Source organism: Methylomonas sp. PHL2-19 (genome assembly GCF_059331595.1).
This window is the reverse complement of sequence record NZ_CP196839.1, coordinates 2,363,384-2,594,069: the sequence shown is the minus strand read 5'-3', so window position 1 is coordinate 2,594,069 and position 230,686 is coordinate 2,363,384. Positions and strand designations below refer to the sequence as shown.

General features: G+C 51.6%; 220 protein-coding genes and 2 tRNA genes (1 of these 222 only partly in view). 104 read left to right on the top strand and 118 right to left on the bottom strand.

The window, feature by feature from the left end; translation table 11 throughout:
• The 4 genes in view from ftsE to ACR02O_RS12080 are tightly spaced (at most 19 nt apart) and all read right to left on the bottom strand, a layout consistent with a single transcriptional unit that may run on beyond the window.
• Positions 1-248: the 5' end (the start) of a cell division ATP-binding protein FtsE gene (gene ftsE / locus ACR02O_RS12095; protein WP_445368926.1), read on the bottom strand. Its footprint begins 409 nt before the window's first position; the window shows 248 of its 657 coding nt (coding positions 1-248); it begins with the start codon at positions 246-248; its stop codon lies beyond the left edge, outside the window.
• A 19-nt stretch (positions 249-267) separates the two neighbouring features.
• The gene (ftsY, locus tag ACR02O_RS12090) at positions 268-2,235 is read right to left on the bottom strand and encodes a signal recognition particle-docking protein FtsY (RefSeq protein ID WP_458137272.1); all 1,968 of its coding nucleotides are present in this window, start codon (positions 2,233-2,235) and stop codon (positions 268-270) included.
• Positions 2,236-2,239: 4 nt separating this feature from the next.
• Positions 2,240-2,827, bottom strand: coding sequence for a redox-active disulfide-containing membrane protein (locus tag ACR02O_RS12085; protein WP_458137271.1), 588 nt, complete (start codon positions 2,825-2,827; stop codon positions 2,240-2,242).
• Positions 2,820-3,563: an SURF1 family protein gene (locus tag ACR02O_RS12080; protein ID WP_458137270.1), complete on the bottom strand. Its 744-nt coding sequence runs from the start codon at positions 3,561-3,563 to the stop codon at positions 2,820-2,822. Before ACR02O_RS12080 ends, ACR02O_RS12085 begins: the two co-directional genes overlap by 8 nt.
• An 84-nt stretch (positions 3,564-3,647) precedes the next feature.
• Here ACR02O_RS12080 and ACR02O_RS12075 point away from each other — a divergent pair, with 84 nt between their 5' ends.
• A complete protein-coding gene (locus tag ACR02O_RS12075) occupies positions 3,648-3,908 on the top strand; it encodes a twin transmembrane helix small protein (protein ID WP_033156739.1) in 261 nt (86 codons plus the stop codon).
• Between the two features lie 63 nt (positions 3,909-3,971).
• Here ACR02O_RS12075 and ACR02O_RS12070 read toward each other — a convergent pair whose 3' ends face one another.
• The 10 genes from ACR02O_RS12070 to bioB all read right to left on the bottom strand — a co-directional run bounded on the left by ACR02O_RS12070 (position 3,972) and on the right by bioB (position 13,445).
• A complete protein-coding gene (locus ACR02O_RS12070) occupies positions 3,972-4,847 on the bottom strand; it encodes a cytochrome c oxidase subunit 3 (protein WP_319962453.1) in 876 nt (291 codons plus the stop codon).
• 11 nt (positions 4,848-4,858) lie between these two features.
• Complete coding sequence (locus tag ACR02O_RS12065; protein ID WP_494521707.1) at positions 4,859-5,401, bottom strand: cytochrome c oxidase assembly protein; 543 nt, start codon at positions 5,399-5,401, stop codon at positions 4,859-4,861.
• A 155-nt stretch (positions 5,402-5,556) separates the two neighbouring features.
• The gene (ctaD, locus tag ACR02O_RS12060; protein WP_033156574.1) at positions 5,557-7,173 is read right to left on the bottom strand and encodes a cytochrome c oxidase subunit I; all 1,617 of its coding nucleotides are present in this window, start codon (positions 7,171-7,173) and stop codon (positions 5,557-5,559) included.
• Between the two features lie 53 nt (positions 7,174-7,226).
• A complete protein-coding gene (gene coxB, locus ACR02O_RS12055; RefSeq protein WP_033156575.1) occupies positions 7,227-8,357 on the bottom strand; it encodes a cytochrome c oxidase subunit II in 1,131 nt (376 codons plus the stop codon).
• A gap of 253 nt (positions 8,358-8,610) precedes the next feature.
• The gene (locus ACR02O_RS12050; RefSeq protein WP_033156576.1) at positions 8,611-9,006 is read right to left on the bottom strand and encodes a bacteriohemerythrin; all 396 of its coding nucleotides are present in this window, start codon (positions 9,004-9,006) and stop codon (positions 8,611-8,613) included.
• 54 nt (positions 9,007-9,060) lie between these two features.
• Positions 9,061-9,756 (bottom strand): dethiobiotin synthase, encoded by a 696-nt coding sequence (gene bioD / locus ACR02O_RS12045; RefSeq protein WP_494521706.1) that lies wholly within the window; start codon positions 9,754-9,756, stop codon positions 9,061-9,063.
• Positions 9,753-10,541: a malonyl-ACP O-methyltransferase BioC gene (bioC, locus tag ACR02O_RS12040; RefSeq protein ID WP_494521705.1), complete on the bottom strand. Its 789-nt coding sequence runs from the start codon at positions 10,539-10,541 to the stop codon at positions 9,753-9,755. Before bioC ends, bioD begins: the two co-directional genes overlap by 4 nt.
• Positions 10,538-11,299: a pimeloyl-ACP methyl ester esterase BioH gene (gene bioH / locus ACR02O_RS12035; RefSeq protein ID WP_319962450.1), complete on the bottom strand. Its 762-nt coding sequence runs from the start codon at positions 11,297-11,299 to the stop codon at positions 10,538-10,540. Before bioH ends, bioC begins: the two co-directional genes overlap by 4 nt.
• Entirely contained in the window at positions 11,296-12,456 is a 1,161-nt protein-coding gene (gene bioF, locus ACR02O_RS12030) for an 8-amino-7-oxononanoate synthase (RefSeq protein WP_458137267.1), read from the bottom strand. Before bioF ends, bioH begins: the two co-directional genes overlap by 4 nt.
• The gene (gene bioB / locus ACR02O_RS12025) at positions 12,456-13,445 is read right to left on the bottom strand and encodes a biotin synthase BioB (protein WP_458137266.1); all 990 of its coding nucleotides are present in this window, start codon (positions 13,443-13,445) and stop codon (positions 12,456-12,458) included. Before bioB ends, bioF begins: the two co-directional genes overlap by 1 nt.
• Before the next feature lie 70 nt (positions 13,446-13,515).
• On the opposite strand from bioB, the gene ACR02O_RS12020 reads away from it, so the two are divergent.
• Positions 13,516-14,217 carry a ComFC family protein gene (locus tag ACR02O_RS12020; RefSeq protein ID WP_458137265.1) on the top strand — a complete coding sequence of 234 codons (702 nt, stop codon included), beginning with the start codon at positions 13,516-13,518 and terminating at the stop codon, positions 14,215-14,217.
• Positions 14,218-14,226: 9 nt separating this feature from the next.
• Here the strand turns inward: ACR02O_RS12020 and ACR02O_RS12015 are convergent, their stop codons facing one another.
• Positions 14,227-15,828, bottom strand: a complete 1,602-nt coding sequence (locus ACR02O_RS12015; RefSeq protein ID WP_494521704.1) for a MinD/ParA family ATP-binding protein — start codon at positions 15,826-15,828, stop codon at positions 14,227-14,229.
• A gap of 225 nt (positions 15,829-16,053) precedes the next feature.
• Here ACR02O_RS12015 and ACR02O_RS12010 point away from each other — a divergent pair, with 225 nt between their 5' ends.
• The 4 genes from ACR02O_RS12010 (at position 16,054) to ACR02O_RS11995 (ending at position 18,868) form a co-directional block, all read left to right on the top strand.
• The gene (locus ACR02O_RS12010; RefSeq protein ID WP_494521703.1) at positions 16,054-16,590 is read left to right on the top strand and encodes a flavoprotein; all 537 of its coding nucleotides are present in this window, start codon (positions 16,054-16,056) and stop codon (positions 16,588-16,590) included.
• Positions 16,587-17,981 carry a DUF6513 domain-containing protein gene (locus ACR02O_RS12005; RefSeq protein ID WP_494521702.1) on the top strand — a complete coding sequence of 465 codons (1,395 nt, stop codon included), beginning with the start codon at positions 16,587-16,589 and terminating at the stop codon, positions 17,979-17,981. The genes ACR02O_RS12010 and ACR02O_RS12005 overlap by 4 nt, the downstream gene beginning before the upstream one ends.
• A gap of 156 nt (positions 17,982-18,137) precedes the next feature.
• Complete coding sequence (locus ACR02O_RS12000) at positions 18,138-18,500, top strand: NifB/NifX family molybdenum-iron cluster-binding protein (protein WP_458137262.1); 363 nt, start codon at positions 18,138-18,140, stop codon at positions 18,498-18,500.
• The gene (locus ACR02O_RS11995; RefSeq protein WP_494521701.1) at positions 18,497-18,868 is read left to right on the top strand and encodes a hypothetical protein; all 372 of its coding nucleotides are present in this window, start codon (positions 18,497-18,499) and stop codon (positions 18,866-18,868) included. Before ACR02O_RS12000 ends, ACR02O_RS11995 begins: the two co-directional genes overlap by 4 nt.
• A gap of 7 nt (positions 18,869-18,875) precedes the next feature.
• Here ACR02O_RS11995 and ACR02O_RS11990 read toward each other — a convergent pair whose 3' ends face one another.
• Both ACR02O_RS11990 and ACR02O_RS11985 read right to left on the bottom strand, forming a co-directional pair.
• A complete protein-coding gene (locus tag ACR02O_RS11990) occupies positions 18,876-19,952 on the bottom strand; it encodes a PA0069 family radical SAM protein (RefSeq protein ID WP_494521700.1) in 1,077 nt (358 codons plus the stop codon).
• A gap of 450 nt (positions 19,953-20,402) precedes the next feature.
• Positions 20,403-20,810 (bottom strand): flagellar basal body-associated FliL family protein, encoded by a 408-nt coding sequence (locus ACR02O_RS11985; protein WP_033156742.1) that lies wholly within the window; start codon positions 20,808-20,810, stop codon positions 20,403-20,405.
• Between the two features lie 62 nt (positions 20,811-20,872).
• Between ACR02O_RS11985 and nagZ the strand changes: the two genes are divergently transcribed.
• From nagZ to ACR02O_RS11970, 3 genes are read left to right on the top strand one after another with little or no spacing between them, the layout of a single operon-like run.
• Positions 20,873-21,889 carry a beta-N-acetylhexosaminidase gene (gene nagZ, locus ACR02O_RS11980; protein WP_319962439.1) on the top strand — a complete coding sequence of 339 codons (1,017 nt, stop codon included), beginning with the start codon at positions 20,873-20,875 and terminating at the stop codon, positions 21,887-21,889.
• Positions 21,882-22,427: a hypoxanthine-guanine phosphoribosyltransferase gene (locus ACR02O_RS11975; RefSeq protein ID WP_319962479.1), complete on the top strand. Its 546-nt coding sequence runs from the start codon at positions 21,882-21,884 to the stop codon at positions 22,425-22,427. Before nagZ ends, ACR02O_RS11975 begins: the two co-directional genes overlap by 8 nt.
• Complete coding sequence (locus ACR02O_RS11970; RefSeq protein ID WP_494521699.1) at positions 22,424-23,164, top strand: S-methyl-5'-thioinosine phosphorylase; 741 nt, start codon at positions 22,424-22,426, stop codon at positions 23,162-23,164. The genes ACR02O_RS11975 and ACR02O_RS11970 overlap by 4 nt, the downstream gene beginning before the upstream one ends.
• A 97-nt stretch (positions 23,165-23,261) precedes the next feature.
• Here the strand turns inward: ACR02O_RS11970 and ACR02O_RS11965 are convergent, their stop codons facing one another.
• On the bottom strand, positions 23,262-23,456 hold the full coding sequence (locus ACR02O_RS11965; protein ID WP_033156590.1) for a hypothetical protein: 195 nt from the start codon (positions 23,454-23,456) through the stop codon (positions 23,262-23,264).
• Positions 23,457-23,578: 122 nt separating this feature from the next.
• Here ACR02O_RS11965 and ACR02O_RS11960 point away from each other — a divergent pair, with 122 nt between their 5' ends.
• On the top strand, positions 23,579-24,037 hold the full coding sequence (locus tag ACR02O_RS11960; protein WP_129871379.1) for a thiosulfate oxidation carrier protein SoxY: 459 nt from the start codon (positions 23,579-23,581) through the stop codon (positions 24,035-24,037).
• Position 24,038: 1 nt separating this feature from the next.
• Positions 24,039-24,350: a thiosulfate oxidation carrier complex protein SoxZ gene (soxZ, locus tag ACR02O_RS11955; protein WP_033156591.1), complete on the top strand. Its 312-nt coding sequence runs from the start codon at positions 24,039-24,041 to the stop codon at positions 24,348-24,350.
• A gap of 8 nt (positions 24,351-24,358) precedes the next feature.
• On the opposite strand, the gene ACR02O_RS11950 is transcribed toward soxZ, so the two are convergent.
• The 4 genes from ACR02O_RS11950 to ACR02O_RS11935 are packed head-to-tail and all read right to left on the bottom strand — an operon-like array spanning position 24,359 to position 27,884.
• Positions 24,359-25,297 carry a beta-ribofuranosylaminobenzene 5'-phosphate synthase family protein gene (locus ACR02O_RS11950; protein WP_494521698.1) on the bottom strand — a complete coding sequence of 313 codons (939 nt, stop codon included), beginning with the start codon at positions 25,295-25,297 and terminating at the stop codon, positions 24,359-24,361.
• Positions 25,298-25,352: 55 nt separating this feature from the next.
• On the bottom strand, positions 25,353-26,030 hold the full coding sequence (locus ACR02O_RS11945; protein WP_494521697.1) for an HAD family hydrolase: 678 nt from the start codon (positions 26,028-26,030) through the stop codon (positions 25,353-25,355).
• The gene (locus ACR02O_RS11940; protein WP_033156594.1) at positions 26,027-26,953 is read right to left on the bottom strand and encodes a hypothetical protein; all 927 of its coding nucleotides are present in this window, start codon (positions 26,951-26,953) and stop codon (positions 26,027-26,029) included. Before ACR02O_RS11940 ends, ACR02O_RS11945 begins: the two co-directional genes overlap by 4 nt.
• Before the next feature lie 4 nt (positions 26,954-26,957).
• Positions 26,958-27,884: a GGDEF domain-containing response regulator gene (locus ACR02O_RS11935; RefSeq protein WP_033156595.1), complete on the bottom strand. Its 927-nt coding sequence runs from the start codon at positions 27,882-27,884 to the stop codon at positions 26,958-26,960.
• A gap of 158 nt (positions 27,885-28,042) precedes the next feature.
• Here ACR02O_RS11935 and ACR02O_RS11930 point away from each other — a divergent pair, with 158 nt between their 5' ends.
• Positions 28,043-29,599 carry a Re/Si-specific NAD(P)(+) transhydrogenase subunit alpha gene (locus ACR02O_RS11930; RefSeq protein WP_033156596.1) on the top strand — a complete coding sequence of 519 codons (1,557 nt, stop codon included), beginning with the start codon at positions 28,043-28,045 and terminating at the stop codon, positions 29,597-29,599.
• A gap of 10 nt (positions 29,600-29,609) precedes the next feature.
• Positions 29,610-30,998, top strand: a complete 1,389-nt coding sequence (pntB, locus tag ACR02O_RS11925; protein WP_033156597.1) for a Re/Si-specific NAD(P)(+) transhydrogenase subunit beta — start codon at positions 29,610-29,612, stop codon at positions 30,996-30,998.
• A gap of 81 nt (positions 30,999-31,079) precedes the next feature.
• On the opposite strand, the gene ACR02O_RS11920 is transcribed toward pntB, so the two are convergent.
• On the bottom strand, positions 31,080-31,703 hold the full coding sequence (locus ACR02O_RS11920) for a hypothetical protein (RefSeq protein WP_033156598.1): 624 nt from the start codon (positions 31,701-31,703) through the stop codon (positions 31,080-31,082).
• A 176-nt stretch (positions 31,704-31,879) separates the two neighbouring features.
• On the opposite strand from ACR02O_RS11920, the gene ACR02O_RS11915 reads away from it, so the two are divergent.
• Both ACR02O_RS11915 and ACR02O_RS11910 read left to right on the top strand, forming a co-directional pair.
• Positions 31,880-32,185: a hypothetical protein gene (locus ACR02O_RS11915; protein WP_033156744.1), complete on the top strand. Its 306-nt coding sequence runs from the start codon at positions 31,880-31,882 to the stop codon at positions 32,183-32,185.
• A gap of 9 nt (positions 32,186-32,194) precedes the next feature.
• Positions 32,195-32,617 carry a hypothetical protein gene (locus tag ACR02O_RS11910; protein WP_033156599.1) on the top strand — a complete coding sequence of 141 codons (423 nt, stop codon included), beginning with the start codon at positions 32,195-32,197 and terminating at the stop codon, positions 32,615-32,617.
• A gap of 223 nt (positions 32,618-32,840) precedes the next feature.
• Here the strand turns inward: ACR02O_RS11910 and ACR02O_RS11905 are convergent, their stop codons facing one another.
• The 11 genes from ACR02O_RS11905 to rpoE form a co-directional block, all read right to left on the bottom strand.
• Complete coding sequence (locus tag ACR02O_RS11905) at positions 32,841-34,493, bottom strand: ATP-binding protein (RefSeq protein WP_033156600.1); 1,653 nt, start codon at positions 34,491-34,493, stop codon at positions 32,841-32,843.
• A complete protein-coding gene (locus ACR02O_RS11900; protein ID WP_494521696.1) occupies positions 34,490-35,761 on the bottom strand; it encodes a cyclic di-GMP phosphodiesterase in 1,272 nt (423 codons plus the stop codon). Before ACR02O_RS11900 ends, ACR02O_RS11905 begins: the two co-directional genes overlap by 4 nt.
• A 360-nt stretch (positions 35,762-36,121) precedes the next feature.
• A complete protein-coding gene (locus ACR02O_RS11895; RefSeq protein ID WP_225893085.1) occupies positions 36,122-36,649 on the bottom strand; it encodes a hypothetical protein in 528 nt (175 codons plus the stop codon).
• 185 nt (positions 36,650-36,834) lie between these two features.
• On the bottom strand, positions 36,835-37,569 hold the full coding sequence (locus ACR02O_RS11890; protein ID WP_033156604.1) for a hypothetical protein: 735 nt from the start codon (positions 37,567-37,569) through the stop codon (positions 36,835-36,837).
• On the bottom strand, positions 37,556-38,620 hold the full coding sequence (locus tag ACR02O_RS11885) for a hypothetical protein (protein ID WP_033156605.1): 1,065 nt from the start codon (positions 38,618-38,620) through the stop codon (positions 37,556-37,558). The genes ACR02O_RS11890 and ACR02O_RS11885 overlap by 14 nt, the downstream gene beginning before the upstream one ends.
• The gene (locus ACR02O_RS11880; RefSeq protein WP_033156606.1) at positions 38,613-39,869 is read right to left on the bottom strand and encodes a hypothetical protein; all 1,257 of its coding nucleotides are present in this window, start codon (positions 39,867-39,869) and stop codon (positions 38,613-38,615) included. The genes ACR02O_RS11885 and ACR02O_RS11880 overlap by 8 nt, the downstream gene beginning before the upstream one ends.
• Before the next feature lie 315 nt (positions 39,870-40,184).
• On the bottom strand, positions 40,185-40,322 hold the full coding sequence (locus ACR02O_RS11875; protein ID WP_165385947.1) for a hypothetical protein: 138 nt from the start codon (positions 40,320-40,322) through the stop codon (positions 40,185-40,187).
• Between the two features lie 13 nt (positions 40,323-40,335).
• Complete coding sequence (locus ACR02O_RS11870; protein ID WP_494521695.1) at positions 40,336-41,742, bottom strand: DegQ family serine endoprotease; 1,407 nt, start codon at positions 41,740-41,742, stop codon at positions 40,336-40,338.
• 43 nt (positions 41,743-41,785) lie between these two features.
• Complete coding sequence (locus tag ACR02O_RS11865) at positions 41,786-42,730, bottom strand: MucB/RseB C-terminal domain-containing protein (protein ID WP_494521694.1); 945 nt, start codon at positions 42,728-42,730, stop codon at positions 41,786-41,788.
• A 4-nt stretch (positions 42,731-42,734) separates the two neighbouring features.
• Positions 42,735-43,241, bottom strand: a complete 507-nt coding sequence (locus tag ACR02O_RS11860; protein WP_458137247.1) for a sigma-E factor negative regulatory protein — start codon at positions 43,239-43,241, stop codon at positions 42,735-42,737.
• A gap of 10 nt (positions 43,242-43,251) precedes the next feature.
• A complete protein-coding gene (gene rpoE, locus ACR02O_RS11855) occupies positions 43,252-43,842 on the bottom strand; it encodes an RNA polymerase sigma factor RpoE (RefSeq protein WP_192395959.1) in 591 nt (196 codons plus the stop codon).
• A gap of 127 nt (positions 43,843-43,969) precedes the next feature.
• Between rpoE and nadB the strand changes: the two genes are divergently transcribed.
• The 4 genes from nadB (at position 43,970) to ACR02O_RS11835 (ending at position 49,337) form a co-directional block, all read left to right on the top strand.
• Entirely contained in the window at positions 43,970-45,625 is a 1,656-nt protein-coding gene (nadB, locus tag ACR02O_RS11850; protein WP_494521693.1) for an L-aspartate oxidase, read from the top strand.
• A gap of 190 nt (positions 45,626-45,815) precedes the next feature.
• The gene (olsF, locus tag ACR02O_RS11845) at positions 45,816-47,537 is read left to right on the top strand and encodes a bifunctional ornithine lipid synthase OlsF (RefSeq protein ID WP_494521692.1); all 1,722 of its coding nucleotides are present in this window, start codon (positions 45,816-45,818) and stop codon (positions 47,535-47,537) included.
• Positions 47,538-47,551: 14 nt separating this feature from the next.
• Positions 47,552-48,568: a M14 family zinc carboxypeptidase gene (locus tag ACR02O_RS11840; RefSeq protein WP_494521691.1), complete on the top strand. Its 1,017-nt coding sequence runs from the start codon at positions 47,552-47,554 to the stop codon at positions 48,566-48,568.
• Entirely contained in the window at positions 48,561-49,337 is a 777-nt protein-coding gene (locus ACR02O_RS11835) for an alpha/beta fold hydrolase (RefSeq protein WP_494521690.1), read from the top strand. The genes ACR02O_RS11840 and ACR02O_RS11835 overlap by 8 nt, the downstream gene beginning before the upstream one ends.
• A 9-nt stretch (positions 49,338-49,346) precedes the next feature.
• Here ACR02O_RS11835 and ACR02O_RS11830 read toward each other — a convergent pair whose 3' ends face one another.
• Both ACR02O_RS11830 and ACR02O_RS11825 read right to left on the bottom strand, forming a co-directional pair.
• The gene (locus tag ACR02O_RS11830; RefSeq protein ID WP_033156614.1) at positions 49,347-49,664 is read right to left on the bottom strand and encodes an H-NS histone family protein; all 318 of its coding nucleotides are present in this window, start codon (positions 49,662-49,664) and stop codon (positions 49,347-49,349) included.
• A 62-nt stretch (positions 49,665-49,726) separates the two neighbouring features.
• The gene (locus ACR02O_RS11825) at positions 49,727-50,422 is read right to left on the bottom strand and encodes a DUF2914 domain-containing protein (RefSeq protein WP_494521689.1); all 696 of its coding nucleotides are present in this window, start codon (positions 50,420-50,422) and stop codon (positions 49,727-49,729) included.
• 139 nt (positions 50,423-50,561) lie between these two features.
• On the opposite strand from ACR02O_RS11825, the gene ACR02O_RS11820 reads away from it, so the two are divergent.
• Genes ACR02O_RS11820 through ACR02O_RS11810 form a run of 3 tightly spaced genes read left to right on the top strand, consistent with a single transcriptional unit; the run spans position 50,562 to position 55,283 of the window.
• Positions 50,562-53,405, top strand: coding sequence for a 2-oxoglutarate dehydrogenase E1 component (locus ACR02O_RS11820; protein WP_205450461.1), 2,844 nt, complete (start codon positions 50,562-50,564; stop codon positions 53,403-53,405).
• The gene (odhB, locus tag ACR02O_RS11815) at positions 53,395-54,585 is read left to right on the top strand and encodes a 2-oxoglutarate dehydrogenase complex dihydrolipoyllysine-residue succinyltransferase (protein WP_494521688.1); all 1,191 of its coding nucleotides are present in this window, start codon (positions 53,395-53,397) and stop codon (positions 54,583-54,585) included. The genes ACR02O_RS11820 and odhB overlap by 11 nt, the downstream gene beginning before the upstream one ends.
• A 59-nt stretch (positions 54,586-54,644) precedes the next feature.
• Entirely contained in the window at positions 54,645-55,283 is a 639-nt protein-coding gene (locus ACR02O_RS11810; protein WP_494521687.1) for an MBL fold metallo-hydrolase, read from the top strand.
• A gap of 182 nt (positions 55,284-55,465) precedes the next feature.
• Here ACR02O_RS11810 and ACR02O_RS11805 read toward each other — a convergent pair whose 3' ends face one another.
• Positions 55,466-55,912: an Rrf2 family transcriptional regulator gene (locus ACR02O_RS11805; RefSeq protein ID WP_033156619.1), complete on the bottom strand. Its 447-nt coding sequence runs from the start codon at positions 55,910-55,912 to the stop codon at positions 55,466-55,468.
• A 111-nt stretch (positions 55,913-56,023) separates the two neighbouring features.
• Here ACR02O_RS11805 and ACR02O_RS11800 point away from each other — a divergent pair, with 111 nt between their 5' ends.
• From ACR02O_RS11800 to ACR02O_RS11790, 3 genes are read left to right on the top strand one after another with little or no spacing between them, the layout of a single operon-like run.
• Positions 56,024-56,362 (top strand): hypothetical protein, encoded by a 339-nt coding sequence (locus ACR02O_RS11800; RefSeq protein ID WP_458137240.1) that lies wholly within the window; start codon positions 56,024-56,026, stop codon positions 56,360-56,362.
• Entirely contained in the window at positions 56,355-56,960 is a 606-nt protein-coding gene (locus ACR02O_RS11795) for a c-type cytochrome (protein ID WP_171695739.1), read from the top strand. Before ACR02O_RS11800 ends, ACR02O_RS11795 begins: the two co-directional genes overlap by 8 nt.
• Positions 56,961-58,466: a cbb3-type cytochrome c oxidase subunit I gene (locus tag ACR02O_RS11790; RefSeq protein ID WP_458137239.1), complete on the top strand. Its 1,506-nt coding sequence runs from the start codon at positions 56,961-56,963 to the stop codon at positions 58,464-58,466. It begins immediately after the preceding gene.
• Positions 58,467-58,557: 91 nt separating this feature from the next.
• Here ACR02O_RS11790 and ACR02O_RS11785 read toward each other — a convergent pair whose 3' ends face one another.
• Positions 58,558-58,752: a hypothetical protein gene (locus ACR02O_RS11785; protein ID WP_458137238.1), complete on the bottom strand. Its 195-nt coding sequence runs from the start codon at positions 58,750-58,752 to the stop codon at positions 58,558-58,560.
• Between the two features lie 445 nt (positions 58,753-59,197).
• Here ACR02O_RS11785 and ACR02O_RS11780 point away from each other — a divergent pair, with 445 nt between their 5' ends.
• Positions 59,198-60,814: a methyl-accepting chemotaxis protein gene (locus tag ACR02O_RS11780; RefSeq protein WP_458137237.1), complete on the top strand. Its 1,617-nt coding sequence runs from the start codon at positions 59,198-59,200 to the stop codon at positions 60,812-60,814.
• A gap of 112 nt (positions 60,815-60,926) precedes the next feature.
• Here ACR02O_RS11780 and ACR02O_RS11775 read toward each other — a convergent pair whose 3' ends face one another.
• Positions 60,927-62,510, bottom strand: coding sequence for a GTPase (locus ACR02O_RS11775; RefSeq protein WP_494521686.1), 1,584 nt, complete (start codon positions 62,508-62,510; stop codon positions 60,927-60,929).
• The gene (locus tag ACR02O_RS11770; protein WP_494521685.1) at positions 62,491-64,230 is read right to left on the bottom strand and encodes a GTPase; all 1,740 of its coding nucleotides are present in this window, start codon (positions 64,228-64,230) and stop codon (positions 62,491-62,493) included. Before ACR02O_RS11770 ends, ACR02O_RS11775 begins: the two co-directional genes overlap by 20 nt.
• A gap of 115 nt (positions 64,231-64,345) precedes the next feature.
• Here ACR02O_RS11770 and ACR02O_RS11765 point away from each other — a divergent pair, with 115 nt between their 5' ends.
• The gene (locus tag ACR02O_RS11765) at positions 64,346-64,780 is read left to right on the top strand and encodes a DUF6694 family lipoprotein (RefSeq protein ID WP_033158119.1); all 435 of its coding nucleotides are present in this window, start codon (positions 64,346-64,348) and stop codon (positions 64,778-64,780) included.
• 1 nt (position 64,781) lies between these two features.
• On the opposite strand, the gene ACR02O_RS11760 is transcribed toward ACR02O_RS11765, so the two are convergent.
• The 5 genes from ACR02O_RS11760 to ACR02O_RS11740 form a co-directional block, all read right to left on the bottom strand.
• On the bottom strand, positions 64,782-65,441 hold the full coding sequence (locus ACR02O_RS11760) for a DUF2959 domain-containing protein (RefSeq protein ID WP_205450470.1): 660 nt from the start codon (positions 65,439-65,441) through the stop codon (positions 64,782-64,784).
• The gene (locus tag ACR02O_RS11755) at positions 65,434-66,000 is read right to left on the bottom strand and encodes an amino acid kinase family protein (protein ID WP_458137234.1); all 567 of its coding nucleotides are present in this window, start codon (positions 65,998-66,000) and stop codon (positions 65,434-65,436) included. Before ACR02O_RS11755 ends, ACR02O_RS11760 begins: the two co-directional genes overlap by 8 nt.
• Positions 65,997-67,370 (bottom strand): aminodeoxychorismate synthase component I, encoded by a 1,374-nt coding sequence (gene pabB / locus ACR02O_RS11750; RefSeq protein ID WP_458137233.1) that lies wholly within the window; start codon positions 67,368-67,370, stop codon positions 65,997-65,999. The genes ACR02O_RS11755 and pabB overlap by 4 nt, the downstream gene beginning before the upstream one ends.
• A 79-nt stretch (positions 67,371-67,449) precedes the next feature.
• Positions 67,450-68,496 (bottom strand): hydantoinase/oxoprolinase family protein, encoded by a 1,047-nt coding sequence (locus tag ACR02O_RS11745; RefSeq protein ID WP_458137232.1) that lies wholly within the window; start codon positions 68,494-68,496, stop codon positions 67,450-67,452.
• 9 nt (positions 68,497-68,505) lie between these two features.
• Positions 68,506-69,501 (bottom strand): ATP-grasp domain-containing protein, encoded by a 996-nt coding sequence (locus ACR02O_RS11740; protein ID WP_458137231.1) that lies wholly within the window; start codon positions 69,499-69,501, stop codon positions 68,506-68,508.
• 20 nt (positions 69,502-69,521) lie between these two features.
• Between ACR02O_RS11740 and ACR02O_RS11735 the strand changes: the two genes are divergently transcribed.
• Positions 69,522-70,205, top strand: a complete 684-nt coding sequence (locus tag ACR02O_RS11735) for a HisA/HisF-related TIM barrel protein (protein WP_458137230.1) — start codon at positions 69,522-69,524, stop codon at positions 70,203-70,205.
• A gap of 56 nt (positions 70,206-70,261) precedes the next feature.
• Here ACR02O_RS11735 and fae read toward each other — a convergent pair whose 3' ends face one another.
• From fae to ACR02O_RS11710, 5 genes are all read right to left on the bottom strand, one after another.
• Complete coding sequence (fae, locus tag ACR02O_RS11730) at positions 70,262-70,777, bottom strand: formaldehyde-activating enzyme (RefSeq protein WP_020482207.1); 516 nt, start codon at positions 70,775-70,777, stop codon at positions 70,262-70,264.
• Between the two features lie 85 nt (positions 70,778-70,862).
• On the bottom strand, positions 70,863-71,729 hold the full coding sequence (locus ACR02O_RS11725) for a triphosphoribosyl-dephospho-CoA synthase (protein WP_458137229.1): 867 nt from the start codon (positions 71,727-71,729) through the stop codon (positions 70,863-70,865).
• On the bottom strand, positions 71,723-72,625 hold the full coding sequence (locus ACR02O_RS11720; protein ID WP_319962412.1) for an ATP-grasp domain-containing protein: 903 nt from the start codon (positions 72,623-72,625) through the stop codon (positions 71,723-71,725). The genes ACR02O_RS11725 and ACR02O_RS11720 overlap by 7 nt, the downstream gene beginning before the upstream one ends.
• A gap of 87 nt (positions 72,626-72,712) precedes the next feature.
• Positions 72,713-73,696 (bottom strand): methenyltetrahydromethanopterin cyclohydrolase, encoded by a 984-nt coding sequence (gene mch / locus ACR02O_RS11715; protein ID WP_171695752.1) that lies wholly within the window; start codon positions 73,694-73,696, stop codon positions 72,713-72,715.
• A gap of 5 nt (positions 73,697-73,701) precedes the next feature.
• Positions 73,702-74,802, bottom strand: coding sequence for an ATP-grasp domain-containing protein (locus ACR02O_RS11710; RefSeq protein WP_458137228.1), 1,101 nt, complete (start codon positions 74,800-74,802; stop codon positions 73,702-73,704).
• Between the two features lie 75 nt (positions 74,803-74,877).
• Between ACR02O_RS11710 and ACR02O_RS11705 the strand changes: the two genes are divergently transcribed.
• From ACR02O_RS11705 to ACR02O_RS11685, 5 genes are all read left to right on the top strand, one after another.
• Positions 74,878-74,967 (top strand) — tRNA-Ser (locus ACR02O_RS11705).
• 305 nt (positions 74,968-75,272) lie between these two features.
• A complete protein-coding gene (locus tag ACR02O_RS11700) occupies positions 75,273-75,707 on the top strand; it encodes a hypothetical protein (RefSeq protein WP_081733880.1) in 435 nt (144 codons plus the stop codon).
• Between the two features lie 165 nt (positions 75,708-75,872).
• Positions 75,873-77,441 (top strand): recombinase family protein, encoded by a 1,569-nt coding sequence (locus ACR02O_RS11695; RefSeq protein ID WP_494521684.1) that lies wholly within the window; start codon positions 75,873-75,875, stop codon positions 77,439-77,441.
• Entirely contained in the window at positions 77,438-78,340 is a 903-nt protein-coding gene (locus ACR02O_RS11690) for a ParB/RepB/Spo0J family partition protein (RefSeq protein WP_494521683.1), read from the top strand. Before ACR02O_RS11695 ends, ACR02O_RS11690 begins: the two co-directional genes overlap by 4 nt.
• Entirely contained in the window at positions 78,337-79,218 is an 882-nt protein-coding gene (locus ACR02O_RS11685; protein ID WP_494521682.1) for a plasmid partitioning protein RepB C-terminal domain-containing protein, read from the top strand. Before ACR02O_RS11690 ends, ACR02O_RS11685 begins: the two co-directional genes overlap by 4 nt.
• 22 nt (positions 79,219-79,240) lie before the next feature.
• Here ACR02O_RS11685 and ACR02O_RS11680 read toward each other — a convergent pair whose 3' ends face one another.
• The 4 genes from ACR02O_RS11680 to ACR02O_RS11665 are packed head-to-tail and all read right to left on the bottom strand — an operon-like array spanning position 79,241 to position 82,303.
• Positions 79,241-79,759: a hypothetical protein gene (locus ACR02O_RS11680; protein ID WP_494521681.1), complete on the bottom strand. Its 519-nt coding sequence runs from the start codon at positions 79,757-79,759 to the stop codon at positions 79,241-79,243.
• Positions 79,749-81,635: a DUF927 domain-containing protein gene (locus ACR02O_RS11675; RefSeq protein ID WP_494521680.1), complete on the bottom strand. Its 1,887-nt coding sequence runs from the start codon at positions 81,633-81,635 to the stop codon at positions 79,749-79,751. Before ACR02O_RS11675 ends, ACR02O_RS11680 begins: the two co-directional genes overlap by 11 nt.
• Positions 81,628-82,068: a hypothetical protein gene (locus ACR02O_RS11670; protein WP_494521679.1), complete on the bottom strand. Its 441-nt coding sequence runs from the start codon at positions 82,066-82,068 to the stop codon at positions 81,628-81,630. The genes ACR02O_RS11675 and ACR02O_RS11670 overlap by 8 nt, the downstream gene beginning before the upstream one ends.
• Complete coding sequence (locus ACR02O_RS11665) at positions 82,061-82,303, bottom strand: helix-turn-helix transcriptional regulator (RefSeq protein WP_026604319.1); 243 nt, start codon at positions 82,301-82,303, stop codon at positions 82,061-82,063. The genes ACR02O_RS11670 and ACR02O_RS11665 overlap by 8 nt, the downstream gene beginning before the upstream one ends.
• Positions 82,304-83,269: 966 nt before the next feature.
• On the opposite strand from ACR02O_RS11665, the gene ACR02O_RS11660 reads away from it, so the two are divergent.
• The 7 genes from ACR02O_RS11660 (at position 83,270) to ACR02O_RS11630 (ending at position 93,329) form a co-directional block, all read left to right on the top strand.
• Positions 83,270-84,367 carry an IS5 family transposase gene (locus tag ACR02O_RS11660; protein WP_415878136.1) on the top strand — a complete coding sequence of 366 codons (1,098 nt, stop codon included), beginning with the start codon at positions 83,270-83,272 and terminating at the stop codon, positions 84,365-84,367.
• 124 nt (positions 84,368-84,491) lie between these two features.
• Positions 84,492-84,704, top strand: coding sequence for a helix-turn-helix domain-containing protein (locus ACR02O_RS11655; protein ID WP_494523444.1), 213 nt, complete (start codon positions 84,492-84,494; stop codon positions 84,702-84,704).
• Positions 84,697-87,057 (top strand): EcoAI/FtnUII family type I restriction enzme subunit R, encoded by a 2,361-nt coding sequence (gene hsdR / locus ACR02O_RS11650; protein ID WP_494523443.1) that lies wholly within the window; start codon positions 84,697-84,699, stop codon positions 87,055-87,057. Before ACR02O_RS11655 ends, hsdR begins: the two co-directional genes overlap by 8 nt.
• Positions 87,058-87,085: 28 nt before the next feature.
• Positions 87,086-88,552 carry a type I restriction-modification system subunit M gene (locus tag ACR02O_RS11645; RefSeq protein WP_494523442.1) on the top strand — a complete coding sequence of 489 codons (1,467 nt, stop codon included), beginning with the start codon at positions 87,086-87,088 and terminating at the stop codon, positions 88,550-88,552.
• Positions 88,549-89,661, top strand: a complete 1,113-nt coding sequence (locus ACR02O_RS11640) for a PDDEXK nuclease domain-containing protein (protein WP_494523441.1) — start codon at positions 88,549-88,551, stop codon at positions 89,659-89,661. The genes ACR02O_RS11645 and ACR02O_RS11640 overlap by 4 nt, the downstream gene beginning before the upstream one ends.
• Positions 89,654-91,453: a restriction endonuclease subunit S gene (locus ACR02O_RS11635; protein ID WP_494523440.1), complete on the top strand. Its 1,800-nt coding sequence runs from the start codon at positions 89,654-89,656 to the stop codon at positions 91,451-91,453. Before ACR02O_RS11640 ends, ACR02O_RS11635 begins: the two co-directional genes overlap by 8 nt.
• A gap of 10 nt (positions 91,454-91,463) precedes the next feature.
• Positions 91,464-93,329, top strand: a complete 1,866-nt coding sequence (locus ACR02O_RS11630; RefSeq protein ID WP_494523439.1) for an ATP-dependent nuclease — start codon at positions 91,464-91,466, stop codon at positions 93,327-93,329.
• 121 nt (positions 93,330-93,450) lie between these two features.
• On the opposite strand, the gene ACR02O_RS11625 is transcribed toward ACR02O_RS11630, so the two are convergent.
• Positions 93,451-93,846 carry a type II toxin-antitoxin system VapC family toxin gene (locus ACR02O_RS11625; protein WP_494523438.1) on the bottom strand — a complete coding sequence of 132 codons (396 nt, stop codon included), beginning with the start codon at positions 93,844-93,846 and terminating at the stop codon, positions 93,451-93,453.
• The gene (locus ACR02O_RS11620; RefSeq protein WP_494523437.1) at positions 93,843-94,109 is read right to left on the bottom strand and encodes an AbrB/MazE/SpoVT family DNA-binding domain-containing protein; all 267 of its coding nucleotides are present in this window, start codon (positions 94,107-94,109) and stop codon (positions 93,843-93,845) included. The genes ACR02O_RS11625 and ACR02O_RS11620 overlap by 4 nt, the downstream gene beginning before the upstream one ends.
• A 177-nt stretch (positions 94,110-94,286) precedes the next feature.
• Here ACR02O_RS11620 and ACR02O_RS11615 point away from each other — a divergent pair, with 177 nt between their 5' ends.
• From ACR02O_RS11615 to ACR02O_RS11575, 9 genes are all read left to right on the top strand, one after another.
• Entirely contained in the window at positions 94,287-95,567 is a 1,281-nt protein-coding gene (locus ACR02O_RS11615) for a type II restriction enzyme NmeDI-related protein (RefSeq protein WP_494523436.1), read from the top strand.
• Positions 95,548-95,739, top strand: coding sequence for a type II toxin-antitoxin system VapB family antitoxin (locus ACR02O_RS11610; protein ID WP_494523435.1), 192 nt, complete (start codon positions 95,548-95,550; stop codon positions 95,737-95,739). Before ACR02O_RS11615 ends, ACR02O_RS11610 begins: the two co-directional genes overlap by 20 nt.
• Before the next feature lie 427 nt (positions 95,740-96,166).
• Positions 96,167-96,844: a uracil-DNA glycosylase gene (ung, locus tag ACR02O_RS11605; protein ID WP_494523434.1), complete on the top strand. Its 678-nt coding sequence runs from the start codon at positions 96,167-96,169 to the stop codon at positions 96,842-96,844.
• Between the two features lie 39 nt (positions 96,845-96,883).
• Positions 96,884-97,753 (top strand): thymidylate synthase, encoded by an 870-nt coding sequence (thyA, locus tag ACR02O_RS11600; protein WP_494523433.1) that lies wholly within the window; start codon positions 96,884-96,886, stop codon positions 97,751-97,753.
• 79 nt (positions 97,754-97,832) lie between these two features.
• Entirely contained in the window at positions 97,833-98,345 is a 513-nt protein-coding gene (locus ACR02O_RS11595) for a hypothetical protein (RefSeq protein ID WP_494523432.1), read from the top strand.
• A 16-nt stretch (positions 98,346-98,361) separates the two neighbouring features.
• Entirely contained in the window at positions 98,362-98,559 is a 198-nt protein-coding gene (locus ACR02O_RS11590) for a hypothetical protein (protein ID WP_494523431.1), read from the top strand.
• 115 nt (positions 98,560-98,674) lie between these two features.
• Positions 98,675-99,301 carry a YfbR-like 5'-deoxynucleotidase gene (locus ACR02O_RS11585; RefSeq protein ID WP_494523430.1) on the top strand — a complete coding sequence of 209 codons (627 nt, stop codon included), beginning with the start codon at positions 98,675-98,677 and terminating at the stop codon, positions 99,299-99,301.
• A gap of 18 nt (positions 99,302-99,319) precedes the next feature.
• Positions 99,320-99,850, top strand: coding sequence for a deoxycytidylate deaminase (locus ACR02O_RS11580; protein WP_494523429.1), 531 nt, complete (start codon positions 99,320-99,322; stop codon positions 99,848-99,850).
• Between the two features lie 17 nt (positions 99,851-99,867).
• Positions 99,868-101,064 (top strand): hypothetical protein, encoded by a 1,197-nt coding sequence (locus ACR02O_RS11575; protein WP_494523428.1) that lies wholly within the window; start codon positions 99,868-99,870, stop codon positions 101,062-101,064.
• Positions 101,065-101,145: 81 nt separating this feature from the next.
• On the opposite strand, the gene ACR02O_RS11570 is transcribed toward ACR02O_RS11575, so the two are convergent.
• The 4 genes from ACR02O_RS11570 to ACR02O_RS11555 form a co-directional block, all read right to left on the bottom strand.
• Positions 101,146-102,021 carry a glycerol kinase gene (locus ACR02O_RS11570; protein ID WP_494523427.1) on the bottom strand — a complete coding sequence of 292 codons (876 nt, stop codon included), beginning with the start codon at positions 102,019-102,021 and terminating at the stop codon, positions 101,146-101,148.
• A gap of 56 nt (positions 102,022-102,077) precedes the next feature.
• Entirely contained in the window at positions 102,078-105,014 is a 2,937-nt protein-coding gene (locus ACR02O_RS11565; protein WP_494523426.1) for a UvrD-helicase domain-containing protein, read from the bottom strand.
• Positions 105,015-105,163: 149 nt separating this feature from the next.
• On the bottom strand, positions 105,164-105,484 hold the full coding sequence (locus ACR02O_RS11560) for a hypothetical protein (protein ID WP_494523425.1): 321 nt from the start codon (positions 105,482-105,484) through the stop codon (positions 105,164-105,166).
• Positions 105,468-106,514 carry an integrase domain-containing protein gene (locus ACR02O_RS11555; protein WP_494523424.1) on the bottom strand — a complete coding sequence of 349 codons (1,047 nt, stop codon included), beginning with the start codon at positions 106,512-106,514 and terminating at the stop codon, positions 105,468-105,470. Before ACR02O_RS11555 ends, ACR02O_RS11560 begins: the two co-directional genes overlap by 17 nt.
• Before the next feature lie 1,669 nt (positions 106,515-108,183).
• On the opposite strand from ACR02O_RS11555, the gene ACR02O_RS11550 reads away from it, so the two are divergent.
• Entirely contained in the window at positions 108,184-109,299 is a 1,116-nt protein-coding gene (locus ACR02O_RS11550) for a Fic family protein (protein ID WP_494523423.1), read from the top strand.
• A gap of 3 nt (positions 109,300-109,302) precedes the next feature.
• On the opposite strand, the gene ACR02O_RS11545 is transcribed toward ACR02O_RS11550, so the two are convergent.
• The 4 genes from ACR02O_RS11545 to ACR02O_RS11530 form a co-directional block, all read right to left on the bottom strand.
• Positions 109,303-110,481, bottom strand: coding sequence for a tyrosine-type recombinase/integrase (locus ACR02O_RS11545; protein ID WP_494523422.1), 1,179 nt, complete (start codon positions 110,479-110,481; stop codon positions 109,303-109,305).
• Between the two features lie 552 nt (positions 110,482-111,033).
• Positions 111,034-112,347: a YihY/virulence factor BrkB family protein gene (locus ACR02O_RS11540; protein WP_458137204.1), complete on the bottom strand. Its 1,314-nt coding sequence runs from the start codon at positions 112,345-112,347 to the stop codon at positions 111,034-111,036.
• A 137-nt stretch (positions 112,348-112,484) separates the two neighbouring features.
• Positions 112,485-114,284: an ABC transporter transmembrane domain-containing protein gene (locus tag ACR02O_RS11535; protein ID WP_494523421.1), complete on the bottom strand. Its 1,800-nt coding sequence runs from the start codon at positions 114,282-114,284 to the stop codon at positions 112,485-112,487.
• A 252-nt stretch (positions 114,285-114,536) separates the two neighbouring features.
• Positions 114,537-114,746, bottom strand: coding sequence for a cold-shock protein (locus ACR02O_RS11530; RefSeq protein ID WP_064010690.1), 210 nt, complete (start codon positions 114,744-114,746; stop codon positions 114,537-114,539).
• A gap of 74 nt (positions 114,747-114,820) precedes the next feature.
• Between ACR02O_RS11530 and ACR02O_RS11525 the strand changes: the two genes are divergently transcribed.
• Entirely contained in the window at positions 114,821-115,111 is a 291-nt protein-coding gene (locus tag ACR02O_RS11525; protein ID WP_171694916.1) for a helix-turn-helix domain-containing protein, read from the top strand.
• Positions 115,112-115,155: 44 nt separating this feature from the next.
• On the opposite strand, the gene ACR02O_RS11520 is transcribed toward ACR02O_RS11525, so the two are convergent.
• The 12 genes from ACR02O_RS11520 to rpoH form a co-directional block, all read right to left on the bottom strand.
• A complete protein-coding gene (locus tag ACR02O_RS11520; RefSeq protein WP_171694915.1) occupies positions 115,156-115,362 on the bottom strand; it encodes a DUF4224 domain-containing protein in 207 nt (68 codons plus the stop codon).
• A 33-nt stretch (positions 115,363-115,395) separates the two neighbouring features.
• Complete coding sequence (gene radC / locus ACR02O_RS11515; protein WP_253734401.1) at positions 115,396-115,920, bottom strand: RadC family protein; 525 nt, start codon at positions 115,918-115,920, stop codon at positions 115,396-115,398.
• Positions 115,917-116,141, bottom strand: coding sequence for a hypothetical protein (locus ACR02O_RS11510; RefSeq protein WP_171694913.1), 225 nt, complete (start codon positions 116,139-116,141; stop codon positions 115,917-115,919). The genes radC and ACR02O_RS11510 overlap by 4 nt, the downstream gene beginning before the upstream one ends.
• Positions 116,142-117,220: 1,079 nt before the next feature.
• Positions 117,221-117,679: a tail assembly protein gene (locus ACR02O_RS11505; protein WP_494523420.1), complete on the bottom strand. Its 459-nt coding sequence runs from the start codon at positions 117,677-117,679 to the stop codon at positions 117,221-117,223.
• A 202-nt stretch (positions 117,680-117,881) separates the two neighbouring features.
• Positions 117,882-119,882: a cell wall-binding protein gene (locus ACR02O_RS11500; RefSeq protein WP_494523419.1), complete on the bottom strand. Its 2,001-nt coding sequence runs from the start codon at positions 119,880-119,882 to the stop codon at positions 117,882-117,884.
• Positions 119,872-120,810 (bottom strand): toprim domain-containing protein, encoded by a 939-nt coding sequence (locus ACR02O_RS11495; protein ID WP_494523418.1) that lies wholly within the window; start codon positions 120,808-120,810, stop codon positions 119,872-119,874. The genes ACR02O_RS11500 and ACR02O_RS11495 overlap by 11 nt, the downstream gene beginning before the upstream one ends.
• Positions 120,807-121,073 carry a hypothetical protein gene (locus tag ACR02O_RS11490; RefSeq protein ID WP_171694909.1) on the bottom strand — a complete coding sequence of 89 codons (267 nt, stop codon included), beginning with the start codon at positions 121,071-121,073 and terminating at the stop codon, positions 120,807-120,809. Before ACR02O_RS11490 ends, ACR02O_RS11495 begins: the two co-directional genes overlap by 4 nt.
• Positions 121,073-121,342, bottom strand: a complete 270-nt coding sequence (locus ACR02O_RS11485; protein WP_171694908.1) for a helix-turn-helix transcriptional regulator — start codon at positions 121,340-121,342, stop codon at positions 121,073-121,075. The genes ACR02O_RS11490 and ACR02O_RS11485 overlap by 1 nt, the downstream gene beginning before the upstream one ends.
• Positions 121,343-121,500: 158 nt before the next feature.
• The gene (locus ACR02O_RS11480; protein ID WP_171694907.1) at positions 121,501-122,331 is read right to left on the bottom strand and encodes a hypothetical protein; all 831 of its coding nucleotides are present in this window, start codon (positions 122,329-122,331) and stop codon (positions 121,501-121,503) included.
• Positions 122,332-122,423: 92 nt separating this feature from the next.
• Complete coding sequence (locus ACR02O_RS11475; protein WP_171694906.1) at positions 122,424-123,677, bottom strand: tyrosine-type recombinase/integrase; 1,254 nt, start codon at positions 123,675-123,677, stop codon at positions 122,424-122,426.
• 186 nt (positions 123,678-123,863) lie between these two features.
• Positions 123,864-123,948: transfer RNA gene (locus tag ACR02O_RS11470), tRNA-Leu, on the bottom strand.
• A gap of 48 nt (positions 123,949-123,996) precedes the next feature.
• Positions 123,997-124,851: an RNA polymerase sigma factor RpoH gene (rpoH, locus tag ACR02O_RS11465; RefSeq protein WP_494523417.1), complete on the bottom strand. Its 855-nt coding sequence runs from the start codon at positions 124,849-124,851 to the stop codon at positions 123,997-123,999.
• 240 nt (positions 124,852-125,091) lie between these two features.
• On the opposite strand from rpoH, the gene ACR02O_RS11460 reads away from it, so the two are divergent.
• The 3 genes from ACR02O_RS11460 (at position 125,092) to ACR02O_RS11450 (ending at position 128,513) form a co-directional block, all read left to right on the top strand.
• Positions 125,092-126,753: a glutamine--tRNA ligase/YqeY domain fusion protein gene (locus ACR02O_RS11460; RefSeq protein WP_494523416.1), complete on the top strand. Its 1,662-nt coding sequence runs from the start codon at positions 125,092-125,094 to the stop codon at positions 126,751-126,753.
• Between the two features lie 14 nt (positions 126,754-126,767).
• Positions 126,768-127,652, top strand: coding sequence for a fructosamine kinase family protein (locus ACR02O_RS11455; RefSeq protein WP_494523415.1), 885 nt, complete (start codon positions 126,768-126,770; stop codon positions 127,650-127,652).
• A 216-nt stretch (positions 127,653-127,868) separates the two neighbouring features.
• Positions 127,869-128,513 (top strand): response regulator transcription factor, encoded by a 645-nt coding sequence (locus ACR02O_RS11450; protein WP_494523467.1) that lies wholly within the window; start codon positions 127,869-127,871, stop codon positions 128,511-128,513.
• Between the two features lie 18 nt (positions 128,514-128,531).
• Here ACR02O_RS11450 and ACR02O_RS11445 read toward each other — a convergent pair whose 3' ends face one another.
• The 13 genes from ACR02O_RS11445 to ilvA all read right to left on the bottom strand — a co-directional run bounded on the left by ACR02O_RS11445 (position 128,532) and on the right by ilvA (position 144,827).
• On the bottom strand, positions 128,532-128,981 hold the full coding sequence (locus tag ACR02O_RS11445) for a hypothetical protein (protein ID WP_026601048.1): 450 nt from the start codon (positions 128,979-128,981) through the stop codon (positions 128,532-128,534).
• Entirely contained in the window at positions 128,982-130,205 is a 1,224-nt protein-coding gene (locus ACR02O_RS11440; RefSeq protein ID WP_494523414.1) for a type II secretion system F family protein, read from the bottom strand.
• A gap of 1 nt (position 130,206) precedes the next feature.
• A complete protein-coding gene (locus tag ACR02O_RS11435) occupies positions 130,207-131,859 on the bottom strand; it encodes a GspE/PulE family protein (protein ID WP_033156644.1) in 1,653 nt (550 codons plus the stop codon).
• Positions 131,860-131,863: 4 nt separating this feature from the next.
• Positions 131,864-132,589, bottom strand: coding sequence for a hypothetical protein (locus ACR02O_RS11430; protein WP_205454007.1), 726 nt, complete (start codon positions 132,587-132,589; stop codon positions 131,864-131,866).
• Complete coding sequence (locus ACR02O_RS11425; protein WP_033156646.1) at positions 132,567-134,381, bottom strand: hypothetical protein; 1,815 nt, start codon at positions 134,379-134,381, stop codon at positions 132,567-132,569. The genes ACR02O_RS11430 and ACR02O_RS11425 overlap by 23 nt, the downstream gene beginning before the upstream one ends.
• Before the next feature lie 288 nt (positions 134,382-134,669).
• Positions 134,670-135,863, bottom strand: a complete 1,194-nt coding sequence (locus ACR02O_RS11420) for a type II secretion system protein (RefSeq protein ID WP_033156647.1) — start codon at positions 135,861-135,863, stop codon at positions 134,670-134,672.
• Positions 135,860-136,537 (bottom strand): prepilin-type N-terminal cleavage/methylation domain-containing protein, encoded by a 678-nt coding sequence (locus ACR02O_RS11415; protein WP_494523413.1) that lies wholly within the window; start codon positions 136,535-136,537, stop codon positions 135,860-135,862. Before ACR02O_RS11415 ends, ACR02O_RS11420 begins: the two co-directional genes overlap by 4 nt.
• Positions 136,538-136,669: 132 nt before the next feature.
• Positions 136,670-138,412, bottom strand: coding sequence for a PglL family O-oligosaccharyltransferase (locus ACR02O_RS11410; protein ID WP_494523412.1), 1,743 nt, complete (start codon positions 138,410-138,412; stop codon positions 136,670-136,672).
• Between the two features lie 455 nt (positions 138,413-138,867).
• Positions 138,868-139,794 carry a type II secretion system protein gene (locus ACR02O_RS11405; protein WP_101051906.1) on the bottom strand — a complete coding sequence of 309 codons (927 nt, stop codon included), beginning with the start codon at positions 139,792-139,794 and terminating at the stop codon, positions 138,868-138,870.
• Between the two features lie 260 nt (positions 139,795-140,054).
• Entirely contained in the window at positions 140,055-140,258 is a 204-nt protein-coding gene (locus tag ACR02O_RS11400; protein ID WP_201799028.1) for a hypothetical protein, read from the bottom strand.
• A 32-nt stretch (positions 140,259-140,290) separates the two neighbouring features.
• Positions 140,291-140,722 carry a tetratricopeptide repeat protein gene (locus ACR02O_RS11395; RefSeq protein ID WP_165385944.1) on the bottom strand — a complete coding sequence of 144 codons (432 nt, stop codon included), beginning with the start codon at positions 140,720-140,722 and terminating at the stop codon, positions 140,291-140,293.
• 116 nt (positions 140,723-140,838) lie between these two features.
• Positions 140,839-142,662: a secretin GspD/PilQ domain-containing protein gene (locus ACR02O_RS11390; RefSeq protein WP_494523411.1), complete on the bottom strand. Its 1,824-nt coding sequence runs from the start codon at positions 142,660-142,662 to the stop codon at positions 140,839-140,841.
• Between the two features lie 626 nt (positions 142,663-143,288).
• Positions 143,289-144,827, bottom strand: a complete 1,539-nt coding sequence (gene ilvA, locus ACR02O_RS11385; protein ID WP_458137191.1) for a threonine ammonia-lyase, biosynthetic — start codon at positions 144,825-144,827, stop codon at positions 143,289-143,291.
• A 190-nt stretch (positions 144,828-145,017) separates the two neighbouring features.
• Here ilvA and rpiA point away from each other — a divergent pair, with 190 nt between their 5' ends.
• The 5 genes from rpiA to ACR02O_RS11360 all read left to right on the top strand — a co-directional run bounded on the left by rpiA (position 145,018) and on the right by ACR02O_RS11360 (position 150,485).
• Positions 145,018-145,695, top strand: a complete 678-nt coding sequence (rpiA, locus tag ACR02O_RS11380) for a ribose-5-phosphate isomerase RpiA (protein ID WP_458137190.1) — start codon at positions 145,018-145,020, stop codon at positions 145,693-145,695.
• Between the two features lie 208 nt (positions 145,696-145,903).
• Entirely contained in the window at positions 145,904-147,577 is a 1,674-nt protein-coding gene (locus ACR02O_RS11375; RefSeq protein ID WP_101051902.1) for a formate--tetrahydrofolate ligase, read from the top strand.
• A gap of 134 nt (positions 147,578-147,711) precedes the next feature.
• Positions 147,712-149,589 carry a methyl-accepting chemotaxis protein gene (locus ACR02O_RS11370; RefSeq protein WP_458137189.1) on the top strand — a complete coding sequence of 626 codons (1,878 nt, stop codon included), beginning with the start codon at positions 147,712-147,714 and terminating at the stop codon, positions 149,587-149,589.
• 25 nt (positions 149,590-149,614) lie between these two features.
• Entirely contained in the window at positions 149,615-150,028 is a 414-nt protein-coding gene (locus tag ACR02O_RS11365) for a bacteriohemerythrin (RefSeq protein ID WP_026601064.1), read from the top strand.
• Positions 150,029-150,062: 34 nt separating this feature from the next.
• Complete coding sequence (locus tag ACR02O_RS11360; protein WP_494523466.1) at positions 150,063-150,485, top strand: bacteriohemerythrin; 423 nt, start codon at positions 150,063-150,065, stop codon at positions 150,483-150,485.
• 41 nt (positions 150,486-150,526) lie between these two features.
• On the opposite strand, the gene ACR02O_RS11355 is transcribed toward ACR02O_RS11360, so the two are convergent.
• From ACR02O_RS11355 to ACR02O_RS11330, 6 genes are all read right to left on the bottom strand, one after another.
• Positions 150,527-151,072 (bottom strand): chemotaxis protein CheW, encoded by a 546-nt coding sequence (locus ACR02O_RS11355; protein ID WP_458137187.1) that lies wholly within the window; start codon positions 151,070-151,072, stop codon positions 150,527-150,529.
• Between the two features lie 17 nt (positions 151,073-151,089).
• Positions 151,090-152,730, bottom strand: a complete 1,641-nt coding sequence (locus tag ACR02O_RS11350; protein WP_313734945.1) for a methyl-accepting chemotaxis protein — start codon at positions 152,728-152,730, stop codon at positions 151,090-151,092.
• A 120-nt stretch (positions 152,731-152,850) separates the two neighbouring features.
• On the bottom strand, positions 152,851-155,040 hold the full coding sequence (locus ACR02O_RS11345; RefSeq protein WP_494523410.1) for a chemotaxis protein CheA: 2,190 nt from the start codon (positions 155,038-155,040) through the stop codon (positions 152,851-152,853).
• Complete coding sequence (locus ACR02O_RS11340) at positions 155,037-155,369, bottom strand: STAS domain-containing protein (RefSeq protein WP_494523409.1); 333 nt, start codon at positions 155,367-155,369, stop codon at positions 155,037-155,039. The genes ACR02O_RS11345 and ACR02O_RS11340 overlap by 4 nt, the downstream gene beginning before the upstream one ends.
• 31 nt (positions 155,370-155,400) lie before the next feature.
• Positions 155,401-155,769, bottom strand: a complete 369-nt coding sequence (locus ACR02O_RS11335) for a response regulator (protein WP_033156659.1) — start codon at positions 155,767-155,769, stop codon at positions 155,401-155,403.
• Between the two features lie 20 nt (positions 155,770-155,789).
• Positions 155,790-156,614: a methyl-accepting chemotaxis protein gene (locus ACR02O_RS11330; RefSeq protein ID WP_373276521.1), complete on the bottom strand. Its 825-nt coding sequence runs from the start codon at positions 156,612-156,614 to the stop codon at positions 155,790-155,792.
• Positions 156,615-157,126: 512 nt separating this feature from the next.
• Here ACR02O_RS11330 and ACR02O_RS11325 point away from each other — a divergent pair.
• The 3 genes from ACR02O_RS11325 to ACR02O_RS11315 are packed head-to-tail and all read left to right on the top strand — an operon-like array spanning position 157,127 to position 159,689.
• Positions 157,127-157,972, top strand: a complete 846-nt coding sequence (locus ACR02O_RS11325; RefSeq protein ID WP_494523465.1) for a CheR family methyltransferase — start codon at positions 157,127-157,129, stop codon at positions 157,970-157,972.
• On the top strand, positions 157,969-158,565 hold the full coding sequence (locus ACR02O_RS11320; RefSeq protein ID WP_033156662.1) for a chemotaxis protein CheD: 597 nt from the start codon (positions 157,969-157,971) through the stop codon (positions 158,563-158,565). Before ACR02O_RS11325 ends, ACR02O_RS11320 begins: the two co-directional genes overlap by 4 nt.
• Before the next feature lie 29 nt (positions 158,566-158,594).
• Positions 158,595-159,689: a protein-glutamate methylesterase/protein-glutamine glutaminase gene (locus ACR02O_RS11315; protein ID WP_205453998.1), complete on the top strand. Its 1,095-nt coding sequence runs from the start codon at positions 158,595-158,597 to the stop codon at positions 159,687-159,689.
• A gap of 14 nt (positions 159,690-159,703) precedes the next feature.
• On the opposite strand, the gene fucP is transcribed toward ACR02O_RS11315, so the two are convergent.
• From fucP to nhaR, 3 genes are all read right to left on the bottom strand, one after another.
• On the bottom strand, positions 159,704-160,975 hold the full coding sequence (fucP, locus tag ACR02O_RS11310; RefSeq protein WP_494523408.1) for an L-fucose:H+ symporter permease: 1,272 nt from the start codon (positions 160,973-160,975) through the stop codon (positions 159,704-159,706).
• 6 nt (positions 160,976-160,981) lie between these two features.
• Entirely contained in the window at positions 160,982-163,174 is a 2,193-nt protein-coding gene (locus ACR02O_RS11305) for a glycoside hydrolase family 3 N-terminal domain-containing protein (protein ID WP_494523407.1), read from the bottom strand.
• 348 nt (positions 163,175-163,522) lie between these two features.
• Positions 163,523-164,425, bottom strand: coding sequence for a transcriptional activator NhaR (gene nhaR / locus ACR02O_RS11300; RefSeq protein ID WP_205453995.1), 903 nt, complete (start codon positions 164,423-164,425; stop codon positions 163,523-163,525).
• A 112-nt stretch (positions 164,426-164,537) separates the two neighbouring features.
• Between nhaR and ppc the strand changes: the two genes are divergently transcribed.
• The 5 genes from ppc (at position 164,538) to ACR02O_RS11275 (ending at position 173,246) form a co-directional block, all read left to right on the top strand.
• Positions 164,538-167,459, top strand: coding sequence for a phosphoenolpyruvate carboxylase (gene ppc / locus ACR02O_RS11295; protein WP_033156667.1), 2,922 nt, complete (start codon positions 164,538-164,540; stop codon positions 167,457-167,459).
• Positions 167,460-167,569: 110 nt separating this feature from the next.
• A complete protein-coding gene (locus ACR02O_RS11290) occupies positions 167,570-168,010 on the top strand; it encodes a hypothetical protein (protein ID WP_033156668.1) in 441 nt (146 codons plus the stop codon).
• Between the two features lie 21 nt (positions 168,011-168,031).
• On the top strand, positions 168,032-170,125 hold the full coding sequence (locus tag ACR02O_RS11285; protein ID WP_319961398.1) for a peptidase domain-containing ABC transporter: 2,094 nt from the start codon (positions 168,032-168,034) through the stop codon (positions 170,123-170,125).
• On the top strand, positions 170,118-171,428 hold the full coding sequence (locus tag ACR02O_RS11280) for an HlyD family secretion protein (RefSeq protein WP_319961399.1): 1,311 nt from the start codon (positions 170,118-170,120) through the stop codon (positions 171,426-171,428). The genes ACR02O_RS11285 and ACR02O_RS11280 overlap by 8 nt, the downstream gene beginning before the upstream one ends.
• Before the next feature lie 6 nt (positions 171,429-171,434).
• Positions 171,435-173,246 (top strand): TolC family protein, encoded by a 1,812-nt coding sequence (locus tag ACR02O_RS11275; protein ID WP_319961400.1) that lies wholly within the window; start codon positions 171,435-171,437, stop codon positions 173,244-173,246.
• Between the two features lie 75 nt (positions 173,247-173,321).
• Here ACR02O_RS11275 and ACR02O_RS11270 read toward each other — a convergent pair whose 3' ends face one another.
• Positions 173,322-173,798 (bottom strand): FKBP-type peptidyl-prolyl cis-trans isomerase, encoded by a 477-nt coding sequence (locus tag ACR02O_RS11270; RefSeq protein WP_171694881.1) that lies wholly within the window; start codon positions 173,796-173,798, stop codon positions 173,322-173,324.
• A 57-nt stretch (positions 173,799-173,855) separates the two neighbouring features.
• Between ACR02O_RS11270 and greB the strand changes: the two genes are divergently transcribed.
• The 6 genes from greB (at position 173,856) to ACR02O_RS11240 (ending at position 177,021) form a co-directional block, all read left to right on the top strand.
• A complete protein-coding gene (greB, locus tag ACR02O_RS11265; RefSeq protein ID WP_494523406.1) occupies positions 173,856-174,347 on the top strand; it encodes a transcription elongation factor GreB in 492 nt (163 codons plus the stop codon).
• 1 nt (position 174,348) lies between these two features.
• Entirely contained in the window at positions 174,349-174,513 is a 165-nt protein-coding gene (locus tag ACR02O_RS11260; RefSeq protein WP_205453983.1) for a hypothetical protein, read from the top strand.
• The gene (locus ACR02O_RS11255) at positions 174,510-174,920 is read left to right on the top strand and encodes a gamma-glutamylcyclotransferase family protein (RefSeq protein WP_205453982.1); all 411 of its coding nucleotides are present in this window, start codon (positions 174,510-174,512) and stop codon (positions 174,918-174,920) included. The genes ACR02O_RS11260 and ACR02O_RS11255 overlap by 4 nt, the downstream gene beginning before the upstream one ends.
• Positions 174,917-175,363 carry a D-aminoacyl-tRNA deacylase gene (dtd, locus tag ACR02O_RS11250; RefSeq protein WP_205453981.1) on the top strand — a complete coding sequence of 149 codons (447 nt, stop codon included), beginning with the start codon at positions 174,917-174,919 and terminating at the stop codon, positions 175,361-175,363. The genes ACR02O_RS11255 and dtd overlap by 4 nt, the downstream gene beginning before the upstream one ends.
• Before the next feature lie 312 nt (positions 175,364-175,675).
• Entirely contained in the window at positions 175,676-176,245 is a 570-nt protein-coding gene (locus ACR02O_RS11245; RefSeq protein WP_494523405.1) for a hypothetical protein, read from the top strand.
• A 263-nt stretch (positions 176,246-176,508) separates the two neighbouring features.
• On the top strand, positions 176,509-177,021 hold the full coding sequence (locus tag ACR02O_RS11240) for a hypothetical protein (RefSeq protein WP_494523404.1): 513 nt from the start codon (positions 176,509-176,511) through the stop codon (positions 177,019-177,021).
• A 56-nt stretch (positions 177,022-177,077) separates the two neighbouring features.
• Here ACR02O_RS11240 and ACR02O_RS11235 read toward each other — a convergent pair whose 3' ends face one another.
• On the bottom strand, positions 177,078-177,473 hold the full coding sequence (locus tag ACR02O_RS11235) for a CBS domain-containing protein (protein ID WP_033156676.1): 396 nt from the start codon (positions 177,471-177,473) through the stop codon (positions 177,078-177,080).
• Positions 177,474-177,884: 411 nt separating this feature from the next.
• On the opposite strand from ACR02O_RS11235, the gene ACR02O_RS11230 reads away from it, so the two are divergent.
• Entirely contained in the window at positions 177,885-179,915 is a 2,031-nt protein-coding gene (locus ACR02O_RS11230) for a methyl-accepting chemotaxis protein (protein WP_458137181.1), read from the top strand.
• A 30-nt stretch (positions 179,916-179,945) separates the two neighbouring features.
• On the opposite strand, the gene ACR02O_RS11225 is transcribed toward ACR02O_RS11230, so the two are convergent.
• Entirely contained in the window at positions 179,946-180,302 is a 357-nt protein-coding gene (locus ACR02O_RS11225; RefSeq protein ID WP_101051892.1) for a hypothetical protein, read from the bottom strand.
• Between the two features lie 208 nt (positions 180,303-180,510).
• Between ACR02O_RS11225 and ACR02O_RS11220 the strand changes: the two genes are divergently transcribed.
• On the top strand, positions 180,511-181,680 hold the full coding sequence (locus tag ACR02O_RS11220) for a right-handed parallel beta-helix repeat-containing protein (protein WP_494523403.1): 1,170 nt from the start codon (positions 180,511-180,513) through the stop codon (positions 181,678-181,680).
• A 3-nt stretch (positions 181,681-181,683) separates the two neighbouring features.
• Here the strand turns inward: ACR02O_RS11220 and ACR02O_RS11215 are convergent, their stop codons facing one another.
• Positions 181,684-181,812, bottom strand: a complete 129-nt coding sequence (locus ACR02O_RS11215; protein ID WP_256438971.1) for an MFS transporter small subunit — start codon at positions 181,810-181,812, stop codon at positions 181,684-181,686.
• A gap of 19 nt (positions 181,813-181,831) precedes the next feature.
• On the bottom strand, positions 181,832-183,226 hold the full coding sequence (locus ACR02O_RS11210; protein ID WP_033156678.1) for an L-lactate MFS transporter: 1,395 nt from the start codon (positions 183,224-183,226) through the stop codon (positions 181,832-181,834).
• Between the two features lie 298 nt (positions 183,227-183,524).
• Between ACR02O_RS11210 and ACR02O_RS11205 the strand changes: the two genes are divergently transcribed.
• The 12 genes from ACR02O_RS11205 (at position 183,525) to ACR02O_RS11150 (ending at position 197,121) form a co-directional block, all read left to right on the top strand.
• Entirely contained in the window at positions 183,525-185,876 is a 2,352-nt protein-coding gene (locus ACR02O_RS11205) for a TonB-dependent receptor (protein WP_494523402.1), read from the top strand.
• The gene (locus ACR02O_RS11200) at positions 185,876-187,372 is read left to right on the top strand and encodes a PepSY domain-containing protein (protein WP_494523401.1); all 1,497 of its coding nucleotides are present in this window, start codon (positions 185,876-185,878) and stop codon (positions 187,370-187,372) included. Before ACR02O_RS11205 ends, ACR02O_RS11200 begins: the two co-directional genes overlap by 1 nt.
• 192 nt (positions 187,373-187,564) lie before the next feature.
• Positions 187,565-188,089 carry a hypothetical protein gene (locus ACR02O_RS11195; protein WP_033156681.1) on the top strand — a complete coding sequence of 175 codons (525 nt, stop codon included), beginning with the start codon at positions 187,565-187,567 and terminating at the stop codon, positions 188,087-188,089.
• 358 nt (positions 188,090-188,447) lie between these two features.
• On the top strand, positions 188,448-188,930 hold the full coding sequence (locus tag ACR02O_RS11190) for an MSMEG_0572/Sll0783 family nitrogen starvation response protein (protein ID WP_033156682.1): 483 nt from the start codon (positions 188,448-188,450) through the stop codon (positions 188,928-188,930).
• 155 nt (positions 188,931-189,085) lie between these two features.
• Positions 189,086-190,081, top strand: coding sequence for a Nit6803 family nitrilase (locus ACR02O_RS11185; protein WP_494523400.1), 996 nt, complete (start codon positions 189,086-189,088; stop codon positions 190,079-190,081).
• Complete coding sequence (locus ACR02O_RS11180) at positions 190,059-191,171, top strand: MSMEG_0568 family radical SAM protein (RefSeq protein ID WP_174843450.1); 1,113 nt, start codon at positions 190,059-190,061, stop codon at positions 191,169-191,171. The genes ACR02O_RS11185 and ACR02O_RS11180 overlap by 23 nt, the downstream gene beginning before the upstream one ends.
• Position 191,172: 1 nt before the next feature.
• Positions 191,173-191,715: an MSMEG_0567/Sll0786 family nitrogen starvation N-acetyltransferase gene (locus tag ACR02O_RS11175; protein ID WP_494523399.1), complete on the top strand. Its 543-nt coding sequence runs from the start codon at positions 191,173-191,175 to the stop codon at positions 191,713-191,715.
• On the top strand, positions 191,712-192,785 hold the full coding sequence (locus ACR02O_RS11170) for a sll0787 family AIR synthase-like protein (RefSeq protein ID WP_494523398.1): 1,074 nt from the start codon (positions 191,712-191,714) through the stop codon (positions 192,783-192,785). The genes ACR02O_RS11175 and ACR02O_RS11170 overlap by 4 nt, the downstream gene beginning before the upstream one ends.
• Before the next feature lie 2 nt (positions 192,786-192,787).
• On the top strand, positions 192,788-194,032 hold the full coding sequence (locus ACR02O_RS11165) for an MSMEG_0565 family glycosyltransferase (protein WP_494523397.1): 1,245 nt from the start codon (positions 192,788-192,790) through the stop codon (positions 194,030-194,032).
• Entirely contained in the window at positions 193,956-194,243 is a 288-nt protein-coding gene (locus ACR02O_RS11160) for an MSMEG_0570 family nitrogen starvation response protein (RefSeq protein ID WP_494523396.1), read from the top strand. The genes ACR02O_RS11165 and ACR02O_RS11160 overlap by 77 nt, the downstream gene beginning before the upstream one ends.
• A gap of 55 nt (positions 194,244-194,298) precedes the next feature.
• Positions 194,299-195,570, top strand: coding sequence for an MSMEG_0569 family flavin-dependent oxidoreductase (locus ACR02O_RS11155; protein ID WP_494523395.1), 1,272 nt, complete (start codon positions 194,299-194,301; stop codon positions 195,568-195,570).
• 117 nt (positions 195,571-195,687) lie between these two features.
• Positions 195,688-197,121 carry an aminotransferase-like domain-containing protein gene (locus ACR02O_RS11150; protein WP_494523394.1) on the top strand — a complete coding sequence of 478 codons (1,434 nt, stop codon included), beginning with the start codon at positions 195,688-195,690 and terminating at the stop codon, positions 197,119-197,121.
• Positions 197,122-197,239: 118 nt separating this feature from the next.
• Here the strand turns inward: ACR02O_RS11150 and ACR02O_RS11145 are convergent, their stop codons facing one another.
• The 6 genes from ACR02O_RS11145 to ACR02O_RS11120 all read right to left on the bottom strand — a co-directional run bounded on the left by ACR02O_RS11145 (position 197,240) and on the right by ACR02O_RS11120 (position 202,605).
• On the bottom strand, positions 197,240-197,914 hold the full coding sequence (locus tag ACR02O_RS11145) for a hypothetical protein (protein WP_033156689.1): 675 nt from the start codon (positions 197,912-197,914) through the stop codon (positions 197,240-197,242).
• Between the two features lie 14 nt (positions 197,915-197,928).
• On the bottom strand, positions 197,929-198,483 hold the full coding sequence (locus ACR02O_RS11140) for a cyclin-dependent kinase inhibitor 3 family protein (RefSeq protein ID WP_033156690.1): 555 nt from the start codon (positions 198,481-198,483) through the stop codon (positions 197,929-197,931).
• 37 nt (positions 198,484-198,520) lie between these two features.
• Entirely contained in the window at positions 198,521-199,582 is a 1,062-nt protein-coding gene (rlmN, locus tag ACR02O_RS11135; protein ID WP_225893079.1) for a dual-specificity RNA methyltransferase RlmN, read from the bottom strand.
• Between the two features lie 66 nt (positions 199,583-199,648).
• Complete coding sequence (locus tag ACR02O_RS11130; protein ID WP_458137173.1) at positions 199,649-200,344, bottom strand: copper resistance protein B; 696 nt, start codon at positions 200,342-200,344, stop codon at positions 199,649-199,651.
• A complete protein-coding gene (locus ACR02O_RS11125; protein WP_458137172.1) occupies positions 200,331-202,016 on the bottom strand; it encodes a copper resistance system multicopper oxidase in 1,686 nt (561 codons plus the stop codon). The genes ACR02O_RS11130 and ACR02O_RS11125 overlap by 14 nt, the downstream gene beginning before the upstream one ends.
• Before the next feature lie 181 nt (positions 202,017-202,197).
• The gene (locus tag ACR02O_RS11120; RefSeq protein ID WP_240348278.1) at positions 202,198-202,605 is read right to left on the bottom strand and encodes a DUF2750 domain-containing protein; all 408 of its coding nucleotides are present in this window, start codon (positions 202,603-202,605) and stop codon (positions 202,198-202,200) included.
• 255 nt (positions 202,606-202,860) lie between these two features.
• Here ACR02O_RS11120 and ACR02O_RS11115 point away from each other — a divergent pair, with 255 nt between their 5' ends.
• The gene (locus tag ACR02O_RS11115) at positions 202,861-203,124 is read left to right on the top strand and encodes an RNA recognition motif domain-containing protein (protein WP_033156691.1); all 264 of its coding nucleotides are present in this window, start codon (positions 202,861-202,863) and stop codon (positions 203,122-203,124) included.
• Positions 203,117-203,350, top strand: a complete 234-nt coding sequence (locus ACR02O_RS11110) for a VF530 family protein (RefSeq protein WP_458137171.1) — start codon at positions 203,117-203,119, stop codon at positions 203,348-203,350. Before ACR02O_RS11115 ends, ACR02O_RS11110 begins: the two co-directional genes overlap by 8 nt.
• 134 nt (positions 203,351-203,484) lie before the next feature.
• Here the strand turns inward: ACR02O_RS11110 and ACR02O_RS11105 are convergent, their stop codons facing one another.
• Positions 203,485-204,294 (bottom strand): bestrophin-like domain, encoded by an 810-nt coding sequence (locus tag ACR02O_RS11105; protein ID WP_494523393.1) that lies wholly within the window; start codon positions 204,292-204,294, stop codon positions 203,485-203,487.
• A gap of 299 nt (positions 204,295-204,593) precedes the next feature.
• Positions 204,594-205,496: a MerR family transcriptional regulator gene (locus tag ACR02O_RS11100; protein ID WP_494523392.1), complete on the bottom strand. Its 903-nt coding sequence runs from the start codon at positions 205,494-205,496 to the stop codon at positions 204,594-204,596.
• A 91-nt stretch (positions 205,497-205,587) separates the two neighbouring features.
• On the opposite strand from ACR02O_RS11100, the gene ACR02O_RS11095 reads away from it, so the two are divergent.
• The 15 genes from ACR02O_RS11095 to ACR02O_RS11025 all read left to right on the top strand — a co-directional run bounded on the left by ACR02O_RS11095 (position 205,588) and on the right by ACR02O_RS11025 (position 219,357).
• Entirely contained in the window at positions 205,588-206,847 is a 1,260-nt protein-coding gene (locus ACR02O_RS11095; RefSeq protein WP_033156698.1) for a sigma-70 family RNA polymerase sigma factor, read from the top strand.
• Between the two features lie 50 nt (positions 206,848-206,897).
• Positions 206,898-208,061, top strand: coding sequence for an FtsH protease activity modulator HflK (gene hflK / locus ACR02O_RS11090; RefSeq protein WP_458137169.1), 1,164 nt, complete (start codon positions 206,898-206,900; stop codon positions 208,059-208,061).
• Complete coding sequence (gene hflC / locus ACR02O_RS11085; protein ID WP_033156700.1) at positions 208,058-208,924, top strand: protease modulator HflC; 867 nt, start codon at positions 208,058-208,060, stop codon at positions 208,922-208,924. Before hflK ends, hflC begins: the two co-directional genes overlap by 4 nt.
• A 17-nt stretch (positions 208,925-208,941) precedes the next feature.
• Positions 208,942-210,846, top strand: coding sequence for an ATP-dependent zinc metalloprotease FtsH (gene ftsH, locus ACR02O_RS11080; protein WP_494523391.1), 1,905 nt, complete (start codon positions 208,942-208,944; stop codon positions 210,844-210,846).
• Between the two features lie 68 nt (positions 210,847-210,914).
• Complete coding sequence (locus tag ACR02O_RS11075) at positions 210,915-211,334, top strand: hypothetical protein (RefSeq protein WP_240617960.1); 420 nt, start codon at positions 210,915-210,917, stop codon at positions 211,332-211,334.
• Between the two features lie 166 nt (positions 211,335-211,500).
• Positions 211,501-211,986, top strand: a complete 486-nt coding sequence (locus ACR02O_RS11070) for an SRPBCC family protein (protein ID WP_205453956.1) — start codon at positions 211,501-211,503, stop codon at positions 211,984-211,986.
• Positions 211,987-212,028: 42 nt separating this feature from the next.
• Positions 212,029-212,484: a PAS domain-containing protein gene (locus ACR02O_RS11065; protein ID WP_101051876.1), complete on the top strand. Its 456-nt coding sequence runs from the start codon at positions 212,029-212,031 to the stop codon at positions 212,482-212,484.
• Positions 212,485-212,521: 37 nt separating this feature from the next.
• Positions 212,522-213,352, top strand: coding sequence for a sterol desaturase family protein (locus tag ACR02O_RS11060; RefSeq protein WP_033156705.1), 831 nt, complete (start codon positions 212,522-212,524; stop codon positions 213,350-213,352).
• A gap of 35 nt (positions 213,353-213,387) precedes the next feature.
• Positions 213,388-214,344: a protein-methionine-sulfoxide reductase catalytic subunit MsrP gene (gene msrP, locus ACR02O_RS11055; RefSeq protein ID WP_494523390.1), complete on the top strand. Its 957-nt coding sequence runs from the start codon at positions 213,388-213,390 to the stop codon at positions 214,342-214,344.
• 5 nt (positions 214,345-214,349) lie between these two features.
• Positions 214,350-214,985, top strand: coding sequence for a protein-methionine-sulfoxide reductase heme-binding subunit MsrQ (msrQ, locus tag ACR02O_RS11050; RefSeq protein ID WP_253734397.1), 636 nt, complete (start codon positions 214,350-214,352; stop codon positions 214,983-214,985).
• 59 nt (positions 214,986-215,044) lie between these two features.
• Complete coding sequence (locus tag ACR02O_RS11045) at positions 215,045-215,956, top strand: TIGR01777 family oxidoreductase (RefSeq protein WP_494523389.1); 912 nt, start codon at positions 215,045-215,047, stop codon at positions 215,954-215,956.
• 20 nt (positions 215,957-215,976) lie between these two features.
• Positions 215,977-216,486: a hypothetical protein gene (locus ACR02O_RS11040; protein ID WP_171694852.1), complete on the top strand. Its 510-nt coding sequence runs from the start codon at positions 215,977-215,979 to the stop codon at positions 216,484-216,486.
• 4 nt (positions 216,487-216,490) lie between these two features.
• Positions 216,491-217,882 (top strand): cryptochrome/photolyase family protein, encoded by a 1,392-nt coding sequence (locus ACR02O_RS11035; protein WP_494523388.1) that lies wholly within the window; start codon positions 216,491-216,493, stop codon positions 217,880-217,882.
• Between the two features lie 3 nt (positions 217,883-217,885).
• Entirely contained in the window at positions 217,886-218,404 is a 519-nt protein-coding gene (locus ACR02O_RS11030; protein ID WP_101051869.1) for a lipocalin family protein, read from the top strand.
• An 11-nt stretch (positions 218,405-218,415) separates the two neighbouring features.
• Complete coding sequence (locus tag ACR02O_RS11025) at positions 218,416-219,357, top strand: YbgA family protein (RefSeq protein WP_101051868.1); 942 nt, start codon at positions 218,416-218,418, stop codon at positions 219,355-219,357.
• Positions 219,358-219,360: 3 nt separating this feature from the next.
• On the opposite strand, the gene ACR02O_RS11020 is transcribed toward ACR02O_RS11025, so the two are convergent.
• The 7 genes from ACR02O_RS11020 to ACR02O_RS10990 all read right to left on the bottom strand — a co-directional run bounded on the left by ACR02O_RS11020 (position 219,361) and on the right by ACR02O_RS10990 (position 230,650).
• Positions 219,361-219,561 (bottom strand): hypothetical protein, encoded by a 201-nt coding sequence (locus ACR02O_RS11020; RefSeq protein WP_101051867.1) that lies wholly within the window; start codon positions 219,559-219,561, stop codon positions 219,361-219,363.
• Positions 219,562-219,735: 174 nt separating this feature from the next.
• Positions 219,736-222,234: a GGDEF domain-containing response regulator gene (locus ACR02O_RS11015; protein WP_101051866.1), complete on the bottom strand. Its 2,499-nt coding sequence runs from the start codon at positions 222,232-222,234 to the stop codon at positions 219,736-219,738.
• A gap of 16 nt (positions 222,235-222,250) precedes the next feature.
• Positions 222,251-224,554, bottom strand: a complete 2,304-nt coding sequence (locus ACR02O_RS11010; RefSeq protein ID WP_494523387.1) for a PAS domain S-box protein — start codon at positions 224,552-224,554, stop codon at positions 222,251-222,253.
• A 243-nt stretch (positions 224,555-224,797) separates the two neighbouring features.
• Complete coding sequence (locus ACR02O_RS11005; RefSeq protein WP_494523386.1) at positions 224,798-226,978, bottom strand: EAL domain-containing response regulator; 2,181 nt, start codon at positions 226,976-226,978, stop codon at positions 224,798-224,800.
• 17 nt (positions 226,979-226,995) lie between these two features.
• A complete protein-coding gene (locus ACR02O_RS11000) occupies positions 226,996-228,849 on the bottom strand; it encodes an ATP-binding protein (protein WP_458137163.1) in 1,854 nt (617 codons plus the stop codon).
• Positions 228,850-228,862: 13 nt separating this feature from the next.
• Positions 228,863-229,675 carry an HDOD domain-containing protein gene (locus ACR02O_RS10995; RefSeq protein ID WP_494523385.1) on the bottom strand — a complete coding sequence of 271 codons (813 nt, stop codon included), beginning with the start codon at positions 229,673-229,675 and terminating at the stop codon, positions 228,863-228,865.
• A gap of 42 nt (positions 229,676-229,717) precedes the next feature.
• Entirely contained in the window at positions 229,718-230,650 is a 933-nt protein-coding gene (locus tag ACR02O_RS10990) for a response regulator (RefSeq protein ID WP_458137161.1), read from the bottom strand.
• Positions 230,651-230,686 lie beyond the last annotated feature (36 nt).

Sequence of the window (230,686 nt, the reverse complement as noted above, 5' to 3'; positions counted from 1 at the left end):
AGGCCCAGATTACGACGCATGTAGGGGATCTTCCGTTCGCCGATGCGCGTAATATCCTGGCCATCCAGCAACACGCTGCCGCGCGTGCATTGCTCCATCATCGCGATTAACTTCAGCAAGGTACTTTTACCGGCACCGGAACGGCCGGTTAAAAATGCCATTTCGCCGCGTTGCAAATGAAAGCTGACATCGGTCAAGGCTTCGCCGGCATCGGGATAACGTTTGCTTACGTGTTCGAATCTCAACATGGTATCTGGCTACTGCGCATCACTCTTGAACAAACAGGGCATCGACGAAAGTTTGCGCATTGAAATCCTGCAAATCGTCAATTTGCTCGCCCACACCGATAAAACGAATCGGAATATGCAGTTGATTAGCCAGCGCGAATATAATGCCACCCTTGGCGGTGCCGTCCAGCTTGGTCAAGGCAATGCCGGTCAGCTCTACCGCTTCGTTGAATAGTTTAGCTTGCGACAAGGCATTTTGCCCGGTGCCCGCATCCAGTATCAGCAATACCTCGTGCGGGGCTGACTCGTCCAGTTTGCCCATGATCCGTTTGATTTTTTTCAATTCGTCCATCAAGTTGGACTTGGTATGCAAACGTCCGGCGGTATCGGCGATCAATACATCAACGCCTTTGGCTTTGGCTGACTGTAAGGCATCGAAAATCACCGATGCGGAATCGGCGCCGGTATGCTGCGCCACGACTTGAATATCGTTGCGCTCGCCCCAGGTTTGCAATTGCTCGACTGCGGCGGCCCTGAAAGTATCGCCCGCCGCCAACATGACGCTATGGCCTTGTTGCTGCAAGCGTTTGGCCAGTTTACCGATCGAAGTTGTCTTGCCGGCACCGTTAACACCCACCACCAAAATTACGAACGGCCCATCTTGTTTGGGAATTTGCAACGGCAGGCTGCAAGGTTCCAGCATCGCTAACAAATTTTGCTTCAAAGTTTGGCTCAATAATTGGCCGTCACTGAGTTGATCGCGCTCCAAACTATCGGTCAGCTGTTTAATCAATTGCGTGGTGGTTTCGATGCCCAAGTCGGCCATCAATAATTGGGCTTCAATGTCGGCCAATAACTCCTTGGTCAGCGCCTTTTGCCCGAATGCCAAGCTGCTCAGTACCCCGCCCAGGCCGGTTCTGGTTTTTTTCAGCTGAGTGGTTAAACGCAAATATAAAGAATCTTCGCTGATTATCTGCGGTTCTTCCGCCGGGGCCGGTTCAGCCGGAACATGCTCCATGGCTTCGAAGGCTACACTTTCGTCCTCTGTTCCCGTGCTATAACGGCTGTAAAACAAAATCCCCAGCAAGGGCAACATCAGCAACGCAGCGACCGCATTATGCGCAACGGCCAACGCCAGAGGCAGCTGGTACTTGACGCTAAAAATCCCTAGTGCGATCTGCAGTAATAACAGTATACTGAGGATATTTCCCGCCAACCGCACCGGTTTTGGATGGCGTTCCGAAGTTGCGGACAACATCAAAGCGCTGAGCACCAGGAAAGTGAAAGCAGCCAAAACGCGATGCAATGCCTGTATCGCCATTTTCGCATCGGCGGAAAGACCGCTGTCCCTGAACAGATCCAAAATACTCAGATAATCGCCGCCCGGTAACCATTCGCCGTTACAACGCGGAAAATCGCTACACGCTAGGCCGGCATAGTTGCTACTGACCCAGCCGCCCAGCACAATCTGCGCGAGCAAGACCAGTATCGCCAAACCGGTAAATAGGATGGGGCCGGAACGAACCGGCCTTGCTTCGGCAGCCGGATTAAGCCGCAAATAGCTCCAACCTAAAGTCCAAAACGTAAAAAAACCCAACAACAGATGCGCTGTTACGACGCCGGGTCGCGTGCCGGATGTCACCGTCCACATGCCCAAACCGGCTTGCCCGGCTATCAACAGCAATACCAGAGTGGTCAGCATGACTGCAGGCGAACGCGGTTTTTCCCCCCACGCCAATCCAAACCAAACCAACGCTAATAGCGCCAAGCCGCCAGCCAAGTAGCGATGAGCCATTTCTTTCCAAGCTTTTGCGGTATCCAAGGCATACTGCGGAAATCCAGCAGCCGCATCGGCTTTAAATTCCGCGCTGTCACTGACGAAAGCCTTGCCGTAACAACCAGGCCAGTCCGGGCAACCCAAGCCGGCGTGGGTTAAGCGCACATACGCGCCGACGATGATGACTAGCAGCGCCAACAACGCGCAGCACAGGGTTAATTTTCTGAACATATTTCTAACCGATTTGTGAAATTCTGAGTAACTTGCTTAAGTCGCTTTTGACTTGGTAAGGATCGTAGCCCGGAGCGTATTGCATCATCAGATTTCCTAGTGGGTCCATAATGATCAGCATGCCTTCCGGCAAGGGCTGCGCGTTTAATTGGGTTAACTTTTCCTTTAAGGAGACGGCTGGCAAGGCTTTTAATAAGCGACCGTCATCGCGCCATTCCGCCGGCAGCTGATAAGTTTTTTCAAACAACACCGCCAAGCGGCGAATCCGGGCAATATCCTTACCCATCATCAATGTCAGTTGATGGGTTTTATACAAGGCATCGCGACAGGTTTCCCCGCAGTCCCTCGGCACAGGGTTGACCAGCACCCAATGGCCTTTCAACTCCTGCATATTTTGCGCAGAAAATGTGTCGTAACCGGAAAAGTCATCGGCCGAGGTTACTTGCGGTGGAGTGATCAGCACGCCATTGTTGGTGCCTAGCCTAACGATGTCCGGATTTTTCGCCAAAAACCACGCAAACCCAAAGGGCACGATGGACATGGCGAATATCACTACGATGGTGATGCGGTTTTTTTTATATTGATTATCCACGGTGTATTTTTCGACTACTAATCCAAATAAATAGGGCTGTTAAGGTCAGCGCTAAACCGAACCATTGTACTGCATAGGCCCTATGTTTTTCAGGTGGGATTGCCACAGCAATCTTCCATTGCCGTTGATAGCCATCGGGCTGCGCCGAGTCGAGTTCGATCTGATAATCGGCCAACGCATATCCCAACCTATCCGCCAAGAGTTGGCTATCTATTACTTGTACTCTGACCGGCCAAGTTTCCCCCGGAATTTCCGCGCCTTTTAATTTCAGACCTGGCTCAGGAAAACGGTTAATTCTGCCACGTACTTGCTGCGTCACAGTGCTGATACCAATGTCCGGCAAAACTTCGCGGGAAGCGCCTAACGGAATCCAACCACGGTTAACCAATATGCCAGGCTGACCGCTATCGGGCAAAAACGGCGTTAAAACCAGATAGCCGGGTTTGCCGTTTAGCGTTTGGTTATCGATCAAAACCTGATGGTTAATATCGTAGTGCCCTGTCACTAAAACCGGTCGATAGCGCAAAACATCCTTATCTATTCCGGTTTGAGGCGTTAAATCCAAGGCTTCCGCGTTGACAGCATCTTGCTGTTGCGCCAGTAAAACCGCCTTCTGTTCGCCGCGTCCCAATTGCCAAACCCCCAAACCGCACAACAAACCGAATAACAGCAGGTATCCGCTTAATGCGAGTAATGAACAACGGAATTCGATACCCCGCATACTAAATTTGATCATCGGGACTGCTCCTGTGTGGATATGTGCTATTGGCAAGCGTACCTGAATCGCCGAGAATGCAGGTTTTTATTTATTATTGCCGCCATGCTCATCAAAACGCTCACTATCGTCGCATTCCTGGCCATCGTCATCAGCCTCGGGTCCGCGCTGTTTCATATTGTCAAACACAAGGAAGACAGCGACTCGGCGAAGACCGCCAAGGCATTAACCATGCGTATCGGTCTCTCGCTGGCTTTGTTCGTCCTGCTGTTCATCGCCTACGCCACAGGCATGGTTCAACCCCACGGCATCGGTGCCCGCATGCATGCCAACCAAAATCCAGCAACTGCAACGTCAAACCCTTAAAAATCGACAAAAAAAAAGCGCGATCCGCAAAGACCGCGCTTTTTCCGGTTTGATTAACAGCTGTTACATCATGTAAACAAACACGAACAGACCCAACCAGACCACGTCGACAAAATGCCAGTACCAAGCGGCTGCTTCGAAGGCAAAGTGGTTTTCCGGCGTGAAATGACCTTTCCAGCTTCTGAACAACACGACCGATAAAATAATTGCACCGACGCAAACGTGGAAACCGTGAAAACCGGTCAACATAAAAAAGGTTGAACCGTAGATGCCGGAACCCAGAGTCAAACCCATTTCATGGTAGGCTTCGTAATACTCAGTTGCTTGAAATCCCACGAACAAAAAGCCCAAACCAACAGTAGCGATCAAACCTTTGATCAGTTGATCGCGATTTTTTGCTAACAAACCGTGATGCGCCCAAGTACAAGTTACACCGCTGGACAACAGCAACAAGGTATTCAGAAACGGCAAACCAAACGCACCCATCGGTTCGAAATCACCACCTACTTTACCGGGACCGTTGGTAGGCCAAACTGATTGAAAAGCCGGCCACAAAGTATCGTGTGTCGAACGGCCCGGCCCGCTTGGAAAGCCGGTTTCACCCAGCCAAGACACGGACAAATTACGTGTGTACCAAAGTGCACCGAAGAAAACGGCGAAGAACATGACTTCGGAAAAAATGAACCACATCATGCCCATACGATAAGAAATACCGACACCGTGGTTGTACATACCGGATTCGCTCTCGGTGGATTGCAAGGCAAACCACAACCCCAGCATCACCAAAAAAATTACGAAACCGGTCAACATCATGCCGGAACCAATCGACGAACCGTTCAGATGATTAGCAAACCCCGCCAGCGTCATCATCAAACCGCCGGTAGCCAAAACCGGCCATACGGCTTTATGCGGTATGTAATAACTATCGTGTGTAGACATATCCTTCCCCTCTATTTTTTACTGATGTTAGTGTTATCAAAAAAAGTGTATGCAAGCGTGACGGTCTTATAGCGTTCGGGTAACGCCGGCTCTACAACGAAACGGACCGGCATGGTTTTTTCTTCGTTTGCTGCAAAAGTTTGTTCAGAAAAGCAAAAGCACTGAGTCTTTTTAAAAAACTCTGCCGCCAAGCCGGGAGTAATACTAGGTATCGCTTGGGCAATCATCGGTTTGTTAGTGGTATTTTTGGCATAAAAATTAACGGTGTAGTATTCACCGGGATGCACTTTCATGCTTTTCACTTCTGAACGGAACAACATCGGAGTGGACTCGTTTAAGGACGTGAGAAACTCGACAGTCACCTCCCTATTTTTATCCACTTGATACGCCGCCTCCTGAACCGCTTGACCATCAACTTTACCGTTCAAACCGGTTAAATCGCAAAGCACATCGTAAAGTGGCACCAGAGCATAACCAAAACCAAACATAGCAATTGCGACAAGCGCCAGCTTACGGACCAACTTGATATTTTTTTGCCCAATATCGTCGCTCATTGCGAGATAGCCTTAATAACCGCAAATACGTATATCGTAAAGGCCACCGCAAACAACACCAAAGCCGTCAAAATGTTTTTCTTTTTTGTATCCATTTCATTACCCAATAAGCCATGTCAAATGACATGGCTTATTTCAGTCACTCATTTCAAGCCTTAAAAATGCTCGGTAGGGATTCTCGCCGGCGGTGTGCTGAAGGTGTGATAAGGCGCAGGCGAAGGCACGGTCCATTCCAGACTGTGTTTGCTGGCATCTTCCCAAACCTCGTCACTCACTTTTTCGCCGGTTCCACCGCGGATGGTGTCGATGACGATGTAAACAAACAACAGCTGGCTAAAACCGTAGATGAAAGCACCAATACTGGACACCATATTCCAATCAGCGAATTGAATCGCATAATCGGGGATACGACGCGGCATGCCAGCCAAACCCAGGAAATGTTGCGGGAAGAACAAGATGTTTACCGATACCGCTGACAACCAAAAATGCAGCTTGCCGATTTTCTCGTTGTACATATTGCCGGTCCATTTAGGCAACCAAAAATATCCGGCAGCCATCAGAATGAAAATAGACGCCGGCACCAAGGTGTAGTGGAAGTGGGCAACGATGAAATAGGTATCGTGGTATTGAAAATCCACCGGCGCTACCGACATCATCAAGCCAGTGAAACCACCCATCGTGAACAGCACCACAAACGCAATCGAAAACAGCATCGGCGTTTCGAAGGTCATAGAGCCCTTCCACATCGTAGCGGTCCAGTTGAACACTTTTACGCCGGTCGGAATCGCGATCAACATGGTGGCGTACATAAAGTACAACTCACCGGCCACTGGCATACCCACGGTAAACATGTGGTGGGCCCAAACGATGAAAGACAAGAAGGCAATCGCACCAGTCGCATACACCATAGAGGCATATCCAAACAGCGGTTTACGGGCAAATACCGGAATGATGGTAGACGCCACACCGAAGGTCGGCAGAATCATGACATACACTTCAGGGTGTCCGAAAAACCAGAAGATGTGTTGGTACAACACGGGGTCACCACCGCCGGCTGCATCGAAGAAGCTGGTGTCGAAGAATTTGTCGGTCAACAGCATAGTTACCGCACCGGCAAACACCGGCATGATAGCGATCAACAAAAACGCAGTGATCAACCAAGTCCAGACGAACAATGGCATTTTCATCAAGGTCATGCCAGGCGCGCGCATATTAAAAATGGTGGCGATCACATTGATAGCACCCATGATGGATGAGATACCCAACAAATGCACAGAGAAAATAGCGAACGGGAAGGATTTACCGTTTTGGAAAACCAAGGGCGGATAAAAAGTCCAACCACCCGATGGCGCGCCACCTTCCATGAACAAAGTGCTGGCCAACAACAATACGCCTGCCACCAACATCCAGAAGCTCATGTTGTTCATCCGTGGCAAGGCCATATCCGGCGCACCGATCATCATCGGAATCATCCAGTTTGCCAAGCCAACGAACGCCGGCATGACGGCGCCGAACACCATCACCAAAGCATGCATGGTGGTCATGGAGTTAAAGAAGTTTGGATCGACAAATTGCAGGCCTGGCTCGAATAATTCAGAGCGTATAACCAATGCCATGGCACCACCGACAAAAAACATTGCCAAGCCGAATACCAAATACAAGGTGCCTATATCTTTGTGGTTGGTGGTAAATATCCACCGTAAAACGCCCTTCTCAGGGCCGTGATCGTGGTGATCGTGATGATCATCATGTTCAGCTACGACAGCAGTCATACTTTATACCTCAGCAAAAATTAGAAAATGAGTTCATTGCGAAAATCAGTGAATTACTCATCATCGTCCCATTTAGGTGTGATTTTATTAGGCTGAATCTCATCACCCACGTTGTTACCCAATGCCGGCGCGTTTCTGATGTAAGTGATCAGTTCGGCCAATTCGTCATCCGGCAATTTTTTGAAGGCCGGCATTTTGCTCGTACCTGCCTGAATAAAACCAATCAGCTGATCCATATTGCCGGTGACTTTCGCGCTGCCTCGCAAAGCGGGGAACCAACCGGAGATGCCGTTACCATCGATCTGGTGGCAAGCCACGCAGTTTTTCAGATAAACAGATTCACCTTTTGCCATCAGCGTGTTGCGGGTTTGGTCGCTCAAATCAGGTGCTTGGTTCTGTTTCTCCAGAGTCGCTTTCACCCAGGCATCGTATTGATCCTGTTCCATCGCCACCACTACCACAGGCATAAAGCCATGGTCTCGACCGCATAGCTCGGTACATTGGCCGCGGTAAGTGCCTGGTTTATCCACTGAAGTCCAAGCTTCGTTGATAAAACCGGGGTTGGCGTCTTTTTTCCAGCCCAAATCAGGCACCCACCAGGAGTGAATCACGTCGCCAGCAGTAAACAGAAAGCGGATTTTCTTACCGACCGGCACCACCAGCGGCTTGTCCACATTCAACAAGTAATTGGGCACGTTACGCGGGTCCATGGAACTGACCCTATGAGTTTTTTCGCTGGCCTCGTCTAAATGGCTTTCGAAATGCACGCCGCTATCCAGGTATTCATACTCCCAATACCATTGTTTACCGGTGACTTTAATGCTCATCTCTGAGTCCTGCACCTTGTCCAAATCGATTACGGCTTTGGTGGCAGGAATCGCCATACCCACCAGAATCAGGGTAGGAATGATGGTCCAGATGATCTCAACAGTCGTATTCTCATGAAACTGCTCGGCTTTATGGCCCTTTGATTTACGATGATGATAAATCGAGTAAAACATAGTGCCGAACACCGCGATCCCAATAAACACGCAGATCCACAGAATCAGCATGTGCAAATCGTAGAGCTCGTTACTGAGTTGCGTCACGCCCTTCATCAGGTTGAGTGTATAGTCCGCATGCGCAGTCCCCAAGCCTAAAGCCATCAGGACTAAACAAGCGAGCAGTTGCTTTGTTTTCTTCACGGAGCAGCCTCCCCATTGGTAGTTATAAACTTGTATGCGTTATATCTTCGTAATATCGTCGCAAGACCCTTTAACCGGCGAACAATTCCATTTACTGATAATTATCATAAATTAACTGGGCAATTTTAACCCATGACTCACCCACAAACCAGAAGAGGTTTTCCCGTTTGTAAAAAATACACATAAAAAAGGCTTGGGAGCATCGCTGCTCGCAAGCCTTTTGTTGCGTAATAGAGACAGATTTATGCTGTCATTACTTCAATGCTTCAGAATACGCCATGTCGAATTTAGGAATATGGCTATCCAACCAGCTTTTGACCAATTGCCCCACGTCTTCGGTGACTTCGGCTTCGCCAGCATGAAATTTTTTCTGTAAATCCGCGCAGATACCGATCAACGCTTCGTGCTCGGCTTTGTGCCTATCATAACCAGCAAAGCCCTTTGCCACCATTTCCTTTTCTTCGTGAGCAAAGTGATCAACCACATAGGCAATCAGTGCATCCAGCGAAGCGCCAACGGTTGCGCGCGCGGCGCCGCCCGTGGCTTCATCGTACAGTTTATTCAGCAAACCGAACAAGGTTTGGTGCTCTTGGTCGGCAAATCCGACATTAGTGCCATATTGAGCCGCAGTCCAAGTAATTAAAGCCATATAACGTCTCCTGGTTGTTTTTGTAATGGAGTCGTCATTTTGAACATCTGGCCTTCATTTTTTTTGATTTACATCAACTTTTTGCCAGTTTGGCAAACTCAATTTAGCCGCCAACAACTCAAAATCGCCGGCAGCCGAAAACGGCAAAACCCCTAATAGAGGCGCATCCAGACGCTCAAGCAAATACGTTAGATTACCGTCAAAACCCGGCATAGCCTGATCAATTTGCACCGCCACCCAACCGGCACAAGACAAGCCGGCCTGGCGTATGGCCGACATAGTCAAGCGCGCGTGATTGATACAACCCAGCCTGACACCCACCACCAGAATCACCGGCAAACGCAAGGCTTGCGCCAGACCGGCATTGTCCAAAACCCCGCTCATTGGCGAATACCAACCGCCTGCGCCTTCTACCAGCACCACATCAGCCCGTTGTTCTAAGCGGGTAAATCCATCTGAAACAACATCCACTGAAACATCTACACCACCGCAAGCCAAATGCGGGGATATTGCCGCTTCAAAAGCGTACGGATTGATTTGCGAGTATTCTAGTGACACCGAAGCGTATTGCTGCATCAGTAGCGCATCGGAATTTTTCAGCATCCCGTCATGCCATTCACAGCCGGCGGCCACCGGCTTCATCCCCACCGTACTCAAACCTTGCATTTGCAGGTAGCGCATCAAGGCAATCGTCGTCCAGGTTTTGCCGACGTTCGTATCCGTACCGGTAATGAAGAACGCGGATTTCATAACCTTGCCCGCACGACAATAATTTCATAGCTGGCCACTACTTCACCGCCTACCATACTGTTCTCGTAGCGCCGAATCATGCGCTGCAATTGCGAACGGGTGGTGGGTCGCCGATTTCTGGCATCGCTAACATTATGCGCCCCCAGGTCTTTTAGCTCATGCATCAAGGCCAGTACCGTGGGGTAAGATAAACGATACATCACAGTATCCACATCAACCCGCCCAAAACCAGCAGCCCTTAAAAAACCGCCAATCTGCCCCGCACTATAAAAATCGTTAACATGAACAAAGTCGTCGACACCCGTCCAAGCGGCTTTCAGTTCTTTTAAGGTTTCCGGACCGAAGGTTGAAAATACCAGCTGCCCATCCTGACGCAATAATCGCCGTACATCAGCAAATACCGCCGGCAAGTCCTGACACCACTGCACGGCCAGATTCGAATAAACTTGTTGCAGACTGTTATCCGCAAAAGGTAGTTTTTCGGCATCGGCACAAACATATTCTACCGATACAGCACCGTTGTTCCGTCGCGACGCTTGCAGCATGGGCAATGCAATATCCAATGCCAAACAAGACTGATTCAGACCATCTAACGGCAAACATCGCGTCAAAAAACCGGTGCCGCACCCAATATCCAGCACCCAGCCCGTTGCGGATTGCAACGGATATTTTTGCAGCAGGGCTAATCCCACCTGACGTTGCAACATCGCCGCCGAATCATAACTCCCAGCCGCCGCCGCAAACGAATGCCTAATTTTGGCTTTATCCAACACCGCAAAACTCATTCAGCCGCAGCAACGATGTCGCATAACTGCTGGGCGTGCGATAAAAAAGGCACATGTCCGGCATTTGCGAGGAGATGTAGTTTGACGCGCGTATTTAAAGTTTTTACAGCTTGCCCGGTTTGTACCGGAATCAAAGTATCTTTATCGCCTTGCATGACCGTGGTCGGACAGTGCAAGCCCACCACGGACTTGCGCAAATCGCTATTTTTCAGAATTTGCAAACCACCCTGCAACGCATCGCGCGCTGGCGCATCGCACTCATGTACTGCCAAGCGCAATTGCTGCAATAACTGCCGACTCTCAGGCAAGCCCTGCACTTGCAAACTCAAAAAGCGCTGCAAGGTCAATTTCGTGTCATCGCTAAGCTGGGCGACAAAACCATCCAACACCTCCGGCCTCACTCCCGGCCAATCGGCAGTCTTAACAAACTTCGGATTGCCTGATAACAAGAACAGCGACTGCACTCGGTCCGGACAGCGCGCCGCCATATCCAAAGCCACCGTCGCGCCCAGCGACCAACCTAACACGCTAAAGCGATTGACCGGAATCGCATCGAATAAAGCGGACGTAATAGCCGACAGGTCATATGCATCCAAACCGGCACTGCGGCCGTGACCGGGCAAATCCAGGCAAATCACCTGGCGATGCCGAGCCAGCTGCCTGGCAAATTCGCGCCAAATGCCGCTATGCATCGCCCAACCGTGCAGCATGACCAGCGGTCTGCCCCGGCCGTATATTTCTCTATGAATACCGGTCATGGCAAAGCCTTGGCCAATGCATACAGTAACGCATCGACCTGCTGTTCTGTGTGATTGGCGGAAAAAGTGATCCGCAAGCGCGCACTGCCGGCCGGCACGGTCGGCGGCCGGATCGCACTGACCCAAAATCCTTGCTCCAGCAAACGCTGACTAGCCGCCACGGTTTGCCCGCTGTCGCCAATTAGAACAGGTTGAATCGCGGTAAAAGAATCCATCAGTTGCAGGCCTTGTTGCTGCGCACCTTTTCGGAAACGCCCGATTAAGTTTTGCAGCTGTTCGCGGCGCCACGACTCACTTTGCAACACCCGCAAACTGGCGCGAGTCGCCTCGGCCACAGCCGCCGGCAAGGCGGTGGTGAAGACATAACTCCGAGCTTTTTGAATCAGCATCTCGATCAAATCCTCGGAACCGGCCACGAAGGCGCCGAAGGTCCCAAATGCCTTGCCCAAAGTCCCAATCAAAATGGGTAGGTCATCCTGACTCAAACCAAAATGCTCGACAACGCCGCCGCCGTTTTTACCGAGCACACCAAAACCATGGGCATCATCGATCAGTAAGCCGGCATGATGCTGTTTGACTAACTCAACCATGGCGGGCAATGGCGGCAAATCGCCGTCCATGCTGAATACACCGTCGCTGACCACCAGAGCCTTGCCGGAAGCAGCAGCGAGCTTAGTCTGCAAATCTTCACAATCGGCATGCCGATAGCGCTGAAAACGCGCCCGTGACAACAAACCGCCGTCCAACAAAGAAGCGTGATTCAAACGGTCCTCCAGCACTGTATCGCCGCGACCCAACAATGCCGAAATCACGCCGAGATTGGCCATATAACCGGTCGAAAATAGCAAGGCTCGCTCCCGACCGGTAAAGGACGCCAATTCTTCTTCCAAACCATGATGCGCGCTACTGTGACCGCAAATCAGATGCGCAGAACCGCTGCCAACTCCGAAGCGATCAACACCAGCTTTAAACGCTGTAGCAACCTCAGGATGATTAGCCAGCCCCAGATAGTCGTTACTGCAAAAATTGATTAGCTGCCGGCCATCGACATTCAGCGTAATGCCTTGCGGACCATCGACTACCCTGCGGCGCCGATATAGGTTATCGCGCTCCAGCTGCCGCAGCTGGCCGGCAAAGTCGTAGAAATTATTGGCCATTAGGCGTAGCTGGAACCGCCCATTTTAACGCCCAAACGTTCGAACAATTGCTGGTCGTGGTTAGTCATCGGGTTATCGGTGGTCAGCAGTTTATCACCATAGAAAATCGAGTTGGCGCCGGCCAGGAAACACAAAGCCTGCATCTCGTCGCTCATTGCTTTGCGGCCAGCCGACAGGCGTACCCGCGACTGCGGCATTAGAATTCTGGCCACGGCGATGGTACGCACAAACACGATAGGATCCAGCGCTTCGGTGCCGTGCAATGGCGTACCTTCCACCTGCACCAACATATTGATAGGCACGCTTTCCGGGTGCTTGGGCATATTCGCCAGTTGCAACAACAATTTGGCGCGGTCAGTTTGCGATTCGCCCATTCCAACTATCCCTCCGCAGCATACATTGATGCCGGCATCACGTACCCTTTCCAGCGTATCCAAACGGTCCTGATAAGTACGGGTCGTGATGATTTCGGAATAGTAATCTTCGGAGGTGTCCAGATTGTGGTTGTAATAATCCAGGCCGCCGTCCCTCAAGGCTTGGGTCTGCTTATCGCTGAGCATACCTAGCGTTACGCAAGTTTCCATACCCAGCGCTTTCACGCCCTGCACCATTTCCACGACTCTTTCGATGTCTCTGTCCTTCGGACTACGCCAAGCCGCACCCATGCAAAACCGCGACGCGCCCTGCTCCTTGGCTTGCTTCGCGGCTTTTAAGACGGCGTCAACCGGCATCAAAGCTTCCGGATTTAAATCGGAGTCGTAGCGCGCACTTTGCGGGCAATAGCCGCAATCCTCGGAGCAGGAACCGGTCTTGATGCTTAACAAACTGCTCACCTGGATCTCGTTGGGATCGAAATACACCCTGTGCACGCTTTGCGCCTGAAAAATCAAATCGTTAAAGGGTAGCGCCAGCAAAGCTTCGACTTCGTGTAATTGCCAATCGTGACGGATGGTGGCCGTTGATTCCAAGGGTTTCTGGCTTGCAGACATTCTGATAATCTCCGAAAAGTGAGGACAAAACCGGCGTCGGACACCGACTCATCAACCTGTATTTAAAATTATGGTAAACAACTGGCTGAACATTATACAGAAGAAATTGCTGCCGCCACGTTGCGTGTTATGCGCAAGCCCGGGATACGGCGATTTAGATTTGTGCCTGGGCTGCTTGACCGACCTGCCGCGCAATCTTTCGTGCTGCTACCGTTGCGGAGAACATTTCGAGACCGCGATTGATATGCCGCAACTCTGTGGCCGCTGCCTGAAAAAATCGCCGGCCTTCGACGAGACCTATGCGCCGTTTTTATACCAAAGCCAGATGCGCTATTTGATCGGCCAATTAAAGTTTGCCAACGATTACAAAAACGCCCGCTTAATCGCGGCCCTGCTAGCCGAGCATATCGCGGAAAGTGCCGAATTGCCGGATTGTCTGTTACCGGTACCACTGCATCCCAAGCGCTATCGGCAGCGCGGCTTCAACCAATCGATAGAAATCGCCCGGCATTTGTCCCGGCAACTCCGTATACCACTGGATTTACATAGCTGCGTTCGCCAGCGCGATACCGGCCACCAAACCGGCTTACCGGCCAAGCAGCGCCGGAAAAACATGCGTTTGGCTTTCAAGATTATCAAGCCCCTGACTTTTCAACATATCGCGATTATCGATGATGTCATGACTACGGGCGCGACTGCCTCGGCGCTGGCTGCTACGCTAAAACAAGCCGGAGTCAGCAAGGTCGACGTCTGGGTTTGCGCCCGCGCCTGAAACGGAATCTCAATTATCCTGGACGGCCGAGGCGGTGAGTGGCAAACCAGAATTTTGCAAGGTGTTGAGAGCAGCCAGCAACTTTTCCCGCCGCGAACCGAGCAGTTGAAACCCGTGCATCAGCATAGTGATTTCATCCTGCAGATTGTGTTGATCGACGCCCATGACATTTAAAGCCTCGACCGCCGACGCCAGCGCCAACTCGTGCCGACTTTGGTAAGGCCGTTTAAAGCGGGTCTGAAAGCCGTCCCGCAATTTTTGCAGCAATTCTTCGAAATGCTGTTCGGTGAAATCCTCGGCCTGCATGCGTTCCAGCAACACCTGCTCGGCATCGAATACCTCAGTGTGAAAAGCCTGCCGATAAGCCGCGCATAATTGTTCCACCAAGTTTTTATGCTGTTCTTGCTGTCCTTGTAGCTGCGCCACCAATCGCGCCGCATTTTCTTCCAGGCTGAACATCGGCCGTTGATAACGCATCGCATGCAAAGCCTCCAGCGTCGCCACCAGTTCGACCAATCTGGGCTCAGCATAATTTTCGGTTTCCAGCCAGCGATAAAACAGCGGCTTGAAGGCATTCGGAAAACGGCCGAATTGCTCGCAGTAGGTTTCTACAAATTCGCCGATAAAGCGTTCCAGCGCCGGTTGATCGAGCAGTTGCTGCTTCATCGCCAACAACAACCTCCGACTCAACTCACTGATACTCATTTCCGCTCTATCAGCAGGACTTAGCGAGTTAACCGGCTCAGCATCGGCATCATCACCCACAATTTGCCTGGTCGGCGTAGCGCTTAACAGCCTTTGCCAGTACTCCACCAACCCGGTACCTGCGGTTTCGCACCCGATGTGCTTGATAATATTATCCGCCAAGGCCAGCAAACAGCGACTGGCCGGGGAGTTGACGACCAAATCCACTACCGACATCTGTAAAGCCACGGCTTTGGGCAGATTCTCGTCGCGAATCACAAAGCCGCCGTACTCCACTTTCAATTTCAAGCATTTTTCCGCCACGGCGGCAAACCGCCGATAGGTATCGGTCGCAGCCGGGTAGTCCACGGCCTGATTGACCACGACGCGCAGGCTGCCCGTATACTGGCGGGTATTCAAAGACTTCAGCAGCGCAAAGGCATCGGTTAGCGCCGCAGGATCACCGCTGACCACTAAAAAAGTTGATTGCGCCAATTCGATAAAGCGCAACAGCGTTTCCGTATGCGTCGCAGCCGTGTCGATCAAAAAATAATCGAATTGCGTTTCCAGATCCGCCAACGCAGCCGCCAGCCTATGTGTCTGCTCGGCGGAGACCGGCGCACCACCCATTAGATGCGCAGCTGACACGACGCCAACACCGTCGCCGGTTTTCAGCAACACCTCAGCAATGGCCTTTTCACCGCGTAACACCTGCTCCAAGCGATGTGCCGGCCGCAGCCCGAGCAAAGTAATGATATTGGACAAGCCGGTATCGACATCGACTACGCAGACCCGCTTGCCGCGCAAAGCCATTGCCGCCGCTACATTAGCCACCACACTGGTTTTACCGACGCCGCTCTTGGCACCGGCAAACACGATAAGGTGCGGTTTTGATGGGCCCTGTTCTGAGATATATAAACTGTCCATGATGGCAATGAAATAGGCTGTTTAGGTCGCGTATAGATCGGCAAACCAAACCAGCCGAATTCGAGCAATATTGTAAGCCCAATCTATAAATTCATGAATTCATACAACAAACCAAATTGTAAATGTCGGCACATAAGCGACAGCCCGGACCGTATCGCCGGCGAATGGTCGATTAGCCACCGTCTTCACGTATAATGCCCCGTCCACAAAACGACTACACATGCCATGACCACACCGCGTCTCGCCTGGGCTATTACCGGCTCAGGACACTATATAGAAGAATGTCTTGAATACATGCTGACGCTGGATAATGTTGATTTGTATTTGAGTCAGGCCGGCGAGGAAGTCTTGAAAATGTACGGTATTCGCCTGGACGACATCCGCGCCAAGATGCCGGTGTATCGGGATAAAGCCGCCTCGGCGCCACCGGTCGGTTTGTTCTACAAAGGTCATTACCACACCTTTGTCATGGCCCCCACTACCTCCAACACCATCGCCAAATGCGTGCTGGGCATCGCCGATTCATTGGTCACCAATTTGTATTCCCAAGCTGGCAAATGCCGCGTGCCCAGCATCGTCTATCCCTGCGACACGCTGCCGGAGATCGAAACCACGGCACCCGGCAAGAAAAAATTCATGGTCTATCCGCGCCCCATCGACTTGGAAGCCACCGACAAAATCCGCAGCTTTCCTTACACTCAAGTAGTTGATGATGTCGAACAGCTAATCGTCGCCGTCAACACGCGATTGGCCAGTCTATGACCGAACGCATCCTGATCATCACCGGCCGACTGGCGGAAAAGCAAGTCCGGCAAGTATTAGAAAAAATGCAGCCGGATTTTCAATACAAAGTCTATGTGATGGGCGTGACGGTGGCGGCGCTGATTACCAGCGACATGATCATCCGCCGTCTGCCGGACGCGCAAGGCGCTGACCGGGTGATTTTACCGGGCCGCTGCCGCGGCGATGTTGACGCATTAGCACAACACTTTGGTGTGCCATTCGAACGCGGTCCAGAGGAAATCAAGGACTTGCCGCAGCATTTTGGCATGGCTGCCCAGCATTACGACCTCAGCCAATACCAAACCAAAATTTTCGCGGAAATTACCGACGCGCCCAGCATCAGCGTCGAGGCAGTCGTCGAGCGCGCTTATTACTACCAAGCCAACGGCGCGGATGTGATCGACATCGGCTGCCTGCCCGGCACGCCGTTTCCGCATCTGGCCGAGTGCATCCGCACCCTGAAACAGGAAGGCTTCACCGTCAGCATTGACTCCTTGGAAGACGCCGACCTGCTGGCCGGCGGCCAGGCCGGCGCTGACTACATGCTCAGCCTGACCACCAAAAGCTTGTGGATTGCCGACGAGGTAGCGACCACGCCGATTCTGATTCCGGAAACTCACGGCGACCTAAGTACGCTGGATAAAGCCATCGAAATCTTGAGCGCGAAAAACCGCGCCTTCATCGTCGATCCCATCCTTGACCCGATTCACTTTGGTTTCACCGACTCCATTGTCCGCAATCATGAGTTCCGCCGCCGCTATCCGGACGTAGAAATGATGATGGGCGTCGGCAATCTCACCGAACTGACTCACGCCGACACCTCCGGCATCAACGCAATGCTGCTAGGAATATGCTCGGAGCTGAATATCAACCATATTCTGGCTACTGAAGTCAGTAAACACGCACGCCGCGCCATCAAGGAAGCCGACAGCGCCCGGCGCATCATGTACACCGCCAAGCAGCACAATACCCTGCCCAAGCATATCGCGCCGGATTTGCTGACCGTGCATGACAGCTCGCCGTTTTTGAACAGCCGCGAGGAAATCGAAAGTTTGGCCGCGGAAATTAAAGACCCCAGCTACCGCATTCAGGTCAGCAGCGACGGCATTCATGTATTTAACCGCGATGGCCTGCACACCGCACAAGACCCATTTGATTTATACCCCAAACTGCACGTCGAAACCGACGGCGGCCACGCCTTTTACCTGGGTGTGGAACTGGCCCGAGCCGAGATAGCCTGGCAGTTGGGCAAGCGCTTCACCCAGGATCAGCAATTGAGTTGGGGCTGTGCCGCGCAAGGCACCGAGCCGGCGGTGGATTTACATACATTCAAACCCGCCGGCAACACCTTAAAAAAGCACGAAGACTAAGCCGTTTGTCGGTTGCGCTTGTCGTAAACTCGACAAAGCTTCAATTCATTTCTGCATTAGTCTCGCCAAAACCCCACTATTCCAGGCTCAGTTCATTTGGTATTGGTCTTGCTTGTTTCTAGGCTAAATCCCATTCACCCGAACGAGCCCTCGCACATGCCCGAGTTTCCGTTAAAACTGGCGGTCGCCACCAAGGACAACATTTCCATCAACGAACATTTCGGCCATGCCACGAAGTTTTCCGTGTATAGCGTCTCCGAAGCCAGTTGCGAATTATTAGAAACCCGCGAAGTGGCCAATTACTGCCTGGGCCAGCATACCGACGAGTCCGCAATGCCCGGCATTTTGGCAACCATTAAAGACTGTTACGCAGTGTTCGTGGCGCGTATCGGCGACGGCCCCACCGCCAAAGTCCATGCTATCGGCGTGCGCGCGGTTTCTGAATACGCCTATGCGGCGGTTGAAGAATCCTTGCTGGACTATGCCAAGCGCACCGCAGCCGGCGAGGAGATCGGATGACCCCTGAGCATGTGCAGCAATGGGTAAAAGATCACCCCCTCAGTCCGATTCACGTCGATTGCGCGGTGACGGTGATGCTGAAAATCATCGACGGCAAATGCAAAATGCGCCCGACCGAAACAGTGGTGATGGCGCTGCTGTACGACTGCGTCAAACACTTGCCCGGGCAACTGCTGCAAGACGATCTACATCCCTTGATTGCAAGCGCCCGCACTCGCGAAGACGACGAAGCCCTGAAAAATCTGATTTACGAAAAACGTCTGATGGCGGAAACCGCAATTTCACGGCCGGTCATGAAGGGCTTTAAAGCCATGATCCGCGAGCAAGGCTTGCTGGAGCGTCGGGATACAGAAGAAACGGAAGCCTAAGTCGCGTTCAATCGAAAAAATCGCAGCTCATCTGTCCGCCCAAGCTTGGTGGACGAAATAAATCGCTACGCAATGCCGGCAGCGAACCGGTTAAATCCAGCTTTCTGGTGATTAACTTGAAGCGCTGCGCCAGCAAATCGGCGTAACTGCCGCTGCCACGCTGGCGCAGATGAAACCCTGCATCGTAAGCTTTGCCGCCGCGGCTGTCCCTGACTCGATTCATCACATGCTCGGCTTTTAATGGGTAGTTTTGTTGCAGCCATTCTGCAAATAAATCCGCCGTTTCCAAGGGCAGGCGCAGCAGTATGTAGTGCACGCTTTGCGCGCCGGCCGTATGAGCCGCGCTGACGATGCTTTCCAGTTCGTAATCGGTGAGAACAGGGATTAAAGGCGCCACCATCACCCCAACCGGAATCCCGGCTTCCCGTAAGCGCGCTACTGCCTCCAAACGACGTTGCGGCGCAGCGGCGCGCGGCTCCAGCGTCCTGGCAAGCGTTCTGTCCAGCGTGGTAATCGACAGGTAGACGCAAACCAAACCCTGCCCGGCCATCGGCGCCAAAATATCAATGTCGCGTTCGATCAAGGCCGATTTGGTGACGATACTGACTGGATGCCGCGTCTCTGCCAACACCTCCAAAATTTGCCGCATGATGCGCTGCTGCCGTTCCAGCGGTTGATAAGGATCGGTATTGGTACCCAAAGCCAGCGGCGCGCAACGATAATTGCGTCTGGCCAACTCTTCGCGCAACAACCGGGCCGCGTCGGGTTTAACCAGAATTTTGCTCTCGAAATCCAACCCGGCGGAATAGCCTAAGTAGGCATGGGTCGGCCTGGCAAAGCAATAAATACAAGCATGCTCGCAACCGCGATACGGGTTTATCGACCGATCAAACGGAATATCCGGCGAATCGTTATAGGTAATCACCGATTTGCTGCTATCGATAATGACTTCGGTGGGCAACGGCGGCAACGCTGCATCCAAACAGCCCCAGCCGTCGTCTTCAGCCTGCCTGTTCAATTTTTCAAACCGACCGACTGCATTACTGATACTGGCGCGACCTTTGTAAATTAATGGCTTAGGCATAGCATCATCTTCAAGCAATTGATAACTGGGCAAAGGGATTATACCCAGCACGCGCCAATCTCCAGATAGTCGCACAGATTTTGCCACCCGAATTTGGCTTTACCGGTTCAGCGTCTAATCTTACATCCGCTCTTGAACACTCATCAGACGAGGGCCAGACAAACGACGAAAAAGCCGCTAACCAAATATATCACCGGGTTTAATTCAAGTTATCTGCTGCCAAATCGACAGTAACGTCGGTTGCTATCAAAACGGCCTCACTAGCACACTCATTCTGGCAGGGAGCTAACTATTGAAAGGGGAGCACCGACCGCGAGAAAAATCCAAGCTTCATAACCGTCAAGAACATGAAGGCGAACGGTATTTAAACAACGGGAAAAATCACAGCGCAAAAAAAGCTCGCATCGCTGCAAGCCTTAGTTTTGTTTGGGACAATAATGACCGCGGCGTCTAGTTAATTAAAAACTCCGAGAAAAACACATCACGAAAACCGTCGCTATTTTGAATTTTGCTCAACAGATCAGTTATCACTTGTTTGGTTTTCAAGCGTAAGGCTTCGCGCTGTTCCATACTTTGCAGGTCGGCACTTTTCATGCCGCTAAGCATCATTATCATTTCATGGCGCAGAACCGGCATATGCTTTTTAATGACTTCCAAATGATCGGCACCTTCCACCAGTAACTGCACGTTCAACATCAGGTATTTTTTTGGCTCGGCCAGATTGACGGTAAACTTGGGTTTCATCTCCAGATACTCTATGACCGGCCCGGCGCTTTCGTCGGCTTTTTTCTCGCCGGAGTTCGCCCAGGTCATCGCCGGCAACAGCATCAAACTGATCAACAAAATAAATGTTCGCACGGATTCCTCATATAATGTAGTGACTACACCAAAAGTATATTCCAATTTCGCCATTTGACACCATGAAACCACAAGCTATCGGCCCGGTCATGATCGACATCGAGGCCCACAGCCTCAGTGCGCTGGACAAAGAAAAAATCGCTCATCCCAATACCGGCGCCTTAATCCTATTTTCCCGAAACTACGACAATCCTCGACAAGTCGCTGACTTAATCAAACAGATCCGCGCTGCACGCAACGGTGACATCCTGATCGCGGTCGATCAGGAAGGTGGCCGCGTGCAACGCTTTCAAAATGGCTTTACCCGCCTGCCGGCGGCGGCTTTTTACGCCGAACAACCTGAGTTGGCAGAAGCTGCCGGCTGGCTGATGGCCAGCGAACTGCTGGCCGTGGATGTGGATTTCAGCTTCGCGCCGGTATTGGATGTGGATTGCGGGGTTAGCGAGATCATCGGTAACCGCTCGTTTTCCCAAGACGCAAAATTAGCCGCAGAACTGGCCGGCGCATTTCGGCAAGGCATGCGCAGCGCCGGCATGGCTGCCACCGGCAAACACTTCCCTGGTCACGGCGCGGTGGCACTGGATTCGCATTTGACGCTACCCGTCGACGAACGCGATCTGGAAACCATCCGCCAACAAGATTTACTGCCGTTCAAACAATTGATAGCGCAAGGCCTGGAGGCCATCATGCCGGCTCATGTGGTTTATCCGCAAGTAGACCGTTACCCGGCCGGCTTTTCCAGCTTCTGGTTACAGACCATTCTGCGCGGCGAACTGGGTTTCGATGGCGCCATATTCAGCGACGATCTGAGTATGGAAGGCGCGGCCAGCATAGGCGATTTCACCGAACGCGCCGGCTTGGCCCAACAGGCCGGCTGCGATATGCTGCTGGTTTGCAATAATTCGACAGCGGCGGAGCAAGTGCTGGATAAACTGCCCATCAGCCAAAACAGCAAACGCGAACAACGCCTGCAAGCGATGCGCGGCAAATGCCAGCTAGACAAAGATGCCTTAGCAAAAAGTGACAAATGGCAAACCATTTCCAAACAAATCAAGGAGTTTTATGAAGCCCATGCTTGAAGAAATCGGCATTGTTAAACAGCAAGCACTGCTGCTCCACAGCGCCGAGGAAGTCGAAGCGGCATTGGATAGCATGGCGGCGGCGATCACCGACAAACTGCAAGACAGTAATCCCTTGGTGTTGTGCGTCATCAACGGCGGCATCATCGCTACCGGCAAGTTACTGCCGCGCCTGGACTTTCCGTTGAATCTGGACAGCGTCCACGCCAGCCGTTACCGCAACGCCACCTCGGGCAGCGACATACATTGGCTGTTCAAACCGACCACGCCATTGGCCGGCCGCACGGTATTGGTAGTGGACGATATTCTCGACGAAGGCCATACCTTACAAGCGATAGTCGAATATTGCCAAGAGCAAGGCGCCAGCGCCGTTTATACCGCCGCACTGTTCGACAAAGACCTGCAAATCACCAAACCTATCAAGCCTGACTTTATCGGCCTCACTGTCGCCAATCATTACTTGTTCGGTTACGGTATGGATTACAAGGGTTATCTTAGAAATGCACCAGGCGTTTATGCCTGCAAGGAAGTGTTATGACATTGGCAATCATCGGCGGCACCGGCCTCACCCAAATCGAAGCACTCACCATCACCGGTGAGGAACGCCTGACCACACCTTTCGGCGAGCCATCCGCGCCTTATTTGCTTGGCGAGCTAAACGGCAAAAAATTGGTGTTCCTGGCCAGACACGGCAATCCGCATCGAATCCCGCCGCACAAGATCAACTACCGAGCTAATATCTGGGGTTTAAAACAACTAGGCGTTACTGAGATAATCGGTGTAGCGGCAGTCGGCGGTATCGGCGCGAAAATGGCGCCGGCCGTTCTTGCCATTCCTGATCAATTGATAGACTACAGCTACGGCCGCGAGCATACGTTTTTTGCCGAAGATCTGGAGCATGTCACGCATATCGATTTCACCGAGCCCTATACGCCTTCATTACGCGCCAGAATTATTCAAGCCGCGCAACAGGCAAACATTTCCCTCACCCCATCAGGCACTTACGGCTGCACCCAAGGGCCAAGGCTGGAAACGGTTGCCGAAATTAAACGCATGGCTAACGACGGTTGCGATTTGGTGGGCATGACCGGCATGCCGGAAGCCGCGTTGGCACGCGAATTGGATTTGGCTTATGCCAACATCTCGGTGGTTGCAAATTGGGCGGCCGGCGTGGTCGAGGGCGAAATCACCATGGCCGAGATCGAGAAAAACTTGGAAGTTGGCATGACCAATGCCATCGCCTTGCTGAAAGCAACGGTATTGTTCAACGACTAGCAGAAACAGAAACGGATTTTGACGAGGCCCGGATGCCCCGCCAAAATCCGCGAATTTGGGAAACGCAGATTACATTTCCCGAACCTTTGCAAAGCGCTTATCTTTTCGTGCCACCGCTGTGAAGTACATCATTGCGGTAAGCTGAGTTGGCGGAGTCTTCGGCGATATTTTTTGCCGCAGTAGCATATTTATCATGCTCGGCATTTTTTACCATCAGTACGGCGCCAGCCGCCAGTACGACAGCAATGACGATATAGAGCCAGAAATTATCTTTTTCTTGTACTTCACTCATTTTGTACCTTCCTTTTGTTGTTTGTGATGGTGGTGCTGAAAAAATTTCAACGGGGCAAAAGATAACAAACGGAAGCTTATATTTTTTGATATACATCAAACTTTTTATGGTTGTTGAATTTTATGCCTAGTCGCCGCCTATTTCTAAAGCATTCCGGTATTTTGCTGACCGCGGCTTTATTGACCGGCAAATTCGCAAACGTCCTTGCCGAGAGGTTGGCAACGCATTTTGCCGCCGACGACTTCATCACCCTTTACACGCAACTTATCGATAAGCGAACGGTGACAAGCAGCAACCAACTCAATTTGATCCTGCCCGAGATTGCTGAAGATGGCGCGGTGGTACCGGTCAGCATTACCAGCGAGCTGGAAGGCATCGAGAAACTGTATCTATTCGCCGATAAAAATCCCACGCCGCTGCTGGCGGAATTCGAACTCACACCACTCATCGCACCCCAGCTCACGGCGCGGATTAAATTAGCGGAATCTTGCAACGTGATTTTGCTTGCGGAACACAACGGAGCGCTACTGCGCACCAGCCGCTGGGTTAATGTGATGCGCGGCGGCTGCGGAACAGGTTGATATGACCAACAGTATAAAAATCAGAAGCCAACGGCGCGACGGCTATACGGAAGTTAAATTGCTGATCACGCACCCAATGGAAAACGGCCGCAATCGCGACGCCAACGGCGAATTGATTCCGGCGCATTTTATCGAGCGGTTACTGGTTAAATTAAACGATCAACTAATCCTAACCACCAATATGGCCGGCAGCCTATCCAAAAATCCGTTTTTTACGTTTAGATTAAAAGCAGGAAATAGCGGCGATAGACTCAGTGCCGAATGGACTGACAATAGACAAAACCAAGATCACGCCGAGCACGTGCTCGACTGAAGCATAGGCTAGTTAAGAATAATTTCGGCGGTCTGATTTCGGGCGCTAGCCACCAGAAAACTCAACGGCGATGCAGCAAATTGCCGTTCCAACTGCGCCAGCAGTTCCTCAGCCCGTTGCGGGTTGGCAACCGCGCAAAATCCGGTCGGCCCCCACGAAGTTTGACCTATCGCCACCGCGCCGTGCTCAGCCAGACTAGCCATCGCTGCCGCAACATCCGGACTGGTAAACACCCCACCCTGCACCGGCGCGAAGTGTTCGCCCACCGCCTGCTGCAACGCAGTAATCACTTCGCCGAATTTATTAAGATTGCCTTCAGCCAACGCCGGCAAACCCTGCATCAATAGCAAGTAACATAAGCGCTCGGCCTGGGTTTGCGGAAACGACGGCAATTGCTGAAAAGCGCTGACCTCCTGTTCGCCATGCAAACCTTGGCCGCGTTGATCAAACACCAAAATAAACCGCCAGTCTCCCGGCACCGCCATTTGCGCAATCATGGGCGGAGTTTTGGTGTCGGGTCCGCGACCGCCGTCCACCACCAAGCCGCCTGTTTCGAAGATACCGATACCAATACCGGAACGCGCACCGCGATCAGAGAGTTGGGCTATTTCCCGCACCGACAGATCCAAACCGTAAAAAGCATTCAACGCTGCACCAACAGCCAGAGCCATTTGCGTACCCGATCCTAAGCCAATATGTTCAGGAATGGCATGGTCGATAGTGATATTGAGTGCATCGGAAACGCCCAGCAGCTGACAAAATTGCCGGGTACATTTCAGCGCGCGCTCGGCGGACGGACCGCTGACTTGCAGGGTATCCGCGGCGGTTATGCTGAGCTGGGTATTGATTTCGTTCAGCGCCAAACCGATGCTACCGAAATGCCGCCCCAAAGCCCCGCTTAAATCGATAAAGCCCATATGCAAGCGAGCCGGTGCTATGACCGTCACTGATTGGTACCGCGCTTTCACCACCTGGATTCCGTCAAATACTAAGGAGCCGGCATTATAGCGGATGATGTTGGCGGGCCGAGATAAAATCAGCCACTTGGTGTAGATCGGCCATGAGAAAATCGGCGTGTTCGACAGCCCAGGCATCCGCCGGCTGTAACGACGGCACGAAGACGCAAGACGCCCCAGCAGCCAAAGCGGCGCGGACGCCGGTAGGCGAATCTTCCAACACCAAACAGTCCTCAACCTGTTGAGCCAATTCTGCGGCAGCGCGCAAAAAAATATCCGGAGCCGGCTTTGCCGCGGCGACCATATCGCCGGCAACGATATAAGAAAAAACATCCGTCAATCCGGCCCAGGCCAGGCATTGTTGCGCTGCCGCCAGTGCGCTATTCGTTGCCAGACAGAACGGCAAACGATACAGAGACAATACCTCCAACACGGCGAAAAAACCCGGTTTTACGGCGATACCGTGTTGCTGCACATGCGCAAGCCAATAATCGCTACTCAATTGTTGAAACTTGTGCAGATTGAAACCCGGACCACACTGCACCTGCAAACGCTGAGTCACTATTTTTCCGGAACAACCGGACAAGCTATCCCAAAATTCAGCCGGCAGCGCAAAACCAAGCTCATCTGCCCCGGCCTGCCAAGCCTGAACATAAGTCGGTTCGCTATCCAAAACCAGACCGTCCATATCGAAAATGACCGCCCGCCAATGCCGATCTGTCACCGGATGACCTTAATAAACTCGCCTATGGCTTCCCGATTCGAACCGACTACTATGCGCTGAACACCGTCTTGATCGACTTCCAACTGCCCGGCCACGCGAATCCGTTCACCGATTTGTGCCTGACCATTGTAAGTCGCAGTAAAACACACCACGCTATCAACTTGGGGATGTTTGATGGCAAACCGAGCGGGATAATCGAAACTGAATTGGTCTTCACACACTTCGGCGTCGATAGTGATGAAGCCCAGTTTACGATAACTTTTATCCTGTGCTTCCGGATCGGCGACCGCCAGCGACAAATCGAATTTGCGCCCATTGATCATGCCCTTGTTGTACTTGCGCTGCTCGTGCCAGACATATTCGTCAAAGGCAAAATCGCAGGCTCGCCGCTGGTAAGCCTCCAACCAGTCTTCATCGTTTAATGCCTGGCAACGATCTTCGGCAATCAAGGCTTGGACGATATTGCGCGCACGATGAAACTCGCCACGCTCGTAGCACACCAGATCAATATCGGAACTGTGTTTTTGCATAGCCACCAGCAGCGAGCCGGTCACGCCGAAACGGCTAAGGTCCAAGCCATTGGACCGCAACAAGCCGCACAGTTTATGCAAATCGGCCAATACCGGATCGCCGGGCTCCTCAGCCAACAAACGTTGCAATAATTTTTGAGGCTGATAATGCCGAACAATAGCGGCACTGGGCACGGCGTGTAAATGCGCATCAAGCAGTGCCGAATAATGCAGATACTGAGGGCAATATTGCTCAAGATGTTGGTTCGCCAATGCGGTGTCGACCTTGCGCCAAACGCCCTCCAGACAGAGGTAACGCAGAAAACATAGGACCTTCCCATTTTCCTGGCCCTGCACAACGACCGCGAAAATCAATCCTTCCGCAGTTTCTATAAAATCTTTGGCTCGATACACGGTTTTAATTGAACTCCACCCGGTTACGGCCGCCTTGCTTGGCCTTGTACAAAGCGGCGTCTGCCGCCTCCAGCATCTCCAGCGCGGTTCTATATTGGCCGACATAGGTTGCCACGCCCAAACTCAGGCTAACGCACTGAGTCTCGGTGTCGCCGTAAACGATGTTTTTTTCAAAAACTTGCCGGCGAATATTTTCAGCAAGCTTAAGGGCATCTTGCAAAGCCGTATCGGGCAGGATCGCCACGAACTCCTCGCCACCGTAGCGACAAATGAGATCACTGCTACGCTCCAATTGCTCCGTGAGAACTTTCGCCACCGCAATCAAACACCCATCGCCTTGCGGGTGCCCCAAGGTGTCGTTATATTTCTTAAAGTGATCGATATCGCAAATAATCAAAGACAACGGCGCTTTATTGCGGCGAGACAGCGCAAACTGCATGGCAAGATTGCTATCGAAATGGCGGCGATTGCCCAAGCCGGTTAATTGATCGCGCAGTGATAAACGCTCCAATTCCCGATTGGCGGCCTGCAATTCCCGCTGAGTGGTTTGCAGCTTTTGCCGCATCACATAAATCCGCTCCATCGCGATCACTGTCAATCGCAAACGGGTAGGATTCAGCGGCTTAGGCAGATAGGCGTCGCCGCCGGCCAAAATACCGTTAACGAACGACTCATCATCGTCGTGCATCGTAAAAAAAATGATGGGAAACCAATCGGCCTTTTTTAGCTCGCGGATGGCTTTCGTGGCCTCGAAACCGCTCAGCAAGGGCATTTCCACATCCATCAAAATTAAATCCACGTCTTGGTCGCCGACATATTGCAAGGCTTCGGAACCGTTTTCCGCATAGGACACCGCATGCCCCATTTCTTTCAGGCATTCCGCAACCAGCTGCCTGATCACTTTACTATCATCGACCACCAATATTTTCATTGTTCTTTTAGTTGGCTTAAGCAGACTCTAGGATTCTAGCGTAATTAATTGAACTCACAGAAAACAATTGATAAAACCGAGTCAATCCCCTATCCTCGCCCGCTGGCTTTTCAGCCTACCAACAATCCGTTATTCCCCTCCAAACCTTAGGAGAAATCATGAAGATCGGTGTTCCAAAAGAAGTTCACGACGGCGAAAAGCGCGTCGCTACCACGCCCGAGGCCGCTGAAAAAATCATCAAACTAGGTTTTGAAGTACTGGTGGAAAGCGGCGCCGGCGACAATGCCAATATTTCCGATGACGCTTATCGGGCGGCCGGCGTGCAAGTGGTCGCCTCGGCGCAGGAATTATGGCAACAGAGCGATATTGTCATGAAAGTCCGCGCTCCCGAATTTCATCCGCAACTGGCTATCGACGAAGCCGACTTGCTGCGCGAAGGCCAGCAATTGATCAGCTTTATCTGGCCGGCGCAAAACGAAGCACTAATGCAAAAATTGGCCGCCAAAAAAGTCTCTGTGTTGGCCATGGACAGCGTGCCGCGTATGTCCCGCGCCCAAAAAATGGACGCCCTGAGTTCCATGGCCAATATCGCCGGTTATCGGGCCATCGTAGAAGCCGCGCAACATTTTGGCCGCTTCTTCACCGGTCAAATCACCGCTGCCGGAAAAATCCCGCCCGCCAAAGTGTTAGTGATCGGTGCCGGCGTCGCAGGTCTGGCCGCGATTGGCGCTGCGAAAGGCATGGGTGCCATTGTCCGCGCCTTCGACACCCGGCCGGAAGTGAAAGAACAAATCGAGAGTATGGACGCCGAGTTCCTGATGCTGGACTTTCAGGAAGACGGCTCCGGCACCGGCGGTTACGCCAAAACCATGTCCAAGGAATTTATTGAAGCCGAGATGGCTTTGTTTGCCCAACAAGCCAAGGAAGTGGACATCATCGTCACCACCGCCTTGATCCCCGGCAAACCGGCCCCCGAGCTGATTACTGCCGAAATGGTGGCGTCAATGAAGCCCGGCAGTGTGATCGTGGATTTGGCTGCCGAACAAGGCGGTAACTGCGCGCTCACCGAGAAAAACCAGGTGGTGGTAAAGCACGATGTGACCATTATCGGTTACACCAATTTGCCCAGTCGCTTGGCTAATCAATCCAGCCAGCTTTACGCCACTAATCTGCGGCATCTGCTCACCGACCTTACCCCTGGCAAAGACGGCAACACTGTCATCAACATGGAAGACGAGGTGATACGCGGCGCGACCGTGATTAAGGAAGGCAATATCACTTGGCCGCCGCCACCGCCCAAACTGTCCGCTGCCCCCAAACAAGCGGCAGCCGCCGAAGCAGCCGCCGCAGTGGAAACCAAATCTTTGATACCGGAACCGATAAAGCAATGGTTGCCGATTGCCTTGGCTGCTCTGGTGTTCTTTGCGGTCGGAGCGACGGCACCTACGTCGTTTTTGTCGCACTTCACGGTGTTTGTATTGGCTTGCTTTGTAGGCTACCAGGTGATTTGGAACGTCTCACCGTCGCTACACACACCGTTAATGAGTGTGACCAACGCCATCAGTGGCATCATCGTGATCGGTGCTCTGGTGCAGGTGTCCTCGCCTGACTCCATAATCGGAATTTTGTCGGCGGTGGCCATTCTGATCGCATCCATCAATATTGCCGGCGGCTTTCTCGTGACACGCCGCATGCTTGAAATGTTTAGAAAATAAGGAGAGCTACATGTCAAACGGTCTAGTTACGATGGCATACATCGCAGCCTCGATTCTATTCATTCTCAGCCTCAGCGGCTTGAGCAAGCAGGACACAGCGCGGCGCGGCAATTATTACGGCATGACCGGGATGGCGATTGCGATTGCAGCCACGGTATTCGGCGGCAGTGTGACCGCCTACGTCATACTCACGATTGCCTTGCTGATCGGTGGCTTCATCGGCACCAAAGCCGCCGCCAAAGTGGAAATGACGCAAATGCCGGAGCTGGTGGCACTGATGCACAGCTTGGTTGGGATGGCGGCGGTATTGGTCGGCTACGCCAACGCCATGGATCACTCCAACAGTTTGGTCGGCGCCGAAAAAACCATCCACGAAGTGGAAACCTACATCGGTATATTTATTGGTGCGGTGACCTTTTCCGGTTCGGTGATCGCCTTCGGCAAGCTCTGCGGTCGCATCAGCGGCAAGCCGGTGTTGTTGCCAGCACGGCATTGGCTAAACCTGGCCATGCTGGTCGTTACCGTGATTTTGGGCGGCAGCTTTCTGAGCGCGGCAGAAAGCGGTGGCGGTATGCTGCCGCTGGCGATTATGACGGTGATTGCTTTGGTATTTGGGGTACACATGGTGATGGCCATCGGCGGCGCCGACATGCCGGTGGTGGTATCGATGCTGAACAGCTATTCCGGTTGGGCGGCAGCGGCTACCGGCTTCATGCTCAGCAATGACTTACTGATCGTCACCGGCGCCTTGGTCGGCTCCAGCGGTGCGATTTTGAGTTACATCATGTGCCGGGCGATGAATCGACACTTTCTCAGCGTGATTGCCGGCGGGTTCGGTAGCGCGGGTGGTGAAGCGGCAGAAGTGGTCGGTGAGGTACAACCCATTGAAGTGGAAGAAACAGCCCAATTATTGCTGGATGCCAAAGACATCGTGATCATTCCCGGCTATGGCATGGCCGTAGCGCAAGCACAGCACACGGTCAACGAAATCACCAAATTGCTGACCGGTCGCGGCAAAAAAGTTCGGTTTGCCATCCATCCAGTGGCTGGCCGTATGCCGGGGCATATGAACGTCTTGTTGGCTGAAGCGAAAGTGCCGTATGACATCGTGTTTGAAATGGATGAAATCAACGAAGACTTTCCACATGTGGATGTCTCCATCGTCATTGGCGCCAACGACATCGTCAACCCCTCTGCTTTGGACGACCCCAACAGCCCGATAGCCGGCATGCCGGTGCTGGAATGCTGGAAAAGTGCTGCCACTATCGTCCTGAAACGTTCGATGGCTTCAGGTTACGCCGGCGTCGGCAATCCCCTGTTCGTGCATGACAACACCCGCATGCTATTCGGAGATGCTAACGATAAATTGCAGGGCTTGTTGAAGGCTTTGCAGGGGTGACCTAAGTAATCCCATCGGTGACCGCCAATTTAGATAATTGGCGGTCACCTCAAACTGGGGAGCCGCAAAGGACAAAGAAGATTAAGCCTGTTTACGTTTCAGGCCCAGGAAACCCAGTAATCCGGTACCCATAAACCAGATCGCACCAGGCACTGGTACAGCGGCTGGCGTAATTGAAGTGACCAAATAAACGGTACTATTATCACTGCCCCATGCTCCTGCGCCATTGGTATTGATACTGTTATAGTACCAGACCCATTGCGCACTGGAATCGATACCGGAGTGGTAGCCCCAGGGCGATACTCCGTTTGCACCTTCTGCGACAATCGGGGATGCCGGATTCGCCAGCGAATCTACGTACATACTCCAACCGGTACCGCCAGTTGAAATAGTATTTGCGCCATTGCCGAATAAGTATTCGTTATTCGACAGCGTAAAAGTACCCAATGCTGCACCCGGGCCACCTTGATTGGTGACTTTTAAAATCAGATAGGAGACAGACGTGAGAGTTAAGCTGTCTACCGAAGAATACGTGCTGCCCCAATTGTTGCCGCTTAGGATAGCAGCGCTACTAATAGAGTTTGCGCTGGAGCTGACGTACGCTTCAAAGGCGTTATCGGCAGTAAAAGTGCTGGTAAGTAAAGTCGATGCTTGCGCGCCTGATATTGAGCCAGCCAGAATAAGAGCCGAAGTCAGTTTTTTCATTTTTCAGATACCTTTAAGTTATGTGAGTAGCGTAAGGTTATCACTTGGTCGTTATCGATCATATTGCCCAAAAGCATTACGACCAAGCCTCCGGTAGTAATAAGCGCTAGTAGCCTAAACCCTGACTAAATAGAGCAGAGGCTGGTTTTGCCACAAGTTAAAAAGTTGGAGTGAATTTGTTTACCTTACCATCAATCTGGAACCTGATCATTACCACCCTCGTATTCATCTGGGTAGCCAAACGTGCCCAAACTTTGCTGGATAAGCAAGATTTGCCCCGTGGCACGACACGCAGCTTGCTGGTGTTTACCTTGGCCTCGCTGCTATCCTGGGGATCAGGCGAAGCTATCGACTGGACCGAAGCGAAAATCCGGGGCAAGCCACAAATCGCCTCTCGGTCAACGGAAGAAGAGATTGCTCAGCTGTTAGAGGTTTTCAACCAAATGCAAACGGCAACCCAAACTAAATCATCAAGCTATTAACGAGACATTATGAAAAGACTGCTATTGGGATCAACGCTGGCCTTTTGTGCCCCCACCTATGCTGACAACTATTTATCGTTTAAAGCACCGAATAAAGCCGATGCGGAAACTTGGCTGAATGCCTTTACCGATGCTCAAGATATGACCCGAGACGGCATGGTGTTAAAAAGTAATTTAAAGCGGGAAGAACTCTCGGAATTGCTGAAATCGCTGCGGGCAAAAGCGGAAACCTTGTTCGGTGATGTCGTATCGCCGTTCGGTGATTGCACGAAATCGGTCGAGTCGGTCAATTGGTACTGGCAAACACAACTATCGCTCATTACCGATCCAACGAATGATACCGATAGCAAGGCGGTTAGCTTGGTTACCCTCGCCTGGGAAGGCGGCGAATATTGTGCGATATGCTCACGCATCATCAGGGCTTTGCCGTAACGCTGACCCGAATTCTTCTAGCTTTAGTTAGGACTAGTTGAGACGAAAGCGATAAAGACCTGCCTTCCACGACCTTTAGCACCAAGGTCTGTTATTGCTCTGAAAGCAGCCTTGCTTCTGATCTATCACTTAAATCAGTCTGGTAGCATGGGCACCGCTATTTATCGGGGGGAATTGGCAAAAATATTTACGCCCTCATAATGGCAAAATGCTGAAGCGCCTGTCAGCCAGTCCGCGGCAAACATACGCGAAAGCACGTGCCCTTCCCCAGTTCGCTCTTCACCTCTATTCGCCCATTGTGCTTTTTAACGATCCCATAGGATAAGGACAGGCCCAGGCCTGTGCCCATGCCAACTGATTTGGTGGTAAAAAACGGATCGAAGATTTTTCCAAGCTGTTCGGGCTTGATGCCCTTGCCGGTGTCCTCCACCTCAACCCAAACATTTTGCTCGTCATACGCGGTACGAATCGTAATTCGGCCGTGATCCTCGATGGCTTGCACGGCGTTGATCAAAAGGTTCATAAACACTTGGTTGAGCTGGGACGCGATGCAGTTAATCTCGGGGATTCCGCCGTATTCCTTGACGACGTCGGCCTTGTACTTAATCTCGTTCCACACCACGTTAAGCGTACTGTCAAGACCGGCCTCAAGATTCGCCGATTGCTGTTCCAGTTCGCCGACGTGAGAGAAATCCTTCAGATCCTTAACGATGCGCCGCACTCGCTGCAGGCCGTCGAGGGATTCCGCGAGAAGATCGCCAATATCTTCGCGTAGATAGCCGATATTGATTTCCTGCTTCAGATGCGTGATATTTTGCAAGGCCTCATTTACCAACGACCCTTCAATCCGTTCGTAAGCCGCCAGCAGTGCCAGCATGCCATCGACATACTCTTGCAAGGTGCTCAAATTGGAGTTGACGAAGCCAATGGGATTATTGATTTCGTGAGCCACGCCGGCCGCGAGCTGACCAATCGAAGCCATTTTTTCGGATTGCAGCAGTTGCATCTGGGTTTCTTCAAGCTGCCTGATCAGTTCCTCTTGACGCGCCTTCTCGGCCAGCAATTGCGTATTGGCCATTTGCAGGGATTCAGTGCGCTTTCGCACCTGTTCTTCGAGCTCGTCTCGGGAATCGCGCAATGCTTCCTCGGCCCGTTTGCGTTCGGTAATATCGTTAAAGCCGAAGACGCGGCCGATGATGTGCTCGCCTAGATACTGCGGCCGGGATCTACATTCGAAAATCCGGCCATCATTGAGGCTCAGAATATCTTCGGTTTCGCTGTTGCCGACTAGCTCCTGTAGGCGCATACGAAATATTTCCGGCTCGGCAACCAACCCGGCAATAAACTCGAGAATATCCGCTTCCTCCCCCTCCAGCAGCAACTCGTCGGAAATGCCCCACATGCTGCTGAACTGGCGGTTCATGTTGGCAATCTTGCCATGCCAATCGATGACTAGAATGCCATTGCCTGTCGATTCCAACGTCGCCCGCAATTGAGACAATATTTGGGCCAGAGCATCCTCGGCCTTGTGCTCGTTCTGTACATCCCTGGCCTGCACCAGAATCAAAGGGCTTCCTGCGTGATCAATGACTTTGACGGATTTGGTCACCGTCAGCATCGAACCGTCGGCGCATTGGTAAAGTCCGTCCTGGGTCTCGATATCCTGGTATTGGCCGTTACGGACGTCCTCCCAATAAAACACGTCTTGCAATGAACTTTCGATGTTGGTGATCGGCATGGCCAGCAATTCGGCTTCCGAATAGCCCAGCATTTTCTCGACAATCTTGTTGGCAACGATGATCCGCAACTCACCGGGTTCAACCAACAACATCATATACCGGCTGTAATCAAGCATCAGATGTTCGAGGCTTATCATCCGGCTCGCTCCTGCCCAGGCGTATTCGGATCGAAATAGTAATTGACCCGTTTGCGCGGACTGAGATAGTTGTATATCTCCCGCGGGACCTGCGCCGGCCTGATCGCCTTTGCGATATTCGCATCCGCTTCGCACGCCGTGTCCACCAGAATCGCGTCATCCCTGGGAATATCCGCGTCGTAAATCAGCACCAGCGGTTTCATCGGCTTGGCGGTATTGACGGTGACGACCATGCCGATCACGCCATTGGAAAACTGCACGATGGTGCCGGGCGGATAAACGCCAAGACAACGGATGAAGACCTGGAGCAGTTTCTGATCGAATTTGTTGCGCAACTTGGCGAACATGGTCGACAGCGCCTCGTGGGGCGTCAGCGCATCGTTAATATTCACCGGATTGCATAATTCATCGTAGTGGTTGGCAATGACAACAATCCGGGAAAGCAAACCGATAGCCTCACCCTTTAGTTTATTAGGGTAGCCAGTCCCATCGAACCATTCGTGGTGTTCGCGGATGATGGTCACCACGGCCGGCGCCAATCCCAGCCGCTGGCCAATATCCGCGCCGTACTGGCAATGCATTTCAAACAAATGCCGCTCAGCCTCATTAAGCGGCTCCTTTTTCATCAGAATTTTTGTCGGAATTTCCTTATGGCCAATATCGTGAAACAGCGCGCCTATACCCAGGCTGCCGACCAGTTCTTGCGGAAGCTGGATGTCGCGAGCCATCATCAGGGACAGCATGGTGACGTTCAAAGAGTGGTAATACATTTCCTCGGCACCCGCTTTGCCGATCATGACATGTATAGCAAGTTCCGGTGCGCAAAGCAGCGAGTCGACAATTTGGTCCACCAATTGCCCAGCCTTGCGCACGGTTTCCGCCGGCATGGTAAACAGGCTTTTCTCAATGCCGTGTATCGTTTTAGCGGTATCGATAAAGGCATTTTCAATCCGCGCCGCCACCTCGCGCTGCTGCTGGATCCGCTCGACCAGCGCCAGTTTGGCTGCCAACGCCGGCGAAATATCCGGCTTGGCGGCAACCTGTGGTTGCTCTACCTGCTGTGTTTTTTTAGGCAGCGGATGGACATCGCTGAGGGCCGGATCGTAACGAATCGATTTCAGCCCAAGACCCTGCAGGGTCTTGATCTGCGCCTCGTTTTTAATCTTGAAATGGCTGAACGAGAATGGGTGATCAAACCACTTGAGATTGAGGTGGATATACAACCCGACCCGCAGCTGATCCATGGTGATGTTGAGGTCATCTTGCATAGGGATTGGCAGTTCGATCAACTTTTGTCAGATGGAAAAATGTCGAATTCATACCGTCTCTACTCATACGCCGCCCCAGACCACTCCCGGTTTTGCGATCATCTTCATACGGAAGACGCCGCTTCAGTGAAGTTTGACCGGAAGCGTAGGGGAAATAAGGAAAATAAGCAAACCAGTGGTCAAATCCAGTTGGACCCTATGCCAATCAAAAGCTTGGGAACTGAATAGCAACTCATTCTCCTCATACCCCCTTAGCAATTGAGCCATGTGTTTCCCTCCTTCTGCATCCGGACGATGATCCATTAGAAGTTAGCTAAGAGTGCCGGTGCTTGCGTTGGCAATTACCTGAAGGTGTTTAGCTTAGCGAGATCTTTTATCCCGTTCCAGTTCCAAATATTTATGCCGCAAATCGACATAATTGCCGCCTATCCATTGCCAAAATGTCGCCGCCGCTTCCGGGTCAGTGCTGATTAACTTCACGGCTATCGCGCCGTTGCTGCTGATGTCGGTAATCTGTGCGTCAATATCAATGCTGGCTTTGGTTTTGACGACGCGCCTGTCGGTATCGACCCGAAAAGTCACCGGTTCGCCCACTTGAAACAAGATGTCGCGTTTTAAGCCGCCCAAAAACTTCAGGCTATACTCCGAAACCGATTGAAACGGCAACACGAACTCTGCATGCCAACGAAACGGCGGACACTGGATAGGTCCGGCGTTCTTGGGAAAATGCACGGTATAGCCGTCATCGACTTTGGCTTTAACCACCCCCCGGGTATAAATTTCGTGGCAATTGGTCAGTACCGCATCGCCCGGCTCCAGACCGTATTTTGCAGCGTGTGCAGTCAGGCTGTTGAAAGCCAAGACAAGTCCCAAAACGATTGTTTTCATGCTGCTCTCCTGATTATTATTGTTTACTTTCATCCCTAAACTTACGGCTCGGCCAACCGGATACTGGAGATCAAATTCCTCCCCCAGCTTGGCGGGTGTACCCTCAGTCTGTATCCGCCACCAAGCGTTGTCAATATGTTGCCTACAATGCAGCTCAGCAGCAGGCGGACAACCCAATCCCTTCTTTATCGCGGTTGCGGTGTGCTGGGTTGATATGGACCCAGCAGACTACGTACCAAGGTATTGGTTTCGTCTATATCCACAGTGATCATATGCCCGGTGTTAGTGCCTAGATAGGGCTGCATTGCTGCTGCCATATACGGGAACACCAGACGTAAGTCGTTACTGGAACCGTTACTTTGTACGCTGGTTTTCCATAACTGTTTGCGTTGCTGCTGTTGCAAATAGGCTTCTTTATCGCAGGCTTCCAACACCAGATAGCGCCGGAACGTCGTGTAGGATTCGGTGCGTTGCGAATAGCCGCCGTAACCCCAACCAAAACCGGGATAATAGCCATTGTAAAATCGGGACATGCGGTACGGATAGTAATAACCCATGTCGTTCCACAATGGTACTTCGTAGCTATACTGGTGGACTTCCGGCGCACCGACCCCGTAACTCAAGAACATCACCAAGTTGCTGTCCTGCAGACTGTTGGCCTTGCTGTAACCGCGGTTAGCCAGGACTTTTTCGATATAGGTTTTAAACTCGATAAACTGCAAATCCTGTTCGTTTGCACCGGCATTCCCCGGCAATACCACGAATCGCATATTGCTTTGCGGAGCGCTAACGGCGACTAACGAATCGATTTCCGTGCGGAATTGCAGAGGACGCGGTGTAGTGCTACAAGCCGCCAATAATGCAGTCATTAATAAAACCAACAATCGATAACTTACGCCTATGAATTTATTGCTGTGCATGGTCACTCCCTGTTTCGTTCGTTGAAGCATTCTCTTGCCATAAGCTTTGCGTGCGTTGCTGCAAGCGAATATCGGCAAGTACCTTTTTATCGTGCAATTCCGCCTGGTGGGCTAATTGTTCCGAGAGCTGCTGACTTTCCGCAAGCCTTTGCCTAGCCTGCTGGGTTTCCTGGGCCAGCAACTCCGCTTCCAGACGCATGGCCTTTAATTCGTTTTCGTGGCGTAGCTGTTCGGCATACAAACGCTTCTCAAGTTCCAACTGCTGAGTAAGCTGATCTTGTTTGTCTTCCAACAAGCGCCGCTGTTTTTCGGCTTCCTGAGCCTGCATCAGTAATTCCAGCTCGGATATGCGGCGCAAATGTTCCAGTTGCAGGCGTTTTTCGTGTATTTCCTCTTCCTCCTGCAACCGCTGCTGCCGGGAGAGTTCGCGGGTGCGTTCTTCATTCAATTCAAAAGTCTTTTTCAACACGTTCAGATAAACGCTATCTCGCCCCAACTGCACGTTCGGAAATTCGTTAAAGCTGGCAGTGAGACTACACAGCGCTTGCGATTGAATATGCTGTTGCATTAATACTTGGTTAATAGCCAGCGCAATGCGTTTCTCGGTGTCAATTAGACCGGTTTGAATCCAGTTGCCATCAGACAGCTTTTGCAACTCAAGATTGACCACATCGTCGATAATGTCGGCATACAACTGCTTGATGTGTTGGTTAATCGTGGGCAGCATTTCGCTGTTTTTCAGCACGTAAGCCAATGTGGCCTGAAAGCGCAAATCCAGCGCCAAGTCTACAGTGCAAAAATCGTCGAACATACTCACCTGGCGCCGGTATTGCCAGGTTTCTATCGTCAGTGGGTGGATATGATGATAAAAGCGTTTGACGAATTTCTTTGGCCGCAAAAAGAGTTTTTTATACGGCCCAAGTTTTAGCTGCACCACTTGCCGGTCGGCGTCAAAACCAGCGATCCATTGCTCCGCTGAATCGGCCAGCGACTCTTCAAATAAATCGCCGCCAGCCAGCCAGACTTCTAATTCGGTGCCGGGGCTATTCATGGCTAACACTACCGGCTGCGGCAGCGGCTTTTTGTTTAAGCGCGGCGATTTTGTCGGACATTTTTTCGGCAATCAGCGGGTAAAGATTCGGCGCAAACTCCACGGTTCTATCATCGACTTTACGCAAGAAACCGCGGCTGAGCAGCAAGCCGACCACGAACATCCGCGACCAATCCGAGTAACGGCGGGCTTTTTCCAAGTCGGATTTTTCGATGACCATTTCCAGTTCGTCGTTCTCGTTGATCCGAAACTCGGTGAATTGTCGCAGGCATTCAAACACCAGTTCTTCTTCCTGGATCGTCAACGGTCCCGGTGCGGTAAACTCCAAACGGTAAGACAATAACACCGTAAAAAAATCCACCATTGCCGCGCAGGCAAATGCAAACCAGGAAAACCCGCGCCACATCGCAAACGAGGGTTTAACTTCCTCAACAAACTGTTTATAGGTCATCAGCAAGGGTGCATCGGGTAAAGACATACCCATGCTGCTGGCAAGTTGGTTCACCCCAAGCTGTATATCCTGATAATTTTTTAAGAATTGTGTATAGGTGGCTTCCTTGTCGTTGGTTACATCCAGCTGATTCAAATTGCTTTGCAGCAGCCGGATATTGCTGTCCAAGGCCTGAAAAGCTTGTTCCTGCTGTTGTAAGGCCTGCTTTTTTTCCTGATATATCTGATTGTAATGGCGCCAGAACGGCCCCTCGCCTACCTGATTTTTATAGCCGGGGCCGATTTCATTATGCGTGCCGAAATAGGCTTGGCGGGCATCCAGCGAGGCTTTTTCCAGATCCTGTTTTTGTTGGTGCAGCATCTGGCTTTTAACTTGCAGAATACTGTCCAGATAATTTTTGGTTTGCTGTCTTAACTCGTTCAGCCTATTGATATGCAGCGTTTCCTGCTCGGATATTTCGTAAAACTTGAAATAGGAAAAAGTCACTGAAGCAGCAATCGCCACCGCCAAAGACGCCACCACGGTAAAGTAGCGCATCCTGTTGGCCTTCCAATGAATGCCGGCCATTTCCAAAGAACAGATAACGATGATGGATTGAATGGCGACGGTAATCACCAACGCAATCCAGGGCGTGATGAAATGCGATAAACCGTAATAGGTCGTAAAGCCGGAGGACAGGCTGAGCATTAGGACGATGGGTATCGTCCAGATACGCAACATGCTGACAAACAGGGTCTGAATGCGGTTAATAAAATAACCGAGTCCGGTAGAACGGATTTTGATGCTGGGATTTGTCATTATTATTTTTTGCTCCAGCAGAATGCGGGATAAAACGGCGTCAGCTCATACTTAAAAGCGCTCGCCGGTGTCATGAACAATGGCCACCACGGTTTTCTCCACGCCCATCAATGCGGTGCGCGCACCGCCCGAGATGACCGAAGTTTCGACTAGCTCCACCGCCAAATCAAAATCCGAAGCTTACGGTTTTTGATCATGTCGGCAACCCTGGACATAGCGCCCAGGACTGCCTGACGATTTGCTGGACCTTGACAAAAGCGCCCTATTTAGCAAGCGCCCCGCTTTCTCCGCGACTTGAATCATAGCCAGACCGATTCAGTCCATAACCGAGCCGCTGGGGTTTTGCGATGCCACCTTTGCCAGCACAGTCGCGGAGTTTTCCAACACGACTTTATGTAATTTCACTACCGGGGTATTGCCGATCAATTGCATTACATCGCTGGCGATAGGCATTGAGCTACCCCTATTATTTCTCGATTTTAAACGCTAAAAACACCGGGCTGCCATTACGTTGTACCAAAAGTGCTATCGATTTTTCAACCGGTAATTTCGCGACGATAGCGTTAAACTCGGCGGCATCACGCACCACATTATTTTGAATGCGCAAAATAATATCCCCTGGCTGAATGCCGGCGTCCATTGCTATGCCTTTGTTAACTTTTTGTACTATTACGCCGTTTTTCTCAACCTGCGATTGCTGGCGTTGCTCGGTGGTTAAATCGGCAACAGCCAATCCCAGCCGATTCACAGCGACTTCAGGCGCAGCGGCGGGCGCGTTTGCCAAAGAGGACGGTTGCGCAGGCAACAAGCCAATTTTCACGCTAAGATCCTGCTTATCACCCTGGCGAATAATTTTAACCTTGGCTTTTTCGTCGATAGGCGTCATACCCACTCTAGGCGGCAATTCACCGGACGTTTCGATGACTTGGCCGTTAAACTCAACAATAATGTCGCCAATTTGAATCCCGGCTTTTTCGGCGGGTCCGCCGGGTATCACTTTTGAGACCAAGGCACCGTGCGGCCGGTCCATACCAAACGACTCCGCCAACTGCCGGGTTACATCCTGGATTTGTACACCCAACCAGCCCCGCGAGACTTTACCTTTACTTTTAATTTGGTCGACTACGTTCATCGCCACATCGATAGGTATGGCAAACGATAAGCCCATATAGCCACCGGAACGGCTGTAGATTTGCGAGTTTATTCCGACCACCTTGCCTTGCATATTGAATAAGGGGCCACCTGAATTGCCCGGATTGATGGCAACGTCGGTTTGAATGAAAGGCACATAATTGCCATCCGGCAGGCTCCGTCCCTTGGCGCTGACAATACCGGCGGTAACCGATTGATCGAAACCGAACGGGGTACCAATCGCCAACACCCACTCACCTACTTGCAATTGCTCCGGCGAACCGACTTCCACTACCGGCAGGTCCTTAGCTTCTACTTTTAATAGGGCCACGTCGGTGCTTTCGTCGGAGCCGATCAGCTTGGCAATCAACTCCCGGCGATCTTTCAATTTAACGACAATCTCGGAGGCGTTGTTCACCACATGGTGGTTGGTCAAGACATATCCGTCTTTGGAAATCACAAACCCTGAGCCCAAGGAGTTGGTTTCTCGTGGTGAATTACCTCCACGCCCAGGGCCCTGGAAAAACCGCCGAAAAAACTCTTCCATTTCCGGCGGCATATCCTCAGGCATTTGCTGTTGATCGACGCCCGCTTGCGGATCTGCAGCCTTTTGGGTCGTGCTGATATTGACCACCGCATCCCCATTGGTTTTAACCATTTCGGTAAAATCGGGCAATTGCGCATAGCTTGCATCAATCGCCGTTAAAAATATCAAAACTCCATAAAACAGCTTATTAAGCATGTAATCTCCACTCATACATTTGATTTGTTACAAAAATGACACGCTAACGTAGCGCTATGCCGTCAGCAATTAGCTCGACTGTTTTGGCGGGTACTTCACCCAATACGGTGAATTGGGTATCGCCAATCACCTTACTGAACGAATTGACAGAACCCAGGCTATGCAAACCATTCATACCTTGCGATTCTTTGGCTTCCAGATACACCGACACGGTAGAGAAACCGTCGCTAATCAATAAGTGATCTACGGCTTTCTGAGATTGCTGGATGGAATTGCGAATAAAAAATACCGGCTCAAACCCAGACGGCCAATTCTTCAATACGAATGTGGCGTTTTCAAACGGTTCAGCTTGAGCGGTGTGGATATGTTTGACATGAAAGCTGTTGTCGTCGACATTGCCGGTGTGGGGCTCGGCTAAGGAATCGGTCATTAAATCGGTGAAAACTACTTGCTCCACGATACTGCCGTCCAAATTGTAAACTTCGACTTTCAGCGGCAAAAAATGTTGGGTATCCACCCAGATTTTTCTCGGGTAGCGCAGCGCATCGGTAGGCTCGACACTGACGATTTGCGTCGGCAACATCGCAATGGATTCCTGACCCGACAAAACTAATTGATAATTTTTTTCCAGGTTAGCGGTGTTCTGCGGCAAATTGACGATAAACGAGCTATCCAACGGATGATGATTCACCACTTTTTGACTGGTTTCCTTAAATGTACAAGTCACTTCGTTGGATTTACGTGTCACTTCCCGCATCGGCGAATTCAAAGACGCCAAGCGCTCCTGTTCTACGCCGTTTTCAACACTATGCTGATATTTCATCGTATCGAGCTGACCGTTTTTCATGAAGATCACGGTACCCCGGTAGTTGAGGGTTTTCATCGCCCGGTTCATATTATCCAGCCATTGTCGGGCCGTAACTTGATCCTTATCGGCAAAAGCGCTTTGACAAACAACGCACAGCAAAAAAGCTTTTAAAACTCTCACGCGCTTATTCCTGCCGATAGCCCACCACCCGTGCGTAGGGTTGTCCCGCTTGCACGCTATTGACATACATCGCGTTGTCATGGGCTTCCAGATAATCCTTGAATCGAGCATGCATTTCCTCGGCTGATACGTCTTTACCCTGAGCCACCATCTCGACCGAACCGAGCGGGTTGTGCATTTGTTTATCCACTTTACTGCTGACCCACACGACGGCCAGTGCTACCGACGCGGCAATCGCCAACGCCGCTTTTTGCCAATTTACCGCCGACTTTTTTTGGGGTAAAAAGTAGGTAGGTTCCTGCCTAATCTGTTCGTGAATCTTGTCCACAAAATCGCTGGTAACGTGAGAATATTCGCCAGTCTTCATGACTTGACTGGCAATTTGATAGCGGCGCAACTTGTCTTTCAGCAAACCGTCGTTCTGCAAAGTTTTTAATAGCGACAGTGCTTGCTGACTATCCAGTTCGTCGTCTATCAGTTGAGAAAGTTTTTCGTTAAGTTGTTCTTGCATCGATACACCTTTAGTCGAGCAATGGGTTTAATTTTTGGTCTATGGCTTCGCGAGCCCTAAAAATCCGCGAGCGTACCGTCCCGATGGGGCAATCCATTGCTTCCGCAATTTCTTCGTAACTCATCCCTTCAAACTCCCTGAGCGTAATTGCAATCCGCATCTCTTCTGGTAACCTCTCAATAGCTGATTTAATGACCGCCACAATTTGTTCGTTCATCAACAAATTTTCCGGCGTTTCTATATCTTTTAGTTGTGGCGCGTTTTCTACTTGTTCGGCATCTTGAACATCGATTTCGTAGTCAAAATGACGGCGCGAACGCGACAACAAATAGTTTTTGGCGGTGTTAATCGCTATACGATACAACCAAGTGTAAAAGGCGCTGTCACCGCGAAAATCTCCCAAAGCCCGGTAAGCCTTGATAAAGGTATCCTGCGCCACATCTTGAGCTTCGCTCGGATCCTTGACGTACCGGTTCACCAAGTGGACGATCTTGTGCTGGTATTTGATCACCAAAAGATCGAAGGCGGATTTATCGCCTTGCTGCACGCGGCGCACCAACTCTTGATCCAGATCTTCGGTATTCGTTTCTTGTTCGTTCACTGCGCTATTTTGGTATTGAAGTGGACAGAATTAAACCTCATTAGTTCTGGCAACACAAAAAAAATTACCGCAGGATTAAAACCAGATATTATTCGAAAACGCTAAAACTATTCATCCGGCCGCAAAGTTGACCACACTGACAGCAAACCAACCTAACAATACCGCTGATTCCTATTATGACATCCTTATCGCCGGCAGCGGTGGCGCCGGACTGAGTCTTGCGTTGCATCTTGCCGACACCTATAAGGTGGCAGTGCTCGCCAAATTCGCACTGACCGAATGCAGCACTTATTACGCCCAAGGCGGCATCTCTGCGGTATTTGACGAAGAATACGATTCGATAGAATCGCATATCGAAGACACCTTGATCGCCGGCGCCGGCTTATGCGATCCGGAGATCGTCAGACTCACCGTCGCGCAGGGCCGGCAAAGCATCGAATGGCTACGTCAACAAGGTGTGAATTTTACCGAAGAGCGTAACGCCGACGGCGCCAAACAATTGCATTTAAACCGCGAAGGCGGCCATTCGCATCGCCGAATCGTGCATACTGACGACGCCACCGGCAAAGCCGTCTCGCTGTCGTTGATCGAGCGAGCCCAGGCGCACCCGAACATCACCCTACTGGAATACCACAATGTCGTCGAACTGATCACCGCCACCAAGTTGGGGGCAAGCGAACAACGCATATGCGGCGCCTATGTGTTGGACAGCAAATCAGGCAGCATCAAATCGATAGCCGCGAAAGTAGTCGTGCTGGCGACCGGCGGTGCCAACAAGGTGTATCTGTATTCGACCAATCCGCACATTTCCAGCGGCGACGGGATTGCATTGGCCTGGCGGGCCGGGTGCCGGATAAGCAATATGGAATTCATGCAATTTCATCCTACTTGTCTGTATCACCCCACCGCGCGTTCTTTTTTAATTAGCGAAGCGGTGCGCGGCGAAGGCGCACATTTGATCCTGCCCGACGGCGAGCGCTTCATGCGCCGTTACGACGAGCGCATGGAACTGGCGCCGCGCGACATCGTCGCCCGCGCCATCGATAGCGAAATCAAGAAACACGGTATCGAATGCGTGTATTTGGACATCAGCCACAAATCGCGTGAATTTATCCAGAAGCACTTCCCCACTATTTATATGCAATGCCTGGAACTGGATATAGACATCAGCCAGCAACCGATCCCTGTGGTACCAGCAGCGCATTACACCTGCGGCGGCGTATTGACCGATGCCAACGCCCGCACCGACATCCCCGGCCTATATGCCATCGGCGAAGTTGCCTGCACCGGGCTGCACGGCGCTAACCGCATGGCCAGTAACTCTTTGCTGGAATGCTTGGTGTTTGCCGAACAAGCCAACCAAGACATACGGCGCCTATTTGCTGATTTGCCGGAACCGTTGCCGCTGCCGGACTGGGACGAATCCAAAGTCGGGGACTCGGATGAGGAAGTGGTAATCGCTCACAATTGGGATGAATTACGCCGTTTCATGTGGGATTACGTCGGCATCGTTCGCACCAATAAACGCCTGGAACGCGCCATGAACCGCCTGGTGTTGCTGAAAGACGAAATCGCCGAATACTACGGCCAATTCCGCATCACCAGCGATTTGTTGGAACTGCGCAATTTGGTCATCGTCGCCGAGTTGATTATCCGTTGCGCGCAACAGCGCAAGGAAAGCCGGGGCTTGCATTACACAAAAGATTATCCGGATCTGGACCACAGTCAGCCGCCGCAAAACACCGTATTGACACCGGAAAAACCCGCTCAAAAAGTTCATTGATTGTCGCCATCGAACCCACCATGCCCCCCCTCTAGACCGGGAGAGGGGTTTTTGGTGACTGCCAAGAGTACTTCATCACGCATAATCCACCATTGCCTGCCATTCTTCTTCAACCTGCGGACTGACATATTTCTGACATATTCGCTCACTAGAATCCCCCGCCATACTCCTTTTTCCAGGACACTGAGCGATGATCGATGCTGAACGCATTCTGCAAGAAACCTATCCCGACTTTAAATTTGGCAAAGACAATAAGCTGGTCGTACAAGCTTTAAAAAAACTGATCCACGAAGACGATTTCAACGACGTTATCCGTAAAAACCAACATCTACGCGGCTTCGCGTTTCTCGACAAACTACTGAATTATTTCAAGTTTAATTATCAAGTCAGCAACGATTGTTACAACAATATCCCCTCCGAAGGTCGCTTGCTGATCGTCGCCAATCACCCGATCGGCACATTGGATGGCTTAGCCCTGGTGAAATTGATTCGATCAGTAAGACCCGACGTGCGCATCGTCGCCAACCGGGTCTTGTCGCACATGGAGCCTTTGCAATCAATCTTCCTCCCGGTTGATGTGTTATCCGAGAAGAAAAAACTGAAAGACGTCTATAAAGTGATGCTGGATGCGCTGGAGCATGAAGAAGCGATCATTTTCTTTCCGGCCGGCGAAGTCTCGCGCATCACCCCTAAAGGCATCCGCGACGGTGCCTGGCAATCCGGTTTTATCAAGCTGGCCCGCAGGGCGCAATGTCCAATCCTGCCGATCTTTATCAAAGCCAAAAACTCCGCCTTGTTTTATAGCGCCTCGACACTATACAAACCGCTGGGCACGATGCTGCTAGTCAAGGAGATGTTCAACAAAAAGGGCCAGGAAATTAAATTCATGGTCGGCGCACCCGTACCTTACCAAGTTATTGCCGATAGCGAGGAAAGCAACAAACAGCTTAGTCAACGCTTTCGCAAGCACGTGCAAAACCTGGGCAGGAAAAACAAACCGGCGCTATTCGAAACCGTCGCTACCGTAGTGCATCCTTCCGACACCAAAGCGGTGAAGAAGGCCTTGTACCAATCGCGTCTGCTTGGCGAAACTCGCGACGGCAAAAAGATCTTTTTATACCAGTTTCAAGACGATTGCCCGGTGATGCGGGAGATCGCCCGCTTGCGCGAGCTAACCTTCAGAACCGTCGAGGAAGGCACGGGCCTGGCTTTGGATCTGGACAAATTCGATATTTACTACAGCCATATCGTGCTGTGGGACGACAACGATCTGGAAATCGTCGGCGCGTATCGAGTCGGCGAAGGCTCGGCGATTATGACCAGCCACGGCGTGGACGGCTTTTATACGCAAACCCTGTTCGATTTGCATAGCGAATTTGAAGCTTATCTGCCCTACAGCATTGAATTGGGCCGCAGCTTTGTCCAACCGCGTTATTGGGGGCAACACAGCCTGGATTACCTTTGGTACGGCATCGGCGCGTATTTGCGCGAACGGCCGGACATCAAATACCTATTCGGTCCGGTTAGTATCAGCAACGCCTATCCACAGGCCGCCAAAGAACTGATTATCGGTTTTTATCAACAACAATTTGCCTCCGATTTACAGCACACCAAAGCCAGAACACCGTTCGTGATTTCGCAACAAGGCAAGGCATTTGCCGCCACCGAATTCAGCGCCGACTACTCCACCAGTTTCAAAATACTGAATAGCGAACTAAAAAAACTGGGCGTCAAAGTCCCTACGCTTTATAAACAATACGTGGAATTATGCGTCGATAAAGGCTGCCATTTCGTCGCCTTCAATATCGACCCGGACTTTAACAATTGTATCGACGGCCTGATCATGGTGGAGGTCGATAAAATCGCACCCAAGAAAAGACAGCGCTACATTGAAAAATCACTGGCCGGGTAGATTGGCGCGAATTCATGGAAAATCGTTCATTCCCGGAACTGGATCAGCTGGAAGCACTGATCCGGCAATTCGGCGACCGCGCCCATTGCGAGATCGTCGAGCAAATAAGCTACAAAGACACGCAATTTCCCATCCATTGCCTCAGCCTGGGCTCAAACAGCCAGGACGTCCCGGTATTGGCTTTTTTCGGCGGCGTGCATGGACTGGAGAAAATCGGCTCGGAAGTCATATTGGCCTACTTGCAAACCATCCTGCAATTATTGGATTGGGATCAAGAATTTAACGCTCGTTTGCAGCATTCGCGACTGGTATTTGTGCCCATCGTCAACCCGGTAGGCGTCTATCGGGGAACCCGTTGCAACGGCCATGGCGTGGATTTGATGCGCAATTCGCCTATCGAAAGTATCGGCAATACCCGACTATACAGCGGCCAGCGTTTCAGCGCCAAACTGCCCTGGTATCGCGGCGATGAATCGAAAATGGAAAAGGAAGCCCAAGCCCTATGCCGGGTGGTGCATAAACATCTATTCGACGCGCCCTTGTCGATTGCTATCGATCTACATTCGGGGTTTGGGATACACGATAGATTATGGTTTCCCTATGCGTCCTGCCAGACCCCGTTTCCGGGGATTGCCGAAGTATATGGCTTAAAACAATTGTTTGATCGCTGCTACCCGCATCATTTTTATAAAATAGAGCCCATGAGCCAGGAATACGTCATCAGCGGCGATTTATGGGATTATCTATATGACGACTTTATCGACCGGCACGGTAGACAGCGCGTGTTTCTGCCGTTGACGCTGGAGATGGGCTCTTGGCTGTGGCTGCGCAAAAGCCCGACGCATTTGTTTCAACGTCACGGCTTGTTTCACCCATTGTTGCCGCATCGCCAACAGCGCATCATGCGTCGGCATCTGACCTTATTCGATTTCTTGTATCGCAGCCTGCTCTATCCGCAAAAATGGGCGACATTGACCAGCCAACAGCAAGAACATAATCGGCAACAAGCGATGGATTTCTGGTATGCCTGAAACAGTAGCCGGGCAACATTGGTTATTACTGCGTGGTCTATGCCGAGAGGCTGCACATTGGGGAAATTTTCCGGATATGTTGCAACAGGCTTTTCCGCGATCAACCGTCAGTACTATCGATTTGCCGGGCACCGGCCGGTATTACCAAGAACCTAGCCCGGACAGCATCGAAGCGATAACGGCACAAGTCCGCGGCCAGGCTTTAGACTATGGCTTGCTGGCAAAGCCGGTAACGTTACTCGCACTATCGCTCGGCGGCATGGTAGCCTGGGAGTGGTTACAGCGCTATCCGCACGACATCGCCGCTGCCGCCCTGGTCAACACCAGCTTTGCAGGCTTAAGCCCGTTTTATCGGCGCATGCGTTGGCAGAGTTATCCGCAGTTTTTTCAGTTATTACTGGAAAGGGATTTGTATCACAGGGAACTGGCAATTCTTCAGCTGGTTAGTAACCGGCAAAATATCTACGCGGAAACGGCCAAGGCCTGGACCGCCATACAGCAAGTTCGGCCTATCAGCCTCGCTAATGGAATCAGACAGCTAAAAGCAGCGGCACGCTATCGGCCTAGTCAGAAAAAACCCGAGACACCGTTGCTGATATTGAACGGCCGGGGCGACCGATTAGTCGCACCGGCTTGTTCCGACGCCATTCATAGTAAATGGCAAATCGACATCTTCAAGCACCCGTGGGCGGGCCATGATCTATGTTTGGACGATGGAGCCTGGGTAGCAAACCGTTTAAAAGACTGGATAAACCAGAGTACGGTTTAAATCCGAAGATTATTTAATTTCGAACTCGGCTTTATTGCGACCTGAGGCCAGTAGTTCCTGCATCCATTTGGGTGCCAATCCACGGCCAGACCAAGTTAAGGACGCATCGTTAGGACTACGGTATCTAGCTGCAACTTTGCCGGTTTTTCTTTCGGATTTTTTTTCGCCGTCTTGAATATCGACCGTTACACCGATAGAAGCCGCTAATTCCTTAATTTGCGCAATAACTTCCTTACGTTTACTGGATTGTCTTTCTTTTAATGCTTTTTCGGCATTATCAATAACAGCCTGTAATTCGGCTTCGGATAGTTTATTAAAGTCAGTCATATTTTCCTCGTTAATCAAAAAACGCAAGCAATTCTATCACCCGGCGTTTATAAATAAAACTATTATTCAGGGTTAACTGAAAAATTGACCTCGGAATATACCTTACCTTTCTTATCCATCAACTGTACTTGCCATTCGCCTTTATCTTTGGCAGACAAGATTTTACTAGACCATACCTTGGTTATTTTATCTTTCATATCCAATTGTTTTTGATGCACGATTTGACCGTTACGCGACCATCGATGAAACAAAGATCTACCCTTCATGTTTTTTATCTCACTAAAATAAAAAACTTCCTGGGATTGGTTAGGAATAACTCTCAGCGGCGACTTAATCGGTTCGCCGGGCTCATCATCCTTCGGTTCGGTATTTAAAGAGGCCCTGATAACCTTGCGGTCCAATATAATCGCCGCCGGCTTTTTAACACTGTCTATTTTTTTAACACTTTCTGAGTTAGCTGATGCCTGCTGTACTATCGCCGGCACTGGCTTTTCCAATAGCGCAGGCTCCTGCCGTTCAACCATTTCAACATCCGGTGTATTTAATTTTTGAACTTTTTCCGTGGTATCGATCTGAGTATCGGTATCTTCATCGCCGCCACCAAACCATGAAAATAATACTATTAGCATCAAAACTAACACCAGAACCGCAACCAGTATCCTGCGAATATGCCAAACCGTTACCGTTTGCGGCTCCGCGTTTATGCTTGGGTGTTTCCTATCATAATTAATTTTGATAACTACTTTATTATCAGCCATGTTTTTTCCCGATATTGAATCAACCATATGAAACTGGAATGACTTGATGCACTAGCCCGTTACAACACATTGTCCTTGGTAATATAACATTTTAGTTCTAACATAATCGGCTGAACTTGCCGAAAACCTGGATGTTTGCATGAGTAGCCTGCTTAAACAATTTGAAGAGTCCTCCTCATTGTACGGAGGCAACGCCCATTTCATCGAGTACTTGTACGAACAGTACTTGAGCAATCCGGAATCCATCAGCCCGAGCTGGCGACAGCGCTTCGACCACATTCGCAGTGGCGCCACCGAAGACACGCCGCACAGCGTGATTGTGGAACGCTTCGAAAAATTGGCGATTGCAGAACCAGGCAGACTGGCCAGAATGCAGGGCTTTACCGAGCAAAGCGTCAAGAAGCAATCAGCGGTAGCCCGTTTGATCAATCATTACCGGGTCAAGGGCCACCAGATAGCTTCCAACAACCCGCTTGGCCAATCGCAAAGCATTCCAGCCGACTTAGAACCCATATATTATGGTTTGACGGATGCGGACATGAGCACACTGTTCGACACCGGCGGTTTGTGCGGCGTTGATCGCTTGCCCTTAAAAGCCATTATTCAAACGCTTAACGAGATTTACTGCGGCAGCATCGGCAGCGAATACATGCACATCGTCGATGACGAGAAGAAGCGTTGGATCAAGGATAAACTGGAAGGCGCAAAACCGGATTTCAGCAGCCACCCGGAAAAACGCCAATGGCTTTTAAAGTTGCTGATCGCGGCCGAAGGCTTGGAGCGCTTCCTGCACCGCAAATATGTCGGCCAAAAACGCTTTTCGCTGGAAGGTGGTGAGTCTTTGATTCCGATACTGGACGAATTAATCCAACGCGCCGGCGAACACAAAGGCAAGGAAATCGTCATCGGCATGGCCCACCGCGGCCGGTTGAACGTACTCATTAATATATTGGGTAAAAGCCCGGCGGTATTGTTCGGCGAATTCGAGGGCACTCACACGTCCTCGCCCGGCGTATTGACCGGCGACGTCAAATACCACCAAGGCTTTTCGTCCAATATCGCCACACCGGGTGGCCCGATTCATTTGACGCTGGCCTTCAACCCCTCGCATTTGGAAATCATCAATCCGGTGGTGGAAGGTTCAGTAAAAGCCCGCCAAGATCGCCATGGCCCGGATGGTTTTGACGCAATTTTGCCGATATTAATTCACGGCGACGCCGCGTTTGCCGGCCAGGGTATTGTGATGGAAACCTTGAATATGTCGGAAACGCGGGCGTTTTCAACGGGCGGAACGGTACATATCGTCATTAATAACCAAATCGGCTTTACCACCAGCAACCCGTTCGACGCGCGCTCCACCCTGTATTGCACCGACGTTGCCAACATGATTCAGGCGCCGGTATTTCACGTCAACGGCGACGATCCGGAAGCGGTGATTTTCATCACGCAATTGGCATTGGATTACCGCAATACCTTTCATAAAGATGTGGTTATCGACTTGATTTGCTATCGCCGCCACGGCCACAACGAAGCCGACGAACCGGCGGCTACCCAGCCGATGATGTACAAATCCATCCGCGACCACCAAACGCCGCCGCAAATCTATGCTCAAAAATTAATGGCGGAAGGTGTCGTCACCGAAGACATGGTGCAGAAAATGGAGCAGGATTACCAACAACTGCTCAACGAGGGGCAACCGGTATCACGGCCGATTATCGAAAACAATGTTTACTCATACTCAGCGCGCTGGGTGCCTTATCAAAACAAACATTGGGACACGCCAGCTGATACCTCGATAAGCTTGGAGTATCTCCAATTCTGCAACCAACGCTTGCAAAGCTTGCCGGAGGGTTTTGAGTTGCACCCCAGAGTCGCCAAAGTCATGGATGACCGCAATAAAATGGCGGCCGGCGAAATCCCGATGGATTGGGGTTTCGCAGAAAATTTGGCTTATGCGTCGCTGCTACTGGAAAAATATGACATGCGATTGACCGGCCAGGACATCGGCCGCGGTACTTTCTCGCATCGCCATGCTATTTTGCTGAATCAGGCCAACGGTGAAAACTACATCCCGCTGAAACATTTGAGCGAAAATCAGGGCCGCGCCCAAATCTTTAACTCGCTGCTCTCGGAAGCCGGCGTCTTGGGTTTCGAATACGGCTACAGCTCCACCGAACCCAATAAATTGGTGATCTGGGAAGCGCAATTCGGTGATTTCGCCAACGGCGCGCAAGTGGTCATCGACCAATTCATTTCCTCCGGTGAAACCAAATGGGGCAAACTCAGCGGCTTGGTGATGCTGCTGCCGCACGGTTTTGAAGGCCAAGGCCCGGAACATTCCTCGGCTCGCCTGGAGCGCTATTTACAGTTGTGTGCCGACCACAATATCCAAGTCTGCGTACCCACCACCCCGGCGCAAATTTTTCATTTGCTGCGCCGGCAAATGTTACGCCAATATCGTAAGCCGCTGATCGTCATGAGCCCGAAAAGCCTGCTACGACACAAGCTGGCGGTATCGACACTCAGCGATTTAACCGACGGCGAATTTTTGAACGTGATAGGCGAACAAGACGATATCGATCCCTACCATGTCACACGCATAGTATTGTGCGCCGGCAAAGTCTATTTCGATTTGTTGGAGGCCCGCCGCCTGGATCAGGAGCAACTGCGCCATGTCGCGATTATTCGTATCGAGCAGCTCTACCCGTTTCCGAACGAACAATTCAAACGCGAAATCGACAAATATCCCAATGTCGAACATATTGTCTGGTGTCAGGAAGAGCCTAAAAACCAAGGCGCCTGGTACCAAAGCAAGCACCATTTTTTCGATTTGCTAGACAAGAATATCCCGATCAGTTATGCCGGCCGGGTCGCGTCGGCTTCTCCGGCGGTCGGCAATTACAAAACCCATCTCAATGAACAACGCGCCGTGGTAAACGCCGCGCTCTATGGCAGCAACGAAGGAAATACACATGAGCTTTGAAATACTGGTCCCCAGCCTTCCCGAATCCGTATCCGATGCCACCTTAGTCGCATGGCACAAACAGGCGGGCGAATGGGTAAACGAAGGCGACAATCTGGCTGATCTCGAAACCGACAAAGTCATCCTGGAAGTACCGGCCCCCAAATCCGGAACTCTGCTGGAACTGGTGGTACAAGACGGCGAAACCGTGGTCGGCGGCCAACTACTCGCCAAACTCGACGCCCAGCAAGCCAAACCGGCCCAGGTAACCGAAAAAACCGAAGAAGCCGTGCTTAGCCCTTCCGTTCGCAAACTGGTTGCCGAAAAGGATCTTGATCCGCAAGCCATCGCCGGGTCCGGCAAACATGGCAGGATTCTGAAAACCGATGTCTTGGATTTCTTGAACACGCAAGCGAAAGATGCGCCACCTACTCCAGCCCCCGCGCCACAACCGGCAACGGAAACCCACTCGCCGTTATCCGCCACAGCTGTCGCCAGCTTGAGACCGGAGCAGCGGGTGCCGATGACCCGCTTACGTGCCAAAGTGGCCGAACGCTTGCTGCAAGCCCAGCAAAACGCGGCGATGCTGACCACCTTTAACGAAGTCAATCTCAGTGCTGTCATCGATCTGCGCAATCACTACAAAGATCGTTTCGAAACCAAACACAGCATCAAGCTGGGCTTCATGTCGTTTTTCGTCAAGGCATCGATTGAAGGCTTAAAACGCTTCCCGGCGATTAACGCTTCGATTGACGGCAGCGACATCATTTACCACGGCTACTACGACATCGGCATCGCCGTGACTACACCGCGCGGCCTAATCGTGCCGATTTTGCGCGACGCCGACCAACTGGATTTCGCCGGCATCGAAAAAGGCATACACGATTTCGGCAATAAAGCCCGCAACGGCTCGATCAGTGTCGAAGACCTCAGCGGCGGCACCTTTACCATCACCAACGGCGGCATCTTCGGTTCCATGTTGTCCACGCCCATCCTGAATCCACCGCAATGCGCGATTTTAGGCATGCACGCCATCAAGGACCGGCCGGTCGTGGAAAACGGCGAAATCGTGATCAGGCCTATCATGTACCTGGCCTTGTCCTACGACCATCGTTTGGTGGACGGCAAGGAAGCGGTGCAATTTTTGGGTATCATCAAAGAGTGTCTGGAAGCGCCGGCACATTTATTACTAAATATCTAAGATACTGATCTATCACTCCCGCGCGAGCGGGAGTCCAACCTCCAGCCAACATCAATTTCATGCGCTACACCATTATTCCGGTCACCGCCTATCAACAAAACTGCACCTTACTGGTCTGCGAACAAACCAATAAAGCCGCTCTGGTCGACCCTGGCGGCGACCTTGATGTATTGCTGAAGGAAGTCAAAAAGCGAGGCGTGGAGCTGGAATCGATTCTGGTCACCCACGGCCATCTCGACCATGTTGGCGGCGTGGCGGAGTTGGCGGAAAAACTCTCGTTGCCGATCATCGGCCCGCAAATTGAAGATAACTTCTGGATCGAGGCCTTGGCGCAGCAATGCCGGATGTTCGGTTTTCCTGAATCGGTGAGTTTTACCCCACAGCGTTGGCTGAACGACGGCGATACGGTTAAGGTGGGTAATGAAGTGTTACTGGTAATTCATTGCCCCGGACACACACCTGGCCATGTGGTGTTTTTCAGCGAGGCACAGCGTCTGGCTCTGGTTGGCGATGTGTTGTTCAAAGGCTCGATAGGTCGCACCGACTTTCCAAAAGGCGACCATCAAACTTTGATCGACTCGATTGAATTAAAACTCTGGCCCTTAGGAGAGGACGTGAAATTCATCCCCGGTCACGGGCCGATGTCGACGTTTGGTGCGGAAATGCGCAGCAATCCGTTTGTTGGAGCCTACCGCTAACCGAAAAAAACCAGCCCAAGGACAGGTTAAAACGGAGGAACTAGCATTCTGGGTAAATAGCTGCCAGCGGATTTTATTGACAACGGTAGAAGGCTAGAGGCGATAGCCGAAACCCATCGCATCAGTTTGAGGATACTTGATGGGTTTCGCTTCGCTCTACCCATCCTAAACATTGCAATGCCTCAACCCTGTTTTAGCGGTACGCCATCCAAGCCACTCGGCCGGGGCCCTGGCACCAAATCGCTCAAAACCGCCTTGTCCAAAGTCTGTAAAAACTGCTCGACAGCGCCGCCTAACAATCCTATCAGCCCGCACCCTTTCTCCAGCGCACAACTACCCTGCTTTTTGGGATTAAAACATTCGGCCATCTGGAAGTGCCCCTCCACTTCCCTTACCACATTGCCGACACTGATCTCCCGCGCCGGCCGCGACAAACAAATGCCGCCCCCTTTACCGCGTACCGTCAGCACAAAACCTTTTACGCCGAGTTTGTGTACCACCTTGACCAAGTGGTTTCTGGAGATGCCGAAAAAATCGGCTAATTCAGTAATTGTTACCCGTTTTTCAGTGTTGATAGCCAGATAAATCAGTACGCGCAGCGCGTAATCGGTATGTGCAGTCAATTGCATGTCGGTGAATTTGGTAAAAGCCGTATTTGAAATAAATGTTAATGACGCTTACACTTGCCGGAAAGTTGCATTTTAAACGCATGTTATAAAACTGTCCGGCGGTAAAATTTAATGTTGATCGAACCCGTTGCCCTATCCGATTTTTTCCTGAGCTTTTTCAGTGCGGCGTTGATCATCTTGCTGGCTACCGTGTATGCGGCGTTGTATGCCTGGTCCAAGATCAGCGGCCGCCGTAAATTCGAGTTTGCCGCCTGGTTAATCTACGCTGCTTTGTTGATTTGCGTCGGCGTGTTCAGCTACGTCAATCATTTTAACGATTATTGGCTGCTGCTGTCCTTGTTAATGGTACTCGGCTACGGCTGGATGCCGCGTTTTATCTGGAAGTTGTGCGCCGCGACGCACGATGCAGATACTCACCACTCTCATCAATCTGGAGATCATCATGACTGAGCAAAGTCCGCCCCGCTGGGCGTCGGAAACATTCTGGAAAAAAACCGCGATCTGGGTGACCGGCGGGTCTTTTGTGCTGCTGGTTATTTTAAGCTTCGATTCGATGAAACAAATCAGTGCCGGCGGCCCGCGCGTGCCGGCTTATAGTGTGATAAACAAAGACATCAGCTACCGCTTCGACAAAGCCAAGCAGCGCTACCAACCCACCATAGGCGAGGACGCACCGTTGTTCGGCAAAACTTTGAGCGAAGAAGACGCCGAAAAACTGATCGATCACGGCAAAAAAACCGTACAAGCCAAGAACTGCATGAATTGCCACACCCTGCTCGGCAACGGCGCCTACTACGCGCCGGACTTGACCAAAGCCTGGCTGGACCAAGGCTGGGGGGCTAAAGAATCGCGCGAACAAATGATGGTGAATTTCCTGCTCGATCCGGAAAAAAATGCCCGCACCTACGGCTCCAACCGCAAGATGCCCAATCTGGACATCACACCACCCGAAGCGGAAGCCATCGTTGCTTTCCTGAAATGGATGTCGTCTATCGACACCAATGGCTTTCCGCATAATTTCATCGCGCTGGGCGAAGAGGAACAATAAATGACCTTACAAGCTTATCAAGAAAAAGCGGCGAACTGCTGGGCCGGTTGCAAGCAACGCCATACCGAGCTCATGACCAACCCCCATCTGAGCGGCGGCCAAAAACTGGCGGTACATTACTTTACCGTGGCGATGGTGTTGTTTATGGCGCAATTGCTGTTCGGCCTGTTGGCCGGTCTGCAATTCATCTTCCCCAGCTTTCTCTATGAAATCCTGGATTTCAACGTCAACCGCATGGTGCACATCAACGCCATGGTGGTATGGATGCTGTACGGTTTCCTCGGCTCGGTGTACTGGTTTCTGGAAGATGAAAGCGGCGTCGAAATCGTCGGCCTGAAATGGGGACAATTGGCGTTCTGGGTATTGACCGGCGCCGTCACCGTCGTGGTCTTGGTGTACTTGCTGATTCAAATCGGCAGCGGTACCGATACCTCACTCTGGTTGATCAACGAAGGCCGCGAGTATATCGAAGCACCACGCTGGGCCGACATTGGCATCGTCGTGGTGGTATTGACCTTTTTCTATAACGTCGCCGCCACTTTTGCCAAGGGCAAATGGTCGGGCATCGCCGGCGTGTTGACTTTGGATCTGGTCGCTCTGGCCGGTTTGTATTTAGCCGGCATGTTTTATGTGACCAATATTTCCGTCGATCAATACTGGTGGTGGTGGGTGATTCACTTGTGGGTGGAAGCCACCTGGGAAGTCTTGGTAGGCTGCATCATGGCCTGGAGCTTGATGAAGCTGCTGGGCGTGCGCCGCAATGTCGTACAAACCTGGCTATATATCGAAGTGGCCTTGATGTTCGGCTCCGGCATCTTGGGCCTGGGCCATCACTACTTCTGGATAGGCACACCGGAATACTGGTTTACCATCGGCGGCTTCTTCTCCGCGCTGGAACCGATTCCGCTGGTAGCAATGGTGGTGCATTCCATCTACGACGCCGGCGCGCATCGCTTCAAAAACAGCAACCACCCCGCCCTGGCCTGGATCATCGCTCACGCCTTCGGCAATTTTCTCGGTGCCGGCGTTTGGGGTTTCATGCACACCTTGCCGCAGATCAATCTCTACACTCATGGCACGCAATGGTCTGCTTCGCACGGTCATTTAGCGTTCTTCGGGGCTTATGCCACCATCAACATCGCCTTCTTCTATCTGGCCGCACAGCAAGCGCGCGGTAATGTCTGGATGGGCGGCGAGTTGGTCAATGGCTGGCGCTGGAAAACCGCAGCGGTACTATTAAACCTGGGCGTGATGGGTATGACGGTGGCGTTGTTGATCGCCGGCTACGAACAATCGTTTATCGAACGCGCGGTGGAAGGCTCAACTTGGGCCGGCTATTTTGCCGCACAAAATCATCCCTGGTTCATGCAAGCAATGGTCTGGCGCATGGTATTTGGCTTGATGACGGCGGCGGGCGGCGGTTTGTTGTTCTGGGATTTATTGGAAATCGGCAAGGGTGAGCAACGGCCCGCGGCAGTGATTGACAGCGAAGCAGTAGCCCAATAAATCAACGGCGTGCTTACCGCTTGGGCATCCACCGATTTTTCAAACGCTTAAGGCGAATACGCTGGCGTATTCGCCTTATAAAGGTTTTATCTCAAACCGGAGAACATTGCGAACAAGCGGTTGGCTTTGCAAATCTCTCACTGGCCTTCTTCGCTGCACTGGTCACGCTGCTGATCGAACCCAGATAATAAATCGCCTCTTTAGCCGGCAGCAAAGAGCAGCTGGATTTATGAATCAGGTGGTCGCCATTTTCCTGCGCGCTTATCTCAATAAAAAACTCTGCCATTGTCTGTTCCTCTTGATATAGGTTTTATAAATACAGGTCGAACCGCTTGAATGATCGAAACTCTGTAGGCCATCGAACATTCGGCCTGAGCGATGTTATGAAAACGACATGAATAACCGCTAATTCAGGCCATTTTGCGGCTCAGCTAACTGACAGCAAGAAATAAACCAGAACCACCGGTACATTAGCCCTGCTCATTCCCCGTTAAGCGACACCTTGTTTGGGCATTTGTTAAACAACACAAACCCGACAAATAATAAGCTCGCTTACCGTCAACGCCACTCAATCGTAGGTAATCCGAGCATCTGTCGATATTCGCTCACTCGCAGACTGACCCACCGCCTTTCCTATATTTCAGCTCTATCTAAGTGACTGATTGTTGCATTGAAAATTTCTTCTACAATTTCTACTCAGCTTTCACGTTATTAATATAGGGGGAATGCTTATGCTGAATCGTTTTTCGATAGCCGCCAAACTTCAACTGATGTCTTGGTTTGCGTCGCTACTGCTGGCCGGCCTGGCTTTACTTGGCTATCACGCCTTAGATTATGTCGGCGATGCAGCTCACCGCATGGGGAAAAGTAAAGACATCCTAGCCGACATTCTACCGCCCCCCTTATTTCTGGTAGAAGCCCAGTTAATGGCCGAGCAGCTATACCACGACAAAGATAAAGACCCTAAGTATGCGCGGTTAAAAGAATTGAAAATCGAGTACGACACCCGCAATCGCTATTGGGAGTCCGCACAGGAGATTCCCGCCCAACTAAAACAAGCCATATTGGGCACGCAACGCGAACAAGCTGATCAGTGGTGGAAAGAATTGGAGGGGCGCTATATTCCAGCAATCAAGGAAGGTGACGTAAAAACAATGGATCTGGCTATGGAACGTCTGGATGAACAGTACGAACGGCATCGCGAAGCATTGGCAGAAACCGTCAAAATTTCCAACCGATATTCCAATGAGACCTTGGCAAACCTTAACCAAACCGTCGGTAGCACAACCTGGTATCTGGTCGGACTGGCCTTGTTGGGGGCAATCGCATTCGTGATAATGGCCTACGTGATTATCCAACAAATCCGCTACAGCCTTGATCAAGCGGAAAAAGTCACTGGGGCTATCGCCGCCGGCGACCTGACGGTAGTGATCCCCGATGCAGGCGACGATGAAATCGGACAACTTCTCAGAAAGTTAGCGCAGATGCGCAAGAACTTACACAATCTAATCTCCGATATGCACAACGGCGTATTCCAGCTTAATCGATATTCGGCGGACCTGCTAGAGGCCGCCGCGCAAGAATCGATTATCGCCAATAACGGTTACGAGGCAGCTTGCAGTATGGCGGCCACTATCGAACAGCTGTCGGTATCGCTCGAACAAGTCAACGGTAATGCGCTGGACGCCAAGCAGGTTGCATTCGAATCAGGACAGCGCGCGGAGTTATCCACCAAAGTGATTAGCTCCACCGCCATAGAGATGCAAAAAATTTCAGCCATTGTCGTAAATGCGGCTGACTACATTCGCAATCTGGAATCTATCAGCTCGGAAATAACCAGTATTGTCGACGTAATTCACGGTGTCGCCGAACAAACCAATCTGCTTGCTCTAAACGCCGCGATTGAGGCCGCCCGCGCCGGCGAGTACGGCCGAGGTTTTGCGGTGGTTGCAGACGAAGTCAGAACGCTTGCCGAACGCACCAGCACGTCCAGCGGTGAAATTAAATTGATGGTGGAAAAAATTCGTCAAGCCTCCAAAGCCGCTGTGCAGGCTATGGAAAGCGGGGTAACCGGCGTTGAATCCGGCGTAGCGCTGTCCAGCCAGGCTGGCCAATCGGTCAACGAAATTCTCGATGCCCAATACCGCGTGACTCTGTCGGTAGACGGGATTAGCGGCGCACTGGGCCAGCAATCGGCTGCTACACGCGATATGGCTAATCGGGTGGAACAGATCTCGCAAAATGCCAACTCGCTGGCTAAAACCGTAGAGAAAACCAAGCAGAGCGCAGAACAATTGGCACAACAGGCCGCGAGCCTCGATAAGTTGGCTGCACGCTTCAAATTATAAGCATTCAGCGCAGAATGCGGCTGCGTTACTCAGGCACAAACTTAACGATTTCCAGGCTTGGATCACCTGAGTTTACGGTAATGTCAGCACTCAAACCTTAAGCTGAATAATCTCACTTAGCCAATAATACCCGACCCAGAAGGCTGCCATTTTCGACAACCATCGCTGATTCAGCACCGCAACGCTCGATCAACCGCGTCAACTGCTGACCCAGCATTTCGTTCCGTTGCTGCTCGCTCAACAACACCTGCTTGATCTCCGCCATCACCGCCGCCAAGGCCTGCTGCAAACCTTTTTGCAAGCCTTTCAATGCTGCTTTATGCAAAGACGGCTGAATTTTTTTGTGCAGGAAAAACGGAATCAGCCAGCTCAAACCGATCAATAACACACTATGAATTGCAAAATCGGCACCCAAGTAAGCAGTAGCATCAGCGGCGCTATGGTAATAGCCGGAGAATACCTGATAACCGACGGCGCCCATCGCCGCCAGCGGTAAGACCGTTTCGGAAATCGCCGTCAATGTCAGCAGAAAACGCTGAGCACCGTTGCCGGGCTGCAATAAAGCCTGTCGACCGGCCAATTCAGTTTGAGCAGTCAGGTTTTTCTCGGTGTTATCGCGGATACCTTGCAACGCAACTTTCAAGGGTTTGCTGGGGATGTTGGCTTGTGCGGCTTGTAACACCAATTCGTCCAGCAAATCGTTCAGACGGTTCTGCGCCCAGTCGTCCCAAAGCTTGATGTCGGCTGGTTGGCCCAGGTTCTCCGCCCAGAATTGCGCGAGCTGTTTAATCGGCCAGGCCAAACCTTGCTGCAAGCTGGCTTCGGTATGCTGCCAAAGCGCCTCAAAATTTTGCTGACATTGTGCATAGTCTCGGCCGGAAAAATCGTCAGCCATTTGCTGCAAGGTCTGCTTTAAATGTTGGCGGCGCAATTGCTGGCTGCGCTGTTCCAGTTGCGCGACGCTGTGCTGTCCGGACAGTTGCCGCAACTGTTCCAACAATGCGGCGAATTCGTCGCCGTCCGGTTCGCTGCAACTGGTGCGAAAGATTAAGGGATCGGTGAAACCGGCCTTACCCAGCTGCTGTTTAAAATCGTCGTATTGCACCGGCTGACCACGATCCCACTGATTCATCACAAACAGCCAGGCGTGTTTCGCGCCTTCCGCCAGCAGCAATTGCCAGGCTTTGTTGTCGCGGTAGCGTTCCGGACTGACGACATACAGTAAAACGTCGATATGCGGCAGCCACTCCAATACCAAACGCTTGTTGCCGAGTTCGATGCTGTCGAAATCCGGCATATCAATCCAGACGATATGGCTATTGGCCGCATCGTTGTGCTGGCTGATCTTGATACTGTCCAGCGGCAAACCTGCCGGCAGTTTGTTAATCGCCAGGCTTTGGTGGTGATACAGAGTCACTTCCCGAGAGGTGGGCCTCTCGATGCCGGCCCGGGCAATCGCCTGCCCCGCCAAACGATTCAATAAGCTGCTTTTGCCGACGCCGGTACCACCCATGAACGCCACAATCAAAGGTCTGGTCTGCGGGTCGGTTTGACTCGCCGCAAATAGAGCTTCCGTACTGCGCGCATCTATTGTGGTCAATAATTGCGCCCGCTCCGCGCTCAATCGGGCTTCGGCTTGCGCGGCTACGGCCCATTGCTGGGCTTGGGTCAGCAATTCAGAGTAATCGTAAGCCATGTTTCTTCTCTTTCAGCGCCTGCTCCGCGGCGTGGCATTGTTGTTCGGAGATATTAAAACGGGTGGGCGACAGCACGCCTTGCGGCAACAAATACAGCCGCTGTTTCAGGCAGGTCTCAAACAACGCCGTCTTCACGGTATTGAGCTGATGCTGCTTTAATTCGGCTTCGACCTTATGCATATAGCTACCGATGGCGCTTTCCGCCAACAAGGAAGTCATGGTCAGCATCAAGGGCGTGAGCACCAAATCGTGGACGCCGATGCCACCGGCCTGAATAGCCAGCAATAAGGCGCCGGCATCGGTGGTAACCCGGGTGGCGCGCAGGCTATTCAGAATCATCGGCTGTTCTTGCAGCTTTACGTATAAACGTTGCGCCGAGGCTTCCACATCTTGTTGAAAATCGCTGTGATAGTCCATCACTGCTTGTCTGTAAATCTGTAATAAATCGCCGCGTTTTTGTCTCAGCGCCATCGCGGTTTCTTTCCACCAGCGGCTATCGGCCGGCTCGGTTTCGGTCTTTTCCAGCAAGCGGTCGGCGATCTGGATCAAGAGATGTTCGCCTAACTGATTCAGCACCCCGAGTTCCTGATTGGGATTGATAGGCGTGCCGCCGCCCCACGCGAATAATTTACGAAACGGCCAGGTCATGGCCCGCCGGGTCTTGCCTAGCGCTTTGGCGATGCCGGGGATTTCCAGCAAGGTGAGCAAATTTAATAAAGCGTTTTGGAAGGTTTCGTAATGATGCGGATGGTTGAGATAATCGCGCTGGTACTCCTTAACCGCTTGCGCCAACGCTTGATCGACCAGGGTTTGCCAATGATGCTGGGCATGGTGTTCGGCAAACACCGGTTCTAGCCAGTCCAGCCAATAGCGGCTGATTAATTGCTGCTGGCGGGCAACATGTTTGTGACGGGTGACTTTTTTCGCCAGTTCGTTAAAGGCATGCGAGGCCGATTGCGGCCAGTTCGGTGCCGCCGGGGCTTTTTGAAATAACAGGGGCACCAGAGTAGGTAAAGGATCGTGACGGGTTTGCAGCCACTTTTGCCGCAACGAATCCAAAATCACCTGCTCGCTACCCTCATTGAGTTTATTCACGCAAATCAGGGTTGGCTGCTGGAAAACCTCGATGGCTTTCATCATTTCCCACACCGATTGATCGGCGTATTTTTCTTTACTCACCACCAGAACCACGATATCGGCCAAGGCAATCGTGCGGATCACGCCTTCCCGATAGTCGGCGGCGTCTATCGAATCGAAATCAGGCGTATCCCAGCAGACGCAAGCCGGTAACAAGGCCGAGGCGCCGGGGCTTGGACTCAAGGAATAGCAATCGTATCTTCCCGGCCGCAGCTCTGTTTGCTCCAAACGTTGAAAGCGGCCGAAATAATGTTGCATGCCATCGCAGTCGTCGGGCGTCAGGCCGTGGCAAAAGCCTTGGGCCTGTACCGTGTAACCGGCCAGCGGACTCACGCCGGCGGCGTTGGCATCTAACAGCAGATTAACGACGGAACTTTTACCGGCCTGCGTTGGCCCGATGACGGCGATTTGCAGCGGAAAACCGGGATTGTTGTCGAGCAGCTCGCCTTTGCGAATAAAGGCTTCGCCGTGTAACAATTGTTCTATACGCTGCTGATAATCCAGGTACTGGGGATTTTTTTTATCCAGCTGCTGTAGCACAGTTTGGTAACGCTGTTTGAGAAGTTGGATAAATTCCAGCATGTGGTAAGCTTGTGTTTTTAATTACCGAGTAATTTGGTTTGTTTGGTAACCCGCGTTGCAACCATTATAAATACAAAATTCGGGTTTGTTTATTTAGCCACTGGGGGGCTACATCATGAAAAAAGCGTCTACTGTTTTGGTTTTTTTAATCTGCGCATTTTTAGCCGGTTGCAATAAAAGCAACCAAATCAACGGCAGCAGTTTAAAAACGGTGAATCGATCAATCAGTCAAATCAAGGAAAAATTGCCGCTGGACCAACGCATCGAGTTTGAAGTGTCTTTCTGGACCTTACGCGATGAAATCCGCAATAACAAGGAGTTTTTGGACGCTATCGATGGCAAGACACCGGAACAATTGGTAGAAGCCGGTAAAGAACTGTTTGCCAAACGCAAAGCGGCCGGCAGCAAAGACTATGAGAAATACGACAACTGGGACCAAATGATTTCCCAATACTCGCAAGAACGTATCGACCAAAACCGCAAGAAAACCCCTGACCAACGTGACAAAAACCCACCGGCAAGAGTCGATTACAAAATGCACGCCATGTAAGTTACTTACGCACTGGGGCCGGCAGTTGTTTCTGTTCCACCAGAACCGCGACAAACTGACTGGCCTCGCTGATGGTTTTTTCCATCACCTCGATCAACCGCGAAATATCCACACCGATTTCCATAAATTCGTGCCGCAGTGCCGCGATGGCATGGGCATTTAAGTTGTGTTTTAAAAACAGCACCTGATCCTGAAACGCCGCCAACACCGGATGCATACGGGTTTCTGCGTTCTGTAAGGCTTTTAACAAGCGGGCATATTGCTGCCGGGATTTTTTAAGTTGTTGCTGGCTGCGCGCCTTCAAAGCCCGGTTGCTGTATAAAGCCAGCTCGGCTTCCCATTCGTTGAACAAGGCTTCGCTAATCTCTTCCACCGCCTGAATTCTTTGACTGACTTGGTCGGCCTTACCCTTGCAAAGGTCGTAGCGGCGTTTGAGTTGCTGATAGCGTTGTTCCAGTGAACTATCCTTCACGTTGACGATGCTTTTGAATTTATCCAGAGCATCAACGAACTGATCGCGGCTGTCCTTCAAACTCTCGCAAGCCTGCCCGACCTGCATAACGACGATGTCGCGTTTTTGATGGCCCAGTAAGGATTCCCGGCTTTGATAATAAGCCTTGCGCAAACGCTTATTCAGGATGGCTTTAATAAAATTAATCATGGTGGGACAGGAAACGGTCTTTATTCATTACGGTAATTTTGTAACTAGCCTGGGCGGTGGAATGTTGAAAAGCGGCATCCAGGATGCCTTGCTGCTGTAAGTCTGGCAAACTCAGGTGCTCAGGAATCGGCGCCGATTTCACGACAATTAGCTCATCAGCTTCTATAACGCCAGCCAACCAGGCCGCCAAACTATCCGAAGTAACGTCCCAACTGGCGGCGATATTGGCTTTATCCAATTGCTCAACTTGCGGCGACCAGATCACTATAGAATTGGCTTGCTCTGCGCAAGCTAATCTTGCCGCGTCAGCGATTACAGCAAATTCGGGCATCAGGCTATTCATCAACCAGGCCATTTGCTGCATCGCCAGAATTGCCATCCGGTGCGCCGCCACATCATCAAAACCCCACTGACTTTGCGCGATGCGCACTTGCTCGGCAAACGGCCCGCCGCCGGGCACAATAACAATCGGGCCGGCGCGATTGGCGATTGCCGCCAGGCAAGCCGGCAAGGCGGCTGTTTCCAGCAAGCTGCCGCCCAGCTTGATTACGCACGTCATACGCCAAACTGCTTGAGTAACTGCAATAAGGCGGCGGCCTTATCAAAACATTCCTGATACTCTTCGTCCAGCACCGAATCGTTGACGATACCGCCGCCCGCCCAAAAACGTATCGTGCCGTGATTGTGGACCAGCGTACGAATCGCGATATTGGTGTCCATATTGCCGTCGAAACCGATATAACCGATCGCCCCACAATAAATGCCGCGCCGATGCGGTTCCAATTCCTCGATGATTTCCATCGCCCGGATTTTCGGCGCGCCGGTAATCGAGCCGCCTGGAAAGCAACTGCGCAATAAATCGATGGCATGCTGGCCTTCCGCTAGCAACCCCGTCACGGTACTGACTAAGTGATGTACGGTGGTATAGCTTTCTACCGAGAATAAGCTCGGCACCCACACCGAACCCTTTTTGCAGCTCTTGCCCAAATCATTGCGGAGTAGATCGACGATCATGACATTCTCGGCCCTATCCTTGGTGCTGGACACCAAGTCTTCGATCTGTGCTTGATCGGCTTCCCAATCATTCCGGCGCGGTCGGGTACCTTTGATGGGTTTGGTTTCCACGGCGCCGTCGGTGACTTTTAAAAACCGCTCCGGCGACGAACTTAAGACCTGCACATCCGGAAAGTTCAGATAAGCGCTGAATGGCGCAGCGTTGATCTGCCGTAATATTTGATACGCTTGCCATGGCTGGCCTTGGCAAGGGCTTTCGAAGCGCTGGGTCAAATTGATTTGATAGCAATCACCCTCTTTCAAATAATGCTTGATACGCTGAAAAGCCGTGGTGTAAGCCTGTTTGTCCATATTGGCGCGCGGCACTTGCAGCACTTTAAATTCCGCCGTTTCCGCCGGTGTCGAAATCGTGCTGAATTCCGCGATTAGTCTTTGCTGCTCGCTTTCCGGTAAATCCACACTGACCAACCAGCTTTGCCGATGCTGATGATCGACAATCACCGCCCAGCGGTAAATGCCCACCGCCATCTCAGGCAGATTTTCAGAGTCGTCGGCCATCGCCGGTAACCGCTCAATGCGTCTGGCCAAATCATAAGCAAAATAACCAATGGCGCCGCCGTTGAACGGCAAACCGTCAACGCTGGCTAAGGACCTACCTAACTGTTGTTTCAACAACTCAAAAGGATCATCGGTACTTTCGCTAATCACGCCATCGCGTTCGATAAACGTCATATCACCGCGTGTTTGCAGGGTTACGACCGGGGCATAGGCGATAATATCGAACCTATCCTGGTGGCTGTGCGGCTGGGCGCTATCCAGAAATACCGCCCAAGGCTGCTGCGCCAGCGGGGCAAATAATGCTGAACTGTCTTGAAAATAAGGCAGCGACTGTTTGGTGGGTTTGGCTAAAGGCATTAAGAAGTGCTGTTAAGCGGCCGGAATGTGCCGCAAGGACATGATTTGCAATATGCCGATTTTACCGCAGCCGCAGACTTTAACCAAACCCGCCGGCAAGATAAGCCACGGCGGCGGCCGGCGCACAATCGGCGGCACCAATCTCATGGGTTTTAGCGGTTGACGGCAGCAAATCGGTAAAATCCAGATACTCGACACCCAGATCCGCAGCAATGTCCCGCGCAAGGAAGCGGCCAACACCGGCACCGATTAATTTTATCGCCGAGCCGGTTTCAGCCTTTTGCAATTGTCTGACACAAGCCTGGCTGATTTTCTGTGTTTGCTTGGTTTTGAGCTGCTCGGCAAATGCCAACCAGAGTGCAAGATCGCTCTCGCTAAATTCGTAACCGGTCAGCCGCGACAAGCGGCGGGCGCTAGCCAAAACCGACTTTTCCGCACCATCGGCGGTGTCGCTTTGATCGTGCGCTTCGTTCAAGTCACCGGTCAAACGATACGCATCGGCCATCGTCGCGAAATACTCGGCCATCAAACCCATTGACTGGCCATTGAATTCGGCATCTTGGGCAATCGCCATCACCGCCGTGCGGACAATACCGGTATACACCAACTCGCCGGAGACCAAGCGTTGATAGTCGGTAAAGCCTTGCACCTTAAGCTGGTGATTTTCGATCAACAAAATATCGGTCGTGGTGCTGCCTATATCCACAAATAAGGCGTTTGGCAGGCGCTTGGCCACCCACATCAGACTAGCCAACCAATTAACAGAAGCGATGTCCATGCAATCGGCCGGTTGAATCTGTGCTGCCGGCAAAAAGCCACGCAAGCCGGCAAATACCGATACCTGCTCGACATTGAAATGCTCGCAAACAGCCCGGACGATGGCGTTGACACCTTGCTCGCGACTGGTAAAGCAATCCACCAGTTCACCGGTCATCGTCACGGCATGCCGGCAATTTTGCAAATCGAATTGGCCGGCCAAATCGACCAAAGTGCCATGCAGATACTCTATCCCCTTCCATAATGGACAAGCCTGCTGAGCAAGGGCCTGGATATGTCCGGACTCATCCAGCAACGCCAACTTAACGTGCGCACCCCCAATGTCCCAACCTGCAATCTGTTTGTTCATTTTGCCTTTTTAATTGATATGGATTTGAACTGTTTCATTTCTATACGGCTGTAACACCGGTTCGGCATGGCGCAGGCGCAAAACCTGTTCGGCCACGTTGATCCCGGTCGCTTGGCGGATGCCGACGTAAGAACTGGTCAGACGCGGATTAATTTCCAACACCAGCGGACCTAGCTCGGCATTCTCAATAACATCAATCCCTACATAGCCCCACAAGCCAGGCAGCGCGTCGGCTATTTCGCTTACCAAATTTCGATAAAAGCTCAGCTTATCGGTTTGTAAATTCACTAAACAGCCTTGCAAACTAAATCGGCCTTGCTGCAAAGCAATTTGCTGGTGGTTATAGCAGATAAGCCAGGCTTGGCCATGCTTAAACAAACAAGACAAACTCGCAGCCTGTCCGTGAATATAAGGCTGTAACACATAGCGATGCGGATCGGTTAATTCGGCAATAGCGACCGGCAAATGCTCGGCATCGATTTGCAAACTATCAAGGCACCCGACGCCGTCCGCAATCTTGACGACCAGCTTATTCGCTAAACCGATACCCTCCGCCGTTTCGCTAAGCAGATGTGTTGCCACCGCCGGAATCATCCGTTTCTTCAAAGCTTGATAAGTCGCATACTTATTGGCGCATACGCTCAAGGTTGCAGGATTGGATAATAAAATTTCGACATTCGCGGCAATAGCCAGCTCGGCCAGGCGCTGCAATATACCGTCGCTTTCAGGTGCGATGGGCCAAAACAAATCAGCTTGTGTCAGTAAATCCCGCAACAGTGCAAAGATGTCGCAAGCGGCGCTTACCGTCACAATTTCGCCTGGCAACAGCATATCCGGTCTGGCGCAGCGCTCATCCAAAGGCACACATAGCTGAAGATTGTCCAGACACTTCAGTTCGGCGATTAAAGCCTGTAACATCAAGCTGCCTTCCGTCGCCAGCGAAGCAGGCAATGCCTGCCCGACCAAACCGCCGCCGGTAATAAATTCAAATACCAGAACTCTCAATTCTAAAACTCGCTTGGCTTATGCAGATTATTCCAGTCATTGATTTGAAAGACGGCCTGGTGGTCCACGCTGTAGGAGGCGACCGCAGCCGCTATCACCCCGTACATCTCACCTCGTCAATATGCGACAGCAGCGAAATAAGCCAAGTCGTGTGGAGTTTATTAAAGCTGTATCCATTTCCAAAGTTTTATATCGCAGATCTCGACGCAATCGGCGGCCAAGGTAACCACGACGAGGCCATCAACAACTTGTTTAGCCAATATCCAAACAAGGAATTTTGGCTGGATAAGGGCAGCAACCATCAAGCCCTGACTATGACGACTCTCGCAAGTAACTGCAAGCCGGTCATTGGTACTGAATCACAACGACTACCCGTATCGTTAAAAAATACCGATCTGATCCTATCGCTGGATTTTAAACATAACCAAGTTTTGGGTCATCCAGGGTGGCTGGAAAGCCCTGAACTGTGGCCGGAAACAAATGTGGTGATGACCTTGGATTTGGTCGGCAGCAATCAGGGTCCGGACTTTGAGAAACTAAGCCAGCTTTGCAAGACTCATCCCTATAAACATTTTGTCGCGGCTGGCGGGGTTCGGGATGTAAACGATCTCATGCGCCTGAAAACTATCGGTATTGCCGCTGTGTTATTGGCCAGCGCCCTGCACAACGGCAATATCGACGCCACCACACTGGAAAAATTTTAGGCAAAAAAATACCCCGGCAAGCCGGGGTATCTTCGACAGCCTTTGAAACTAAAAACTTATACGTTGTTAGCAGCAAATGGGTGTTTTGCACCAGATTTAGCAGCAACGACTTCTTTAGCAGTTGGAGTGCCAGCAACCGCGCGAGCGATAGCTTCTTTGGTAGCTTTGTAGTTGAATTCTTCGATTTTTGCATCGTCTTCAGCCAACCAGTGGATGAAAACACCAACAGAAATGAACAAATCGTCAGCTTCGTCAGCAGGGATAGTGCCGTCTTCAACGGAATCAGCAACAGCCATAGCAACAGCGCGTTGAGCTGGTCCAAACATTTGAACAGCTTGTTTTGCACCTTTGATGGTTACTTTGTTGAACAGGATGGTTGCAGGTTTAACCAACAGGTTAGGAGCAACAACAGCCAACAGAGTAGAGAAACCGTCTTTGTTGTTTGTCAAAGCATTTGCGAAAGCAGTTTCAGCTGCTGAGCCGCGTGGGCCGATGATCAAATCGATGTGAGCAATTTCGTTGCCTTCACCAACCAAAGATTCGCCAACGCGCAAGTTATTGATTTTTGCCATTTTAAATTTATCCCCTAAAGATAAGATTGAACCAAAAAAATAGACACTTTCGTGTCTCAAGATTGTAGTTTCTGCTTAGTTCCCTCTATAACCCACCGGTTCCTTCACCGATAAGTTGTTCCAGAAGCACCACCAGTACTGTCGCTACAGTTATGTCAGCTGTTGTACCCGGATTGATCCTTTGTGCCTTAAAAGCTTTGTCCAGATCATACAATACTGGCAAAAGCTCTTCAGGCTCACCAGCTGTTTGCATCGCTCTCTCGAGCTTATGCATCTCAGCCTTGATCCACTCTGAATACAGCTCTCCATACTTCCGCTCAATATGACTATCGGGATATTGAGCCAACATTGCGGCAAAAACCGCTAACGCCGCCCAAGCACAATCGCCAGACAAAACGAAAGCACGATTATATCTTAAAACGCCGAAATCAAAAACGTCTTTAAAAATTGTTGCGTATTGCAACGCAATTCGGTCCTTGTCAGCGGCAAAAACCATGGCCTCGGTCAGCGTCACATCCGCCGGTTTTTGTACGTCGTGCTGTGCAGATTCGCCCAAACCTGCCGGCGCAGCTAAGGTGACAGCCTTGAAAACCCAATCTGCATCCTCACGGGTCGTATTTTCCAGCAATAGCCGTAAACCATCGCGCAAGTTTTCGCCCTTTTTTAAACCGGCAACCACTTGCAACAATGGCGCGCAAAGCAAAATAATACCGAGATTGGTATTGCAAGCCACCGCCTCGCGGGTTGCCTTGACTGCGTAATAAATCTTTTCACCCAAACTATATTGCGGATTGGTAATCGGCTCGCTGCTAACCCGAGCGCTGACACGAAAATCGTCAACGGTCATATCGTCGGCAGCACTATAAACACTAACATTTCCAGGCTTGAACGCTTGCAACTCGATTTCGCAAGCTTGTAGGTAAGCGTCCATCAATTGCTGCCTGTTCAACATACTTTTTCTGGCAGGCAATATCGATCAAGTAAATCAGCAACCAAACATTCGGCGATGTTAATATCGCAAACACTTTGCAAGCCTTTCCAGGCCGGCACACTGTTCACTTCGATAATCCGGTAACCACCATCGGCGTCCTGAATTAGATCCACCCCGGCATAATCCATGTTTAGCACAACAACGGCGGCAATCGCCAATCCTGCTAAAGCCGGTTCCAGTTCGATACATTCACAAGACGCGCCTCTAGCCACATTATTCAGCCAGGAAATGCCGCGCCGCCGCATGGCTGCAACGGCCCTACCGTTAATCACAAACACCCGCACATCGGAATAGCCATCACCGGCGCATTCGACAAAGCGCTGCAAATAATAAATACCGTGACTACTGGTTAGCCAGAGCAAATCGGTAGATTTTTCGATACGCCGAATGCCCTCGCCTTGCGAACCGAACAATGGCTTGCTGATTAGATAATAGCCGGCGCGCAACTGCTGTTCGGCAATCGCCAATGCTGCATCGCGATCCCGCAATACCCAAGTCATTGCCGTCGGCAAACCGCCATGTTGCAACAAAAAACTGGTCATGCCTTTATCGACGCTACGCTCGATAGCGCCGGCATCGTTATAAACCGGTATGCCCAGTATTTTTAAGCCGTGCAAAACATCCAGATAAAACACCACCTCTTCCAGCGAACCGCCGGGCACGCCGCGCACGAAAACCGCCGCCGGTAATTCTTGCTCAAAACCGGGAATAACAATCGGCAAATCCGAGACCGTTAACTGCAATTTGCAGGCAGTCAGCGAGACATATTCGGCGGCATAACCGCGCTCGGCAAAAGCCAAGCACAACTGCTTGCCGTGCCAACCCGGATCATCGGTAATTATTGCAATTCGGCGCAAGGGAATGTATGTCGAAAAAGTTAGCGATACAAGCTAACTGACCTTGCCCTGCAAGGCCTGTTAGCTGTCGAAGAGAGTTAGAGCGAATTAAGCGCCGAACGATAGATCGAGCAAGGCGTTGTCCAATTTACCGGCGCGGAAACTTTTGCCGGATTCGACTGCGGTGACGATGACGCTGGCCGGGCTAAACAACATCGCATCGACCTTGAAAAAATCGTATTCGTAGGCTTTGAAAATATCGGCAAATGGTTTGCCGTAATCTTTAGAGGTGGAGCTTGGCAATTCCTTGGCCAATTTTTCCGCCGCTTCGTCGCTGCCTTTGACGAACAAATGCACTTGGCCTGCGAACAAAATCGCGTCGTTGGTTCTACCCATCGCTTTTACGAAATTCGGATGCGGCGGGCAAATCGGCGCGCTGCCGGAACCATCGACGATGTTTTCCAACGGAAAGTGCAACGCATGGGCTTTGTGCATCGCCACTTCCAATACTCGCCCGACGACTTGCACCCCGCCGGCCAGACTGCTGGTGGGCGTGACGATGATGGTCAAATTGGCCGGCGACACGCCGCATGCCGCCGAGACTTTTTCGACGATTTCGATTGGCGGCAAGGCGTCGTTTTCTATGACCAGCGCGGTTTGCTCGGCACTATCACGATATTCCAGTTCTTTATAAAGCTCTTCCACCGGCTCTACTGCACCGTCTTTCAACTTAGTTGCCAGTGCCCGCGCGGGTCCGGAACCTAGGGCATAATATTTGCCGTGCGACAAACTCCAACCTGCATATTGGCTACCCAGGCAAGACAGCACCGGATTGCTGGCGTGTACATTAATGGTCAGCGGCCAATGGCTGGTGTATGGACTTTGCGAGATCGTCGCGGTACCCAAGCCGCCCATGCAGATTTCGGTGATAATTCGGCCGGCTTCCAGACCGCCCGGCACCTTAATACCCGCATCGATAATGGTGCAGCCGTTTTCCAGCTTTTCGATACCCAACCGTAATTTATCCGCGTTATCCAACAGTTGTTGAACCAAGGGCTGGGAAAATTTATTGACGCTTGCCTGGTATTGCATGATGTTTAAAGACCTGTTTCCAATAGATTTGCAAGGATGCGTTGTTGGCGATGCAGATTATCCAGCACCTGCCCCGAGTTTTTTCCGGTGGCAATAATACTGCATATCGGCTCGCCTGTGGCAACAATTGCGCCGGGATTCGGCCTATCCGCAGTCCATGACGGCCATATCAGCCGCTCGAGGATCGTTACTGTTTTTTGCGCATAAACAATCTGATAAGCACTCGGCTCCGCCGATAATTCGACACGATTATCCCGGCTGTTTTGACAAGCCTGTAGATGTTTCAAGAGCAGTGATTTACCGTAAAGCTGGGCACTAGCGGAAATCCGCGCATTGATTTCCAACACGTAACATCTGCCGTCACACAGCATAAAATCCATGCTGTTTAAACCGCGCAATTCATAGGCATTGACAAGCTTATCCAACCAGTCGGCAATTTCAGTCTGAATCGACCTAGAAACCTTGGCACGACTGACAATCCCCGCAAACAGGAACGATTGCCCGCCCTCCGACTTTACCGTCCATTGCTCGTTAAAACCGATCAACTCAACCCCATCGCGACTCGCCGCAAACAATACAGACATCGAACGGCCTTCGATATAACGCTGCCAATAGCCGTCAACAAACTCCTCATTATGACAGCGCCTAATCCCCAAGCCGCCCTCGCCACGCCAAGGCTTTAACAACCAGTCAAAACCATCCTCAGGCTTCGTAAACACCACCGGCGGATGCCGAATGGACAACGTATCGAGTCGGGCAAAAAAATCACGCTTGTCCTGGACCCATTGAAAAATAGCCGCCGAGTTCCCGATAATGCGCCAATGCTTTTCCAGACAGCTCAAGGTTTCCGGGTAAGTTTCCAAACCACTGCCATATACCAATTCGGTCAAGCCATGAACCTCACGAACCGCAGCCAAAGTGACTTGAATATCATCCCAGGCCAATGACGGCACCTGATATGCCTGCTTTGCCATTTGCCGAGTATCGCTATCGGCGAAGCAATCGATAGCCACCACCTCGCATCCGGAATCGACACACATTTGCACCAACATCCTTGCCGATTTGGCAATCACTAACAAACACTTAGGTATTAAAGCAGATTGCATTCGGTTGCAGCATGAAAGTGGACCCGCAAAAAACGCTGGATTTTAAAATATTTTCTGTAATAATACGCGGCTGTTGGAGAGCTGGCTGAGCGGTCGAAAGCGGCGGTCTTGAAAACCGTTGAAGGTTTATCCCTTCCTGGGGTTCGAATCCCTAGCTCTCCGCCATTATTTTTAGTTAAGGCCTTGATAAATAACGATTTATCAAGGCCTTAATTTTTTCTACCCTACTCCCTACCCTACTTTTGATTCTAATAACCATCACTGCTTCCATTTCAGTGTGCGTTATTTGATACAGGATCATTATCAGCCATTTGTGGAATCCGCGGACGATTCTAGTCAAAGCTCGCAAAGTTATAAACATCCCTGCCGTAAAGCCACGACATCAGCAAAATTCAATCAAGCCAAGCCTTATTTCACTTTTTAACTCATTTGATTGCGCTCAATACGCATTTTTGTGTAGGGAGCCTTCAATGGCGATTAAACAATGCCCCGCTTGCGGCCAGTCTTTTCAACCACGTCCACAAGTTCCACTCCAAACCTATTGCTCAGCGCCTTCGTGCCAACAGCATCGTAAACGACAATGGCACCGCAACAAACTGAAAACAGACCCTGATTATCAAGAAAACCAACAACGGGCTCAACAATCCTGGATAGAGCGCAATCCCGATTATTGGCGTCAATATCGTAAATCTCATCCAAAGTATGTTGATCGTAATCGTACATTGCAACGGACACGCAACGCCAAAGCCAAGACTAATCCAATTGCAAATATGGACGCGTCAACTCCAGCAAAGCTGCTGCCATCGGGGATTTACAGACTAAGTTTGGTGACAGAAGCCAATATTGCAAAGATGGACGCTTGGATTGTAGAGATTACGGCACATGCTTGTGAATGTCGGCAATAAGCCCGCGTTGCAAAGAGATGACTTGATCGGCAAATCACTCAGATTCTTATACCGTATTGTCAGTTCTCTCTTGATAAACCCTGGATTGGCTGTCCCCGCTGATAGCTCAAGTCCACCAGTGGCTTAGCGAGAGCCTAATTTTCATGCGCACGGGGATCATCAGGTTTGATAAATCAAATTGAATCCAATGAAGAACACCCAGAAACGCTCAAAAAATCACGCGCGGTGGAATATGTACGAATGTCGACCGAGCACCAGCAGTACTCCACAGAAAATCAGTCTGACAAAATACGAGAATACGCCGCTCGTCATGATATTGAGATCGTCCGAACCTACGCCGATGCCGGAAAAAGTGGTTTGCGCATCGATGGCCGCGTTTCATTACAACAGCTGTTGAAAGATGTCGAAAGCGGATCTGCCGACTTTTCGATGATTTTGGTTTATGACGTTAGCCGCTGGGGTCGATTTCAGGATGCTGATGAGAGCGCATATTATGAATATCGGTGTCGGAAAGCGGGTATTCAAGTTACTTACTGTGCCGAACAGTTTGAAAACGACGGTTCACCTGTTTCCACGATTGTCAAAGGCGTTAAACGGGCTATGGCGGGCGAATACAGTCGAGAATTATCGGCTAAGGTTTTCGCCGGGCAGTCCAGACTGATTGAACTCGGTTTTCGGCAAGGCGGTCCTGCTGGATATGGACTACGAAGGGTATTACTCGATCAAAACGGTTCCATTAAAGCCGAACTGGCCAGAGGCGAACATAAAAGCCTGCAAACCGACCGTGTCATCCTCATGCCTGGTCCCGAGTCGGAAATCCGTACCGTCAATTTGATGTATCACTGGTTCATCGAAGAAGGCTTGGTCGAATCCGATATTGCCGAACGCCTCAATGGCATGGGAATACATACGGACCTTGACCGGCAATGGACTCGCGCCACTGTGCAAGAGATCCTGACCAACGAAAAATACATTGGCAACAATGTCTATAACCGCATTTCCTTCAAGCTCAAAAAGCTGCGAGTGGTTAACCCTTCTGATATGTGGATCAAAAAAGAAGGCGCATTCGAACCTATCGTACCACCTGAACTGTTTTACACCGCGCAAGGAATCATTCGAGCCAGAGTTCACCGATATACCGACAAGGAATTAATCGAGCGTCTGCGAGCACTTTACCAGCGCAAAGGATTTCTGTCGGGATTGATCATCAACGAATCCGAAGGCATGCCATCCACGTCCGTTTACGCGCATCGTTTCGGCAGCTTGGTGCGAGCCTATCAAATGGTCGGTTTTACGCCCGATCGGGATTATCGATATCTGGAGATCAACCAATTCCTTCGTCGTTTTCACCCAGAAATCGTCAATGAAACCGAACGCCAGATTATGGCATTAGGTGGCGCCGTCAAACGCGACGCTGGCACGGATCTGCTGCAAGTCAATGATGAATTCAGTGTTTCCCTGGTATTGGCGCGCTGCCAATGCAGCGAAAATGGTCATCACTATTGGAAAGTCCGGTTTGACACCAGCTTAGCCCCAGACATTACCGTGGCAGTTCGCCTTGATGAAAAAAATCATGCCGCACTCGATTACTACCTATTACCGCGACTGGATTTCGATCAACCCCGCATCCGACTCGCCGAACACAATCCAATCGAATTCGAAAGCTACCGTTTCGACAGTTTGGATTATCTGTACGGGATGGCGGAACACATACGTTTGAGGAGAGCAGCATGACCGAAACAATCAAGACCGGCCAAATGCAAATGATCCCAATTGACTTGATTGATGTCCTCAATCCCAGAGAGAGAAACAAACGGGTGTTCGAGGAGATAGTCACCAATATTCAAACAATCGGGCTTAAAAAGCCAATCACTGTGACGCCACGCTCCGCCCCAGATGGCACCAACCGCTATCTTTTGGTGTGTGGTGAAGGTCGAATGAAGGCATTTCATGCTTTGGGTGAAGCCACAATTCCTGCCCTGGTCATCGAAGTCAGCGACGAAAATGCATTCATCATGAGTTTGACCGAAAATATCGCGCGCCGCCATTATCGACCGTTAGAGTTATTGGCAGGTATTCAGCAACTTCACGAACAGGGATACGACAAAAAAGTCATCGCCCAAAAAACCGGACTATGCGCCGAGTATGTCCACGGCATACTTACCTTGCTGATGAAAGGCGAAGAACGTTTGTTGGTTGCCGTGGAAAAAGGCAAAATTCCATTGAACGCTGCCTTATCCATTGTCGGTGCGGGCGAAGACGATCAAGCTATCCAGGCCGCCCTGCAGGAAGCCTACGAAACTGGAAAGCTTCGCGGAAAACAATTGATACAGGCGCGACGAGTTATCGAACGCCGACAAACTTTAGGGCCATCGGTAGCCAAAGGTACGCCGCGAAAAGCGCAAGATGTTACGACCGCAAGTTTGGTCAGAGTCTACCAAAAGGAAGTCGACCGCCAAAAACTGGTCGTTAAAAAGGCCCAGTTGACTCAACAACGCTTGTTGTTCGTCGTCAGCGCCCTTCGTGAACTATTTGCCGATGAGAATTTCTCGACGCTTCTGCGCGCCGAGGGCTTGGACTCCCTGCCGAAATATCTCGCTGAACGGGTGTTGTCGGGAGGTCGCATGATATGACCAAAATATCTTTAGGATTCAGTTTAGAACCGATTTCAGTGCCGGTAGATAAGATCCTGCCCTCACGCAGAACACCTACTGGCGTTACCACCTCGCGAAAATATTTGCAGATACGCACATCGATTCAGGAAATTGGACTAATTGAGCCTTTATCAGTTGGTCCTGCCGATGCTACAACCGAGCAGCTAATTTTACTGGATGGGCACATCCGGCTGATCGCATTACAGGAGTTGGGGTATATCGAGGTTCCATGTCTGGTTGCTACTGATGACGAGAGTTACACGTATAACAGCCGTATTAACCGATTGTCGACGATACAGGAACATCACATGATTCGCCGTGCTATCGAACGCGGCGTCACTCCAGAAAGGCTCGCCAAGGCTCTAAGCGTTGACCCCCGTACCATTGAGCGCAAAGCTGCGTTACTGGAAGGCATATGCCCTGAGGCAGCAGAACTATTGAAAGATCACCAATTCCCAACGGATTTATCACGGGTATTGCGAAAAATGAAACCGACTCGTCAACTTGAATGTGTCGAGCTCATGATCTCAGCCAATACCATCACCATAAATTATGCTGAAGCACTATTGGTCGCCACTCCCTTATCAATGCTGGTCGAAGGCAAAAAGCCCAAAAAGCTGAGCGGTCTGACTACGGAGCAAATTGCCAAAATGGAGCGAGAAATGAGCAATCTTCAAGAACGGTACAAAATGGTTGAGCAGACCTACGGACAAGATGTCCTTAATTTGGTATTGGCTAAAGGCTACTTAGCCAAATTACTTGAAAACCCAGCAATAAAACGGTTTCTGCAGCAAAGGCAGCCGGAATTCTTGGCGGAATTCGAGGCTATTGTTCAAACAGTATCACTGGATCAATGACACTCTGGATTCGCAATTTAGCTTAACGTTGTTCAAAGCTATGACACCGCCGCCATTTATCTACCACAATCCGCCAGCCGAATTGGCTGCATCGTTGTTCTGACACTTGCAAGAATCGACAACTGACACAGCGCACGAATCCTCGCGTATCGCCGTGGTGAAGTCGCAGAGTATCTTCGGCCAGTTGCAAGGCGTAGGACAGGATTTCAGGGCTTGCCGCGCATTCAGTCATAAACTCGTCGATGACCGATGAATCGGTTTCGCCGATCGCTTTCAGGTAGGCCAGAAGTTTGGCTTGATCTTGGACGTTGAGCTTGTTGATTTTGTTTTGTTGGTACTCGCGGTTTTTAGGTGTTACTGGTATTACCGGTGTTACGTCCAGTCCTGGCGCGGGTTGCAGGGGTATTACCGATTCCGGGTCAGGTAACACTGGTGTTACCGCTGAAACATTTTCCCTTTGCGTGGGGTGGTGTTGATCGTCTGGTTGAGACAACTCATCGGTCGCCTCCGCCAGATAATGCCGTATTACATTAGCCAACATGGTCATCATCAAATTGAATCACGTAAAACCAGCCCGAGCCGCCGTGGACTTTGACCTGGGTTACATGCTTTTTCGGATTGGGACCGGATTTCAGGATGCCTTGACCGATCAGCAGTTTAACCGCCAATGCCAAATCGGCATTGCCAATCGCCTTTTTGAAACCCGCGGAGCTGAACAACCATTGCCGGCCTCGTTCGGTTGGGCGCCAATAGCCGGAACGCTCGCCGTGCAGTCGGTTGGGATCGTCGGTTTTGGTAAAACGGCTGTCGCCATACAGTTCGACGTACTGCCGTAACGCGTTGACCAATTGCCGGGGTTCCAGTTCGCCGGTTCCACGCTGTTGACGCCAATGGTTGAAGCAGATCAGTGCCGCCTCCATAGCGATGCGTTCTGGCCAACCTGTGACACCGTATTCGCTGGCCAATTCGCCAGCCATGCCGATTAAGGCAAAGCTGCGTGCGGCACGGGCTTCCTGTGCTGATAAGGGTCCGAAGCGCTGCTCGAAAATGCGTAAACACTGTTCAAGATAGGCGGCAAAATCGCGTGGATCGCGGGTCAAGCGTTCCAGAAAGGCGATGCCGGCGGTGCCATAGTGCTGCGACGTGTGCTGATGCAATGCCATGGCAAAAACTCGACCACTGCCGTAATCATGTAGGTCGTCAAAAGCGCCATGCTGACCAAACACCTGCAACTGCAGAAAGCGCACCAATTCGCCAGCTTTGACTGGAATACCGGCCTTACTCAGATGGGCTTCAATCGAGTCTTCGCCATTGGACAGAATCGCTACCCGCCAATGCTGATGCAACATGGCTCTGCCATTGACGGTAGCCCGTTGCTTGCCAACGCCATTGGCCAGCAGATACAGCGACTTGCTGACATCCTGAGCATCGGCTTTACTCATCTCATCCAGACATAGCAAGCCGTCGTTAACCTGGACGGCGGCGGATTCCAGGCCATTCAAGGTGGCCGTCCAGGAACGCTGGAAGTGTTTAGGCTTACCCCAAACACTGGCAGCGACTTGCATGCCACTGGTCTTGCCCTGACTGGAGGGGCCATAAATATGAATGGCCAGGCTGTCCAGATGGCACTTATCCAGCAAGGGGCCGCAAAAGGCCAGCGAAACCATTAACAGCAAATAAGGATTACCGGGACATAAGCCGGCCACCTGTTGTTGCCAGGCGGCCAAGCTACCGGCTTGCCGATACAAGTTACTGTTTACATTTCCCTCGGACTGAAGAATCACGGCATCACTGGAATCGCCAATACTGCGATCCGGCAGCACATAAAGGTTATCAAACCAACCGGGCGTCGATGTGATCCAGACTGTGCGGTCAGGGTGTTGCTGACACAGATATTCCGCCAGACGACTCCGTTGTGGATAGTGAATATCAAGCCCCTGGTCGAACAAGGCTTTCTGTAGCTCATCGCCGCGGCCGGCCAGTAATCGGAACGGCATATTCCACTGTTTGAGTTGTCCCAGACGATCGCGAAATTCCAATAGCAAGCCAAACTCGCCACCCTGCCGGTTGCGGGCAATGGCCACCGCCTGCAACACACCACAGATTCTGATATCGCGCAGCGCCGGCGGCTCCTTGGCAGACGATTTGCCGAGAAAATGGTAATACACACCGGCGGGCCAACTATGACCAGGACCGCAGGTATGTTCATACACTTGGTAACAAGGTCGACTGGAGGCGTCGGGGAAAAGGGCTGCCGCATCCTTCTCGGATTTGGCAGCACCGATGGATTGACGGGCTTGTTGGATCTCGGCCAAATCGGTGGACGACAACTGCGATGGCAAAAATCGGCCGATGGCGGTTACCAATCCACCTTCGGCCTCGTCATCCAATAACGATTTGGCGTCAACCTCAGCCATCGTTGTCCCCATTAAGGCGATAAACAACAATCTCCTCCCGCACTTGAACCCAACGCTCACCAACCGGTAAACAAGAGTCGTATTCAAATGCCGATTGACTGAAATCCACCCAACTAGGCAAGACGGCAACACATTCGGCACCATAGCCCAGCAGCACCTTGACCAGTGCAAGTACCTCATCGTGACCGGCAGTCTGATCAATTTGCCACTCGACGATCAACATCAAACCCAGCACCGGCCAACGATACTGGGCCGGCGCTGAGTTAGACGGACATACCAGTGCCCATACGGTGGGATTTGATTGCCATTGCCGCGCGCGCTGCCAGGCATCAAGGCCCAAGCAGATCATAATCGGCCAGGGTGGCGACGTGGATTGCAGTCGGGCGATCAGCTCTTTTCCAAACGGCGGCAACGGCAGTCGTTGATCAGGCATTCGCGTTGCCAGTACATTGAGCGCCTAAACGAGCAATGAGCTCGGCAATATCTTCCACTCGCCAAGCCGTCATATTGGGACCCATTTTGATCGGCTTGGGAAAGATGCCTTTTTTGATGCCATCCCACCAGGATGATTTACTCATGGGCAGCAATCCAGAAATGGGCGGCTTGGCTTTTGGATCACCAATAATTTGTTTCAAACGTAGAAAACCAGTTTCCGGTAATTTACTCATGTCTATTAACCTCAGAATCATTTGAAAAAAATGGGGCGATAGTCATTAATACAAGAGACCTATCCCCCTGCTCAGACCGTTGCCGGCCCAGTCTGCAATCCATTGGATTGCGTAATGTCGCGTCGGACAGAATATCCAAATCGAGTGGCGACTCGCTTGCAGCTAATGACGAATTTGGCATCAGCTGCAAGATCGGAGAATTATTTTTGTCTGATGCGATCTGCGGACGTATTTTTCAGCAAAAATTTTGAAAGCTGCTTGCAGTAAATTGCGATTTCGCAATTTACTGCAAGATTACGAAAAAAATTTTCGATGGGTGCCGGCCAATGCCTGTTAAACGGGGTTCAACTCAATGGCAACCGTCCGGAAACGTCCTGGGGAATAGTGTGAAGCGTAATTTTGAAAGGTCGTCTTCGAAATCGCGCTAATTATTGTGATTTCGAAGAAATGCAAAAAATAAAATGGCTATTACTGAGTTGCAGGTTGGACTTTTGGTGTTTGAAAAACAAAACATTCAGATCTAAGGAACCTCTGATTAATTCGTTGCTCCAAATTTCAACATCAATTAAATCAACAGCTTGCGATCAAGGTTTTCTCGAAAAATTGATTTAATCAGAGGTTCCCTAACGGAACACCTTATTTATTAAGGCTTTGAGCTCTGCAAATCTAACCAAGGTATTACTGAACCTGCAACTTGTTCATAGCCATTAAAAATAATTGTCTTGTCCGACAATCCTTCCCAAATTTATAGCAGATGTTATATTTACGCTTTTGATTGCAGCCAAGCTACCATTTATCCAGCCGGCTAGTTGATGAGGATTTGCAAAATGCCCCAAGAGCTCAACGCATTCTCTACCCAGGTCAAGGCCGTTAGCAGGCTGGTGAAAAACTCGAAAAGCCAAGTAAGCTAAGGCATAGATGAGCGGCTAACTGTTAAAATAGGCTACCTAAATTTGGAGCCTTTCAATGCGCGGACACGATGCCATTCAAAACAGCTGGTTCAGCTATGTTAGCCTGGAAGACCGTATTCCCAAACAGCATCCGTTGCGTCGTTTACGGCTACTGGTTGATGGCGTATTGGCCTCAATGGATGCCGTCTTTGCCGAGCGTTACTCGCACACAGGCCGTCCCTCGATTGCCCCTGAAAAACTGCTGCGCGCCTTGCTGTTGCAAGTGCTGTACACCGTTCGCAGTGAGCGTCAGTTGATGGAACAACTGGACTACAACCTGTTGTTTCGCTGGTTTGTCGGTCTGGGCATCGACGACGCCGTGTGGGAACGCACAGTGTTCAGTGCCAACCGCGAACGCCTGCTGTCCGAAGCCCTGAGTCGCGAATTTTTTGAGCGGGTACTGGCCATAGCCGAATGGCAAAATCTGGTGTCCGACGAACACTTCAGTGTCGACGGTAGCCTCATTGAAGCCTGGGCCTCGCACAAAAGCTTCGTCAAAAAAGATGGTAGTGGTCCCGATAAACCCGCCGGCCGCAATCCCGAGATCGACTTCAGTGGCGAAAAGCGCAGCAACGCCACCCATCAAAGTACAACCGATCCCGAAGCCCGGCTTTACAAGAAAGGCGAATACACCGAGGCCAAACTGCGTTACATCACCCATGCCTTGTCCGAGAATCGCAACGGCCTGATTGTCGATGTCGAAACCACTCAAGCCACCGGCACCGCCGAAATCGAAGCCGCGCAAAAAATGATCAAACGCCGCGTGCCCCAAGGTGGCAGCGTCGGTGCCGACAAAGGCTATGACCAACCGGCGTTCGTCAACGGACTCGAGTCCCGTGATATCAAAGCCCATGTGGCCCGCAAAAAGATTGGCAGTGCCGTCGACGGCCGCACCGCGCGCGGCAAAGGTTACGCCCAAAGTCTCAAGCGCCGCAAAATCGTCGAAGAAGCCTTTGGCTGGGTCAAAACGGTCGGCGGCCTGCGCAAAACCCGTCACATCGGCTTAGCCAAAGTCGCGGGTCAGGCCTTGTTTTGCTTTGCCGCCTACAACCTGACGCGCATGCTCAACCTATTGGTGTTCACGCCGAAACCGGCGTGGAGTGCACCCGCCTAGGGTGAAGTTCGCCTGAAAACCGTCCACAGACGGCTTCAGGCGAATAAAAAGCCCTTGAAACCGGGGCAAAACGCTTGAAACTCGATGTCATGACCGATTTCAACTCGAAAAAATCACGAACATCGTGGGTAAGGGGAAATATCGGCGGGTTTTTCACCAGCCTGTTAGACAGCAGTTAAAACTCAGTCAGGATGAATTAGCCCAAGCCCTGGGCGTCAGCTTTGCTACGGTCAATCGCTGGGAAAATGGCAAAACCGCACCGTCAAAGCTGGCACAGCGGCAATTCGAGCAATTTTGTAACGATAAAAGACAACAGGGAGCGTTGATTGATGAATAAAAAACAGCTATCCGAGCGCGATATCTGCAGTAAATTCATCACGCCTGCACTGGAACAAGCCGGCTGGGACTTGGCAACCCAGATCCGCGAAGAGTTTCCACTTACTAAAGGTCGTATCATCGTTCGGGGTAAGTTGCATACTCGCGCTAAGCACAAGCGCGCAGATTATGTGTTGTTCTACAAACCCAATTTGCCGATAGCGGTCATTGAAGCCAAAGACAACAACCACACTGTTGGCGACGGCATGCAACAGGCACTCGGTTATGCCGAGATGTTACAAGTGCCTTTTGTTTTCAGCAGCAACGGCGACGGTTTTCTGTTTCATAACAAACTCGCCAAAGACGGCATCATAGAACGCGAACTGACGTTGTCTGACTTTCCGTCCGTAGAAACCCTTTGGCAGTGGTGGACTGTACATCTTGGGCTAAATGACCAACAAAACACGCTGATTACACAGGACTATTTTAGCGACGGTGGCAACAAAACCCCTCGTTATTACCAGCTACTGGCCATCAATAAAACCATCGAAGCCATTGCGCGAGGACAAAACCGCATTCTACTGGTCATGGCTACCGGTACCGGCAAAACCTTTACCGCGTTTCAAATCATCTGGCGTTTATGGAAATCCAAATCTAAACGCCGCATCCTGTTTCTAGCCGATCGCAATATTCTGGTCGATCAGACCATGACTAACGATTTCAAGCCATTCGGCTCGGCCATGACCAAAATCCAGAAACGTCAGGCCAATAAATCCTACGAAATCTATTTGTCACTGTACCAAGCGGTTACCGGGAATGAAGAAGAGCGCAACATTTACAAACAGTTCAGCCCGGACTTTTTCGATTTAATCGTGATTGACGAATGCCATCGTGGCAGCGCAGCCGCTGATTCGGCCTGGCGAGAAATTCTGGAATATTTCTCCTCCGCCACTCAAATTGGCCTGACAGCCACACCAAAAGAAACCAAGGAAGTGTCCAACATCGACTACTTCGGTGAGCCTATTTACACCTATTCGCTACGGCAAGGCATTGATGACGGTTTTCTCGCACCGTACAAAGTGGTGCGCATTGACTTGGACAAGGATCTGGCTGGTTGGCGTCCCGATAAAGGCATGTTGGATAAATATGGCAACGAAATCGAAGATCGTATCTACAACCAAAAAGATTTCGACAAAACCCTGGTGTTGGAAAAGCGCACCCAACTGGTCGCAAAAAAAATTACCGAGTTTCTCAAGCAAACCAACCGTTTCGATAAAACCATTGTGTTCTGCGAAAACATCGATCATGCAGAACGCATGCGGCAGGCCTTGGCCAATGAAAACGCCGATCTGGTAGCGCAAAACTCAAAATATGTCATGCGCATCACCGGCGATAATGAAGAAGGCAAAGCCGAGTTGGATAATTTCATCTTCCCGGAAAGCAAATATCCCGTTATCGCGGTGACATCCAAATTGATGACCACCGGTGTCGACGCCCAAACCTGCAAGCTGATCGTCCTGGATCAACGCATCCAATCGATGACCGAATTCAAGCAAATCATCGGTCGTGGCACCCGCATCAACGAAGATTACGACAAGTATTACTTCACCATCATCGATTTTCGCAAAGCCACCGAACTGTTCGCCGATCCGGATTTCGACGGCGATCCAGTGCAAATCTATGTACCGCAAAACCCTGGTGATTCACCAGTACCGCCGGAAGATGATGTTCCAGGTGGTGATTATCCAGGCAGGGGCAACGATCCAAGCCGGCCCGGCGTAGCCGAACCCGATCCGGAAGATGACGATAGCACCGTGCGCCGTTATGTCGTCGCCAATGTTGAAGTCAAAGTAGTCGCAGAGCGTGTGCAATATTTCGATGCCAACGGCAAGCTGATCACCGAATCCTTGAAAGATTACACACGCAAGACCTTGGCGCAGGAATTTGCTTCACTCGACGACTTTCTTCGCCGTTGGAGCAGCAGCGCCAAAAAACAAGCCATCATCGACGAACTGGCCAATCAAGGCATATTCTTCGATGCCTTGGCTGATGAAATCGGTCGCGACTGTGACCCGTTCGATCTGGTTTGTCATGTCGCCTGGGATCGGCCACCGCTGACCCGCAAACAGCGCGCCGAACAAGTTAAACAGAATAACTACTTCACCCGCTACGGCGACCAAGCTCGTCGGGTTCTGGAAGCCTTGCTTGATAAATATGCCGACGAAGGCATCCAGCACATCGAAGAAACCCAAATTCTTACCATCTCCCCGTTTAACCAGTTCGGGACCCCGCTGGAAATCATCCGCGCCTTTGGCGGTTTGGACCAATATCAGCAAGCGGTCTGCGACCTGGAGCAAGCACTTTATGCTTCATAACGGCTAATTTTTTGGAGCAAAACCCGCAATGCCCATCGGAACCCTGATCAAATCCATCCAAGACATCATGCGCAAAGACGTCGGCGTCGACGGCGATGCCCAACGCATTAGTCAGATTGTCTGGTTACTGTTTTTGAAAATCTTCGACGACAAGGAACAGGAATGGCAACTCACCCTTCCCGGTTACCAATCGCCGCTGCAACCCCGTTTCCGTTGGTCGAACTGGGCTAAAAATCCGGAAGGCATCACCGGCGAAGAATTGATCGAATTCGTCAACAACGACCTGTTTCCATCCTTAAAACGTCTGGCCACCGCTGCTGGTGTATCGCCGCACGGCAAGGTAGTGGGTTCCGTGTTCGAGGATGCCTACAACTACATGAAATCCGGCACCCTGCTGCGCCAGGTTATCAACACCATCCAGGCCGATGTCGATTTCAACTCGTCCAGCGACCGCCACCTGTTTAACGACATCTACGAAAAAATCCTCGCCGACCTGCAATCCGCCGGTAACGCCGGCGAATACTATACGCCACGCGCAGTCACCCAATTCATGGTCGACATGCTCGAACCCAAACTCGGCGAATCCATCCTCGACCCGGCTTGCGGCACTGGCGGTTTTTTGACCTGTACCATCGAACATCTCAAGCAGCAGGTCAAAACCGCCGACGACCTGAAAACCCTGCAATCCAGCATCCACGGCGTCGAGAAAAAACCGCTGCCGCACATGCTGGCGATGACCAACATGATGTTGCATGGTATCGACGTACCCACCAACATCCGCCACGACAATACCCTGAGCAGGCCATTGAAAGATTACGGTCCCAAGGATAGGGTGGACATCATCATTACCAATCCGCCGTTCGGCGGTATGGAAGAGGACGGCATCGAAAACAACTTCCCGCGCAAATACCAAACCCGCGAAACCGCCGACTTGTTCATGGCGCTCATCATGTACCTGCTCAAACACGATACCGGCCGCGCTGCCGTGGTGTTGCCCGATGGCTTCCTGTTTGGCGAAGGCACCAAAACCAACCTCAAGCGGGAACTGCTGGAAGAATTCAATCTGCATACCATCGTGCGTTTGCCCAAAGGCGTGTTTGCGCCTTACACCAGCATCAACACCAATTTATTGTTCTTTGAAAAGGGCGAACCGACGCAGGATGTCTGGTTTTTTGAGCATCCCTACCCTGAGGGCTACAAATCCTATTCACGCGGCAAACCGCTGACGATCGCCGAGTTTGATCTGGAAAAAGCCTGGTGGGGCGGCGCACAACGCACAAGTCGCAAAGTCACGGAGCAAGCCTGGAAAGTGTCGGTTAACGACATTGCCGCCCGCAACTACAACCTCGACTGCAAAAATCCGCATCAAGTGGAAATCAACCACCGCGACCCCGCTGAACTGCTGGCCGAGTATCAGCAAATTTGCCGTCAGCTCACCGAGGCACAAACGGCGCTCAAAGCCGAGCTGATGCAGGCGCTGGGTGGCGAAGTATGAGCGATCAACCCGACCTTCTGCCTACCGACTACGCGGCGCTACTTGGTGACATCAAGCGGCGCGTACGTCACGCACAAACACGCGCCATGCTGGCAGTCAATGCTGAACTTATCCGCCTGTATTGGGACATCGGCGCATTGATTGATGCTCGTCAGCAACGTGAAGGCTGGGGTACAGCGGTTATCCCACGGTTAGCTCGCGATCTTCATAATGAGTTACCTGAAGAAAAAGGCTTCTCCGAACGCAATATCAAACGCATGCTGGCTTTTTACCGCGAATATCCTGATCTGATAGCTGATTTGAAATTAGTGCCACAGCCTGTGGCACTAACAGAAACTCATACAAAAGTGCCACCGTCTGCGGCACTTTTTACCTCGGAACTGATTCTCGCCTTACCCTGGGGGCACCATGCCGAACTTATGGCTAAAATCAAAGACCGCAGCATCCGTCAATGGTATATGCGTGCAGCTATCGAAAATGGCTGGAGCCGCAACATCCTGGTGATGCAGATTGAAACTGCCGCACACCGGCGACAAGGCAACGCCACCAGCAACTTTACCTTGCGCCTGCCCGCACCGGATTCGGATTCGGATTTGGTACAGCAAACCCTCAAAGATCCTTACCTGTTCGATTTTCTGACGCTCTCTGCAGGTTTTCATGAGCGTGAACTGGAAACCGGCCTCATCGCTCATCTGGAAAAGTTTCTATTGGAACTCGGGCAAGGTTTTGCCTTTGTCGGTCGCCAATATCACCTCGATATCGGCGACCAGGATTTCTACATCGACCTGTTGTTCTACCATCTGAAATTACGTTGTTATGTGGTCATCGACCTCAAGCGTGGCGACTTCAAGCCCGAATACGCTGGCAAGATGAGCTTTTATTGCAACGTGGTGGACGATCAACTACGCCACGAAACCGACAAACCTACCATCGGTCTGATTCTGTGCCAGCAACCCAATCGAGTGCTTGCAGAATACGCCCTGCGGGGCGTGGATACCCCGATTGGCGTTTCCAGCTTTGAACTGACCCGCGCACTGCCAGAAACCCTGCACAGCAGCCTGCCCAGCATCGAGCAGATAGAACGCGAATTGGAAGGACGCGATGAATAAGGCCACCCGCGAACTGCTGGAACAACACTTCGACACCGCCTTTGCTGCGCCGGACGGCGTTAAAAAACTGCGCGAGCTGATTTTGACGCTGGCGATGCAGGGTAAATTGGTGGCGCAAGATCCCAACGATCCACCTGCCAGCCAATTGCTAAATGAAATCGAGGCTGAGAAAAAGCGACTGGTTAATGAAGGTAAGATCAAAGCGCCAAAACCATTACCAGAGATCAAGCCGGAGGAAGTTCAGTATGCGCTGCCGCAGGGGTGGGAGTGGGTGCGGCTTGGCGAAATTGGTGTTTGGAAATCTGGCTCTACGCCCAGTAGAACCAATAGTAAATATTATGGCGGCAACATCCCTTGGGTTAAATCCGGCGAGGTGAAGCAAGGCCGAATTGCGCAAACGGAAGAATCGATTACTGCGCTTGCTCTGGCAGAGTGCTCGTTATCGTTGAATCCAAAAGGCTCGGTATTGGTTGCCATGTATGGTGCTAACATTGGCGAAGTAGGAATTTTAGATATAGAGGCAACAACCAATCAGGCAGTGTGTGCCTGTAATACGTATACAGCATTTGACGAAAAATATTTATTGAACCTTATCGCCTCGTTGAAGCGGTATTTCATTTCTCAAGGCGCAGGTGCTGCACAACCAAACATTTCCCGAGAGAAGATTGTCTCGACTCTTTTTCCTCTGCCACCCCTCCCAGAACAACACCGCATTGTCGCCAAAATCGACCAACTGATGGCGCGTTGCGACGAGTTGGAAAAACTGCGCGCCGAACGCGAACAGCGCCGCATCTCCGTTCACGCCGCCGCAATCAACCGACTAATATCACCCACAGCCTCATTCCCGCGCAGGCGGGAATCCATGACCGCCGAAAACCTGAATTCCCGCTCTCGTGCCCTTGAGGGTATGCGCGGGAATGACGACGGCATGGATAGCTTAAACGAAGCCTGGCAATTCATTACCCAACACTTCGCCGAACTCTACGCCGTCAAACCCAACGTCGCCGAACTGCGCAAAGCCATCCTGCAACTCGCCGTGATGGGCAAACTCGTCCCCCAAGACCCCAACGACCCACCCGCCAGCGAATTATTGAAGGAAATCGAAGCAGAAAAACAGCGGTTGATGAAGGAAGGAAAGATCAAACAGCCCAAGCCCTTACCAGAAATCGAATCCAAAGAAGTGCCATATGAACTCCCAAGTGGTTGGAAGTGGGTACGGCTAGGCGAGATCGGTGAATTCATCAATGGTGATCGTGGAAAAAACTATCCAAACCGGGACGAATATGTACCTGAGGGTATTCCGTGGATAAATACCGGCCACATTGAACCAGATGGGACATTGACACAAGGATATATGCATTTCATTACGCGTGAAAAGTTTGACAGCCTGAATAGTGGCAAAATTGAGCCAGGAGATTTGGTGTATTGCTTACGTGGTGCAACTTTTGGAAAAACTGCAATTGTTGATCCTTATATTGAAGGTGCAATTGCATCATCCCTAATGATTATTCGGCCATTCTATCCGTGCTCGAAACGATATATTTACCGATATTTAACTAGTCCAATAGGTAGAAGCCAGATTTTCAGATTCGACAATGGCTCTGCTCAACCAAACCTATCGGCAAACAGTGTACGACTATATGTTTTCCCACTTCCCCCAATTGCCGAACAATACCGCATCGTCGCCAAAATCGACTCGCTCATGGCACTCTGCGACACTCTGGAACAACAAATCGACGCCGCAATCAGCAAGCAGACCGCACTGCTCGATGCCGTGATGGCGCAAGTGTAAGGAAGTTGCCATGCGTCTGAAATCGCTCACCCTCAGCCAGTACAAAAACCTCAAGGACTTTTCCTTGAGCTTTGACGGCAGCAGCTTCATCGATGTCTTCGTCGGCAAAAATGGTAGCGGCAAATCCAACCTATTCGAGGCGCTGATCCTGATATTTCGCCACCTCTACGAGTTCGACAAGGAGAAAGGCGATCCGGGTTTTGACTACACTATCAAATACGAAATCGAGGGCACAGAAGCCGAGATTGGCTGGAGCGCCGGCAAGCTGACGTTCAACGGCAGCGAGCGCAAAACCCTCGGCGAAACGCCATTGCCAGTCAATGTGCTGATCTATTATTCCGGCCACAACAGCACCGTGGCAGATCTTGTGCGGCAGTACGAGGCGACCTTCAGCAAACGCATCAAGAAAGCGGATTTCAAAGAGAGCCGCCGCTTTATCGGCATCGGCCCGGAATACAAAGCCCTGTTGCTGGCGGTGTTGCTGATGCAAAAGGCGGATAACAAGGCGCGGGAATTTATTTGCAGCAAACTCGGTATCGCCACTGTCGCGCAAGAGGTAACACTAGTACTGAATCGCCCTTTATTCGCCAACAAGAAATTTGAAATTGAAGCCTTCGATCCCAAGACGCATTACTGGGGCGCGGAAGGTATTACGCGGCAGTTTCTCGATAAGCTGATTGGCTGTATCAGAGGCGAGTTCAATCACGGTGATATGTACAACGCCGCAGATGACCGTTACCGAATAGTGCTTGATGTTGAACTGTTTCAGCAGCGCCTCCGCGATGAGTCTGTCTCGGACGTCTTTCGCCAGTTCGACAATCTGAAAACCTTGGGCATGCTGGCGGACATCTCCATCCCGCTCACTCTTGATAACGGACTGAATGCCACCATCGCCCACTTCAGCGATGGCCAGTTTCAGTCGGTGTACATCTACTCCATCGTCGAGCTGTTCAAGGATCGAAACTGTCTCACATTACTTGATGAGCCGGATGCCTTTCTGCACCCGGAATGGCAGTTCGGCTTTTTGAAGCAGGTGTTTGAGATAACGGACACAACCAGCAAGAAGAATCATGTGTTGATGAGTAGCCACAGTGCGGTGACGTTGATTCCACACGACAAGAAGAAGATCAAGTTCTTCGACATTAAAGACAATCAGACTAATTGCTACGATTTGCCGAAGGCTATTGCGATCAAGAAATTGAGTTCTGATTTGATCAGGTATTCTGAGCAAGAGCAGTTACTCAGCATTATCAATGCGGTCCAAATTGAAAAGAAGCCTGTGCTGTTCACCGAGGGCAGCACCGACCCGATCATTCTCAAAGAAGCGTGGTATAAGCTCTACGAGGAGGATATGCCTTTCATTCCTTTCTACGCTTTCAGCTGTACCTACATAAATCAGCTGCTGACCGACAGTCGAATTCATGGCGAGATGGGCGGTTTGCCGGTGTTTGCCTTGTTCGACTTCGACAAGGCATACGACCAATGGAATGGCCTAAATGGCGACGTGACGGCCAACGATCCATACAGAGGATTGATCAAGAAGTGGGCGCATGGTGAATCGTACGCAGTGATGTTACCTATCCCGGTTCACGCTGATATTCGAAAACAGGTCATCCGGAATGCCACGACCGGTGAGACATTTGGTGGTGAATCTTGTTGTGAGATCGAACACTTGTTTTACGGGCAACCAGCGACCGCTGACTACTACCATCAAGAGCCTTGTGTTGGCGGCACCAAAGTCGTTTTCAAGTCTGATCGAGATAAAACAGCTTTCGCCAAAGCGGTCGTGCCGACGCTAGACGATGCTTGCTTTGAGCCATTTAGGCCAGTCTTTGAGTTCATCAAATCAAAATGCGCTGGAGGTGTCGCGACATGACCCACTATGAAAACGAAACCAACGGGCTGACGCAGATTCGTACCTTGGGTAACATGACTAGCCATTGGATTGTTTATTTCGTGATCCGTGCCAAGCCAACCGGACTCCAAGAGTATTTATCTCAAACCTGTAAAACCCGCACTTCCGGCGTGACACCGGCGTCGCGCGCGGACTTGCAAAAATCGCGGTCGAAGGTATGCATCACGGCTTTACCGCAAGCCGCCAGATGCAGGGCATCGGCGAAATCGGCGCCTTGTGCGTACCATTCCAAGGCATGGCTGACGGCCTCGGCATCCTCTACGACGGTGTTGTCTACTTCCAATAGCGCCGAGAAAAATGCGCTGAGTTGGTCGCGGGTTTTCTTGTAGCGGGCGCGCAGAACCCATTCGGTTTCCAGCAGAACGGTGCGCGAGATAAAAATACTGTCGCTGGCAATCAATTGGCGAACCACGGCGACCTGTTCCGGATGATCGTCCACCAGCACCCGAACCAGCAGGTTGGTGTCAAAGGCGATCATGAGGCATCCGAACTGTCTTCTTCGTTGAGGTCTACCGGCTGGCATAAGGCTTCAGTGGAAAGTGCTGGCCCGTCATGCTTGAGCATGCCGATCAAGTCGGCCAAATTGCGGCCGGATTTCTTCGGCACCGCTTTCAATGTAACGCCGGAGGCATTGGCAATCAAAGTGAGTTCCATGCCGGCTTCCCAATGCAATTCCTCGCGTATTTCCTTGGGGATGACTACTTGGCCCTTGCTGGATAGGGTAATCGTGGCGGTAGACACTGGCATACTCCTTTGAGTAAGTCGAAAAGTAAGCCGAATTATCCGCTGGTGATGACTCGTTGACAAGTTTGGGGTGATGTCGTTATCTATGGATAGATTTTGCGGCTCCATGTGGTTTGAATGGGAGCAGATTTATAAGACTAACCACCGAGAATCATCAAAGCCAAAACCATCACGATGAATAATCAGCACAATTTTTCAGAACTGTACCAAGCCTTCCTGGCCGGTTACGACAATCAGGCCATGGATAACACCTGGCTAGCCTTAAGCCAACAGTTCAAGCAGTTTTGGAACGAACGAATTTTGTCGGCTGATACTGCGTCGATTTCTGATTCGGACTGTGATGACATTGTCCGCATCCTGGATCGAAACGGCAAAGGCAATACCAAAAACAGCGAAGCAGTGGCTAAAGCGATGGTGCCGCAAGGCGCATGGCGGCGGATGTTTAACGAGTTTCACGCCAATCAAAAACTCGGCGCGCTGGTTTACCAAATACTCGGCGAAGCGCAGCCGAATCGTAATGCACTGCTCATTGATGAGCTGTATAAAATCAACGCTGGTCAGCGCAACAATCTGACCGGACCGAGCGGCAATACCGTCGGCGCGTTTTTGGCCGCCTACGACCCGATCAATAATTTGTCGATGATTTCGCTCAATGACCGTCGGGCTATCATCGAGTTTTTGGATCTGCCAGTGCCGTTTGATTGGGACACGGCCTCGATAGGTACGCGCATTACCGCGACCAATGCCATTATTCTTGAAAGCCTTAGAGCCCAAGGTCTGCAGGGCTCCGCCAGAACGCTAACCCGATTCTTCTATTTGCCAGCAATTCAGGCGCTTTGGAAAGGACAACACACTGTCAAAAGAACGGATAAGAAAGTGAGCGTCACGGTACCCACCGTTCCCGACGACGAGACCGAAACCGCAGATGATGCCGGATCGGTGCGGGAGTCAATGCAAATCCAAGGGCTAATCGCCAAGATTGGCACGCTAATGGGCTTTACTATCTGGTTGCCGAGAGCAGACCGTGGGCGGGTGTTGAAAGTCTGGCATGCACAACCGGGTGAACTGGTAGACGAACTGCCGCTAGGCTATGACGCCACCACGATGAAAACCATCGAACAAATCGACGTGATTTGGCTGCGCAACCGCTCGATAGTCCGTGCATTTGAAGTGGAACACACCACCTCGGTTTATTCCGGCCTTTTACGGATGGCTGACCTGGTCGCCTTGCAGCCCAACATCAACATCAAATTGCACATCGTCGCGCCCGCGGAAAAACGCGAAAAAGTCCTGCAGGAAATACAGCGCCCTGTCTTCTCGTTATTGGAGGGCCGCGCGCTGGCGGAAATGTGTACCTATCTGTCTTACGACAATGTCATCGAAATCGGCGAGTTGAAACATCTGGCCCATTTGTCGGACAAGGTTATTGAGGAATATGAGGAAAGTTCGGAGTAAGTTCGCGGCGGAAACGGTCGACCCGAACATAGAAAAGGCCGAAATCTTCTGGGAAGCGATGAAAACCTTCGTACGGATCCAGGCCGCTAAACGCTTGGCAGCCTTGGGCGGAACCCTGCCGGATATGGCCGATATTCCCCGAGAACGCGGCCAAACCGAACCGTCTGCATGATATTGGTCGACACCTCGGTTTGGGTTAGCCATTTCAAAAATTGTAGCCAAGACTTGGTGCGCTTGCTTGTTTCCGATTTGACGTTGATTCACCCGCTGATTATTACGGAATTAGTCTACTATACGAACTCCGCACCGAACAGCCACGTAGGTTGGATTAGGCGTTAGCTGTAACCGAATACGTTGACCTTGGCGAGACTGGCCGAACGCTTTGGTGTGGCTTATCTAACATCGTTGCCCCAGGTTGATTACGTGCATTTCGTTGCATCGCTAAACGCTAAGAGCACTATCGGTGTTAAAATTACCACATATCGCATTTAAATAGACTGTACTTCTTAGAATCGCACAATCTGAATTGAAAATGGGTTTCTTAATTAGAACATAGAGTCTCAAAAAAAATTACATACTGCCATTGAAAAACAAGATTTATGTTAAGTAAGTTTTTAACCGATCCCAAATGGACTGAATTGCTTTGTGATCAGTTTTCAATGCAATATTGGAAGGAATTAGAAGACTTCTTATATGCAGAACAAAGTCTGAATGTAGAGGTCTTCCCAAAAAACCACGAAATATTCGCCGCTTTCAATAATACTCCGCTGTCTGAACTGAAGGTTGTAATTATAGGACAAGATCCTTACCCAACACCGGGGCATGCCCATGGTTTAGCTTTCTCAGTGTTACCTGATGTCTATAAACTACCAAAATCGCTAATGAATATATACAAAGAACTAGAGAGCGATATGAAAATAAGATGCGACTCAGGATATTTGGGGGCTTGGGCTAGACAAGGTGTATTACTACTCAACTCAATATTAACAGTAGAGAAAGGAAAACCGGGTAGCCATGCTAATAAAGGGTGGGAAACCTTTACTGATGATGTAATCAATAAGATAAATACCAGAACAAGAGGTATTGTCTTTGTTCTTTGGGGGAGTCATGCCCAGAAGAAAGGAGCAAAAATTGATAGAAATAGACATTATGTAATTGAATCAGTACATCCTTCTCCACTTTCTGCCTACAAAGGTTTCTTTGGTAGCCAACCTTTTTCAAAGATAAACGATTTTCTTATATCTGCCGATAAAGAACCAGTAAACTGGAAAATATAATAGTTACATTTTAAATATAGTTAAACACAGGAAAAATAAATGAATAATGAACAAGGTTATCTTGATATGCTAAGTCGTATTCTTAGCGAAGGAAGTTATAGAAAACCAGAAAAAGAAGAAGGTCGGTATGAACTGTTTGCGCAGCCACTTAGATTTGACCTGACTAACAATAAATTACCCATGATGACTACCAAAAAGGTTTTCTTCAAATCATTAGCCGTCGAAATGCTTTGGTTTCTAAGTGGCTCGCAAGATATAAGTTTATTAAAAAAACATGGTGTCAAGATTTGGGATATTTGGGCCAACGAAAACGGTGTAATAGGACCTTTGTATGGTTTCCAATGGAGGCATTGGAAAATTGACCCCAATGTTTCGGAGTCACACTATGGTGGCAAAAACGAAATCGACCAGATTGCAGAGGTGATGGATTCACTCCGTGATCGACCTGAAGCAAGAAGCCATATGGTGACCGCATGGAGACCGGATCATCTTAACTTAATGTCAATTAAGCCATGTCACATTCTATTGCAGTTTTATAGATGTAATGACGAGATTAGCCTGATGCTTACACAACGTTCATGCGATGCATATCTCGGAGTAGCTTTTAATATTGCCCAATATTCCTTGCTTACGCACATGGTAGCCCACCAACTGAGTTGTAAAGCAAAAGAATTTATCTGGGTAGGTGGTGATGTCCACATTTATGAAAATCACGTTGATCAAGTTAGAGAACAACTCAATAAGCCAATCCTGAATACCCCCACCCTAGAGTTCAAAAGAAAACCAGACGATATATTCTCATATGAGTTTAGCGACTTCGAATTAAAAAATTATGTCCATGCTGATTATGTACCTGCTGAAGTATCTCCGCAGGGCAATCCTGGAAAAGGCTCGTTATATCCACAATAGTATGGTAAATAATTTCAGTACAAACTCGTACACAATTGAGAAGTCCGACTCATACATGTGCTTTGCGGCGTGTCTAAATATGATCTTCAAACGTAAAGGATTCCGGACATTTGACCAGAAGGAAATAGCTTATTCTCTTGGACTCAAAATACCTCTTGCAATGAAAGAAGTATACCCAATGGCCGAAATCAGCGAGGATGAGCAGCAATGGGGCGTTCATCCTAACTCGAGTGATAATTTATCGAAATTTATCTTGTCTAATGGTATTGATATTTGGTTTGATTTTATAAAATTGTCATCAGTACCAGGCAATGCTATACCTGAATTCATGCAGGACAATATCAATTTAGACAACGATATTATCGTTGGATACGATTACGCAACTGTATTTGGAGTAGGGAAAAGTGTAGGTCATGTTAGTCTGGTTGGTTCATTAAACAACATTGGTAACACAGTGGTTCTTATAGATCCGGAAGAAGTTCATCCAGTCGAAGTAAATACCAATAAACTTATCGCCGGCGTACAAAAAATGGCAGCGGGATTCTGGATATTCAGCTCCCCAGAAAAGCAAATATGTATAGAGTATATTTAATATCAGGAAGAACAAGATGAATGGAGAAAGTGAGCAATCTCGTATAGATTGGAGCGTTAAAACCAGACATTGCGCATTTTGTGGAAAAAGTCTTGAAGGAATTAAAATTGTTGGCAGCGGATCGTTTAGTGATGGGCTGTTTTGCAGCCTTGATTGCTTCGCCAGATTTCATGGTAAAAGACGTTTCGAGAAACCTAAGCCACCCACTGAATGACTAAATTTTGGTCATTAGAGCCCCCCCCAAAGAAAGAAAATTATTCCACTGCTCACTGTTACTGGTTAGGTGAGAACATTTATTTGGACACACCTGAGAAAAAAGCCCATCCATTATGCTAGATGATATAGATGATTTCCTAAGAAATACCATTGCAGGCCTTGAAAGTGTTCTCAGGTGGGAACATTACGTAAAACTAGGGGCAACTAAAGAAAACGATTTGCAACATAGCTTCTCCACGGTTGTACTGACGATTTTAGTGCTGGAAATACTGAGTAACGATTCGCCTTCAATTAGCTACGACCCATATAAAATTCTCGCTTGTGCGGCACTTCATGATTTTGGCGAAATTGGCGTGGGCGACACAATATACAAGAACAAGACGGAAGAAACCCCTAACCAGGAACTCGAGTCGTATCAGCTACAGATTAGCAAGTTCCCTGAGCAAATAAAAGATAGACTGCTTGAAATATACTCTTGCCAGTACAGATGTCCCGACCAACCCGGCAATACGATCATTTTCGAGTTTATAGAAAGGACAGGGTATATAATCTATGCGTTGAGCGAGTACAAAAGATCAAAAGACAATATTTTTATGCTGGTGCAGGTTCTTCGGAACCAGCTGGGGCATATTAAACGAATCTTGAACATTATTCCTGGATGCAAAATATTGTTTACCGATCAGGTTATATCTGATTTCGAAACCATATTAACAGTACATGATGGACTTTATTTAGAATAAGAGATACTAGGCTTCTGCATGAAAAAAGAAAAATATATGTCCTGGGAGACTTATTTTATGTCTATAGCTGTGTTGTCTTCTTTCCGCTCGAAAGACAAGAAGACCCAGAACGGCGCATGCATAGTAGACCCAGATAGGAAAATAATTGGTATTGGATACAATGGATTACCGGCGGGCTGTAGCGATGACGATCCGAATTTTTGGCAGGATGATAATGACGATAATATTTTAAGTTCAAAACATACTTATGTCGTCCATGCCGAAAAAAACGCCATCTATAACTGTATGGCCCATAATTTGAAAGGTGCAACGATCTATACAACTCAATTCCCGTGCAACACCTGTGCCCAAGCAATTATCCAAGTTGGAATAAAGAACGTTGTATTTCTAAACCGAAAATTGCATAAGATTCATGCTGAATACAATCAGGCAGTGGAGTTTATGTTTACACAAGCCAATGTAAAATCGGAATGTTACAAGGATATGGAAATTTCAGACGCTGTCTTCCTTGAGAATCTTTTAAATACCGGCCTGTCTTCTTTTAATTAAGCCACCTAAAAATTAACATGAGCGCCCGAATACTATCCAAGGATGAGATTATCCAGAGAGTCAAAAATCATTCCATAAATATCTCTTACTATTGTTTACCTGACGGAACTCCTGGTAATTACGCGGTATGCTATAACCCTGCATTAGGTGATGATCAACAATCATCTGCTTGGAAATTGTTTGTTAGCTCTCTCGATCCTGACTGCCTTAGGCTAACGGTAGGACCGTTTGCCATGGTTGAACACAGAAGCGTACTTAGAATGGTACTTGATAAATTACCATGTTTCAAACGCCCTTTTGAAAAAAGGAAAGAGCAGACCATATTAAATGTATTTAAGGAAGGCTCCCTTATATTTTACCCTGGTGAGAATGTTGTCATTGGTACAAATGAAGATATAACTGTCAATAAGAGAATTGGCGCCTCATTATATGCAACTGTCCGTAATACCGATATTGGTTTGCCCCATATTTCAACAACAATTGATCCGGGTTGGAGGGGTAGACTCCAGATTGGTTTATTTAATCCGACACGATCTAAGAAAAAGTTTAAATTCAGGGATCAAATTTGTAAAGTTAGATTTCACGAATTCGATGAGGATTGTCCGGATGTTGAAATTAAACCACAAAGTCTAAGTTGGAAAGATGTTGAAAATGACGAACATAAAGCGTATTTTCCAAGCAGAAACAAACGGGAGGATTATGATTGGCTAAATATGCAATCCATTATATTGTATATAATGGATTATTTAAAAGACATCGGTATTGTTGGTATCCTTGGAGCTGTTTATTGGGGAATTACATGTGTATGGGATTTCAACGATAAATTAGAAGACCAGAAACATAAAATAGAATTGTTAAATGAGAAGCTAGATATAAAGCGACTAGAGACACAATTGGCCGTTAATCAGCAGACCATTTCGAGTCTTATTTCACCAAAGGCAATTAGTCCGCAACAAAAGCATATAACTTTTACAAAGAAACTTAGCTCTGCGGAGATTACCTTTCCAATTGTCTTTGGCAAAGAATACAAGAATGAGCCAAGCCTGTTCCTAATGACTGATGGAGATAAAGTAGATTACAGGCTTGAACTAGTGGCTACCAAGAAAGATGCCGAAATTATTTACCAATCAGTTAAAGTCACTGCATGGATAAAAAAAGGCGTTACATTAAAAAACCAGGATGTGAAGTTTGACCTATATATTGCAGAACAATAACTCTACGGCAGAATTCTATCTTGATGCGATTTCATTGGCCCCAGTATCGCCACTCTGGCCTTAATCGTTTTTTACAGGTAATCAATACGCCTGCACCCCAAACCTCAACAACAACCTCGGCAAAATATCGTCTAAATTCAGCACGTCCTTGTCGGTCAGTTCAATCAGGTTGAAATTATATTTCTGGTAAATGGCGAGTTTTTCCTGTTTCCGGGCTTGGTATTTGGCGTCGTTTTCGTAGCCCCAGAATTCGATATAAACCTTGCCGGTGGGGATGTAAAAATCGCAGTACATTTCTTCTTCGATTGGCAGTTTGCGTTCGTAGGCGTGGACGATTTCCGCCATGTACAACCAATTGTCGATCAGCATTTCCGCCTTGGAGCGGACGAAGTGGCCGTCGGTAGTACGGTGGGTAGCTTCGAATTTGTGGCGGAAGCTGTCCATTTTGTCGGTGTCGGTCTTGGGTTTATCGACACCTTTCATGTTATCGACATTGTCTTTCAAGGCCCGGTTGCGGGTGATCTTTTCCGGCCAGCGCACGTAGGGAATACCGGAGCGGCTGTCTTCACCTTGCTCGGCACCCATCGCCAATCCTTGCTCGGTGACCAACCAGCCCTTCAAACCTTTTTTAATCCAGCCCAGTTCCGACAGGATGTAATTCATCTTGTTGGCGGACAGTTCAAAGTGTTGCCCCAGCACAGTGGCGGTTAGCAGCTTAGCCGCTTCCGGTTTGGCAGAGGCGGTTGGCAATTGGAAATCCTCGGGCCAGGCGACGTATTGGCCATATTTACCAGTCAGGTAGACACCGCCGGCCGCAGTGCCAGCGTCGGTTAACTGCCATTTATCTTCTTGTTTTTCGATTAGGCCCAGTGCAGTCAACTGCCCGAACATTTGCTCTTGAGACACGCCGCGCAATTTGGCCAGTTGGGTGGTGGATAGGCGTTTTTCTTCACTCATCTTTGTAGTTCTCTAGTTAGATCGGAACAAAGTTTAGACCATGCCCGGAGCCGCTCTTAAGCGGCGTTGACGGTTGATTTGACCTTGGCGGTCTGTAGATCGATAAATTGTTCGGTATGAGAGCAGGAAAACGCCGCGTTTTTACGGTAATGCGAGCAGCCCCAGAATTGGCCATGCGGTCCTTTGCGCAACACCATGGCGCCTTGGCAACGCGGGCAGATCGGTTCGACAAAGTCGCAACGGCGATTTTCACACACGCGAAAGCGGCCTTGGGTTTTCAAACCGCCGCCGCACCATTGACAAGCCCGTTGCGTGTGATTGCAGAGTGGATATTGGTTGCAGCCAAAAAAGCTGCCGTACTGGCTATCTCGGTGCACCATCCATCCGGTTTTGCACGCTGGACAAGGAATATCGGCGATCTGCTCTTGAAAGCCGGGTCCGGTAAATTCGTCGACCGTAACGGCATAGTCGCCGTCGATTAATTCCCTGACAAACGGCGACGGGTTCAGGCCGTTGGTGACTAAATAGACGTGATGCCTTGCCCGAGTCAGAGCCACGTAGAACAGGCGACGCTCTTCGGCATGCGCGAAGGCTTCGGCTTGAGGCAGCAACAATTCCAGCAATGGATGGGTGGCTTTTTCTGACGGAAAGCCGTGTTCGCCCTTCTCCAAGCCAAACACGATCACGTAATCGGCTTCTTTGCCTTTGGAGGCGTGTACAGTCATGAATTGCAGTGACAGATGGGGATAACGGCGCTTTAAGGCGGCGATATCGGGTCGTTTGAAATTGAAGCGCGCTAATAGCAACACGCTGGCAGATGGTTTGGCCTTGCCGGCGACGGCGTCGAGTGCCGCCTGTATGCCCGTTAAATCCTGATCGGTTTTGATGAGGGATACGGCAGCCTGCTCGACAAGCCGCAGGCTACGAATCTGTTTGTCGATCTGGCTGGGGTTTTTGATGACGAAACGTGACGCCACTTCACCGATTTTGTTGTTGAAGCGAAAGGTTTGATCCAGCACGCTGGTTGCCGTGTCGCCGAAGTAGGCTTGAAAGTCTTTGGTCAGTGCGACATCGCTGCCGGTAAAACGGTATATGGATTGCCAGTCGTCGCCAACGCCAAATAAGCTGGCCTCCGGTTGCTGCGCCATCAAGGCTTTCAGTAAGCGTGCCCGGCTGGCGGAAATATCCTGAAACTCGTCCACCAGCAAATATCGGTACGGCGATGAAAAGCGTCCGGTTTCGACGTATTCGATTGCACGGCCTATCATGTCGTCAAAATCGATGGTGGCGTTGTCGCGCAGCCGTTGCTGGTAGGCTTGGTAGATGGGTTCAAATAAATGCGCGGCGGCGCGCATGCGTTCCTGGTCTTCATGCTTGTCCGCCTTTTCGACCAGTTGTTTGATGCTGAGGTAAGCGGCTTTGAACAGGCTGAGGATTTGCGCCATCAGTTTGCTGAACTCCGATACACGGCCCAGCTGATTCAGTTGGTCGAGTAACTCGTTTTGCGGCAAGGGTTTGAACCGAACCCCGGCAGCCAGTAATTTTTCGCTCAATACCTCCGTCAATCGCCCTTGTTGTTTCAGGTAGCTATAGGTTTCGATCAGCGGAGTTTGATATTTTTCATGCAAAGCCCGCTTCCAAGCCATGCCGGCCAGGTAGGTTGTTTGGTCGATAAAGGGTGGCGTTTGATTAAACTCGTTGACCGCAAAATGTTCGATATAAATGCCGTAAGCCGGTAGGAAAAAATCCGGTTGGTAGACACGGTAGTCCGGGCCGGAGGTATTGACCTGATAATTGGCTTCGTATTGGTAGGCAATGCCTTGTCGATACAAGAAATTGGCAATCTCGCATTCCTCGTAGCTTTTGACGAGTTCGCCTTGCAGCGTACGAATATCGTTTTCGAGGATGTACGCGTTGTAGGCACCCAGAGTCTTGAAATTGAATTGGCTTTTGTAGGGATAGGCAAAGCGTAGAAAATAGGTCAACAGCCGCGAGCGATAGCGTTCATCGTCCAGCAGGCTTTGAATTTGACTATCGACAAACGCAGCTCGCAAGGTATCGTCTTCGGCCATTTTGTCGATGGTTGGCCTGGTACCTTCAACCTGGCTAATGATGTCTAAACCCAGGCTATGAAATGTTTTCACTGTCAGGTTTTGAATCCCTAATTTCGACCGGATGCGCTCGCCCATTTCTTCGGCAGCTTTGCGGGCATACGCCAGCATCAAAATCTGTTCGGGTTTTGCCAGACCGACTTTGATCAAATAACCGGCGCGGCCGATCATGGTACTGGTCTTACCGGTACCCGCGCCGGCCAGTACCAGGTTGTGCTGCTCGTCGATGATGCAAGCCTTCCGTTGCGCCTCGGTCAGCGGATTGGTTTCGACCTGATCAAAAAAATGCCTGAACAGCTGGGCTTGTTGATCGATAAACGCTTGATTGAAACGGGTGATCTGCTCATCCATGTTGTCTATTAACGGACGAACATGCTGATAGTCTTGATGCAACTCGCTCGGCAAATACTGTAAACCATCAGGACGCTTCAGGCCCGCCGCTAACGTAGCATGGCGTTTAATCCAATGAGCCGCCAAGGCACGGCGAATATAATGCTGGCCGGAAAAGATCAATCTGGCTTCTTGGGCTGCTTGTATCAAGGCAGGGGCAAACTCTTGGTAGAAACGCTGGATGCGTTGATTGACGTGGTGTTTCATCGATACTTGTAACAATGCCGACTGCTTTTTATCGACGCCGCCAAAGCGTAAGGTCTGGCCATCTATTTGAGAAATCACCAACGTATTCCAAAACCAACCGGATTCGACGCCAATAGCGGGCTGAATACTCAGTACGTGGTGTTTATGTTTCTTTTGAAACTTATCCGTCAATACCAGCGTTTCTTGATCGAGAGCAAAGGCGTGAAAGCGGCGATCGTTAGCAAACCACTTGGCCCATTGACTCAGTTGGTAATGTGGTAAGTGGTTAGGCGTTGGCGTCTGCATATATCCTTAATTTATTTAAATCCGCTTGCCGAGTCAGCACTACCAAGTAATGAGAGTGGCCAAAAAGACGAAACTAGCATTTTTAAGCCGGTGAAAGCAAAGTAAAAACAGACGCAAACGGATTTAGACCGTCTATTTTGATAGCGATTTTACTCATCTCCGGCATCCGTAATCGGTTTGGTAGTACACAGTGGCTTGGGCGGCTGCCCTGGTTTGTCGGTCCATTCCCAAATCACACATAACGCCAACCAATAGGCATGGGCGGTTTTTGGCGCCAGGTCGCGGTGGGCTTTCCAGAAGGCAATGACATGGCGTTTGCCGATTTCGTGCAGGTTATGCGGCCGTTCAGTCTGTTCAATAAATTCCACGAACTTGATCATCCGTCCGACCTGCAAGCGGCGATGGACTTTGGAACCCTGGCGGACATAGTGGTGGGCCAGAGCGTGGATCTGTTTAACCAATATAGACACGCACCACCTCCAGACGCTCGTGGCCCAGTTCCTGTGAAAGGATGCTTCGGGCGCGGTGATCCAGTGTTTCGGCGGTGGCTTCGTCAATGTGAAGCTGCATTGCCATGTAGGCATGCCAGGCCGATTTTGCAGTATCGGTGTTGATCGGTGCCGGGACGCCGGTTAATGCTTGGTAACGCTGCTGGGCATAATGATGGCGCTGGCCGTGAAAATGAAAGTGCTGTTGTTGTGCTTGACGATAGCAATGGTCGCGAAAATCGACATAGCGCAGATTGGCGGGAATCATCGAGGGTCCGTCCTGCAAGTTGGCTGCTTTTTTCAATGCCACCAAGGCTTCTGCTGAGACCGGCACCTGGCGCCGTTTGCCGCCTTTGGTGCCGCTAAAAACTGTGATGCGGCATTCCCGTTGTGCCTGGCGCCAGGCTTTTTGTGCATCCAGTAAGGCCGATTCCTTGAAACGCAAACCTAATGTCCGTTGCAGATTCAGCAACACGGTAATGTGTTCATCGTCGACGCTGGTTTGCAACTGGTCGTGCTGCGCCTGCGGCATAGCCTTGCTGGTTGCCGGAATGTAGCGCCTTTTAGGGATGCCGCAATCCCGGGTCGGACTGACCGTTAGCCATTGGCCTTGCGTTGCCGACTTCATGATGCTGTTGACTGCCGAGACATAGAGTTGGGCGGTCGAGGCTTTCAATTCATGACGTTCCACCCGTGCTTTCAATGCCTGGCCATAGGCCATCGCATGGTCGCGAGTAATGTCCTGCATGCGTTTGATGCCTTGAGTTTGTTCCAACCATTTGGCAAACACCGACCAGCGCTCGGCGAGTGTGCCGCGCGTAGAAAAGGCCTTGCCCGATTGATGGGCGCAGGTTTTTCCGGCTCGGGTCAGGTTGCGACTGCCCAGGCCGAGATTGCGGCCGCGCTTTCGACTCGCCGACAATGGTTTTGGCGCTTGTTTATCAAAAGGACTGACACACGCGCATAGGTCAGTCTGGTTTACTTGGTATTTGTCAGGTCGATCGATTGACATGGTTAACCTCCGATAAAAGTGGACAACTGACTCCCTTGTCCAAAGCGGACTGGCACTGATTTCATGGGCAATGCCATGCGCATCAGCAGTCGGCTTTGAACAAGGGAGCCGGGGCGGCCTTGGTAAAACAGGTTTTTCTTTCGTCATGAGCGGGGGACCCCGGCTCCAACCCCACTTCGGTATACAAGGCCAAACTCATGACGATGAGTGTTGACGCACGGGTTGCCTACCCGGCGGAGGTGTATACCCAGTGTGAGCTGCGCGGCTTATGACTCGCTGCGCGGGCGAGTAATTTTTGTCGGTCGGTAACGAACTCGGGGTGCTGGCCAGACGCATTCAGCGTCCACTTGCGACGCTAAACTCGGCCCCTTACACGTTCGAGACAGACTGACCCGGCAAAACCCGGGACGGTTACGCAGGTATCCGGTTGATTTACTTGATGGAAATGCTTGAATCCCGTTCTGTTTCTGTTTTTTAGAAACGGCGAAACAGCGGGATTGGGCTTTTACCTGAGAGCGTTTTTTTGAACGACCGGGTATGACATGGAAGGGAATCCGGATCGAATCCACATGACTGAGCCAACTGCTTCGCCGGCAAAAGCGTCCGCCGGTGGCACAGGTCGATCAGAAAACGGGAGGTCGGGATTCTTTAGAGAGGTTCAACCGCCTTACTCTGGCGGGCAGGCAGTCGCCTGACGCCGATCCAGATGGGGACGATTGATATAAAACCATAGCGAACGATTGCCACCACTGAATTGGTCAAACGACCTTTCAGTATCCATTTTGCGGAACCGGTGTTCCAGACAAAATTTCTGCGCGTCTGCACACGCGCAACGGCAACACCACCTTTCGAAACTATACTCGCGCGGTCTAATGGTTTGCGCCATCAAGGCGCTTTTGATTAATCAGCGATCGGCAGACGATCATTGATGAATTTTAAAATTGCTTCACTATCGACAACGACCACGCCTTTCATCAAGGCGCATTTTCCCTGCCGACCCAGATAGAGCGTTTTCAACGCCCCATCTGCACCAAAAATAAATTTAAGCGTGGACGCATGACCCTAAGGCCCAACGGACACAGTACATCCAACGGCGTTCCTCTGCCATCCCACTAGGGACTATATAGCTGGGACGTCTTCGCTTTTTATACTGCCGAAGCGCAGTCTATGAAAATTTCGTCCCGAAAAGTTCTACGTGCGGAGCTATTTTGTGGCTGAAATTAAGCCGCTGTCAAATGATTTTTTCATTTTATTTCAATTGTTTATGAGGCGAATTCCGGCTGGACAGCGTTGGATTTTACTGGACATTTCAGCAGTAACGACAAGGATGATTTTCGGGTGATTCGCCCGTGAAAATTGAGGCGGCACCAAGATCGGTTAATTCGATTTCGAAGAAAACACAGACTTTCTCAACCTAGATAAGGTTTATAGAAATCTCCACGAGTAATACCGGTATTACTTGGTATTAAAGAGACATATCCTCTGCAGCCCAAGCCAGATTTGGCGGTAACACCGGTAATACCAGTAATCTCACTTCACTATAAGTTCAACAGTTATTGCGCTCGGGTTTGCCCAGAGAGGCACTACAGTCTGTCGTGATGTTTAAACAGGTCTTTTATAGATCATAAAATGCTATATTAGTGATCGATATAATCATTTTGTATTAATCATGATCTGGAATTGGCAACTGGCGGATTGGCCGCACTTCACCTATAAAGCGTCGCAGCTGGACGATTTTGAAAAGCGCTTATTGCTTGGCGCCGGCGTATCATTCGGCGCGGTGAAGCATTTATCCGAAGACGACAGACGGCAGTTGACTATCGAGCTGATCAGCAATGAAGCCCTAAAAACGTCAGCTATTGAAGGTGAATATCTGAACCGGGACAGCCTGCAATCTTCGATTTGCCGCCAATTCGGTTTAATCACGGATCATCGAAAAGTCCCGCCGGCCGAGCAAGGCATCGCGGAAGTTATGGTCGATCTGTACCAGCATTTTGCTACCCCACTAACTCATGAGCAGTTGTATAGCTGGCACACTTGGATTACGGCCGGTCGCAGCGACTTAAAGGATGTCGGTTTTTATCGAACACACGACGACCCAATGCAAATTGTCTCAGGTCCCATTTATGCGCCAAAGGTCCATTTCGAAGCGCCGCCGTCCTGCCAGATGATGACGGAAATGGATCTGTTCATTGATTGGTTTAATCGCACGGCACCCGACGGAAAAACGCCCTTGCCAGCTTTACAGCGCGCCGGGATTGCTCATCTCTATTTCGTTAGCATCCACCCGTTCGAGGACGGCAACGGTCGCATCGGTCGGGCAATTGCCGAAAAGGCTTTAGCCCAATGCCTGGGGCAACCGACATTAATCGCTCTGGCATTTACCATCGAACGCCACCGCAATGCGTACTACAACGCTTTGGAACTGGCTAACAAGCAGATCGACGTAACTGACTGGCTGGCTTATTTCGCCGAATTGGTGATGGCCGCTCAGGAATACACCCATCAATGGATCGATTTCTTGATTCAAAAAACCAAGCTCTATGACCGCGTACGCGGGCAACTGAATGAGCGTGAGGAAAAAGCCTTGGCCAGAATGTTTCGAGAAGGTCCGGATGGCTTCACTGGCGGATTGAGTGCGGACAAATATCGCAGCATCACCGGGGCGCCTTCAGCAACGGCCACTCGCGATCTGCAGGATCTGGTCGCCAAGGGAGCATTGATTAGAACGGGCGAACGAAAACATACACGCTACTATTTGAATTTAACCGAGCCATTGCCTTAAATTTTAATAAGCCTGTTCGCAATACCTGGCCCAATCGGCCATAAGCTGCGATCGCTTTTCCATCAAATCCCCTCGGCGATACGCCGCCTCCGCCTGATTTTTAATTGTGTGAGCTAAAGCCATTTCAACTACTTCATTGGGATAATGGGTTGTTTCAGCGGCCCAATCCCTAAAGCTAGATCGAAATCCATGAACCGTCAGTTCCGGGAGGCCCATGCGTTTTAATAGTTGCAGCATGGCCATATTCGACAAACCTCTTTTTAATCCAGGAAACACAAATTCATTAGTTTTGAGTGAGCTCATCTCCTGAACGATAGCCATTGCGCGAGGAGACAAGGGCACTCGATGAGGTTTCTTTGCTTTCATCCGTTCGAAGGGAATTGTCCACGTCTGACTGATAACATCTATTTCATCCCAAGTTGCGCCGATGGATTCATTAGTTCGGGCGGCGGTAAGGATCGTAAATTCAAGACATCGCGCGGCTACACCCTGTTGATTTTTTAGCTTTACAATAAATTCCGTTATATCCGTGTAAGACAATGCAGCGTGATGCTCGACATTTTGAACTTTGGATGGTTTAGGTAATATCTTGTCAAGATGACCACGCCATCGAGCCGGATTTTCACCTTCTCGATATTTGCTTACAGTCGCCCAATCCAGCACCGTCTCGATGCGACCTCGTAATCTGCTGGCCGTTTCATTTTTGGACGTCCAGATTCCTTCAAGACATTTAACAACCAGTGCCGTATCGATTTCCGTGACCGGTAGTTTGCCAATGGTTGGATATGCGTACTGTTCTAGGGTATTGGACCATTGCTGAGCATGCTTAGGATTTTTCCAACCATGGCGATTTATCTCAATGTAAGCGGCGGCACATTCTGCAAATGTCATTGACTTGGCGACCGACAAGTGAAGCTCGCGTTCAATTTTCCGTTTTTCCACCAAAGGATTCAGACCTTGCTTGAGCAGCTTTCGGTATTCAGCTGCTTGCTCTCTGGCTGCTTCCAGCGAAATATCGCCAAAACTACCCAGACCTATCTCGGTAGCCTTTTTATTCCTGACAAATTTGAAAATCCAGCTTTTTGAAAGTGTCGGACTAACCTGTAGGTAAAGACCACCACCATCACTGTGATATCCGGGAGTTTTGATAGTCACAACCTTGCGTGCATTCAGCTTATTCAAAATCCGACTCATAAATCCTACCCTACTTCCTACCCTACTTTCGGCATTGGATTTGAGTATATTTTATAGAACCAAGCTGGACAATAAATTTGTAACTTATCGTTTTTTAACAAGAATTTAGGACAACAAAAAACCATATCGGACTTTTGTTAGGCGGACTAGCTCTCCGCCATTATTACTTAAAACCTTGATAAATCAAGATTTTTTCAAGCAGAAAGCCTCAATTGACGACGTTTTTCACAAAACAATGTCACAATTGAGGCTTTTTTATGGGTAAAATTCCTTACCTGTTCAGACGTAAAAATGTCTTTTACTTCCGCCTAATCATCCCAACCGAGCATCAAAGTTAGCTCGATTTCAAACAAATTACGGTTAGCCTTCGAACTCAAGACAAAGAACAGGCAATCCCACACTCGTTAAAACTCGCTTCACACTTCAAAACATTCCTACAAGAACTTAAAGCAGGCAAGGCGTCTAAAATCAGCCGGCCTGAGCTGATAGCAAGCGTTAGCAATATCCAACAACAAACCACAGTTGAGACTGCTACGCCTTTCAAATGTCTTTTAGCAGCTGATTACGCTCGGATGCTTCTATCAGACTCTTGAAGCTTTCGACCGCGTCGATCAGCAGCGGCTGCTGATTTCTTTCCGGCAATTGGTTTTGCCCGCATTGCTCCAGTGCGTTGATCACAAAGCTGATGGTCAGGATATGAATGTCTACAGCCGGCAGATAGACCTCGTCGCTACCATCAGGTTCTTTCAGTTCGGCCAGCAGGTGGCTAAGCAGTAATTTCGCCAGCACTTCCTGAATGATCGCTATAGGTATGGCCAGCTTGCCGGCGATGTCGGCTGCGCTTAAGGGAGTCTGCAACTGGCTAAAGTTTTTGACTATCAAATGCATGACTTGTAAAGCCACCAGTTTTTTCAGCGCAAAGCTTAAATGTGCAAAGCGATTATTGTTTCGATAGGTTTGGTAGTTTTGGGTAAAAAACGCCATCTCGCAACCGAATAAAACGATCATCCAGCAGCTTTGCAGCCAAACCACAAACAAGGGTAGCGCCGCAAAACTGCCGTAAATGGCGTTATAACTCGACACGCCGATCTGCAAGCTTAAATACGCCCATTGCAACAAATGATAACTAACGCCCGTCACTACACCGGCGATAATGCCGGCGCGAACGTGTATTTTATGATTAGGCATAAAAATAAACGTAAAGGAAAACAAGGCAATCATCAGCAGCACCGGCGACAAACTCAGCGCTTTGACCACCAGCCAGCTGGCAAACGCCGGCAATTGCATGACGGTAATAAACCAAGTGATTTGCGTACTAACAAAGACGGTGATGCTGCTGGCGGCGATCAGCAACACCGGCGCCAACAACATCAGCGACAAATAGTCACTAAATTTGCGGCCCAACGACCGGCTCTTGCCGATTTTCCAGATGTAGTTGAAAGACTCTTCGATATTGCCTATCAAGCTGATCACGGTCCAAAACAGTACGACAATCCCTATCCCGGCCACCACTTCGCCCTTAGCGCTTTCCAGCAGGTTTTTGGCAAAACCGATTAGCTGCACCACCAACGTATCTCGCTCCGGCATGCGCTGCAACAGTTCTTGCTCCAGCATGCTTTCAAAGCCAAAGCCCTTGGCAATCCCGAACAACATGGCGATGACCGGTACTATCGACAAAATGCTGTACAAGGTTAAAGCGGAGGCACGTAGCTGACAAAGATCCAAACCGAAACTTTGCCAGGACAAAATAACGATTTTTAAATACTTGATCAGTTTTTCTTGAACATAAGGCAGATCTTGCTCGTGCAACAACCAAATATCGTCTCGGACAAATGTTACTAATTTGTGGTGCATGGCTGGACTTGGCGGGTGGCGGTAACTGGGAAGATAGAATCCGTTCTCCGCTGACAGTATAAATTGAAAAAGCCAAGTTGATGGCTATACATCTTCTACCGCAACAGGTTCGCCCCAGGCATTAGGCTTATGCAGACTTATTGCACATCGAACTGTAGATTCGCCAGCCTAGCATAGAGTCCGCTTTGTTTGCGCAAATCCTCGGGCGATCCGGTTTCGACGATGCATCCTTGATCCAACACCACGATGCGGCTGACCTTTTTCACGGTGGCCAAACGGTGCGCGATAATCAGGGTGGTACGACCCTGCATGGCGGCATTTAAACCCCGTTGCACCAACACTTCCGATTCTGCATCCAGCGCGCTGGTCGCCTCGTCCAGCAACAACAGCGGTGCGTTTTTCAGAATGGCCCGAGCGATGGCGATGCGCTGTCTTTGCCCACCGGATAAACGTGTACCGCGCTCGCCGAGAAAAGTTTGGTAACCATCCGGCAAGCGATCGATGAACTCCGCTACTTGCGCCAATTGCCCGGCCGCGATAACTTCCTCATCGCTGACTTCGGGCCGGCCGTAACGAATATTTTCCAGCGCGGTGGTCGAGAAAATCACAGCATCCTGCGGCACAATGGCAATTTTGCCGCGCAGTTCCTGTAAGGATAGGTGACGAATATCCTGACCGTTAAGGCGAATGGTACCGTGCGTTACATCGTAAAAACGCAACAGCAATTGAAACAACGTAGTCTTGCCGGCGCCGGACGGACCGATAAAAGCGACGCTCTCCCCTGCCGATATACTTAAATCGATTCTATCCAGCGCGGCGGTTTGCAAGCGCGACGGGTAACTGAAGCTGACTTGCTGAAATTCAATCGCCGCTTTATCGCCATTTACCAAAGGCTGAGGTGTGGCAGCATCAATGATTGCCGGTTGGGCATATAGCAGTTCCAGCAAGCGCTCGGTTGCGCCGGTCGCCCGCATCACGTCACCCCATACTTCCGCTATGGTGCTGACCCCGCCGGACACCAGCGTGGCATATAGCACGAAAGAAGCCAGTTGCCCGCCGGTCATAACACCCGCGTTGACCTGGTTGGCACCTATCCACAATACGAAAATAATGGAACCCATCACGGCCGTGATGACAACAACCGTTAACGCGGAACGAAACCGGCTGCGACGGACAGCTGTCATAAAACTGATTTCGGCGCGCTCGCTAAAGCGTTTCGCTTCGCGGCGCTCCTGGTTATAGGCTTGGACGATAGGCACCGCATTGAGAATTTCGCCAGCCAGCGCAGAAGCATCGGCGATCTTATCCTGCGACTCCCGCGACAGCTTTTTTACTTTCCGGCCCATTGCCAAAATCGGCAAGGTCAGCAAGATCATTAAGCCCAATATCAATGAGAACAGATGCAGACTAGTCACCGCCAACATAATCATGCCGCCGATAAACTGGAATACGCTGCGTAAGCCCATGGAAATCGAACTGCCCACCACAGTCTGAATCAGCGTGGTATCGCCGGTCAGTCGTGACAAAACTTCCCCGGTTTGCAAGGTTTCGAAAAACTGCGGAGACTGCGCCAAAACCCGTTCGTAAACCGCGCTGCGCAAATCCGCGGTCACCCGTTCGCCAACCCAACTGACCGTGTAATAACGCGCGGCTATCGTCACCGCCCACAGGCAGGCTAAGGCAAATAGCGCCAGAAAATGTCCATCAATACTCAGCGCGCCTAACAACCCACCCTGCTCTGCCTGTCGCTGCCCAAATCCAAAATCAATCAGATCGCGGAACGCCAAAGGTACTAACAGAATCGTCGCCGAGCCGAGACACAATAGGCAAAAGGCTACCAGCATTCTAGCGCGATAGGGACGGATAAACGGCCATAACGCCTTTAAGGTCGATATTTTTCGGGTGGGATCGGTTTGCTTAGAACGGGAGAAAGGCATATCAATACCTCGTGGAGAACCTTGGTGCGAAAATGCATCGCTTAAAAATAAAAAACCCGCTGAGCCTTACGGCTAGCGGGTTTTTAAATTTCTTTGGACTACCTAAGATAGGTAGGTGGTACGAGGGTCGGAACCGATATGAAATACAAGGCATTGTTTTATAAAAAATTATTTATATAACATTGCGCACGTATCACTATTCGTGTCACTCCTTCGAGTTTTGCCTACCAAAATCCAATCACCGCATGACGACTATAAAGGGGTGACGTTTTCCGCTTGAGGGCCTTTCGCTCCGGCGGTCACTTCCATCGTTACGCTCTGGCCTTCTCTCAGGGTTTTGCGGCCGCTACCTTGAATGACGCTAAAGTGAACAAACACATCTTTGCCACCATCTTGTTCAATGAAGCCGAAGCCCTTGTCATCGTTGAACCACTTAACTTTGCCTTGTACTAATGCTGCCATAAATTACTCTTAACTTTTAAAAAACCATTACTGGTATGTTGCCGGTTGTTTTCTATATCAACCGATTACTGATTATGCATCAATTAGGGCAAGTATGTCCCAAAAGAATAGCCGATAGCTCGCGCGGGCGCTATCAGTTCGTTTTAACCAGACGGCACATTCGAACAATATCGATTAAGGAACGCCAACGGGAAGGCATCGAAGCGGCCAAAGCCCAAGGCAAAAAGCTAGGCGCACCGGCCAAGCTGACAGCGGAACAAACCGCCGAAATCAAAGCACGGGTTGAACAGGGCGACGATAAAAGCAAACTGGCGAAGGAATACGGCATTAGCCGGCCAACGCTTTACAAGCTGATTGCCGCCTGAGTTTTCGACCGATCCAGCCAACATAAGCCGCGATCCATGCGGCTTCAAAAAATGTCGTCGCTACTGTCGGCTAAAACCCGTTGAATATGCAATAGCGGCAGATTGACCGATTCCGCAGTAACACAAACACGCCCGTGATTGCCAAGTAGATAAGGAATACCACACTGTCGCAACCAGTTGACCAAGGCTGTGCGGCGCTTAAATCCGCTCCATTCCATCAATTCCTCTTCTTGTATCAAGCTGGTTGTCATTTGATCCGCCTGGGCTATGTTAGATAATTCAAGTTAAATCATCCTATGTTCGGCAAAAGAATAGGGTTCACCGTCGCCAACGATGAAATGATCCAGAACCCGAACATCTATCATCCCTAGCGCCGCTTTCAACTTATCGGTTATTTGCCGATCTGCTTGGCTAGGTTCGTTTGTACCGCTCGGGTGGTTATGGGCGAATATGACCGCCGCTGCATTCAGCTGCAGACAGCGCTTGACTACTTCGCGCGGGTAAACGCTGGCGCCGGCAATCGTGCCCCGGAATAGTTCTTCATATTCAATAACGTGGTGCTGGTTGTCAAGGAACAAACAGACGAACACCTCATGCTCACGTTTACGCAGTTGGGTTTTAAGATAGGCTCGGGTTATATCGGGGCTAGTCAGCTGCGAGCCGCGCTCTACCCGTTGATTCAGCAGCAGGGTAGCCGCCTTGATGATTTGCTCTTCGGTCAATGCTCGGCTAGCGCGATACCTGCCGCGCTGATCCGCGACAAAGTAAGGTAGTTTGATAGGTGTGGTGTTGCTGGTTGTGGCGCTCATGGTTGCACCTTCATCAATTGGCCGCGTAGCGATACCGACAGCGCCAACAGCTCTTCGCAGTCGCATTGCAGGCCGACCACTGCGGAGCCGGTCAGCTCGCCGCGTTCGGCTTCCTTGATGGTCATGCCGTAGCTAAACGCCAGATTAGCAAAGGCCTGGTGTAAGGGTTGGGTAAAGGATTGTTGTTGCTCGATTCGAGCGGGATTTGATGCGCTAGGCATGGTAGCTTCTCCTATTCATAAACGAGTTAACCGCCGCCTTGCTTCCTACGGCATGGGCGACGGGCTTGAGTGGGGTAGGAAATACCGCGAATAGGAGCGGCCAGCCCGTAAAGGCTGCCCAAACAAGCCCGCCATAGCAACAGACACGGCAAGGCCGCGCCGAACAACGGGCATAAAAAAGCCACTGGCTAAGGTGGCGATTGTCGCCTATTCAAACGGGTTTCCTACGCCCGGCCAGTCTGCGGACTGACGACTACATTCTGATCCGGATTCGGCGGTGGTGTCAATGCTTTTCCTCCCCCGTGCCCGCAATCGTGCCGCCATGCGGGTGGCCAGTGCTACGGGTGGCAACAGCTAAGGCTTTCTTCTCCCCCCAGCCCCGATGATTGACGCCATAGGGGTGGCGGCGGTCTTTGGTGGGGTAGCTGGTAGGGGTGTGAGTAAGTCCAAGGCCTTGGCTTGCTTTATCCACATGGGCTTTTTCTATTTATAAAATCCCCCCAGCGAAAATTTAGCTAGGGCGACGCAAAGGACCGGGCAAGCCCTAGACTTTTGACCCGCCCCTGGGTGGGCATGGCTGCGCATAAATTGGGCGGCTTCCGCCCGGCCATGCATCCAACGACGGCGGGCACTAAAAAAATATTCCTTCTATACCCTATACAAAAAATCTGGGGAATCTGGGGAGATAGCCCGCTAAGCCACGCGCGACGCGGCTTTCAAGCTCCCCAACCCCTCTAAAAATCTGGGGAATCTCCCCAGATTTATTTGGGGAGATGGCGCTTATCGGGTGAAATTGACGCGGTTTCCGATCCGGCCATGTCGATTTGTCCAGCTTGCCAGGGTTGGACGCTCCCCAGATTTTTGGGGAATCTCCCCAACCATTTTAAAAATCTGGGGAGCTTGAAAGCCTTATGTATCAAGGCTTACAGACTTATCTCCCCAGATTCCCCAGATTTTTTATACATACCCTTATATTTTTTTCAGCAACGGCACCGGCTAAATCATCAGCCAATCTCGCACCCGCTACCCTATGGCGCACCAATAATGGGGAGCGGGGAACATATGAAAGGGCGGATTACTTATACGGGTACATCCTCAACCCAGTAATCAGACGATAGAATCATGCAGCCGCAATCTGGCACTTCGCCGAATAGAATCGGATGCGCATGTCCGGCCGCTGTGAGATTGACCGTGCCGTCCGCGATGAATGATGGTTTGTTTTCTGGCCTTTCTTGTTGAGTGGCCGTGGTGTTTTTCTTTTTGCCGGTAATCATATTGGCGACCGCCGACAATGCCAGCGATATTGCCATATTGACTACCATTGTAATAATTGTGAAATTGGCAACAGTTACCCCAATCGCCGAAAACGCCATCGCAACAAATGCCACTGGCAGTTCGCCGCCAACTGTCGGCATAATCCACAGCTCTTCATCGGCCCAAGGGTCAAGCGCGTTGCTGGTTATCACCTGCCGTATTTGATCGGGATTGCCTAGGTCTACTAGCAACGCTACATAATGCCCCGCATCGCACTCGGCCAAAAACCCATCGCGCTGCACACCTATCGCGCGCAATGCCTCTGCCGCTGTTTTAACGTCCAAAGTCCAGACGGTTTATATTTTTCCAAATCTCCAAAAAGTCTTACAGTCTTCATGTGAATTCTCCTTCACGGTTAATGCCGAAATCATCGGCGAATATCAATTTTAAAATTTGGCTAAACCTTCCACGTTTGGCGGAAGGGGCTTAACCGGATTCAACAAGGCCGGCATCCAGAACCAGCACACGCACCGACCGACCCGCAATAGTGCGCTTGATGGTTGGGCGTGGCTTACCGCCGCCGTCGTGCTCCATCTTTAACAACAAGCCCCGCTCAGCCATCCGACGCCATAAAGAGCCGGCAGAAATCAGAAAGCTGTCACCTTGATGGCGGGCAAATTCTTGGATAATCTTGAAGGCGGTGTTAGGCTCCAGCCATACCTCGGCGGGTTGCGCGTCCCTGGGTTCGGCATACCAGCCGCAACAATCGCCCATCGGTTTATACATATCGTCGCCATTAAGGTCTTTGCCGGAACTGCGCCAGCCCCAACTAAATGGCCGGGTAACGGGTGGCCCTTGCTTGATAACGGTGGCAATGTGGCCATTGCCCGAGCTGAACGCGGCCCGTAATAGTTGCAAGAAGCGTTCGACTTCGTCTTGCTCGGTTTGATAAGTGCCTTGCTCACTGAATGCCTGCTTTAAGCCGTTCTCAATCTCGGCCAACAACACGTTGGCCTGTTCGCTGGTCAACGTGCCGGCGTCTTCAAGAAATTCCAGAAAGGTTTCGGCACCGCCTAGCAGGTTGCTGTAAATTTCCGGCGCTCTGGGGTGACTGCTGGCGAAGCCGTCGCGAATCGCGGCGTTGCGGAGCTGTTCCACCGCCTTAGGAAATTCGCCCTTCAATCGATCCATACGCGATGCCAACCATTGCAGATAGGCAGACATAATGCCGGCAAACCGCCCGGCCTGTGCGGCGTGCTGTAGTTTGCTGAGCGTGGGGTTATCCACGTCGGCGCGGCCTAATTCCAGCACCAGCAGACGCCCCAGCAGCGACACACCGCGCGGTAAGTCTTCCGCCGTGACCAGTAGCATGGAACGATTAAACGGCGCGGCTTGTGCCTGCATATTGGCCGTGCGGCGGCCACGTCCGGCCCCGTTGCCGGTGCCCCTGATAATCCGCTCTGCCATCGCGTGCTGTTTTTCGGCTTCGACCCGGTTAACACTCGGCTTAAAATCATCAATCGTATACACACCATCTTTGGCCTGGTGGGCTTTGGCCTCGGCATCGTTAGCGCTGTCGCTCCAATTCGCTGGGAAGCTGCGGGCAGTAAAGTCGCCATAAAAGGCTTGAGCGATAGCAGCTAAGGCCGACTTACGGGAACCCGTCAAACCGTGTAACCATATGGCAAAGTCGGTTTGCTGGCACTCACCCAGCGGCGCCCGTGCCACCGCTGCCAACAAAGCCGCGCCGATATGCGGCCTACTGGGTGCCACGTCCAGCAACAGCAGCGCTTCGACTACCGCCTGTTTCAAGTCATCGCCGGATAACGCTACCGGCAGCGCATAGCGGCCCATATTGCCCGGCCCTAAATCCACTTGAACGCCATCGATCAGTCCGACGGCAGTCATAGCACCTGACCCGGTCAAGTAGTGCCATGCGCCGTCGATCTTTTTCCAACCGGTGAAGCGATAGACCACGCGGCGCGGTATATCGCCCGACATGCGGCTGAATTGATGCACGGCGGCGCGTAGGTTGTCACGTTTGGCCGTGCCAGGGTAAACAAACACCCGAGAGCCCCAAGCCTCATTAGGCCAGCAGGCTTGCGACGAGAAAAACGACTTTGCCGGTACATCCACCGCCGGCAATGGCAAGCCATCACCGCGCCGTCCTTCAATTCTCAGAAACGCGGCATCGTTTAAGCCGTCTTCGGCGGTCACTTCCTCCTTGATTGAACATACAAAATCGCATAGCGGAAACTCGACAAATCCAGAGCCATCGGGCCCGGCCTTAACGGCGCGTGATTGATGAAACGCACCGTTTTTTATCAAGTACTCACCGAACTTTTGCGGCGGGGTTGAGCGTCCGCCACCACTTCCGCCGCCACCGTTGCCGGGGGGATTTTGTGTGCTGGCTTTTTTGGCGGGTGGCGGTTTCTTAGCACCCTTAACAACCTCCAGTATTGGCGGGGTTTTGGACTTATCCGACATGGCCGCCACCGTTTAGAAATTGCTGATAGTCGTTGAAATCGGCGTCCGGTATCGGCGGCACGATGACCGAGCCGCCAACAGCCGCTGCGGCTTCGTTGGCTTTAGTTAGGCCTGGGTTGCCGGCGGTTTCGGTGTCGTTATCGGCGGCAAACACAATCTTCGCATCTGGCAGCTTCTCTCGCACAATCCGCCCAACCGCCAACAGATTGTTGGCAGTGAACGCCATATAAGTCTTGATGCGGGTTTTCTCATAAAGCGTGGCAGCGGTGGCGAAGCCTTCGCAAATCAAAACCATGTCAGTTTTCGCACCGATCCACCAGAACAGGCCGGCCAGGCCGCCGCCCGGCAGAAAGTCTTTATTCCGCGTGAATAAGGGATGTTTCTCTGGAAATATCGCTTGCAGGCTGCGGATAGTGCCGGCCTGGTCGAATAACGGTATCAGCAAGCTATTCTCAATCGATACCGTTTGTTTAGTGCCGGCTGCATCGGTAACGGTGCGCTTCCAGGTGCCAACGCGGGCAGCATGGGGCTTGATTTGCTTTTCCAGCAAGTAAGGATGATCTAACGGCGCGGGTTCGGCTGCCGTCCAGATGGCCAAAGCCCGTTTGGCTGCACGATCCATACGAGCTAATTCCTCGGCTTGGCGGCGCTTGCGCTCGCACTCGATCCGTTGGCGCTCGGCTTCGGATAGTGCGGTGGCTTGACCTTCAGCATTCAAAAAGAATGAACCCTTTTCGCCGGTCTTCCAGTTTTGGACGACACCACCTTTACCGTCAATAAAAATCTTAATCCTGCCCGCACCGTTTCCGGGTCTACCATCTTCGACATCAACCACTTGGAAGGTGTCGCGCTTGAAATACTTAGGCGGTAACAGCCCATAATCGGCCAGCGCAGTGCGGGCGGCGTCTTCGATATGCTGAAAGCTCATTGCGCACCGCCGGTTTCTTCGATTTGATGGCCACAATGCGGACACGCGACGGGCTCCAGCATTTCTATTTCCAACTCCAGAAACAGACAGCCAAGCGCGTCAATTAACTTGCGGCACTGGTTGCGCGATGAGCCGGGAATCTTCGCCGCTTCGGTTGCGATGGCTGACTTAATCCGGGATTCCGTGGCGGTTTCAGCCTCAGCCGCCGCAATGGCGAGGCGCATCTTGATAAGTTCGTCTTGAGGGGCTTTTTTGGCTGGCATTACGCACCCCCAATCTTATCGAGCAATGCCCGAATATCGTCTACCGGCCAGACACGGCAGCGCGGGGAAAGCAACGTTCCCGCCGGATACTTGCCATCTTTTACGCCATTGAGGAAGGTGCTTTTTGACACACCCAGCACTCCCAAGACCGATGGCAATCTAACGAAGCCTTCAGCCGGCAAAGGTGCTGGAGTATAAGTGATTTTATTCCGCTGTCTGCGGCGGTTTGCGGTTGGTGCGCGTTGCGCGTTGTCGGGTTTTGCTACCATTGCCAAGCCTCCTTTGGGCTTTGTTGAACAATGGCGCTATCCTAAGTGCGATATTTTCCCGAATTTCCCTACTGTGAGAAACGGGAAAAACTGTCGGGAAATTTTTTTAATTTCGGGAAACGCTGTCAGGAATTTTTTAACAACATTTCGCTTGACAGCTATTTGCCAGTAAGTTTTTTAAAGCTAGTGACCTTGTTATTTAGTGTTTTCAAAGCCATAAAACCACTAGAAGTTTTAGTTTCCCAAGAAAAGCCCGAGCACTTGGCCTCCGTCCAAACATCAATAATTACACCCCCGACGGCGGCTTGTCGGCGATATTTCTTTAACCTTCCCAAATAACGATTGCCGCCGGGCTTGCCTTCAGAAATCCAAGTTTCATACAGCCACTTGTCAATGTCTCTTCTTAACTTATCTTGAACCGAGGTTTCAATATTATCGTTTTGAATGTAAAGGGGTTTTTCCAATAACCTATCCATATCTGCGGACATAACCACCATTACACATTCGCTAAGCAAAACGGGATTGGGATAAATGTCGTCAACACCCCCCCCGCGTCGCTGATAATCGGCTAATTCTTCATAAGACGGATAATGGTATCCAGGCCTCTCAAGAAAAAAAACCTTATCCCCAACAGACCGACTCCAAATGCCTGTACTTTTATCAAGGCCATAAAAGGCTTTTTCTGTATTGTCAACATCCTCCAGCCCATTTACCGTGATAAGCAACTCTTCAGGCTCAATCAATGGCTCAACATTCAAAACCCCAGCCTCATATTGCAGCAAGCACCTCGGGAGTAGTTTTTTATATATTGAGGAATCTGAAGACTCATAATGGACTTTGCCTTTCCTGATAAAGCTCCGCACACGCCAGTTAGCTAGAAGAATGTAGATCGGAATCCTACTCGTTGCTCCAAAATGAAGAAGATCAGCTTCGCTAAGACCAAAGATATCCACTGAATCTTTTAAAGAATAATATTCGCGCTTAATCACAACGCCTCCTAAAGCGTTTGCCCTGATAGGAACCAAGCCAACCGGCAAGGAGACCGGCTTTCGCCCCGTCGGGCTAGGCTTGGTTATTCGGTTTAAACGACCCTGCGAAACGGGATCACATCCGCCCCCGCTTTCAGTCCGTCCAGATAATCCGCCCAGGCCTGCATCATGCGGCGGCGCTCGTCCAAGTATTGCGCGCGGTTATAGGCCGCCCTCACCTGATCCTTGGGCATGTGGCACAACTGCCGCTCGATTGCATCCGGCGACCAGCCTTGTTCATTGAGCAGCGTAGACGCGGTGGTTCTAAAACCGTGGGCGCTCATTACGTCCTTTTCATAGCCTAGTGTTTTCAACGCCGTGCGAACGGTACCGTCGGACATTGGCCGGCCGTCGCCACGGCTGGATGGGAACACGTACTGACCAACGCCGGTTAACGGTTTGATGGCTTCCAATATTGCCACCGCCTGGCGTGACAGCGGGACAATGTGTTGCACTTCGGTTTTGGTGACGAAGTAGCGCCATTCCATGGCCGCAAGATCAATATCTTTCCATTCCATCTGCCGAATCTCGCCAGGCCGCTGGAACAGGTAAGGCGATAGCCTGAGCGCGGTTTGCACAACAAAGGTACCTTGATAGTGAGTAATGTCCCGCAGTAATTGGCCGACTTCTTTGGGGTCAGTAATCGCGGCGTTATGAATGACTTTTTGCGCGGGTATTTGAGCGCCGACAGCTTGCGCCGGGTCGTAATCGGTGAAGCCGTGGGCGATGGCATAGGCAAAGGCGCCGCTGATGTCTGAGCGTACCCTATGCGCGGTTTCCAATTGGTTTTTGATAATCAACGGCCGCACGACGGCGAAAACATCCGGCGATTTAACCTCGCCAATCGGCATTTGGCCGACCGCCGGGAATACATACAGCTCAAAGCGGCGGAGTTTCTTTTGATGGGTGATGTCGCGGACGGTGTGAGCATTTGAGGCTAACCATTCGCGAGTTACATATTCGAAGCTGTTGATTAGTGGCAGACCAGCATCAAGGCGATTTTGAGCTTCGGTGGTTTGTTGGATGTCGGCCTTTTCCTGCTTGCGAATTTCGCCGGGGTCTATGCCATTGGCAATCTGCTCGCGGGCGGCCTCAGCTTTGCGCCTGGCGCTTTCGAGGGAGGTTTCGGGGTACGATCCAAAGCCAAGCCGATTCTGCTTACCCTTAAATCGATAGATGAACCGCCAAAGTTTTGAACCGTTGGCTTTGACCAACAACGTCAAGCATTCGCCGTCGTTGATGGTGTAGTCCTTGTCTTTAGGCTTAGCTGCCCTGTAGACCGTGTCTTTATTGAGATTCTTAGCCATCGAGTGACACCGAAAGTGATTCGCAGTGATACGTTTAGGCGTTACTTTAGCGCGTGTCACTAATCGTGTCACTGTTTGCGGTGTATGTCACTGCATTTTGTTGCACTTCTTTGGACAATAAAAAACCCGCTAAGCCTTATGGCTTGCGGGTTTCTGTATGTTCTTGCACTTCTCTAAATCTTTCTTTGGTACCGAGGGTCGGAATCGAACCGACACTCCTTTCGGAACCGGATTTTGAATCCGGCGCGTCTACCAGTTTCACCACCCCGGCAAAGAAAGCGTCATTATACTGATTTTTGCAGAAATGCCAAACTATTTTTTACGCTGCCAATATTACCGCTGCTTTCAGCTTTTTCATGGCGTTTTGTTCAAGCTGTCTGATACGCTCGGCCGACACTTGATAACGATCCGCCAATTCGTGCAAAGTGGCTTTTTCTTCCAACAGCCAGCGGCTAGCCAGAATATCGCGGCTTCTATCGTCCAAGCCGGCCATGGCGTCCATCAGCAACTCTTCCTTGCGGTCTTCCCAGTCGCTATTTTCCAGCAATAAAGCCGGATCGGCACCATGCTGTTCCAGATAAGCAATAGGCGCTTGCACATGGTCTTCGCTGTCGTCGCCCGTTGGCTCAAGTCCTATATCGCGACCGTCCAAACGCCGTTCCATTTCGTAAACCGTTTTGACGTCCACGTCCAGGTTCTCTGCAATCGCTTCCGCATCGTCTTGCGATAGGTAGTTCAAGTCGTTTTTAAACTTACGCAGATTAAAAAACAGTTTGCGCTGCGCTTTAGTGGTAGCAACTTTAACGATGCGCCAGTTTTTAATTACGTATTCGTGAATCTCCGCTTTGATCCAATGTACGGCAAACGACACCAAGCGCACACCCATGTCGGGGTCGAAACGCTTGACCGCTTTCATCAAGCCGATATTGCCTTCCTGAACAATGTCCGCCAACGGCAAACCGTAACCGGCATAGCCTCTGGCTACATGCGCCACGAAGCGCAAATTGGACATCACCAGCTCACGCGCAGCATTCAGGTCGCCTTCATCCCGGTAACGTAACGCCAAGTCCTGCTCCTGCTCGACGCTGAGTTTGGGCATTTGGGCGACTAAGTTCAAGTAAGAATCAAACGTCCCAACCGATAAATTGATCGGCAAAGCCAAGCTGTTGTTCATATCACCCTCGTTTCCGCGGAATAAATTAACGTTAACCGAATTCTAGCACTCGAAACACGAGAGTGCTAATAATTTAGTAAAAATCTTTTGATACAGATAGTTACACTGATTTTTGCTTCAATTTTGCTGTGTAAGCAGCTAGCGATGCCGCCTTTACGAATTCCGACCAAACTCGTTAAAATGCAGATTAAGTCAGAAATCTCCGCCTAACTCATCAAAACCACAGCCATTTACTCAAACATGTCAGCTTCCGATAGCCCCGTATCATCCAACTTTATTAGACACATCATTGCCGCCGATCTGGCCGCCAACAAAAACAACGGCAAAGTTGCCACCCGCTTTCCCCCCGAACCCAATGGCTATCTGCACATCGGCCACGCCAAATCGATTTGCCTGAATTTCACCCTAGCCGCCGAAAACAACGGTACCTGTAATTTACGCTTCGACGACACCAACCCGGAAAAAGAAAGCGTCGAATATATGGAAGCCATCGAACGCGACGTGCAATGGTTAGGATTTAAATGGGCCGGCAAATACCACGCCTCCGATTACTTCGAACAACTCTACGCTTACGCGGTGCAGTTGATTAAACAAGGCGATGCCTATGTGGATAGCTCGACGCCTGAACAAATGCGCGCCGACCGCGGCACCTTGACCGAACCCGGCAAAGAAAGCCCGGACCGTAGCCGCTCCATCGAAGAAAACCTGGATTTGTTCACCCGTATGCGCGCCGGCGAATTTGCCGACGGCCAATATGTGCTGCGCGCTAAAATCGATATGGCCTCACCCAACATCAATATGCGCGACCCCACCATCTACCGCATCCGCCGCGTCCATCACCAACGCACCGGCGATGCCTGGTGTTTGTATCCGATGTACGACTACACCCATTGCATTTCCGATGCTTTGGAAGGCATCACCCACTCGATCTGCACCCTGGAGTTCGAAGATCACCGCCCACTCTACGACTGGGTGCTGGACAAATTGCAAACCCCTTGTCATCCGCAGCAAATCGAGTTCGCTCGTTTGCAACTGGAATACACCATCGTCAGCAAGCGTAAACTGCTGCAATTGGTGACCGAAAAACACGTCAACGGCTGGGACGATCCACGCATGCCAACCATTTCCGGACTGCGCCGGGCCGGTTTTACCCCGGAAGCGATTCGCGATTTCTGCGAACGCATCGGCGTCACCAAAAACGACTCATGGATCGAAATGGGCGTACTGGAAAACTGCATCCGCGAAGACTTGAACGAACGCGCGCCTCGAGCAATGGCCGTGTTAAGACCGTTAAAAGTGGTCATCAGCAACTGGGAAGACGGTAAAACCGAAACCTACCAAATCGCCAACCATCCGCAAAAACCGGAAATGGGCAGCCGGGAAGTCAGTTTTTCCAAAACCATCCTGATCGAACAAGACGATTTTATGGAAAACCCGCCTAAAGACTTTAAGCGTTTGGTGCCAGGCGGCGAAGTGCGCTTGCGCGGCTCCTATGTGATCAAATGCGAGGAAGTGATTAAAGACGCAGCCGGTAATGTCATCGAACTGCGTTGCAGCTACGATCCGGCCACCTTAGGCAAAAACCCCGAAGGCCGCAAAGTAAAAGGCGTAATCCATTGGGTTTCTGAACAACACGCCCTGCCCGCCGAACTACGTTTATACGACCGCTTGTTCAGCCATCCCAACCCGGACACGCTGGATAATTTCCTGGATGGCATCAATCCCAATTCGCTGGAAGTGTTGACTGATTGCCGGGTAGAAGCCAGCCTGGTCAATGCCACGCCGGATACCCGTTATCAATTTGAGCGCACCGGCTATTTTTGCCTGGACTATGCCGACAGCACCGCGGAAAAATTGGTGTTTAACCGTACCGTGACCTTGCGCGACAGTTGGGCAAAGTAGCAAGGTAATTAACCATGGCCGCGCTGCAACCCTTAGTTAGCCATCTCGAAACCCAAACCGGCCAGTCTCTTAACAACCACCGCCTCAGCACTATCGGCGGTGGCGACATCAATAGCGCTTACCGGCTGCAAGCCGCCAATATCGACTGGTTTATCAAATTAAACCGGGCGAGCCTGGCGGAGATGTTTGTAGCGGAAGCGGCCGGTTTACGCGAATTGGCGGACATTGGCGCGGTGCGCGTGCCCAAGGTGATTTGCTTTGGCGAATGTCAACAACACACTTATCTGGTGCTGGAATTCATCGAATTGGGCGCGTTGCATAGCCGCAGCGCCAGCTTATTCGGCGAACAACTGGCCTTGCTGCACCAACGGCCGCAAGCCTATTTCGGCTGGCCCATCGATAACACCATAGGCTCCACCCCGCAACATAACGCCAGACACGACGATTGGGTCAGTTTTTGGCAGCAACAACGCCTGGGCAAACAATTACAGTTTGCCGCCGCCAACGGTTATCGCGGAGCGCTGCAGAGCCAAGGGGGAAAACTGCTGGAAAGAATTGGCGATTTTTTTAGCGATTACCGCCCTCACCCATCCTTGCTGCACGGCGACTTGTGGGGCGGCAATGCTGCCGCAGACAACCAAGGACAACCGATAATCTTCGACCCGGCTTGCTATTACGGCGACCGCGAAGCCGACCTGGCCATGACCGAATTATTCGGCGGCTTCAGCCGCGATTTTTATGCGGCTTATCAAGCCGAATATCCGCTGGACCCTGGCTACAAAACCCGTAAAACCCTTTACAACCTTTACCATATCCTTAACCATCTTAATCTGTTCGGCAGCGGTTACTTGAACCAGGCCAACAGCATGATCGCTCAGTTATTGGCCGAATTGAACTAATCGCGTCCAGCGCCGAATGGCCAACCAAAGCGATACATTGACATAGCCAGTTGCAATTCCCCCTCCTGCATTTTCCCAGCTCATAAAAAGAATTTTTCCCGCATCAATCCAGGAATTTCCTCCCGGATAATAGCCGTCAATTTTAAGGCCGAAACATCAGCTTATATCCAGAGCCGCGTTTCGAAATTTATGACACCAACCCATTCCACCGCTGCCATGAGCAACACCCTAAAAATATTGTTAGTCGACGACCATGCCGTGGTACGCGCAGGTTTTCGCATGCTATTGTCGGTTAGCGGCAATGTCGAAGTCATCGCCGAAGCGGAACGCGGCGAACAAGCCATTCAGCTTTATGGCGAGTCCAAGCCGGATCTGGTGGTCATGGATCTATCCATGCCGGGAATCGGCGGTCTGGAAACCATTCGCCGAATAGTCGCACGGGATGCTGATGCGCGGATTTTGGTATACAGCATCTATCACGAACAAGTTTACGTACGGCGTGCCTTGGATGCCGGCGCGCAAGGGTACATCACTAAAAACATGGCGCCAAATCTGTTGTTGCCGGCGATAGAAAGCATTATGCAAGGTAAAGGTTTTACGGAACCCGGCCTGCTTAAACCCGCGGACGAGCCTTCCGCCAATGCGCAGTATCAAGCGCTGATAGATGCATTCTCGCCGCGCGAGTTCGATATTTTCCGGCTACTGGCCCAAGGCCTGACGGTCTCGAAAATTTCCATTCACCTGTGTTTGGGCAATAAAACCATCGCCAACTACGCGACGCAAATCAAGAAAAAACTGCACGTGCAGACCACCACCGAATTGGCGCATATCGCCGTCAACCTAAACATACTCAATAACTAAACCGTATCTTAAAGCAGATCAGCGCAACACCCTGATCGAACCTAGCGTACCGGTTTCAACGGTCACGCTGAGGCGGGTAATTTTACTGACGCGGATTGCGTTCTTGGGTTGCGAGGGGTCGAAATTGAATTCATCACCCTCGCGAACCATGAAAGTACCCACACCGCTGACTTCCAATAGGGCAATAAACGCCTTGCCGGACGGATTCAACAAACCGCGTAGTTTGAGGTTAGGCACCTTCATGGTTTCTTGATTCGGCAAAAACCCGTAAGCGCCGGCCGTTGTGCCGCCCTGCGCACCAGCCGTTTCGTACATCAGCTCGCTGGGCGTGAAAGGATCGCGCAACTGCTTCGGCGCCGAGGGAGTCGACGGCAGCGGCGTAGCCGGTGTTTCCAGGGCATGCGCGGCCAATGCCGTCATTGACAAAACAAGGCCGACAGTCGGCTTGATTAAATTCGACAAACTCATTTACTGCCCCGATACCAAAGAGAATAAGGCTTGAAAAAATGCATAATAGACAAAGCCCACCATCGAGCCGATGACCAATATCATCACCGGCTCGATCAAGGCCGACAGACGCTTGATCGCAATTTCCAACAGCTTTTCGTAATAAATTCCCAGTTCCTGTAACACCTCATCCAGCGCCCCGGTACCCTCGCCCACAGCGACCATCTGCACCACCAGCGGTGGGATGCGCGGATGATCGATACTGCGCGCAATGTCTCGGCCCTCTAAAATTTGGTTGGACGCGGCCAGCAACTGATCGACATAAACCCGGTTGCCCAGCAGATTCGCGGTGATTTTCAATGCTTCGAACACGGTGACACCGCTGCGCAGCAGAATCGACAAAGCCCAGTTCATCTGCGCCATCGAACCGGTCACCAGCAGCGAGCCGATCACCGGCAACCGCAGCAACAGCCGGTCTAGCCACAAACGGCCGTTACGGGTTTGATAAATCACTATGACCAGCAGCAGCAAAGCCGCCGCGCCGCCGGCCAGCCACAGGCCATGCTGACGCACGGAGTCGGACACATCAACCAGCAACTGGGTGGATGGTGGCAAGGCCTTCCCTTTGCCCATCAAGAATTTACTAAATTTGGGGATGATTTTTACCACCATGAAAATGCCAACGCCGATTGCCGCCAGCAGCACAATCGCCGGATAAATCATCGCGTTGATGGTCTGCGCCCGCAGCGCGGCTTTTTTATCCAGGTGTATCGCCAACCTTTCCATGATTTGGTCCAAATCGCCTGTAGTTTCTCCGGCAACCACCAAATTGATCGCCATTTCCGGAAACACCGCCTTGTGCTTACTCATTGCCGAGGACAGTGATTGGCCGACCCGAATGTCTTTCAGCATCAGGCGTAAAGTCAAATTCAAGCGCGGATTGGTCAATTGCGCCTGAGCCAGTTCCAGTGCCTGCGCAACCGGTAGACCTGCACGCAGCATAAAACTCATTTGCCGGAAAAAGAAAATCAACGCCGTGTTCGTTACCGAACGTTGCGAGGCCAACCAGTCCGTGAAATTGGCCTGGCCGAAAAAACCGCTGCTGCCGCGCCCCTGCCGCAACGCCAACACTCGCAAGCCGCGTTGGCGCAATTGCGATGCGGCATTACCCATATCGTCGGCTTGCAGCCTGCCGCCAATCTCGTTGCCGCGCTCGTCCAAGGCGGTGTAAACAAATTCCCCCATCTCAGTTTACGCCGCGCATACCGCGGGTTTTGTGGACCGCCACATCGCGTAACTCGTCCAACGTAGTCATGCCCAACAGCACTTTACGGCAGCCGTCCTCCCACATAAAACTCAGCCGCTCGCCGGCACTGGCTTCCAAGGTTTCCTCATCGGTACCGCGCGCCACCAAGCGTGCCAGAGTTTCATCCAGCCACAGGGTTTCGAACAATCCCAGCCGGCCGCGAAAACCGCTGCCCTGGCAGATCACGCAACCGCCCGGTTCGTAAATCTGCACGGCATCGTCATCCCGCCCCAGTTCCGCCAGCTCGGCTGGCGTCGCCAAGCGTGATTTGCGGCAATGCCCGCATAAGCGGCGCACCAAACGCTGGGCAATAACCGCCGCCACCGTGGAACCGATCAGGAACGGTTCGCAACCGATGTCGATCAAGCGCGTGACAGCGCTCACCGCGTTGTTGGTGTGCAGCGTCGAAAACACCAAATGCCCGGTCATGGCCGCTTTTACCGCCACATCGGCGGTTTCCGGGTCGCGAATCTCGCCTACCATCAGCACATCCGGATCGTGCCGCAAAAACGAGCGCAGGGCGTCAGCAAAGCTGACTTTCGGCCCGGTCTGCAATTGAGAAACCCCGTGCATCACATATTCGATCGGGTTCTCCACGGTCATGATGTTGATGTCGGCGCGGTTGATTTCCTGGAGCGCGGCGAACAAGGTGGTCGATTTACCACTCCCGGTCGGACCGGTCAGCAGCACCATGCCATAGGGGCGGTGGATCACCTTGCGAAAATGCTGTAAGTCGTCTTCCATCATGCCCAAATCGGCCAGCGTCAAGCCGAACGCCTCTTGGCCGAGCAGCCGCAGCGTCATCCGTTCGCCCAGCCGGGTCGGCGCCGTCGCCACCCGAATGTTAAAGCCCTTATCAATAGGCTTAGGCAAATGATAAGAAAAACCGCCGTCTTGCGGCATGCGCTGTTCGGCTATATCCAAGCCGGCCAGCACCTTGACCCGCGACACCAAAGCAGCCGCCGCGCCGGCGTTGGCGACCAACGGAAAGTCGCGCAATTTGCCGTCCACCCGCAAACGAACCCGCAGACCTTGCGCATCCGGCAATAAGTGAATGTCCGAGGCCCGGTAAAAATAGGCTTCGCGGATAATACCGTCCAGCATCGCCACCAAATCGGTATCGGTCTCCGCTGTCACAGCGCCGCTTTGTTCCGGCGCCGATTTTCCGGCCAATGCCTGCTTTACCTTTAATTGCAATAAAGCCAGATCGGCCATTGCCAGCGGCAATACCTGCCCCAACAAGCGTTGCACCGAATCGATGCCACCCCGGTCGCCCGGATCGCCGCAGATCAGTAACACCTGTTCACCATCACTCACCGGCAACAGCAATTTGCGCTGTACCAGACTGGGCGGAATTTTTTTTAACAAGGTGTTTTCCACCTGTAGCGTATCCAGATCGACATACTGCACACCGTATTGCTCGGCCACCGCCCGGTGCAAGGCCGATAAGGGAAAACGATAATGGGCCTGAACCATGCTTAGCAAACTCAAGCGTTGCCGGCGGGCTTCCAGACGCAGGCGTTCCAATTGCGCAGCTTCAATCAAGCCACAGCGCACACCGGCTTCCAAGAGATGTTCGTCATTGATAGCCATACGCTTACAACGCCAAAATCACTTCGGCCAACAAAGATTGCGGATAGCCGGGCATGGCCAACGCCGGCATGCGCTCGACGCTGATACGCAGCACCGCCACTTGAAACGGCAGCCGATCCAAATCGTGAATAAACCGGTTCAAAGCCAGATAGGTGCCCTCCACCTCCAGGCGCCGCAACGGTCTTTCCAACAACGACCCCGGCGACATGCGCGCCACCCAACCAGCACTCAACGGCGGAATCACCGCAGCGATGGGCGCAGCGGCAGCGGCCGGCGTCACCGTCGCCGGTTTGTTTTTCCGGCTTTTCTTGGTGGTTGCCGGTGCCGCCGCAACCGGCGCGGCATTGTTGCTTACCGCCGCTTTGAAAACCTCGTTGGCGCGCACATGAATCTGCGCATCGCGCGCCACTTTGGAAATATTCACGATCAGAAACTGCGAGTCGTCCGGCGCCAGATGTTTTTCCACACTGTCCGACTGCTCCTTGATAGCCGCCAGCAAACGCTCTTGTTCCGCTAATTGGCTCTTCAAACGCTCGATGTCCTCATCCGGTTCTTCCGGGATCTCGGCGGTACGCAGGCGCTTATCGGTGGCTTCCGCCGTTTGTTGCAATTGGCCGATTTCCCGGTTGGCCGGCACCCAGCGCAACCAGGCGTATCCGCCGATGACGATCACGCCGATAGCCAAGGCCGATAACCATTGTTCGCGCTTACTCAAAGGGGGTAGTTTCATGGGGGTTTGGATTGGATAAACGAATGATTTTGCCGTCCGGCTCGGCCAATTTGACCAGCCGCAAGGAAATACTGAAGCCGTTGCTCTGCAGCGGTCCTTTGCCGAAAGTCACTTTGGGCTCGCGAACCTGCAAATCCCAGCGGGCGGCGGCATCACCCACCCGTTTGATAAAGGTCTGCGCCGCGCTGTCGCTGAGCGCCCAGGCTTCCAGCACCAGGTTTTCCGCTTCGATGCGTTTGGCGTCGATAGGATTGGGCGGAGCCGCGTTCGGCGCCGCGGCCGGTTTTAATGCCGACTTGTCCGGCTCATCCAAACGCTCGATCACCACCTCATTGTCAACCAGCGTTTGCAGCATACCCAACACACCTTTGACCAAATCCATGCGCTCCGGAATATCTTCGTCGTAGAAGCGGGCCAGATTTTCCAGACGCGACTGTTCGGTGCGCAAACTCTTTATCTTGTCCTTGATCTGGGCGATTTCAGCCGCTTGGGCATTGATGCGCTTAATAGCCTCATCGATACTTTGCCAGCTGGTATCCACCTGCTGCTTGTAGCTCTCAACGCTGCTTTTGCGCGCCCACAAGGACAGCTCGGCCACGCCGACCACCACCAATAGCAGCAGCACCAGCGCCGCGGCCCGCACCTCCAAGCGATCACGCAGTGCCGGCAACGGGCCGCCCAAGCGCACCCCCACGCAACGCTCCGCTTCGGCCAAGCCCAGGGCGTGGTAAGCCGCTCCGGCCATGCCCGGCGAGACCTTATCGCCAACGACAGCATGGGTTAGCGGGTGCAAGTCCAGTTCCAGCATGTGTTCCAAATTAGCGGCCAGCTCGGGTGCCGGCGGCCAACTAGCCAACCACACCGGCTCGCGCGGCGGCGCATGCAGCGCGTGGTAGCTTTCCAGGCAAATATCCAGCGGCGCTTTGTGCAGATTCAAATAGTGGCGCAAGGCCGTAATCCCGTCAGCGGCTATCCGCGTGCTAAACCCCAAACCGGGTTGAGTCTCCAGCAGCACCGCTTGGGTTTCTGTCGGGGGCAATAAGGCCGCGCTGCAACCGGTCAAGGGATACATGGTTTGCAATTTCAAACCCTGCCGCGCAAAAGCGTCCGACCAGCGCTGCAACAAACTTTGGTGCACGCAACTAATCAGCCAATTGAAAGTGCCGGGTATATCTTCCACCGCGCTCTGCGCCGCCCAGCCCACTTCGATCGCCTCGTCAGCGGCTTTCAGCCATTCCTGCCCAGTCAAGCAAGCATTGAGCTGACTGCGCTTGATGTAGCCCAACTCCACCGCCAGATCGCCGAAACGCCGCAAGGAAAACTGCTCGGCCAACGCCAAGCCACCGCCGGCCCTGGATTTGCCTTGCTGCAAATCCATCACCGCCCGGGCCTGTTCCTCGGTCATATAACCTTGGCCCACCAATAAATGCCCCACCGACCAGCGGGTAACGTGCTGCAGCAACAGTGGCTCGGCTTCCCAGCGCGCCAGCTCCAACATCTGCAACAACGGCCGGGGTTTGCGAGGATTGACCGGTAACTCCACCAGCGTGGAAAACACCGCCGGCGACAACAGAATCGCCGAACCGCCGCCCTGCCAACCCTGGCTTTTTAGCGTAGTCAACACATCGCTCAGGCCTTCGGCCATATCCACCTGCTCGGTGTTTGCCTGATACAGCAATTCCATATCCTGATCGGCACGGCGCAGCACGGCGGCGCGCAAGGAAAAACCGTCGGTCTCGCAGACTAATAACTGCGACGGGATAGCAAAAGGGATAAAACGGTTAAATTTCATGGAGGCTTGGCATTAGAGATTTTTTAGCGGTTTCCGGACTGTGGCATTTTCGGCGCTGCCGCTTGGCGCCCCGACGATCCTCGATCGCTGCCATTAAGTTAACAGCAGGAGATTCCCTCTCCCCCAGGGAGAGGGTTAGGGTGAGGGGAATAAATAAAGGAAGAAGCGATATTTTGATCCCCTCATCCCAACCTTCTCCCAGGGGGAGAAGGGGCTTTTTCCTTAGCGTATTGGCAGTGACGGCCCGCAGTGAGAGCACATGGCGGGACCGATTCGGACAAAGTGGACTCATGGAATGATCCAATTTAGGGCCAAATTCAGTGTCTGGCGGGGTAAGACACTGAAACTGCGGATGTTGCTTACAGCCGGAACTGGATTTTCGGCCACACAATCGCCGTCGAAAATTCGGTAGTTATCCGGGTCACCAGACGGTACTTCGTGGCAAATGATTGCATACCCGCGTTGTCCGATAGGCAAAAGTGGCGGCGTGCTCAACTTAAAGCTCTCGGTTTTTTGACTGCTCCCCAATACTGATTCCTTTGTCAAAACCAAGTAATCAGGGGTTCCTTCGTCCGAATCGATGTAATCCGTCAAATCGGATAAATAAAGGCGCAACACCAAATTAACTGGGTTGGGCGTTGGCAATGGTGCCCCACTTTGATTCTCAAACGTCACACTCACTGCCGCCGGTAATGGCACCTGCCAATCGGCGCTGACAATCAGTTGCGGCGCGGCCACGTCATCGGTGGCAACAGCTAAATCCATGCCTTCGCTAGCTAAACTGGCGGTCGCTGCGGTTACGCTGTAATCCCAGCCTGAATCCAGCGCATCAGCGGCCGCATTCGCGCCCTCGTTGCCATAGCCGTCTCTAAAACGCAGGCCGCCGCCGGATTCCGGGATAACCTGTAAATAGGGGCCGCGCCAGCCCATGCCGACACCGGTGTCTTGATCCAAATGCCAATCGCTAACGATTTCGGTGTCGTCGCACGGCGATTCAAAGGTTTTCGGAACGGTGGCGGGAAGCACCTCGTCACCGAGCCTCAATAACTCCGCCAAACATAAGGGCAAGCGCCCCATATCGGCCACGAAGCCGCTAAGCTCCGGCGCGCCGTTCACGGTGCGAGTCGGGTCGCCGACGATGGCTTTACGGATCAGTTCCATCCGGCGTTTGGTTTCGTCGTATTTAGCTTGATCTTCCACGCCCTCGGTCAGCATCAGACCGGTGGACGCCACCAGTGCCATCAAAAAAATCACCAGCAACATTTCCAGCAGGGTAAAGCCGCGCTCGGATTTGTGATGTATCGAACCGACCGCAGGTAGGGTGGATAAGCGCAGCGCATCCACCGGGATAGGTTTGCATGCGGTGGATGCGCTGCGCTTATCCACCCTACTCGCTGTGCCCAAAAGCTGGCATCGATTCCCACGGCGGAGCGTGATAGCCTGCGCTTTGGCGTTTTTGGCGATTTCGATCAATAAGTTCATCTCAACAAACACAGCGCGGTATCGTCACCACCGCCGGCCAGCTGGCAAGTGCCGGGCGTTGGGTTATCGTCGGTTTTATCCGGACCCAGGCTGACCAGCCGGGCTTTGTCGGCGTCATCCAAATCCAGCATGAGGTAATTGGCTTGATAGGCATCGGTGAACACCCACAAATTATCGACACCGGCATAACTCATCAGAGCGCTTTTACGTTGCAAATACGGGCCGTTCCAACCGCGGCGGGTATCCGGATTCCAGCCGTTGCCCAAAGGATCCGCAAACAGCATCCAGAAATTGGCCGGCGATTCGCACCAGGCCAGTTTTGCGGCGTCGGTAGTGCCCGCTTCGGAAGGTAAATTGACTAAATCCGGGTTGATTTTGCCGGCGTTTGCCGGGTCCTCGCAGACATAAACCCCCTGCCCCGGCAAATCGTTGCTACCGCTATCGCGGCGAAACTGCAACAACGCATTGCGGATTTCCGCGATTTCAAACCGGGTAGCATCTTGGCGGCCTTGATCCTGCACGCCTTCGTAAGCCAGCACCGCCGTCCCGGCTACTACTGCCATCAGCGCAATCACCGCCAATAATTCCAGTAGGGTAAAACCGGCTTGCGACCGAATTTTCACGGTTTTGGAACGCACGGCGGCAACATCGCGCCAGGCGACGGACCGCAACATCCCGCTAAGAACAAACAATAAACACCTCATTTACTTGCTTGTGAAAATTAAAAACTTAGCCAGCTCTCGTTTTCGATTCGCTGGCATTAAGTTAGCGCCACGCCGGGATCGGCACCCAATCAAACATCTCACTCAAAGTTGCTTAGCAGGCTCACCGCTGCTAGTGACCACTTTTGCACCCAGCGTGGATGCCAGCATCGGCAACATGAAATTAACCTTGGCACTGTCCGCGCCTTTGAGATGGAAAATGTCGACGATAAACTTCGATGCATCATTCGGATATGCCGCCAAGGCCCGGCTCAGCGTGCTTTTGGATGCTTGCTGATCGCCGTTCAGGGCTTGCAGCAGCGCCAGCCGGTACACTAAATTGTTGGCGGGCACAAAACGCACGGCAACATCCGCCAACACGGTCAGTTGCGGACGCATCGCCAAATCATCGGGTTGGCCGGTAAAGGTAAAAATCATCGGCACATAAGGTTCGAGCAGCGGCGCTTGCGTCACCGCTTTTTGACAAACATCCACCAGATGATCGGAGCGTTGCTGAGAGGGTTGCGCCACCGTCGCTAACAAGGCCAATTCCATGCGCAGATAATGAGCTTCATGTACAACCGCCACGGACGCGGCGGCAGCAATGCAGAAGCCGGCGATAACCGTGCCGGTTTTTTTCCAGGCTATCGGCCGGCTCAACTCATCACCCAAGCCCAGTACCATCGCGGCAACCCCTAAAAACGGCGCATACCACAGCGGGTATTCCAACATGCTGTGAATGCCCAAAATTGCCGCCAACAACATCAGCCAAGTCTTAAACGCTTGCTGCGTTGTTCCCTCGCCCACGGCCAACACCGGACGAATCCAGCGGCTGATAGCCAACAACAGCAGCAATACCGGTAATAAACCCAGTTCGGCCAACAAGTGCAAAATCAAGTTGTGCGCGTGTTCGATGTAGGTGGGGAGTGCCGGAATATATTGACCAGCTTGAAAGTACGCAGTATCGAATTGCCCGAACCCTTGGCCCAGCAAGGGCTGCTGCAAAAACAAGTGCCAGGCCACTTGCCAGATATGCCAGCGCGGCGACGCGCCGCTGGTTGGTTGCAGCATGCGTTCCGCCGAGCTGAGTTGCGCATCTGGCAACACCCCCAGCGACCACAAACCCTGCAAGGCCAGATAGCCGAAAAGGCCTAAACCAATGGGTTTCAACCAGGCGGAACGGTAGCGCCACGCGATGACAAAGATGGCTAGCCAATACAATAAAACGCTGCGAGAAGGCGTCAGGCTCAAGCCCAGCATCAGGCTAAACCCGCAGAAAGCAAATACCCACCGAGGTAGCCGACCAAGCGCATGCCAGTACAGTAAAGACACACTGCCCAAGGCCAAGAAATCGCCGTAGTTGTTGGCTTGGCCTACGCCGCCCCAGTCGCCGATTTCCCCGGATAACCGCCCGAATAGCTCACGCCAGGCCACCAGCGCGGCAGCCGTTACCAAACCACCAGCCAGCCAGCCGCCGACCCGTTCGCCACCAAACTGTTGCCGCAAATGAGCCATCAAAACCATCATCAGCGCAGCCCAAGCCAAATAAGCGATCCCCATATAGGCATGGGGTACGACGACTTGTGGCAACAATGTGGTTTGTAAAGCCAGATAGGCGGCCAGCGTTAAAGGCAACCACAGCGTGCGCGGCAGCTGCAAATGCTCGCTACGCCACAAGCCTGGCAATGCCGCCGCACAAGCCAGCAATCCGCCGGCTAGCGCCAGCCATTCCAGATGAAAGGTGATTACCGGCTGTAAATGCCAGGGCGCCAGCCAAGGCAAAATCGGCAGCAAGCCTAATAGCAACAGGCTGAGCGGTGGAAGTTTGGAGAAGTAGAGCGATTTCATCGTTTGTTGTCGGTTTTGGTTGTGTTGCGCTTTTCGAAGCATGAGCGGCTCTTACGTCCTTGGGCATAAGCATTCGTCCTTCGGCCTTGCTCAGTATCCTCAAGGGCATTGAGGCGAACGGGATTACGGGCCGGAAAATAGGCCGCCATTCCGCCAGGGCTGCACTTCGAGCACTTACGACTAGCGAAATCCAGATTGCCGAGCGGTAAAACGCCGTCGCCATCCGGTGCCTCCGGACTCGGGCAATCTCTCCCGAGGTGGTGTTTAATAATTGGCTGTGACGCTTACACCCGGCAATGCCTAAAGGCTGCCATTTGCACTGCCAACCTGATCCAAATGCGACCGTCCGAAATGGCGATAGGCCCGGTACCTGCTAGCTCTAAACTCTGCAACAAAGCCCAGAGCTAGCAGGGATTCCCACGGCGGGCCGTGGGAACCGGCGTACCTAGCTAAACTTAGTTAGGATTTTGAGCGGCGATGTTTTCGTCGATCATACGGCCTTCGGTGTCAACCACCGCCAGCAGACGGGGTTTGGTGAACAACTCACCAGCAACGATGTTGTTATCCTCGGCCCCCCCATTCGCGCCATCTTGACCGACGTGGAACAAGGCGATGTAACGAGCATAAGTGGTTGCAGGATTGATGTTTTGGCTCACGAAAGTCGGCGCGGTCGAAATAGCCACAGAAGAATTGCTGGTGCTATGTGCGGCATCGTGACCAAAGCCCAGAGCAATTACCAAGTTGCATTGGTCGCTTTCCAGTGAGTCGTTGATGACGTTTTGACGATCACCGTCCGTAGCCGCCATAGCGGTACCGTCTAGCTTAGCGCCCAGTGCAACTGTGTTGACCTGACAAGCCGCAGTACCAAAGGTTGGCAGGATGGCGACGTTAGCTACGGCGGCCCAGTCGTTCTCTGCGGCGTCACCGTTATTGTTGGTGGCGCCTTCATTGTGTTGCAAGTTAGGTTCTACACCAGTCGTCGGTGTTGCAGTGGTCCGTTGCTGTATTTCCGTAATTCCAACTGCCGCCATCGCGGTGTTTAAAGCTTGACCAAACGGTGTGGCCGAAGTTGGTACCGCCCAGTTGGCAAAGCGCTGAGCAGTCCTTTCAGACAAGAAGCCAGGGCTGACACCACCAGTGGTTACCAAGTTATCCCATTGATCAGGGAAACGTTGAGTCACCGCGCGGTAGTTACGAATCGCGCCGTCAGCGGTAGAAGTGCTATTAGAAGCGGCAGTCGCTTGCGCGCTGTCGCCGATACCGTCATACGCCACCAACGCCGCAGTCGCCAAGGTAGCGATCAGCGTGATAACCACCAGCAGTTCCAGTAAGGTAAAACCCGCTTGTCTGTGTTGCAGTCTTTTCAGTTGTTTGCCTTTCATACTGTTTTCTCAAATGTAAATGCCGCAACTGCCTCACGCAGCCTGTTGGTCATCTTATTTTTTGGTTGTTTGATGTGACCCCATCACACTCGTTTTGTTATGCGCGTCCGTGCGCGGATTAGTCCTGAATTCTTTATATTCCTCGTCCCCAGTGGGCAATCTCCCCCGGCCCCTCTTTGCCAAAGAGGGGAATTGATAAGGCTAAAGCGACCCTATTCCGAATCTCCCGCCGTCCACTCGGACCGTGCGAACCGCAAGCATCAGGCTTGGCCTGGTAAGCTGCTATCCACCACGAAGCGGTATTGTTTGCCGCAGTGCAGAATCACTTCTTTTTGCTGACGCTTGAGAATTTTGACTTCGACGCGGATTTCGCCGAAGCCATCGTGCTGCAATACTTCATCAAGCAATTCCATCAGCTTGCTTTTGACGGGTTGGGCTTGCATGTGCTTATGGTTTCTCATCATCTCTATTTCTCCCTCATTCAATTCAAGCGTGTTCATTGCGCAGGTAAGGCCAATTTGTAACCGCTATGGCGGGCCTGATTCAGCCAGTAATCGGCTTTTTCCTGTTGTTCCAGATTGGGACTGGTGGCATAGACCCGGTACAGCATGTATTGGGCGTGGGCGTGGCCTTGACGAGCGGCTTTTTCGAACCAGCGCGCCGCCAGCGTCATGTCTTGTGGGCCTCCCAGCCCCAGGTAATACAGTTCTCCCAGCAGGGCTTCGCTGTTGGCATCGCCAAAATTGGCGGCACGATGGCACCAATCGAAGGCCTGGGCAAAATTGATTTTGCGCAATTTGTCGCCGTTGCGGTAGGCGTAGCAGTTTTCATTGGCTACGGTCGCTTCCGAGTCATGGCCGATGAAAGCTGGCTGGCACGCGCTGCAACACATTGCGGCCAGCGCCAGACTGAATACTCTCGTTCCCATGCTCCTGCGTGGGAACGCATGCGGGCGAATAGGGCTTCCCAGGGAGGACCGTAGGGACCAGAACAACAAGGGGCTTAGCATGGTCACTCCGCGCCGCGTTTTAACATGGTTGTGACTCATTGTTCTGTCACCCCTAAGCGCGGCGGCGCGCAAAACTCGCCGCACACCGGCTCGTCGGGATTTTCCGGTTTGGGCACCGGCTTGGCTTGCATGGCGGTATCCGGCGCGTAGCGGTGGTATTTGTCTGTGGGATCGTATTCTTGGTGGCTGTCGTTGCCTTGGTTCAGCACATAGGGCGTAATCAACAGCACCATTTCCGATTTACTGTCGGCGTCGGTAGTTTGTCTAAAAATGTTACCGAGCAGCGGTATGTCAGCAAGGTAGGGTACCTTACGTCTTTCACGAGAAAATCTGTCGCGAATCAAACCACCCACCGCGACGGTATAGCCGTGCCTAGCAAAAATTTCGCCTTCCATGCGGGCCGTAGTAACGGTATCCACCGGTAATTCAACCACGACTCCACCCGTGCTATTTGTTACCGGAATGGATGCGGCTCTCTCGTTTAGTGTTGAGTTTTCCTGCCTGAGCTGGATGTGGATAGTACCGTCGGCATTGATGTGCGGGGTGACTTCCAGAGTGGTGCCAATTTCCTTTAACTCGGTTTCCGGGGTGGAAATGGTACGGGTGGTATTCAGGTTATCAATGTTATCGATGGAATAGCCACGCACCATGATGCGTTCCTCTCCTATGAACAGGTTAGCCGGGCGATGATTGGACGCCACCAGCATGGGATTGGAAACCACGTTGACGCGGTTGTTCTTCTCCAAAAATTCGATATTGGCCTTAACCTTATCACTAAGAAATTCGTAAACAAAACTGCCGCCGCCGGTCATGGCCGCTGCACCACCCATGATCAAAGGATTGAGGCTATCGCCTTGAATCTTGGTATTTTTGATTTCGAAGTTGAACAAAGAGCTAAAGTCTTCGCCAACCTTGACGTCGATAATCTTCATTTCCAGCATCACCTGGTTTTGCGGCTTGTCGAGCTGTTCGACCAGGCTGGAAATGGATTTAAGAATGGCATTGTCGCTGGTCTTGACGATCAGCTGGTTGTGTTCAGCGTTGATGGTGACGTATATCACTTTGTTGATGCCGGACACCTCAGACAGTTCGCCGGGATCGACACGTTTGCCGTCGGCGCCGAGTTCCGCGAGTTGTTCGACGCTTAAATCCTTGGGTACTTCTTCGCGAAAACCTTGTTGCAAGTTGCCGTAGCGACCACCGGCTGCGCCTTGATTGCCCATGCCGCCGGAAAAACGGTTGTTACGTCCGCCGTACATATTGCCGGCGCTGCCACCGCCAAAGCCGCCTTGAAATCCACCACCGAAACCGCCGCCAAAACCACCCATGCCGCCACCGAAGCCGGTATTGCCCATGCCGCGGTTATTGCCGAAACCGCCGCTACGGCCGTTGCCGCCACGCCCGTTCATGCTGCCCATGCCGCTCAACATCATCGCGTTGCCGTAAGACACTCGCACCCGATTTCCATACAGACTTTCGATAGCCATAGCCACCGCCATGACATTGGGGTTGCGCAATTGAAACACGCGCACATTGTCGTCTTGGCCCATCACCAGATCTTTGCTGTACTCTTCCTTGGTCATCAGTCTAAAGGTACCGGCATCGCCATTATCCTGGCGATACCAAAGATCGCTGATGCGGCAAATCGTGCGGATCGCGTCTTCCAAGCTGACTTTTTTTAAAAAAATAGTGACGTTCTTTTTGCCGGCTTCCGGCGTGGCGACGATATTGACGTTGGCGTCTTCAGACAGTACGCGGATGATGTCGGAGACCTGCGAGTTTTTGAACTCCAACTCCTGAATTTCGAAAGACTTAGCGGCAGCGCGCACGGTAAAGCCTGCCGACAAAAGCATGAGCATGCAAAACACCTTGACGCGCCTTAGTTTTACGATTTTCAATTACAGCCTCAGTAACTTGATAATTCATGTTTTGCACTTATCGAAAACTTTGGCGCGCCCGGACGTATTAGCCCCAAGCCGCTTGTCGTTTTCGTATCAGCAGGCTGTTTAAAATTTGAATATAAAGATGCTTCCGCCATGTTGGAAAAACCGCTGATCACGCTGTCCTTAGCCGAGCCCAAACCGCATGGATAAGTCGAAGCGTGCCCTCCATGGCTCTGGCTACCCCCATCCTGGCGGGAACGACGTTTTTTTGGGTCTGACAGAAGCATCTTTATATTCAAATCGCCATAGCACAAAATGGCGCGCATTGTATGTTGGTGAATTCCCAGTTGTCGTTAGGAGTAAATCCCGAAATATGTGCCAATAATTCCGGGCGTTAAGAATTTTGGCGGAATAATTTGCCGAAGCACTTAAGGACATCAAGCACCTGGCTTTTCGGGTTTAAGGATTTAGTGGGAAATAAGGCCCGGCAATTCTGAGTGCACCGAATTGCGAAGTTACTCGCCCCTCTTTGAAAAAGAGGGGCTGGGGGAGATTTTTTAAATAGACCCTAAGATTGGGAAGCTAAACGGGAGTGGAAAAGCTTAGCAGCCGATGTCAGCAGATTCGCTACCGCCCACAAACAGTCGATAGGCTGGATTACCGGTCTCATCCCGATAGGCAAGTCCTAAAACCGACAAACATTGTTCAAAACGCCCGCGTTGCTCACCGTCAATCTGCAAGCCTATCAACACTTTACCGAAGGCGGCGCCATGATTGCGGTAATGAAACAAACTGATATTCCACTGGCTACCCAGCGACAACAAAAACTTCAGCAGCGCGCCGGGACGCTCGGGAAACTGGATGCTGTAGACGCTCTCCTTCAACTCGAATGGCGCATGCCCTCCAACCATATAACGGATATGATCCTTGGCCAGTTCGTTGCCGGTCATATCGGTGACCGAAAAACCGTCTACGGTCAATTGCTCGATCAGATGCTGGCGGTCATTTTCCGCGCCGCTGCTGCTGATCCCTACAAACACTTGCGCCATGCGCGCGTCGAAATAGCGATAATTGAACTCGGTGATGCTGCGCTTGCCGATGACTTTGCAAAATCGCAAAAAACTGCCCGGCACTTCCGGTATTTCGACGGCCAGCAGAATTTCTCTATGCTCGCCTACCAGCGTGCGCTCGGCGACATAGCGCAAGCGGTCGAAATTGATATTGGCACCGCTGTCGATGGCAATCAGGGTGTGTTGTTGTAGATGGTGTTGTTCGGCGTATTTTTTCAAACCCGCCACCGCCAGGGCGCCGGCCGGCTCGGCGACCGAGCGGGTATCGTCAAAGATGTCTTTAATCGCCGCGCAAATCTCGTCGGTACTGACGGTGATGACCTGATCGACGTGCTCACGGGCGATGCGGAACGGTTCCTCGCCAACCTGCTTGACGGCCACGCCGTCGGCAAACAAACCGACCTGCTCCAATATCACCCGCTGGCCGGCTTTTAAAGCTTGATTCAAACAATCGGCGTCGTCGGGCTCCACTGCAATGACTTTAATATCCGGGCGCACGAATTTGACGTAAGCGGCGATACCGGCCACCAGTCCGCCACCGCCGACCGGAACGAATATCGCGTGAATATCGCCGTTGTGTTGGCGCAGAATTTCCATGCCTACTGTTCCCTGCCCGGCTATCACTTCCGGGTCGTCGTAAGGATGGATAAACGTCATGCCTTTTTCCGCGACCAATTCCATGGCATGGGCATAAGCATCGTCGTAGGAGTCGCCGTGCAGCACGATTTTCGCGCCGCGTGCCTTTACTGATTTGATCTTGATTTCCGGCGTGGTTTTCGGCATCACGATCAGGGCTTTGATGCCCAGTTTTTTGGCCGCCAAGGCCACACCTTGCGCATGATTGCCGGCCGACGCGGCGATGACGCCGTGCGCGGTTTGTTCCGGTGTCAGGGAGGCGATTTTGTTATAGGCACCGCGCAATTTAAACGAGAATACCGGCTGTAAATCTTCGCGTTTCAGATACACCTTGTTGTTGATTTTCTCCGACAGCGTAGCGGCAAAATCCAATGGGGTTTCCTCGGCAACGTCGTAGACTTTTGCCCGCAATATCTTTTCTATGTATGTCTGCATTATTGTCCTCGGCAACTGCTGGCGCACTTGCCGTCCATGCGTGGGTTCCGGGGTTGTTTAGGCGAGGCTGCCTGGAGTCGGTTCGGCGTAAAAACAGCTGAGAGATCAGCGTCAATCGGTTATTATCCCATACAATGACGGGTTAAACGCCGTGTCAGATTTATAAGAGTAATCCATCAGGACCATCACCATGACTCAAGACGAATTAAAAAAACAAGTCGCTCAGGCTGCGCTGCACTATTTGAAAAACGTACCCATCATCGGCATGGGTACCGGCTCCACCGTCACCCATTTAATTAATTTGTTGGCCGACTGCGATTTCAAAAGAGACATCGAAGGCGCTGTATCCAGCTCGGCGAAAACCACCGAACATTTGCAATCCATCGGCATTCGCGTCATCGAACTGAATCAATCCGGCGATCTGGACATTTACGTAGACGGCGCGGACGAAGTCACGCCGCATAAAAAAATGTTGAAAGGCGGCGGCGGCGCGTTGACCCGCGAGAAAATCATCGCCGGCGCCAGCAAAAAATTTGTCTGCATCGTTGACGAAAGCAAGTGCGTGGACGTGATGGGCAAGTTTCCGTTGCCCGTCGAAGTATTGCCCTTGTCGCGCAGCTTCGTGGCTCGCCAATTGGCTAAATTGGGCGGCCAACCTGAATTACGCATGAACAAAGATACCGGCGCCAGCTACATCACCGACAACGGTTGCGAGATTCTGGACGTGCATAATTTGAGCATCCTGGACCCTATCGAGTTGGAAAAAACCATCAACAATATCCCCGGCGTGATCACCAACGGTCTGTTTGCGATCCGCGACGCGGATGTGGTTTTGGTCGGTAAAGGCAGCGAAGTCATTACTTACTAAACAGCGTTACCCTTTATTGCGATAGGTTGTCCGGCGCGACGACCTCAGTCGCCGAAAAGCCGGCAGCGCCTTACCCGTAAAGCCTTGCCGGCTTTTCCCCATTAAATTTCTGGCTGCCCCAGCCTTAGAACTCTACAATATCCGCCCATCGCAGCCGCCGGCTGCTCTGCTTTATTGCCACATTTCTCAGAGTATTTTAGGAACTACCATGTCTGACATTGAAATTGCCCAACAGGCAAGCATGCGCCCGATTATTGATTTGGCCGGCGAAAAATTCGGCATTCCCGCCGCACATCTGGACCCTTACGGTCATTACAAAGCCAAGATTTCCCTGGAATATGTCAACAGCCTGACCGATAAAACCGACGGCAAACTGATTTTAGTCACCGCCATCAGCCCTACGCCGGCCGGCGAAGGTAAAACCACCACCACGGTAGGTCTAGGCGATGCCTTGAACAGGTTGGGTAAAAAAACCATTATCTGCCTGCGCGAACCTTCGCTGGGCCCTTGCTTCGGTGTAAAAGGCGGCGCGGCCGGCGGCGGTTACTCGCAAGTAGTGCCGATGGAAGACATCAATCTGCATTTTACCGGCGACTTTCACGCCATCGGTGTGGCGCACAATTTATTGTCGGCGTTGATTGATAACCATATCAATCACGGCAACAAACTGGACATCGACCCGCGCCGCATCCAATGGAAGCGGGTAATCGACATGAACGACCGGGCGTTGCGCAAAATCACCATAGGCCAAGGCGGGCCGGCCAACGGCTATTTGCGCGAAGACGGCTTCGACATCGTCGTCGCCTCGGAAGTGATGGCGATTCTGTGTCTGGCGACCAGCCGCGCCGATTTGAAAGAGCGTTTGGGCCGCATCGTCATAGGCTACAAATCCGACAAAGTCACGCCGGTTTACGCCAGCGATCTGAAAGCGCATGGCGCGATGGCGGCGATCTTAAAAGACGCGATCAAACCCAACCTGGTGCAAACCCTGGAAAACAATCTGGCGATTATTCATGGTGGCCCGTTTGCCAACATCGCCCACGGTTGCAACACCGTCACCGCCACCAAAACCGCGTTGAAGCTGGCCGATTATGCGGTCACCGAAGCCGGCTTTGGTGCCGACTTGGGCGCGGAAAAATTTCTGGACATCAAATGCCGGATGTCGGGTTTAAAGCCCTCGGCGGTGGTATTGGTCGCCACGGTACGCGCTTTGAAATTCCACGGCGGCGTGGCTAAAGACGATTTGAACCAGGAAAACCTGGCGGCACTGGAACAAGGTTTTGCCAATCTGGAGCGCCATCTGCATAACATTACCCAGCATTACGGCCTGCCCTGCGTGGTCAGTATCAATCATTTCACCTTCGACACCGACGCCGAAATTGCCTTGTTGCAGCAGAAATGCGAAGCGTTGGGCGTGAAATGCGTAGTCGCCAAGCACTGGGCCCACGGAGGTGCCGGCGCGGAACAGCTGGCTCAGGAGATACTGAACATCGTCGATCATCGCGAACCCGGCTTTAGCTACGTTTACGACAGCGAACTGCCGCTGTGGAATAAGATCGAAGCCATCGCCACCAAGCTATACGGCGCGGCAAACATCAGCGCCAGCCCGAAAATTCGCGCCGAGTTGAAGGCGCTGCAAGCCAACTACGGTCATTTCCCGGTCTGCATGGCGAAAACCCAAATGTCGTTTTCCACCAACCCCAATGCCAAGGGCGCGCCGTCCGACCATACGGTGGAAATCAATGAAGTACGTCTGGCTAACGGCGCCGGCTTCATCGTGGCGATTGCCGGTGACATGATGACGATGCCCGGCTTACCCAAAGTACCGGCCGCCGAGCGTATCGATATTAGCGACGACGGCGTGATCAGCGGTTTGTTCTAAATATCGCTAGGCAAATTGGGTCGATTGTTCGAATTTTTTGCAATGCAATCGGCCCGTTTCCTTCAACCTTACACGTAGCAGGTATAAGCACCCTGGACTATGCTTGAGCATATGAATAGTCGCCGGGAGTGGACATGCTTGACCTGAAAACCGTTAAATTCAGCCACAAAATAGCGGCCCTATCGCTGATACCCTTAGCAGGCTTACTGCTAATGGCCTCCTTCGTGGTCTACACCCATATTGTGGAGATGCAGTCAGCGGCAAAGATTATCTCCTTAGCCAACTTTTCCGTGTACGCCAGCGATCTGGTGCATGAATTACAAAAAGAACGCGGCTTGTCGGTCGGGCATTTGGGTAGTGGCGGCCAGAAATTTAAACAAGAACTGGAGCAACAACGCTTAGCCACCGACGAAAAACTGAAACAACTGAATGCTTTTCTCAAAGCATTCGACACCAAAGCCGCCGCCACCAATCTGGCGGCTGGTTTGGCTGCGGTAGACCGGCAAATCGACCAACTCGACGAGACTCGCCAGTCGGTCACCGCTTTAAGCGCCAGCGGCGAAGTTACCATCAATTACTATTCCAATCTAAATGCCGCCTATCTGGCCATCATCGCCCAGTTGCCGCAATTGAGCACCAATGTAGAAATCAATCACAAGCTGGATGCCTATGCCAATTTTCTGAAAGGCAAGGAGCAAGCGGGCGTGGAGCGGGCCGTGTTGGCGAACACTTTTGCCAAGGACGCTTTTGGCCCCGGCATGTATGAAAAACTGGTGACCCTGATCGCTTTTCAGAATACTTATCTGGATATTTTCGCCTCTGTCGCCCCCCAGCAGTACCTGGATTTTTTACAACACACGTTGCGCGGACAGTTTATTGACGAAACGGCGGCGATGCGCAGCAAAGCTCTGAGCAATGCCGATAAAGGCGGTTTTGGGGTAGACCCGGCCCACTGGTTTGCCATGCAAACCGGCAAGATCAATCTGTTGAAAGACGTGGAAAACTATATCGCCAAAGACACCATAGACTCGTCCAAGGCGATTGAAAACAGCGCCAGTCGCCGATTGTTGTTCAACGGCGTGTTTATTATTGTGGTAGCGGGGTTGTCTTTTTCGCTATTTTGGATACTGCGTAAGGACATAGCCGCTCAGTTGGGCGGAGAACCGTGGCAGGTCAATAATCTGGCGGTCAATATCGCCGCCGGGAAACTGGAACGGCGCGGCATGCCGCAAGCGGAGCAACATGTCGGCATTTTTGCCGCAATGTTGACCATGCAAAAACGTCTGGCCGATGTAATCGGCACTATCGGCAGCTGTTCGGCGCAAATCGCTCAAGCCTCTACTGAAGTCAATAATGCCGCGCAAACACTCAGTCAAAGCAGCTGCGAACAAGCGGCCAGTATCGAACAAACCAGCGCCGCACTGGAACAATTGACCGGGTCGGTGGAACACAACCACGAGAATGCCCAGACTACGGAAAAAATAGCGCTTACCGCCGCCGAATCGGCGCAAAGCGGTGAACAAGCGATCAGAGACACCGTGGAGGCGATGAACAAAATCGCCGAAAAAATCGGCCTAATCGAAGCGATTGCCTACCAAACCAACTTGCTGTCATTAAACGCTTCGATCGTCGCCGCCAAAGCGGGCGAACACGGCGCCGGTTTCTCGGTGGTAGCGACCGAGGTGCGAAAGTTGGCAACCCGCAGCCAGGATACCGCCAACGAAATCGGCGAACTAGCCAATACCGGCCTGGACATCGCCCTAAACGCCGGCCGTATCTTCAGCCAAATGCTGCCCAGCATTCAAAAAACCGCTACGCTTGTACAGGAAATAGCTACCGCATCCGACGAACAGGCTGCCGGCGTCCGGCAAATCAGTCAAGCGGTAGGACAGTTGGACACGGCGATTCAGCATAACGCGGCAGCTTCAGAGCAATTGGCCGCCACCGCGGAAGAGTTAAACGATCAAAGCCAAACGCTAATGCGGGAAGTCGGCTTTTTTAAGATGCAATAACACGAAAAGATATTACGGTAACTACATGAACCAATTCGTTTGGGAAAATCATTATCTGCTCGGAAACGAAAAGGTTGATCAACAACACAAAGAATTATTCCGTCTGGCAAACCGACTGCTAGCTTCGAAGGATATTCACGCGCTAACCGAGAACATCATGTTGCTGTACCACCATGTCAGGGAACATTTTCAAGCTGAAGAAGTCTTCATGAAGCAAAACGGTTATCCGGAATATCAACATCATGTGCAAACGCATAATCTGATGCTGGAAAAATTGGTGGAGTTTAGTAATGACATCAACCAGCAACAACAACTGGAGGCACTTGATGTGCCGGGCTTCATGCACGACTGGATTGCTCATATAGTGGCGGAAGACGCAGCGATTAATGCCTACTTCGCCAGCCAACAGGAGCAGAAATCCGGCAAGTCACTATATTGAACCAAAGAGTTCATTTAAATAACGAAGGGAGCCAATTATTAGCGAGTTTATCTGGCTAGATGACTACAAGATCGGCCACGCAACCGTGGACGCCCAACACCAGCACCTGTTCGAACTGGCCAACAAAATTGTTGAAGCCGGTAGCAGCGAGGCATTGACGCATTTGTTCATGCTGTTTTATCAGCATGTTCGTGAGCATTTCGAAGCGGAAGAACAGCTAATGAAACAATGCCGATACCCGGGTTATGTTCAACATATATCCGCTCATAATCAGATGCTGGAAAAGCTGAACGAAATTTCCGAAACAATTTTCGATAGACATTGGCAACCGGCTGCTATCAAAGCATTCGTCACCCGGTGGGTGTTGGTACACATACGAGAAGAGGATAGGCTAATGGGAGAATATATGCATACTCTCCCCGAGTATCGTTCGGACACGTGTCTTACAACCGAATGATGATACTAATACCTTTTGTTCGGTTAATCGACTTACTTTACTTAGTCAGCCACAGTGGCCAGCCGCTCCTGGGAGTGAGCCAAATCTCCAAGTAGCGACAATTCGTCAAGTGATAGAACGCGATTCATCGCCAACAGAATAACAAACACGTCGTCGACACGTGCCATAGCCTGAATAAAGTCGGTACGAATATCAGTACCAAAATCAGGAGCCGGCTGAATGTTGGCGGGCGGGATCTCTAAAATCTCCCTGACTTCGTCCACCAACATGCCTATCAATTGCGAACCGTCATTCGTTTCAACCGCCACCAAGACGATGCAACTGCGCTTACTGACTTCAGTGCAACGCCGGCTTAAACGTGCCGATAAATCGACAACCGGTACCACACTGCCGCGCAAATTGATCACTCCGTGAATATAGTCCGGCGTCAACGGTACCCGCGTCACGTTGGCAATCTCAATAATTTCCTTTACATCCAGAATACTGACTGCAAAACTTTCTGTCCCCACTAAAAAAGTCAGGTATTGGCCTACCTGTTCCTGAACCGCCACTGCCTGGCCGGTTTCTCTCCGAATCAGATTACTCATGGTCTGTTCTCCAGAGATTAAAAGCGCTCAAAGTCTTTGTCGTTAAAATTAATCGACCCATCCGCTAAAGCCGGAGCCGCTGGCTTAGCAGCATAGCTGGGACTTACCGGACCTCTATTTGGGCGAGGTGCAGGCGGAGTCGATCTGTAATTTTGCGCTCTGTTGTCCTCCTCCAATTTAAAGAAGGCCACGGCGTGCTGCAGTTGGGTCGCTTGGCCATTTAATTCTTCTGAGGTCGCTGCTAATTCTTCTGAACTGGCGGCGTTTTGCTGGGTAGCCTTATCCAATTGGCGCATGGCTTCGTTGATCTGGTTGATGCCACTGGATTGTTCGATCGACGCGGCATTAATTTCTTGGACCAAATCGGCGGTTTTAGCGATATTAGGCACCACTGCGCTGATCAAACCACCGGCTTTCTCAGCTATCGCCACGCTATTAGTGGCCAATTCATTGATCTCTTCAGCGGTGACCCGACTACTTTCCGCCAACTTACGCACTTCTGCCGCTACCACCGCAAAACCTTTTCCGTGCTCACCGGCGGACGCGGCCTCGATGGCGGCGTTTAAAGATAGCAGGTTTGTTTTGTAAGCAATGTCTTCGATTAAACCAATTTTTTTGGCGATGTGTTTCATGGCCGTTACCGTTTCGTTTACGGCATTACCGCCATCCCGGGCTTCGCTGGCAGATTTGGTCGCCATTTGTTCGGTGATGTGGGCATTTTCGGTATTTTGTTGTACCGACGAATTAAGTTGTTCAATCGACGAAGTCGTTTCTTCCACGCTTGCCGCTTGCTCGGTGGCCATTTGACTCATCGATTGCGCCGTGGCACTAACTTGCTGCGATGCACTTAACAAGGCCTCTGAATTGGAACGCACTTCCTGCACCACTCTGACCAAATGTCCGCGCATGTCTTTCAAGGCATTAGCTACCACGCCGATTTCGTCTTCACGATTGATATTAATGGCGGTACTGAATTCACCTTGTGCAAGGGCGTCCACCACCCGTTGAAGTTCATTCAAGGGCAGAATAATGCCGCGAGTAATTACCCAGCCCAGAATCCCCGTGAATATCAAGATCGATGCACTGATCACATTCACTATAAAGGTTGCGCTTTCCTTTTCAGCCGCCGCTTCGTCAGCAGATTTTTTGCCCTCTTCAATGACATATTCTTGGAAACTATCGATTTTGCTGTTGAACTCCTCAGCGATTGGCGCACCCGCTGTCAGCACCGCTCGACTATCGGCATCATTATTTTTTCGAGAGACCTCGATAATTTTATCGATAGACAACCCATACTCCTTATAGGTTTTTGTCATTTCCTCGAACAACTTGCGGTCTTTGCCCTCGTCGACCGTTTTATCCACCAGTGCAAACGCCTTCTCAATACCGTCCTGCGCTTCTTTAATGGTCGCTTCGACTTTTGCCTTTTCAGCCATATCCTCGGTCAATACATGCCGATAGACCCTAACCCGTAAACGTCCGAGGCGCTGGCCGGCATCACCGAGGGCCGAGAGCGCCGGTACGGTCTTCAAATTAGCAAAATTTGTTTTTTCGTAGACACTGGTCATACTGCGTTGGCCTATCCAGGCGACAGCCGCCAAACCAATAATGGCCACCACGACCAGTAAAATCATTTTTCTTACCACGGTCATTTTCATTTTTTTATTCCTTATAAATTAAAGCCGGAACAGAGTGCCTTCAAGTAACGGGGAATTCTCCCGATAAAAGTGCAGCCTTTCACTGGCAAAAATAGAATCTACGGTCTTAACGGAGACAGTTCACTGTTCATACATCGGCACTTTTCGGTGCTTAAAACTGGTTGCCGAGTCAATCAGACCCTGCACATCTAAAATTAAAGCTACATTACCGTCGCCCAACACAGTAGCGCCGGTAATACCTTTAAGTTTTTCGAAAACCCTGCCCAAAGGCTTGATGACAGTTTGATGCTCGCCATGCAATTCATCGACAACAAACCCGGCTTTGCTTTGCCCGAATTTGACCACCACCACGCTCTCGCGCTTCCTAGTGGTATCTTGGGAACCGTTCCGAAAGTAATCCGCTAAACGCAAATACGGTAAAACCTGGCCGCGTAAATTAATGTAATGCTGTAATTCATCAATCTCGCATTCGTTGGCATTCATCTCGATGCATTCGTCCACCATACTTAGAGGGATGATGTAGCGGTCCTGACCGGTACCGACCATAAAACCATCGATAATTGCCAGGGTCAGCGGTAAGCGTATGGAAATGGTGGTGCCCTCGCCTTCTACGCTGTCTATCTCGACGGAGCCGCGTAAGGCTTCGATATTTTTTTTCACCACATCCATGCCGACACCGCGCCCGGATAAATTGGTGGCTTGATCCTTGGTGCTGAGTCCGGCGGCGAATATCAGATTGTGAATGTCTTGTTGGGACAAATCGTGATCGGGTTTAACCAAACCGTTGGCTAGTGCTTTGGCGAGTATTCGCTCGCTGTTCAAACCAGCGCCGTCATCGGCGATTTGAATCACGATATGCCCGGATTCGTGGTAGGCATTGAGTTGCACCGTTCCTTGTGCCGGCTTACCAACGGCGAGCCGCTGCTCGGGACTTTCAATGCCGTGATCGAGGGCGTTGCGGATCAAATGCGTTAATGGATCGTTGATTTTTTCGACGACCGTTTTATCCAACTCGGTTTCGCCGCCACTGATAAAAAGTTCGATGTCTTTATTCAATTCTTTACTAACGTCGCGCACCACCCGTTTAAACCGGGAAAAGGTTTCGCCGATTTGCACCATGCGCAATTCCAATGCGGTATCGCGAATACTGCCGACTAAGGCATTCATGCTGGCGGCCACATCGCCGGCATCGCTGAGGCCATGCCGCTCAACGATCAAATTCATCGCCGCACTGGAAATCACCAGCTCACCGACCAAATTGATCAAATGGCCTAGTTTGGTGGCATCGACCCTAATGTAATTGGCTTCGCTTGCCAGTTTTTGTTTGGTCTGCTCCTGTTTTTTCAGCGCTTGATCGACCAATGGCTGCTGTACGACGTGTTGCTCGACCAGTATTTCGCCCAACGGTTTGCTGGGGGCTACCTGTTCCGCATCAACACTCGCCTGCTGGCGTTGCAAGGCATGATTGACATCGTTTTGAGTCAGGGCGCCGACCTGCACCAGCATATCGCCCAAGCGCTTAACATGATTGTCATCCTGAGCATTCAACAGATTTAGATATTCCTCTAGTTTGGAATTAGGCGGCAAAATTTTGATATCGCAATCGTCCGCGGCAAAATCAAACACCGCCTCTATCGTCTGTTTATTCGCATCGCTCTGAAAAGCAATTTTGAAATGCAAATAGCAGCTTTCCGGATCCATGTCGTCACCGACCGGCATTTCCGAGGCTACGGTAAGAATTTGTTTAATCTCTCCCAAGGTGCGCAGATAGCGAATAAATGACAAGGGATCCATGCCGTTTCTGAAAGCATCTTTCTGAAACTCTAAAGAAATGAGCCAGTTGTCGTCCACCGATATTTCGCCGCCGCCTTCAATTTCCAGCTGGACGATATCGTCGCTCTGCTGCATGTCGGTCGTTTGCCGTCCGGTCAACTGCCGGATCAAACGTTCTCCGTCCGCCGCCAAGCTTGCCGGTAACTCGGCGTCTTTCTGCGTCAAACAATGTTCGATCAATTTAGCCGTGTGATCCTTGCTGTCCAACAAGACAGAAATCAATTCCGCGTCGATGCCGCGTTCGCCGTTACGCACTTTATCCAGGACCGACTCCGCTTCATGGGTAAAGCCGACAATGGCGTTAAAACCAAACAATCCGGAAGAGCCTTTGATGGTATGCATGACCCTGAATAAACTGTTGATGGTTTCGCTATCGTCCGGTTTACTCTCCAGAGACAACAAAGCGTCTTCCATATCCGTTAACAACTCTTCAGCCTCTTGGGCGAAAACCGTTAAGGCCGCATCTAATTCGCTCATGATGTTTTCCAATCTGCGGAGATTACGATAGGGTCGCCGAAATGCTTACTCAGGTTAAGCAGTTCCAGCACTTCAACGACCGCCTCGCTATGCTGAATAAGACTAAAGCGGATATCGCGGCTGACGGCTTCCTGCTTCATAAACATCAGCAGTTGCACACCGGCGCTATCGATTTCAGTGACATCGGCAAGATCGATTTGCACGTCTTTAGCCGAGCTTAGATACGGGGATAGTGCTTGTTTGTGTTCCAGCACCGAGTAGATGGTCAATTCACCCTGAATGGCTAGATGGGTGACACCCTTCTTTTGTTGTTTTAGGTGGATAGCCAAGGTTTTCTCCCCTTGTGCAATGGAGTTGTTTTTAAGGCAACACCAATTTGGACACCGCGTCGAGTAAAGTGGGGGCTTGAAACGGTTTGGTCAGCCAGGCTTTCGCGCCGGCGGCCTTGCCAGCCTGTTTTTTATCGTCGGCGGCTTCGGTAGTCAGCATCATCATCGGAGTGAATTTGTAAGCCGGGAGTTTTTTGGCTTCCGTCACAAAGGTTATGCCGTCCATATTTGGCATATTCACATCGGTAATGATCAAATTGATTTTTTGTCCGGTTAATTTACTCAGTGCATCCCTGCCGTCGCAGGCCTCAATCACATCGTAGCCGGCACCCTTTAGGGCAATGCCGACAACCTGTCGAATGGATGCCGAGTCATCAACAATCATGATAGTTTTAGCCATTAGTCAATCCTTCATCAAATTTAGAAAAATGTAATCTCATCGTTGGCGGAAGTGCTTTGGTGACTGACCGCCGCACTTGAAGAGTGATTCAACAACTCTTCCGGCATCGTGTAACTAAGCTCCATTCTCGACAATGTGGCGCCGACATCCAAGCTATTTGCTTGGCGCTCGCCGCTGCTGCGCGTGGCATCTACCGCAGTTTGCAGGCTGTTTAGATTATGTTCGACATGCGACAGCATTTGGCTGACCCGATCCTGAAACTGGAACGCCGTCAACACCGAGAAAATCTCGTCGCGAATTTGCGCGCTGTTGCCGCGTAACTGATCCGCATCGTTTCTGAACATATCCAAAGCCACCCGCAAATCGTCGAGGGCGGTGCGGATGGCGTGTTCGGCATCGCGGATTGCTTTGTCATCGGAAGAGCCGGATGCTTCGGACATTTTCAACGTCGAGGCCATGGCTTTGTTGATATCGGCAATGGCGTGGCTGATTTTTTCCCCGGTGGAAGACGAAAATCCGGCCAGTTTACGGACTTCGTCGGCTACAACCGCAAAACCCCGGCCATTTTCGCCTGCGCGGGCGGCTTCGATAGCCGCATTCAGCGCCAGTAAATTGATTTGCTCAGCGACCTTGCGCACTTCCTGCGCCATCGTGTCCAGTTGACCGGTATGTGCGGACAGTTTACGAACCTCGTCGACTACCGCATGCTCAACGTCCTGGATTTCACTTAAAACTTTTAACACCGCCGTCAAAGCATCCCGGGTTTCGCCGAATAACACATCCACGCTACGACCTTGACGATTCTGCGCACCGCCGGAAATCAGTCTCTCCAATTGATTAACCATAGCGGCGAAGCGACTGGTCAGGACGGTGATTTCCTGTTCGGTATGCGTTCTGGATGTTTGTACTTGTCTGAGCAAAATGGGCACTACTTGCAGAAACAAACGCTCGAGCTCAATGGCGTATGCTTCAAGCTCTTGCAGTTTTAAATCTTCGTCACCACGCCAGGCGTTGTTAGCTTCATTCAGAGCGGTTTGCTGTTTATTGTACAAAGCAGACCCAATCAGGACGCCGGCAAAACCAAGCGCGGCGGTAGCTCCCAAGCTGATCAAACTGAAACCGGTTTGCACGCAGGCCAACAATCCACCTGTCACTCCCAACCCCACCGTCAACAGATAAAAACCAAGTGGACCGGGGCTCTTGGCTACAGGATAAGGTTTTCGAAGCATGGGAATTCCGTCTGGGTTTTGGGTATGTTAAAGATAGTAGAGAGTTTTAAATTTGCATTCAACCCACTACCATCTTAGGTTTTTCGTTAATGTTAAGTTCTCAGCACTTCCTGTAATTATTTACTGACATAATTACGTCACATATCCTTACTCACGGAGACGGTTTTATTACTATTGCCCCGATCACAACCGAAGAATTCGAACGCTTCAGACGTTTGATTTACGACCATGCCGGCATCGCTCTGACACCGGAAAAGAAAGTCATGGTAGCCAGCCGGCTGGCCAAAAGGCTCGATTATTACCAGCTAGAACATTACGGGGAATACTACCAACTGGCTATCAGTCCCGATTACCCCCATGAATTTCAAACGCTGGTCAACATTCTGACCACCAATGAAACGTATTTTTTTCGGGAGCCAAAGCACTTCGAATTTTTTCAACAGCACATTCTTAAGACCTGGCGCGGCGAGCATTTTAGGGTTTGGAGCGCGGCTAGTTCGACAGGAGAAGAAGCCTATACTCTGGCAATGGTATTAGCGGAGAACCTAGGCACGCGCAATTGGGAGATTTTCGGCTCCGATTTGAGCACGCGAGTGCTGGAAGTTGCCCGCCATGGCGTCTACCCACTAGATAGGCTGGACCATATGGATAAGCGCCTGTTGGAAAAATATTGTTTACGCGGCGTGCGCAGCCAGGAAGGTTTTTTTCGCGTGGACAACAAACTACGCAGCCGCGTCAAATTTGATCAGGTTAATTTGATGAGTTCACTGCCGCATACATTGGGGAGGTTCGACGTAATTTTTCTGCGTAATGTTCTAATCTATTTTGACCAAGACACCAAAAAGCAGGTCGTCGAACGACTGATTACCGCGCTAAAGCCTGGCGGACATTTCATCATCAGTCATTCGGAAAGCCTGCATCGAGTCACCGAACAGTTACAAATGCTGAAACCTTCCATCTACCGGAAACCATGAAAATCCTGCCCTTCCGAGATACCCAGCGTATCGTCATCGATCCGGGCGAATTCTATGCCTCCCGCCAGCCGGAAGTCATTTCGACGCTGCTAGGCTCTTGCGTAGCTGCCTGCCTATACGACCCAATCAATCGGGTATTTGGCATGAATCATTTTTTGCTGGCTTATCGTTCCTACTCCAAAAACATGCCTATCATCGAATCCGAAGAGGGCCGTTACGGCATTTATGCGATGGAATTACTGATCAACGAAATGATGAAACTCGGCGCCAACCGGCTCAATCTACAAGCCAAATGCTTTGGCGGCGGCAACGTGTTAAAACTGCGAGAAGACAAAAACCGCAAGGAAACCGTGGGCGACGTGAATGTTTTATTCATCAAAGAGTTTTTAAAAAAAGAAAACATTCCTATGCTTAGTGCCTGTCTAGGCGGCAATATCGGCAGAAACGTCCATTTCGTCGGTACTGATTATTCGGTGTTTATCAAAAAAATCGACCACAATCAGCAACTGTCTCTTGAAAACGAAGAGCGCCGCTACTGGAAGAAAAATATCGACGAACATGAAAAATCCAGAAGCAGTGCCGAATTCTGGTAAATCATCCAAGACCATTAACAGGCAACACTATGACAGACACAAAAGTATTTATTGTCGACGACTCCGCCGTGGTCCGGCAGGTATTAACCGGATTGCTCGATAGCCTGCCTGGCGTCAAAGTGATCGGCGCCGCGCCGGACCCCATCTTCGCCTTAACCCGCATGGAAAAAGACTGGCCGGATGTCATCATCCTGGACATCGAAATGCCACGCATGGACGGCATCACGTTCCTGAAGAAGCTAATGCACGAACATCCCACGCCGGTCGTGATCTGTTCGACGCTCACAGCCAAGGGCGCGGAAGTGACGATGCAGGCCATGAGTGCCGGTGCCGTCGACATCATCACCAAACCGACCGTCAACCTGAAGGGCTTTCTGCAAGATTCGAAAACCCTGCTGGCGGATGCGATTAAAGGTGCCTCACATGCCAGACTGCGAAAATCAGCGGCCCCAAGCGGCAAACCTCTGGATGGCAGCCCGAAATTAACCGCCGACGCCGTCATTTCCCCGACCAGCCTGATCTCAATGACGGAAACCACCGACCGCGTCGTCGCCATTGGCACATCAACCGGCGGCACCCAGGCTCTGGAATACGTATTGACGCGATTACCCCGTACCACGCCGGGTATCGTCATTGTGCAGCACATGCCGGAGGCATTTACCGCCGCGTTTGCCAAACGGCTGGACAGCCTGTGCCAAATTACAGTTAAAGAGGCCGAGCAAAACGACCGGGTCATTCCCGGCCTGGCCTTGATTGCGCCGGGCGGCAAACACATGCTGTTGCGGCGCAGCGGCGCGCAATACCGGGTGGAAATCAAGGATGGCCCATTGGTAAGCCGCCATCGGCCATCGGTGGATGTGTTGTTCCGCTCGGCCGCGCAAGCTGCCGGCAAAAACGTGCTGGGCATAATCATGACCGGCATGGGGGACGACGGCGCCCACGGCATGAAGGAATTGCACGATACCGGCGCTCTGTGCGTCGCTCAAGACGAAGCCAGCTGCGTGGTTTACGGCATGCCCAAAGAAGCAGTGAAACTGGGCGGCACCGACGGCGAACTGCCGCTATCGGCTATCCCGAACTTGATCATGCAATCGCCGAATCGGGCAAAATTCTTGAAAGGTTAAAAGCGCGTTTTTATCTACAACCGGCGACAGCGATAACCGTAATAAGCGATATACAAGTAGCAAAGAGCAGGGATAAAAAAGGCCTGCTGTATACCGATACGATCCGCAAACGCCCCTTGCAGCAACGGTAAAATAGCCCCACCGACGATGGCGGCGCAGAGTATGCCGGAGCCTTGGCCGGTATGCCTGCCCAAGCCGGTCAACGCCAGCGAAAAAATGGTCGGAAACATGATGGAATTGCACAAACCTACCGCCAGGATGGTAAGCATAGCCAGTGTGCCGCTGCCCAACATCGTCGCCAACACCAAACCAGCCGCCGCCAAGGCGTTAAAGGCCAACACTTTGCCGGGATGGATTTTCTGCATCACCGCCGATCCAATAAACCGGCCGACCATCGCCCCGCCCCAATAAAACGACACGTATTTGCCGGCCTCTTGCTCAGCCAAACCGGCTATATGCGGCTCGCCGAGAAAGTTAACCAGAAAGCTGCCGATAGACACTTCGCCGCCGACGTACACAAAAATCGCCACCGCACCCAACACCAGATGCGAATAGTGCCAGGCGCTGCCATCCAATGCATTTGGGCCGGTTGCCTCGGTTGGCTGGTTAATCCTAGGCAACTTCAACATCGCAAACACTGCCGCCATGAAAAACAACACTGCCGCAAGAAATAGATACGGATTCTGCACCGCAGCCGCTTCCGCGGCCTGATACGCAGACAGTTCCTCGGCGTCCAGCAGCTTTATTTCCTCGGCGCTTTTCACCGCATTCGACAAAATAAACAATGCGCCAAAATACGGCGCCAACGTGGTACCCAAGGAGTTAAACGCCTGCGTCAAGGTTAAACGACTGGACGCAGTGTGCGGATCGCCCAGCACAGTCACGTAAGGGTTGGCAGAAACCTGTAGCAAGGTAATCCCGGACGCCAATACAAAAAACGCCGCCAAAAATAAGGGATAGGAATGCAAGCCAGCCGCCGGATAAAACAGCAAACAGCCGCCACCGGCAATCGCCAAACCGACGATGATGCCGCCTTTGTAATCGATTTTTTCCACCAGATAGCCGCTGGGCACCGACATCAAAAAATACGCAGTGAAAAAACAAAACTGGATCAGCATCGCCTGGGTATAACTCAACGTAAACACGGCTTTTAGATGTGGAATCAGGATGTCGTTAAGACAGGTGATAAATCCCCAAATAAAAAACAGCGACGTGAGAATAGCTAATGAGCCCGTATATGACTGTCTATCAAGGTTTTGTTGATCCTGCATGAGTGAATCCCGCATATTGATTTAGGGTTTGAGGACCTGGAAACGTGCGGTCTCGTTACCGACCATCACCTCAAACTCGCCCGGTTCGACGATGCGCCGCATATCCACACCAATAAAGGACATATCCTGCGGCGTTAAGCTAAATTGCAAGGTCTGCTCCGCGCCGGGTTTTAATTCGACCTTTTTAAACGCCTTTAGCTGTTTCACCGGCCGCGAAACCGAGGCCGCGACGTCGTGCAGGTAAACCATCACGGTTTCCTTGCCGGTCAGCATGCCGGTATTTTTCACCTTAACCGTCACGTCGATATTCTCGCCCATGGCAATATTGTCTTTGCTCAGACGCAGGCCGCTGGTCTGGAAGGTGGTGTAACTCAAACCGTGACCAAATGGATACAAAGGCCGATACTGATTGCTCTCAAAAGCCTCTATCGGCTTGTGATCGTACATCACAATATCGTTAACATCGCGCGGATAGGAAATCGGCAATTTGCCGCTGGGATTGGTGTCGCCGAACAGAATATCGGCCATCGCTGCCCCGCCTTCCATGCCCGGCAAAAAGCCCAACACCACGGCCTGCGCCTTGTTGGCAATTTCGGTAATAATGCGCGGCCGGCCGCCGAACGTAACTAAAACCACCGGCTTGCCGATTTCGAAGATCGCTCTGGCCAATTGCAACTGCACCGGGTCCAGATGCAGGGATTCGATGTTGCCTTCGGTTTCGGTATATGTTTTTTCGCCCAGCGCCAAAATCACCACATCGTGTTGCCGGGCTTGCGTTACCGCCTGCTCGATATTGATTTCATCGCTGAAATTTTTGCCGCCCACGTACGTCACTTTGCCCGTGGTTTTCTGCTGAATGGCTTGTAACAAAGTGGGCTTGTCTTTGGGATACAAATGTTCGGCAGCGCCCTGCCAGGTGATGGTCCAACCGCCGTTCATTACGCTCAACAAGTTCGCGGTCGGCCCGGTGACCAGGATGCTGGCCTGCTTGCTCAAGGGCAATATATGCTGATCGTTTTTTGACAGAATGATCGCTTCCCGCGCCGCTTGGCGGTTCGCGGCCACCGCGTCTTCCGTCAGAAAATTGCCTTCCGCGGCCAGCGCCGGTTCGTGCCTATCAAATAAGCCGCTTTGATATTTCACCCGCAAAATACGCGACACCGCTTCGTCGATACGACTCATCGGCACCTCGCCGGTTTTGGCTAAATCCAGCAACAAGTCGTAGAACGAATAATCGAACGGCACCATGCTCATGTCCACACCGGCCATCACCGCCATTTTTACCGCTTCGCGCGGCGAGGCCGCCAGTTTGTCGCGAGTATACAAGCGGCTGATGTCGGCCCAATCGGACACGGTAAAGCCTTTAAAACCCATCTCGCCACGCAAAATTGTATTCAGATAATGATGGTTGACGTGACCGGGAATGCCGTCCACTTCAGAGGAGTTGATCATTACGGTCGGCGATCCGGCTTTCACGCCCGCTTCGAAGCTCGGCAGAAAATATTCGCGCAAAGCTCGTTCGCCTATCCAGGCCGGGGTGCGGTCCTTGCCGTTCAAGGGATAGCTGTAGCCGACGTAATGTTTCAAGCAAGTTGGCGCCTTGTCGGCGTCCGCAAAGTCGTCGCCTTGATGACCATGGATGTAGGCACTACCCATCGTCACCGCCAAATGCACGTCCTCGCCATAGGTTTCCCACAAGCGCGGCCACAACGGTTGCCGGCCAATGTCCATCACCGGCATGAAATTCCAATCCAAACCCGACGCCTTGACTTCCCGCGCGGTCACTTCGCCTTCCTTGAAAGCTAAATCCGGATTAAACGTCGCCGCCATGCTGATGGCTTGCGGAAACAGCACTGCGTTTTCGGTGTAAGTTGCACCATGAATCGCGTCGATACCGTACAGCACCGGAATTTTCAGCCGGCTTTTTGCCGCCACGTCGCGTATCGCTTGGGTCATCCGCCGCCATTTTTCGATGGGCTGAGTTTGGTTGTTCGGTGTGGTGGGCGTGTTGAGTATTGAACCGATATGCCGGTTCAAGATTGCGTCTTCCAGTTTGGCCTGATCGATAGGATTATCGGCTACCTCGCCATTCAAGACCGAAACCACGCTAAAGTCGATCTGCGTCATCTGTCCGACTTTTTCTTCCAGGCTCATTTGCGCCAGCAAGGCCTGAACCTGCATTTCAACATTGTCGTTTGTTTCTTCTGCACTCACGCCGGACTCCAAAGCCACGAATAGGGAAAGAATTAAGAAAGCTAATTTTGTTTTCAAGAGATTAATTTAAGGTTTGATTGATGCCCGCTCAATCGTTTTATCTACCTGCCGGCCTCACGGCAAAAATCCGATCAACGATAGCAAGGCATTCGTAGTTATCTGTAAAAATCGGCACATCATAGCCGGCGATAATTCGCTCATGTCAGCGGCAAGTGCCCATCAGGGACCCGGAATAGTTTATCCAGACCTGAAGATGCTGTCTTATATTTTAAGAGCAGCGGTGGCGTAGAGCCTGGCTTGGTGTTTTTCGTGGCAACAGCCACACCGGATGAAGTTTTCTCAGGATTGTTATTCCGGAAACAACTTATCCCGCGCATTCTCCAAAATCGCGGTCACGGCCGGATGCTTGAGTTTGCGGCGCATGGTGATGGCGTAAAAACGTTCATGCACCGAGTCGATACGGCCGATGGCTTCCACGCCGTATTGGCTTTGGATTTCGGCTTCGACATTACTCGGTGCGACAAACAAACCCACGCCACCACTGCCAAAGGTTTTAATCAACGCGCTGTCTTCAATTTCGGCCTGGATAGCCGGGCTGATACTTTCGGCGTCGAACCATTGATCCAGCGAGCGCCGCAGCGAAGTGTTGGCGGTGGGCAGCAGGAACGGTGCGCCGCTCAAGCAGCGTGGGAAATTTTGCCTATAGGTCGCGGCCAAAGCCGGCGCGCCGAACACGGTAACACCGCATTCGCCCAGCAGATGGTTAAACGCTTTGGCGCCACTGGTTGGTGTCAGCGGCGCATCGGACAAGACTATATCCATCCCTTGCATGACCATCTCACTCAAAAGCCGCTCGGTTTTGTCCTCGTAACAAAGAATCTGCACCGACTCCGGTAAGCGAAAAGCCGGCGCCAGCAAGCGGTAAACCACCATTTTCGGTAACGCATCCGCCACGCCCACCACCAGACGCAGAGCCCTGCCGGTCGGTCGGCCTTTTAACGTGTTACTTAACTCTCGGCCCAGCGAAAAGATTTCTTCCGCGTAATTAAATACCACCCGCCCGGTGTCGGTGAGCACCAGTTTACGGCCTTGTTTATAAAAGAGTTTTTCGCCGATTTGCTGTTCCAGAACCGCTAATTGGCCACTGATGGTCGGTTGCGCCAAATGCAGTTTCTCGCAAGCGCGAGTGATACTTTCTTCACGCGCGACATTCCAGAAATAAAACAAATGTTGGTAGTTGATACGTTCCATAGCACTCAATGTATAGGAATTTACGATGAATTAATTCTAAACATTCTATTTAACAATATCAAAATGCTGCGCTAGGCTATCACGCAACCCTAACCTACCCTGAGAACTGCACATGCAAAAGCTAAAAGCACTGCACAGCGAAGACATCGCGCCAAGTACCGGAGCCGCATTAGCGGAGTATGACAAGTCGGCGTTTGAATTGGATAACCTCGGCGCCAGCCAAATCCTCAGTGATCGCTTATCGGATGCTCACGGCGACGACAAAGAATTACGCAGTTCAATACGCCTGCTCGGTTCGATCTTGACTAAAGTGCTCACCGCCCAAGCCAAACCGGAAGTAGCTACCGCCGTCGCGCAGTTGCAACGCAAGTTTGCCAGCTTGCTCCGAGAGGGCAGCGCCAACCGCCGCCGCCAGTTCATGGAGATTCTGGAAGGCCTGGATGCGGAAGAAATTGGTGAAGTGGTAAGGGTGTTTAACGGCTATTTCAGCCTGCTCAATATCGCCGAAGAATCGCATAACCTAACGTTGCGCCGACAAAATCAGACCGGCCGCTATTGGCCCGGCTCGTTTCATGACACGCTGATTAAACTACGCGACAGCGGCGTCAGTGCCGATAAATTACAGGTGTTATTGGACGAAATGCTGTATTTGCCGGTGATGACCGCTCACCCCACCGAAGCCAAACGCCGCACAGTCAAAAGCGCGTTGCGCAATGTCTTCCTTAGCCAGGAGGCCTTGGACGATCCACGCTTACGCAGCCAACAGCGCAGCGAGGCCTTGGACAAACTGCAAGCACAGATTCAATTGCTGTTAAAAACCGACGAAGTGCGCGCCCGTAAACTGGGCGTAGCCGACGAAATCGACGCCGGTTTGTTTTATTTTTCGCTATCGCTATTTCAGGCTACCACCTTGGTTTACCGGAACTTGCAACGGGCGCTTAGCGATGTATTCGGCGCCGACGTTGCCGGCCAAATCCGCATCCCCAGCTTCCTGCGTTTTGGCTCATGGATAGGCGGCGACCGCGACGGCAATCCAAATGTCAAGCCGGAAACCACCGAACTGGCCTTGCGCATGCAGGCGCAAACCATCATGCAGGAATATTTGGCGCGCCTGGATCAATTGCGCGGCCAGTTGTCGCATTCTTATGGACTTTGTGACTTGACGCCGGAATTTATTGACAGCCTGCACGCCGACCGCGCCCTGCTGGGCGCGGCAGTCACGGACTTGGAAAAGCCTTATTTGCAGGAACCTTACCGGCACAAACTGATATTGATGAAATATCGCATGCAATCCACCTTGCAGCGCGTGCAACAACAGTTACAGGGCCAAGCGGAACAAGCCAATCGCCTTGCCTATGCCAGCGTGGCCGAGTTTTTACACGATCTGCGCTTGATTGATGCATCCTTGCGCAGCCACGGCGACGCCAATATCGCCGAGCTGGAATTAGCCGATCTGATCCGCTTGGCCGACGTGTTCGACTTTCACTTGATGCAACTCGACGTGCGGCAAGAATCGACTCGCCACAGCGAAGCAGTCGCGGAAATTCTGGCAACCGCATTGAACATTGACTACCTGGCGCTGGACGAAGCGCAACGCATAGCATTGTTAGCAGAGGCGATTGCCGCACCGGGTGGTTTGATGTTCGACGCCGCCGCGCTGACGCCGGCCAACCGCGAAACCCTGGAGTTGTTTACCGTTATGGCGAAAATGCGCCGGGAAATAGGCCCGAACTGCTTTGGTAAATACGTAATTTCCATGACCCACTCGGCCAGTCATGTCTTGGAAGTCTTGCTGCTGGCGGCGCAAGCCGGCCTGGTCGGCAAAATCGGCGGGCATTGGCATTGCCATATCGGCGTCAGCCCCTTGTTTGAAACCATCGACGATTTAAATCGCATCTCCGAGGTACTGACCCAGCTATTCGATACCGAGTGCTATCGGGAATTGTTGCGGGTCAGCGATGACCGCCAGGAAATCATGCTGGGCTATTCGGACTCCTGCAAAGACGGCGGCATCCTGGCGTCGGCCTGGGGCTTATCGCGCGCGCAACGGCAAATTATTGCAATCAGCGAGCGTTACGGTTTGAAATGCCGATTATTCCATGGCCGCGGCGGCACTGTCGGTCGCGGCGGCGGCCCGACTCACGAAGCGATTCTGGCCCAGCCGCCCGACACCGTGCGCGGCCAGATCAAATTTACCGAGCAAGGCGAAGTGCTGTTTTATCGGTATAACAATATGGAAACGGCGGTCTACGAATTAACCATGGGCGTTACCGGCTTGCTGAAAGCCAGCGTCAGCCTGGTGCAAGCCGTCCCGGCGGATCATGCGGAAGATCTGGCAGTGATGGACGAATTGGCGCGGATCGGCGAGCAAAGTTATCGCGACCTGACCGAGCGCACTCCCGGCTTTTTGGATTATTTCTACGAAGCCACCCCGGTCGGCGAAATTGGCGGCTTGAACATCGGTTCGCGGCCTTCGCACCGCAAAAAACTGGATCGCTCGAAAAACTCGGTGCGAGCGATAGCCTGGGTATTCGCCTGGGCGCAATCGCGGCAGACGTTTCCGGCTTGGTACGGCATCGGTTTCAGCCTGGCCAGCTGGTGCGCCGGCAAGCCGGAGCGCCTGGAAACCCTGCGGCGGATGTATCGCGACTGGCCGTTTTTCCGCAACCTGCTGAGTAACGCGCAAATGGCTTTGAGTAAATCCGACATGAACATCGCCCGCGAATACGCGCAATTGTGCAACGACCCGGAAACCGGCAAACGGGTTTACAACCTGATAGCCGGCGAGCATCAACGCTGCGTGGAGTGGATACTGGAGATAGCCAACACTGACCATTTGCTGGCGGAAAATCCGGCTTTGGCCGCCTCCCTGCACCGCCGCGATGCTTATCTGGGGCCGCTAAACTATATCCAGGTTTTTTTGATCCGGCGGCTGCGGGAAATGAATACCGAGAATCCCGCGGACAGTCCGTGGATGAAACCCTTGTTGCGCAGTATCAATGCGATTGCCGCAGGTATGCGTAATACCGGCTGATGTTATTAGCCCGGCCCTGAAATTCCGGCGTCCTGAACGGGTCGAAGGACGCGCCCCCCCCCTGAAAAGGGGAAAGGGCTTTTCGGCAGACTCTAAAAGGGAGGAGAACCATGCAATACGCCTACGCATTGGCACACTGGTTTAGAGTAATCATCATTAACACCGGGCGCTGGCTGTTTGAAAACAAGCCTGCCATGGCAATCTTGACCCTGATATTTTTGTATAAATTTGGCGACACCTTGCTACCCTTTCTATGGCACATTGTGCACTTGGCCATTGAGGTGGTCGAGATGTTGTTCGAGCATTTTTTGGAACACGTGTTCGGGGTAACGCCCCGCCAAGCCGAATTCATCGTGTTCTGGTCCGGCCTAACGTTGCTCGGCACCGTCGTTTGGCGCTTGTCGTGCAAAGCTTACCTCGTGATCGCCCAGGGATGCGAAACTGCCTGGCTTAACTGGTGCGCCAAAGCCGGCCCGGCCAAATTACTTACCACATTAAAGGTTACACTTTTGCTGGGCATACTCGGCAAGACCATGCTGTTATTCGTTTAAACCGATAGGATTTCGTTACGTATGAGCATCAACGCCGGAAACAAGGAACACCCGCACAGAAAGCAGTCGACGCAAACCTTGCTGGGATTCTTATTCGACCTGCTGGAAATCCCCGGCCAAGCCCAAGGCATCCGCGAGCATTGGCTGGACTCAGTCAGTGACGACAGCCAGATAGCGCTGAGCCGCATCGGTGACCATTTGGGTTTGAATATGGAGAGCACGCTGCTTACGCCCATTGCAGCCGCCAACGCTTCATCCCCACATACGCCACTGCTCACCAGCCTCTCGGATGGCTGCGGCTGGCTAGTGTTGTGCGGATTTCGCGGCGGCAAAGTCAGAGTGGCCCTTGCTCAAGGCGAGGTGATCGAAGAGCGCTACGTCAAACCGACTGACATCGCCGCACTACTGGGCCGAAGCGACGCCGGCATCAGCGAGTGGCTTTTAGTGCAAGCCCAGGCGCCGCTGGAGAATGCCGTCAGCCAAGACCATCACAACCACATGCCGCCATTTAGCCGCTTGCTGGAGCTGTTACGCGCTGATCGCCACGATCTCTGGTTATTGTTGGGTTTGGCTTTGGGCTCCGGATTGTTGGCGCTGGCTTCGCCGGTGGCGGTGCAAGCGCTGGTCAATACCGTAGCGATGGGCGGTATGGGCCAACCTTTGATCGTATTGGCGACCATACTGTTTTTCTTTCTAAGCTTCGGCGGTGCGGTTTTTGTGCTGGAATCTTATCTAGTGGAGATCGTGCAGCGGCGGATTTTTGTACGGCTGGCCGCCGACTTGGCCTATCGCTTGCCCAGGGTGCGCAGCGATGCCTACGACAGTCAACACGGCGCGGAACTGGTCAATCGCTTTTTCGATGTATTGACCTTACAGAAAGCCGGCTCTGCACTGCTCTTGGACGGTTTGAGCACCGTGGTGCAAACTTGCGTCGGCTTAATCATGCTGGCTTTCTATCACCCCTTCCTGCTGGCCTTCGATGTGGTGTTGCTGTTATCTATCACGGCAATAATATTTTTGTTGGGCCGCGGCGCGGTCACCACGGCGATTCAGGAATCGATCAGCAAATATGCCTTGGTCGCCTGGTTGGAAAGCGTTGCCGGGAATATTCAAACCTTTAAATTCGGTAACGGTGCAGTAATGGCCGCCAACCGCACCGACCAACTCTCGCTGGACTATTTAACGGCCAAACGCCAGCATTACCGCGTGCTGCTGGGCCAAGTCATCGCCTCCGTGGCGCTGTACGCCATCGCCAGTACGGCCTTGTTGGCTATCGGCGGCTACTTGGTCATAGACGGCCATTTAACTTTGGGGCAATTGGTGGCGGCGGAACTGATCGTCTCGTCAGCTTTGCTAGCCTTGATCAAATTCGGCAAACACCTGGAAGGCTTTTACGACTTGATGGCCGGCACGGACAAGATCGGCCATTTGCTGGATTTGCCCTTAGAAGATTCGGCCGAGTTGGACGCAGAATTTAACGGTCCGGCGTCACTCACAATCAGCGGCTTAAAATTCGGCTTCGGCGCGCAGCGGCCATTATTCTCGGATTTTGCGCTGCACATTCAGCCTGGCGAAAAAGTCGCGATTTCAGGCGATCCCGGCAGCGGTAAAACCGCGCTGGTGTCGCTAATCAGCGGGATGCGGCAAGCACAAGCCGGCCGGATACAAATCAACGGCCAAACACTGGATGAATTGCGCCTGAGTACTTTGCGGCAAAACATCGCCGTCGTCAGCCGACTGGAGATTTTTCACGATAGCCTGCTGGAAAATATTAGGCTTGGCGATGCGAATCTGAGCGTTGCCGATGTCCAACGGGCCTTAGCCAAAGTCGGCTTAACCGACTTGGATTTGGATACCGTCATGAGTCCCGGCGGCTCGCCACTTGCCTACAGCCAAGCCATACAAGTCATGCTGGCAAGAGCCATCATCGCCCGGCCCACCTTGTTGATCGTGGATGGCATACTCGATGGCTTGGATAGCGGGTTACAGCAGCAGTTGGCATCAATACTATTGGCCGCAGACGCGCCCTGGACCCTATTGCTGCTGACCGGATCGAAAGAATTGGCCGCACTTTGCGGGCGCGAGATCACTTTGCCGGGAGCTGCCCATGACTGAGTTACATATTAGGCTGTCCGCGCTATCGGCGGCCCATACTCCTCGCCTGGTCAGCAGTTTAGCGCGCGCTTGCGTCTGGTTATTTCTGTTGACCCCTCCAGCCCTGCTGCTGACACCGTGGCAACAAAACATCAACGGTATCGGCCGGGTCTCCGCTTTTGCGCCGCTGGAACGCCAACAGAACTTGGATGCGCCGGTTTCCGGCCGTATCGTCAGTTGGCATGCTAAAGAAGGCGCCAAAGTGAAGGCCGGCGATTTGCTGATGGAAATCACCGACGTCGATCCGGAATTGCTGGAACGCTTACAACAACAACGCGCGGCAGCCGCCGCAAAATTGGCGGCCAAAGAAGACGAGCTGCGGGCCTATCGCCTGCAAATCGACAACTTGATTGCTACCCGCGATTTACAAGTGGCTACCGCGCAATACCGGCTGGATGTGGCAAGGCAACGTGCGCGCTCCGCCGGCGAAGCCATTGCCTCCGCCCGTGCCACGCTGGAAACGGCCAGCGTGCAAACCCAGCGTCTGCAACGCTTGATCGGCGACGGCTTGGTCTCGCAGCGCGATTACGAAGTGGCGCAACGCGACGGCATCGTCGCGCAACGCAGCTTAAACAGCGCCCAAGCCAGTCTGGAAGGCGCGTTGGCCGAACAACGCGCCGCCGAAGCGGAAATCGGCCGAATTCGCGCCGATGCCCAGGCCCGTATCGACTCGGCGACGGCGTCGGCTAACAAAACCCAAAGCGAACTGGAAGACAGCCGCAGCAGCCTGTTAAAGAGCGAAGTGGATGTTTCCCGCCAACAATCCCAACAAATCAGAGCGCCGCGCGACAGCAGCATCCTCAGGCTGCTGGCCAATCCGCAGAGCGACATTGTCAGACAGGGCGATCCCTTGCTGGTGTTGGTGCCTGATATGGATGTAAAAGCCGTGGAACTGTGGGTGGACGGCAACGATGCCGTATTGATCACCCCAGGCCGGCATGCACGTCTGCAATTCGAAGGCTGGCCGGCCTTGCAATTCGCCGGCTGGCCGGAAGTAGCCGTCGGCACCTTCGGTGGCTTAGTAGCCTTCGTGGACTCCACTGACGACGGCAAGGGTAAATTCCGGGTACTGATCGTGCCCGATCCCAACGACCGACCCTGGCCGACAGAACGCTTCGCCCGCCAAGGCGTCAGAGTAAAAGGCTGGGTGTTGTTGAACCGGGTAACGATGGCTTACGAATTGTGGCGGCAACTGAATGCCTTTCCGCCGCAAATGACTATGGAAGCGCCGGCGACCGATTTGGTCAGGCAAAAACTGAAATAAGCGCTTATGAATCGTTTCGCATCCCGTCAACACCCATCAGGGGCTACGGCCAAATACTTGCAAGCCTGCGGGCGGCATATCGGCGCACTCTTGCTGATACCTTTGCTAGCCAGTTGCGGACAATATCTCGACACCAGCCCCGACCGTAAACTGGTCAAGCGCGTCGAGGAGCGCCTGAAACCTGATGAGGGTTTACCGCTACCGGCCATTTCGCAACTGCCGCCGCAAACTGTGGAGCAGGCCTTGCCCAAGTTTAAGGAAGGCCGGCCCAAGTCAGCGACTATTCTGCCCCCTCCCAGCGCGACGAAGCCGGAATTACCCAAGGCAGCGCCGGAAGCGAGCAAGCAATTGTCCATCGCGGCGGTGCGCAGTATGGCTTTGGAAAATAACCTGGATTTAAAAATCGCCCAGGCCGATCCGAAAATCGCCGCCACCGCGGTCAGCGAAGAGCAAGCCAAGTTCGATGATTTAATCTTCGCCAAAGCCAAATACGGGAAGAAAAACACCCCGGCGCAAAATCTGGATGTCGTCAGCTTTACGCCGGTGGATCCCACTTCGCCGCTGAAAAATGAAATCGACAAACTCACCGCCGTGCCGCAGGAAACCGAGGTGCTGGATATGGAAGCCGGGATCGTGATTCCACTGCGTACCGGCGCGAAAATTACCGTCAGTTCACCGTTCGACGGCAAACGGCAGTTTCGCGGTGTCGCTTCGGACCAGTATCAAAATGCGCTGCGGTTTTCCATCAGCCAGCCCTTACTGCGCGACGCAGGGATTTCCAATAACGTCGCCGGCATCCGCATCGCCCGTTACGAACAACAAGCCGTCGACGTCAAAACCCGTCTGCAGGCGATTCGGGTGTTGGCAATGGTTGAGCGCGCGTATTGGAGCCTGTATGTGGCTTGGGGCGAATTAGATGTGCGCCGCCAGCAATACGAAAACGCCTCCAATAATCTGAGTATGGTCCGGAAGCGTGTGGCTGAAGGCTTGACCGCCAGCGTGGAAATCAACCGGGCCGAAATCGGCGTGGCCGAACGTCTGGAGTCTTTGATCATCGCCGAAACCAGCCTGAAAACCCGCCAGCGCCAACTGAAATTGTTATTAAACGCGCCGGGCCTGGATCTGGATTCACAAACGCTGCTGATTCCCGAGACCTCGCCGACCCTGCTGGAATTTAATCTGGACCGCGAGCAACTGGCGCAACGCGCGCTGGACGGCCGCCTGGAATTGCTGGAACTGGAGTTGAAGCTGGCCGCAGACTTGACCAAGATCGACTACCTCAGCAATCAAACCCTGCCAATGTTCATGCTGGATTACAACTACGCCGCACTGGGCCGCGACACGTCATCCTACGGTGGCGCTTTTGATCAGACCTTGAGCGGCAATTATTCGGATTGGTCGGTGGGCGTACGCATGGAAATCCCACTCAGCAACGAGCTGCGCCGTGCGCGTCTGGATCGAGCCGTGCAAGAACGCATGCAACGTCTGACGACGCAACAACTCAGGGAATTGAGTGTGCGCCGAGAAATCTACGACTCGCTGGATCAAATGAGCCAGAACTGGCAACGCATTTTAGCCACTCGGCAAAACGTGGTACTGGCCGGTTTGAATTACGACGCAGAACTGAAACAATTTAAAGAAGGCTTGCGGACCATGACCGAAGTACTGGAAACCCTAACCCGGCTCGGTGAAGCGCAATTACGCGAAGTGCGCGCCATCGGTGATTACCAAGTGTCGATGATAGACCTGGCGTTTGCCACCGGCACCTTACTCGGACATAGCCGAGTCGATTTGGGCCTAAGCGCCAGTGCTCAGTAAGCACTGTAGTGAGTGAATGTAAGCGATAAAAGCCGCGCGTTTATCGCTTACCGGTCTGATGTTGGAAAACGACGGTTAGTGATGGCAACCTGAACCGTGGATATGGCCGTGAGCCACTTCGTCGGCTGTGGCAGGTCTAACATCCATCACTTCCACGTCAAACGTCAAATCTTCACCGGCCAAAGGGTGGTTGCCGTCGATGGTGACATCGTCGCCGTCGATCTCGACGATGGTAATGATGCCTGGGCCGTGGCTGACATCGGCGTGGAACTGCATACCGATTTCAATATCCATCCCGTCGAACATTTTCTTGGAAACGACTTGAATCATTTCTTCGGAGACTTCGCCGTAGGCTTGATCGGCGGCGATGGTGACGTTGAATTTATCACCGGCTTGTTTGCCGTTTAACGCCGCTTCCAGACCCGCAATGATGTTGCCCGCGCCATGCAAATACAACAAGGGCTCTTCGCCTCTGGAACTGTCCAGCTGCTCCCCGTCTTGGTTGGTTAAGGTATAATGGATGGAAACAGCCGTTTTGTCTGTGATTTGCATATGCATCTTCGCTGGATGAAAAAAGCCGACATCATATAACCTTTTCCCCAAAAAAACATGTCATGCTGGCGACCGCCCCGCCCCAAATCTTCACCGTACATCACTGCCGAAGGCTATCGCAGCCTGGAAACCGAGTTGAAACAGCTCTGGGAGCGGCGCAAGGATGTCACCATTGCTTTATCAGCTGCGGCTGCGGAAGGCGATCGTAGCGAAAACGCAGAATATCAGTATAGGAAAAAAGAATTGCGGGAAATCGACCGACGCATTCATTATCTGCAAAAGCGCTTGCCGTCGTTGACTGTCGTGTCCGAGAAGCCGAGCAATCGCGATCAGGTATTTTTCGGTGCTTGGGTGACTTTGGAAACGATGGATGGACAGGAAATCACCTACCGCATCGTCGGTGCCGACGAAATCGATACTACGGGTGGTTTGATCAGCCTGGACTCGCCTTTAGCAAAAGCCTTATTGAAGAAGATGCTGGACGACGAAGTGACAATCCGCCATGCCGAACAGGAAACGCGGTATTACATTACTGCGATCCGTTATTGAGATGAGTACGCAAGCCGCCTTTACCCGGTTCAAGTGGTTCGTAATCATTATGCTGCTGACCGTTGTCGAAATCGGCCCCTTTCCGCTGATGGGTTTGACGCTGCTGTATGTTATCGCGTTCCGCCCACGCTGGTTCAAGGCATTGGTCGATCAGATCTATTCATGAGCTGCGCGCAATACCTGTTTGTCTACGGTACGCTGCGCAGAGACCCGGACGATCAAACTCAACACCCATTCCTAGACGATTGCGAGTACATAGGCCCTGCGTTTATATACGGCAATTTGTATGAAATCGATAATTATCCAGGCGCTGTAACCAGCGGCACAGCGCAGATCAAAGGTGAACTGTATTTACTTCGCGCCCCCGAACACACGCTGTCTGTATTGGATATTTACGAAGAATGCGCCACGCATTTTCCGCAGCCGCATGAATACATTCGCCGCCAAGTTTTAGTAGACCTGCCCGACAGACAAAGCGTTTGCGCTTGGACCTATCTTTACAACCGTCCGACGACCGGTCTGCAGCGCATCTTAAGCGGCGACTATCTTCATCATCTCAAGGACAAAATATGATCAGCATTATCCAGCGTGTCACCCAAGCCAAAGTCACGGTCAACGGCAGCGACATCGGCGTGATCGGCACCGGCATTATGGCGCTGGTGGCGGTCGAGAAAGCCGACACCCCCAAACAAGCGGACCGCTTGCTGGAGCGGATTTTGAATTACCGCATCTTTGCGGACGCGGACGACAAAATGAATCTGAGTCTGCGCGATATTCAAGGCGGCCTGCTACTGGTACCGCAATTTACCTTGGCGGCCAACACCGATACCGGCAACCGGCCCAGTTTTGCCTCGGCCGCGCCGCCGGCAATGGGCCGGGAATTATTCGCGTATTTGCAAAAGCGCGCGCTGGAGATTTACCCAAGCAGCCAGTTTGGCGAATTCGGCGCCGATATGAAAGTAGCGTTGATCAACGACGGCCCGGTGACTTTTACCTTACGTTGTCTGGAAAAGTAATCTGCATACCTTGTGGATTCGGGAATCACTGCCTGACCGCTCACCCGGTCGAATTACCAACCCGCCCTCAAATATAATCGCTCCCGCAAAGGCGCAAGCCCAGCCGCTAGAGTGGATTCGCCGTAAAATTTAACGGCTCCCGCCTTCGCGGGCGTGACAAACCCAAGGAAATTGAGAAACGGCTTGGCAATCACTGTCAAACCGGCGCGCTCGCCAATAAATTATTCTGTGTTAAATAACACAATTTTATTTGCCTAACGTGCACCTTACCCCTACAATTGCGCCTCCTTTATCACCCACAGAGAAATACTTATGAAAATTCAACATTTGCTAATCGCCTTAACCTTGCCGGCTTTGCTGACCCTGACAGGCTGCGAATCCGCAAAACCGGTCGAAGCAACTGCTGAGCCTGCGGTCGTGACACCTGTAACCGCTGCACCGGCTGAAACCGCTGCCCCCGCGCCAGCGGCGGCACCCGCCATGTCTCCGGAACATTGCGCTAAACATAAAGCCGATGCCGCAGCGCACAATTGCGTTGAACATTGCGCCAAACACAAAGATAAAAAAGGCAAAGCTTGCCTGAAACATTGTGCCGACAAAGCCGCAGCCGAACACGATTGCGCGAAACATTGCTCCGATCACCCAGGTGCTAAGGATAAAGTCTGCGCCCAACATTGCGCGCAAGATGCCCATGCCAGCGCCCACCAATGCGGTGCCGAGCATTGTGCCCATCACGAAGCCGCCGCTGCCGCCAATTGCAGCAGCCACCATTGTGCCCATCATCAAGGCGGCGCAGCCCATGATTGCAGTGCGGATCATTGCAAAAAGCACGGCGGCGACATGGCCGATTGCTGCGGCTCCGCGCATAAATGCGATAAATAATCTGTAATTTCAGATCCGATTGGGCCTCACTGCGGTCACCGCATCACCCGCAGTGAGGGCCCGATCAAACCAGTCCAGCCCGCTCGAAAAGCCCCCTACCGCCCTTCTTCACTCGGCTAGATCCAGCCTCTTCACTCTCTCCCATTTATTCTGTAGCCGACAAGCGCATCTTTTAGATTGCCGAATCGTTTACATCTGCGCTAAATTCTCAACCGGTGCCACGCCAGGCGGCCGGACATTTTTATTCAGCAACAGAGGAACTTATGGCCGAATCCAATCAAAATCCCGCTATCGCTGCAGCGATCATTGGTGTCATCGGCTCGATCAGCGTCGCTATCATCTCTAACTGGGATAAATTGACTGGACAACAAAAGACCGCCGAATCGCCGCCGACTCAGCAAACCGTGACGGCAATTTCTCCGCCGATTGCTCCGGCAAAACCGGCAGTAGTGGAGCCTGCGCCAGTCATCAACATCAGCGGCGACTGGTATAACCCCGCCGCGCCGACCGCAGGCGGCACCCACATCAACCAACAGAGCGACAGTTTTGAATTCCAGGGCTGGGGGATGTTGGCGCAAGGCGTGGGCTATACATCAAAAGGCAGTGGCAATCTGATCGGGCAAACCCTGACTTACGATTACACCGCACAATACCAAAACGGCTGGGTTTCGAAGGGCAATTGTACCGGCACGGTAACGCCGAACGGCGCGAAGATTACCGCAACCTGCACTGATACCATCATGGGTACCTACGTGTCGGCAGGCGTGCGGCAATAAGGCAGGACAAGGGGCAGACACAACCATCCCGGCAGTCTCCCCTTGAACTAAAACATCTAGCGAATGGCTAACAACGCTCTTAATACATCAACGCGGCTAATCATGCCGACAAACTGATCGTTTTGAAAAACCGGGAAACTCCTGGTCGGCGATTCCTGAAATTTGCTGGCGACATCCACCAGACTGGCATCGGCACTGACAAATTGCGGGTCTTTGCTCATGAACTCACCTACTTTTCCAGCCATGCTTTGGTTGTAAGCGGATTCGACAAACACCTTCATGCCGTCTTTTTCGGAAAATATCCCCACTAACTTACCGTGTTGGTCCACAACCGGCACGCTGGTTACTTTGTGGTCCAGCAAAATCTTAACAGCCTGAGAAATTTCGGTATCGGGGGTAACGGTAACGATTTTGGTCGACATGTAATCGACTACAGCTATTTTGGCTAGCATGGTGTACCTCCTGTTATTATTTTTTATTCTACGCTTGGACAGCCTCGGGACCGACCGGTTCGGCGGCCAGCTGACTTCTGTCCTATGCGATTATTATAAAAATTCCCCACACTAGCTAGCTTTATTATTCCAAAGCAGCAGCGACCGAAATACCGGGGGATTTCGGCGTCGGCCACCCATTCCGGGCTAACGGGTTAATGCTGAAGCCCCACCCGCAAACTCCTTGTAACGGCCATTTTCAGTAATGTAGGAATTTTCTGCCAGGCCGTTGGGATTTGCGTTCCCGGCCGTGCGGATACGACGACATTCAACGGCGGGCTTTGTAAGTTGCAAAATGACTATGCAACTCGCGTATCAGTCTAAACTTGTGAAACCGCACATTGACGTTTCTGCTGAAAATGGATACCGCTTATGCCTGATCGCCTTAGTAATCAGTCCGCACCTCAGGATTTTTCCTTACGCAAACTGTTGACCGTACTGACCGCCACGGTGGCTTTATTGCTGATAGTCGGCAATATGTTTGTGTGGCTTAGCCACGGCAAACTGGAAACAGCGGAAGCCGAAAAACAGCGTCTGATAAATGCGACGCTGGCATTTAAAAATGTTCGCTATCACGTCGTACAAATCCAGCAATTTCTCACCGATGCATCAGCGGTAGGCGAAGACGATTACAGCGATGCCTTGGCGGAAAAAAACGCCGCGCATGCGGAGTTGACGAGTTTACTGGCGATGATGCCGGACATGAGGCCAGCGATTCAAGACGCCGATAACGCCGTAAGTGCGCTTTATGCCACCGGCGAACGCATGGCGAACGCCTATTTTCAGCAAGGCCGTGAAGCCGGCAACCTGATCATGAAAGCGCCGGAAAATGGCTTCGACGCGGCTTCGGAAATTCTGGCCAACAAACTCAATCAGCTTGCCGGCAGCGTGGAACAGCAAGCCAACACCGCCTCACAGCAGCAAAATCAGATGCAGAGCCAGATGTTTACGGTCAGCGCCACGGTTGCCGGTCTGGCTTTACTATTGATCGTGTCAGCCAATATCTGGCTGACGCGAAAATTATTTAGCGTGTTGGGCGGCGAGCCCAGCTATGCGTCGAAAATTGCCGGCAGTATCGCCAAGGGCCAATTAGACATCAAAGTCGCCACTGAGAAAAACGATACCAACAGCCTATTGGCGACCATGAAGCTCATGGGCCAGGAACTAACCCGCCATATGCGCGAGATCAACGCGGTTAGCAAGCAAATCGGCCAATCTTCCTACCAAATATCCAATATTTCCGGCGGCATTTCCAATGCCAACCGCTCGGAACAAGCGAGATCGTCCGAGGTAAAAACCGCTACCGAACAATTACGTAGCACCACCGAAGAAGTCGAACGCTTTTCCGTTGAGATTCGCCACCGCACCCAGCAAACGCAAAACACGGCACATAAAGGCATTGTCGCCGTTAACGAAAATCTTGATGAAATGCGCAGGGTTGTGAAGGAAGTGGAAAACGCGGAAGCTAAAACCGTGGCGCTGCGCCAAGCTAATCGGCAAATTCAGGATATTACCATCACCATCCGCAACATCACCGAGCAAACCAATCTACTGGCCTTAAACGCGGCCATCGAAGCCGCCAGAGCCGGCGAATACGGCAGAGGCTTTGCGGTGGTAGCCGATGAAGTGCGGAAACTAGCGCAAAACGCTTCCGGCGCTACCGCCGAAATTGCCAGCATTATTGGCGAATTAACCAAAATCATTGAAGAAAATACTCTGGCGATGGGCTCCATCATCCAGACCACCAAACAGGGCATGGAAAAAGCCGAAACCACCAGTGTAGTCATCAACGAGATTGTGGGTCAGATAGCAGAAAATGCGGGTACGGCGCAGCAAATATCCCAGGTGTCCAAATATCAACTGGAGAACGTCAACCAATTGCAGACCCGAGTAGCAGCTTTATTCGACGCGCTGGGGCAGAACGAATCCAAAGTGCACATCACCCGGACCATCAGCGACGACCTTTACGTGGTGACCGAAAAAATGCGCACTATGCTGGAACACTTTAGCTTCGATGCGCAGTGGACGGCGACTCCCGCCGCCAACGAGAATCGTAAATTTCCGCGCAGCAGCCAATACTTGCTGGCCCATGTCGAAATCGCCGACTTGGTTCTCGACGGCGTCACTGCTGATTTCAGCATGTCCGGTGCCTGTTTGCGTCTGCCTGTGGAACTGCCCTGCCCGCTAAACAGCTCGATTGCTATTCAATTGCGTATTCCTTATGACAATATTCAGCAATATGAATCGCAACTACCGCTGGAACTGATGTGTAGCATCGTGTGGCACAAGCGTGTCGACGGCGAGCACCACTACGGGGTTAAATTCAACGAATTCATGCCGCCGGAAACCGCGCAGAGCTTAAAAGCCTGTTTTGCCTTTTTCAATCACTCCGCAACCTATTAACCACGGCTTGGAAATACTTGGCGCAAAAATTCAATCGAATTCGTTGCAGCATGGACATTTCCAATCCACATCCGCTGGCCGCGTCGGATGCACGTGATTCAGCAGTTTTTTCGAGCCGCCGAAATCATGATAGTTTTGGCAGACTTTTTCGAATGCGGCCTTGGGCGATGCGGCATAGCTAAACTTAAATTTGGGATACCTGCCGACATGCTGCTTCAAGCGGGCGTTTAGGTCGGTTTCCGAACGGCCGACGTATTTGACGACAAACTTATTGGTTTTTTGATTAATAATGCCCAAGGCATAATTACCTTCAGCGCTTTCGGTGATTAACTCGTTGATTTTGGCATTGCTCAAATCGTAAGCCCCTTGCATGTCAAGTGAAGCCATAGTTCCTCCAGTAGCGTCTCGCTATTCTTATAATCAAGTCGTAGGTCTGGCAAATATGCCTGATGACAGGATAATACTCTTATCTGGTCCAAGTATTACTTTAAATATTGCAAGTTCAGTCCGACGCCTTTGTAAGGCGCTGCAGACCGGACAGAATATAGCGCTTGGGATTAATGAATTTTACAGCCGCCCATAACCAGGAGCCGGGATGCAACGCTTGATATTGTCGGGATGTTTGATCAGTGTGGTTAGTTGGCTGCTGGCCTTCCCGGCGCACGGCACCGAATGGCAAGTCGGCCCGCAGCGCGCGCTTAAGCTGCCTAGCGCGGCTGCAAGACTGGCCAAAGACGGCGATGTCGTCAGCATTGATGCCGGACTCTATGAGGGCGACGTCGCCAGTTGGCCGCAGCAGCGCTTGACCATACGCGGACTGGCAGGCAGCGCTCACCTGGATGCGCTTGGCAATTCAGCGGAAGGCAAAGCGATCTGGGTACTAAAAGGTAATGACACGGTCGTTGAAAATATCGAACTTTCCGGGGCCAGCGCGCCGGCGCTGAACGGTGCCGGCATCCGCTTCGAAGGCACTCATCTGACTCTAAGAAACTGCCATTTCCATCACAACCAGATGGGCATCTTGACCGGCGTTAACCCTGACAGCGACATCCTGATCGAAAATTCGGAGTTTAACGACAACACCGTCGATTATCCGCGCTACGGTAAACTCGGCCATAACATCTACATTGGCAATATCCGCCGTTTTACCCTGCAAAATTCTTATATCCACGATGCCAGCACTGGCCATAACGTCAAATCGCGGGCCAGGGAAAACTATATTCTTTACAATCGCATCACGGACGAGCGTAACGGCTCCAGCTATTTGGTGGATTTACCGGATGGCGGTGCCGGCTATCTGATCGGAAATCTGTTTCATCAAAGTGAAAACACCGAAAATGCCGCAATGCTGGCTTTTGCCGCCGAACACAACCAAACCCAGCCGAATCAACAGCTTTATCTGGTCAACAATACCTTCGTCAACGATTACCCCGGCGGCTCGTTTCTGAATAATCACAGTATTGCCACTGCGATGTTAATCAACAATCTGTTGATAGGCGAAGCCACCGCCATGATTGGCCCAAACCAGGAAAACCACAACCTCAAAGCTAAGGCCAACGTGTTACTTGATCCGGCAAATTACGATTACCGCCTGAAACCTAATGCGCCGGCAATCGATCAGGGCATCTCCCCTGGATTCGCCGCCAACGGGATGCAGCTTAATCCGCAATTTGTCTATCGCCATCCGCGCGGCAGCGAAAAACGCCGCCAACAAGGACCGCTTGATGTGGGCGCCTACGAATTTATCGCCAAACAGCCCGATTAAACCTCAGCTGAACAAAGCCAAGGCCTTTTTCAACGTTGACCACACACCCCAACTGAGCGGGATCAGTACATAAAGCCAGAATACCGCCAACAGCCAGGGGCTGGAAGATTTGCCCGATTCGGAGTTATTCATAAAAAGTGCCCTGCCTTACTTAATGTTCGGCTTCGTCAGCCGGATAAATACCGTCCAGCTCGTCGAAATCGCCGTGTTTCATATGATGTTTCTCATGCACCGGGCGGATCGATAGATTGGCGATAAAACCCACCACCAATAGTCCGGCCATAATGTACATGGTGACGTTGTAGGCATCGGCCTTAGCCACGCCCTGGCCTATTTGATATTCGCGAATGTAATTCACCAACACCGGCCCCAACACGCCAGCGGTTGACCAAGCGGTTAATAAGCGGCCATGGATTCCGCCGACAAAGCGCGTGCCGAAAATATCCGCTAAATAAGCCGGAATCGTCGAAAAACCGCCGCCGTACATACTCATGATCAAGGCGTACAGCAACACGAACAGCGCCATATTGCCGCTCATACCCATGGTAGGTATGGTGGAATACAAGCCAGCGCCCACCGCGAAAAAAATAAAATAGGTGTTTTTACGCCCGAGATAATCCGACGCCGACGACCAAAAAAACCGCCCGCCCATATTGAACAAACTCAGCAAACCGACGAAACCGGCCGCCGAGGCCGGCGTTACCGAGCCTTTAAACATCTCCTGTATCATCACCGAAGCTTGCCCCAGCACACCGATACCGGCCGTCACATTCAGGCACAGTACCAGCCACAGCAAATAAAATTGCGGGGTTTTTAAAGCTTGGTCGATATGCACGTGCTTATCGGTGATCATTTTGTTTTGCACCAGCGGCGGCGTCCATCCCGCAGGCTGCCAATCAGGCGGCGGGATGCGGATGGTCAATGCACCTATCAGCATCGAACAAAAATACAGGCCGCCCATCACCAAAAATGTTTGCACTACGCCAACCGATTCGGCCGATTTAAACTGGTCCATCAGCAACACCGATAAGGGCGCGCCTATCATCGCCCCGCCGCCGAAACCCATGATAGCCATACCGGTCGCCATACCGCGCCGGTCGGGAAACCATTTGATCAACGTCGATACCGGCGACACATAGCCCAAACCCAAACCAATACCGCCAATCACCCCATAACCCAGATAAATCAGCCAAATTTCATGCAGGTGCACGCCCAGTGCGGAGATTAAAAAACCACCGCCAAAACAGCAAGCCGCAACGAACATCGTCAGGCGTGGCCCGACTTTTTCCAGCCATTTACCGCCGAACGCCGCCGACAACCCTAAAAACACAATCGCCAGGCTGAATATCCAGCCCAGCGTCGTCAGCTTCCAATCCTCCGGCGCGGAGGTACCGATGCCTATTACCCGAGTCAATGGATCGTTGAACACACTGAACGCATAGGCTTGGCCGATGCACAGATGCACCGATAAAGCCGCCGGCGGCACTAACCAACGGCTATAGCCGGGCTGCGCGACGCTATGTTGTTTGGAAAAAAATCCCGACATACTTGAATCCATTGTTTAACTAAATTTTTGATAGTGGCGTTTTACCGCAGCGCCGGCCCATGCGGCATTTTAGCATTGCCGGCCGGTGGGCTTTAAGTCCAATATCCGCGGACCTAAATCAGTACCAAGCCGGCGAAACAAGCCATATACCGCGAAACCGTCCATTTATCTAACATAGATTAATTAAAAAACTCAGCCCTTATGCCCTGCAACACCCGCCGTGTTGGGACTTCCGTTCCCGGCACACTAATTGCTGCCACCCAAAAGCCTTCTAACTTCTAAATACCTGATAAAAACAATGAAAAAAACCAAGTTACAGGATTTTCCAGTTGCCCAACCCGGCCACCTAGCAGGCGTCGCCGCCTTGCTGTTTTCGCTGCACGGCATCGCTCACGCTGCCGAGCCATCGCCGACCGAGGATCTAAAAACCAGCGAGACCAACAGCAAAACCAAAACGGCCAGAACCACTAGCCAAAGCCAAACCAGCGACACCACCACTACACTGGATACAGTCACCGTAGCGGGAACGGCTCCCTTTAATCCACCCAACCAAAAACCGCAACTGGATACCGAAGCCGCTACCGGCAGCCGCCTGGGCCTGACACCTCGCGAAACGCCGGCTTCGATCACGATTATTGATCGGGCAACTTTCGAAAAGCGCGGCGCGCAGACTACGCAGGAAGCCTTGGAAAGAGCCCCAGGCATAATCGTATCGTCGCAACCCGGCTCGGCGGGCTCGGTGTCGATGCGGGGTTTCACCGGTTCGCAAATCACGCAGCTGTTCAACGGCATTACCGTGCAATATGATGTCGTGGCCGCCCGCCCCATCGACAGTTGGCTCACTGATCGCGTCGAAGTCTTGGGTGGGCCGTCCACATTTTTATACGGCCAAGGTGCAGTAGGCGGCTCGGTCAACTATGTCAGCAAAATTGCGCATCGCGGCCCGGATGAACATCACGGCTTAGTTTCGCTGGGAGAATACTTAAATCGCCGGGCGTCCTACGGTTTCAACGGCCAACTCGGCAATACCGATAACTGGCTGCAAGCCGACATCAGCTATTTGGGTTCCGAAGGCTATATCGACCACACGGAAGCCGATTCCGGCGTGATGTCGTTTTCCTTGTTAAGCGACATTACGTCCAAACTGTCGCACACCATCGCCTTCGAGCATCAGATGGAAGACCGCGATTCTTACTGGGGCACGCCGGTGCTGAATCCGGTCGTCAACGGTAGAATAGTCCCCTGGGGTACCGCCGGTTTAGGGCCCACCGAAGGCCAAATAGACCCCGGCACCCGCTTTAAAAACTATAACGCCAGTGGTTCGGTATTTGATCAGCAGGTGTTTTGGTTACGCGACATTGTCGACTATCAACTGTCCGATAACACCCAATTCAAAAACACCTTTTACTATTACAAAGCGGATCGCCAGTATTTAAACGTAGAAGGTTACGACTGGAACAGCACGAATTCGCTGATTACCCGCAATAAATCGTTTGCGGTAAATCACGATCAAGCCTTGGTCGGCAACCGATTCGAAATCGTGCATAGCAGTAATTGGTTCAGCCTGCCTTCGAAAATTTCGGCCGGGGTCGACATTGCCTACAACAAGCAAACCCGCGCACCCAGCATGGAAAGCTCGACAGGCACCGTCAGTATCGTTAACCCATACAATTTCAGCACCGGCACCTACTACGACAACCCTCTGGCCACCGGGCCAATCTCCAACGCCCGCAACGAACTGTATACCGTCGCCGGTTATGCCGAAAACCGCCTGACTCTGGTGCCCGATTTAAACTTGATCACGGGCGTGCGGGTAGACGATATTCGTCTGGATGCGAAAAATTTACGTACTTCCTTTGTGCCTCCGACCGCCACCAGCCCCGCCGCTTTCGGCCGCCGCTGGACGGCTGTAACTTGGCGGGCAGCGTTGATGTACGACATCACCTCCACCTTTAACGTCTACGCACAATACAGCACCGCAGCCGATCCGCCGTCCGGCATTTTGACCACCGGCACCTTCGCCGCGCTGCAAGACTTCGATCTCACCACCGGCCGGCAAGCGGAGGTGGGTACCAAATTCGATTTTTGGGACGGCAAAGGCTCGGCGACACTGGCAGGCTATTACATCGAACGGAAAAATCTATCGATAACCGATCCGACGGACCGAAATCGGCAGTTACCGATTGGCGCACAGTCCTCTGGCGGTGTAGAGGCCAATATCGGGGTACAACTCACCGACGAATGGAGCGTGCAAGGCAACATGGCCTACGTCGATGCCCAGTACGACAAATTCCTGGAAACCGTCGGCACCAGCACGGTCTCAAGAAAAGGCAATCGGCCGGCCAATGTCGCCAAATGGGTGGCTAATGCCTGGCTGACCTGGGATTTCGATGCCGACTGGCAATGGAATTTTGGCTCGCGCTACGTCGGCGACCGTTTCGTCGATACCGCCAACCTGATCAAAACCCCGGCTTATGCGGTATTCGATACCCAACTGTCCTGGAAATTTAATCCAAAAGCCACGGTCACCGCGCGGGTTAAAAACCTGTCCGACGAGCAATACGTCGAATGGGGTAGCGGCGGTAACGCCCCGTTATTTTTCGTCGCCGCACCGCGTACCTTCATGATGGAATTGAAAGTAGACTTTTAATGCTCAACGGGCTAAAGCGCAATCTATATCTGGTTCACCGTTGGCTGGGTATAGCCTTGTGCTGTTTCATGGCCATGTGGTTCGTATCCGGCGTCGTGATGATGTATGTCGGCTACCCCAAACTGACGCCGCAGGAAAAGCTGGCCGGCTTATCTGAGTTGGCTACTGAGCATTGCCGGGTCAGCCTGGCGCAAGCCATGGCAGCCGGCGGCCAAGTCAAAAGCCCCGATAGCGTGCGCTTGACCAGCGTGGCCGGCGCGCCGCGTTATGTATTTACTTACGGCAAAACCCAAATCGCCGTGGATGCCGAAACCGGGAACCGTGTCGATCAGGTGACGCCGGCCCAGGCTTTGGCGTCAGCAGGCAGCTTTCTGGCGACGGCTGACGGCTATTATCTGGATCGCATCGACGAAGACGCCTGGACGCATTCCAAAGCGCTGGACGAACATCGGCCGCTGCACCGCGTGCAAATGGCCGACGAGCAAGCCACGCTGCTTTATATTTCCAACACTACCGGCGAAGTGGTGCGCGATGCCACTCGCCACGAACGCACCTGGAACTGGCTGGGCGCCTGGATTCATTGGCTATATCCGTTTCGCGGCGGCGCTTTGGATCGTTACGCGGCGGACATTGTCATTTACACCGCGCTGGCCGGTTCGGTATTAAGTTTGCTTGGCCTAATCGTTGGCATACTGCGTTGGCGTTTTCAGGGCCGTTACAAACATGGCACAAAAACCCCATACCGCGAGGCCTGGATGCGGTGGCATCACCTGCTGGGATTGGGCTTTGGCGTAATCGCCTTCACTTGGATACTCAGTGGCTTATTTTCGATGAATCCGTGGAAAATATTCGACTCCACCGCCGCCAAACCCAAGCTCCAGACCTACATGGGCGGAGACATTTCGCCGCAGTATTTCCCGTTGTCCGCAGCGGAAGCCTTGGCGCGTTTTCAAAATACCGGGTTTCAGCCGCGGGAAATCGAATGGCGCGTACTGAACGGCCAAGGTTTTTACATTGCTTTTGATGGTCAGGGCCGCAGCCGTATCCAGACGGCGCAGACTGATAGCCGGGTTTTCGAGAAATTCGAGTGGCCGGCCCTGCAAACCGCAGCCGAACGGCTCATGGCTCCGAATAAAATTGCCAGGCAAAGCGTGTTAAACGAATACGATTTTTACTACTACAGCCGCGCCGCGCATACCATGACCGGGCACATCGACAAACGTTTGCCTATCCTGCGTTTGGAATTTGCCGACGCCGACAGCACCTGGCTGCATCTCGACCCCTACACCGGTCACTTCAGTAAACTCGATGCCGGTAGGCGCGTCAGCCGCTGGCTATTTGCCTTTTTACACAGTTGGGACTGGCTGCCTTTACTGAACAATCGGCCGGTCTGGGATATTGTGTTGATAGTATTCAGCACCGGCGGCTTGTTGATTAGCGCGAGCGGTATCGTCATCGGCTGGCGGCGTGCGAAGCGCAAGCTGGCTATTCATTAAGCCAACCCACGCATACCGTCGTTTCCAAACAGACGGGAGCCACCCATCCCTTATCAGCTCTCCCCAAGCCTGATCGGCTTAGTCGATAACCGTTAGAAAACGTCAGCCAAAACGCTTATTCTGTCGGCACGTTTAACCTCGCTGGGTAGTCCCCTTCTACCGAAACGCCAAAATGCTACGGATACTAAAACCATGAACGACTCAAGAACCCGCTTGGACAGAATCAATACCCGGATTAGAAACCACCCGCTGCTGTCATTGTTGATTGCGGTCAGCACGCTGGTTATTGGCCTTTCGACGTTTACCAACGCCACCCGGAATCTAATAGATCTGTTAAGCGGCGCAGAACAGCGGCCGGCAATCAACGGATTATGGCAAGCCCAAGTCAGCTATGACTGGCCGAACGCTAATTATCAAGAGCGATTCGATTTCGCCGGTAGCGATACGCAGCTATATGGCAGCGCTACATTTACCGGCAGCCCAAACGGCATTTTGGAAGGCGAGATCGCCGGAGGCACCTTGCGTTTTATCACCAAAACCTCGGAATCGCTGGGATCAGGCCCCACACAACAGGCTATCCATCGGTATCAAGGCAAAATAGCCGGCGATGAAATTAAATTTGTGATGCAAACCGAAGGCGGTTATTCGGCACATGTGCCTGTTGAGTTTACCGCGAAGAGAACCGGCAATCCGGCGCTTCCGCCGGCAGCTAACTGATATTTGCGCAGAACAGCAAAGTGACAGGCTTCGCGCCGCTGCCCCTGGCCGCATTTCCAATTAGACAGCCTGATCCGGTGTTAGTGATCTAAAAATATGATCTGAGTTGATTGGCTCGCTCGCAAATTGAATGATTTGGCGAAATGCCACCATAACAGTTATGCGCTTTTTCAAGCCATACAGATTTAATTTCACTAAATCTGTACTTAAAAATTAGGCGAGTAACTGAATCTGTTTGGCTTTTTCCGAGGTTAGTAAAGTATTCACCGTCGACCAGACAACGCTGGCGGCCAAAAATACTTCCCTGCATCCATCCCGCCGATGCAGGGCATTTTTTACTAACATCCAGGAGAACTTCATGCCCGCAGTCACCTCACCGGCACATCAAAAAGGCGATTGTTTTGTCGATTTCGAAGAAAAAGTATTTGAAGACGTCAAAGCCGAGCCAGGCCAGAAAGCTTTGGTCAAATTCCATACCGTCGCTTTTGAAGGATCAATTGGCTTCGTCAATCTGCTACAAGCAACCCGTTTGCAACGCAAAGGCTTCGAAACCTCCATTCTGCTGTATGGTCCGGGAGTCACCTTAGGTCTGCAACGTGGCTTTCCGCGTTTGGGCGACGAATCATTTCCCGGCCACCAAAACTACGCCAATCAGATTGCCAAATTCATCGAAGAAGGCGGCAAAGTCTATGCCTGCCGCTTTGCCTTGCAAGCCCTGTATGGTCATGGCGAACCCAGCCTGTTGCCGGGCATCCGTCCGATCAGCCCATTGGACGTGTTAGACATCGTGTTACTGCACCAGCGCGACAACGCCTTCATCCTGGATACCTGGACTTTATAAACCGTAACGCCGAACCCTTCATCGAGAGGGCGTCGTAAAAACCAAAATGTAGGTTGGGTTAGCGTAGCGTAACCCAACAAAATCAAATTGTTGGGCTTCATTGCATTCAGCCCAACCTACGTTTTGAGCTTGTTGATCATCCACAGGAGAAAAAAGTGACCAATCCCAACATCGTCAGAGCGGCGGCGATACAGATTGCGCCGGTGTTCGAATCCGCCACCGCCACCGGCGACAAAGTTTGCCAGGCCATCAGCGACGCCGCCGCGAAAGGCGCGCAAATCGTGGTGTTCCCGGAAACCTTCGTGCCTTATTACCCCTACTTCTCCTTCGTGCTGCCGCCGGTCACCCAGGGCCGTGAGCATTTGAAGCTTTACGATTACGCGCCGACGGTACCGGGACCGATTACAGACGCGGTCGCGGCGCAAGCCAAGGCGCACGGCATCGTCGTGGTGCTGGGGGTTAATGAACGCGACCACGGCAGTCTGTATAACACCCAACTGATTTTCGACGAAACCGGCCGTCTGGCATTAAAACGCCGGAAGATCACCCCGACCTATCACGAGCGCATGATCTGGGGCCAGGGCGATGCCTCGGGCTTAAAAGTCGTAGAAACCGGCATCGGCCGCATCGGCGCCTTAGCCTGCTGGGAACATTACAACCCGCTGGCTCGCTACGCCTTGATGGCCCAGCACGAACAAATTCATTGCAGCCAGTTTCCCGGCTCCCTGGTCGGGCCCATTTTTGCCGAGCAAATTGAAGTAACGATTCGCCACCATGCGCTGGAATCCGGTTGCTTTGTCATCAACGCCACCGGCTGGCTCAACGATGAGCAAATCGACGCGGTCACTACCGAGCCAACCTTGCAAAAAGCCCTGCGCGGCGGTTGCTGTACCGCCATCATTTCGCCGGAAGGCCAGCATGTTGTCGAACCGTTACGGGAAGGCGAAGGCATGCTGATCGCCGATCTGGATATGAATTTAGTCACCAAACGTAAACGGATGATGGATTCGGTCGGCCATTACGCCCGGCCGGAACTACTTAGTTTACGTATAGCTGACAGGCCGGCGGTACCGATGTTCAGCGACCTGCCAGCCGTTTCATCTCACCCCATCCAGGAGAGCGACCGCGATGACGCTATCAGCACACACTAAAGTCGGCGTGGCAGAGCTGATCGCCGATTTGCAATCCTTAGGCTTACGCCTGGAAGGCAGCGAAGTCGGCATCACAGGACGGCGTGGCGGTGCAGGGCCTTCCGATCACAAAGCCATTAACTTGGCCGGCCGAACCGTGATGATACCGATCGCCACCGTGTCGGCTTGCGAATCGCCGTTCATCGCCAGTCGGCCCGATGTCAACGGTATCAGCGAGATTCGCCGCGATGGCGCTGTGGTCAGCCACGTTCAATTCCCGCGCCAGCCACGTTTTTACGGTTTACAGACTGCCGACGGCATTCCGTATTCGCAGATCGCCACGCTGCATTCGTCCGATGTGTTGGCGACCACACTACTGCAATCCTGTATTCGATACGGCAACCGCAAAACATCCTGCCAGTTCTGTGCCATCGGCCAGTCGCTGGCGGCGGGCAAAACTATCTTGCGTAAAACGCCTGAACAATTGGCCGAGGTCGCGAAAGCCGCGGTCGAACTGGATCAGGTCAAACACATGGTCATGACCACCGGCACGCCGAATCTCACCGACAGAGGCGCGGCATTGCTCTGCGAGAGTGCCGAAGCCGTTAAGGCAGTCGTCGATCTGCCGATTCAAGGCCAATGCGAGCCGCCGGATGACGACATCTGGTTTGAGCGCATGAAGGCTTGCGGCATCGATAGTTTGGGCATGCATCTGGAAGCGGTGACGCCGGCAGTGCGTGAACGCATCATGCCCGGCAAGGCCAGCGTGCCGCTGGACCGTTACATGGATGCGTTCGACGCCGCGGTGGCGGTGTTCGGTCGCGGCCAGGTAAGTACCTATATTCTGGCGGGCTTGGGCGATACGCCGGAAGCGATTCTGTCGATTTCCGAGCAGTTGATCGCCAAAGGCGTTTACCCGTTCGTGGTGCCTTTCGTGCCGATTAGCGGCACCCCCTTGGCAAACCATCCGGCACCGACGCCTGCCTTTATGGCGAAAATCCTGCCGCAACTGGGTGCGATGCTGAAGCAAGCAAACCTGCTATCCCTAGACATGAAAGCCGGTTGCGCCAAATGCGCAGCCTGCTCGGCACTGGCCAGTTATGAGGTGTGAGATGTGGAGCAACGACTTTAAACCGTATTTTGCCAACGCTTACCTGATCAAATTCGTCACCGAGGATTGGGAACGCAAACAAATGCGGGCGCTGCGCCAAGCCGTGTTCTGTGAAGAACAAGGACTCTTCGCCGGCGACGATCTGGACGACATCGACCACATCGCCATCCCTATCGTCGCCATCGCCTACATCGCCGGGTTGCCGGACCGCGTTGTCGGCACCGTGCGTATTCATCAGGAACAACCCGGCGTGTGGTGGGGCTCGAGGTTGGCGGTGGATCAAGACTATCGCAAACAAGGTAGTCTCGGCGCGGCTTTAATCAAACTGGCGGTTACCAGCGCCCATGCCCAGGGTTGCACCCGCTTTCTGGCGCAGGTGCAAAGCCGCAACCAATTGCTGTTCCGCCGGCTGCACTGGAAATCGTTACAGGAAATCACGGTGCATGGGCGGCCGCATTATCTGATGCAAGCTGATCTGGCTTGGTATCCGCCTTATGCCAACGGCGCTATCGGTTTTGTAACGACCAGTCGGATCGCGGCATGAGTTGGCTGGCCGATTTGAGCCTCGACATTCGCCAAGGTTTGGGATTGGCGCATAAGCGCGATATTGCCCAGGTGATGAAATACTTATCGCCGCATTCCGCTGAGAAGATTTATTGTTCCCACGGTCTCCGTGGGAACCTAGCCCCGGACGCTCCAGCGTCCCGAACCGCTGAGCGGTTCAGTCTGCGTTCCCACGCACAGCGTGGGAACGATGTACCGGTAGGCGACGACTGCGCCGCCATTCCGGATGGTGCCGGCTATTTATTGCTTGCTTGCGAAGGCTATCTGAATGACTTCGTCGCCAGCCAGCCCTGGTTTGCCGGCTACTGCGGCGTGATGGTCAACGTCAGCGATATTTACGCGATGGGCGGCCGGCCAATCGCGGTGGTCGATGCGATCTGGAGCGACGGCGCTGGCCAAGCCAAGCCGATACTGGAAGGCATGGCAACGGCCGCGCAAGTCTACGGCGTGCCGGTGGTTGGAGGCCACAGCAATTTGCGTAACGACCGCCCGCAATTATCGGTGGCCATTCTGGGCCGCGCCAAGAAATTGCTCAGCAGTTTTGCCGCCAAACCAGGACAACAACTGCTGGCAGCCATCGATTTACGCGGCCATTTTCGCGAACCCTATTTGTGGTGGGACGCCAGCACCGGCGCGCCACCCGAACGCTTACGCCAGGATTTGGAAGTGTTGCCGACACTGGCCGAAACCGGCCTATGCGATGCCGCCAAGGACATCAGCAATGCCGGCGTAATCGGCACCTTGTTGATGCTGCTCGAATGTTCCGGTTTGGGCGGCGTGATCGATATTAACGCCATACCGCGTCCAGACAACATCGATTTGGAAAGATGGTTGCGCTGCTTTCCCAGCTACGGCTTCGTGCTGAGCGTCGATACCCATGACACCGGCGACGTGATCGAACTGTTTAGCCTGCGCGGCATCGCTTGCGCGGCCATCGGCAAGACTGACGACAGTGGTCAGTTGCGGCTTAAAGCCGGCGCCGAAGAACAACTGCTCTGGGATTTAAACAGCGAAGCCCTGATTGGCTGCGGCGCAAACCGGCAGGATTAGCGATGCAAAGACTACGAATTGCCATGCTGACCCATTCCGTTAACCCGCGCGGCGGCGTGGTGCATGCGATGCAATTGGCGGAAGCATTGCAGGATTTGGGGCACGACGTGGCCTTGATCGCCGCTGCGGAACCCGGCAAAAAATTCTTTCGCGCCGTACGCTGCCGGACAACCCTGATACCGCTAACCAGATTGAGCGGCGATTTGGTCGCCACCGTCGGCCAGCGCATCCAGGCTTATATCGATTACTTCAGCCAATCCGCTACCGACAGATTCGATATTTACCACGCCCAGGATGCTATCAGCGGTTGCGCGATGGCCGAACTTAGCCAACGCGGCATCATCGATGGCTTTGTCCGCACCGTGCATCATCTGGATAGTTTCGACGACGCTTCATTGGCGAATTGGCAAAATCGCTCGTTTGTGGCTGCGCAACAAGTCTTATGCGTCAGCCGTGATTGGCAGGATAAGTTGCAAAAGCAGCATCAGATTGCCGCCGCCCAAGTCAATAACGGCGTCGATGTGCAACGCTATTCGCCCACGCCGCAAGCTCATGACGCAACTCTGCGCCAGTCGCTAGGTTTGACCCGTGGCGGGCCGATTTTCCTGGCGGTCGGCGGCATAGAGGCGCGCAAAAATACTTTACGCATCTTCGCCGCATTCCACGAAGTTTTGCAACAACGCCCGAACGCCCAGTTGATCATCGTCGGCGGTGCCAGTTTGTTAAATCATGATGAGTATCGCCAGCGCTTCAATGCCGCTGTTTCTGAGAGCGGTATTCAGGATGGCCCCGGCCAACCATTGATAATCACCGGCCCATTGCCCGATGCCGACATGCCGAGTTTGTTTCGTCTGGCTGACGCACTGGTGTTTCCATCATTGACCGAAGGCTTTGGCCTAGTGGTGCTGGAGGCCATTCTCTCCGGCACGCCGGCGATCATTTCGCTGCGGCCGCCGTTTACCGATTATTTGCAAGATCAGGACTGCATCTGGACCGATCCGGAAGATAGCGCCGCGATCTCGATTGCAATGAAAACCGCCATCGATGATTTTCCCAAGGCTCGCTTGCCAACAATCGCCCAGCGTTTAAGCAGCGAGTTTTCCTGGCCGCAGTCGGCCAATACCCATCTTGAAATTTACCGTTCACTCATCAACGCCAAAGGAACTCAACATGCCCGAAATGCGCTTCCGCGTCCGCTGGCCGGACCAAACCGAAAGCCTGTGTTATTCGCCGTCACTGGTGATTAAGGATTATTTCCAACCCGGACAAAGTTATCCCTTGCCGGCATTCGTCGAGTACAGCCGCGAAGCGCTGGAAATAGCCAGCGAACGGGTGCGGCAGAAATACGGTTACACCTGTTCCAGCGCGATGAGCCAACTGGCGGAAATCGAAGCCAAGGCCAGCCAATTTTTGGATAGCGACGATCCCCAGGTCAGCGTGACCGAGTTCATCGAATAGACCAATACAGCACACCCACTCAACGCGAATAGCAAAAAACCAAAACGAGGACGTCATGAAACAAAAATCAGAAAATACCCGCCTGCACTATGACACGATTATCGTCGGCGGTGGTCAGGCCGGTTTGTCCGTCAGTTACCATCTGCAAAAACACGGCATCGACCACATCATCTTCGAAAAAAACCGCATTGGCCACTCCTGGCGCAACGACCGCTGGGACAGTTTTTGTTTGGTCACCCCAAACTGGCAATGCCGACTGCCGGACTTTCCCTATCAAGGCGACGATCCGCAGGGCTTTATGCTGAAAGACGAAATCGTCGACTATATCGAAGCATTTGCCAAAAAAGTGAATCCACCGATTATGGAAGGCGTGACAGTCAATCGGGTCAGGCGTGGCGAAGAAGGCCAATTGCAACTCAGCACCTCGGCTGGCGAGTTTTCCGCCGACCATGTCGTGGTAGCAACCGGCGGCTACGATATTCCCATCGTGCCCGACTACGCTCACAGTCTGCCCAAACACATCACCCAGATTCATTCGGTCAACTACCGCAATCCGGAGCAATTGCCCGACGGTGAAGTGCTGGTGGTCGGCAGCGGCCAATCCGGCGTGCAGTTAATGGAAGACCTGCATCTGGCCGGCCGCAAGGTGCATCTGGCAGTTGGTAGCGCCCCGCGTTCGCCGCGTATGTATCGCGGCCGCGAGACCACGGAATGGTTGTTTGACCTGGGTTTTTATCAATTGACCATAGACCGCCATCCCCTGGGCGACGAAGCCAAACATAAAACCAATCACTATCTAACCGGGCGTAGCGGTGGTCACGAAATCGATTTGCGCCGGTTTGCCTTGGAAGGCGTGAAACTTTACGGCAGCATGGCCAATATCGACGGCAGCCTATTGGAATTTTTACCCGACTTGACCAAAAACCTGGACGATGCCGACGAAATCTACGTCAACATCCGCAATGACATCGACCGTTACATCGCCGAGAATAATATCAATGCGCCGGTAGAACCGCCGTTCCGCAAAGTATGGGAACCCGAGTTCGATCCTACCCGCATCGACGCCGACGCCGAAAACATCACCAGCATCATCTGGGCCATTGGCTTTAGACCAAACTACCGCTGGATAGAACTGTCTGCCTTCGATGGCCGCGGCTTCCCGCAATATGATCGCGGCGTCAGCAACGTGGACGGTCTGTATTTTATTGGTTTGCCCTGGTTGCATACTTGGGGTTCCGGACGGTTCCTGGGGATTGCCGACGATGCCGAGTATTTGGCGGATGTGATTCAGCGTAAATTGGCGGTTAAGACGGTGGTAGAGATTTAATCGTTGGCTATCGGTGCGGCAAGGTAGGCTTAGAGTTGGCTCTATAATGCGGCTTGCTGATCGAACTAAAACGAGTGGATGCTCGGTACAAATGCATGGCTTAACCTGGATAAAATCATGAAACACTTGTACGAAACCGTCGCGGATACGGTGATTGCGCATATCGAGCAGGGTGTTTACAAGCCGGGCGAAAAACTGCCCGGCGTCAGGAAGTTAAGCCAGCAATTGCATGTCAGCATCTCAACCGCACTGGAAGCCTATCGGATGTTGGAAGACAGCGGCAGGATTCAGGCGCGCCTGCGTTCCGGTTACTATGTCAGCAGCTTTCGCCGGCAGGCGATTGTGGAACCGCAAGTTTCCGATGCGCCGGTGACGCCAGCCAAGGTCACCGGCCAATCGCTGACCCGGCAAATCCTCCGCGCTGCCAAGGACCCTTATCAGATCAACCTGGGTTCGTCGGTGCCGCATGCCGATTTCTTGCCCACTCATGCGCTGCAACAAGCGACCGGCAAGGTGGCGCGCAGCTTTGGCAAACGCTGTTTCGACGCCGACGAATTGCTGGGTAGTCAGGAACTACGCCGGCAAATCGCCAAGCGCATGGTGGAACTGCAATGCGCCGATAGCCCGGACGACATTGTGGTGACCCACGGCGCGCGCGAAGCGGTCAGGCTGGCGTTAATGGCTATTTGCGAACCCGGCGACTTGATCGCCATCGAATCGCCAACCTTTTACGGCTTATTGCAAGTCATCGAATCCTGCGGCATGGAGGCTCTGGAAATTCCTACGCATCCGCGCGACGGCTTGTCGCTGGATGCTTTGCAAATGGCTATCGAGCAATGGCCGATCAAAGCCTGTTTAATCGTCTCCAATTACAACAATCCGCTCGGTTCCTGTATGAGCGACGCACGTAAGCAAGCCTTGGTGGCCTTGCTGGAACGACATCAGATTCCTCTGGTCGAGGATGACGTCTACGGCGACCTGGGCTTTGGCTTGCGGCGGCCTTCGGTCTGCAAAGCCTGGAGCCGAAACGGCCAGGTGTTGTATTGCAACTCCTTCGCCAAGACCCTGTCGCCAGGCTTGCGGGTGGGCTGGCTGGTGCCGGGCCGCTATATGGCACGGGTGGAAAACCTGAAATACATGCAGCATCAGGCCGTGCCAACCCTGAACCAATTGATAGTCGCGCAGATGTTGGAGCAAGGCGGTTACGACCGCTACCTGCGGCATGTGCGTCAGGACTATGCCCGCAACGTGGCGTTGGCGGTGAACGCGGTCAGCCTGTTATTCCCGGAAGGCACGCGAGTAACCCAGCCCGAAGGCGGCTTTGCCTTGTGGGTGGAACTGCCGGCCGGCGTCGATGCCATGGCACTGCACCGCCGGGCCAGCCAGGAAAATATCATCATCGCTCCCGGCCCCTTATTCTCGGCCACGCAAAAGAAATACGGCAATTTCATTCGCTTGAGTTGCGCCGTGCCTTGGAACGACAGGGTAGAAAAGGCGTTGAAGAAGTTGGGCGATATTGCTGGGGATTTGCTGGCACAAAATCCCCAGTGACTGCAGTTAATTTGATAACGTGGGTATAGTTGTCTTAGCTAATGAAATTGGATGTTGACCGCGACCGGCGGGTTTTTGCCGCTCGTAACCAATCCATTAGCGCTGCCACACAAACAGACTAGCGCCCTGCCATATCGGCTTTGCGTGCAATCATTTTGTCAGCCAAGGCCAGGGTACCGCCGCTGTCAAGAATGACTTGGCGGATTTTCTCGTCCGGAATCCGTAACACCACGTTTATGGCCTGCTTGATGTCGTCGGCGCTCATCTCGGCAAAGAGTTTGACGGCGTGCGGGTTATCGGTATCGCGGCGCAACAGCTCCAGTTCGTCGACGCAGGTACCGAATGCTTTGCCTTTCGGATCGCCCTGAGCCCGAAAGGCCAATGCGCCGCCCACATCCAATGTCAGCACTTTGCCACCGGCAACACCTTGGTTATCGCCATTGTAGCCGGCGACATCCCAGTTGGCGGTCCAGGCGTGCACACCGAACCAGTACCGTGCCTGTTTGCGTTCGCTGTCATTCAGATGAGCAATGCATTTTTTGGTGAGTTCGACCCATTCTGTCGCCACCTGGTCCGCCGCAATTGTTCTCACATAGGTCAAAGTGGGCGCTCCAGCCAGTTGATAGAGCTCGGCTGCGATCAGCTCATTGCGCGCATGCGCCGCAGATTCCAGTGTTTTCACGTAGTAGCGTCGACCGTTACTGTCCTGAAAAATGCCTGCTGGATTGCTACCCAATTGCCCGCCTATCCGTTGCAGGGTGGTGGTATCAATAGTCGGAGTATCGGCACACATCGTTATGCGCCGGCTTAAGGGATGGGTTTAGTGCGACGCACCAGCGCAAGCTGCGCCGGTGTTTCGATGGCGCCCTTACGCACGTGCCGAACGGCATTGATCGCTTCTTCGGCGTCCATGCCCAGTTCCACCAACAGCCGCGCCGCGATCATGCCCGCCCGACCCAAGCCGCCTTTGCAATGTACCAGCACATCTTGGCCGCTGCGCAACATCTCTCGGATCTCATGGCCTTGTGTGACCCACTGCTGTTCGAAAGCCAGAGTAGGCACGGAAAAGTCGGCAATCGGCAAATGGCGCCATTCGATGCCGCGTCGGCGAATTTCATGCCCGATCTGCGGCACCTTGAGGGCTTTAAGCTCTGCGGGTTCGACGAGTGTCAACACCAGTTTTGCCCCCCAGGCAGCGATGGCATCCAAATCGATACCGAGGTCGCGCTCCCAGGCCCCCGTGTAAGCAAAGTGGTCGTGCTTGCCGGGGCAGAAAGTAATGCCGATCCTTCCATGCGCAGGACTCGCACGCAGTTCTGCGATCTGCAGCGGATGTGTGTGGCTGGTCCGTACAGCTGTCATATTGCTATCCTGCCGGAATATTGAAGGGAGGAGTTTTTTAATTTTTAGAATTAAGTTGTCCGCATGCCGCTAATACATCATCACCTTTAGTGCCTCTTATTAAGGTCGGGATTCTAAAGGTATCTAAAATTGCCTTAAAATTTTCGACTTCAATCAGATCAGGACTCTCGTAACGTGAGCCAGGGAAAGCATTAAATGGAATTAAGTTTATATAAGCCCTTTTGCCTTGCAGTAACGCGCCCAATTTTTTAGCATCATCCGCAGTATCGTTTAAACCTTTTATCAGAATATACTCATAAGTAATAAATTGTTTCTTTTGCAAAGGTATGGCGTCAATATAAGTTAATACCTCAGCGAGCGGATATTTTTTATTAATCGGAATAAGTTCATTCCTTTTTTCAGTGAACGGTGAATGCAGCGATAAGGCCAAGTTCACGCCGGGCACTTCCTGGAGCCATCTTTTCAGTCCGGGAATATAACCGGCCGTTGAAATCGTAATCTTTTGCACGCCAATTGACGTACCACGTTGCGATAAAAAAATTTCACAGGCTTTTTTAACGGCGTCAAAGTTATGTAAAGGTTCGCCTTGCCCCATAAAAACAATATTTAAAATCCGCTCTTCTCCTGGCCTGTTGCTTGCCAACCAACGCCAAGCCTGCAGAAATTGTCCAACCATTTCACTGGTAGTCAAATTCCGCTTAAGCCCTTGTTCGCCGGTAAAACAAAAAGAGCAATTCATGGCGCAGCCAACCTGCGATGACAGGCAAATAGAATATTTGTTGTTAAACGGAATAAGGACAGTTTCGACTTTATGGTTGTCCTTGAGCTTAAACAGAAATTTTACTGTTCGATCTTTTGACGACTGTTGCACGGTATCGATTTCCGGCAAGGAAAAATCGAAATGTTTTTCAAAAAAAGCCAATGAGGATTTTGAAATATTATCTCGGCATTGCATGCTTTCTTTTTTCTTATAATGCCAATTAAATAGAATACCTGCTACCGATTGATTTAAATCATTCTGCTTTATAACGGCTTCTAAATCAGCATAATTCAAATCGTAAAAAGATTGTTTCAAAACTTCTCCTGGCAATGCCGACATTTTACCTATCCCTGCAGGCTTGAAAATTGGGTATTATTTTCCGAATGTACGCAGATCCGCAACGCCTCAATACCACACTCGCACCCCCACTACACCTCGTAAACTGTGTTGGTGCTCGCGGAGTGATTCTTCCTCAACATAGTCCATACCCAGATAAGGCGCAAATTCGCGTTCGATCTCGTAACGCAAGCGAAAGCCGGCTTCAAACTCGGTGATACCCGCCTTGACGCCGCGATTTTTTATATCTTCTGCCGCTACATTCACTTCCACCCGCGGTTGCAGAATCAGGCGTTGGGTCAAGAGCATTTCGTAACCCAGCGTCAATCGCCCCAGCACGTTGCCTTTCTCGTTAATGAACATCGCACTGTCCACTTCAATAAAATACGGCGCCAGCCCTTGAAAGCCGATCACCGCATCAAACGTGCGCTCCGGTTCTATCGCCCGCCGCGCACCGATTTGAAAGTCCCAAAACGTGTCGATATTGCGACTGTATAGGATCTGTAAATCGGCGCGGCCAAAGATGTTTTGATCGGCGGAATAATCGCCTTCTGATTTCAACCACAGTTTATTTTCGTCGGTGCCGGTCCAGTTTTGCACGTCCCATTTGAACAGATGCAAGTCTTGATTACCTTCGTATTCCAATCTGTCGGCCTTGAAATGATTAAAAATCATCGAGCTATCGTGCGCAGTAGCAACGGAACAGAATAAGGCCAAGCAAAGCCAGGGATTGCGCGCACTGAACAGGGTATTAGGGATATTCATGCTCAGCCCTTTCCACGATCAATTTACGAAACATGCCGGTGTCCATGTGATACAGCAAATGACAATGAAAGGCCCACTCGCCTTCCGCGTCTGCCGGCACATCGACGCTGACCGTCTGGCCGGGCTTGACGTTGATCACATGTTTTTTCGGGTTGTACATGCCGTTACCATTGTCCAGGTACTGCCAAAGGCCGTGGATATGGATGGGATGGTTCATCATGGTTTCGTTCACGTACGTAAAACGAATTCGCTCGCCAAATTTGACCCGAATCGGCTCCGCATCTGCAAACTTGGTGTCGTCGAACGACCAGATATAGCGCTGCATATTGCCGGTTAGCCTGAGTTTGATTTCCCTGTCCGGCGGCCCCATTAGCACGTGATTGGGTTGCGTGGCGATTAACTGGCTATAGCTCAACGGTTTGGCGGTATCGCTGGCATCAGCCACTGGCATTGTGTGGCCAGCATGTAGATTTGACTGCGCCTCGGCAGTGGCATGCTGATGCCCGCTGTGCTCCATCATGGTGGAATCTTGTGTAAGCGAGTGCTCTGCGTGCGAGTGGCCAACTTCCGCAGCGACCGCGGATTCATCCGGTACCTGATGAGCAGAATGGCCGGCATGCTCGCCTCCCATGTCCGCCAAGGTCAACAAAGTCATGGGTCGCAGGCTGGGCGGATCGGCGAGCAGATCGGCGCGCGGCGACAACGTCGCACTGGCATAACCACTGCGATCCATCGCTTCGGCAAAAATACTGTAAGCCTGTTCGGTTTGCGGCTGAACCAATACATCATAAGTTTCCGCCACGGCAATCCGAAACTCCTCCACATCAACCGGCTTGACCGCCTGTCCGTCTGCGGCAATCACCGTCATTTTCAGACCCGGCAGACGCACATCAAAATGCGTCATTGCCGAAGCGTTGATAAAGCGCAAACGCACTGTTTCGCCCGGCTTGAACAGATAGTGCGGTTTCGCTTCCGCGGTTTGGCCGTTGATCAAAAACCGGTAATTGGCGCCGGTCACGTCGGCCAGATCGGTAGGCTCCATACGCATTTCGCCCCAGGCCAGCCGATCAGCTACGGTTTCCCAAAAACCCAAGCGCTGAATATCGACGAAGAAATCGCCCACTGTGCGCTGCTGAAAATTGTAATAGTCGCTTTGCTTTTTTAAGCGGGCCATGGTCCGCTCCGGGTCAGCAAGCGGCCAATCGGACAGCATCACCACATAATCGCGATCCACCGTTTGCTGCTCCTGTTGCGGGGCGATGATCAGCGCGCCAAACAAGCCCTGTTGCTCCTGCATGCCGGAATGGCCGTGATACCAGTAGGTGCCGCTTTGCTTGACTTTAAATTGATAGGTAAAAGTCTGGCCCGGCTCAATGCCGTCGAAACTGATGCCCGGCACGCCGTCCATTTGATATGGCAGAATGATGCCGTGCCAGTGAATTGAAGTGGATTCTTTGAGTAGATTAGTAACCTCTAAGGTCACGTCCTCGCCTTCCCGCCAATGCAAGGTGGGCGCCGGCAAGGCAGCGTCCGCCAGCACGGCCTGCTGGGTTTCGCCGATTAGATTGATCGATTTTTTCGAGATCGACAAACGATAAACATCGGCCTGCGTCAAGCTGGGTAGCATATTTGCCAGCACCAGCCATGCAAGAGCATATCTATCGACCCGCACCTTAAATTTCCTGCGCTCCTCATGTCCTGGACAGCCGAAATCGATTGCTTCAAGGGCCGGATTAACAAGGTGGGAAAATACCCAATAACGCATAACACCTCTAAAAACCGGTTAACAGGTGTTTACTCTAACATTTTTAAAAGAATCGATACTTCTGAGCGGCAACACTGGGATTACGGACTTAGTCGTCCAGCACAAAGTCGCGCGAATCGCGCATACCTTCCAGAAAACTAAACAAGCGTTGCGGACTGATCAGACAGCCGGCCGCCGCTTTTCGGGGCATGATTTCTACTAATACGCCCTGTGCGGTCAGCTTGTTCAAGATTTGGTACATGAAAAAATCCAGCGTTTCCGCCACGCCTATCATGTTTTCCCATTCGCCGACCGCCGCCTCGTCGGCGTAACGCCGGTACGGCCAGACCGGCAAGGTTTCGTGGCCGTCCACCACCCGCAAGATCCATTGCCGGCTTTCCTTCAAGCCCCAGACTTCGTCCATTTCGACGATGCGATACATAAAATATTCCAACAGATCTTCGTCGCTCATGGATTGAGCCGCATCATATTCTTCTTGGTAGGGTTCGTAGCGCATAGTACCGATCCGGTAATGGAAAACCACTTTGCAGCAATAATCGCACCACGCTAATCGGCCACCATTTAGCCCGCCAAACTCGGCGAATTGTCGGGTTTGCGCACAAAAAAGCCCTATCGCCGCGCGTTGACTAAGCGATTGATTGTCGCGTAAACGACAAAACCTCAAGCAATTGCCGCACAGGGCGTATTTAGCAAAAAAGCCTAATCCGATAAGTTGTATAGTTGCGGGCCTTTAGCATAAACAAGTAAACCTATGAAATTACTGATACGCAATCTTCCCCGCACCACCACCGAAGCCGAATTGCGGGCCATGTTCGCGGCACACGGCAGCGTGCAGTCCTGTTCGCTGGTGATGGACAAAGACACTCACAGCTCGAAAGGTTTTGGCTTTGTAGAGATGCCCAAAGCCGGCGAAGCCAAGGCCGCCATCAAAACCCTGAATGGTCTGGAAATGGACGGCAACCGGATTCGCGTGAAAAAGGCCGAAACCAACGCTGGCGAAGCTGCCGATGACTAAAACCGGCAAGCAAGATCCATTGCATGGCATCACGCTGGAAAACCTGCTGAACCGTTTGGTAGAAAAATACGGCTGGGCAGAATTGGCCAGCCATATCGACATCAACTGCTTTGCCAAAGACCCCAGTATTAGTTCCAGTCTGAAGTTTTTGCGTAAAACGCCGTGGGCGAGGCAAAAGGTTGAGGCGCTTTATTTGCAGAGTTCGTGGACAAAAACTCAAGATTAGCGCGCTATGCGGATGCGGCCTTATTGGCCCAGGGCAACCAGACGTGCAAGTCTTTGTGGTTAAAAACGATTGCCGGCGACGCGACCATACTGATGGACCGGGAAACCTGGAAAGTATCCTGCTGTTAAAAACTGCTAACGCCGGCTCTCGGCACCGCCATCATCGCGAATAGCAGTCTGTAAATCGATCATGCTCTGCTGGCTTACCCGGATTACGCCCCGATACGGCCGGTCCAAATCCAGAATAATGAACACCATGACCACAATCAGCCAGACCATGATGTAAGTGACGAACGATGTGCGATGTCCGGCCAGACCGTTGGTATAACCCACCAATGCTCCGCTCATGACAAAGGTGACGTACAACAGGGCCAGCACCAACTCGGGTACATGCCGCTTCACCTCGGCATCGCGTTTGCCAAAATTATCGATCAAATCGTTCAAGGCGGGGATAAACAAACCGGTGGTCACCGGACTGGGTGCCTGTTCATTCACTTGCCGGGCGTAATCCCAAAGCTTCGTTTGCATGCGTCCGGCCTCCGCGATCAGCGCTTCCCTCTGCCCACGCTGAGTGAGATCGACAGTGCCGGTTCTTACCCGCAAATCCAGGTAGTTGCGTATTAAGCTGCTGACTTCTGCACTGACCGGCTTCGGCAATAATTGCGCGCGCAAATAAGCAGTGCCGATAGCATTGGCTTCGTCGACCACCGCCTCGCTGCGACTATCGTAGCGCTGTAAGGACAAGGAGAAGGTAAACCCCAGCAGCAATGCCAGAATGCCGAGTAAAGACCCGGAGATCGAATTGACATGGGCTTTGAAATTATCATCCACCTTAGGGTTAATTTTTAAACCCAAGCGATAACCCAGTTCGATAGTGAGCGCCATTGATCCCAGCAACACACAGGCGATCAGTAAACTATCGATGTCGTAAGTAATCTCGTTCATGATTTGAATTGGCAAAAGCAACTGACAGGAAATTTGGGCAAACTTGCCGTGGCTTGATTATGGAGGACAGGTGAAAATTTGTCATTCCGGCATATGCCGGAAGCGCAAAGTTCTTCAGCTATTAATTCGGCCTTGTTTCACACGGGTACACCGTTGTTGGGGCTGAATCTGTCGACGCCTGATCTGACATGTCTTTCGACAAGGCTCTCCTGAGCGCAGCCGAAAGACTCAGAGATTAAGGCCCAAGCCAAGCTCGGTAAGCAGCCTCGCGAGTCCGCTGCCCGAGTTTAACCTATCATTCAGTTGGACAACTGCTGTTGCTGGGCCTTGGCGTTGAAATGATCAATATCGGTAATCAACTCGCAGTGGCTTAAATCATTTTGCAATTGCGTGTAATAAAAATAAGCGCCGCTGCCGCCCAACCATACCTGGGTGGGCTCACTGCTGACCGAATCTATGATCAGCTGTACTTCGTCAAGGGTCACTTGCTCCGGCGGCGTCTTGACCAAGCCCATGACTATGACGTCCGGCTTCAAATGCTGACAAGCCTCGATAATATCTTTGGCTGGCAGATCGGCACCCAAGTAGTAACAGTTGTATCCCTGGTTAGCGGCAATTAGGCAGCTCACCAATATGCCAAACTCGTGCGGATCGCCGCTCGGCGTGGCGAACAGCATGCCCGGATTGTTTTTTGAGTGGTGGTGCAAATTGTTGACCATGCTCAACACAATCCGCTTGATACAGCTGGAAAACATGTGTTCCTGGGCGATGTTCAACTTTCCGTCATGCCAAAGTTCGCCCACTGTTTGCAAGGCAGGCAACAAAATGTCTCTGGCGTAGTCCAAGGGCTCGGCAGCAATCAGAGCCTTCTTCAGCAACTGTTCGCAGCGTTCGATTCTGTATTGCTTCAACGAATCGATGATCTGCACCAATAGCGGCGATTGTTCTTTCGCCGGTTGTACGCTGACTTGCTTCTGAAAGTCTTGTAGTTGCTGGTTGTCCAAGGTCGCCAGCTTGCCGATAGGATGGCCCTTTCGGGTCAGATTGACCAATAGCGTCAATTTTTCCAAATCCTGTTGCGAATAGAAACGCCGACCCGTGCTGTTCCGCGCCGGCATGATGCAGGCGTAGCGACGTTCCCAGGCTCTTAGTGTTTCCGCTGTTAATCCGGTTAAGGAGGTAATCGCTTTAATTGAGTACATTGTTCAACTTTTGTATAGAAAATACTTTGACAAACATTCTACATTCTAGTAAGTTATTTGCCAACAACTTAAATAACCAAGTGAATTGATTATGTCCAACTTAGCCGCATTGCCAATTGATAGCGAGATGGATTCGATAACAGAATCCCAACCTAACTCACTTGCCGTTCAAGTTGAACAGGCCAGGCAGAATCTGTTAGCGTTATTGCTTGAGAACAAGCAAACCAACGCCTTGATAATTAACAGGTTCTTGCACGACCTTGATTCGGGAGTGGACTCCTCGGATCTGATATTAGCCAAGAACTCGGAAGACTATAAAAGGCTACTGCAGTTACTGGTCAATACCGAGACAGCCAACAGACCCCATCAACTTGCTTGGGGTGAGAATAACGGACAGGGCAAAGTTGTACAAGCCGAGAATGTTGTACAACTTATGGGTTCGGAGTTTGCCCAGCAATCCCTGATCGCCCGTTCAGTCAATCGCTTGTTGTACAGCCTGCACTTGTTACCGGTATTTTTGTTGGACAGTGCGGCGCAAGCAGAGAGCATATTGACCACGGACACAGAAGACGGCGCAGATTTCAAAAAACGCTTGGGCAAAGCCAAACGGGAATTAAGAAGCTTGCGCCAGGAAATGATCTCCGCCAACACCGGCTTGGTGGCGTTCGTGGCGCACAAGTACAAAACCAGTAACCTGAGCTTTGAAGATTTGATGCAGGAAGGCTTGGTGGGCTTGATCAAAGCAGTAGACAGATTCGACCCGGATCGCGGCATCTGCTTTTCCACTTACGCTATTTATTGGATAAGACAGGCCATATCCCGTCTGATCGTCAAACAAGAAAAAATTGTGCGTTTGCCGGTCGCCTTGGCCGAAAAAGCCGCCACCGTATTCGAAGCTATGCGTAGTTGCTACCTTAGATATGAGCGCTGGCCGAGCATCGCAGAATTAAAACTGGCTTGCGATTTATCCGAGCAAGAGATTAAAACCATCAGCAGCTACTATCAGGCCACGCATTCTTTGGATGCGTCTATAGGAGATGATGACGATAACCTGGAATTGATGGCAAAAATGCAGCAGCATCAATTCAGTCTGCCACTCGATGAACTAATTGATCAGGATCTGGCTCAATATGTCGACAAAGCAGTTGCTTCGCTACCTGAAAAACAGGCGGCGATTTTAACCATGCGTTTCGGTCTGCGCGATCACACGGAAATGACCTTGCAGGCAGTAGCGGATCAGCTGCATGTTACTCGGGAGAGAGTCAGGCAAATTCAAAATGAAGCATTAAAAAAACTGAAACAACAATTTGGCTTTGACCTTATGCTATTTCTCGAACCCAAGGACGGCTAACAATAACAATCATTGACCCAGGTCAGGCTAACACTACAAGAGGAGTGATTATGTCATCAGAAAAACAAAACACCAGTAAGCAAACGCCGCAGTCCGACTGGAAGTTGGAATTGGATAAGCAGTGGAAGCACGTCTCTACCAAAGCGGGCGACTTCTTCAACGATCATAAGAGTATGTTTTCGTTAACCAACATCGCTGCAGCGGTGGGTGGCACGTTGACCGTCGTCTGGCTGGCCAGCGGCGTTTACATCGTGGACCAAGGCAATCGAGGCGTGGTAAGCCGCTTTGGCGCTTACACGGAAACCACCCTACCCGGCCCACATTGGCATATTCCCGCGCCTATCGAAAGCGTCGCCAATGTCAACGTAGAGCAACAACGGTTTATCGAAGTGGGCTATACCGACGCCAGCCGGGTGAACAAATCATCTGTGATTCCACAGGAATCGCTAATGCTGACCGCCGACGAAAACATCATTACCGTGCGTCTGGCTGTGCAGTATCAAATTAATAACGCTCGCGACTACTTATTTAACGTCAAAAACAACGAAAACACGTTGAAACAACTGACTGAAAGCGTGGAGCGGGCGGTGATCGGCCGCAACAATATGGACTTCGTGTTAACCGAAGGCCGTAGCCAAATCGTCGCCGAGATCAAAGAACAAATCCAGGAAGCAATGGATGCTTACAAAGCCGGCATCAGCATTGCCAGTGTCAACTTGCAGGATGCACAACCACCCGAAGAAGTGCAAGGCGCCTTTGAAGACGCGATTCGGGCCAGGGAAGACAAGCAACGCCTGATAAACGAAGCCGAAGCCTACGCTAACGAAGTGATTCCGAAAGCGCGCGGCGCCGCATCCCGGATTATTCAGGAAGCGGAAGCTTACGAAGCCGAGAAAGTCGCCAAAGCCAAAGGCGAAACCGAGCGTTTCGATCAATTGCTGGTGGAATACGAAAAAAGCCCAGCCATCACCCGCAAGCGTTTGTACCTGGAAGCCAAAGAAAAGCTGTACAGCAGCACCAATAAAATCATGCTGAACGAAGATCAATCCAGCCCGATGATGTATATGCCCTTGCCGCAAACCATGACTCAACATGCGCAGCCCGCTGCCAGCCATACGGAACCGGAAGTCAGCGCAGAACCACACAACGTTGACAAAAACGGCGTTCGTAAATCAACCGGCAACGAATTACGCCCTAGCAGGAGCAAACCATGAGCAGCAAAACCACCCAAGTTTTAATTCCGGCCGGTTTGACCCTGTGTGTACTGGCCTATATGTCGGTTTTTTACGTCAAAGAAAACGAAAAAGCCATTCTGTTTCGCCTCGGGGAAATGGTCACGTCCGACTACACCCCCGGGCTACATTTCAAGACCCCCATCATCAATAACGTCAGTACATTTGATGCGCGTGTGCTGACCTTGGATGCCAAATCCGAGCGTTTTCTTACCTCCGAGAAGAAGAACGTTATTGTTGACTCATTCGTCAAATGGCGAATCGGTGATGTGGGTCTCTTTTACACCACGGTCGGCGGCGACGAGTTTCAAGCCAATCTGCGCCTGGACCAAATCATGAAAGACGCCATGCGTAGCGAGTTCGGTGTACGGACCATCAAGCAATTGATCTCCGAAGACCGCAACGAACTAAGGCAAACCTTGCTGGCTAAATTAGCGCCGGCCGCCGAAAAGTTCGGCATTGAATTGATCGACATTCGCGTCAAACGCATCGATCTGCCGCCGGAAGTCAGCAGCTCGGTATATCAACGGATGCGCGCCGAACGCGAGCGGGTCGCCAGAGAATTCCGTTCGCAAGGTGCCGAAAGCGCCGAGCAAATCAGCGCGGAAGCCGATAAGCAAAAACACGTGATAGTTGCCAATGCCCAGCGCGATGCGGAAAGCATTCGCGGTCGCGGTGATGCGCAATCCGCGGAAATTTACGCAAAAAGCTACGGTAAAAACCCCGAGTTCTATGCGTTCTACCGCAGCTTGCAGGCATACCAAACCTCATTTGAAAAAACTCAGGATACTTTGGTGTTAAAACCAAACTCCGACTTTTTCAAATACTTCTCCAGCGAAAAGTAAGTTAGGAGACAGCTATCATGAAAAAAATGTTCATTTTTATCACCATCCTGCTCGTAGCAGGGTTGGTGGTGTCGGCGGTGATGAACCGCAACATGCCCCAATACGATCCGCATTATGAAATTTCGTACTCCGACTTTATCGAAGACGTGCGTAATAAAGTGGTCACGGAAGTGGTGATAGACGGCAACTACGTTGACGGCCAACGCCAGAACGGCACACGCTTTGCCACTTACAACCCCAACGACTCCCGGATGATCGACGAGTTGCTGGAATACGGCGTGAAAATCAAAGTCGAGAAGCCCCAACAACCCTCCACTTTGATGAACATCCTTATCTCTTGGGCGCCTACCCTGCTGCTGATCATGGTGCTGGTGTATTTCATGCGCAAGCAGGCAGCGATGGGCGGCCGCGACGGCCAGATGGGTTTCGGTAAAAGCCGAGCCAAGTTGATGGCTGAAGACCAGATCAAGGTGCGCTTCACCGACGTGGCCGGCGTGGAAGAAGCCAAGGAAGACGTCGTGGAGATGGTCGACTTTCTAAAAGATCCGGGCAAGTACGAAGCATTAGGCGGCAAAATTCCGCGCGGGGTGTTGATGGTGGGCCCTCCGGGTACCGGTAAAACCTTGTTAGCTAGAGCGATTGCGGGCGAAGCTGGCGTACCGTTCTTCTCCATCTCGGGTTCCGATTTCGTGGAAATGTTCGTCGGTGTCGGTGCCTCTAGGGTCAGAGACATGTTCGAACAAGCCAAAAAGCGCGCACCCTGCATCATATTTATCGATGAAATCGATGCAGTCGGCCGGCAACGGGGCGGCAGCGGTATCGGCGGCGGTAACGACGAACGCGAACAAACGCTCAACCAATTGCTGGTGGAAATGGACGGTTTCAGCGGCAATGAAGGCATCATCGTCATCGCCGCTACCAACCGCGCTGACGTGCTCGATAAGGCTTTGTTGAGACCGGGCCGTTTCGACCGTCAAGTCCAAGTCGGTTTGCCGGACATCAAAGGCCGCGAGCAAATTTTAAGAGTGCACGGTGCCAAAGTCCCGCTGGCCGAAGATGTGAACATCAACGACCTGGCTCGCGGCACACCCGGATTTTCCGGTGCCGAATTGGCCAACCTGATCAATGAAGGCGCTTTGTTTGCTGCTCGTAACAAAAAGCGCGTCGTGACCATGAACGATTTGGATAAAGCCCGCGACAAAATGATTATGGGCGTGGAAAAGCGCACCATGGTCATGACCAAGGAAGACTTGTTGATGACGGCTTACCACGAAGCCGGCCACGCCATCGTCGGCCGCAACGTGCCCGAGCATGATCCTGTGTATAAGGTCAGCATCATGCCGCGCGGCGGCGCATTGGGCATCACCATGTTTTTGCCGGAGCGCGACCAATACAGTGCCTCCAAGGATAAGTTGGAAAGCCAGATCGCCAGTTTGTTCGGTGGCCGGGTAGCGGAAGCCTTGATTTACGGTAAAAACAAGGTCACCACCGGCGCTTCCAACGACATCATGCGGGCTACGCAATTGGCTAGAAACATGGTCACCAAGTGGGGTTTATCAGACCGTTTAGGCCCGATGGATTACGGAGATAGCGAAGGCGGCTATATGGGCCCGCAGTCCAAACCAATGTCCGAAAAGATGGCCCAAACTATTGATGAAGAAGTTCGGGCGGTGATCGATGCTAACTACAACCGCGCCGAAGCTATTCTGAAAGAAAACATCGAAGTGTTGCACAACATGGCTCAAGCCTTAATGGATTGGGAAACCATCGATAAGTATCAGATTGACGAACTGTTACAAGGTAAAAAACTTGCGCCACCGGAACCCGAAGTAGAAGAACCCAAATCGTTTGAAGAGATTGAAGACTCAATAAACGAAGAAACCGGTGGTCACCTGGATCAAGGACAAATATTGGCGTCCTAAAAGTCCTCCTCTATGTACCCTCCAAACGCTGTACTCCTGGAGGGTATCTTTTTTTCAGAGGTAGCAATATGCATACTCAATCGATAACCACAAAAACCATGAATTTCCTGCAATTGTTGTTGCAGATTAATTTTAATGTAGCGGTGATTTTATTATTGATCAGCGGTGCAGCCACCATATTCGGCAATACCCTGTTTTTTGAAGATAGCAGCGACTTGTACGGTCCATTGGCAAACAATATGCGGTTAATGATGTTTTATTTGTGCTTAATCCAAATCGCAGCGTACAGTTTTTATAAATTAAGCAACAGCCCGGAAGCATTGGCGGCGTTAGGGGTTTTTCTGCTGCTATTAATTGGCTCTCTGGAGTTTTACTGCTCGATTAATCAAATTGAAATCGACGAAAACTACCGACAATTATTTATTTATTCGGGCTTATCGCACCTGCTTTATGGCGGCTGCGCGGCCATGCGCCACCAGCAAAACTAGAGATTGGTAATTTTTCGTTAGAAAGCGGGCTAGAATTAGACATAAAAAGCCGAAGCGCCTGACGGTGATTTAATTGCACAGATTTAAATACCGTTTTATTGGCTTTACGTGTCCAGAAAAATAATAACAACGCTGAGCAGAAAGCTCCGCGAGGGGGGAACATCAAATGCACATCAAATTTCCGTTTGACTCACACAAGCCCATTGCCGGCGAGGCCTGCATCGATATAGACAAACCTGTCGACGATGTTTTTCATTATGTTGGTGAAAATTTTTTTGAAAACTATCCGAAATGGGCTGTGGAAGTAGTCGATTTTGAACCTCTCGACGGCAAGGAAGTATTCATCGGCGCCAAGGCCAAGCAAATTCGTAACGACAACAACGGCGAAATAGAATCGGTTTTTGAAATTACTGAATATCAACCCAAATCCAAACTGATCTTTCAAGGATTGACCCAACCTTACAAGCATAGCTATCTGCTCGAAGCCATTCAAGAAGATCGTCAACCTACCCGCTTGACGTTTCGTTTTGAGTTCTTGGAGTTGGAGGTATTTATGCGGCCTTTTGAAAAATTAATTCGTTGCGCGATCGAAGACGGTGCGGAAAACACCGTCGAAAACATCAGAAATTTAATATTAGTAGAATGCAACTAGCATTTACAAACTCATAATTATTATAAAACCCGGAGTTTAACCATGGCTTTTATTGTTGAAAAAGATAGCGGACTGATTCCGCAAGTACTTTCCGCTATTTTGGACGAATGCGTCAACGGCGTAACGCTAGCCGACCCTGACATTGAAGACGCGCCGATTATCTATGCCAATAAGGCATTTGAACGTTTAACCGGATACAGTCATGACGAGATCATCGGCCACAACTGCCGGTTTTTGCAAGGTGAAGACAGAGAGCAAGATGCGCGGTTTAAAATTGTGGAGGCCATGAAAAACCACGAAACAGTGGAAGTCACCTTAAGAAACTATAAAAAAGACGGCACTTTATTCCACAATCATTTGAAAATAACCCCGCTATTGGATAAGAAAAATAGAGTCATTTATTATTTAGGCGTGCAATACGACATTACCCAACAAATAAATGCCAATAACGAAATAAAGGAATTGACAAATTTATTAAACGCTATCCAAGGAAATTAAAAACTGTTCGATAAATAGTTCATTATTGGGGACTTCCATGAACACCACTGCAAATAGCCAAGGCGACAGTAGCCTGTTTTTTAACGAAGCCTTATTCGGATTAGCGATACTGGCTTTCGTGTTGTTGCTGGTCATAGAAAAAACCAAACCTTATCGGCCATTCCCGGCCAAAACCTATAAAGAGTCGTTTGTCACCAATACTACGGCTTTCCTGGTCAACAATTTAATTTTAACCGCGCTTAGAGCCTCATCCTTATTTCTGGTAGCGCAACAATTCGCCAGTTACGGCTTATTAAGCGGCCTGAGTAACGGGCCGCTTAAATGGATTCTGGCGTTTGCATTTTTCGATCTGGCCATTTACCTGTGGCATTACGCCAGCCATCGGTCCGAGTACTTATGGCGCTTTCATAAAATTCACCACAGCGATAAATGCTTTAACGTTTCCACCGGTTTTAGATTTCATGTTTTCGATTTATTTCTGGAAATAATTTACAAATGTATATTCGTGGTAGTAATCGGCGTGGATGCTTATCTAGTGCTTTCCATCGAAATTATCGAGTTATTTTTCATCTTTTTTCATCACGGCAACATTCGCGTCCCCAACGAAACCGCCATATCCCAAATTATTATCACCCCTTCCCTGCACCGCACTCACCATTCCACTTTGCGTTCGGAACATGACAGCAATTACGGCATAGTGCTGGCGATTTGGGATCGGATGTTTGGTACCCGCAAGGAACTGGTACCCGCTAATATAGGATTGGACTTGATTGAAGCCGAGAATTTTATTCAATTGTTTTCTCTGGCATTTATTACCGAACGTAAAATCCGCCAATTGATGGGCTGGATTCCGAAAGGCAAAAAATAGTGGGACTTCTTCTATAAGTTACCGGTAATCAAGCCATGATTATAAAAACAATAAAAAATATTCCCGGCAGTGAAATTACCGATCCCCTGGTTTTTCAGCAACGCCGTACCCTCATCAAAGCGATGGCGGCGATGATGCTGACCGGCACCAGCATCCGCACCGGCTGGGCCGACGACTCAAAACCGATTTGGAGCGCCGTACCCAAAAGCCCGTTCTCAGCACCTGAATTAGTGGTGACGCCGGCGGCAGCCGCAAAAAATTACAATAACTACTACGAATTGGCCTTCAACAAAGAAGACCCCGCCAGTCTGGCCCAAAGCCTGCGCATAGATCCCTGGTCCGTGGAGATCGGCGGTGAAGTGGAAAAACCCGGTACCTACCAGTTGGAAGATATTCTGAGCAGGCACACCTTACAGGAATACATCTATCGTTTCCGGTGCGTCGAAGCATGGTCCATGGTAGTGCCCTGGGTGGGCTTTGCGCTGGGCGATTTGCTGAAAGCCGCCAAGCCTTTATCAAACGCCAAATTCGTAAAGCTCACCTCGATTCAACAACCGGACACCATGCCCAAGCAACGCGGCAAGGCCATGCTGGACTGGCCCTATGTCGAAGGTTTGCGTATCGACGAAGCCATGCATCCCTTGACCATACTGGCGGTGGGTATGTATGGCGATATTTTACCCAAGCAAAACGGCGCGCCGCTGCGTTTGGTAGTGCCCTGGAAATACGGCTTTAAAAGCATCAAGGCCGTCGTGAAAATAGAACTGCTGAGAAGACCGCCCATTAGCAGTTGGAACAAGTTTGCCCCCAACGAATACGGCTTTTACGCCAACGTCAATCCGGACGTACCGCATCCGCGTTGGAGCCAAAATAGCGAGCGGCTATTGGGCAGCGGCTTTTTTACCCCGCGTCGGCAAACCGAATTATTTAACGGTTACGGCGAACAGGTCGCTCACCTGTATCGTGATATGGATTTGAGGCATTTTTTCTAATGATTATGCCAATTAATAATTTGCGGCCTTTAACTATCGCGGTTTCCATTATTCCGCTACTTTGGATAGTGTTCGATATTGCCTTCGATAATCTGGGCCCAAATCAAATGCAGGCATTGCATATTCGTTTAGGCGATTGGGCCTTGCGATTTCTATGGATAACCTTAGCCATTACTCCCGTGCAAACTGTCACAAAATGGCGCGGCATGACTGAGTATCGGCAACTATTCGGTTTATTCGCTTTTTTTTACGCCAGTCTACACGTCCTGGTTTATTTAGCGGTAGACCAGGTTTTTGCCTGGCGAATGATCGGTATCGATATTCTCGAAAGCTCGTATATCTGGTTTGGATTAATTGCCTATATCATTGTTTTTTCATTGGGGATTACCTCTTCCAAAGCATCCAAAAAACTCTTGGGCAAAAGCTGGAAAAAACTGCATCGATTTATTTACATAGCAGCCGGTGCGGCAATGATTCATTATTTCTGGCAGCTTAAAGGTAACCTGGCCGAGCCTTTATTCTATTTGCTCCTGATATTTATGCTGCTGGGTTTTCGCGCAGTAATCTGGATTAAAAACAAACAGTTAAATCAAATGATGATTCCAAAAGGCCGCACTTCCATCGATACCGAAGCCGATTAAGCCAGCAATCCCATAGTCGGCGATGCAGTTGGTTGTCAGTAGTTTCCGGAGCAGAACTTATGAATACAAATTCGATTTTAATCAGCGGCGGCACCGGCTTCCTGGGCAGCGCTCTGACCAAACAGCTTATACAAAAAGGCTATGTAGTGACTGTCCTGAGTCGTAGCCGCGAAAAAGTCGCCGCTACTTTCGGCAACAGCGTGCAAGCGGTCAGTTCCGTAGCCGATTTACCGGATGCCGCCACGTTTAAAGCGGTAGTCAATTTGGCGGGCGCCGGTATTTTCGACCAACGCTGGACGGAGGCGCGCAAGCAGTTGCTGCGCGATAGCCGGATTAAACTGACCGAGCAGTTGGTGGCCTGGATAGCCTCCTCCGCGCAGCCCGCGCCTGTGCTGGTAAGCGGTTCGGCTATCGGCATCTACGGCGATCAAGGCGATAAGTTCCTCACTGAAAATAGCGCAAGCATTGCCGATTTTTCCCAGCAGTTGTGCGCGGATTGGGAATCGGCAGCCTTAGCGGCGGAAAAATTCGGCAGTCGGGTCTGCCTGATACGCACCGGCTTGGTGCTGGGTGATAATGGTGGCATACTGAAACGCATGTTGTTACCGTTTCGCTTGGGATTAGGCGGCCGCATGGGAAATGGCAAGCAATGGATGTCCTGGATTCATCTACACGACTGGTTGGCTATCGTCGAAGCGATGCTAGATCAACCGGCAATGCGCGGCCCCTACAATGCCACTGCCCCAGAACCGGTCAGCAACCAACAATTCAGCGCCAGCTTGGCCAGCGTACTTCAGCGGCCACTGCTCCTGCCGCTGCCGGAAGCGTCCCTTAAATTATTGCTGGGCGAAATGGCGGCGCTAGTCTTGGGCAGCCAGCGCGTTCTGCCGGAGCGGTTACTGGCCCAGGGCTTTGCATTTAAATATTCACAGCTGGATACCGCATTGCGCGATATTTTGCATAAACCCTAGATATAAAAACGGGCATTCTTATGTTGATCGACAGTCTTTCCCTGCTATTTGCCTTTACCTCGTTCGTCACCTGGTACGAAGCGCTGTTGGTCGCGCTGGCATTGGGCACGCTGGTATTTTATCTGACGCCCTCACCCGCCCAGGAATGGGAAGAACGCACGCCGGCCACGCTGTATTTTTACCTGCAATGGAGCTGGCTGGGTTATCTGCGCTTAAAAGATGCGTTCTACCCGTTTTTTATCCTGTACAACGCCGTATTGTTTTTCATCGACTACCGAATTAACGAAGGCAACTTCACCGTCGCCAGCTGGGTGACCATCCATATTATTATGGCCATGCCGCTGATTTACTGGACCGGCGCCGTGTGGCGTTGCTCCGACAAAGGCGCCAGCAGAGTTTGGGCCGCCTTGGCGCGCCTGATGACGGTAGCGGCATATTTCGATTTGCTGCTGCGCTGGGTGATTTATCAGTATTACCCCAATATTCTGTTTAATTGCCAACAAATGATTATTCATTGGGGCGACTGTTGAGCCGATGGCCAAAAAAACCTACAAAACCTCGCTGTTCATTTTCCGCCGCGATTTACGCCTGGAAGATAACACCGCTCTGAACGCCGCACTAAACCAGTCCGGGCAAGTCATTGCCTGCTTTATCTTCGATCCCCGGCAAATCCAAACCCATCCTTACCAAAGCACGCCGGGCTTGCAATTCATGCTGGAGTCGCTGAGCGATTTGCAGCAACAACTGCAACAGCAAGGCGCCCTGCTGTACATTTTCAACGCTCAGCCGGCGCATCTGCTCCAGCCTTTGCAGCAGGACTTAGGCATCGAAGCGGTATTTGTCAATCGCGACTACAGCCCGTTCAGCCGGCAACGGGACAACGAGCTGCGCGAACAATGCGAAACACTGCATCTGGCTTTTCACAGCCAAGCCGATTTGCTGCTGACCGAACCCGAGCAAGGGTTAAGAAGCAACGGCAAGCCTTATCAAGTATTCACCGCGTTTCACCGGCAAGCCCGGCTCCAGCCGGTATCGGCTCCGCAAGGCTTGGCAGCGGGTAAACTATCGGCAAAAGCCTATGCCGGACACAAACCGGAAGTAATACAGCAACTGCAACAGCCGCACCACAATGCATTGCCCGGTGGCAGGCAAGCGGCGTTGGCGCGATTAGCCATCATTGGCAACTGCAAAAACTACCTTGCCGTTCGCGATTTTCCGGCCATGGCCGCCACCAGCCAGCTCTCGGCCTATTTAAAATTCGGCTGTTGCTCGGTACGCGAGGCTTTTTACAGCATCCAAGCCGAACTCGATCCCGACCATCCCTTGCTCCGGCAGTTGTATTGGCGGGATTTTTTCACCCATATCGGCTTTCATTTTCCGCATGTATTCGGTCACGCCTTTGATAGACGTTACGACGGTTTGCTGTGGCGCAACGGCCAAGAGGATTTTTGGGCCTGGGCCAACGGCCAAACCGGCTTCCCGATTGTGGACGCGGCCATGCGCGAATTGAACCAGACCGGCTGGATGCATAACCGCTTGCGGATGATCGTCGCATCGTTTTTGGTCAAGGATTTACACGTATCCTGGCGCTGGGGCGAGCGCTATTTCGCGCAACGCTTGCTGGATTACGACCCTTGCGTCAACAACGGCAACTGGCAATGGGCGGCTTCCACCGGCTGCGATGCGCAACCGTATTTCCGGATATTCAATCCCTGGCTACAGCAGAAAAAATTCGATCCGCAATGTGCGTATATCAAGACCTGGATTCCGGAGTTGCAACGCTTCCCGGCAGAAGTCATCCACAAATGGGAAAAGCATCCGCAAGCCGGTGATTACCCTCGGCCAAGAGTTGACCACGGCTTACAAAGCCAGCTAATCAAAGCCCAATTCAAAGCCCTGGGCAATACCACGGCGCCAGCGGCGTAAACCATGCGTTATCTACCCATACTGTTATTCAGCTTGCTATACGCCTGCACCGGCATTCCTGAAGGCATCAAAGTGATAGACGGCTTCGAATTGGAACGCTATCTGGGCACCTGGTACGAAATCGCCCGCCTCGATCACAGCTTCGAGCGCGGCCTGACCGACATCAGCGCCGAATACAGCCTGCGCGATGACGGCGGCGTCAAAGTGTTAAACAGCGGCTACGACGCCGAGCAAGGCCAACGAAAAACCGCCGAAGGCAAAGCTTATTTTATCGACAAACCAGACATCGGCCGCCTGAAAGTGTCCTTCTTCGGGCCGTTTTACGGGGCGTATAACATCATCGCCCTGGATAAAACCGCTTACCGCTATGTGATGATCGCTGGCCCGGATCGCGATTATTTATGGATACTGGCCCGCAGCCCGGAGTTGGAACCGAGCATCCAAAAAGATTTAATAGAACAAGCCAAAACCCTGGGTTTTGCCACTGATAAACTGATTTTTGACCAACACCCCAAGCAATAACAGGATTAAGCATGCAGAAAATTTCGGTGGGCATCAGCGCCTGTTTGTTAGGCCAAGAAGTACGCTACGACGGCGCGCATAAGTATCACAGCTACATCGAACGCACGCTGGGCCAATACTTCGAATTTAGAGCGTTCTGTCCGGAAGTCGAAGCCGGTTTGGGCATCCCCCGCCCCTGCGTACAGTTGCGGGAAACCCCGGACGGCATTCGTTGCGTCGGCGTGAAGGATCATAGTTTCGACGTGACGGAACGCTTGAAACAGGCCTCCGCCCGGCAACACGATTGGCTGGGCGGCTTGTGCGGCTACATTCTGAAAAAAGATTCGCCCAGCTGTGGCATGACCCGCGTCAAAATTTATAAAAACGACATCCCCGCGCGGCAAGGCACCGGCATTTTTGCCGACTATTTACAGCGCACTTTCCCTAGCCTGCCGGTGGAAGAAGAAGGCCGGCTGGGTGATCCGGGCCTGCGGGAAAACTTTATCCAGCGCGTGTTTGTGATGCGCCGCTGGCGCGACTTATGCGAGCAGGGTTTAACAGCGCATGGTTTGATTACCTTTCACAGCCGGCATAAATTGATCGCGATGAGCCACGAGCAAAACCAGGCCCGCGAGCTGGGAAGAATTATTGCCGGCGTCACTAACGCAGACATTGAAAACACCGCCGCTGCCTATATCGGAGCCTTGATGACTTGTCTGAAAATCGTCGCCACCCGCGGCAACCATGTCAATGTCTTGCAACACATCCAGGGCTATTTAAAGCACAAGCTGGACAGCGACGACAAACAGGAACTGGTGGAAACCATCGAAAACTATCGAATCGGTTTATTGCCGCTGATCGTGCCGCTCACCCTGCTCCGCCATCATTTCCGCAGAGAGCCGGATGACTTTATCGACAACTCCTATTACATGCTGCCGCATCCGGCGGAACTGTCGTTGCTGAACAGTATTTAGCCGCTATTGCAGTTGCTCCCGCTCGCGCTGATAGGCGTCGTAACTTTGCCGCCGTTCACAATCGTTAGCCATGGCTTTTTGGCACTGCAATTGTCCGGCGTTCTGCAGCACATGATAGCCAAGCCGCTGCGGCCAGTCCGCACTGCAAGCGCTGCACAAGCCCAACACCCAGGGCACACAGCTTATGGCTTTGATTCTTCGCATAATCCCGCCTCCACATCCTCTGTATAAAAGACCCCTAGTTTAATCCTTGCCGCAAAAACGGTGGTGCCTGTCAGCAAACAGTCATTGACGAGATATTGGAACTGCTGCCTCACCCAAGACAGCTCTACCCCTAAATCATCTTTACAAGTTACCGGTTTTTGTTAAATTTTAATTTCAAGGTTGATCGTTTGAGGTATTCGGAAGGTAGGTCTTAAAACCGGAATTAATAAAATCCTGTTGAAATTGTTCCGCACTCACGGGTCTGCTAAACATGTAGCCCTGCAGCGAATCGCATTTTTGCTCAGTTAGAAAGGATAATTGACCCTTGGTTTCCACCCCTTCGACCACGACCGACAAGTTAAGCTCATGGGCCAGAGCGGTGATGGCCCTGACAAGGGTTTTACTGCCGTCGTCGCCAGGCAGATCAATCACAAAGGATCGATCTATTTTGACGCTTTGTATCGGAAATCGGCGCAGGTAGGTCAAGCTGGAATAACCTGTACCAAAATCGTCGATGCTGAGCCGCACCCCAAGCCCTTGAAATTGATGCAATACCTGCAGCGTGTTCTCGGGATCCTGCATAATTGCCGATTCGGTGATTTCGAGTTCCAGGGCGCTGGGATTAAGGCCGGTTTCGGCCAAGGTTCGTTTTACTGTTTGAAACAGGTTGGTATCGAGGAATTGGCGCGCCGATACGTTCACCGCTACACCGCCGAACGGCCCATCATTTTCAATCCAGGTTTTGGCTTGTAAACAGGCCTCACGCAACACCCAGGCACCAATAGGCACGATCAGTCCGGTTTCTTCCGCCACGGTAATGAATCGGTCCGGATACACCAAGCCCCATTCCGGATGCTGCCAACGCACCAGCGCTTCCGCGCTAACCACCACGCCGCTGCCGGTACAGACCTGAGGCTGATAATGCAGCCGTAATTCATCATGGGCTAAGGCATGCCTCAGACCCCGTTCCACCTTCATGCGTTCGATCGATTTTTCGGTCATTTCCAGGGTATAAAACTGAAAGTTATTTTTACCGCGGTCCTTGGCCAAATACATGGCCGTGTCGGCGTTCATTAACAGCGAATGGCTGTCCTTGCCGTCGTCGGGATGAATACTGATACCAATGCTGGCGGTGACCACAAGATCATTGCCTTCCAAGGTAAACGGCTGGGTGAGGATGTCCAGGGTCTTTTGGGCAATTCTGGCCACATCGTCGATTTGATTGATGTCACTCAACAACACGATAAACTCGTCACCGCCCAACCGAGCCAGAATATCGTTCGAGCGCACCGAGGCTCTCAGGCGGTCGCTGACGGCTTGCAGCAATAAATCGCCCAAGCGGTGGCCCAGCGTATCGTTGATCAACTTGAAGCGATCCAAATCAAGATACATCACGGCCAATTTACGGTTATGTCTTAGACCGGTGGATAATGCTTGAGTAAGGCGGTTATGAAACTGGTCGCGATTCAGTAGCCCGGTCAAGGGGTCGTGATTGGCCAGATAGATCAATTGCTGTTCGGCGTATTTACGGTTGGAAATATTCTGAATTTGCACAATGAAATACTGCGGCTCGCCGCCGGCAGTGCGAACCAGCGAGGCGCTGATCATAGTCCAAATGGTCTTGCCGACCATTTTATGAAGGCACTCCACCTCAATCTGAAACGTCGGCAGTACGTCGGTTACCAATTGCCGCAAGTAAAGGTTTATTACTTTATCATGATGGTCTGCATGCGTGAGTATTTGCAGATTGGAGCCCAGCAACTCATCCCGCGTGTAACCAAAAATTTCACAGAGGGCATTATTGACTTGCAGGAAACTACCGTCCAGGGCTATCAGTGCCATGCCGATGGCGGCCAATTCGAATGAGCTATGGAAACGTTCTTCACTTTCCCGCAGTAAATGTTCCATTTGCCGACGGGCGGTGATGTCCCGAAATACCATCACAGCACCCAACAAGGTTCCATCGTCATCGAGTATCGGGGCGGCGCCGTCGTCCACCGGAATTTCCATTCCTGACTGACTAACGAACAAAGTGGGGCAATCAATGCCGGTCACGGTCCGATTCTGTAATGTACTGAGGACCGGGTTTTCAATGACACTGCGGCTCGACTCAGCTATCAGCGTCATGAGTTCGCTGACCCGTTTACCTTTGGCCTGTTCCAGACTGTGTTCCGTTATCGTTTCGGCCACCGGATTCATAAACCGGATGACCCCTTCAGCGTCGGTGGCAATGACGGCGTCACTGATACAGTGCAGGGTTTTGCCAAACCACTGTTCGCTCTCCTTCAGCTTGCGTTCCAGCTGATACTTATACAACGCGACTTCGATAGAAGCATGCAGTTCATCCGGGCGGAACGGCTTGATCAAATAGCCGTATGCGCCTGTGGCTTTCGCGCGCAACAAGGTAGCCGGGTCGCTATAAGCCGTCAGAAAAATCACGGGAATATGCAGAGACTCCGTGATGGCATGCGCCGCGCTAATGCCGTCCATCTCACCTTTCAACACAATATCCATCATGACTAAATCGGGCTTATGCTCATTGGCCAGCGTAATGGCTTGGCCTCCCGAAAAAGCAGTCGCGACCACCTCATAGCCGAAACCTTCCAACTGCCTACGAATATCCATGGCAATAATGCCTTCATCCTCGACGATCATAATTCTACTGGCTAACATGCGGAGCCCCTCCCGCTTAACAAGTTTTAGTAAAACGCAGAGTAAAGGTGGATCCGTTTGTCCGATCCAGGCTCATCTGTCCCATGAGTTGATTGGTCAAGGTATCAACCAATTGCAGACCCAGCGAGCTGCTTTTTTTGAAATCCATTTCGCTGGGAAGGCCGATGCCGTTATCGGAGATTATCAGGATGTATTCGCCTTGCTCCTGTGTGAAAGCGATGCCGATTTCGCCGCGCCGATCTCCGGGAAATGCGTACTTAATGGCATTGGACAGTAATTCGTTGATGATCAAGCCGCAGGGTATCGCGGTATCGACATCGAGAAACACATTGTCTATCTTCATGTTGAGCTTGAGCTTGTCGGAATACGCGCCGTAGCCGAACAGCAAATGGTCGGATAGGCTACGAATGTATTCGTTGAAATCTATCCTGGCCAAGTCTTTGGATTGATAAAGTTTTTCGTGTAACAAGGCCATGGCTTTGATGCGATCAGCACTTTGTTTGAGTAAATCGGCGGTCTCCGGACTCGTTACATTGCCGGCTTGGAGGTTGATCAGGCTGGACACCACCTGTAGGTTATTCTTGACCCGGTGATAGACCTCCTTAAGCAGCATTTCTTTCTCGTTGAGGGTTTGTTTCAGCTTATCGTGGGCACTCTGGCGCTCGGTAATATCAACGATGGAGCTGAGGACGATGATGCCGTTATCGTCATCGATCAGACCCAGGCCGATTTCGACCGGAAATTCGGTGCCGTCCTTGCGTAGCCCGTACAGATCGCGTCCGGCTCCCATCGGCCTGGAAACCGGATCGGCTAGGTAGGCCCGGCGGAAACCGACATGTCCGTCGCGAAATCGCTCGGGAATCAACATCTCCACCATTTGCCCGATCAGTTCGGTTCGCGCGTAACCGAAGGATGCTTCCGTTTGCGCATTCACCATCACGATGGTGCCGGACTCATTCACCATCACGATGGCATTCGGCGCCGACTCCACCGCTTGCCGGAATCGTTGTTCCAGGCGCTTGCGCTCGGTAATGTCGACGATCGAACTGAGCACCAGGGTTTCTTCATGGCTTTCGATCAGCCCCAGGCCGATTTCGACCGGAAATTCGGTGCCGTCCTTGCGTAGCCCGTACAAATCGCGTCCGGCCCCCATAGGCCTCGAAACCGGATCGGCAAGATAGGCCCGGCGGAAACCGATATGCCCGCCGCGAAAACGTTCCGGAATCAACATCTCCACCCTCTGCCCGATCAGTTCGGTTCGCGCGTAACCGAACGAGGCTTCCGTTTGCGCATTCACCATAACAATGGTGCCGGACTCATTCACCATCACGATGGCATTCGGCGCCGACTCCACTGCTTGCCGCAACCGCTCCTCACGTTGTTTATATTCGGAAATATTGTCATGGATTACGATAAGCCGGGCTAAATTCTGGTCGGGAAACAGGATGACTTTCCCTGCAAACCATAACTGACCGGAACCGGTGTAATAAGGATATTCAAGCGAAAAGCTGGATAAAGCGCCGTTCAAAACCGACCTAATACCCTCTGCGAACGCCTTTCCGCCCCTATCGTTGGTCAGCCCGGTGTCCAGCAGGGCCAGATAATTCTGTCCGGGTTGAAGGCTTGCTTTATCCCCGGCGTATGCCTGATCGAAATCAAGCCAAGGCCTGCTGACTTTCAAGATATTGGCAGCTCCATCCAACACACAGTATTGTTTTGACAAGGAATCCAATATGGAGCCGTTAAAATGTTCGGCGTTGTGCGCTGTATCTTGCCGGCCCAAGTCAGCCGGCAAGGCTTGGGCCGTGGGTTTTTCCAGGATGTCCGACCGGCTTTTTTCCTTCTGTCTAAGCGCCAAGGCTGTACCGACTTGGCCGGCAAGCATCTTGAGGCCATCAAGTTGATTGACGCTTAACTCGCGCTGTACGACGTCGAACACACAAAGTGCGCCTAATGCTTCACCAGTGGGAACTAGAATCGGGCTGCCCGCATAGAAACGGATATGCGGCTCGGAAACCACTAGGGGATTGGCCGCGAAGCGACTGTCATGCTCGACATGCGTTACAACCAACACATCCAGGTGTGATAGGGTTGGTGTGCCGAATCCGCAGTCTCTGGGTTGTTCGTTGGCCGCTATGCCCTTTTTGGCTTTGAACCACTCGCGGTCACTATCGACCAGTGTGATCACCGCAAAAGGCGTATCGCACATTAGTGCTGCCAGCCGGACAATGTCGTCAAAGTTTGATTCGGGGGGCGTGTCGAGGATGCAGTATTCGTGCAGCTTTTGTATCCGCAGAGTTTCAGCTTTCGATTCAAGCATAGCGAGTACCCCACCTCGGTTTAGCCACTAGGGCTAATCATAATCTATAATTCAAAATCAGGTGCTAATGTCAGTATGGTAAAAATAGTCTCCTGGGGAACGTGCGGGCAGTCCGCCGAATGGCATTCATTATCGGTTTTTCTGCTACAAAAAACTTTTATTTGCCAAAGTTACGCGGCTTATTTCATGATCATTAGATGAAAAATCCCGTTATCCGCGAATAAGCGAAATTGGCTGTCCCGGTCAGTTGGTTTTTTTCAGCAGTTGCTCCACTTCCAAAGCCGGCAACGGTCGGCTAAAGAAATAACCCTGAATTTCATCGCAGCCATTCCGCGCCAAAAAATCCATCTGTGCCTGTGTTTCAACCCCTTCTGCTACCACTTTAAGTTTAAAGTTGTGCGCCATCGCAATAATGGTCAACACTAAAGTAACATCGCCCTCTCCCAACGGAATATCGTTGATAAATGCCTTGTCTATTTTAAGATTATCGAAGGGAAATCGTTTTAAGTAGCTCAAACTTGAATAACCCGTACCGAAATCGTCCATGGAAATCAGAATGCCGATATTCTTTAGCCGGGTCAAAGTAATGGCTACATTATCCGGGTCTTGCATCACCGCGCCTTCGGTTATCTCCAAATCCAGAAAACTCGCGTCCAATCCACTTTGCCGTAAAACACGGGTAATAGTTTGATCAAACGTGGGACTATGCAACTGCTTGGGTGAAACATTGATCGCCATATTGATGGCGGGTAATCCCGCCAACTGCCAAGCTTTAGCTTGCAAACAGGCCGTATGCAACACCCATTCGCCTATCGGCAGAATCAAGCCGGTATCTTCCGTCAATGGAATGAAGTGATCGGGGGGAATCAAGCCCTTTTCCGGATGGTTCCAGCGCAGCAAAGCCTCCATACCGCTAATTTGTTCACTATGCAAATCGAACTTGGGTTGATAATAGACGACAAATTGCTCCAATCGTAAAGCTTGGCGCAAGTCTTCCTCCAGCATCAAACGCTGCATAAGGCGTTGGTTGAACGCTTCAGTATAAAAACTAAAGCTATTCCTACCCTTATCCTTAGCGTCATACATGGCGGTATCCGCATGCTGAAGCAGGGTCTCTTTGTCCGCCCCGTCTGCAGGATAAAAACTGATGCCGATACTTACCCCCCCATGCAGGGTATGCCCATTGAGCTGTAGAGGCTGCGAGATTTCGGTAATGATTCGCGCCGCGATCAAAGCAGCATCATCGGTTTTAGCGATGCCTGGACATACACAGACAAATTCATCGCCGCCATATCGCGCTACGCTATCGCAAGCTCGGACGCAATTCAGCAGTCGCCCGGCAATGATTTTTAGGAACTCATCCCCCACCGAATGTCCCATCGTGTCATTGATGACTTTAAAGTCATCGAGATCCATAAAAAACAGGCAGAATACTTTGTGCTCGCGTTGCGCGGTAGTGATGGCGTTATTTAGACGATCATTAAGAAGATTGCGATTGACCAGCCCGGTTAGATCATCATAGTTGGCTCGATATTCCAACTGTGCCTGGTTGGATTTGAATTCGGTAATATCGTCGACGATGGCGACAAAGTGCGTCACTTCATCATTGGCGTTTTTGATTGGCGCGATAGCCAGTTCATTCCAGAACAATGAGCCATCCTTGCGATAATTACGGATAACGGCATAGCCGGTTGTCTTCCGGCGAATTGCAATTCGGAGACTCTCCAAGCCAGGCTGATCATGATCCTCGCCCAGCAGAAACGAAAGGTTTCGGCCAAGTACTTCCGCTTTGTCGTAACCGGTAATGCGTTGAAACGCCGGGTTGGCATAAACCAGGGGATTGCCGGCTTGTCTGGCATCGGTAATGGTGATGCCATTGCGTGCGGCTTCAATGGCTTGATTGTGGAGCAACAGGGTTTTATTGGCTTGCGCCAGCTCTGCTGTACGTTGTTCGACTTTTTCTTCCAGATGTTCGTTGATGGCTTTCAGTGCATCGTTCTGTTGCCGGATGATAGCCGATAAGCGTTCCTGTTCTTCACGCAAACGTTTTTCTTGCAGTGCGTTATGAATCAATAGTTTTAATTCTTCGCCATTCCAAGGTTTCGTGCAATAACTGTAAATCCGGCCTTTGTTGACTGCTTGGATAGTCGATTCTAAATCGGCATAGCCTGTCAACAAGATACGCACGGTATCGGGCCATCGCTCAAATGCTTGAGCGAAAAATTCGGCGCCGTTCATTGTCGGCATCCGCATATCGCAAACAATTAAGTCAACCGTATGCTCGCGCAAAACCGTCAAGCCCTCCGCACCGCCCTCCGCAAGATAAAGCGTGTAATTTTCATGCCGAAACAGTCGATGCAAGGCTTTGAGCACATTGGTGTCATCATCGACAAACAGTAAAGCCGCCCGCCGATCGTTGGTCATTGGTGATGGCGGCAAATTCATAAGTCGACCGGCTGTTCTTTTTTTGGCAATACCACGCGAAAGGTGGTGCCTTCGCCGATCCGGCTGTCTACCTTAATTTCGCCCTGGTGCTTTTTAACGATGCTGTAGGAAACGGACAGTCCTAATCCCGTTCCTTTGCCCACCGGTTTGGTGGTAAAGAAAGGGTCGAAAATTTTATTGGCGTGCTCGGGCAAAATACCTTGCCCCGTATCGCTCACCTCAACCCAAAGGGTGCCGTTTTCGCTGCCGGTACGGATGGTGATCGTACCTTCCTTTTCAATGGCGTGGGCGGCGTTGACCAGCAAATTCATAAATACTTGATTCAACTGATGCGGCAAACACCAGGCACGCGGAATGTCCCCGTATACTTTGACGACACTGGCTTTGTATTTGATTTCGTTATTGACGATATTCAGTGTGCTATCCAAGCAGTCGTGCAAATTCGTCCATTGCCACTCGTCGGCACCGCCAGCATGCGAAAAATCCTTGAGATCCTGAACGATTTTTTTGACGCGCGACGCCCCCTCGTGAGACTCAACCAATAAATCGAGCACATCGGTTTTTAAAAACACCAGATCGATTTGCTGCTTGAAATCCTGAATTTGCCGAAGTTGTTCGCCGTCGGCGCATTCCCCCTCAGTTTTTTCATATTTTTCCACCAACGCCAGCAAATCTTCCACGTAGGTTTTCAATGAAGTGAGATTGGAGTTGATATAGCCGATAGGATTGTTGATTTCATGCGCGACACCCGCCGCCAATTGGCCGATGGAAGACATTTTTTCGGACTGTACCAATTGCTGCTGGACTTCTTGTATGGTGTCGAGGGCTGTCTGTAATTCCTGATTGCGCTGTTTCAGCAGGTCTTCGGCATTTTTATGCTGGGTAATATCCACAGTGATGCCGTCGATGCGTACCGGTGAGCCGGCATCATCGCAAACGGCGCACATGCGATGAAACAACCAACGAAGCCCGCCATCGGGGCGGTGAATACGATAGATTACTTTCTGGATACTGTTAGTCTTTAAATCGGCCAGACTGGCTTCCACCTGCTTTCTATCAATCGGGTCAATAATATTCAGCCATAACTGCGGATCATTTAAAAAATCCTCGACCGGCCGACCGGATACCTCAGTGGCGGCCTTGTTGAGATACAGCAATTTCATCGTGACCGGCTCCATCGACCAGACCACGCTATCCAGTGAATTTAAAATGTCGTTGAGGCGTTTTTCCGACTCATTCAAGCGTTTGTGAGCCTCTATTAATTGCTGGTTGGCATTGGCATAGCGTTGATTTGCGTTGGCAAGCTGCTGGATGCGCTTGCGTTGATCACCATGTAACCTAATGTTGTCGATCACGAGCGTGATCGGATTAACTAATTTTTGTCCGTGGTCTAAATCCGCTCCCGTGTAACTACACTCATCGTTAAAACTGTTGACCGATAATGCGCCAATCAAGCGCTGGCCTATCTGCAATGGCCAGCACATGGAGGCAACCGGTATGCGGGTTTTGGTTTTGGGTGGGTAGCGGAGAAAGCGCGAGTCTTTATTGATATCGCCCTTGATCAATAGCGCCTGCTGGTTGGCCAATACCCAAGCTATCACGCCGTTGCCATTGGGTATCGCGCTGCCGACACATTCCTCAGGCAAACCGAGCGCAGCGACTATGGTTAAACAGCTGCTGTCTTCGCCTTCATACAAGACTAATGAGCCGGTATCGGCTCTAAATCCCTCTACAATATGACGCAGTAATTTTTCGAATATCTTGTTTGTATCCTCTTCAAACGCATCGGATTGCCCTAATTGGTAGAGGTTATAAATCCAGTCCCATTGTTGCGATTCAGTTAATAACATAATGCTCCCGAATTTATAGACCGGCGACGACCTGATTGGCGAATTGTTGACTAGAATTAGCCCAGTCTATGGCTTGGTCAAGAGGAATGTTCAGCATCTCAAGTATCTGCACAATAGACTCCGGATACTCAAAAGCCTGGTCGTCGCGTTGTGTGGCAAGTACCAGAAAATTGGCCATATGGATCATCAATTCTAACGATTTCCCTTCATCTTGCCCGCGTGGGATTTCGTGCTGTTCGATAGCATGCTGAATCGCCATCGGTAAATTCCAATGCTTTGCGACATTGCAACCGATCTCCGCATGATCAAACCCCAAAACGTGCCGTTCCGCTTCAATTCTATTGAGATGTTGCCCCGTAGTAATACTGCTAAAATCGTCTGGAAATAACAAAACAATGGCCAGCAGCCCGATGTCATGCAGCAATCCCGCCGTAAAGGCAATATCCTGATCCATACCGGTATGAATCGCCAATTGTCGAGCACACTCCGCGACTGCCATGCTGTGATGCCAAAACTGTGAGTAATCGAAATCTTGGCGGTCCAACCGAAACAGGTTCATAAAACCAAGGCCTAACAACAGGTTTTTTACCCGGTTAAGCCCCAACACCACCACCGCTTCCTGCAAAGAACCAATTTCTCGAGACCTACCGTAAAAAGGCGAATTGGCGACGCGCAAAATCCGTACCGCCATGTGTGGGTCTTGACTAATTTTGTTGGCGAGATTGGACAAGTTTTGCTTGTCGGCCTTGAACTGCAAGGCATCCATGATTACAGTGGGTAAGGACGGCAAATCAGTCAGCAGGGTCGCTTGGGATTTCGTATTCATGTCGGCAAACTCCACTTCTGTACTTTTCTGAGACAGTCAAGGTTATGTCTTGACTGACGAAAGCGCCACTATAGTGCCTTTTGATTGACTAAGTTCACCCATTGGGCTTATCCACACGTACAGGGTCTTACTATTGCCTAAATCTAAGCAGCTGCCGTTAAATTCTGCCGCAGTTTCAGAATCCTTGGTTTGCTGTAATACATGCAATAAGGGGGCGGGCAAAACACTCTCTGCTTGCAGGCCAAGCAAGCATTCGTTGGGATAACGCTGGAATAGCGAGTCCGCAAGTCGATTGGAAGAGGCGATCATGTGTCGTTCATCAAGGCCAAGAATAGCCAACGGCAAATGCTCAAGTATTTCCTGAGATATTTCCAGCATTTTGATGTTATGTACGATTTCACGGGTTTTTTGCATCACTTGTTGTTCCAAACTTTGATTAAGTCTGGCAAGTAAATCGTTTGAATGTTGGAGCTCTCGAGTCAGCCGTTGATTTTCCTGTTCCATTTCATGATATTCAAACGCTTCGCGAACGTTCTTACGCAGCAACTCGTCATCCCACGGCTTAGTCATAAATCGGTAAATCGCCCCTTCATTGATGGCGCCAGTCACCGATTCAAGATCGGTAAAGCCGGATAACACCACCCGTACGGTTTTTGGATAGAGCTCTTTAACTTTGCGCAAAAATTCCACACCGCTCATCTTAGGCATACGCTGATCGGATATGATCAGGGCTATTTTATGATCGACAAGTAAATCAAGCGCTTCTTCCGCACCATTGGCAGTGAGTATGCTGTAGCCATCTCTGCGCAACGTACGTTTCAGCGCATTAATAATGTTCGGTTCGTCGTCGACCAATAGCAACGTTCTAGGGGGGTGAGTACTTTCTGCCATAGCCGTATATTTACGTTTTGTTGAGCTTGTCGTGGATTGTATCGGCAATACCCGTTTGGTCAAACGCTTCAAATGATCTGACATCTGAATTTATATAAGGATGGCTACAGACATTTGCTT

Bases quoted from the DNA above. Each gene is read 5' to 3' on its own strand.
- ACR02O_RS11160 (WP_494523396.1), top strand. From the start codon at position 193,956: ATGCCCGAAATGCGCTTCCGCGTCCGCTGGCCGGACCAAACCGAAAGC.
- ACR02O_RS11880 (WP_033156606.1), bottom strand. From the start codon at position 39,869: ATGACAAATCCCAGCATCAAAATCCGTTCTACCGGACTCGGTTATTTT.
- ACR02O_RS11105 (WP_494523393.1), bottom strand. From the start codon at position 204,294: ATGAACGAGATTACTTACGACATCGATAGTTTACTGATCGCCTGTGTG.
- ACR02O_RS11290 (WP_033156668.1), top strand. From the start codon at position 167,570: ATGCAATACGCCTACGCATTGGCACACTGGTTTAGAGTAATCATCATT.
- ACR02O_RS11910 (WP_033156599.1), top strand. From the start codon at position 32,195: ATGAAAAGACTGCTATTGGGATCAACGCTGGCCTTTTGTGCCCCCACC.
- ACR02O_RS11320 (WP_033156662.1), top strand. From the start codon at position 157,969: ATGAAAATCCTGCCCTTCCGAGATACCCAGCGTATCGTCATCGATCCG.
- odhB (WP_494521688.1), top strand. From the start codon at position 53,395: ATGAGCTTTGAAATACTGGTCCCCAGCCTTCCCGAATCCGTATCCGAT.
- pntB (WP_033156597.1), top strand. From the start codon at position 29,610: ATGTCAAACGGTCTAGTTACGATGGCATACATCGCAGCCTCGATTCTA.
- ACR02O_RS12070 (WP_319962453.1), bottom strand. From the start codon at position 4,847: ATGTCTACACACGATAGTTATTACATACCGCATAAAGCCGTATGGCCG.
- ACR02O_RS11365 (WP_026601064.1), top strand. From the start codon at position 149,615: ATGAACCAATTCGTTTGGGAAAATCATTATCTGCTCGGAAACGAAAAG.
- ACR02O_RS11240 (WP_494523404.1), top strand. From the start codon at position 176,509: ATGGCCGAATCCAATCAAAATCCCGCTATCGCTGCAGCGATCATTGGT.
- ACR02O_RS11370 (WP_458137189.1), top strand. From the start codon at position 147,712: ATGCTTGACCTGAAAACCGTTAAATTCAGCCACAAAATAGCGGCCCTA.
- ACR02O_RS12050 (WP_033156576.1), bottom strand. From the start codon at position 9,006: ATGGCTTTAATTACTTGGACTGCGGCTCAATATGGCACTAATGTCGGA.
- ACR02O_RS11710 (WP_458137228.1), bottom strand. From the start codon at position 74,802: ATGCAATCTGCTTTAATACCTAAGTGTTTGTTAGTGATTGCCAAATCG.
- ACR02O_RS12080 (WP_458137270.1), bottom strand. From the start codon at position 3,563: ATGATCAAATTTAGTATGCGGGGTATCGAATTCCGTTGTTCATTACTC.
- ACR02O_RS11450 (WP_494523467.1), top strand. From the start codon at position 127,869: ATGAGCAACACCCTAAAAATATTGTTAGTCGACGACCATGCCGTGGTA.
- ACR02O_RS11475 (WP_171694906.1), bottom strand. From the start codon at position 123,677: ATGGCTAAGAATCTCAATAAAGACACGGTCTACAGGGCAGCTAAGCCT.
- ACR02O_RS11975 (WP_319962479.1), top strand. From the start codon at position 21,882: ATGCTTGAAGAAATCGGCATTGTTAAACAGCAAGCACTGCTGCTCCAC.
- ACR02O_RS11255 (WP_205453982.1), top strand. From the start codon at position 174,510: ATGAGCTGCGCGCAATACCTGTTTGTCTACGGTACGCTGCGCAGAGAC.
- ACR02O_RS11390 (WP_494523411.1), bottom strand. From the start codon at position 142,662: ATGCTCATGCTTTTGTCGGCAGGCTTTACCGTGCGCGCTGCCGCTAAG.
- ACR02O_RS11445 (WP_026601048.1), bottom strand. From the start codon at position 128,981: ATGAGTTTGTCGAATTTAATCAAGCCGACTGTCGGCCTTGTTTTGTCA.
- ACR02O_RS11900 (WP_494521696.1), bottom strand. From the start codon at position 35,761: ATGCAAGATGACCTCAACATCACCATGGATCAGCTGCGGGTCGGGTTG.
- ACR02O_RS11075 (WP_240617960.1), top strand. From the start codon at position 210,915: ATGCATACTCAATCGATAACCACAAAAACCATGAATTTCCTGCAATTG.
- ACR02O_RS11330 (WP_373276521.1), bottom strand. From the start codon at position 156,614: ATGGTTAATCAATTGGAGAGACTGATTTCCGGCGGTGCGCAGAATCGT.
- ilvA (WP_458137191.1), bottom strand. From the start codon at position 144,827: ATGCAGACATACATAGAAAAGATATTGCGGGCAAAAGTCTACGACGTT.
- ACR02O_RS12020 (WP_458137265.1), top strand. From the start codon at position 13,516: ATGGTAAACAACTGGCTGAACATTATACAGAAGAAATTGCTGCCGCCA.
- ACR02O_RS11495 (WP_494523418.1), bottom strand. From the start codon at position 120,810: ATGAGCTTTCAGCATATCGAAGACGCCGCCCGCACTGCGCTGGCCGAT.
- fucP (WP_494523408.1), bottom strand. From the start codon at position 160,975: ATGCGGGATTCACTCATGCAGGATCAACAAAACCTTGATAGACAGTCA.
- ACR02O_RS11935 (WP_033156595.1), bottom strand. From the start codon at position 27,884: ATGAAAATATTGGTGGTCGATGATAGTAAAGTGATCAGGCAGCTGGTT.
- ACR02O_RS12065 (WP_494521707.1), bottom strand. From the start codon at position 5,401: ATGAGCGACGATATTGGGCAAAAAAATATCAAGTTGGTCCGTAAGCTG.
- ACR02O_RS11535 (WP_494523421.1), bottom strand. From the start codon at position 114,284: ATGCCTTTCTCCCGTTCTAAGCAAACCGATCCCACCCGAAAAATATCG.
- ACR02O_RS11145 (WP_033156689.1), bottom strand. From the start codon at position 197,914: ATGTGTGCCGATACTCCGACTATTGATACCACCACCCTGCAACGGATA.
- ACR02O_RS11110 (WP_458137171.1), top strand. From the start codon at position 203,117: ATGACTAAAACCGGCAAGCAAGATCCATTGCATGGCATCACGCTGGAA.
- ACR02O_RS11095 (WP_033156698.1), top strand. From the start codon at position 205,588: ATGTCCAACTTAGCCGCATTGCCAATTGATAGCGAGATGGATTCGATA.
- ACR02O_RS11170 (WP_494523398.1), top strand. From the start codon at position 191,712: ATGAGTTGGCTGGCCGATTTGAGCCTCGACATTCGCCAAGGTTTGGGA.
- ACR02O_RS11800 (WP_458137240.1), top strand. From the start codon at position 56,024: ATGTTGATCGAACCCGTTGCCCTATCCGATTTTTTCCTGAGCTTTTTC.
- ACR02O_RS11860 (WP_458137247.1), bottom strand. From the start codon at position 43,241: ATGCAAGAACAACTTAACGAAAAACTTTCTCAACTGATAGACGACGAA.
- ACR02O_RS11890 (WP_033156604.1), bottom strand. From the start codon at position 37,569: ATGCACAGCAATAAATTCATAGGCGTAAGTTATCGATTGTTGGTTTTA.
- ctaD (WP_033156574.1), bottom strand. From the start codon at position 7,173: ATGACTGCTGTCGTAGCTGAACATGATGATCATCACGATCACCACGAT.
- ACR02O_RS11500 (WP_494523419.1), bottom strand. From the start codon at position 119,882: ATGTCGGATAAGTCCAAAACCCCGCCAATACTGGAGGTTGTTAAGGGT.
- bioH (WP_319962450.1), bottom strand. From the start codon at position 11,299: ATGACCGGTATTCATAGAGAAATATACGGCCGGGGCAGACCGCTGGTC.
- ACR02O_RS11025 (WP_101051868.1), top strand. From the start codon at position 218,416: ATGCAGAAAATTTCGGTGGGCATCAGCGCCTGTTTGTTAGGCCAAGAA.
- ACR02O_RS11565 (WP_494523426.1), bottom strand. From the start codon at position 105,014: ATGCAGACGCCAACGCCTAACCACTTACCACATTACCAACTGAGTCAA.
- ACR02O_RS11270 (WP_171694881.1), bottom strand. From the start codon at position 173,798: ATGCAAATCACAGACAAAACGGCTGTTTCCATCCATTATACCTTAACC.
- ACR02O_RS11990 (WP_494521700.1), bottom strand. From the start codon at position 19,952: ATGCCTAAGCCATTAATTTACAAAGGTCGCGCCAGTATCAGTAATGCA.
- ACR02O_RS11775 (WP_494521686.1), bottom strand. From the start codon at position 62,510: ATGGCTTACGATTACTCTGAATTGCTGACCCAAGCCCAGCAATGGGCC.
- ACR02O_RS11275 (WP_319961400.1), top strand. From the start codon at position 171,435: ATGAATCGTTTCGCATCCCGTCAACACCCATCAGGGGCTACGGCCAAA.
- ACR02O_RS11680 (WP_494521681.1), bottom strand. From the start codon at position 79,759: ATGTTGGCTAATGTAATACGGCATTATCTGGCGGAGGCGACCGATGAG.
- ACR02O_RS11400 (WP_201799028.1), bottom strand. From the start codon at position 140,258: ATGATGAGAAACCATAAGCACATGCAAGCCCAACCCGTCAAAAGCAAG.
- ACR02O_RS11585 (WP_494523430.1), top strand. From the start codon at position 98,675: ATGCTAGATGATATAGATGATTTCCTAAGAAATACCATTGCAGGCCTT.
- ACR02O_RS11520 (WP_171694915.1), bottom strand. From the start codon at position 115,362: ATGACAACCAGCTTGATACAAGAAGAGGAATTGATGGAATGGAGCGGA.
- ACR02O_RS11875 (WP_165385947.1), bottom strand. From the start codon at position 40,322: ATGCCTATCGCCAGCGATGTAATGCAATTGATCGGCAATACCCCGGTA.
- pabB (WP_458137233.1), bottom strand. From the start codon at position 67,370: ATGCCTTTAGCCAAACCCACCAAACAGTCGCTGCCTTATTTTCAAGAC.
- ACR02O_RS11100 (WP_494523392.1), bottom strand. From the start codon at position 205,496: ATGTACTCAATTAAAGCGATTACCTCCTTAACCGGATTAACAGCGGAA.
- ACR02O_RS11610 (WP_494523435.1), top strand. From the start codon at position 95,548: ATGAGGAAAGTTCGGAGTAAGTTCGCGGCGGAAACGGTCGACCCGAAC.
- ACR02O_RS11485 (WP_171694908.1), bottom strand. From the start codon at position 121,342: ATGGTAGCAAAACCCGACAACGCGCAACGCGCACCAACCGCAAACCGC.
- ACR02O_RS11810 (WP_494521687.1), top strand. From the start codon at position 54,645: ATGCGCTACACCATTATTCCGGTCACCGCCTATCAACAAAACTGCACC.
- ACR02O_RS11130 (WP_458137173.1), bottom strand. From the start codon at position 200,344: ATGAATATCCCTAATACCCTGTTCAGTGCGCGCAATCCCTGGCTTTGC.
- olsF (WP_494521692.1), top strand. From the start codon at position 45,816: ATGATCGATGCTGAACGCATTCTGCAAGAAACCTATCCCGACTTTAAA.
- ung (WP_494523434.1), top strand. From the start codon at position 96,167: ATGTTAAGTAAGTTTTTAACCGATCCCAAATGGACTGAATTGCTTTGT.
- ACR02O_RS11460 (WP_494523416.1), top strand. From the start codon at position 125,092: ATGTCAGCTTCCGATAGCCCCGTATCATCCAACTTTATTAGACACATC.
- msrP (WP_494523390.1), top strand. From the start codon at position 213,388: ATGATTATAAAAACAATAAAAAATATTCCCGGCAGTGAAATTACCGAT.
- ACR02O_RS11375 (WP_101051902.1), top strand. From the start codon at position 145,904: ATGTCTGACATTGAAATTGCCCAACAGGCAAGCATGCGCCCGATTATT.
- ACR02O_RS11435 (WP_033156644.1), bottom strand. From the start codon at position 131,859: ATGGCTATCAATGACGAACATCTCTTGGAAGCCGGTGTGCGCTGTGGC.
- ACR02O_RS11030 (WP_101051869.1), top strand. From the start codon at position 217,886: ATGCGTTATCTACCCATACTGTTATTCAGCTTGCTATACGCCTGCACC.
- soxZ (WP_033156591.1), top strand. From the start codon at position 24,039: ATGACCAACAGTATAAAAATCAGAAGCCAACGGCGCGACGGCTATACG.
- ACR02O_RS11035 (WP_494523388.1), top strand. From the start codon at position 216,491: ATGGCCAAAAAAACCTACAAAACCTCGCTGTTCATTTTCCGCCGCGAT.
- rpoH (WP_494523417.1), bottom strand. From the start codon at position 124,851: ATGAACAACAGCTTGGCTTTGCCGATCAATTTATCGGTTGGGACGTTT.
- ACR02O_RS11840 (WP_494521691.1), top strand. From the start codon at position 47,552: ATGGAAAATCGTTCATTCCCGGAACTGGATCAGCTGGAAGCACTGATC.
- bioB (WP_458137266.1), bottom strand. From the start codon at position 13,445: ATGTCTGCAAGCCAGAAACCCTTGGAATCAACGGCCACCATCCGTCAC.
- ACR02O_RS12000 (WP_458137262.1), top strand. From the start codon at position 18,138: ATGCCCGAGTTTCCGTTAAAACTGGCGGTCGCCACCAAGGACAACATT.
- ACR02O_RS11335 (WP_033156659.1), bottom strand. From the start codon at position 155,769: ATGGCTAAAACTATCATGATTGTTGATGACTCGGCATCCATTCGACAG.
- ACR02O_RS11895 (WP_225893085.1), bottom strand. From the start codon at position 36,649: ATGAAAACAATCGTTTTGGGACTTGTCTTGGCTTTCAACAGCCTGACT.
- ACR02O_RS11660 (WP_415878136.1), top strand. From the start codon at position 83,270: ATGCGCGGACACGATGCCATTCAAAACAGCTGGTTCAGCTATGTTAGC.
- ACR02O_RS11175 (WP_494523399.1), top strand. From the start codon at position 191,173: ATGTGGAGCAACGACTTTAAACCGTATTTTGCCAACGCTTACCTGATC.
- ACR02O_RS11040 (WP_171694852.1), top strand. From the start codon at position 215,977: ATGTTGATCGACAGTCTTTCCCTGCTATTTGCCTTTACCTCGTTCGTC.
- ACR02O_RS11115 (WP_033156691.1), top strand. From the start codon at position 202,861: ATGAAATTACTGATACGCAATCTTCCCCGCACCACCACCGAAGCCGAA.
- ACR02O_RS11260 (WP_205453983.1), top strand. From the start codon at position 174,349: ATGAGTACGCAAGCCGCCTTTACCCGGTTCAAGTGGTTCGTAATCATT.
- ACR02O_RS11575 (WP_494523428.1), top strand. From the start codon at position 99,868: ATGAGCGCCCGAATACTATCCAAGGATGAGATTATCCAGAGAGTCAAA.
- ACR02O_RS12015 (WP_494521704.1), bottom strand. From the start codon at position 15,828: ATGGACAGTTTATATATCTCAGAACAGGGCCCATCAAAACCGCACCTT.
- ACR02O_RS11440 (WP_494523414.1), bottom strand. From the start codon at position 130,205: ATGGGGGAATTTGTTTACACCGCCTTGGACGAGCGCGGCAACGAGATT.
- bioD (WP_494521706.1), bottom strand. From the start codon at position 9,756: ATGAAATCCGCGTTCTTCATTACCGGTACGGATACGAACGTCGGCAAA.
- ACR02O_RS11595 (WP_494523432.1), top strand. From the start codon at position 97,833: ATGATCTTCAAACGTAAAGGATTCCGGACATTTGACCAGAAGGAAATA.
- hflC (WP_033156700.1), top strand. From the start codon at position 208,058: ATGAGCAGCAAAACCACCCAAGTTTTAATTCCGGCCGGTTTGACCCTG.
- ACR02O_RS11885 (WP_033156605.1), bottom strand. From the start codon at position 38,620: ATGAATAGCCCCGGCACCGAATTAGAAGTCTGGCTGGCTGGCGGCGAT.
- ACR02O_RS11065 (WP_101051876.1), top strand. From the start codon at position 212,029: ATGGCTTTTATTGTTGAAAAAGATAGCGGACTGATTCCGCAAGTACTT.
- mch (WP_171695752.1), bottom strand. From the start codon at position 73,696: ATGCAATACCAGGCAAGCGTCAATAAATTTTCCCAGCCCTTGGTTCAA.
- ACR02O_RS11615 (WP_494523436.1), top strand. From the start codon at position 94,287: ATGAATAATCAGCACAATTTTTCAGAACTGTACCAAGCCTTCCTGGCC.
- ACR02O_RS11590 (WP_494523431.1), top strand. From the start codon at position 98,362: ATGAATGGAGAAAGTGAGCAATCTCGTATAGATTGGAGCGTTAAAACC.
- ACR02O_RS11280 (WP_319961399.1), top strand. From the start codon at position 170,118: ATGACTGAGTTACATATTAGGCTGTCCGCGCTATCGGCGGCCCATACT.
- ACR02O_RS11285 (WP_319961398.1), top strand. From the start codon at position 168,032: ATGAGCATCAACGCCGGAAACAAGGAACACCCGCACAGAAAGCAGTCG.
- ACR02O_RS11190 (WP_033156682.1), top strand. From the start codon at position 188,448: ATGCCCGCAGTCACCTCACCGGCACATCAAAAAGGCGATTGTTTTGTC.
- ACR02O_RS11455 (WP_494523415.1), top strand. From the start codon at position 126,768: ATGGCCGCGCTGCAACCCTTAGTTAGCCATCTCGAAACCCAAACCGGC.
- ACR02O_RS11760 (WP_205450470.1), bottom strand. From the start codon at position 65,441: ATGATTAATTTTATTAAAGCCATCCTGAATAAGCGTTTGCGCAAGGCT.
- ACR02O_RS11805 (WP_033156619.1), bottom strand. From the start codon at position 55,912: ATGCAATTGACTGCACATACCGATTACGCGCTGCGCGTACTGATTTAT.
- ACR02O_RS11645 (WP_494523442.1), top strand. From the start codon at position 87,086: ATGCCCATCGGAACCCTGATCAAATCCATCCAAGACATCATGCGCAAA.
- radC (WP_253734401.1), bottom strand. From the start codon at position 115,920: ATGAGCGCCACAACCAGCAACACCACACCTATCAAACTACCTTACTTT.
- ACR02O_RS11550 (WP_494523423.1), top strand. From the start codon at position 108,184: ATGATCTGGAATTGGCAACTGGCGGATTGGCCGCACTTCACCTATAAA.
- ACR02O_RS11205 (WP_494523402.1), top strand. From the start codon at position 183,525: ATGAAAAAAACCAAGTTACAGGATTTTCCAGTTGCCCAACCCGGCCAC.
- ACR02O_RS11420 (WP_033156647.1), bottom strand. From the start codon at position 135,863: ATGAACTTATTGATCGAAATCGCCAAAAACGCCAAAGCGCAGGCTATC.
- ACR02O_RS11410 (WP_494523412.1), bottom strand. From the start codon at position 138,412: ATGAAATCGCTCTACTTCTCCAAACTTCCACCGCTCAGCCTGTTGCTA.
- ACR02O_RS11245 (WP_494523405.1), top strand. From the start codon at position 175,676: ATGAAAATTCAACATTTGCTAATCGCCTTAACCTTGCCGGCTTTGCTG.
- ACR02O_RS11350 (WP_313734945.1), bottom strand. From the start codon at position 152,730: ATGAAAATGACCGTGGTAAGAAAAATGATTTTACTGGTCGTGGTGGCC.
- msrQ (WP_253734397.1), top strand. From the start codon at position 214,350: ATGCCAATTAATAATTTGCGGCCTTTAACTATCGCGGTTTCCATTATT.
- ACR02O_RS11195 (WP_033156681.1), top strand. From the start codon at position 187,565: ATGAACGACTCAAGAACCCGCTTGGACAGAATCAATACCCGGATTAGA.
- dtd (WP_205453981.1), top strand. From the start codon at position 174,917: ATGATCAGCATTATCCAGCGTGTCACCCAAGCCAAAGTCACGGTCAAC.
- ACR02O_RS11000 (WP_458137163.1), bottom strand. From the start codon at position 228,849: ATGTTATTAACTGAATCGCAACAATGGGACTGGATTTATAACCTCTAC.
- ACR02O_RS11425 (WP_033156646.1), bottom strand. From the start codon at position 134,381: ATGAAATTTAACCGTTTTATCCCTTTTGCTATCCCGTCGCAGTTATTA.
- ACR02O_RS11070 (WP_205453956.1), top strand. From the start codon at position 211,501: ATGCACATCAAATTTCCGTTTGACTCACACAAGCCCATTGCCGGCGAG.
- ACR02O_RS11665 (WP_026604319.1), bottom strand. From the start codon at position 82,303: ATGAGTAAATTACCGGAAACTGGTTTTCTACGTTTGAAACAAATTATT.
- ACR02O_RS11780 (WP_458137237.1), top strand. From the start codon at position 59,198: ATGCTGAATCGTTTTTCGATAGCCGCCAAACTTCAACTGATGTCTTGG.
- ACR02O_RS10990 (WP_458137161.1), bottom strand. From the start codon at position 230,650: ATGTCAGATCATTTGAAGCGTTTGACCAAACGGGTATTGCCGATACAA.
- ACR02O_RS11905 (WP_033156600.1), bottom strand. From the start codon at position 34,493: ATGATAAGCCTCGAACATCTGATGCTTGATTACAGCCGGTATATGATG.
- ACR02O_RS11210 (WP_033156678.1), bottom strand. From the start codon at position 183,226: ATGTCGGGATTTTTTTCCAAACAACATAGCGTCGCGCAGCCCGGCTAT.
- ACR02O_RS11700 (WP_081733880.1), top strand. From the start codon at position 75,273: ATGGCGATTAAACAATGCCCCGCTTGCGGCCAGTCTTTTCAACCACGT.
- ACR02O_RS12005 (WP_494521702.1), top strand. From the start codon at position 16,587: ATGACCGAACGCATCCTGATCATCACCGGCCGACTGGCGGAAAAGCAA.
- nagZ (WP_319962439.1), top strand. From the start codon at position 20,873: ATGAAACCACAAGCTATCGGCCCGGTCATGATCGACATCGAGGCCCAC.
- ppc (WP_033156667.1), top strand. From the start codon at position 164,538: ATGCAAAAGCTAAAAGCACTGCACAGCGAAGACATCGCGCCAAGTACC.
- ACR02O_RS11685 (WP_494521682.1), top strand. From the start codon at position 78,337: ATGACCAAAATATCTTTAGGATTCAGTTTAGAACCGATTTCAGTGCCG.
- ACR02O_RS11510 (WP_171694913.1), bottom strand. From the start codon at position 116,141: ATGCCTAGCGCATCAAATCCCGCTCGAATCGAGCAACAACAATCCTTT.
- ACR02O_RS11830 (WP_033156614.1), bottom strand. From the start codon at position 49,664: ATGACTGACTTTAATAAACTATCCGAAGCCGAATTACAGGCTGTTATT.
- ACR02O_RS11060 (WP_033156705.1), top strand. From the start codon at position 212,522: ATGAACACCACTGCAAATAGCCAAGGCGACAGTAGCCTGTTTTTTAAC.
- ACR02O_RS11045 (WP_494523389.1), top strand. From the start codon at position 215,045: ATGAATACAAATTCGATTTTAATCAGCGGCGGCACCGGCTTCCTGGGC.
- ACR02O_RS11525 (WP_171694916.1), top strand. From the start codon at position 114,821: ATGCATCAATTAGGGCAAGTATGTCCCAAAAGAATAGCCGATAGCTCG.
- ACR02O_RS11015 (WP_101051866.1), bottom strand. From the start codon at position 222,234: ATGTTAGCCAGTAGAATTATGATCGTCGAGGATGAAGGCATTATTGCC.
- ACR02O_RS11745 (WP_458137232.1), bottom strand. From the start codon at position 68,496: ATGAACAAACAGATTGCAGGTTGGGACATTGGGGGTGCGCACGTTAAG.
- ACR02O_RS11120 (WP_240348278.1), bottom strand. From the start codon at position 202,605: ATGCGCTACGAACCCTACCAAGAAGAATATGATGCGGCTCAATCCATG.
- ACR02O_RS11755 (WP_458137234.1), bottom strand. From the start codon at position 66,000: ATGACGTGCGTAATCAAGCTGGGCGGCAGCTTGCTGGAAACAGCCGCC.
- ACR02O_RS11960 (WP_129871379.1), top strand. From the start codon at position 23,579: ATGCCTAGTCGCCGCCTATTTCTAAAGCATTCCGGTATTTTGCTGACC.
- ACR02O_RS11785 (WP_458137238.1), bottom strand. From the start codon at position 58,752: ATGGCAGAGTTTTTTATTGAGATAAGCGCGCAGGAAAATGGCGACCAC.
- hsdR (WP_494523443.1), top strand. From the start codon at position 84,697: ATGAATAAAAAACAGCTATCCGAGCGCGATATCTGCAGTAAATTCATC.
- ACR02O_RS11140 (WP_033156690.1), bottom strand. From the start codon at position 198,483: ATGACAGCTGTACGGACCAGCCACACACATCCGCTGCAGATCGCAGAA.
- ACR02O_RS11690 (WP_494521683.1), top strand. From the start codon at position 77,438: ATGACCGAAACAATCAAGACCGGCCAAATGCAAATGATCCCAATTGAC.
- ACR02O_RS11005 (WP_494523386.1), bottom strand. From the start codon at position 226,978: ATGACCAACGATCGGCGGGCGGCTTTACTGTTTGTCGATGATGACACC.
- ACR02O_RS12075 (WP_033156739.1), top strand. From the start codon at position 3,648: ATGCTCATCAAAACGCTCACTATCGTCGCATTCCTGGCCATCGTCATC.
- ACR02O_RS11200 (WP_494523401.1), top strand. From the start codon at position 185,876: ATGCTCAACGGGCTAAAGCGCAATCTATATCTGGTTCACCGTTGGCTG.
- ACR02O_RS11530 (WP_064010690.1), bottom strand. From the start codon at position 114,746: ATGGCAGCATTAGTACAAGGCAAAGTTAAGTGGTTCAACGATGACAAG.
- ACR02O_RS11675 (WP_494521680.1), bottom strand. From the start codon at position 81,635: ATGGCTGAGGTTGACGCCAAATCGTTATTGGATGACGAGGCCGAAGGT.
- ACR02O_RS11345 (WP_494523410.1), bottom strand. From the start codon at position 155,040: ATGAGCGAATTAGATGCGGCCTTAACGGTTTTCGCCCAAGAGGCTGAA.
- ACR02O_RS10995 (WP_494523385.1), bottom strand. From the start codon at position 229,675: ATGAATACGAAATCCCAAGCGACCCTGCTGACTGATTTGCCGTCCTTA.
- ACR02O_RS11155 (WP_494523395.1), top strand. From the start codon at position 194,299: ATGAAACAAAAATCAGAAAATACCCGCCTGCACTATGACACGATTATC.
- ACR02O_RS11405 (WP_101051906.1), bottom strand. From the start codon at position 139,794: ATGAAAGGCAAACAACTGAAAAGACTGCAACACAGACAAGCGGGTTTT.
- ACR02O_RS11430 (WP_205454007.1), bottom strand. From the start codon at position 132,589: ATGAAACTACCCCCTTTGAGTAAGCGCGAACAATGGTTATCGGCCTTG.
- ACR02O_RS11020 (WP_101051867.1), bottom strand. From the start codon at position 219,561: ATGCGAAGAATCAAAGCCATAAGCTGTGTGCCCTGGGTGTTGGGCTTG.
- ACR02O_RS11315 (WP_205453998.1), top strand. From the start codon at position 158,595: ATGACAGACACAAAAGTATTTATTGTCGACGACTCCGCCGTGGTCCGG.
- ACR02O_RS11010 (WP_494523387.1), bottom strand. From the start codon at position 224,554: ATGCTTGAATCGAAAGCTGAAACTCTGCGGATACAAAAGCTGCACGAA.
- ACR02O_RS11725 (WP_458137229.1), bottom strand. From the start codon at position 71,729: ATGTTGAACAGGCAGCAATTGATGGACGCTTACCTACAAGCTTGCGAA.
- ACR02O_RS11965 (WP_033156590.1), bottom strand. From the start codon at position 23,456: ATGAGTGAAGTACAAGAAAAAGATAATTTCTGGCTCTATATCGTCATT.
- ACR02O_RS11625 (WP_494523438.1), bottom strand. From the start codon at position 93,846: ATGATCGCCTTTGACACCAACCTGCTGGTTCGGGTGCTGGTGGACGAT.
- ACR02O_RS11825 (WP_494521689.1), bottom strand. From the start codon at position 50,422: ATGGCTGATAATAAAGTAGTTATCAAAATTAATTATGATAGGAAACAC.
- greB (WP_494523406.1), top strand. From the start codon at position 173,856: ATGTCATGCTGGCGACCGCCCCGCCCCAAATCTTCACCGTACATCACT.
- thyA (WP_494523433.1), top strand. From the start codon at position 96,884: ATGAATAATGAACAAGGTTATCTTGATATGCTAAGTCGTATTCTTAGC.
- ACR02O_RS11395 (WP_165385944.1), bottom strand. From the start codon at position 140,722: ATGGGAACGAGAGTATTCAGTCTGGCGCTGGCCGCAATGTGTTGCAGC.
- ACR02O_RS11835 (WP_494521690.1), top strand. From the start codon at position 48,561: ATGCCTGAAACAGTAGCCGGGCAACATTGGTTATTACTGCGTGGTCTA.
- rlmN (WP_225893079.1), bottom strand. From the start codon at position 199,582: ATGTCGGCATTGCCAGGAGAAGTTTTGAAACAATCTTTTTACGATTTG.
- ACR02O_RS11670 (WP_494521679.1), bottom strand. From the start codon at position 82,068: ATGCCTGATCAACGACTGCCGTTGCCGCCGTTTGGAAAAGAGCTGATC.
- ACR02O_RS11540 (WP_458137204.1), bottom strand. From the start codon at position 112,347: ATGCACCACAAATTAGTAACATTTGTCCGAGACGATATTTGGTTGTTG.
- ACR02O_RS11930 (WP_033156596.1), top strand. From the start codon at position 28,043: ATGAAGATCGGTGTTCCAAAAGAAGTTCACGACGGCGAAAAGCGCGTC.
- ACR02O_RS11490 (WP_171694909.1), bottom strand. From the start codon at position 121,073: ATGCCAGCCAAAAAAGCCCCTCAAGACGAACTTATCAAGATGCGCCTC.
- bioC (WP_494521705.1), bottom strand. From the start codon at position 10,541: ATGAGTTTTGCGGTGTTGGATAAAGCCAAAATTAGGCATTCGTTTGCG.
- ACR02O_RS11735 (WP_458137230.1), top strand. From the start codon at position 69,522: ATGCAGATTATTCCAGTCATTGATTTGAAAGACGGCCTGGTGGTCCAC.
- rpiA (WP_458137190.1), top strand. From the start codon at position 145,018: ATGACTCAAGACGAATTAAAAAAACAAGTCGCTCAGGCTGCGCTGCAC.
- nhaR (WP_205453995.1), bottom strand. From the start codon at position 164,425: ATGGAACGTATCAACTACCAACATTTGTTTTATTTCTGGAATGTCGCG.
- ACR02O_RS11790 (WP_458137239.1), top strand. From the start codon at position 56,961: ATGACCTTACAAGCTTATCAAGAAAAAGCGGCGAACTGCTGGGCCGGT.
- ACR02O_RS11580 (WP_494523429.1), top strand. From the start codon at position 99,320: ATGAAAAAAGAAAAATATATGTCCTGGGAGACTTATTTTATGTCTATA.
- ACR02O_RS11230 (WP_458137181.1), top strand. From the start codon at position 177,885: ATGCCTGATCGCCTTAGTAATCAGTCCGCACCTCAGGATTTTTCCTTA.
- ACR02O_RS11180 (WP_174843450.1), top strand. From the start codon at position 190,059: ATGACGCTATCAGCACACACTAAAGTCGGCGTGGCAGAGCTGATCGCC.
- ACR02O_RS12010 (WP_494521703.1), top strand. From the start codon at position 16,054: ATGACCACACCGCGTCTCGCCTGGGCTATTACCGGCTCAGGACACTAT.
- ACR02O_RS11970 (WP_494521699.1), top strand. From the start codon at position 22,424: ATGACATTGGCAATCATCGGCGGCACCGGCCTCACCCAAATCGAAGCA.
- ACR02O_RS11765 (WP_033158119.1), top strand. From the start codon at position 64,346: ATGAAAAAAGCGTCTACTGTTTTGGTTTTTTTAATCTGCGCATTTTTA.
- ftsH (WP_494523391.1), top strand. From the start codon at position 208,942: ATGAAAAAAATGTTCATTTTTATCACCATCCTGCTCGTAGCAGGGTTG.
- ACR02O_RS11215 (WP_256438971.1), bottom strand. From the start codon at position 181,812: ATGAATAACTCCGAATCGGGCAAATCTTCCAGCCCCTGGCTGTTGGCG.
- bioF (WP_458137267.1), bottom strand. From the start codon at position 12,456: ATGGCCAATAATTTCTACGACTTTGCCGGCCAGCTGCGGCAGCTGGAG.
- ACR02O_RS11235 (WP_033156676.1), bottom strand. From the start codon at position 177,473: ATGCTAGCCAAAATAGCTGTAGTCGATTACATGTCGACCAAAATCGTT.
- ACR02O_RS11355 (WP_458137187.1), bottom strand. From the start codon at position 151,072: ATGAGTAATCTGATTCGGAGAGAAACCGGCCAGGCAGTGGCGGTTCAG.
- ACR02O_RS11555 (WP_494523424.1), bottom strand. From the start codon at position 106,514: ATGTCAATCGATCGACCTGACAAATACCAAGTAAACCAGACTGACCTA.
- ACR02O_RS11630 (WP_494523439.1), top strand. From the start codon at position 91,464: ATGCGTCTGAAATCGCTCACCCTCAGCCAGTACAAAAACCTCAAGGAC.
- hflK (WP_458137169.1), top strand. From the start codon at position 206,898: ATGTCATCAGAAAAACAAAACACCAGTAAGCAAACGCCGCAGTCCGAC.
- ACR02O_RS11795 (WP_171695739.1), top strand. From the start codon at position 56,355: ATGACTGAGCAAAGTCCGCCCCGCTGGGCGTCGGAAACATTCTGGAAA.
- ACR02O_RS11640 (WP_494523441.1), top strand. From the start codon at position 88,549: ATGAGCGATCAACCCGACCTTCTGCCTACCGACTACGCGGCGCTACTT.
- ACR02O_RS11225 (WP_101051892.1), bottom strand. From the start codon at position 180,302: ATGGCTTCACTTGACATGCAAGGGGCTTACGATTTGAGCAATGCCAAA.
- ACR02O_RS11150 (WP_494523394.1), top strand. From the start codon at position 195,688: ATGAAACACTTGTACGAAACCGTCGCGGATACGGTGATTGCGCATATC.
- ACR02O_RS11635 (WP_494523440.1), top strand. From the start codon at position 89,654: ATGAATAAGGCCACCCGCGAACTGCTGGAACAACACTTCGACACCGCC.
- ftsY (WP_458137272.1), bottom strand. From the start codon at position 2,235: ATGTTCAGAAAATTAACCCTGTGCTGCGCGTTGTTGGCGCTGCTAGTC.
- ACR02O_RS11165 (WP_494523397.1), top strand. From the start codon at position 192,788: ATGCAAAGACTACGAATTGCCATGCTGACCCATTCCGTTAACCCGCGC.
- ACR02O_RS11820 (WP_205450461.1), top strand. From the start codon at position 50,562: ATGAGTAGCCTGCTTAAACAATTTGAAGAGTCCTCCTCATTGTACGGA.
- fae (WP_020482207.1), bottom strand. From the start codon at position 70,777: ATGGCAAAAATCAATAACTTGCGCGTTGGCGAATCTTTGGTTGGTGAA.
- ACR02O_RS11870 (WP_494521695.1), bottom strand. From the start codon at position 41,742: ATGCTTAATAAGCTGTTTTATGGAGTTTTGATATTTTTAACGGCGATT.
- ACR02O_RS11920 (WP_033156598.1), bottom strand. From the start codon at position 31,703: ATGAAAAAACTGACTTCGGCTCTTATTCTGGCTGGCTCAATATCAGGC.
- ACR02O_RS11415 (WP_494523413.1), bottom strand. From the start codon at position 136,537: ATGTTGCGGTCCGTCGCCTGGCGCGATGTTGCCGCCGTGCGTTCCAAA.
- ACR02O_RS11770 (WP_494521685.1), bottom strand. From the start codon at position 64,230: ATGCTGGAATTTATCCAACTTCTCAAACAGCGTTACCAAACTGTGCTA.
- ACR02O_RS11220 (WP_494523403.1), top strand. From the start codon at position 180,511: ATGCAACGCTTGATATTGTCGGGATGTTTGATCAGTGTGGTTAGTTGG.
- ACR02O_RS11570 (WP_494523427.1), bottom strand. From the start codon at position 102,021: ATGAGTGAAGAAAAACGCCTATCCACCACCCAACTGGCCAAATTGCGC.
- ACR02O_RS11995 (WP_494521701.1), top strand. From the start codon at position 18,497: ATGACCCCTGAGCATGTGCAGCAATGGGTAAAAGATCACCCCCTCAGT.